Origin of the sequence: Arthrobacter sp. MYb221 (assembly GCF_002979835.1) — a bacterium.
Classification (GTDB): domain Bacteria; phylum Actinomycetota; class Actinomycetes; order Actinomycetales; family Micrococcaceae; genus Glutamicibacter.
The window spans coordinates 170569-399736 of record NZ_PCPW01000001.1; the positions used below are offsets into that span (position 1 = coordinate 170569).

The window sequence follows — 229168 nt, forward strand, 5'->3', positions numbered from 1 at the left end:
GGGTTGGATCTCCACCACGCTGCACCGCCATAAAGTCCCCTTCTCCCCTCGTTTACACCACCAAAAGGTCTCCTAAACTCACCAGAACGCCGATGAGAGTTCCCGCCATGACTTGTGTGGGAGTGTGATGGCCGCTGCGGATTCTCGCCCATCCCACCAGAGCGATAATCACTACCGCGATCTGCGCTCCTGCAGGCAAGGCCAGCAGACAGTGCAGGGCTGCGAAGGTGGCCAGCGCCGCGTGGATGGAAAGCTTCCAAGCGAGGTTCACGATCCCGACGATGACCAATCCGGCAAGCATGAAAAGCACTTCGGCAATGATCTGGCCTGGCGCCGAAACCGCCAGCAGCACGGCGATTCCGCCAAGGATTGATATCAGGGTGATCAGCAGGATCGGCCAACGTTGCTGGCGTTGGGTGACGTGCACGTCGGTGACCTGTCCGCGCAGTCTCATCCAGATCAGCGCCGCCCAGGGAATCAGTCCGACGAAGAGCGTGGCCACCAAGGTTGGTGGCCACGCGACGTGGGCATGTCTTAGAGGAGTGCTCAGGAGTACGAGAGTGACTAGTGCAGGCGGTGAAGCAATGTTGCTGATGAATCTGGCGTATTTTTCCACCGCTTGAGCCTAGCAATCTGATCCCTCGGAACGATAATCTCATACGGGAGAGGGCTAGGAGCCCCCTGTGCCACTTTCACTACTGCTTCTCGCACTTCCTCGCAACGTTCCAATCACCTGATATACGCCAAGGCAGAAAGCCAGTGCCAGCACAAGATGAAGGGAAGACTCATTACTGGCCTTTAGCAACCACCCTTCCCATCCCTCAAGTTCTCCAGTAGCTATGCTTTGCATCGGGTTGCCTCGTTCAATAAACGCATAGCTGTACACGACAAGGGCCACGCTTGTGGAAAAGAAACCTATGGTCAAGGCAAGCTGATTGCTCGTCGGCAGACGCCGAGGCGCGTACCAAACAGCATAAGCCGCAAGCAGCCCAACCCCCATTACAGCAACTATCTGTAAGTACGGAACACTTGGATCTTGCACACCTACAAGTTCATTATTTAGGTTTAGAACCGCCCCTCCGCGCAACCCTATTGCTTGAGCGGTCAACACCCCAAGAGTGAGGACATAAATCAACGCTATCGCCACACCTGAAACAACAAATTTCACAGTCTTGGCGTAATTTTTAATCAACATCAGATCACTCCCTTTATTCCTAGGCGTCCTGATCTCATTTCACCCAGCAATCAAGCTTCGCGTCTCCACCGATTCCATGAAATGACCAGTAGCACTCACTTGACGCGTTTTCTTTCGCAACATGAACGATGTTGTTTATCAGCCCTGCCTCGGAAGTATTGGCGCTAACTACACGATAGCCAGGATGGGAGTAGTAAGTCTTGATCGTGTGCGTTCCGATGCCTAGCTGAACCGTGGAACTCCCGCCATACACCACTGCCCTGGGACCAGAATGCCTTCGAACGTTTTCTGGTGTACTAATGTTCTTTGCGTATTGGAAAGAAGCCGCATGGGCGGAAGTTACAGAAATCGACACTGCCACAAAGGCCATGATGGCGACTACAATTATGGCCAACCACCGCTTAGCTGACAATTCGATCGGCATCATTTGCCCTCACTGCTAGGACCATACTCGAGTGGAGTGAACTGGAAACTCTCACCGGATGAACGTTCGATTGTCTCGCCGGACAATTTGTCACTTGCTGCTGTATCGACAACAAGCAGGTCACTTTCTAGTTTTTTGGTCGCCTGACTAGACAACTTCACATCGCGATAGGCTCCGGTCTCGGCAATTTGCTCAGGACTAATATCCGATGGGAGTAAGTACGCTTCAATGATGTCCTCGGGAACTTCATACGATTGCCCAGTTGCCATGCCTATGCCTGATCTATGGAACCTCGGAAAATCCGCGCATGAAGAGGATGTTGACCAGCTGGTGTGGATCACAAGACACACATTGGATGGTTCGTCCTGCGCTACCCAATAGCTCGCTTTATCGTCTTCACCGAGGAACCGTGTCGAATCAGGATTCAAACCTCCTAACTCATCCAACACATCAAGGGGCAAACCTCTGTCTAATTCAGCCTGCGGCTCCGCCAACGCTGGGACTAGATCTTGGACCGCCATGTACGACTGGTCCGCTGCTGACACTGGCGCTGCTACTGCGACAAGGGCTAGAGCCATGACTCCCAACGCAGAAAATGCTTCTATCCTTCGCATTGCTCTCTCCTAACTTAGTACTTCACTTTGCAAGTTATCCTCAGTTGCCCAATATCTCCGGGCCTGTGAGGGAAATTCCAGAAGCACCTCTGATGCACGTCATATGCTCTTGTGAAGATCTGATTGATGGATGCTGCGGTGGTAAAACTTATTAGCTCATATGGAGCAGGTCGGTAGGTTTCTTGCGACACAGAAGCTGATGCTCCGTCCGCGCTAAAAGGCTGCAAGTTCACTACGGCACCGTTTATTGATGCTCTATACCCACTGCTTCGAGTTTGTAATTTCGATATCAGGGTGTCGTTTGCGTATGTGTATTGAGCCCCTGAGCGGATCCAGTGGCAATTGCTACCAGAACCGTGGCGACTAATGCCGTTAGAACTGCAGCCACTAGTGCTGTTCTAACTCTTTTTGGGAGTGCCCAATGCATCCTTGACCACCTTCGATAATTTGTCGTTTTGGGAATACCCTTTCCTTTTTCTGAAGATTCCCTGGCAGTCACGCTAGCATCTACAACATTTAAATCAAGGGTTGTATATAAAAACGAGATGCTGTACATGGTTTGAGAAATTATTAGACCACCCATAGGAAACCAAAGCCACGATCTCCAACCTTGGCGTCATCAGTAGTAAAATAGTCCTGGATACTGACCCTTCTATGCTTTCTGTCAATCCTTAGGCAGGGATTTTCACACTTTGTTCTTTAAGGAATGCCACGGGATTTATAATTTTCTTGCCGAGCCACACCTCAAAGTGGAGGTGATACCCGGTGGAGTTGCCATTGGTTCCGACTTTGCCAATGCGCTCCCCTGCTTCCATTTCGTCTCCGACGTTGGTGAGCACACCATTTTCGAACATATGCACGTAGAGTGTGCTGACCCGTTGCCCACCGATTTGTCCGTGGTCGATCTGAATCTGGCATGGGGATCGGCCAACCACCAGGTTGGAGCAGCTAGCCCGGATAACCTGGCCATCGGCTGCAGCATAGATCGGCGTGTCTTTCGGTGAGCTGAAGTCTTCACCTGCGTGCGGCCATTGACCCCGATTTTCACCATAGTTGTATTGGATTCTTGAAATGTTCTCCACGGGGAAGACCCATCCGGAATCGCTGGTGGGCCCATCATAGGGGTCGCCCGAGTCTGGTTTTCTGGTGTCGCCTCCGTCCTTGCATTGCGCGTAGGATTCGTCGTCTTCAGAGACTTCCACGGTGGCACCTTGCAGCGCGGCGTAGAGCAGTTCCGCGTCGGCACGCTGGCGCGCATAATTATCAGGCAGTCCCGACACTTGGACTTTTTCCGCGGCCAGCTCGTAAGGCAGCGATTCCCAGTCGGGCACCTTCTTCAGACGGCTGAAAAACGTGCCGGCTGCATAGGAAGGGTCCATGATCTGCTCAACGGTGCCCCATCCTGCACTCGGCCGTTGCTGCATGAGACTTAGCGCATCCCACGCGTGCCCGACTCCTTCATGAGGAAGATCCAGGGACTTCACCACAGTTTGACGTGCCTGTGCCCATTCGGGTTTCGTCATGATGCGGGAGCCTTCCTGGTACTCCCAGGACCCGTCGTTGGCGAGTATTTTCAGGGAGCTTTCTTGGATGGCGGTCATCAGGCCAATGATCGCGCCTTGCTGTTTGACTCCCGCTGTTTTTGCTTCGTTGATGATGATCGCAGCGTTGGTCAGTTGCTGTTTGTTGTAGGATCCAACGTCGGTGGTGGGCAGGTTTTTGACGTTGACTTCTTTCGGCACAGCCCCCTCTGGTGAACAGTCAGTTTCAATGTCGGCCTCGCTGCGGGGGCTGTCACCGAGGATAATAATTCCGCCAAAGACCAGCCCGAAGATCAGCACAGTAATCAAGCCCAAGACACCGAGGATTCCAGGGCGCTTCACGAAGGATCGCTCGTAATTTTCTCGACAATCCACTGTCCGTCTGCGCGGCTGAGCAGAAATTTCAACGAGTCAGCGTTTGTCTGCACGCTCACGGTGGCGATGGCCGGCGAGGAACCTTGAACCGGTTCTTGAACCTTCGCCACTTTCGTTGCCGTGATGTTGATGTTAGAGGTCTGTTGGAAAGTCTTCCGCGCGTTCTCTGAGAGGTAAGGCGCCAGTCCTTTGAACCACACGGCCTGCGAGAGATCCGGGCGGATTCTGACGGTCACGCGTGGGAGGAAAAAGCCGATCAGCGGACCGACGCAGAGAGCAATCACGACGGTGCCAACGCCAACCATGCCGCCCATGAACCACCCTGCAACCGCAACAGTGATTTCGATAGCCGTTCTGACCTTCCAGACCGGCTGACCCGAAATGCGCATCAAGCCCGTCATCAGTCCGTCTCGAGGGCCGGATCCAAACTGCGCGCCAAGATAGAGGGCGTCGAAGAAACTGTAGAGGATGATGCCGGTCGCGAAGTAGACGATCTGCATGGTGAGATTATCCGGAACGGGAAGTACGAGACCCATTGCGTCGGCAGCGAATCCAACGATGAAGACGTTCAGGAAAGTTCCCAGCCCCGGAAGCTCCTTGATTGGTATCCAAGCAAGCAACACCAGTACCGCAATGATATTGGTTGCCCACCCGAACGAGATGCTGAACGTATTTGCTACTCCTTCAGCTAAGACATTCCAGCTTGCTGCGCCTAGTCCGGACTGCACAAGGAGCATTACTGAAGCGCCATAGCCGGCCAGCCCCAAGAGCAGTTGCGGAATTCTGCGCAGCTTCCTGCCAGCTGAGAACTGCTGAAATGCATTCATCCGTACAAGGGTGGCAGGATTGTCACTTGCACTTTTCTTCTTCACAAAAACTACTTTCGATTAAAAACACTGCTCTAGCGGGGCTGAGAATTGAACCACCGTGGTTTGTCGGCTGAATCAGTGTGAGCGAGGAGCGTTGCAGTCCAAATCGCGGAGATCTGATCATTCCGAACTCACTACACCGACTGACTAACCATCGCTGACCTGATGTTATGCCCAAGTGGTTCGCATGACAAAACGTTAGGCCATACGTGGATAGACAGGTTTCAGGGTTCAGAGGGTCTGTGCGGCCCTCTCGCCGCCGAGTATCCGCGCATACCAGCACGTGCTCGCAGGCGGCGCTCCGGAGCGCCTCACAGGCCACTAAGCGGGTTGGCTGCCTCGTATGCGCGTGGTTCCAGTACTGCGGGCCTGGGGAAGCGGTCCAATGCTTGGGCGAGACGCTTCACGACAGCCGATGTGCTCAATGATCAGTTGGGAACGCCGCCACGTTCAACTGAATGCCCGGAGATGGTGGAGCTGCCCGCGAGGAAAGCCGGTTGCGGGGGAGCAGAGCGCAGCAATGCGCTGTTAAACCTAGAAGAGGGACACACCAACTGGTGTGCCCCTCTTCTTGTGACTAATGCGAGTCGAGCTTACTTCTCGATCGAGTCTTGCTTTTCACCCTCAACCTCATGGTGGCCGTGGGCTGCGTGTGCAGCTTCAAGCTCCGCTGGGGTAACTGGGGCAACACGATCTTCGAAGAAGAACTTCGAGATCGCCGCACGGCGCTTCTCCGAACCGGAGACGTGCCCTGCTGCATCCGGCTGTGCCGGAATGTACTTGTTGTCGTTGAAGTTGGTGAGGAGGTAACGCTTGTACACGTCGACTTCCTCGTGCTTCTCCGAGAAGCCACCCTCAGGGGACATCTGGATAATGCCAGCTTCACGACCGTGCAGTACGATCTCACGATCCTTGCGCTGCAGCGACAAGCAGATACGACGCGTCAACCAGAAGGCGAAGATTGGGCCCAGGAAGAACAGCGTACGCAACCAGTAGGTGACGTCATTCAGCGATATGTGGAAGTGAGTTGCGATCAAGTCAGACGAGGCAGCTGCCCACATCACGCAGTAGAAGACCACGCCAGCGGCACCCACCGCGGTACGGAATGGAGCGTTGCGCGGGCGGTCCAACAGGTGGTGCTCGCGGTTGTCCTTGGTGATCCAACGTTCGATCCATGGCCAGGCGAACATCACTGCGAACAGTGCGCCGGCAGGAACCAATGCAGGAAGCAGAACACTCAAGATCAAAGTGTTGTCGCCCCAAGGGAATGGAATAACCCATTCCAAGCTGAAGTTACCGAGGTAACCAGGCATCAAACGCAAGGCGCCATCGACGAAGCCGATGTACCAGTCGGGCTGGGTACCAGCAGAAACCGGCGATGGGTCATACGGACCGTAGTTCCAGACCGGGTTGATCTGGAAGAGCGCCGAAATGAATGCCACGATACCGAAGACGATGAAGAAGAAGCCACCGGCCTTCGCTGCGTATACCGGACCAACTGGGAAGCCAACAACGTTGTCGTTGGTGCGGCCTGGGCCAGGATACTGGGTGTGCTTGTGGGTCACAACCATGAACAGGTGGATCACCAGGAGCAAGATGATCACCGCAGGCACGATCATGATGTGCAGCGAGTACAAGCGGGGAATGACGTGCAAGCCCGGGAACTCTCCACCGAAGAAGAACATCGACAGGTAGGTACCAACGATAGGCAGTGCCTTCATCACACCATCGATAATGCGCAGACCGTTGCCGGAAAGCAGATCATCTGGGAGGGAGTAGCCGGTGAAACCAGCTGCAAGACCCATGATCAGCAGCACGCCGCCGACAACCCAGTTCAATTCACGTGGGCGACGGAAGGCGCCGGTGAAGAATACGCGCAGCATGTGCACGGACAGGGAAGCTACGAAGAGCAGTGCGGACCAGTGGTGAACCTGGCGCATGAACAAGCCGCCGCGAACATCAAAGGAGATGTCCAGGGTGGAAGCCATGGCGGTCGACATTCCAATGCCCTTCAGCGGCACGTACGAACCGTTGTAGGTCACGTGCGTCATCGAAGGATCGAAGAAGAAGGTTAGGAACGTGCCGGAGAGCAGCAACAGTACGAAGGTGTACAGCGCCACTTCACCAAACATGAAGGACCAGTGGTCAGGGAAGATCTTGCGACCGAATTCCTTGACCATGCCCGAAGCGCCAACGCGGGAATCGACGAAGTTCGCGATCCGTCCGGTAGCGGTCGAGGGGGTGTATTCATTAGGCGATGCCATGATTAACCACGCTCCCAGTAGCTTGGGCCTACAGGTTCGTGGAAATCGCTCTGGGCTACCAGGTAGCCGTCAGCGTCCACGGTAATAGGCAACTGCGGAAGTGCGTGTCCAGCCGGACCGAAGACTACCTTGCACTCGTTGGCAAGGTCGAAGGTCGACTGGTGGCAGGGGCACAGCAGGTGATGGGTGTGCTGCTCGTACAATGCGATCGGGCAACCCACGTGGGTGCAGATCTTCGAGTAGGCAACAATGCCATCTACATGCCAGTCTTCGCGGCCCTCGGAGATGTTCATCTCCTGCGGGTCCATGCGCATGAGCAGCACAACGGCCTTGGCCTTTTCGTTGAGCATGTTCTCTGCTTCTTCCAGACCCTCAGGGATCACGTGGAAAGCGGAGCCAAGCTGCACGTCCGAGGCCTTGATCGGGGTACCCGATGGATCGCGAGTCAGACGAACGCCGGTGTCCCACAGAGTGTGACGCATGGAATCGATCATCTCGTGCGCGGTCTTACCGGTACGGTCCAGGTCGCGGAACATGAAGATTGCGGGGATCGGAGCCAAGGCAATGGCACCGATCAAGGTGTTGCGGATCAGCGGACGGCGCTTGATACCACTCTCATCGATGACCGTGTCGATGATATCGACTGCATCCTGGCGATCTGCTTCGGAGCTGATCTCGTGACGTGATTCAACGAGTTCGTGGTCCGGCATCAGAGTCTTGGCCCAGTGAACAATACCTACACCGATACCGAGCATCGCGAATGCGGTGCCCAGGCCCAGTGCAGCGTTCTGCACACGCAGTTCAGCGAAGGTCATTTCACCCAGGTGGCCCAGGACGAAGTAAGCCACGAAGAAGAACAGCGTGCCAATGATGGAGATGGTAAATAGCAGCGCAACTTGGCGCTCGTGTCGCTTGGCTGCGCGCGGATCGCGATCTGCGAGACGCGGACGATGTGGGGGGAGTCCTGGATCGGCAAACCGGTCCTGAGCTACATCGTCAGCCTTAGCAACGGTGCCCGATTCTTCGGGACTGCCGTGACTATGGTCGCCCATGTTTCTCTCTCATCCTTCTGTTAGGAATATATGTACGTAGTGATGTTTGCGGTTTTCACCGCGAAAGCCTTAGGAAGGACGCGAGGTCAACCAAATGGTGAAGGCGATAATGATGCCCAAACCGGCGGTCCATACGAAGAGGCCTTCAGCCACTGGACCCAGGGATCCAAGCGCAGCGCCACCGGCAGAGCCATTAGCTTCGATGGTCTTCAGGAAGGTGACAACGTCACGCTTCTCGTCCGGGGTGATGTTCGAGTCGTTGAACACTGGCATGTTCTGCGGACCGGTAGCCATCGCTTCGTAAATGTGCTTCTCTGAGACGCCGGCCAGCGTCGGTGCGAACTTGCCGCGGGTCAACGCGCCACCTGCGGCAGCAGCGTTGTGGCACATTGCGCAGTTCACGCGGAATACGGTGCCACCGTGGGCTGCGTCGCCCTTGGTGGTGTCCAAATATTCTTCGTCCGGAATAGCTGGACCTGCGCCTAGGCTCGCAACATAGGCCGACATCTGCGAGATCTGGTCTTCGTCAAACTGAACTGGCTTAACCTGGGCCTGCGGGCCCTGCATCTGCATTGGCATACGGCCGGTGCCTACCTGGAAGTCAACCGCTGCGGCGCCGACGCCGATCAGCGAGGGGCCTTCCTCGGAGCCTTCGGCGTTCATGCCGTGGCAGGTGGCGCAGTTGGCTACGAAAAGCTTCTGGCCTTCCTCTACATCGGCTGCCGATGCAGAAGTGGTTTCCGCTGCCTTCGCTTCGCTTACGCTACCGGCTGCAGTGTAGAGACTGCCGGTGACCAGCAATCCGAACAACAGCAGGGCCACAGCGGCGAGCGGGTGGCGGCGCTTTTTCGAAAGAGCCTTCACTTGCTGGTTCCTCACTTAGTTTCTTGGTGTGGTGTTGCCATACTTCTGTGGAGGCAACCGATGGATATTAGTTGCCTACTGCAAGAAGTAGATGATCGCAAAGAGCGCGATCCACACAACGTCAACGAAGTGCCAGTAGTAAGACACAACGATGGCGCCGGTCGCTTCAAAGTGACCAAACTTCTTAGCTAGCATTCCTCGACCAATAATTAGCAAGAATGCTATTAGGCCGCCGAGCACGTGAATGCCGTGGAAGCCAGTGGTGATGTAGAACGAGGAAGCGTACGAGTTCGAGTTCAGCGCTACGCCTTCGCTAACCAGCACGGCGTATTCGTAAGCCTGAACAGAGACGAAGATCGCGCCGAGAATGAAGGTCAGGATGAACCATTCGATCATTCCCCATTCCTTGAACTTGAAAAGTCCACCGGAACGGCGAGGCTTGAATTCTTCGGCTTTGAAAACGCCAATCTGGCACGAGAACGAGCTGGACACCAGAATCAAGGTGTTAATCAGCGCGAACGGTACGTTCAGCTTTGAAGTTTCGGTCGCCCAAAGCTCGGGCGCGGCAGCCCGGAGGCTGAAGTACATGGCGAAGAGGGCGGCGAAGAACATGAGCTCGCTGGAGAGCCACACCATCGTTCCCACCGACACCATGTTTGGGCGGTTCGGCGCATGTGGCGCCGTCGTATTTGGGGCATGAGTCGCAGTTGTCACACTGTCATTATGTCTCTAAACAGGCCTCAGATACCAATGCAAACCATGGTTGAATGAGGTTTTCTACGACACACTTAGAGAACAACCGCGGAAACACGCGGAAGTAGCCGAGAAACTCTTTCTACAATTCGTAGAGCTTGATCCGGCGCGCCGCACGAAACAATCGTTTATGAAACACAAACATGCCCTAATTAGGGGCATTTTCGGCGATAAGTTCGATGTCTTGCGGCACATCACGCAACGACACGAAGTAGCAGCGGGGGAGCAGCATCGATAGGCTTACATACGTGTCAACGAGCCTTGCAAACGAAAAGTTCCCAACGTGGCCAGATCTTTTGGCTTCCCTGATTAGCGGCGAGCACCTAAGCCGCGAACAAGCGGCCTGGGCGATGAACGAAATCATGACCGGAGAAGCTAGCGATGTCCAGATCGCCGGCTTCCTTGTTGCGCTCCGCGCCAAGGGGGAGACCGTGGCGGAATTGACCGGTCTGGTCGACTCCATGGTGGCCAACGCGCGCGAGCTGACCATCGATGCACAAACGCTAGACATTGTTGGCACCGGTGGCGATCGCCAGAACACGGTGAACATCTCGACCATGTCTACCTTGGTGTGCGCCGGCGCCGGGGTGAAGATCGTAAAGCACGGCAATCGCGCTTCCTCTTCCTCTTCGGGTTCTGCTGATGTGCTCGAGGCGCTCGACGTGCATCTCGACGTGCCGATCGAACGCCTGGTAGACGTTTATGACGAGGTGGGCATCGCATTCTGCTTTGCCAATATTTTCCACCCTTCGATGCGCCATGTTGCTGGTGCGCGTCGCGGGCTGCGGGTGCCTACCGCCTTCAACTTCATGGGACCGCTGACCAACCCGGCGCTTCCCAGCGCTTCGGCCATCGGCTGCTCGGACTTGCGCATGGCACCGATCATGGCAGGCGTTCTCGCCAGCCGAGGGGTGCGCGGATTGGTCTTCCGCGGCGATGATGGCCTGGATGAGCTCACCACCACCGCCCCCAATATGGTGTGGGAGGTACGCGAGGGCAAGGTGGAAGAGTTCGCTTTTGACGCACGAGACCTCGGCATTGCGCGCGCGACGCTGGATGACCTGCGCGGGGCAGATGCCGCCTATAACGCGGGAGTGGTCCGCGATATCGTCTCCGGTGCAACCGGTCCGGTGCGAGATGCCGTGGTGCTGAACTCCGCGGCGGGCATGGTCGCCTTTGCGCAGGATGCCCAGGGTAGTTTTCCGGACCGGATGCGCGCGGCGATGCTCCGCGCGGAGCATTCCATCGATTCGGGTGCCGCTGCGAAGGCATTGAATACCTGGTCGGCAATAACTTCCAGGATCGTCGGAAAGTAGCAATTTCGTACAAAAAAAGGAGCTTGTCCCGGATGCCTAGCAATCCGGGACAAGCTCCCTTTCTTGTGTCAACAGATTCCTAGTCGTCTAGACCCAGCGAGAAGGCCGCTTCTAGATCGTGTGCCGAGTAGGCACGGAAGGCAATATGCGTCTGGGTCTGGCGGATGCCCGGGATCTTCGACAGTCGATTGGCAATAACCTCGGCCAAGTCCTCGTGCTTGTGGACGCGTGCCACAGCGATGAGATCCCAGTCGCCGGCGACGGAATACACCTCGCTAATTCCTTCGATTTCCGAGATCTGCTTCGCCGACTCAGGAATACTGTCGGTTGCCGTCTGAATCATGACGAATGCGGTAACCATGAAAACCTCTCAACGTTAGAAAATTCCCCGCTTTTGGGGATTGCTTCATAAAATAACTCTAGTGCACTGCGCAGAGGACTCCCACGTGTGAGTCGAGGTATAACCAGGCATTAAACAATCTTTAACTTTTGTAAAAAACAATACAAGGGATTAGGATTGTAGACATGATCGTATTAACTATCGACCAGCGTCGTTCGCGTCAAGGCGAGGACAAGGTTGAAGCGCTAATAGAGCAGGCCAACTCCACGGTCTCGCACATTAGGCCGTTCCAGCGCACGGCGGGCGATGAGGTCCAGGCCGTCTTCGATGACGCAATGGAAGCAATCCATCTCGCCGTCATGATGGCCGCTTCGGGAGATTGGAGCGTTGGCCTGGGTTTTGGCCAAGTAGAGCTCCCACTGCCCAAAGAAACCCGTGCCGGCAGGGGACCGGCGTTCGTATTCGCCAGAGATGCGGTGGAACGAGCCAAGAATACGAACGCACACGTAGCCGTCGAAGGACCCACGGAAGAAGCGACTCGACTGGAAGCAGAACTCCAGCTCACCGCTTGCATCATTTCCAAGCGACGCGCTACGGCCTGGGAAGCCGGAACGCTAGCCGATCAAGGGCTGACCCAACAACAAATTGCGGCGCGCCTGGGCATCACTCAGCAGGCGGTCTCATCTAGGCTTTCAGCAGCACTATGGTTCGAAGCGAACCGCATGATGGAGGAAGCCAACAAGTCTTTGTCCAAGCAACTGCGACAGATAGGGGAGTGAGTATGCTTTGGGTTGCCTGGTCCGTACTTGTATTTGCCGTAGTGATCGCGGTGGCCGCCAGCTTCCTCGGCGGGGCGCAGGGCGCTAGGGCGAAGTTCCGCAACGTACTCACGGTCATTGCGGCAACGGCTGCCGTAGTGACTTTAATCCTGGGACTTGCCGCCCGGCTCGACGAAGGCCCGGTTGCCGTTCCCGAAGTGTTGATCATTGCGGTCAGTGTGCTTTTTGCCGTGAGTTTCGGCGGACCACTCACCGAATTAATTTTCCAGTTGGCTTCACGCCAGGACCAGGTGGAAGAAAGCCCAAAGTCCGATCCCTCGCCACTGCGTGGAGGCTTGTGGATCGGACTGCTGGAGCGTTCTGCGGTGGTTGCGACGCTCTGGGCACATTGGCCGGAAGGCATCGCGGTCGTACTTGCGGTTAAGGGCCTCGGCCGCTTTTCCGAACTGAAAAACCATCAGGCAGCCGAGCAGTTCATCTTGGGAACGTTTTCAAGTTGCCTAGTCGCCGCCGCTGGCTATGGCCTAGGCATGCTACTTCTTCACTGAGCGACGAGCCACGAGCTTGCAGACGAGACGTCGCCCCATCAAGAAGAGGCCAAGCACCAGAACCGTCACGATGATAAACGGCAGGGCGGCTGTCGAATTCATCGCCACCCGCAAGGCAAGTCCAAGAGCCACGGTGCCGAGCCAGACGAGAACACCGGTTGGCCATAGTCGGTTGATGGTCACCCACGGCCGGGAAATCAACGTCATGATCAGGTAGGCGATCAGGAATGGCAGGGCCGTGAACAATATTCCACTGATTGACAGCGCGTGCTCATGTTCACGGCGCCCCAGAATCGCAAAAAGGACAATGAGCACTACATCGACGCCGGCCCACAACGGCCATTTGCGAATATTTTCAGACATGATTCCATCTTAGGCAATGGCCCGAACGGATTCTGTTCCGATCTGCATCGAGCCCAGTCGCCTTCGCCACAAAAGCACCTCGCTGCTGGCGGGCTCCGCAGATCGTTAGACTGAGAGGCATGAGAAGCTGGCCTGGTGAAGTCTGGATGGAACGACACCAGATTATTCTCTATTTAGCTGCGATACTCGGCGGCTGCCTGCTCGGACTGTGGTTGCCCGCAGGCAAACCAGTTCTGGAATTCACGATCAACCCACTGATTGGGCTCTTGCTTTATGCCACGTTCTTAGCCTTGCCGCTAGGGAAACTCGGCGATGCGTTCAAAGACCTGAAGTTTCTCGGTGCGCTGGTACTCGTGAACTTCCTTTTGGTTCCCGTCGTTGTCTTTGGCCTATCTCGCTTCGTGCAAAACGATCAGGCACTCTTGGTTGGTGTCCTGCTGGTGCTCTTGGCTCCCTGCGTGGACTATGTCATTGTGTTCACGAACATTGCTGGGGGAGCGGGCCATCGGCTGCTGGCCGCAACACCGTTGCTGATGATTTTGCAGATGCTGTTGATACCAGCGTTTATCTTCCTGATAATGGGCCCACAGGCAGTGGAACTGTTCGCGCCGGGAAAATTTCTTGGCGCCTTTCTGGGGCTCATCGTTCTCCCTCTGGTTGCGGCAACGCTGACCAGGTTTATAGCCCAACGAGCTCCCCAAGCCGGTACCGTCATCTCGGCCGCCCAGTGGCTAATGTTGCCTCTCATGATTGCGACTCTTGCCGCGGTCGTAGGATCGCAGATCGCCCTCGTAGCGAATGAACTGCAGCAGGTGATTCGTGTCTTGCCGATATTTGCGGCTTTCGCGATCATCATGGCTGCCGTCGGAACGCTTGTCGCCAAATTATCGACTTCCGATATTGCTGCGGGCCGCGCATTGATTTTCAGCGGAATCACCCGAAACTCGTTGGTAGTTTTGCCCTTGGCTCTGGCATTGCCGGCACAATACGATCTGGCACCCACGGTTGTGGTCACCCAGACGCTGGTAGAACTGCTGTGCATGCTGATACTCATGCGTTTGGTTCCGAAAATTCTCCGGGAGCCAAATCCCGTCCGGAATTAGGCGAGCATTCGACACCACGTCGGCCGAATTCGGCTCAACGCGCAGACCCGTCGACGATCTGCTCCAGGACCAGCACACCGTTGCTGAGGCCATCTTCGGCTCGAATAGCCGCGCCTAGACCCACAGCACGGAGCGCGTAGGAATCCGTGCGGACAAGCTCGCCGAGACGATCGTTCAGGCCGGCAGCCAGGTTCCTGGCCGGTAGCGGAGCGGGGCCGACACCGAGCGCGTGCAAACGCGCGCCCCAGAACGGCTGGTCTCCAAGGAACGGCACGACCAGTGTTGGTCGCCCCGCCCGCAGCCCGGCCGCTGTCGAGCCGGCACCGCCGTGGTGCACGACCGCCGAGACGCGCGGGAAGAGCCATTGGTGGGGAGCGCCCTCCAGGACTAGAACATCGTCCGTCCCGGACTCGCGCGCGGTGATCCCGCCCCACCCGGTCGCAACGATCCCGCGCAAACCGTTAATCTGCAACGCGGACAAAATCGCCTGCAGGCGCTCGTTTGCTCCCTTGCCGAAGCCCATGGAACCGAACCCGACATACACCGGAGGGGCTCCGTTGGCGAGAAAGTCCGCCAGCTGTGCCGGTGGCTCCCAATTGGAATCATCATCTTGATCCAGGAACCAGTATCCGGTGACGTGGGCGGAGGATGGGTAGTCGCGGGGGATTGGCAGCACGTGTTTGCTATATGGGTACAGGACGTGGACCGGGCTCCCGTCGGGATTCTTGAGCGGGTCCGCGAGGCGAGCAATGCGGCCCAGTCCGACCTCGCGCCGGAAATCATTGATCATGCCGCCGTACATGAGCCCTGCCATCCGCCTGAACTCATAGGTCGCGCGGTTGCCCCACGCACCGAAGGAGGCACCGCCAACGAATGGGATTGCATGCGCACGCGTCGGGGTGAAAAACGGAAGCGGGAGGGAAAGCACGCCGGGCACGCCCAGCACCTGCGCGATGTGCTGCCCGGCCTAGCACTTGGGGTGGTACACAACGATGTCCGGGCGCGAGGACTGCGCCGCAGCCCAGCACTCCGCGTTCAATTCGCGCATCGCGGAGGTCATGATTCCGAGCGTCTTCAACGCATCGCGCGGACCACGCAGCTCGGGCAGAACCTCGCGGAGCAGACGCAACATCTCGGAACCGCAGGGGTAGTGCGTGATGCTTCCGCCCCCGCTGTCCGGCACCAGATCTGCGAACCCCTCGGGGACTGCAAGGTCAACGTCGTGCCCGGAACGTGCCAGTTCACCAGCCAGAGCGGCATGGGGTTGGATATCGCCGCGGGTACCGAACGACATGATCAAGACGCGCATGGCTTGTTCCCTCTCGACGGTCCACTTGGCGACCAGGATTCCCGGCACACCGCCAATGCTACTCCTGCCGGAATTGCCAGGGACCGCCGTGAAATCCGGAAAACAACGCGTGTGCAACCGGTCCTGGTACGGCGTAGCTGAACAGATCCTGCCAGGAGGGAGCGATTCGCTGCGGAAGGCGGATCATTGGTGCGGGAGTTGAAGAAGCTGCGGTTGCTTATGAACTTCCGCGCAGGGTGGCGGCGCCTTGCGTTCGAGGGGTGCCGGGGCCTAGAAGTTCGCACCCCGTTCAGGAGGAAAGCACGTCTGGACTTGGGATAGGCGTTCGCCTTGCGCATCAAGCAGAGAGGGCCATTCCTCTCAGAATGCCTTGTTCTGTCACGTTGCGAACTCTTGTCCGGCCTTGGTGCCACCATCGACCAGGATATCGACCCCGGTCAGGTAGCCGGGTGCTTCACTGGCGCAGAACGCGAAAACAGTCGTGACATCCTCGGGCTTGCCGAATCGCTTGATGGCTGCCGTCTTGATGAGGTTGCCGGCCCCGTGGTCGACGCTGGGTCAGGTAAGTAAACTCGCGCCGAAACCTTGGACAGTCTGGCCGACTTTTCCATGGCCTCTCGCGAGGTACTAGCCGCGTCCGCCCGGAGGGCCAAGGACCAGCATGGTGGAGAAAATCGCGACTACCGCAAGCAACAGGATCGCTCCGGTCAGGACCGGACGGCCCACCATCCAACGCATCGCTACATCGGTCCATTTCCTGTCATCAGGATGGTCGCTTGCGGTTGTACGCCATGCGCCGACGAGCTTTCCCTTGTTCTCCAGCCACCTATCAAAGGGGATAGTGAGGTACGGAATGATCGAGGTAGCCGCGGCGCCGACGATGAGACGTTTGCTCCAACGCTGGTTCATGCCTACTAGAACCGACATGACAACGTAGGACAGGAAGACAAACCCATGAATAAAACCGGCAATGGAAACGGGCCAATCGCCAACCTTTATCCCGTATTTTAAGATCATTGCGATGATGAGCATAGTCCAGGTGACGGCTTCGGCTCTGGCAACGGTGCGATAGAGGGCGCTTGGAGACATGGGCTGATTTCAGTCCTTGAGTGGTGGGGGAGAACAACATTGAGATTATCTCTGCCTATAGACTATCGGCTCAAACTAGGTGCGCTTAATTCGCTCGTTCCGTTCAGCCTGACTCCGCGTGAGCTAGTGCATTTTGCTTCCTCAGAAACGGGACCCGCTATCGGTATGCTGCGTCGTAGAACCGATGTTATTTAGGAATCGATCGTCGCATTCATGAAACCGATTCTCTCGCCGTCCGAAGAGGATGCTGTGCCCTTCGTGATCTGCACGTCGCATGCTGACCCAAATCGCGTGGTCGATTTCCAAGATCAACGTCGCTGCCGCAATGGAGGGAACAGGAAGCGCGAGGTGCCGTGCAGGCTTCACTTTGGGCGCTCTCGATTTATCGGCGGGTCGTTTCAATCCGTCCACGTCGGGTAGCTCAACAGTCGACAGCCCTAATTTTGAACACGCCAATTGGGACAACTTCCGCCATAAAAACGATGCGTGCAGCGGTTTATGGGAGCAGACGTCGGAGGCCTCAGAGGTGCGAGGAAAAGAACTCGACTGCCTCGGCGGCAACATGCTCGCGCACGCCGGTGGGATCGGCCCGGTCGCCGAGAAATATGTAGTGGCCAATATCGGCACCGAGACTCTCGCCGGAAGCCTGAGGGATTAGTTCCTGGTAGAGCAGCGCGTTGTTCTCTGGAAGCATGTTTTCGTCGGCGTCGCCCCAGCGGATCAACACGGGGGCTGAAATTTGCGTTAGGGATTGGGGGAGCAGGAGCCTGCCGAGTGCTGGGGCAAGGAGCATTCCGGCCCGCACGCGCGGGTCGGTCAACGAGCGGGCACCCATCTCTGCCAATGAGGTCAGCTCCGCATCGGCATACTTGCTTCGCAAGGTCTTCATCAATTCAGGGAATTCGGGCACCTCGGGCGCGGGAATCAGTCCGAGGAACGCCGCACTCATGATTTCGGCATCAATTCGCCCGCCGAGCAACGCGGCGACGGTGTAACCGCCGAAGGAGAATCCGGCCGCACCGATGCGGTCAGCGTCTATGCGATGCTCGGCTTCGAGGTGGTCAAGCAAGAGGCTGATGTCCAGTGCTCGCTCCCAACCGAAAGAGAAACCTTCAGCCAGGTATTCGTCGTTGTAGCTGTTGCCCGGATGATCGACGGATGCGACGAGAAATCCCATGCGGTTCAGGGGTTTAGCCAGCCAGTCGAGATCCTCTCCGGCGCCTCCTGTGCCGTGTGAAAGGACGACAACGGGCGCGGGTGCTGGGCCTTTCGCCGGCCAGATGCGCGCAGGCACCAGGCGAGGCTCCGCCGGCCGCGACCAACTTGGGCGTGAGCGATCTCGAAGCTGCGTGGACTCGATGGTCATGTCCACAGCCTAATCCACCCGGTACAGGCGCATAAGGCAAGACGAACGCTAAGTGGTTAACGCTGGGGCCACCGAAACATTGCGCATGTTCAGCGCCTCGAAGGAGCGGAATTCATCCCGGAAAGTCATCCGTCGCGCAGAATCTACTCTGCCTCGGAAACCCCATTTGTATAGGCCTAGTTAGCATGGACGCATGGCATACACGTTTCAGGTGACATTTGATTGTCGTGACCTCGAAGTCATGACGCAATTCTGGGCGATTGCTCTCGAGTATCAGGAAGAGCAACCGCCCCTTGGACACACGAGCTGGGCAGAATGGGCCGCCGCGCAGGGAATTCCGCGGGATCAATGGCGCGGCGCGCTCGTGGACCCAAACGGTTATGGACCGAGACTCTTCTTTCAGCCAGTACCCGAACGAAAGACCGCGAAAAACCGCGTCCATCTCGACGTCACTGTAACTCGTCCCGAAGATACCCCAGCCGAACGCAGCGAACGCAGAGAAACCCACGTTGCACGGTGCGTTGCGGCTGGGGCCTGCGTGCTGTCTCGGGCCCAGGCGTTTATTGTCATGGCGGATCCAGAGGGTAACGAATTCTGCATCCAATGATGCCGGCTAAGGAAAGTCCGAATGCCACGGGAACACCACCATGGGGAGTGCCAGATTTCCACTACTTTACATAATGTAGATTATCGGCTCAATGTCCAAAGGTTGGGTAGTGGTGGTAACTGGCTACTTAGTACAGGATTGATTCGGAGAATGCGCCGCCGTCATTTGGCGCCTTTAGACGGCCGACTCGTCTTCATTGCTGATGCGAAGTCGGTATTCAGCGAAGTCCAATGTCTGCCCGATGAATTTCTTGAGTCTCTCGTCTTGCATCGAATAGATGACATGCCGACCAGATTTGCGCGTCTGCAGCACTCCGGTGGTTCGAAGCCTCGTCAGCAGCTGGCCAGCAACTGTTGGACTGACTCCAACGAATTGCGAAAGCTCCGACAGGGAATGCTCTGCCTTGGTCAGCGCCCAGAGCATTTGCAGCCTGGCTGGATCCGACAAGGTTTTGAGGATCGTCATGGACATGTCGAGCAGATCATTGGATATGATGTCTTCGCGTGCTGGCAACCCAGCGTATTCACTGGTCATGATCCCCACTCCTCGACTAGGCGCTCGGCCGGAGTTTGTGATGCCAATAACACGCCGCACAAAGAGGCCTCGGTGCAACCATTATGGTCACGAGAACGAATAAAGCGATAGCTTGGTCATGACTTTTATGATTGCCTCGATCATAGGCGCGTCGAATTCGTGAACCACTCCCCTAATAATAGTTGACACTTCAACTGTTGTAAATAGCCTGCTGACTAGGCATATTGCCCTTCTTGGCGTATTTCCGTCAAGTTCACCTTGCCCTTTTGCTCCTCGAGACCGCTAGTGTCGGCGTGAAGAAAATTGGCAGTCGCTAGAGCTAATGGGAAGATTTACTCATGCCTTCACTTCTGCCTGCTAGATTGCTGCGCATCCGTCGAGTCGCGCAACGTAGGCGCCGTGTAATTTCAGCCCTGCAACGCCAGGGCTTCAGTCTCGACCAGCGTCAGCAAGATCTCGTCCAACTGCTGAGTCAAAGGCTTACAAACCCGTCGACTCAAGCCACACGTGGCGTTTACTTCTATGGCCCACCGGGACGTGGCAAATCGATGCTGCTAGACGCTTTCTGCGCCGATCTGGATCAGACCGTCACCGCGCGCTACCACTTCCATGAGTTCTTCCGAGCGATCAACAAGCCAGGCCAGCGTGCCGAGAAGCAGAGCCTTGGCTCGGTTTTCGCGCAGGGGTTGCAACGTGAACTCGCCGGCATCAAAATATTGCTGTTCGATGAGTTTCATTGCGTTGAACCAGGTGATGCCATGTTCATGGCCAAACTCGTCAGCTACTGCCAAGAACATGAAATCTTCCTGATTACGACCTCGAACTACGAGCCAGAGAAGCTACTGGATGACGAGTACTTCCACCATCTCGCGGAGCCCACTATCGAGCTAATTCGTTCAACTTTCGATGTCTTCGAGCTAGATGCTGCCGTAGATTACCGCACGCTAGCGGCACCAGCTGGAAAGCGCCGCGAAGGCTACCGCGCTGGCACGCTCAACCCGGGTTACTCCCCTATCGACGAGTCAGATTTTGACGTGCACCTTGAGGTTGGCTACGACAAAATCGGCCCCGCTAGATACCGCGGAGCAACCATTGAAATTTCTTTTGACCAGCTCTGCCGCACCCGCAGGAATACCGCGGACTACCTTACCCTCGCCTCCCAATTCAGCTGCTGGCACATCACCTCGGTACCCTCAAGCCAGTCCATGCCGATGGACGAAGAACGGCGATTCGCTAACCTCATTGATGTGTTCTATGACAGGGACCTTGAGGTGCACCTTTACACTCAAGATCGATTAGAGCATCTGGGCCATAGGCTGCACGACACCGAACGCGCCCGGCTCGAGTCGCGTTTGGCGCAATTGCAATATTCAGAAGAAGCAACTGATCGGACCACCCCGTGAATGACCGCAATGACCTCTTTGCCAAAGACCTGACCGATCTGGTGGTTGGGATCTTGGCGGAGTCCAAGGATCAAGTAGTCCCGATAGTCCAGCTGGGGCACCCGGTACTGCGCCAACAAGCTCAGCACTACGCGGGTCAGCTGCCCGCAGAGCTTCTCAACGAACTGCTTGCGGTGATGCGAGCGACCATGTACGCCGCTCCCGGGGTTGGGCTCGCAGCGCCGCAGATCGGCATCCCCTTGCAGATTGCGGTGCTCGAAGACTTGTACCCGATCGACGAGGAATCTGCTGCGCTACGCGAACGCACTCCCTTGGAATATCTGGAAATCTTCAATCCCAGCTATCGTGCAGCCGGTAAGCGCGAGGCGGTCTTCTATGAGGGCTGCCTGTCTTTCGAAGGATTCCAAGCTGTAGTTCATCGCCCCGCAGAGATCATCTCTAGTTACAGTGACCGCGAGGGATCAATGGTCACCCGTGAATTCTCTGGTTGGCAAGCACGAATTGTGCAACATGAAACGGATCACCTAGCGGGCACCGTCTACATCGACAAGGCGCTCACGCGTTCACTGATCGGCGAAACCGAACTGTACCGCTACCCAGGACTTGATCTGGGCCAGGCCCGAGAAGAGCTGAAATTCTAATGTCGAATAGCACCACGGTTCTGTGCCCGGTCTGCGATCAGTCCCTGGTCCTATCCACCGAGCCGCGACGCAGCCTGAACTGCCCGGACGGACACCGTTTTGATGCGGCTAAGCAAGGGTATTTCAACTTCTTAACTGGCCGCGGGACAAACTTCATCGAAGATACTGGGCCAATGGTCAACGCCCGCGAGAACTTCCAGAACCAAGGGCACTACGCGCCCTTGGCGAAGGAGCTCAGTGCTTCCATTGCCGGACACCATCCAGAGAACAAGCTTGACGTGCTCGACGCCGGCGCCGGAACTGGCTACTACCTGGGCGAAATGATCGCTTCGGCATCCGCAGCCGAGGTTGACGCGCTGGCCTTGGACATTTCACGCTATGCCATGCGGAGGGCGGCGAAACTGCCACATACGCTGGCCATGGTGTGGGATGTCTGGCGTCGCCTACCGTCGGCAGATCAATCGCGGGACGTGGTCCTGAACTGCTTTGCCCCACATAATCCAGCAGAGTTTCAGCGCGTCCTACGCAAACGCGGTGTCTGCTTGGTGGTCACCGCGGCGCAGGACCATCTGCAAGAGATCCGTGAGTCATTGGGAATGCTTGGGATCGCAGAAAACAAAGAGGCATCATTAATCGAAAAGTTCGGTGCCGCGGGATTGCGGCACCAGCAGTCGACAAACTTGAGCTATGCGATGGACCTGCAGACCAGCGACCTGTTCAACTTGGCCTTCATGGGACCGGCAGGACATCACCTCTCCCCCGAGGTTTTACGCGCAAAGACCGATTCCCTCGGAGCGCAAAGAGTCAACGCATCCTTTGGAGTACATATATTCGTCCGCGAAGGCTAGAAAATACCCCAAAATGACTACCGCTTTTCTTGTCTCCTTACGGCAGAATGGAGCAAAGGCCACTCGCAATTGGCCCTTGCTCTTTTGAACGAAGGTGGATGCCATGACAACGGCAGAATGGATTATCAGCAATGCCTGGGTCATTTGGCTCGCGCTATTCCTGCTGTTGGCCATAATTGAAATGATCTCGCTGGATCTTTACTTCGTCATGCTTGGCGTAGGCGCGTTGGGCGGTGTCGCCGTAGCGCTTTTCGACGGACCTATCTGGTTGCAAGTAGTCGTTTTCTGTTTGATGTCGCTGTTGATGATCTTCTTGGTCAGGCCGGTTGCCATTAAGCACCTGAAGAAATCACCCGAAGGCTTCCGAACGAATATTGAGCGCCTGATCGGACAGGATGCGCTGATTCTGGAACCTACATCGCGTCTGTCCGGATCTGCAAAAATTGCCGGTGAAATCTGGACCGCCCGAGCCGAAGCGAATGCGGCGACCATGTCGCCAGGTTCCTACGCGGTAGTCAGCCGCATCCAGGGCGCCACCGCGTACCTCAACCCCGCACCGAAAGACGAAGCCTAGCTTCGCCACGGTTTAACCCCTCCATTACTACGCACTAGGAAAGAGAGTACACACCATGCAAAATGGATTTGGCACGACAATTGTACTTGTCGTCCTGGCGATCTTCGTGATCGTCGTTCTGTTGCGCAGTGTTCGTATCGTGCCGCAAGCACGCGCTGGCATTGTGGAACGTCTCGGCAAATACAATCGAACCCTCAACCCGGGGCTGACGCTACTGATCCCTTTCGTGGATCGACTGCTGCCAATGCTTGATCTGCGTGAGCAGGTTGTTTCCTTCCCACCGCAGCCGGTGATTACCGAAGACAACCTCGTGGTCTCGATCGATACCGTGATCTACTACCAGATCACCGAACCACGCGCCGCCACCTACGAAATCGCTAATTACATTCAGGCGGTAGAGCAGCTCACCACCACCACGCTTCGTAACGTCGTCGGTGGCTTGAACCTGGAAGAGGCTTTGACCAGCCGCGACCAGATCAACGGCCAGCTGCGTGGTGTCTTGGACGAAGCTACCGGCAAATGGGGCATTCGTGTCTCTCGCGTCGAGCTGAAGGCCATCGATCCACCCATCTCGATCCAGGATTCGATGGAGAAGCAGATGCGCGCGGATCGAGATCGCCGTGCGGCGATCCTGACCGCCGAAGGCGTCAAGCAGTCCTCGATCCTGACCGCCGAAGGCCAGCGCCAGTCTTCGATCCTGAAGGCCGAAGGTGATGCCCAGGCATCGATCTTGCGCGCAGATGGCGAATCCCAAGCCATTCAGAAGGTCTTCGATGCAATTCACGCCGGTAAGCCGGATTCCGAATTGCTCGCGTACCAGTACCTGCAGACCTTGCCGAAACTGGCCGAGGGTACGAGCAACACGCTCTGGGTTATCCCTAGCGAGCTGACCGAGGCCTTGAAGGGTATTGGCGGCGCGTTCAGCAACAGCCAGAACCCGGGCGAAGGACCGGTAGAGCCGCCAAAAAACAACTCGGGAATCTAATTTCAGAGCATGTAGGGTGAAATATCATCAGTTCGATGGCGGGGTGCGCATGACGTACCCCGCCATCGACGCGTATAATGGATGTTTTGGTGTCGCGAATATTCCCTGGGAATTATTTAGTGAGACCAATCGTTGGTACGTGTAGCGAATTCTTTAAAACACCGCGGAGGGAAATCATGAGCGATCGCAGCCTACGAGGCATGCGCCTGGGTGCACAGAGCATGGAATCTGAGGCAGGTGTGGAGCCGGCTGCCCGTCAGCGTGTGGAGTACCGTACCGAAGAGGGCGAAGGTATTTTCATCGTCTTCGCAGCCGAAGCCGAAATTCCTGCCACTTGGCTCACCAAGAGCGGCAAAGAGGCAAAGCTGGTCCACGGCGAGGCCAACGCCCCTGAAGCAGCGAACGAAAAGCCGGTACGTACCCACTGGGACATGCTGCTAGAGCGTCGCAGCACGGAAGAACTTGAGAAGATCTTGGGCGACCGCCTGACCCACCTGCGCGTTTCGCGAGGCGAATCAGCGTAGTTTTCGAAGCTTCTGCAGAAAAGGGAGGCGGTTTCCAACTCATCGAGTTGGAAACCGCCTCCCTTTTTCTATGCTCTTGGCGCTACTTCTTGGAAGTCAGTTTCTTCCAACGCGCGCCTAGTCCCCAACGGGTCACGTTCCACATTGCTTCGAACACGATGTTTCCGCTCATCTTCGAATCGCCAAGTTCACGTTCCACGAAAGTTACCGGAACCTCGACGATCTTCTTGCGCAGCATCGCCACACGGAAGGTCATGTCGACCTGGAATCCGTAGCCGCGGGACTCTACTGCGTCGAAATCGATCGCTTCGAGGGTGGTGCGCTTGAAGGCGCGGTATCCGGCGGTAATGTCGCGCAGCGGCAGGCCGAGCATGGTGCGAGCGTAGAAGCTGCCACCGCGGGAGATCAGCTTGCGGTGCAGCGGCCAGTTGACGACCTCGCCGCCCTTGACCCAGCGTGAGCCGATGACGAGGTCGGCGCCGGCGGCGCTGGCCTCCAGCAGGCGTGGAAGCTGCTCAGGCATGTGCGAGCCATCGGCGTCCATTTCCACCAGCACGTCGTAGTCGCGTTCCAGCGCCCAGCGGAAGCCAGCGATGTAGGCCGCGCCCAGGCCTTCCTTGCCGGTCCGGTGAAGTACGTGGACCGATGAGTCCTCGGCCGCGAACTTATCGGCAAGTTCACCGGTGCCGTCCGGGGAGTTATCGTCCACGATCAAAACATCCGAATCCGGAACGGCCTGTCGAAGACGCCCCACCGTCAGTGGGAGCGACTCCAATTCGTTATAAGTCGGAATGATCGTAATGACGCGCACGCGGCGGCACCTTTCTAGATATACAACAGAAGTTCCAACCTGCGGACAGGGCGGAGAGTAAAGCCAAATTCAAAGTATAGTCACCCGGAAACCCGCAGCACTATTAGACACAGCAATCCCCGGTGACTTCGGCCCAATCTCACATGCGCGAAGCGTGCGAAATGTTATCTAAGGTCACCGGGGATCGCTATCGTACTGCGTCGTTTCGAACGCAATGCAGTGCATTACGATGAGGCGCTGTCCCCCAGCCTAGTCGTTCCCCTACCCCGGCTGTCAACCATATGGTGACTACAATCTTCACTAAATCTATACTTGTCAAAGGCTAGATTTGTGATATTGAAGAACTTGCGGCAGTGGGGATTATGCTCAGGGCTAATTCCGCTAATCCAACCGGTCGAAGATCGTTACACCGGCACGCACGGTTCGCAAGCACAGCGGAATCTCTTCATCAACCACCGGAAGCATCGGCGTTCCCGCACGAGCATCGGTACTCCAGGAACTAATTCGCTCATCCGGGGTCTGAATCGCCAATTCGGACGCGCTCCACACAGCGAACGTGGCCGGAGCGCCGATGACCAGCTGCCCGGCAAACGGGTTCAGCTCGCCCATCGCACGATAGGTCGAGCGGGTTTGGCCCATGAATCCGGCGCGAGCCGAAATACTTGCCTCCGGGTTGCTCATGGACATGGCCGCGCGCACCACGGCCCAGCCATCGACCTCGGTGACCGGGGCGTCCGAGCCAAGCACCAGCGGAACGCCGCTGGAGAGCATGGCAGAAAGATTATTCATCGTTGCCGAGCGCTCGCCCAGGCGTTGCTCGTACATGCCCTCAGGGCCGCCCCAGAGCGCGTCGAAGCCCGGCTGCATGGAGACGGTGATCGAGTAGGAAAGCAAGCGTGCACGAGTTGGCTCATCTACCATTTCCACATGTTCCAAGCGGTGCCGCGCCGACTGCAGCTTGGCGATGCCGATCCGCTGCGCCGCAGCATCAAAGCCCTCGAGCAGCAAGTCCAGGGCCGCATCGCCGATCACGTGGAAAGCCGCCTGGATCCCCTGCTCCGAGCAGGCAATCAGGTGTCCGGAGATCTGCTCGACGCTCAGATAGGCCTGGCCGCGGTGGCCGGGCTGATCGCTGTAGTCTTCACGCAAGAAGGCAGAGCGGCTGCCGAGGGAGCCGTCCACGCTCAGGTCTCCACCGAGGCCAAGCACCCGGCCCTGCGGGAAGGAACGCATCAGTTCATCGGCCTGTTCGGCGCTGTCCACCAGCTCGCCCCAGTATGCGTAGACCTGCGGCAAAGCCGAGAGGTCCGCGGCCAGCAGCTGGTCCAGCGCCGCACGGCCCTCGAGCTGCGGGGCGGCCATCTCCACGACCGTGGCAAAGCCACGCGAGGCGTAGTGTTCCAAGGCCAGCTGCTGGAATTGTTCCACCGCTGGGCCTTGGGTCAGCAACGCCCGGCGTACCTCGTCGTGCTCGGCGCCGCGGACAAGGCCGGAGTCGACGGAGCCCAGACCTAGCCGGTCCAGCAGCTCCCGGTTCACCAGGGCGCTGTGCACGTCGCGCCTGGACAGGTAATATGGCCGGCCAGCGGCGGCCGAGGTCAGATCGGTTTCGTTCGGAAGCGAAGGGTCGGACCACGCAGTTTCATCCCAGCCCTGGCCGACCACCACATCTTCAGCGGTTTTGGCGCGCTGCGCCAGCAGGCCCAGCAGTGCCGTGGCCGAGCCGGCGCCGGTCAGGTCCGCTCCCCCGAGGCTGCGGCCGAGGGCCGCCAAATGGGCATGGGACTCCACAAACGCCGGGGTCACCAAGGCGCCTTGAAGATCTATCACCCGATCGGCCTTCGCAGCATAACGGTCGGCGGCCTCTTCACCGCCCAGCCAGGCGACGGTATCCCCGTCGATGACCAGAGCCGTTGCGAAAGGATCGGCCGCGGAATAGATGGATCCATTGCGGTACAAGGTTAGTGCCACGAGTTATTTTCCTTTGCTCTCAAACCGGCTGCGATTAATCAAGGACGTTCGAATAGGCGATGACCCCACGCTTGACCAGGTCAACTGCCTGACGCGCGGACCTGACCAGCTCCACCGGCAGGTCGGTGTTCTTGGCGAACTGGTCCAAGGTGTCGATGACCTGCTTGGCCCAGCGCACAAAGTCGCCCGGAGCCATATCTCCCCCGCGCAGTGCGCTGTTGAGCGAAGCGCCGCGCGACCACTTGTACATGGGCCAGATCAGTCCGGCCTCAGGCGGTGCGGTGGGGTTCAACCCCAGTGCCTCCTCGGCGTCCGACAGCGTGCCCCAGATATTGATCGTCTGGGTCCAGATATCGCCGACCCGGTCGGTGGGCATCTTCGGATCGGGCCTGTCGTAGTCACGGCGCCCCTGGTAGACCAGCGCCGCAACCACCGCGCAGAGCTCTTCGGGGTGCAGCCCGTTGAGCTTGCCGGTTTCCAGGACTTGGCTGGTCAACAGGTCGCGTTCGCCATAGATGCGACGCAGCCGACGGCCCGAGGCGGTAATTTCGTAGTCTTCGCCGTCATTGCTGGGAATCAGGTAGTCGAACCGCTCGAGGACCTTGCAGACCTTGTCGAACTCGGTGGCGATCGTATTGGTGCGCCCGCGGATCGCGCGACGTGCCTTGTCCGTGTCCTTCTTCAGCTTCCAGTACCTATCGGCCCAGCGCATATGCGCATCCCGGTCGGAGCAGGCATGGCAGGGGTGGTCCTTCATGGCCAGGCGCAGCTTGTCGCTCTCGCGCTCGAAGGAGTCCGCTCCGTCGAAATTGAAGCTCTGGGCGTCCTGACGCGGAGGGCGTTCATCGGCGATCGCATTGCGCAAGGCGGTGGCCAGATCCCGGCGTTCCTTCGGGCTCTTTCCGGTGAACCCCTTGGGGATCCGGATGCGGGAGATGATCTCTATCGGACCGTTGAGGTCATCGACGGAGAGCCGGCGCAGTTGACCTTCTTCGGTCAGTACCGTGTGGCGCGGGTTGTACAGCGACTCGTCCAGGGCGACGATGACCGCCCGCCCGAATCGTCGTCCGCCGGGCAGATCGACGACATCGCCGCGGATCACCGACTGCAGGGAATTTTCTGCGGCCGAGCGGCGGAGGTTCTTGCGGTTCTTGGCCGCCCGCTTCTCGGCTTCGGAAAGGTCGCGTTGGAGTTTCAGATATTCGCGGAAGTCCCCCAGATGGCATTCCATGGACTTCTCGTAGCCGGCCAACGACTCCTCACGCGAACGCACCTGCCGCGCCATGCCGACCACCGAACGGTCCGCCTGATACTGCGCGAAAGACGACTCCAGGATTTGGCGGGTCTGTTCGCGTCCGAACTGCGCCAGCAGGTTGGTGGACATGTTGTAGGTCGGACGGAAGGAGGAATTCAGCGGGTAGGTACGCCGGGAGGCCAACCCGGCCAAGGCTTCCGGTTCGATATCCGGATTCCACAGCACGATCGAGTGGCCCTCGACATCGATGCCGCGGCGACCTGCGCGCCCGGTGAGCTGGGTGTACTCCCCCGAGGAGATCTGCACATGGGACTCACCGTTGAATTTCACCAGCTTTTCCAGTACCACCGAACGGGCCGGCATATTAACGCCCAAGGCCAGCGTTTCGGTTGCGAAGACCACCTTGATCAGATTTCGGGCGAAAAGGTCCTCCACAATCTCTTTGAAGATCGGCAGAAGGCCTGCATGGTGCGAGGCGATCCCGCGCAGCAGTCCGTCGCGCCAGGACCAGAATTCGAGCACATCGAGGTCCTCACCGGGTATCCGGTAGGCGACCTCGTCCAGCACCTCGGCAATCTGCGCGGCTTCCTCGTTCGTAGTGAGCCGCAGATCTGCCGCAACGCACTGCTGCAGGGCCATATCGCAGCCCTTGCGGGAGAAGATGAAGAAGATCGCCGGCAACAGTTCGGCCTTATCCAGCCGGGAGATCACGTCGCGGCGGCTGACCCGGCGGCTTAGGCCCGGTCCTTGGGCACGGCCGCGTTGCGGTCCCCGTCCACCACGCTGCGGGCGTCCGGCCGGACGGTTGCTGCGAACCAGCTTGCGCAGCTCGGGGTTGACGCTGATCTTGGCATCCTCGTCGGCCGCCCGGTCGAAGGCGACGTCTTCGGCGAAGAGATCCACAAGCTCAGGGCCGACCATCACGTGCTGGAAGAGCGGGACCGGGCGATGCTCGGAGACGATGATGTCGGTCTGCCCGCGCACGGTATCCAGCCAACCGCCGAATTCCTCGGCGTTGGATACGGTGGCCGACAAGGAAATTGTCTGCACGTTCGAGGGCAGGTGAATGATGACTTCTTCCCACACCGCGCCGCGGAACTTATCGGCGAGGTAGTGGACCTCATCCATGATCACGTAGCCCAGCCCATCCAGCGTGCGGGAGTCGGCATAGAGCATATTGCGCAGCACTTCGGTGGTCATGACGACCACCTGGGCTTCGCTGTTGATCGAGGTGTCACCGGTGAGCAGCCCGACCTGCTCCGGCCCGTAGCGTTTGACCAGTTCGGAATACTTCTGGTTGCTCAACGCCTTGATCGGGGTGGTGTAGAAAGCCTTGCGGTGCTCGTGAATCGCCTGGTAGATAGCGAATTCACCGACTACCGTCTTGCCCGCACCGGTGGGCGCGGCGACCAGCACGCTATGGCCGTTGGCCACCGACTGGCAGGCTTGGGACTGGAATTCATCGAGGTTGAAGGACACGCTGGCACGGAAGTCGGGCAAATAGGTGCCGCTTTCGACCTGTCGTTCCTTGGAATTCGCGTATCGCTCCGCGGGTGAAGTCACTATCGGCCGTTCACTTTCTGGAACGGGATCGCCGTTCCGAAACACTTAGCTATTGCTGCTAGACCTCGGTACTTGGTTCATCGATCGATGAGGCGGTCCCGTCCGCCATATTTTCGTTGGCCGCATCTTGTGCCGCCTGCTTCTTAGCCCGCTTCTTGTCGTTCAGGAAGCAGAACAGCGTGGCCGCGGCGAAGGTCAGGAAGAGGGGTCCGGCTAGCGCAAACATGGTGATCGCGTCGCCGCCTGGTGCCGCCATGGCTGCCACGAGGGCGATGAGGAAGACGGTAATCCGCCAGTTCTTGAGAATGACCTTCGAATGCAGCACTCCGACCATGTTCAGACCCACCATCAAGACCGGCACCAGCATGGCAAGGCCGAAGGCGAGCAGCAGCCGGAAGATAAATGGCAGGTAGGTATCGATGGTGAACAGAGTTTCGGAATTCTCCGGCGCCAGCCCGATAAAGAACTGCAATGCGAAAGGAAGAACGAAATAGGCCATGGCCACGCCACCGAGGAACAACGGTGCGGCGGCCGCGGCGAAGGAATAGCCCAGGCGGCGTTCCTTCTTTTTCAGTCCGGGCACGATAAAGGCCCAGATCTGGTAGATCCAGACCGGGGAGGAAGCGACTACGCCAACGAAGATCGCGACCTTCAGCAGAATGTCGAAAGGAGACATCACCGCGGTAAAGTTCACCGATCCCCCGGCTGCCTTCACCGGTTCGATGAGCAGCGCCAGGAGGTCGTCGTAGAGGAAGAACCCCGCCACGGTACCGATCGCCAGGGCGATCAACGACTTGAAGAGCCGATTGCGCGCTTCGATCAGATGGTCTTTGAGGGACATCCGCCCCTCGGCGTCTTTGGCTCGCGCCTTCTTGCTGCCGCGCGGCGCCTTATCTTTGCTATTTACCACTGAAAAGGTCTACGAGTTGTTCTTTTCGTCGGGATTAGGTTCATTCACGGTCCCGTCAACGGTTTCCGGCTTGTCATCGTCTTTCATCTGGCGAACCTCAGACTTGAAAATACGCAGTGACTGTCCCATCGAGCGTGCCAAGCCTGGAAGCTTCGGCGCACCGAAGAGCAGCAATGCCAAAACGATAATGATGACCAAATGCCATCCCTGTAAACCACCAAACATGTTGGTTCCCTTCTCTCAAACTTAAGTCTACGTCAGAACAGATTCAGATCGCGCATGTTTTGCGCCTGTCCTCGATCACTGCGACGAGCCACGCGCTTGACACGTCGCGCCTCGATTCGTTCGGCTTTGCCCTTCAGCCTCTTCTTGGCGATCTTCTCTGGATCGCCATGAGTTGCATCGGTTCCGTGGGGGTACCGCCGTCCCACCGGCGCGTAGTCAACTACGCTGCCGGGCTTGGCGAATTCGCCGCTAATATGGTCAGCCGCGTCCGAAGCGCTGCCGAGCACGGCCATGCCGCGACGGAACAAACGGAAGCCGGCAAGCACCGCCAGGAGCAGCGTTGCAAGGACTAGGACGGTCCATAGGAGAACCCAAAACCACCAAGGAAGCATCTATCAATCCTCATACATTCTGATAGCGTCGTCCAACCACTTAGTCACGCGTTCGCGTGTAGCGTCAGGGGCGACTACAGCAATCTTACCGCCGTTGCGGGCTACCCAAGGGGCCGCAACGAGATGGTCCGATAGCTGCACTTTCGCAAGATGGCCCGAGTCAACCTTGGATTGAGACCATGCTACCGGGTTGAATGCCTCGATCACCGGCAGAACGTCTTGATGCACGAAAAATTCAACTTCTAGATCATCGCTGTTTGCCGAATAGCTGAAATCCAGCTTCTCGACATCCCGATGGCGCTCGGTGAGTTCAAAGCGCTCCCCGGTGAGCGTGACTTCGAGCACCCGGTCAACCCGGAAGGTGAGGATTGCCTCGCGGGTACGGCACCACGCACGCAGGTACTGGACCGGACCGTCTTCGATGATCCGCAAGGGTTCAATGACGCGCAACTGGTGGGTTTGCGAATTCGCCGAATAGTAGTCGATTTCCACGACGTCGGCGTTGCGCAGCGCCTGGATCAGCTGGCCCGGAGTGTCATGCTCGCGGACCTGGTTCAAGGCAAAGCCCAAGGCGCCATTCCAGCCCTCGAAGCGTGCCACCGCGGCATTGATCTTCTCCAACGCGGTCTGCAGCACTTCGCGGTGCTCGAATTCCGGGATGCTGCCTAAGGCGTTCAAGCCGCCCAGCACCGCCACGGCCTCCAGCGGGGCAAGCTTTTGCGGTTCGGCAAGGAGGGCCGCGTTGGAGATGGTGACTACATCCGAATCCAGATCGCCATCGTTTACGTTGATCAGTTCATCGTGCTGGCCATTTGGCACCCCGCACATCATGATCATCGCCAGCTCGTCGCGAACCTTCGCCTGCGTCAACGAGTAGCGTTCGCACAACTCGCCGATCGTCGCCGAGCCTTGGGAGACCACGAACTGGATCATGTCGATATTCCGCATCACCTGCTGGGCGGTTGAGCTTCGTCCCATGGCACGGTGCGGCGTGAACTTTGCGCTCTTCACCGCCGGCCGCGTGGGAATATCCGCCTGCGCCGCACGAGCTCGGCGGAGAATTTCCGCCACCTGGGAAACCAGTTGCGCTGGTTCCAGGACCCTGATGGACGCCCCGAAGCTGGCTAGCTCGGCCGCAAAGGAATGCCGGTCGGCGTATCCGATATTGAGCGTCGCGGAGCTGCGCGTCCCGTTGATCGCACGGGCCCGCAGCGGAGTGGCCCGCTCGTCGAGCAGTTCGATGACCGCAAGATGCCCGGGGTTGCGCAGGTCAAAATCCTGGAGCACCCGAGTCATCGAAAAATCTTCTGGGCGTGCCCGGTAATCCCCGCTGGAGGCGCCGTCGCGGCGTACCTGGGTGGCAAAGTTTCCCTGCACGCGGTTGAGCCTGAAAACGCGCTGCGCGGCGCGCGAGTGGTCCCAGCCGGTGAAGTACCAGTTGCCGAATCGTTGGCCGATCCCCCACATATCCACGACGCGCTTGGTCGTGTTTCCCTGGGCGTCCTGGTAATCGAACTTCAGCGTTTTCCTGTTGAAAACCGCCAGCGCACAGCTCTTGAAATTTGGGTCGTCCATGGACAGCCGCGGCAGCATCGCCGCGGCATAAGGTGCGATGCTCAGCTCGGTGCTCTGCTTGCCGGTGATGCGCGCGGCGGCGCTGAGCGCGAGGGCTTGGAGTTTCGAATCCTTCCAGAGGCTCGCCGCGAGCGCGATCATCCCGGTTTCGGCGACGGTGAAGTCCACTGCGGGCAAGAACCAGTCGCTGGTATCGATTCGGTAGTACGCCGTCCCGTCGACGCTTTCGGAGATCAGCCGCAGCCCGAACTCGTTGCGGATCTCGTCCTTCAACCGTTCGATGGCCTTTTCACGGGCCTCCGGGTTGCCAGCAGGGTTCAGATAGTCTCCGATGCGTTCGGCATTGAACTTCCGTTCGGTAGTCGCCAACGCGTAGATGAGACTTGTCAGGCGTTCCGCCTTGCTGGGTCCGTCACTCTGCTTTGTGCTCACGTGCCTACCCTAACGAACTTCCACGCTGATCCAAGACTTTGAAGACGAGGAAAGCCCCAAGAATTGCGAAAATGTCCGCAACTCTTGGGGCTTTCTTCAATGAACTATTTGGTGCCCATCAGGTCAACCACGAAGATCAAGGCTTCGTTCGGCGCGATGGCGCCCGGTGCGCCGCGTTCGCCGTAGGCCAACTCGGACGGGATCTCCAGACGGCGGCGACCGCCGACCTTCATGCCCAACAGGCCCTGGTCCCAACCCTGGATGACCATGCCGACGCCCACTGGGAAGTCGAGGGTCGAACCACGGTTCCAGGACGCGTCGAACTCTTCGCCCGTGGACCAAGAAACGCCTACATAGTGCGCCTGGACGGTGGTGCCCGGGGTGACCTCGGCGCCGTCGCCCTCGATCAGGTCGGTGATGACCAGCTCGGTGGGCGCGTCGGTACCTGGAAAGTCGATTTCAGGCTTGGTGCGGTCGTAATTACGTTCTCCAAAGGACATGTTTACGGCCTTTCTGTTACTTGCTTTCGGTTACCTTGTCTAATTCTACGTAGAACACCAGCGGTCCGGTTGGACGTCCGGAGGAAACGTCGTCACCGTAGGCCATATTCGACGGGATGGTCAGCAAGACCTTGCTGCCTTCCTTCAGGCCCTTCAGGCCTTCGAGCCAGCCCTCGATCACGCCGCCGGACATCTTCATGTCAAAGCCCTTGTCGTCGCCGAAGTTTCCGTCGAACTTCTTGCCGTCTTCCCAACGCACGCCATGGTAGTGGACGTTGGCGCTGGCGGTTTCGGTGGCTTCCGGACCGGTGCCCTCTTCGAGGACATCCACTACGAGGCCCTCGGGTGCCTCGGTGTCCTTAGGGATGGTGATGATCGGGTCGCCCTTGCCGGTCTTTACGGTTGGCAGTTTCCCGTCGTCCTTCAGCTTCTTGACCTCGTCCTGGGTCAGCGGCTTGCTGGCACCGACGGAGTCGGCGATCTTGATGACGATCAGGCGTTCGGCGCGAGCGCCCTCGGCAGGCTCGGCGATGCTGCCGTCGGGCTGCTGCACTCCGTCGATGGCCGCGTAGGCGATCCAGTCCCCGACCTGCGAGGTCAGCAGGGTCTCATAGAGTTCAGGCATCTGCTCTTTAAGCGTGGCGTCCACCGGCATCTGCGTGGTGGCGCCAGTGAAGTTTTCGTTGGTCAGCTGCCCATCGATGGTCTTGTAGAGGCCCGACTGGATGTCGATGGTGTCGCCATCTTTGATATCGGGACCATCACCCTCGACGACGGTGACTGCCTCTTCCTTCTCGGTAAGCAGCGGAGCCTTGAAATTGACCTCGGGCGCGGTCTGCTCGTCTGCGGCTGGCTTCACCTCGACCTTGCTCACGGAGCTGGAGCCCGAACCACAGGAGACGAGGGCCAAGACGGACGCGGTTGCACATACTGCCAAAACTTTTCGCACGAATCTTCTTTCCGATAAGAATTATTTGTTCTGCTGACGCATCTTGCCGAAGCAAGGGCGCGCGACGATCTGCATCTAGCTTAGGGGTATTTACTGTGAAAATACTTGTTTTCAGCTGGTCATACGGGGCGGCGCATCACTTCAATGAGCTCATCAACCGCCGAATTAGAGGTGGCAAAGGGATCCTTGCACAACACGACCCCGCCCTCGCCTTCCTCATACTTCATATGGACCCAGTCGGTTGAGTAGCGCCGGCCGGTGGCGCGCGCGGCGCGAATGAATTTGCTGCGCAGAGCCGCACGGGTGGTGGCCGGCGGGTTCTCCACCGCGTCGTGGATCATCGCCGGATCAAGCACCGAACTGGCCAGTCCGCGGCGGCGCAACAGATGGAAGAGCCCGCGGTTCGGGTCGATGTCGTGATAGGTCAGGTTCAGCTGCGCGATCCGAGGCGAATCCAGTGCCAAGTCGTTCTTCTTCGCATATCCGGTGATCAGCTTGTGCTTGATCGCCCAGTCGATATCCTGGTCGATCGGCGAGAAGTCCTGGCTTTCGATGGCGACGAGCACCCGCTCCCACAATTCGAGAACCCGTTCGACCTGGTCGTGGTGTGCCCCATGGCGGGCCACAAACGCCTTGACCAGTTCCAGGATCTTCCACTGCAATTGCAAGGCCGTCGGCTCGTCGCCGGACATCAAACGCACCACCGTTTGGCCGGTGAATTCATGGGAGATGCTGCGGATCGAGCGGATCGGATTTTCCAGGCGCAGATCATGGTAGATCTCCCCCGACTCGATCAGCCGCAAGACCAGGTCGGTGGCCCCGATCTTCAGCAGCTGCGTGGTTTCGCTCATCGAGGAATCCCCCACGATGACATGCAAGCGGCGATGGTATTCGGCATCGGCATGCGGTTCGTCGCGGGTGTTGATAATCGGCCTCGAACGGGTGGTCGCCGAGGAGACGCCCTCCCACATATGGTCCGCACGCTGGGAGAACACAAATTTGGTTTGGTCCTGAACCTGCACCAGATGCCCGGCACCGCAGAGCAGCTGGCGGGTGACCAAGAATGGAATGAGCATGTCGGCGAGCCGCTTGAACTCGATTTTGCGTGGAATCAAGTAGTTCTCGTGGCAGCCGTAGGAGTTGCCGGCCGAGTCCACGTTGTTCTTGAACAGGAACAAACGGCCCTCGTGGCCTTCTTCGAGCAGCTGCTCCTCGGCCTGCTCGACCAAATCGAGCATCACCGCCTCCCCCGCCCGGTCATGGGCGATCAGCTGCAGGAGCTGATCGCATTCGGCGGTGGCGTATTCCGGATGGGAACCGACGTCGAGATAGAGCCGCGAACCGTTGTTCAGGAACACGTTGGAGCTACGCCCCCAGGCGACGACCGGCCGGAAAAGGTGCCGTGCCGCGTCTTCCGGGGTGAGCCGCCGCCCGTCGGACGGCACGTAATTCAGCCCAAACTCGGTCTCCAGACCGAAGATTCTGCGATCCACCAGAAGTTACTTCCCCTCAATGATGTTGCCCATAGGCAACGGTTACCTGCTGCACCCGCGGGTTACTGGCCACCCTTTTGGACGAATCCACGCACGAACTCTTCGGCATTCGACTCGAGCACCGAGTCGATTTCATCGAGCAGGTCATCGACGCCTGCGCTGGTGCCGGTCGTGTTCGCCTGCACCTGCTCGGCTTCGAGCGCTTGCGCTTGGGTTTCGCGGCGAGCCGAGAAATTTTCCTGGGTCATGGTCTTCTCCTAAAGTCTGTCGAAACGCCACGTTTTTGCGCGCCTCTGGTTTTCATTCTGCGCCGTTTAGCGCCGTCGTGCCAACTGCTCGATGAACTCGGCGATTTCCAGTTCGGCGTCGAAGAGCTCCCCCACCTGCGCCCGGCTGCCGGCCAGCGGCTCGGGCATGTGGAATCGGCTGACCTTGCGGGCGCCGGGCACCGAGAAGGACAGCACGTCCCAGTTCGCGGCCACCACATATGGCGCATAGCGCTGCAGCGTCATGCCGCGCAGGTAGGCGCGGGTATCCTCGGGCGGATGATCCACCGCGGCGTTGATTTCTGCTTGGCTGAAGATGGTTTCGATCAGGCCCCGCGAAGCCATCCGGTAGTACAGGCCCTTGTCCAGGCGAAGATCCGCCCATTGCAGATCCATCAGGGCCACCCGGGCATCATCGAAGCCCACCGAGTGCCGTTCGGTGAAGGACTTCATCAGCTTGTACTTCGCCACCCAATCGACCTGCGCGGCCGCTTCCAGCGGATCCCTTTCGAGCGTGTCCAGGATGTCGCGCCAGCGGCGAAGGATCTCGTTGGTATCCGGATCTTGCAGATCCCGCTGCGCGCAGAAGCTTTCGGCGGCCTCCAGGTAGCTGCGCTGGATCTGAATTGCGGTGAGACTGCGGCCGCCGCGCAGCGCCACCGTGGTGCGCAGCGAGGGGTCGTGGCTGATCTGCTGCAGCGCGGCCACCGGGTCCGCCAGCTCGAGCTTCGGGGACATTCCCGCTTCGATGAGGCTGAGCACCAGATTGGTGGTGCCCACGCGCAGCAGCGTGGAAATCTGTCCAAGGTTCGCGTCCCCGATGATCACGTGCAGCCGGCGGTACTTGTCCCAGTTGGCGTGCGGTTCGTCGCGGGTATTGATGATCGGGCGGTTGATGGTGGTTTCCAGGCCCACCTCGGCCTCGAAGAAGTCGGCGCGCTGGGAGATCTGGAATTCGGCGCCGCGCCCGAGCATGCCGCGGCCCACGCGTCCGGCGCCGCAGAAGATCTGCCGCGTCGCGAAGAAGGCGGTCAGCCCACTGACCAGCGCGGAGAATTCCACCTCGCGTGGCACCAGATAGTTTTCGTGCGAACCATAGGAGACGGATTTGTTGTCCGTGTTGTTCTTGTAGAGCAGCAATTCGCCGCTGCCCAGCGTTGCGGCGCTAGCCGCAGCCCGGCGCATCACCTCGTCCCCGGCATGGTCCCAGAGCACCGCGGCGCGCGGCGAGGTGACCTCGGGGCTGGAATATTCGGGGTGCGCGTGATCCACGTAGAGCCGCGCGCCGTTGCCGAGCACCATGTTCATCACCACGTCGGTGGCGTCCTTCTCCTGGTACAGCGTGGCGCCGACGCGGGCGTCGTTGCCGTCCAGCGCAATCGATTCGGCCGTCCAGACCGCGGAGTCCCCAAGCGCGGGCTCGGAGTCGGTCAGCTGGCTCGGATGCGCAAGGGCACGATCCACCGAATGCCCGCGCGCATCGGCCAGCGGCGATTCATCGGAGTAGTCCCAGCGCGCGGCCCGGGCATCGGAGCCGGAGTCGCGCACCAGCTGGGCGTAGGCGTCGACGATCTGCGCCGAGAGCACCGTCGAGTTGGCTTGCGGCATCGCGGGTCGAATGATCCCGTATTCGGTTTCCAGACCGACCAGGCGCCGGGCGCTCATGAGGCGTCCTTCGCCTTGACCAGCGAACGGATGTGGCTGATCCGTTCGCCCTTGCGCCCGGAGATCCGCGCCCAGTCATCCGGGTTGGTGGTATTTGGCATATCCTCGTGCTCGGCGAATTCCTCGCGCACCGCGCGCAGCAGGTATTCCATCTTCAGCCCGCGTTCGCCGCTGGTGATCAGCGCCTTGATCGCGTGCTTCTTGGCCCGGTCCACCACATTGTGGATGACCGCGCCGGAGGAGAAGTCCTTGAAGTAGAGCACCTCCACCTGGCCGTTGACGTAGGTGACCTCCAAGAATTCGTTGAACTGCTCGGTGGAGTACATGGCCGCTACGGTGCCGGCGATCATCCGGTCCACGGTCTCTTGGGCGTCCCCGGAGTCGGCGGCCACCTCGGATTCGTGCAGCGGCAGCTCGGTGGTCAGGTATTTGCCGAAGATTTCGCTGGCCCCTCGCGCGTCGGGGCGGCGGATCTTGATCTTCACATCCAACCGTCCCGGGCGGAGGATCGCCGGGTCGATCATGTCCTCGCGGTTGGACGCGCCGATGACGATCACGTTATCCAGGCGTTCCACCCCGTCGATTTCGGCCAGCAGCTGCGGCACGATGGTGGTTTCCACATCCGAGGACAGCCCGGACCCGCGGGTGCGGAAGAGGGATTCCATCTCGTCGAAGAACACCACCACCGGGTCCCCGTGCAGCGCCTTCTCCCGGGCTCGGGCGAAAATCAGCCGGATATGCCGTTCGGTTTCGCCCACATACTTATCGAGCAGTTCCGGACCCTTGATATTCAGGAAGTAGCTTCTCGCCTGGCCGGTGCCCTTGCGGGCCGCGGCGCGCTGGGCCAGGGAATTGGCCACGGCCTTGGCGATCAGCGTCTTGCCGCAGCCCGGAGGGCCGTAGAGCAGGATGCCTTTCGGTGCGCTCAGCCCGTGTTCGCGGTAGAGCTCGGGGTGGGCAAAAGGCAGCTCCACCGAGTCTTGGATCGCTTCGATCTGCGAATTCAGGCCGCCGATATCGGAATAGTCGATATCCGGCACCTCTTCGAGCACCAGCGACTGCATATCGGTCAGCTGCACCCGGTTGACCGCCAGACCGGTGCGGGCATCGATGGTGAGCTGGTCCCCGACGCGCAGGTGTTCCCCGCGCAGCGGCTCGGCGAATTCGATGACTCGCTGGTCATCGCCGCGCGCCATCACCACCGCCTGGTGGTCTTCGAGGATTTCCTTGATCGTGACCAGGTCGCCGGACTGCTCGTAGCCCAGGCCCGCAACGACCACCAGCGCCTCGTTGAGCAGCACCTGCTGGCCAACGTGCAGCTTGGCGAAATCCAGCAGCGGGCTGATGGCCACACGCATCTTGCGTCCGGAGTGGATCACATCCACCGCCTGCGCGGCGGTGGTTTCGATGCCCAGGCCTGCTTCGGGATGCTTGCGTGGGTGCTTGGCCACGATGGTGCCGTGGCTGAACGGGGTATCGCCGTCTTTTTCCAGCGCGGATTTGAGGTTGATGATCTGTTCGCGAGTCTGCTCCAACAGGGCCACGAGGCGCTGGTTGTTTCCGCTGATCCCGGCAAGCTGCTTGTCCAGGTTGCGGTTCTTCTCGCGCAGCACGTTGACCTGGCGTTCGGTCATCTGAAGCCGTTCGGCGACGCGTTGCGCCTCGTTATTTTCGCTCACGTTGTATTCTCCCAAACCTCGCCGTTCGCCACGCGTGGCCAGCTACTGGTGCTGGCTGTGCGGGTCGTTCTGAGTCCATCCTATGAACGTAAAGCCCCGGGATTGAATTTCCCGGGGCTTTAGTTCACATATTGAAACGCTAGTTCTCGGTATCTGAGACGTTTTCGCCTTCGCGGATCCGGTTCGGACGGTTGGCGTCCTTGGCGGCACGACGCAGCTTCTTCGGCGAAATACCGCGTTCGCCAAGCGCGGTTTCGGTCCACTGCTCCTTGTCATGCTCCCGTGTCCAGGCGTTCAGGTCCTCGGCCGAGTAGCCGTGCTCCTTGATGCGCTTGGCCTTCGGGATGCCGTCCTGGGCGTCGGCCAGGCGGCGGGCGGTGATCAAGAATGCGGTGTGCGCCACCATGCGGTGATCCGGGCGGACCGCCAGGCCATCGACGTGCCAGCCGCGCACCATGGTTTCGAAGCATTCGGGCTCGGTGAACTGCCCCGAGGCGCGAATCGCCTCCACCACGCGGGACATCTGGGTCACGGTGGCCACATAGTTGGTCCACACCCCGCCCGGAGCCAGCACTGTCGCTACCGCGTCCAGGCATTCCCAGGGCGAAAGCATGTCCAGCACCACGCGGTCCACGCTGCCCGGTTCCTCCAGCTCGAGCACCTTCTCCTGGAAGTCGCCAATGGACAAATGCCAGGCCGGGTGCTCACCGCCGAAGACCGTGGAGATATTGCCGCGGGCGATATCCGCAAATTCTTCGCGGCGCTCATAGGAATGCAGGTAGCCCTGGTCGCCGACCGCGCGCAAGAGGGAGATCGACAGTGCTCCGGAACCCACGCCGGCCTCCACCACGCGCGCTCCGGGGAAGATGTCGCCAAACTGGATGATCTGCGCGGCATCCTTGGGGTAGACCACGGCCGCGCCGCGCGGCATGGACAGCACGAAGTCCTTCGCCAGCGGACGCAGCACCTGGTAGCGCACGCCTTCGACGTTTTCGATCACGCTGCCTTCCAGCGCCCCGATGATCGCGTCATGTCCCAGCACTCCCTGGTGGGTGTGGAATTCTCCGCCGTCCTCCAGGGTGATGGTGTTGATCCGGCGCTTCTGGTCGGTCAGCTGGACGCGGTCTCCGACGCGGAAGGGTCCGCGCCGGGCATTCGCGCCATGCGGCGCTGCGGTGTTCTGAGCACTCACTGAGTTTTCCTTTGTTGTAGAGCTTTTAGGCTTTGCGGCCGGTGACGGCCGCGATGATCTTGCGTTGGTGCAGCAGACCCACCACGGTGCCGCGCGCATCGATGACCGCGTACTCTGCGGTGCTCACGCTGGCCAGGTAGTCGATGAGCTGGCGGCCGTCGGAGTCCTGGGCTACGACGGCGCCGCGGCCCAGGGCGCGGGATACCGCCAGCGCGGACACCTGCGCGGCCGAGGCCGGGTCCACTCGGCTCAGCGCCTGCTCGTCGACCACGCCGCAGGGCATGCCCTGCGGGTCGACCAGGATGATCTGACCGCCGCGGTTCCGCCTGCGGGTGAGCACGTCGGCCACCGTGGCCACCGACATCATCGCGCTGGCCGGGGACATCAGGTCCCCGGCGATCACCTTGGGCAGGTTCAGCATCATCTTGGCGTGGTTGATCAGCGCCGTGGTCGCCTGCCACATGAAGACCGCCACCATCACCCCGACCACCATGGTCAGCAGCTGCGGTTGCTCGCCCTTGAGGAACGGCACCACGATGAACCAGGCCAGGACGCCGATGACGATGAAACGGCCCACCCAGGAGGCGGCGATCGTTCCCTTGAACTGGGAGCCGGTCAGCTTCCAGACCGCGGACTCCACCAGCCGGCCGCCGTCCAAGGGCAAGCCGGGCAGGGCGTTGAACGCGCCGAGCAGCAGGTTCGCGTAGACGAAGAAGTTCAGCAGCAAGCCCGGATACAACCCGAGGTTCGGCAGCTGCAGCGCCAACCAGGCGAGCCCGGCGAGCACAAAATTCGACAGCGGCCCGGCCATGGCCACCGCGAGTGAGGCCCCGGGCTTGGCCTTGAAGGAGCCGAATTGGGTGTGCCCGCCCATCAGGGTCAGCACAATATGCGCGTCGGGCCATTTGAAGGCGCGGGCGGTCAACGCGTGGGACACCTCGTGCACGAGCACGGCCAGCGCGATCACCACGGCGCAGGCAAAACCCAGCAGGTAGGCCACCAGCGGCGGGATCAGCGCATTATTCGACAGTTGCAGGCCGATGGCCACGGTGATCACCGCGGTGATGATGAACCAGGAATTCGACAGGTACACCGGCACCCCGCCGATGCGGCCAAGTTTCAGCCCCGGGGCTTTTTCAGTAGCTTCGCTCACGCGTTAACCTGCACCAGCCAATCGGTCATCGTCTTGAGATTTATGTCCACCAGCGTATCGATACGCCGCCAGTTCCCCACGCCGGGGTCCGTAGCGTTGGGGATCAGCACCGCGTGCAGTCCCGCCGCGGCGGCCGAGGTGATTCCGGGCTTGGAATCCTCGAAGCCGATGCAGCGTGCGGGGTCGAACCTGCGGCCGAGCCGCTCGCCGAGCAACGCCAATCCGCGCCGGTAGGGTTCGGGGTCCGGCTTGCCGTGGGTGACCTCTTCGCCGGTGACGCTGGCGGTGAAGATCCCTTCGGGCAGCGCCGCCATCAGCTCGTGAACGATGCTGCGCTCGCTCATGGTCACCAGCGCCTGCGGAATTCCCTCCCGATGCAGTGCGCTGAGCAGTTCAAGGGCGCCGGGCCGCCAGGGCACGTCACTGGTCAGGCCGGCGACAACCTGGCCCGAGAGGTGATCGATGATCTCCCGGACGCCCAGGTCCACCCCGGCCTCCTGGAGGATTTTCGCCCCGTTGGGCAGTGCCTGGCCGACCAGGTTGAACGCCTGCTCCTCGCTCCAGCTTCCGCCATGGGATTTGACCAGTTCCATCTCCGCGGCGATCCAATAGGGTTCGGTGTCGATGAGGGTACCGTCCATATCCCAGAGCACCGCGTGGGGGCCAGGGGATGGAACTTTTGCATCGAACGCTGATTTGGTGCTTGGCATGACTCCATTCTAGATGGAAGAGTGGGGCTAAACCGCTTCGTCGCGTCTGCCGGGGCGGTGCGCAGGCTGGAGAGGGGCAAGTCATGAGCGAGGAATACCACGCACCAACGCTGAACGGCTTCGTTGCGCAAACCGAACATGAGATGCGTCCCACCGTCCTGATTTCGGCCTTCGAGGGCTGGAACGACGCCGGTTCGGCCGCCAGCGACGCGGTGCGCCGCATCCTGAACAGCGGCGCCCCGAAGCATCTGGCCACCGTGGGCGAGGACGACTACTACGACTACCAGTTCACCCGGCCGCAGTCGCGGGTGACCGCGGAAGGCCGGATCATCGAGTGGCCGACCACCGAGCTCTACCGGTTGGACAATCCGCTCGCCCCGGCGGATCTGCTGCTCGTGGTCGGGGTGGAGCCGACCTTCCGGTGGCAGGGATTCTGCGCGCAGATCGTGAAGCACGCCAAGGCGGAAAACGTCCATGTGGTGCTCTCCCTGGGCGCCTTATTGGCCGATGTGCCGCACACCCGGCCGGTGCCCACGGTGCTGAACAGCGACCATCCGAAGTTGCAGGAGTACTTCAAGCTTTCGGCCTCCCGCTATGAGGGGCCCACCGGGATTCCTGCGGTGCTCGGGGCCGAATTCGAGAAACACGGCATTCCCACCATGTCGCTCTGGGCGCAGCTCTCGCACTATGTGGCCCAAGCGCCCAGCCCGCGGGTGGAACTGGCGATCGTGGAGATGATCGAGGAGCTGGTTCCGATGCAGGTTTCCTCGCAGAAGCTCCGCGAGGATGCCGGCGCCTGGACGCGCGGGGTGGACGAGCTCTCGGCCGCGGATCCGGAGGTCGCCAAATACGTGCAGCAGCTCGAGCAGGCCTCGGATGCCAGCGAACTTCCCGAGGCCAGCGGCGAATCCATCGCCCGCGAATTCGAACGCTACCTGCGCCGCCGGGGACGCGCCCGCGGCGAAGAGCACGGCCCGGACTTCGAGATCTGATTCTTCGGGCATAAAAAACTCCCCACAAGCCGGTGCCGAAGGTCTCGGACCGGTTTGTGGGGAGCCAGGTTGCCGCTAGAGTTTCAGCCCCAGCAGGGAATCGATTCCGCGGGCGAGCAGCTCGCTGCCTTCCCCGCTGCCTTCGGCCGCGGTGGCGGCCCACTGGTCGATGGCTTCCAAGGCCGCAGGGGCGTTGAGGTCATCGGCCATGCGCGAGCGGATCCGGGTCAGCAGCGCGGTGGCTTCGGCCAGCCCGGCCCCGGCGATCCGCTCCCGCCAGGTAGCCACGCGTTCCTGGGCTTGGGCGAGCAGCTGCTCGGTCCAGGACCAGTTCGTCCGGTAGTGCTGCGAGAGCAGCACCGCGCGGATGGCGACCGGTTCCACGCCGGCGGCGCGCAGCTTGGAGACGAGCACCAGGTTGCCCAGGGACTTGCTCATCTTCTCGCCGTCCAGGCCCACCATCCCGGTGTGCACATAGGCCTGGGCCAATGCGGTCTGGTCATCGGCTGCGGCGTGCGCCGCGGAGAATTCGTGGTGCGGGAAGATCAGATCCGATCCGCCGCCTTGCACGGTGAACGGGGCCGGAAGGGTCCTGCGCGCGATCACCGAACACTCGATATGCCAGCCCGGGCGCCCGGTGCCCAGCTCGCCGCCCGCCCAGGAGGGTTCGCCTTCGCGGGCCATGCGCCAGAGCAGCGGATCCAAGGGGTCGCGCTTGCCCGTGCGGTCCGGGTCCCCGCCGCGTTCGGCGAAGAAGCCGAGCATCGTCTCGCGGTCGTAGTTGGAGACCTGGCCAAGCTTCCAGGCACCGTTCTCCGAGCCCAGGGTATCGAAGTAGATATCCCCTTCCACCCCGTCGGCGTCTGCCGGCACCCGGTAGGCCAGGTCCGCGGCGAGCAGCCGCTCGACCACCGGAACCAGCCAGTGCACGGATTCGACCGCGCCGATGTAGTGCTGCGGCGGAATCACGTTCAGCGCTTCCATATCCTCGCGGAAGAGCTGAATCTGGTCTTCGGCGAGGTCCTGCCAGTCGACCCCGGTGGCGGTGGCGCGCTCGAGCAGCGGGTCATCCACGTCGGTGATGTTCTGTGTATAGGTGACCTCGCGGCCGTTATCCAGCCAGGTGCGGTGCAGCAAATCGAAGGTGACGTAGGTGGCGGCGTGTCCCATATGGGTGGCGTCGTACGGGGTGATCCCGCAGACATACATGCTTGCCGGGGCGTTGGCCTTATCGGCCGGAGCGGTGGCCTGCTTGGTTCCGCTGGAGGTGTCGAAGACCTCCAGAATAGGTGCGGAGCCAACTACATGCGGCACTTGCGGAGACTTCCACGCGAGCACTGAGTACATCCTTTCGCAGATGTATAGACGATCTTCCTTTAAGGGCAAGTCAACGAGCGCAAGGTTTATTCCCGCGCCGGCAAAGAGTTTTAGGCGCTGATCATTCCGAGGCTAAGGAATACGAACAATCCCAGGCCCAGCAGGATCCGGTACCAGACGAAGAGCCGGTAGGAGTGGGTGGAGACGTACTTCAGGAACCAGCCCACGATCAAGAAGCCGACGACGAAGGCGATCGCGGTGGCCAGCCCGGTCTGCGCCAGCGAGTAGACCCCGGGCTCGGAGAAGGATTTGGCCAGCTTGTACAGCCCGGAGGCGTATACCGCGGGGATGGCCAGCAGGAAGGAATAGCGGGCGGCGGCTTCACGGGTATAGCCCATGAGCAACCCGGCGGTGATCGTGCCGCCGGAGCGCGACACGCCGGGGATCAGCGCCATCGCCTGGGCTAGTCCGTAGAACACGCCGTGCTTGACGGTGAGCTTATCCAGCGTGCGTTCCTGCTTGCCGTAGTGGTCGGCGATGGCCAGGAACAGGCCGAAGAGCACCAGCATGGTCGCCACGATCCACAGCGAACGGAAGTTCGAGTCGATATAGTCTTCGAGCAGGAGCCCCAGGATGGCGATCGGCAGGGAACCGACGATAATCAGCCAACCCATTTTGGCGTCCGGGTCAGAGTGCGGGATCTTGCCGGTGATCGCCCGGAACCAGGCGCCGATAATCCGCACGATGTCACGCCAGAAGAAGACGACCACCGCGGTTTCGGTCCCCAATTGGGTGATCGCGGTAAAGGCCGCACCGGGATCTTGCGCGTTGGGCAAGAGCTCGCCCACGATGCGCAAGTGGGCCGATGAGGAGATGGGCAAGAACTCTGTCAGGCCCTGGATTAATCCGAGGAAAGCTGCTTCAAACCAATTCACCCCTTGACACTACGTCATTTCGAGGGGCTTATCGGTGATTACACGGCTTTCGCAAGGAAATTCAAACCGTGGCCGTACTCACTCGTCATCGTCGTCATCCGTAGGTATGGTGAACGGAAGAAGTTCGGAATATTGCTCGTAGAGTGCATCCTCATAGCTCTCGAACGCTTCGGCGAGCGAGCCGAAGGCGGCATCGACCGCGGCGTCGGCCGACCCGCGGCTCTGGGAAACTACCGTCAGGTGCTGCTCGAGGCGTGAGATCAGCAGTTGCAGGGCGTAGCTCGGTTCGGTGCTCATGAGTCACACGCTACAACCGAAATCATTCTTTCGATAGGGGTGTAATGCTTCAGGAATTAATCAAGGCTCCGCGGCACTTGGATAATGACGACCGTTACGAGTATCTGGTGATCACCGCGTTCCCTGCAGAATCCAAGCAGGTGGCGCGGGCTGCCTTGCGCGAGCATTCGGATAACGGCAAATGGGAGCTGATGCGCACCTTGCGCTACGAGGGCGGCGCGAGCAAATATTGGCTGCGCCGCAAGGTGATCCGGGTGGTCAGCACCTTGGATCGCTCAGGGCTCTAGGGGACCCACCAGCCAGCTGGCCACGGTATTCTCCGCCGAGGCGGCATTGGATGGGTGATACCAGCTGGCTTGCACGTCGCGGTAGAGCCGCTCGAATTCGCTGCCGCGGAAATATCCGCCGCCGCCGAGCAGCTGGCCGGCGGCCTCGACGTTGTCGCGTGCGCTCTGCCCGGCGAGGGTGCGCAGCGTGACCAGGCGCGGGAACCAGCCCGGCCCGTGATCTATCTGTCCTTCCAGATCCGCGGCGACGGTGCGCTGCAGGGCGTCCAGGCTGAGCAGGCGCATTCCGGCTTGGGCCAGCACTCCCCTGGCGCGCACGTCCTGGGTGTAGCTGCCCCCGTCCTGGTGCGTGCGTTTGCGCAGCGCCGCCTGCGAAAGCTCCACGGCGCGTTCGGCGATCCCGACATATACGCTCGCGGTGAGCGTGAGGAACGAGGCGAAGATTCCGAAGACCAGCGGGTCTGCGTTCGGTCCCACCTCAAGCCGGGTGTGCACCCAGCTGGCCGGGGCCACCGCGCCTTCCAATTTGGTGGTGTGCGACTGGCTGGCGCGCATGCCCAAGGTATCCCAGTCCTCCAGCGAGCGGACCCCGGCGCCGCGGGGGACGAACCCGTGCACCAGTTCCCCGCTGGCCTCGTCCTTGCCGAATACGCCAAGCCGGGTGAAAGCCGGGGACAGCGAGGTGAAGATCTTCGTGCCGGTGAAGCTGACGGACCCATCGGCCAGGGTTCTCGCCGCGGTGTTCGAATCGAAGAGCACCGAGTCGTTTCCGGGTTCGGAGATCCCGAAGGCCATTATCTCCCCGGCGGCGATCCACTCGGTGACCATCTGAAGGCGCGCGTCCCCCCGGGCGGCGAGCAGATAGGCGACGCCGGCCCAGACCTGGTGCATATTGATCGCCAGGGCGGTGCCCGGCGCGGCGGTGGCCAGCCGGCGTTGGGCCAGCACCAGCTGCTCGAAGCTCCAGCCCAAACCGCCGGAGGATTCGGGCACCAGGGCCTTGAGATAGCCCAGGGCCGCTAATTCCTCGAAGTCCTCCGTGGCAAAGGCATTGGCGGCATCATAGCCGCCGGCGCGTTCGCGGAAGCGGGACAGCAGCTCATCGCTGAGGATCTGTTCGATAGGCACGTTGGCTACTCCTAGTAGTTGCGCAATAGTCGGTCAAGGACGCGGGTTCCGAACTGCAGCGCCGAGATCGGCACCCGCTCGTCAACTCCGTGGAACATTCCGGTGAAATCAAGATCCTTGGGCAGCTGCAAGGGGGCAAAACCGTAGCCGGTGATCCCCAGCTTCGCCAGCGCCTTATTGTCGGTGCCGCCGGAGAGCATGTAGGGCAGGACCACCGCCTCGGGGTCCTCGGCCACCAGCGCCTGCACCATCGAATCGACCAGCTCGCCGCCAAAGTGCACCTCCAGCGACTGCTGGTCTTGGAGCAGCGTGAGCTCCACGTGCTCGCCGGCCAGCTCGCGCAGTTTCTCGATGGTGGATTCGTGCTCCATGGGCAGGGTGCGGCAATCGATCAGCGCCTCGGCATACCCGGGCAGCACATTGTGCTTGTAGCCGGCCTTGAGCACCGAGGGGTTTGAGGTGTTCTGCAGGGTGGCGCCGACGAAGCGGCTGGTATCCCCCAAGGCCTGCAGCAGCGGTGCGGGGTTCGCTTCGTCGAATTCGGTGCCGCAGATGACCGCCAGCTCCTCGAAGAGCGCGCGGGTGGTTTTCGTGTAGGACAGTGGCCACTGGTATTCACCGATCCGGGCCACCGCGGCGGCCAGGGCCGTCACCGCGTTGCGCGGATTGAGCTGCGAGCCGTGTCCGGCCACCCCGTGCGCGGCGAGCTTGATCCAGGCGATGCCCTTCTCCGCGGTTTGCACCAGGTAGGCGCGTTGCCCGGCGATCTCGGTGGAGAATCCGCCGACCTCGCTGATCGCTTCCCCGGCCCCGGCGAAGACCTCCGGATGCTGCTCCACCATCCACATCGAGCCCCAGTCGCTGCCGGCCTCCTCGTCGGCGAAGAAGGCGATGACCAGATCCCGGCGCGGGCTGATCCGCTCGCGCATCAGCCGCCGGATCACCGCGACGATCATCGCGTCCATGCCCTTCATGTCCACCGCCCCGCGGCCCCAGATCATGCCGTCGATGAGCTCGGCGCCGAAGGGGTCCACGGACCAGTCCGCGGCGATCGCCGGGACCACGTCCAGGTGCCCATGCACCACCAGCGCCGGCAGGCTCGGGTCGCTGCCGGGGATCCTGGCGATCAGGTTCGCGCGTCCCGGCGCGGATTCGTGGATTGTCGAGGCCAGGCCGACCTCGGCGAACAGCCCCGCGATGTAGTCGGCGGCCTCGCGTTCGCCGCGGCTGTTGTTCTCGCCGAAGTTGGTGGTGTCGATGCTGATCAGCTTGCGGCAGATCTGCACCACTTCTTCTTGCATAAGCTCATAGGCGTGCGTGCTCGGCATCTTTGGATCCTCTGTTCGCGGTGGCGGCCTCGGTTGCTATCCACCCTAGTTCCCCACGGCCCATGGCGCGTTGGCCGCGCTAGCCATGGAGCCTGCGGTAGGTGGTTGCGGCCGCCGGATGCAGCCGCTGCCCGCCGGTGGAGATCAGCGTATCGGGGGTGAGGTATTGGATGCCGGCGCTATTGCGCGGGATCAGTTCGCGCGCATGGTCCACCAAGAGCTCCACGATTCCCGCCGCCACCGGGGCCGGCAGCGCGGCGTTGGCCATCAGCAGGTTCGCCACTCCCACGGTGTCCACCTCGGCCACCCCCGGATAGGTATGACGCGGGATGATCACATGCTCGTAGAGCCGCGGATGCTCCGCGCGCAAGGCCGGCAGCACCCCCGCCAGATCGATCAGCCGGAGCTGCATAGTCCGCCCCAACGCCGTGATGGAGCTGACCGGGATGCCGCCGAAAAGCAGGAGCGCATCGATCTCCCCTGCTTCCAGGGCCTGCAGTCCGGCCACATAGCCCAGTTGGCGTTCTCTGGGCTGGGTTCCCTCCTCGTCCAGCCCGGCGGCGGACAGGATGCGCTGCCCGGTCACCCAGGTGCCCGACCCCGGCGCCCCGGTGCCCAGCCGCTGGCCGGAGAGGTCCGCCAGCGAGCGGATCCGGCTCCCGCGGCGCACGATGCAGTGGTAGTAGTTCTGGTAGACCCGGCCCAGCGCGACCAGCGAGGAATCCGCGGAGCGCTCGTGCTGGGCCACGGTGTCCGCCAGCGCCAGCGAGAGCCCGGCCTTCCCGTTCTCCAGCAGCTCGAGGTTTTCGACGCTCGCCTCGGTCACCAGGGCTTCCGAGTGCGCGGCGATGCCGTAGCGGACCAGGGCCGCGGCGAGCAGGTTGGCGAATTCAAAGTACATGCCCCCGCTTTCGCCGCCGGCCACATCCAGCCGCTCGATCAGCGCGCCCCTGGTGCAGGAGGCCAGCGCCGGCAGGCCCAGGGCGCCCAGCCCGGCCCAGCGCAGCACGCTGCGCCGGCTCGGGTTCCGGTGCTCAGCCAGCTTGGCCACCCCCGCTCGGCGCCTGGCCGCGTGGCATCAGCAGGCTGAAGCACAGCCCTCCGCCTTCGGCCGCCGCGATGCGCAGCTCTCCGGCGTTGGCGCGGGCCAGGCGCTCCACGATCGCCATGCCCAACCCGGTGCCGGGGGTCGCCCCGGCCGGGTCCGCGCGCCAGAACCGCTCGGACACCTGCGCTAGCTGTGCTTCGCTCAGCCCGGGGCCGTGGTCGCGGATGCTGATCTCGACGAGTTCAGGCGTGGCCCGCAGGGTGGTTTCGATCGGCGTCCCGGCGGCATATTTCAGGCAGTTCTCATAGAGTTCGGCGAGCATCTGCTGCAGCTCGAACTCGTTGCAGGCCAGCAGGACCTCCGGTTCGTTCCCGGATTCCAGCAGCAGCTGGGTGCCGCTTTGCCGGGCCGCCGAAGACTGCCGCTCGATTTCCTCGATCAGCAGTTCGCGCACCTTGACCGTTTCGACCTCCGCCGTGCGGGCAGCCGGGGTGCGGTCCGCCGCCTGCTCGGAGAGCCGATGATCCGCGCTGGCCAGCCGGAGCACCGCGTCCAGCAGCGACTCCACCCGGTGCAGTTCCTTCTCCACGGCCTGCACCGCCTGCGGATCCGCAGCCGCTGGGAGGCGCAGCTTCAGCAGATCCACCCGCAGGCGCAGCGCCGCCACGGGATTGCGCAGCTGGTGCGAGGTTTCGGCAATCAGCTCCCGCTGCTGGGCCAGGCTCGCGGTCATCGCATCGGACATCTTGCTGAAGGAATGCGCCAATTCGCGCAGCTCCGGAGGCCCGGCGGCTTCCAAGGGGGTCGAGGTCTTCGTCTTGGCCAGTTCCTTGGTCGCTTCATTGAGCCGGTGGATCGGCTTGAGCACCCAGGCGGTGACCCGGTCCGCGAGCAGCAGCAGCCCCGCCCCGGCCGCGATGCTCAACAGCACCACCCAGATCCATCGCTGCAGCACCAACCGGCGGGAGATGTCGAGGTTGACTTCCAGCAGCGCCGAGCCGAGCACCTGGGTGGAATTGCCGAAAGGGCGCGCGATCAGCGCATTGCCGGTGGCGAAGGGGTTGATCGCGGGGATGTCGGTATGCGCGAGGTTCAGCTCGGTATTCTCCAAGGCCCGCGCCACCTCCGGCCTGGTGGGATCGAGCTGGCCGGAGGTCAGCGTTTCGGTGCCCAGGCGCACCAGCAGAGCCTCGTCATAGAGCTTGGAATAGGTGTCCATTTCCAGCTGCAGCTTGCCGTGCTCGGCCTCGGCTTCGGCCTGGGCGCCCAACTGGATGAATCTATTCAGCGACGCTTCGCGGCTCAGCCGCAGCTCCTGGGCCGCATCCACGCTCGCGCTCTGCATCAGCACCGCGGAGACGATCACGACCAGCAGGGCCAGCAGCGATCCCAGAATGGCGATGACGCGCAATCTCATTGGAGGTTTGCCTCGAGGCGGTAGCCGACACCGCGGACGTTGATGATCATTCCGGGACGCTCGAGCTTGGCGCGCAATCCGGTCAGGTGCACGTCCAGCGAGCGGGAAACGGCTACGAAGGCATCTCCCCAGAGGGCATCAAGGATCTGCTCCCGGGTGACCACCGAGCCGGCATGCTTGGCCAGCAGCGCGAGCAGGTCGAATTCCTTGGCGGTCAGGTTCAGCGCCCGCGCCCCCAACCGGGCCTCGCGTTTGTCCAGGTCGATGCCCAGCTCCCCTACCTGCAGCAGGGCGCTGACCGGTGAGCTCATCCGCGACCGGCGGGCCACCGCCTCGATGCGCGCGAGCAGCACCGTCAACCCGATCGGCTTGACCAGATAGTCGTCGGCGCCTTGGCGCAACCCGCGCACCACGCTGCGTTCGTCGTTGCGGGCGCTGAGGATCACCACCGGGGTGGTGGTCACCAGGCGCAGCTTGCGCAGCACCTCCAGCCCATCCATATCCGGCAGGCCGAGGTCCAGCAGGATCATGTCCGCCTCGCGGTGCCGCAGCAACGCGTCCTCCCCGCGGGTGACGCATTCGGCGGTGTGCCCGGCAGCTGCGACGGCGTCGGCAAGGGCCGTGGAGACGGCGTCGTCATCCTCGACGATGAGCAGCTGCAAGGCCACGTCCTTTCAAATCTTGGTGCACCACGCACTGTGAAGCACTTTATCAGCTGGTTTCGGCGGCTTGCCGGCCCGCTGCTTTCCTAAGATTCACTTAAGAGTTGGCGCACGCCTTGGTTATGTCGCGCATCACCCATACATTAGATCTGTCTCTCTAGTGGCAGTGATGAAGATCAACGTCGATTCTTGCTCACACCCGCTGGTCCGAGGCATCCCGGTACTCGCACCGGATACGAGCAAAAACTTTAAGGACTTCATTCATGGCCGAACAGCATCAACCGGGCGCCGAGAGCGCGCCGGTGCACGCCGACCACGACGGCGGCAGAGCACCAAAATGGAAGATTGTCGGCCCCGGACTGGTTGTCGCGGCAACCGGTGTGGGCGCCGCCGATATGGTCGCGACCCTGGTGGCCGGCAGCCAGTACGGCTACGCCCTGCTGTGGGCGGTGATCCTGGGCGTCATCCTGAAGATCGTTCTGGTCGAAGGCGCCGGACGCTACACGCTGGCCACCGGCCGGACGATCTTCGAGGGCTGGAAGTCCCTGGGCCGCTGGACCACCTGGTACTTCGGTCCCTACATCATCCTCTGGGGCTTCGTTTACGGCGCCACCGCGATGAGCTCGGCGGCGATGCCGCTGGCGGCCCTCTTCCCCGCAGTGGACCTCAAGATATGGGCCGTGCTGATGGGCCTTGCCGGCTTCGCCATGGTCTGGTTCGGCCGCTACTCCTTCTTCGAGAAGGTCACCGCGGTCCTCGTGGGCATCATGTTCGTCACCGTCGTCGGCTTGGCGATCATCGCCGTGCCGAACGTGCCGGAAATGCTCAAGGGCCTGGTGCCGATGATCCCGTCCGGCGGCGTGGTCTACACCCTGGCTCTGGCCGGCGGCGTCGGCGGCACCATCACCCTGGCCGCCTATGGCTACTGGCTGCGTGAAAAGGGCTGGAACACCCCGAAGTGGATGCGCGTGATGCGCATCGACAACTCGATGGCCTACGTGATGACCGGCATCTTCGTGCTCGCCATGCTCGTGGTCGGCGCCGAGGTCGTTCGCTCGGCCGGGGTATCGATCTCCGCTGGCGACCGCGGCCTGCTGGACCTGGGCGAGGTGCTGAACGAGCGCTACGGAACGTTCGTCGGCACCGGATTCCTGGTGGGCTTCTGGGCCGCCTCGTTCTCCTCGATCATTGGCGTGTGGAACGGCGTATCGTTGATGTTCGCCGACTTCTGGGGCCACATGCGCAAGAAGCCCGCCGGCCACAAGGACACGCTGACCGGCGGCAAGTACTTCAAGTTCTACGTCCTCTGGCTGACCTTCCCGCCAATGGTGCTGTTCCTTTTGGACAAGCCCATCGCGCTGATTCTCGCCTACGGCGTGCTCGGCTCGCTGTTCATGCCGTTCCTGGCGATCACCCTGCTGGGCCTGCTCAACGGCAAGCGCATCCCCAAGGGATGGGCGAACCGCTGGCACACCAACACGGCGCTGGGCATTACCGCGCTGCTGTTCATCTCGCTGGGCCTCCAGCAGCTCTGGAAGAACATCGCTCCGCTCTTCGGCGGTTAGCCAATCTCCATCTAGGCCACCGGCCCGAGTTCCATACTCGGGCCGGTGGCCTTTTTCATGCGCCAACCCGGCAACTGCGGTTAGGCTTCAAGTACGAAGCTAGGAGGATCCATATGGGCCAGAGTCCACACCCAGCGGTGGCAGAAATTGAACGCATTGGCATCCTGGGTGCCGGCCGGGCGGGCACCGCCTTGGCTCGTGCGGCCGCGTCGGCCGGCATCGCGGTGAACATCGCCTCCTCACGGCCCGTGGGCCAGATGAAATACCATCTGGCCCAGTATGCTCCGCAGGCCCAGGCGGTGCCGGCCCAAGACATCGGTGCGGGCGTCGACCTCGTCGTCCTCATGGTCCCCCAGGAGGACCTGGACGAGGTGGCGCAGGACAGCCTGGCGGATCTGGTGCTGCTGGATGCGACAAACCGCTGGCAGGACGAGCCCTTGCCCGACTGGCTCGAACTCAGCCTGCGGGCCGGGCTATCCAGTTCCGAGGCCATCGCCGCGCATTTCCCGGAGTCCCGGGTCGTCAAGGCGCTGAACCACATCAGCCACTGGGATTTGGACTCCGACGGAGCGGCAAAGACCGAACAACGACGCGCGCTCGCGATCGCCACCGATGATCCCGAAGGCGCCGGGCTCGCCGCGGCTTTGATCAGCGCGCTGGGCTACGAGCCCGTTCGCCTGGCCGATCTTGCCGCCGGCCGCTGGATGGAACCGGAGGGCGAGATCTTCAATCAGGTACTTGGCGCCGAGCAGCTACGGGAGATCGTGCAGGCCTAAGCCGCATCCGGCAGAACAAACTGGACCACGGCGACAGGGTGGCGCAAACCTTCGCCAGAGCCCAGAAATCGGCCGTTTTGCTGTGACGCTCAACACTGATTCGGTGAAAATTAATGCGAAACTACTGATCAAACCCGAGTTTCCCGCATGATTCCGCGGATTTTGGAGCCCTGGTGGCCAATCCTGCCCGATTGGCAAACGCCGCCGGACGGTGGTAAAGTTTTACTTCGTTGCCAGCGATAACAACGCAGACAACGCATAACCTGCGCGGGTGGCGGAATAGGTAGACGCGCTAGCTTGAGGTGCTAGTCCTCGCAAGGGGGTAGGGGTTCAAGTCCCCTTTCGCGCACAGGTGAAATCCCCGGTTGACTTCGGTCAACCGGGGATTTTTTATAACTACTACCGTCGGCAATCTGAGGGTTAAGTCCCAACTAGGCGATCACCGAGGATTCATCTCAGCTCCGGCTCAGTTATTCAGGCGAAAACCCGCTCGTCTTAGTTGGATTAGCATCCCGGCGCCGGTAGAATAGTAGACACCAACACTTGCAGGAGCGCACATGTCTACACTTGAAATGCGATCTGGTTGGGTGGAAGAAGCCACTCACAGCGTATACCTTGAAGGTTTAACCGTCAGCTCGGAATATGCTGAAGAATCAAAAAATTACGTTGCGGGTGATATCACTGCAGATGAGCTAGTGAGGATTACCCGGGAACGATATGGCCTCAAGTAGTAGTATCGAGGATCCATATTTGACCAGCCCCGATGGAGTTCTGAGGAACTTAGTCGGGGCCGACTCGTATCAAGCGCTCGCTAAGGCTGAAGCCGACCTATTCCACGCACGTGTCGTTCAACTTCGCGACCATGAACTAGTGGAACCAACTCGAGATGCCTGGGAAATAAGAGGCCTCCACAGGCATCTATTTCAAGATGTTTACGATTGGGCCGGCGAGTACCGTACCATCAATATGCGGCGGGGTTCAGGGCAATTTTTTGCGCCCAGTTCTCACATTCCCTTTCTTATCGACAATGTCATGTCCGAGCTGGCGAATCGCAACCATCTCAAAGACTTGGAGAAAGAAGAATTCATTGATTCACTTGCGAAATTCTACGACGAGCTCAACCACATTCACCCGTTCCGTGAAGGAAATGGCAGAGTGCAACGAACTTACTGGTCGAGAATAGCGTTTTCCGCCGGTTGGTATTTGGTTTGGCAGCCTATACAAGGTAACGAATTGAACGAGACAAGTAGAATCGCAAGGGAAGATCTGAATCTAGAGCCTTTGCGTCGGGCTCTGGATAAATGTGTCACGGCCGTACCCCCGGTTTTAAGAACCTGAATTGTTCCACGTACCGTTGCACGGTGATTTATTTACCGCATCTGCTACTTTCATTGGCCCTGAGTCCCCGCCTTCGGTCTGCCCGTCGATGCGTGGGATCAGGTGAGCTAGCGGTTGCCAGCTGTCCAAGTAGGTCTTGCATGACTTCGCTGACTCCTCGGGAGGGCGACCACTGATCTACTCCGAGCACCGCAACGTCCGTGACCGTCGTGTAAGTTGTTTTAGCCATGGTGCAAGTATGGGAAACCCTGCTAGGCGTCTAGGAAGTCCAGGTAGCCCTCGAATAACTTTTTGCGGACTCCCGGCACGTTCGATTCAACGATAAGGTTCAGTTCGTCTGCGTGGTCATGGGCTCGGTGCGGGAAATAGCCGGCAGCGTCGCGTTCACGTTTCGGAAGTAGCTGCATAAATGCCACGGACGTCCACTTCAACAATCGCGGCTGGTCCCAAACATTCCGGTTCAGCACAAAAAGCCTTGTTACATTTGGTTCACGAGAGTTTTCATTTTCCACTGAAACCAATGCGGCAGGATGGCTCCAATCGCGCTGCAATAGTTCAGTTGCAAACCCTAAAAATTCACCGCGCTCATTTGGCCAATCCGTCCTTGTTTCACCTGCCCGCTAGGGTCATACTTTGGTCATGGAGATTGAAGTTCGGTACGTACACGCCGACGACATTTATGCGGTCAGCGTTCCCGACGTTGAAGGCGCTTTGACTCAGGCAAAAACCTGGGAGGAAGTGCCGTATATGGCACGTTCGGTGGTGGCCGACCTGACCGGCGTCGACATTGCGAGCGTGACCGTGGCAAGTGTTATCGAATTGGACGACGGCGACTAGCTTCCACGTTGGGCCCGAAGTTTGCACCATCCTTTGCACGGCCAGCCCAGTTGCTATGGCATGCCCGGCGCTGCCTAAACCATCAGCGCTTCGATATCGCGATCGAATTCGTACGGGGCATTCGTTTCATTTGACCGGACATACCGACCCTTGAATGCTGACCGAATCCAAGGTTAACTCTCCAGAACTCGCTAGGTGGGCACGCAGTTGAGCGAAAAGTTGCTGGAATCGGCTCATCGCCCTTCATTATCTAGTCGACCGGTAGCAGCCTTATACGCGTGGGCGTTCTGGTTGCACCGCCTGCCCGTCCACCAATCCGCTGCACGCCGAGCCAGGCCGAACCAACCCATCGCGGCTATTGGTAATATCGACTCGACCCTCATTTGTCCTACGGTCTTATCCCCGATCCGGCTGGAGCCTCTTTTCATGCGCATCGCCATGCTCTCCCTGCACACCTCCCCCATGCAGCAGCCCGGGTCCGGAGACGCCGGAGGCATGAACGTCTACATCCAGAATCTCTCCTATGCCCTCGGTGCGCTGGGGCACGAGGTGCATATGCTCACCCGCACCGCCGAGCCAAGCAGCAGCGCCGAAGTAACCCCGGGCGTGTGGATGCATCAGGTGCAGGTCGCCGCCGGCCAGGTGCTGAGCAAGGACGAACTGCCGGGTATCATCGATGCGGCCGCCGAGCGGATCGCCGCTCATTTGAGCGAGCTGAAGATCGACATCGTGCACGCGCACTATTGGCTTTCGGGCCTGGTCGGGCGGCAGCTTGCCGCAGCCTGGCAGGTGCCGCTGGTGCTCACCATGCACACCTCGGCGGCGGCCAAGGAGTTCGAGTCCGGACTACCCGAGCCGGAGCTGCGCAAGGAATCCGAGCGGGCATTGCTGGCCCAGGCCGACCGGGTGATCGCCAATACCCCCGTCGAGGCCGCCCAGCTCGAGCGCTTCTACCAGCTCGAACGCGAGCGGCTCGACGTGGTGCTCCCGGGGGTCGACCACCGCATTTTCCACCCGGAGCAGGACAAGCTTGCCCGCCCCCTGGGCGAGGATGACCTGCATCTGGTTTACGCCGGGCGCATGCAGCGGCTCAAGGGGGCGCACCTGCTCATCGAGGCGCTGGGCATTGCCCAGCGCAGCGCACCCGAGCTGCGCATTACCGCCTCGCTCTTCGGCGCGCTCTCCGGCGGCGGGGACTACGACCTGCCGGCCCTGGGCCGCCGCGAAGGCATCACCGAGCGCTTGAGCTTCTTCGGACCGCTGCAGCCGGCCGAACTGGCAGCGGTTTTCGCCAACGCCGATGTGGTCGCCGTGCCATCGCTTTCGGAGACCTTCGGGCTGGTCGCCGCCGAGGCGCAGGCCTGCGGCACTCCGGTGCTGGCCAATCGGGTCGGCGGATTGGGCTACGCGGTGGACGATGGGGTTTCGGGCTGGCTGATTCCCGAGCCCTCGGCACAACTGTGGGCGCAGCAGCTGATCGAACTGGCCCGCAATCCGGCGCGGGTGACCCGGGCCGGGCATGCGGCCCTGGAGCATTCGGGCGAATTCACCTGGGAGCGGGCCGCGGTGTCCACGCTGGCCAGCTACCGCATGTCCTGCCAATGCCGTTCCTAAGCGGTTCAGCTCCGCGGCTCGCCGGTGGACGCGGTGATCACCATGTCCTCGAGCTTGGGCAGCGCCGCGGCTAAACGGAGCTCGGCCTCGGCGGTGATCCCTTGGATCTGCGAGAGTGGCGCGTCGGCGACGAGGATCGTTGAGCTGCCCTGCAGCCGGTGCCCCACCCAACGCAATTGCAGCCGCGAGACTTCGAGCACCCCGGGAGCGCCTGCCAGCGCGGCCTGCGCGCGGGAAACCAGTTCGGGCTCGATGCCGTCCATCAGCCGCCGGCCGATGCTTTTGACCGTCCCGGCGAGCAGCACCAGGATCGCCGCGGAAATCAGCAGGCCGATGACCGGATCGGCCAGCGGGAAGCCGAGCATCACGCCCACCGCGCCGAAGACCACGGCCAGGGAGGTGAAGCCGTCGGTGCGCGCATGCACCCCGTCGGCCACCAGCGCGGCCGAGCCGATCTTCTGCCCGACCCGGATCCGGTAGACCGCCACCAGCTCATTGCCGGCGAAGCCGATCACCCCCGCGGCGAGCACCCACCACAGGTTCTGCAGCGGCTGCGGGTTGACCAGCCGCTCGATCGAATGCCAGGCGGCGAGCACCGCGGACAGCGCAATGACCAGCACGATGAACAGCCCAGCCAGGTCCTCGGCCCGCCCGTAGCCGTAGGTATAGCGCTTGCCCGCCGCCTTGCGGCCCAGAATGAACGCGATCCACAGCGGCACGGCGGTCAGCGCATCGGAGAAGTTGTGGATGGTGTCGGCCAGCAGCGCCACGGACCCGCTGAAGACCACCACGATCACCTGCAGCACCGTGGTGGCCAGCAGGATCACCATGCTCAGCTTCAGCGCGCGGATGCCCTCCCGGTTGGCCTCCATGGCGTCGTCGATGGAATCGGCGGCATCGTGGCTATGCGGCATGAACAGCTCGATCAGCCACCCCTTGAAACCGGTGCGGTGCGTGTGCACGTGGTCAGCGGTGGCGTTCACGGCGTAGCTCGCTCGCCGCGGTGGTGCGCGGGCACGCCGCCCAGGGCATGTTCGGCCTGGTAGATCGCGTCGGCCACCAGCTTCCTGGCATGCTCGTTCTCCAGCCGGTACAGCACCTTGGTGCCGTCCTGGCGGGTGGAAACCATCCGGGCCAGTCGCATCTTGGCCAGATGCTGGGAGACCGCGGCCGGGGATTTGCCCACGATGCCGGCCAGCGCGCCCACCGCCATTTCGCCTTCGCGCAGGGCCAGGATGATCCGTACCCGGGTGGCGTCGGCGAGCATGGAGAAGACCTCTACCGCGAGTTCCACATACTGGCTGTCGACCTGCAGCGAACAAACTCTCTTATCTGCATTCATACGCACATTATGGCATTACAGGCCTTTCCCGGCTAGGGCCCGCCGCCAGCGGGCGCTAGACCTCGCGGGTCAGCCGCAGCTCGAAGTGCGGCTTGCCCCTGCGCGGATTCCAGCCCTGCACCGCGAACCCCGTGGCGCTGGGCGCAAAGGCCAAGTCCACGACGGCCGGCAGCACCACCGGAGTATGGAATTCGATCTCCCACTCGTAGTTCCCGCTGGCGGGCTCGATCGCCGCCAGCGCGCGGGCGGCCAGGTAGATGCCGTGCGCGATGGCCCCGGGCATGCCCAAGGCCTTGGCGCTCAGCGGGCTGAGGTGAATCGGGTTGTAGTCCCCCGCCACCGCGGCCCAGCGCCGTCCGGTGCCGCCGTCCAGTTTCCAGGCGGCGGTGCGTTGCGGCGGCACAAAGGGCTCATGGGCCTTAGCCGGCGTTTCTCCGCCCAGCCTGACGCCCTTGGCCAGAAAGGTGCTGCGCAGCGTGAGCCGGGTTTCCCCGGCGACCACGATCTTCACCACCAGATCGCAGCAGGCCCCCTTGGCGTGGGCCACCAGGTTTTCGGCATTCACCTCGACGTCGAAGACCTCCTCCTGGCCCAGCGGCTCGGTGACCGAGACCTGGTTGCCCAGGTGGATCATGCCCAGCAGCGGCAGCGGGAAGTCACCGCGCAGCATCAGCGACATCGCCAGCGGGAAGGCCAGCGAGTGCACGTACAGGCTCGGAAGCTTGCCGTTGACCGGCGCGCTCACCGCCTGGCGGTAGGCGGTGAGTTTTTCTTGATCCGCGCGGGCGCCTTGGAAGATCAGCGTCACCTCGGGCAGCACCGGATTTTTCGGCTTCCGCGTGAGGGTTTTCACCGCCCGGGCATAGACCGCGGCCATAGTCGGGATTTCGGTGACTAGCTCGGCGCCCATCTAGGCACCCACCAGCGACTGGCCGCAGACGCGCAAGGTCGAACCGTTCAGCCCGGCCGCCGCGTCGGAGCCGAGGAAGGCGATGGCCTCGGCCACGTCCACCGGCAATCCGCCCTGCATCAGCGAGGGCAGCACCAGGCGCGCCACCGTGCGGGTGCCCAGCGGGATCTTCGCGGTCATCTCGGTTTCGATGAACCCGGGGGCCACCGCGGCGATCGAGCCGCCGTGCTCGGCGAACAGCCCCGCGCTGGCGCGCACCATGCCGATCACCCCGGCCTTGCTCGCCGCATAGTTCGTCTGCCCGCGGTTGCCGGCGATCCCGGAGGTGGAGGCCAGCGAGACCACGCGCAGACCCGGCAGCTTCGCGGCGAGGAAGACCTCGTTCATGCGCAGCTGGGCGGAGATGTTCACCGCGATCACCGAGTCCCAGCGCCCGGCGTCCATATTCGCCAGCAGCTTGTCCCGGGTGATGCCGGCGTTGTGCACCACCAGATCCAGCTCGCCGTGGCGGGACAGGGCGTGATCCAGGATCCGCGCCCCGGCGTCCGTGGCGGTGACATCCAGCTGCAAGGTGGTGCCGCCGACCTCGTTGGCCACCTTGGCCAGCGCATCCCCGGCGGCCGGCATATCCACCAGCACCACCTGCGCCCCATCGCGGGCCAGCGTGCGGGCGATGTCCGCGCCGATGCCGCGGGCGGCGCCGGTGACCACCGCGACCTTGCCGCTCAGCGGTGCCCGGAAATCTGCCGGAAGCTCCCCCTGCTCGGTCCGCACGCCCAAGAATTGGCCGTCCACATAGGCGCTGCGCCCGGAGAAGAAGAAGCGCAGCGCGCCCAGCGCGCTCGGGCTGTCCAGCTGGGTTTCGTTTTCCAGCACGATGCCGTTGGCCGTGGCCCCGGCGCGCATTTCGCGTCCGAGCGAACGGATGACCCCATCGATGCCCTGGCGCACCGCGGCGACCGCGGGAGCATTCTCGGCCAGCGCGGGGCGGGAGAAGGAGACCAGGCGCGCCCCGGGGACCAGTTGGCGCAGCGCGGCGCCGGTGCTCAGCATCAGCTCCGAGAGCTGTTCGGGGTCGGTCAGCTCATCGAGCAGCAGCACGATCCCGCCGAGCTTGCTCTGCCCCGCGTCGTGCCGGCGTACGTCCAGCCCCCAGGAGACCAGGGTGTCGCACAGCTGTTGGGCGCGTGCGGAGGCGCCGAGCACCAGCACCGGGCCGGGCAGCAGCGCGGTGTCCGGGGTGTAGCGGCGCAGCCGCGGCGGACGGGGCAGCCCGAGCAGCTTGGCCAGCTTCTTGGTCATTCCGCTATTAACTAGTTCCAGGTACTTATCTGCCATTTAGCTTCGTGCCTCCAAGATTGCCACTACGCCTTGTCCGCCGGCGGCGCACACCGAAATCAGTGCGCGCCCCGAACCCTTTTCATGCAGCATTTTCGCGGTGCTGGCGATGAGCCGCCCGCCGGTGGCGGCGAAGGGGTGCCCGGCGGCCAGCGAGGAGCCGTTGACGTTCAGCTTAGCCCGGTCGATGGAGCCCAGCGGCGCATCCAGCCCGAGCTTTTCGCGGCAGAACTCCGCCGATTCCCAGGCCTTCAGCGTGGCGAGCACGGTGCCGGCGAAGGCCTCGTGGATTTCGACGAAGTCGAAGTCGCCCAGGGTGAGGTTATTGCGCTCCAGCAGCCGGGCGGTGGCGTAGGCCGGGGCCATCAGCAGCCCCTCGGCGCCGTGCACGAAGTCCACCGCGGCGGCCTCGAAGTCCACGAAGTTCGCCAGCATCGGCAGGTCGTTGTCCGCGGCGAACTCTTCGCTGCCCAGCAGCACCGCGGAGGCGCCGTCGGTCAGCGGGGTGGAGTTCGCCGCGGTCATCGTCGCCTCCTCGCCCAGGGTTTTGCCGAAGGCCGGCTTGAGCTTGGCCAGCTTTTCCATGCTCGAGTCGGGACGCAGGTTATTGTCTCTGGCCAGGCCGTTGAACGCGGTGAGCAGGTCGTCGAAGAAGCCGCGCTCGTAGGCGGCGGCCAGATTCTGGTGGCTGGCCAGCGCCAGCTCGTCCTGTTCCACCCGGGTGATGCCCCAGGCGTGGGTGGTGATCGCCTGGTGCTCGCCCATGGACAGCCCGGTGCGCGGTTCGCCGGTGCCCGGAGCCGAGGGGGCCAGATGCGCCGGGCGCAGCTTGGACAGGGCGGTGAGCTTGGCCTTGGTGCTGCGCGCGCGGGAGAGTTCCAGCAGCACCGCGCGCAGCCCCTCGGAGACGACGATCGGCGCGTCACTGGTGGTGTCCACCCCGCCGCCGATGGCCGAGTCGAGCTGGCCGAGCTTGATCTTGTTGGCCAGCGAGCCGATGGCCTCCATGCCGGTGGCGCAGGCCATCTGCACGTCGTAGGCCGGGGTGGCGGCGTCCAGCGAGCTGCCGAGCACCGACTCGCGGACCAGGTTGAAGTCCTTGGAGTGCTTGAGCACCGCGCCGCCGGCCACGGCGCCCAGGCGCGCACCCTGCAGGCCGAAGCGGGCCACCAGGCCTTCCAGTGCTGCGGTGAACATGTCCTGGTTCGAGACGTTGACGTAGGCGGTGTTCGAACGGGCGAAGGGAATGCGGTTGCCACCGATGATGACTGCATTGCGCACTGGCTGGTCGGCCATGAAGGAACTCCTAGGGTTGTGAGAAGTATTACTGTAACCAAGAGTACATGATACTCTGGGTTACGTGAACAAGATCACCCCAGATATCGACTCGGCTACCGACGGGCGTTCGGCCCGCTGGCAGGCGCACCGCAGCCAACGCCACGAGGAGCTGCTCAAGCTCGCCCGTAAGGCGGTGCACAAGCTCGGCCCGCAGGTCTCCATGGAGGAGATCGCGGCGCACGCCAAAACCTCCAAGCCGGTGTACTACCGCTACTTCGGCGACAAGGAGGGCCTGCGCCAGGCGCTGGGCGCCGTGGTCATCTCCGACTTCCGCGACTCCATCATCGCCGCCGGGCTCGCCGAGGGCGACGAGGCCGGGGCGCTGCGCGCGATGGTCACCGCCTATTTGGAATTGGCCAAGGGCAGTCCGAACCTGTACTTCTTCGTCACCGCGCAGACCCCGGATGTGCTCACCGCCCCGGATCGCGCGGCCACCGGCTCCACCGGGGCGCTGAACGCCTTCTTCGACGAGGTCACCTCGCTGATGAACGAACGGCTCAGCGCGCACTTCGCCGCGCACACGCTCGCCCCCTCCAGCGCCACGGCGCTTTGGCCGCGCGCGGCGCTGGGCATGATCCGCTCCGCCGGGGAACTCTGGCTGCGCCAGCCCGAGGCGCCGGGCAAGCCGAGCCTGAACGAACTTGCCGAGGCGCTGAGCGGCTGGCTCACCCACGGCATCTCCACCAACTCCCGCTCCTAGCATTCGAAAGGCCCCACTTATGACCAGCATCAATGTCCAAGCCCTCGCCGAACAGCTGCTCGGCCCCTACGCCGAGATCCGCAAGGCCTCCCGGGCCCGCGCCGCGGACCCGAAGCTGCAGCGCGACCCCGCCTGGTCCATGGATGAGCACCGCGAGCAGGTGCTCGGCCAGCTGAAGATCCTCGTCGAGCAGCAGGCCGTGCAGCGCGCCTTCCCGAAGGAATTCGGCGGGCAGGATGACCACGGCGGATCCATCGCCGCCTTCGAGGAACTCGTCGCCGCGGACCCCTCGCTGCAGATCAAGGCCGGGGTGCAGTGGGGGTTGTTCGCCGGCGCCATCCTGCACCTGGGCACCGCGGAGCACCACGCCAAGTGGCTGCCCGGCGCGATGAATCTTCAGGTTCCCGGCGCCTTCGCGATGACCGAGATCGGCCACGGCTCGGATGTCGCCGCGGTGGCCACCACCGCCACCTATGATCCGGACAGCGAAGAATTCATCATCCACACCCCCTTCGCCGCGGCCTGGAAGGAATTTTTGGGCAACGCCGCGCTGCACGGCACCGCCGCCACCGTGTTCGCCCAGTTGATCACCAACGGCGTCAACCACGGGGTGCACTGCTTCTACGTGCCGATCCGCGACGCCAACGGCGAGTTCCTGGACGGCATCGGCGGCGAGGACGACGGGCTCAAGGGCGGGCTGAACGGCATCGACAACGGCCGGCTGCACTTCAGCCAGGTGCGCATCCCGCGCGGCAACCTGCTCAACCGCTACGGCGATGTCGCCGCCGACGGCAGCTACAGCTCCCCGATCTCCTCCCCGGGCCGGCGCTTCTTCACGATGCTCGGCACCCTGGTCCAGGGCCGCGTCTCGCTGGACGGCGCGGCCACCGGCGCGGCGAAGATGGCCCTGCAGATCGCGGTGACCTACGGCAACCAGCGCCGCCAGTTCAACAGCGTCTCGGACACCGAGGAGACCACGCTGCTGGACTACCAGCGCCACCAGCGCCGGCTGCTGCCCCGGTTGGCACGCACCTACGCGGCCAGCTTCGCCCACGACGAGCTGCTGGACAAGTTCGACGCGGTCTTCTCCGGCCGCGAGGACACCGACGAGGACCGCCAGGACCTGGAAACCCTGGCCGCGGCGCTCAAGTCGCTGAGCACCTGGGATGCGCTGGACACCATCCAGGAGGCCCGCGAGGCCTGCGGCGGCGCCGGCTTCATCGCCAAGAACCGCTTCACCCAGCTGCGCGCGGACCTGGACGTCTACGTGACCTTCGAGGGCGATAACAACGTGCTGCTGCAGCTGGTGGGCAAGCGCCTGCTCACCGACTACGCCGCGGAATTCCGCAAGCTCGATACCGGGGCGATGGCCCGCTACGTGGCCAAGCAGGTGGGCACCACCGCGCTGCACCGCTCGGGGCTGCGCAGCGTCGGCCAGGCCTTCGTGGACATCTCCGATGAGCGCAAGAGCGCGAACTTCTTCAAGGATCCGGAGAACCAGCGCGAACTGCTGACCGACCGGATCAATGCGAAGGTGGCCGAGGTGGCCACCGCGTTGCGCGCCGCCGGCAAGGACAAGCTCAAGGCCGCCAACGCCTTCAACGAGAACCAGGAGCTGCTCATCGCCGCCGCCCGCGCGCACGGCGAGCTGCTGCGCTGGGAGGCGTTCACCGCCGCGCTGGAGAAGATCTCCGACGAGCCGATCCGCGAGGTGCTCACCTGGCTGCGCGACGTCTTCGCGCTGAGCGTGATCGAAGACGATCTGGGCTGGTTCCTGGGGCACGGCCGGCTGTCCATGCAGCGCGCACGTACCCTGCCGGGCTACATCAACCGGCTGCTCGCCCGGCTGCGCCCGCACGCCCAGGAGCTGGTCGACGCCTTCGGCTACACCCAGGAGCACCTGCGCGCGGAGATCTCCAGCGGCATCGAAGCCGAACGCCAGGATGAGGCGATGGCGTACTTCGCCAAGCTGCGCGCCAGCGATCAGGCCCCGGTCAGCGAGAAATCGCTGAAGAAGGCCAAGGCCTAGCTGCTCAAGCAGGCCCGCCGGCGGATTGCTCCGCCGGCGGGCTGCTGTGTTTAAATCGGCTGTGCGAGCGCAACCAGGATCCCCTCGGGCCCGCGCACGTAGGCCATCTGCCAGCTGTCCTGGTACTCGCCGATGCCGCCGACCAGCTCATAGCCCTCGGCCTGCAGCCCGGCGACCATGCCGCGCAGGTCCTCCACCTCAAAGGCGACGTTGCGGATGCCCAGTTCGTTGGCCATCGCCTCCGGCTGCCCGGGCCCGTGGTCGGGCCGTTCGAAGCTGGACAGCTCGATCCCCGTGGCACCGTCCTCGGCCAGCAGCATCACCACATTGGTGCGCGATCCGGGGATTCCGCAGACGGTTTCCAGAAACTCGCCCTCCATCCCGTCCACGCGCCCGGCGACGTGCATCCCCAGGCTCACAAAAAATTTGGTCACCGCATCCAGATCGGCGACGGTGATTCCCACATGGTCGAACTTCTTGATCCGTGGCATGGCGCATTCCCTTCGGGTTTCGTATGGCGCAAGTCCACATGCTACGCCCGCCCGGGGCCGGGCACCACAGCTGCTCAGGTTTTCTGCTGAGCAGAAGTCATAGCCGCCCGATGATCGACGCGGTCGACTCGACCGAGGCGAACCCGCCGCCCGATAGGTTGGTGGCGCTCACCTGCGTGAGCTGTTCGGCGCTAATCTTCAAGCCATCGTCACCTGCGAGATCGAAGGTATGGCAGGCATCGATGGCCACCTGCGTGTTGAAGCCCAGGTTTCCGGCCATCCGCGCCGTGGTCTCCACGCACATATTGGTTTGTATGCCGCACAGGACGATGTGGCTGATGTTCCGCCCGGCGAGCCAACTTGCCAGGTCCGGGGTGCCGTAGAACGAAGAATTCACGGTTTTAGTGATCCTGACGCTCGGAACGACATGTGCCAGGAACGGCTTCAGCTTCGACGTCTCGTGCTGCGGGTGGAACGTTGAATCGATGAGCTTGGAAGTGTGGGTGACGATGACGATCGGCAAACCGCGCTCTTGCCAGCAGGCGAGCAGCCTTTGCATATTCATTTCGGCCTCGGGGTTGTTTCGCCTCCCCCAGTGCTCGGCACAGTCGAAAGTTTGTTGCACGTCGATCATTACCAGTGCAGGATGTGCCGAAGGCGCGGATTGGTCGATGTTGATTTCATTCATGGCTACTACTTTGCCGCCGGAAAGGCGCATACCGTGAGCGGCAGTTTTGACACTGTTCGATGATTTACCGCCATATAATTGGGTGATGCTCACCGTAGCCCTTTTGCTCATGCCAGGATCTAGACTTTTTGACGTCGCCATCGTCTCCGAGACCTGGGCAACCGAACGAATCTCGTCGCCGCCCTTGGATCTGGAGCTTCGTCGATGCTCCGCTGAATCGGGGCTCGTAGAGCTGACCGACGGGGCTACCTGCGCCGCGAATGGATCCCTCGAGTGGGCAGCACACGCGGACGTGTTGCTGATCCCCGGGTTAGGCAACGCCCGCAGCATTCCAGATGCCAAATATCTGCGAACCATCAGCGAAGCGCACCAACGCGGGGCAACCGTCGCTTCGCTCTGCTCGGGCGCCTTCGTCTTGGCGGAGACCGGCCTGTTGGATGGACAGAGCGCAACCACGCACTGGGCCTTGGCCGATGAATTCGCCCAACGATTTCCGCAAGTCGAGGTGGACCCCTCGGCGCTCTTCGTCGGCGGCAGTCGCGTCTGGACATCGGCCGGCGTCGCCGCGGGCATCGATTTGAGCATCCACTTGATCCGCCAGTTGTGCGGCGGAAAGATCGCCACAACGGTTTCTCGTTCCATGGTGATGGCACCGCACCGCGCCGGAGGGCAGGCACAATTCGTCCGCACTCCGGTAGCCCTCAAGGATGCCGATGGGCAGGCACTTCACGCCGTGCGCAGCCTGCTGCAAGAAGATCCAAGCCAATCCCGAACCGCCGCTGACTATGCCAGGCGCGCCTGCATGTCCGAACGGACCTTTCTACGACGCTTCGCTGCGGAAACGGGAACCACACCGCAGCAATGGGTGATGCGGTGGCGCGTCGATGAGGCCAGCCAATTGCTTGAGGACAGCACCAACTCCATTGCCGAGATCGCACGGGCGGTCGGCTATGCGACACCCGTCTCCTTCCGCCAGAGATTCCGGGCGATCAAGGGAGTGGCCCCGGCGGAATACCGCAAGGCTTTCCAGCTGCGGGGCTAGAACGGAGCCCCTGGCTACCACCGGCCTGCCCGCGGAAAATCGAGACATTCCAGCAGCAATTCTGCGCAACGCGAGCAGCGTGACGCTCTGCAAGAGCTTTTGAAATAGTCCAGGGCCCGCCTAGTTGCTGCTCTTCGCCGCTTCCAGCGCCCGGTAGGCATTGATCAGCGCGGCGGTTTCGATTGCAGATTTGACGTCGGGCATGGAGATGACGTGCTGCTGGTGGTAGCCCATATCGATCAGCACCGCGGGACCATCGCCGGTGATGAACCCCCTATCCGAAATATCCGACCGGTATCCCCAGCCTCCGTAGTCCAACGCCTTGATGTCTTTGATATGAACGCCTTTGATGCCGGCATAGTCCAGCTTCATAACCTTCCAAAAGCCGGAGGCCACGAACCGGGTTCCCGCCGAATCAACCACAAAGGTCCCGGCGAAAAAGATCCAGCAGATGGCTCCCGCGACAATCGAGGAAAAGACGATGTAAAACTGATCCATATACCAGCCGACAAGCACCGCCAGCAGCGCAAACGCCACCAGCAGATAGCGCAGCGGCGTCACCCGCAACGGGATTTCGTGGACTGCGCGGTGCGCAGCGCGCTCCTCCTGGGTTCTTGATGCCGAGGAATCCGGATCATTGGCTAGTTCATCGGCCCGAACAGCTTCCACGCTTTGCTCGCGCACGATCTCCTCGGGACGGTAGGCCATAGCGGTTGCAAATCCTGCCAGGACGGAAACGACAATGGCTCCGGCAATCACCGAACTGGAAAACGCAGCATGTTCTGCGGTCACGCGATCGATTTGGCCGGCTACGAGGGCGAGGAACAGGCCGGCAACCATGGAACTCAAGGCTACGCCGAAGCCCAGTCCGATGCGTGCAAGCATGAGCGAATGCGCACGCAGCAAAATCGCCGACCAGCATATGGCAACGCCAACAAACACCGTCAGCAGCACGGTCGATATGGCCACGTTGGCGAGCGTGGCAAACTCGTCAACCTCCCCCCTGCCGTTCCAATGAACCGCAAGCTTTGCAGGTAATCGGCTTTGCACGCTGTACATCCACCCGCAAGCACTCAGCGCCAAGACCAGCAACCCGACGATGCTTCCGATAGCCCAATTTCTGCTGTACGTCTTCTTCTGTTCCGCCACGGCGCCCTTTCGCCTACCAGACCCTAAAGCCCATTCATTAGAATGAACATTACCAAGTGAAATAGGAGTCTTACAATAATCTACGGATCCCATGTCGAGCACTGGAAGGACTTCAAGACGAGTGCCGAAAGTAACGCGGCAAGGGATCCGCTCGTAGCTCCCAAAGTCATAACGCTCGCTCCAGGATGAATCGAATCCGGCATTTAATGCCTTGATGGCAATCCGCTCCAACTCGGCGATGCTTGCTTCAGCAAATCCGGATGCGATCTTTTGCCGAGAGCAAACGCTTCTTCAGCGCCGGCATCAAATTCCGCGGCATCCCTTCCTGCGCCATAGGCTTGGCGCCTGCACGCTCCCCTGTCTCGAAGATCGGAAGGCTTTAATTACCCCCTACGCTCCAGCGGAAAGTTGCCCCTCTTCTTCTTGGCTGAGCTGCCATACGGAACCAAGCGGTTGCCGTTGAGCTCGGCGGTGCCGGCGGATGGGTTAGCTCTCAGCGTTACGGGACCAATGCTGCATGAGTCTTTGCTGGGCTTGCTGTTCGCTCAGTCCTGAAATCTCTTGTGCGGACAGATGAAGTTGTTCTATGAGCGCAGCTTCCATCCACTCGGGCAGGACAGATCCCCGTGCGGGTTCAGGTGTGGCTTCAACGGATTCGTAGAGCCGTCCCATCTGGACAATGACGTCTTTGAGCGATTGGATCTTCGGGTCATCGCCCATGCGTGCGACCCGTGAGGTGAGCTCATCGTAAACTTCGCCATCCGAACGGGCGCCAACAGCCCAGACCTCAGAAATATCAAGAATTAGGCGGCCGGATGCGTCTTCGGTAATGCGCCATACGATTCTCCAGTCGCGATCGCCAACGACCAACTTGCGAAAACCGACTAGCGCACCGAGCAAAGGCTCGCCAGCCTCAGGAGATTTTTCGAGCAGCAGCATCTTCTTGAACACGGATCGCACGATCTGCGGATCCTTGTTGTGAAGACGGTACAAATCAGATACTGCGTCATCAGTTAGCCGGACGATGCACAGGCGGTCTTGAGGCTGATTCACGAATTATCAGACTGGGCTTCTTCGGCATTTTCCGCCTCAAGCTCTGCGCGGTTCAAATCAAAGAATTCCATCGCTTGGTCAAGAGTCGTGCGTACGCCGCTATCGGTGGCAAAGCGTGCCATCACCAGCGCAGCATCGCGGAGGGTGTCACGGTCATGGCGCAGCTGAGCGATTTCCTTGGCGGAAACGACTTCGGCCACAACCTTGCCATGGCGCGACAAAGGGGTATCCCGGCCTTCTTCGGCGGCGGCGACAAGCGCAGAAAGTCCCGCGCGTGATGCTTCGGTGATACTCAAAGTAGTCATATGAAAACTATATAGATTTCTACCTAGATTTTCTAGTGGGCGCGTTGACTCGTAATAAACCTCCGTCAAAGTACCTCTTGCTTCTCGGACTCTGCGGGTATCTGCTCAGCAGCATGGGACTGACAATGAGCGCACTCAAACAAGTCACCAAACAACTCGCGAACAGCTACCGGCTCGGCGCTAAAGCCGGGAAAACACGGATCCTGGATGAACTGGTCGAAATCACGGGCTGGCACCGCGACTACGCCCGCTGCGCCCTGCGAGAAGCACTGAAACCCGCCAAATCACGGATCATCAGAGCAGGCAGGAAACCGACCTACCCGGCCGACCTGCAACCCGGCCTGATCCTGTGCTGGGCCGTCCTGCGTGGCCCAGCGTCGAAACTGCTGACGGCTTCCATGCCGCCTCTGGTGCCGATGCTGCGCGCCGAGAAAGCCCTGGACGTCACTGACGATCAAGCCGCTCTGCTGATCAAGATGAGCGCGTCAACCATCGACCGGCGACTGGCTAACGAACGCCGGAAGATGATCCTTCATGGCAGGTCCCATACCAAGCCTGGCTCGCTCCTCAAGTCCCAAATTCCCATTCGCACGTGGGCCGAATGGGATGACGCGGTACCCGGATTTGTCGAGATCGATTTGGTGGGCCATGAAGGCGGCAACAGCCAAGGCGAATGCTGCTTCACCCGCTCCCGCTCCCGGTCAGGGAACAAGAACGACGGGGCGCACGTGGAACAGAAGAACTGGCCTCGGGTTCGTGAGCTCGCGGGTTACCAGCGCTACGACAGTCCCGAAGAGCTGGTATTGCTGAATCAGATTTGGGAGCTGGACCGGGTGTTCACGAACTATCTTCTGCCGCAGCAGAAGCTGCTGCACAAGACTCGCAAAGGGGCCAAGGTCATCAAGGTGCATGACCGGCCGGCGACTGCTCACCAGCGTGCGGTAGCGCATCCGGAAGTGAAGAAGATGCCGGTGATTCGGATGAACGGGCAGTTCAAGAAGATACGGGTCATGGCGTTGTCGCAGCAGATCTTTGGGTTGACCGGCAGCCTGGAGCGATTGTCGATATCTAAGTCCGGGTCCTCGGCCCGGCAGGCGAGAAAGGCCTCACGATGAGAAACCTGTTTCCCGGACGTTTTCACCTGACGCAACGTATCAGAGTTCCCGGAGGTATTGACATGACGCAACAGGGCCATTACTCCGAAAATAGCCCGAAAACACACAATTTATGAGACACCCAATCCGGTGCGACAAGGCGAAGGAACTGCCGGGATGGTATGAAAAAGTCGATCCGTGCCTGCCGCACTCCATCGTGATGGACACCGGAGACGGACGGACCTACCGATCCCTGGCACCCCCAGCGACCGGAATAGTCCGAGATATTGCCCCACCGGTCATCCACCTGCCCAAGCATCAACGAGAGTAAGCAACTTGACTGAAGTTGTCCTGACTGAAGCACAGCCACAGGCCGCTAAGCAACGCGCCTCAGCGCATTCACGAGCGTGCGCGAGAACTGTTGTGAGTTATGCGGTGTCGAGCTCTTCAAGGCGCCCTTTTGGAAGCGCTAGGACGTATACGGTGGCAAAGACGATAAAAACGAGCACAAACGACAATAGTCCGATACCCGCACTCTGGGCGTTGGAACCATTGGGTTCTTGTCCAATGGTGCTCATAACTGACCCAAGCCCAACACCAAGCACTGCATAGGCGAATGATTCCGTGCACACGACGATCGATTTTTCAATCTGATACCAGTGTCCAGACACGAAGAATCCCCTCGCGGTGACACCTCCAACGATGAATGCCACCGTCGCGATGATGCAACAGGTCACGAACATGCGCAATGCTGATCCGTAGCCAACCCCGTCCGGTCCGACATGAATTGCCACATGGTCCGGAATCCACGGGCTGGCCAGCCAATAGGCCAGCAGCGTCAAAGCGATAGACAAACTAGGGGCGAGAATGAATAAAAATCGAGTTCCAGCAGGGCATGCGATATGAGATTTGTCGGTATCCACTAGGCTTTTAGTCATTTTCACCTCCCATCGGCATCGAGTGATCGTCCTGCTAAGATCAGCAGCAACACCTTTTAGCCTACCGGAATGAGAAAGACCATGCTAGCGCCAACACTTATTTCATTATTTTTGACGCTGGTATTTATTGGGACTTACCTCGGGGAACGCCAAGGCCGGAAGCGAACTCATTCCAAGGAGGACAAGTTTTTTAGCAACTGGGCCATCATCGCATTCTGGATCGCACTGTTCTTCACGGTGGTATTTGCACTCGGGCTCTTCACGAGGCTGGCAAACTAGCTGTTTAATTATTTGAATCACTAGTACGCTCAGCGGTTACGGCGTAGCCATGAAGCGGCAGGTAATCTCGCGATTGGTGAGTGAACCAAATTCTCCACGCGGACACTTAATTGCTCGAAGTTTGCCAGCGTCTCCCCTTCGGCTAGTTAGCCCCGTGGCCAACGAACTAAACACGCAGAGGCAGTGATTTCACATTAATTATAGGAATGCGCTCACACCAGTAAGCTACGTAATCGTTCGCGATAGGCATCGAGTTCTTCTGCAGCGCAGGCAGGGCACGGGCTATCTAGACGGCTACTGGTCAACCGCTGCCGCAGGTCATGTCGAAGCGGGTGAGTCGGCCATCCAAGCTGCGGTTCGTGAGACGCGTGAGGAACTCGGGATCGAGCTGGATGCCATGCAGCTCAAGCCGTTCACCACCGTCCACCGGCCGCAGTCCAGCAACGAAACCGCCGGTGGTCGAATCGATTTCTTCTTCGAATGCACCACGTGGACGGGTGTGCCGCAGATTATGGAGCCGCATAAAGCCTCGGCGCTTACTTGGTTCGACCTTTGCGAGCTGCCTGGCAAAGTTGTTCCGCACGAGCGCTACATCCTAGAGCGGCTGGGCAACGACCTTCCGGCCATAATTGCCGCCAACTCCCTCATGGCGCAGTAATTTACGCTGGATCCGCCGCCAAGGGTTGGGTACCTCCATAGGAGTGGAATGCCTCAATATCTATCGTCGAAGTTGCGCCTCGGTCTCCGAGGCGGCACGCGGATGTGAGCGTGCCCTCCGGTCCAAGGATTACGCGCGCTTCGCCGCGGCGATAGGCTAGTTCTCTGGCTCCGAAAGGTCCTTGGCCGGAAGGCTGTCCTGTTATGCGCGCAGCGCCGCGTCGAACCATCCGGTGATGCTCGCCGGGTGGGTGATCGCGGTACCGACCACGACGCAGAATGCTCCGGCATCCAGCGCGGCACGGGCTTGCGCCGGGGTGTGGATGCGTCCCTCGGCGACCAGCGGCCGGTCGAGCCCCGCGGAGGCAATCGAGGCGAGGAGCTCCAAGTCCGGGCCCTCGGTTTTGGCGCGTTCGCCGGTGTACCCGGCCAGTGTGGTGCCGATCAGATCGGCGCCGGCCGCGGCGGCCTCCAACGCGTCGTCGAGCGACCCGCAGTCGGCCATCACCAGTGCACCGGTTTGTTCGTGCACCGCGGTGATGGTTTGTTTCAGGGACTTGCCATCGGGGCGTTCGCGGCGTGTGCCGTCCAGCGCCACGATGTGCGCACCGGCCTGGGCCACGGCCACGGCATGGTGGATCGTCGGGGTGATGAACACGCCCTCATGGCCATCCTTGAATAAGCCGATTACCGGCACCTCGACCGCCGCACGGGTGAATTGGATATCCGCGATTCCCTGCACGCGGACGGCGGCCGCCCCACCGATCACCGCGGACGCGGCGACCTGCGCCATGGTCTGCGGGTTGCGCATGGGTTCGCCCGGATAGGCCTGCGCCGAGACGATCAAACCTCCGCGCAGGGCTTCTTGCTGTGACTTGCTGAGCAGCATGTCGCTACTTCCTCTCGTTGGCCGGCCAGAATAAGCTGGCCGCCCCGTAAAATGCTGCGTCGTTGCCCAGTTGGGCGGGCACAATTGCGGTGTGCGCCAGCGGGTCGATGGCCGAGGCGGCATAGCCGGCACGCAGCGCCTGCCACCAAAGGTCTCCGGCGCCAGCCATCCCGCCGGAGACGATGATCAGCTCCGGATCCAGCACGTTGCCCAGCGAGGCCAGCGCCATGCCGGCGGCCAGGGCCCCGGTCTGCAGCGCACGGCGGGCGAGCTCATCGCCTTGTCCCGCGCGAGCCGTCAGCTCGCGGGTGTCCAAGACGCCTTCATCTCCGCCGAGGCGGAGGTAGTGGCGGTGGATTGCCGGACCCGAGGCGATGGCTTCGACATGTCCGGTGCGGCCGCAGGAGCAGGGCAGCCCGGCCGCCAGCGGCGAGTCGACGTGCCCCATATGCCCTGCGACATGGTGCGCGCCGGAGAGCAATTGACCGTTGACCAGGTGCGCTCCGCCGATGCCGGTGCCGACCGCGAACAGCAAGACCTGCTTCGCCGCGCGTCCGGCGCCAGCGCGGGCCTCGCCAAGCCCGTGGGCGTGCACGTCGTTGACCGCGCGGACCGGCAGCCCGGTGCGGGCCAGCAGCTCGGTGCGCAAATCCGTTCCAGCCCACCCCGCGATGGTATCGGTGGCGGAGGCGACCTGCGCGTTCGCCGGGTCGATGACTCCGGCCGCGCCCAGGCCGAGGCCCAGAATTTCCTCGCTCGCCTTCCCGCGCAGCTGCGCCACGAGCCCGGCCATCGCGTCGAGCACCGCCGGCGCTCCAGCGCTCGCGGGGGTAGGCACCTGGCCGGTGGCGATGATCTGCCGGCGGGAATCCAGCACGGCGCCGGCGATTTTGGTGCCGCCCACATCCAGGGCGAGCACCGCGCCGGCGCCGAAGCGGAGTTCGCTCATGCTTAGCTGGCCGCCGCGGTGAGCAGTCCGGTTTCATTCAGGATGGTGCGGATGGCGGTGGCCTCCTGCGCGTTCAGCGCTTCCATCGGCACGCTCATGGTGTTCGCCGCGATCACGCCGAGCTCGACCAGCGCGGTCTTGAAGGCGCCCAAGCCTGCGGCTCCGCCGGAAACACGGGCCGAATCCGGGGTGTAGACGATGTTGAACAGGGCCGCGAGGCGGTCCTGCTCGGCGGCGGCTCCGGCCCAGTCGCCGGCCACTGCCAACTCGAACAGGCGGCGGTAGCCGGCCGGGTCCACGTTGCCCAGTCCCGGCACGACGCCGTGGGCGCCGCCGAGCAGCGCGCCGTCCACGACGACCTCGTGGCCGGTGAAGACCGAGAAGCCTTCGATCTCGCGGGTGGCCAGCAGCAGCTGGCGGAAGGACACGTCATCTCCCGAGGAATCCTTCACGCCCACGATTACCCCGTCGTTGGCCAGGCGGATTGCCACCTCCAGCGGCAGCTTGTGATGGGTGCGCACCGGCACGTCGTAGGCGAAGATGTCCACGTTCAGCGCGGCCTTGATCCCGCGGAAGTGCGCCTCGATCTCCGCGGCATTGCTCAACGCGTAGAAGGGGGTGGTGACCACCAGCGCGTCGGCGCCGAGGGCCAGCAACCGCGCCCCTTCCTCGATGGTGCGCACGGTGGTCTGCTCGCTGGCGCCGGCCAGGATCGGCACGCGTCCGGAGTTGGCGGCCACGATGGCGCGCATCACCTGCTCGCGTTCGGCGTTGGACAGGTAGGGCACCTCGCCCGAGGAACCGAGCACGAACAGCCCGGAGACTCCCCCGGCGATCAGGTGCTCGACCACGCGCTGCAGGGATGGGATGTCGAGCTGGCCGTCGGCCGAGCGCGGGGTGACTACCGGTGGGATGACGCCGCTGTACTTCGGGTTATTAACAAATGCCACGTAACTGATCCTTCTGCTTGGGGCCCAATTCTTCGGGCCCTGAAATTGTGGGTGCCTAGAGCTGGAGCAGCGAGGGAGCTGCGCCCAGCAGGGTGCGGGTGTATTCGTTGGTCGGCGCGTCGAAAACCTGTGCGGCGGTGCCTTCCTCGACCAGCTCGCCGGAGTTCATCACGCAGATGCGGTCCGAAACGTAGCGCACGGTCTGGATATCGTGGGAGATGAACACCATGCCCAGGTTCAGCTGCGCCTTCAGGTCGGTGAGCAGGTTGAGCACCTGGGCGCGCACCGAGACGTCCAGCGCGCTGGTGGGCTCGTCCGCGACGATCACCTCCGGCTCCAGGGCCAGCGCCCGGGCGATGGCCACGCGCTGGCGCTGCCCGCCGGAGACCTGGCTGGGCAGGGCGGTGGCGGCCGAGGCCGGCAAGCCGACCACGGAGAGCAGCTCCAGGGCGCGGGCGGTGCGCGAGGCGGCGTTGCCGATGCCGTGCACGCGCAACGGGTCGGTGAGCGTGTCCATAATGCTCATGCGCGGGTTCAGCGCGGTGGCCGGGTCCTGGAAGACCACCCCGACGGCCCGGCCGAATGCCTTGCGCCCGGCGGCGTTGCGCTTGCCCACCGGCTTTCCGGCGAAGAGCACCTGCCCGCCGGTGGGTTCCTGCAGGCCGACCAGCACCGAGGCGAGGGTTGACTTGCCGCAGCCCGATTCGCCGACGATGCCCACGGTTTCGCCCCGGGCCACGGAGAAGTCCACCCCGTTGACCGCCTTGATCAACCGCGGGGAGAACAGCTTGCCGCCGCGGATCTTGTGGTGCACGTGGATGCCGCGCAGCTCGATCACAGGTGCGTTGTCGGTGCTCATCGGTTAACTCCTGCATTCTCGTGGCTGGCCCAGCGGTGTTCGGGATTCTCGGCGACCGGCACGAAGCTGGTGGCCCGGTGCGGGTCCGCGTCGGCACGCTGGCTGCGTTCGGCGAATCGGTCCCCGGGCACGAAGTCGTACGGGCTGGGCACGGTGCCCGGAATCTGGTGCAGGCGCTCGGCCTGCGATTCGATGGAGAGCACCGCGCCGAGCAGGCCGCGGGTGTATTCATGCTGCGGGTTGGCCAGCACCGCGCGGATCGGGCCGGCCTCGATCACCTGCCCGGCATACATCACGGTGACCCGGTGGGCCAGCGAGGCCACCAGCGCCAGGTCGTGGCTGACGAAGACCATCGCAAAGCCGAGCTGCTCGCGCAGCTCGTTGAGCAGGTCCACCACCTGCTTCTGCACGGTGACGTCCAGCGCGGTGGTCGGCTCGTCGCAGACCACCAGTTTCGGGCGGCGCGAGAGGGCCATGGCGATCAGCACGCGTTGGCGCTGCCCGCCGGAGAGCTCATGCGGGTAGGAACGCATGGTGCGCCGCGGATCCAGTTTCACCAGCGCCAGCAGCTCTTCGGGGCTCTTGCGCCCGCCGCGGCGGGTGAGCTGGCGCAGCTGCTCCCCGATGAGCATCGAGGGGTTCAGGCTGGAGAGCGCGTCCTGGTAGACCATCGCGATCGACTCGCCGCGCAATCCCTTGTAGACCTTGTCGTCCCCGGCCAGCGTGCCGCCGTCGGCGGTGGCCGGCAGCAGTTCCCTGCCTTCGAAGCTGATCGACCCGGACAGCTGCGCGCCGGGGCCGAGCAGGCCCATGATCGCCAGCGAGGTGATCGACTTGCCGCACCCGGACTCGCCGACCAGCGCCATGGTTTCGCCTTCGCGCACGTTGAAGGACACGTCCTGCACGATCTGCGTATCCCCGTAGCGGTCCGGGAAGCGGATCGAGAGGTTCTTGACCTCCAGGATGGTGCGCGGATCCGCCTCATCCAAGACGAGCCGGTCGGTGCGCTGGGATTCGGTGCGCGCCAGCAGGTCCAGTTCGCGGCGCAGCCGTTCGTGGGCGTGCTCGTCGGTGGCAGCCTTGGCCACGGCCGAGCGCTCTGCGCTCTTGGCGCGCGGCTTGCCCGCGCCCTTCACGTTGACCAGCGCGTCGGTCATGCCCTCGGCCAGGATATTCAGCGCCAGCACGGTGAGCAGGATGGTCAGGCCGGCGAAGGTGGTGGCCCACCAGGCGCCGTTGAGCACCAGGGTGCGGCCGTAGGAGATCACATTGCCCCAGCTCGGGGCCGGGTCCTGGATGCCCGCGCCGAGGAAGGAGAGCGAGGCTTCGAGGATGATCGCGTCGGCGACCATCACGGTGGCGAAGACCATCACCGGGGCGGCGCAATTGCGCAGCACGTGGGTGCCGAGGATGAAGAAGCGTCCGGCGCCGATCACGCGTTCGGCGCGCACATAGTCCTCGCCCCATTGGGCGAGCACGTTGGCGCGGACCACGCGGGCGATCTGCGGGGTGTAGATGATCGCGATCGACAGGATGATCACCGGCAGCGAGTTGCCCAGCGAGGCCAGCAGCGCGGCGGCCAGGGCGATGCCCGGGAAGGCCATCAGCATGTCCATAATGCGCATGATCGTCTCGTTGGCCCACTTGCTGCTGGTGGCGGCCAGGGCGCCGAGCAGCCCGCCGAGCACCAGGGCCAGCGCCACCGAGCCGAGGCCCACCAGCAGCGAGGCCTGCGCGCCGTGCAGCAGCCGGGAGAGGATATCGCGGCCCAGGCGGTCGGTGCCGAAGAGGTGTTCGGCCCCCGGGGCTTGGGCCGGGGTGCCGGTGGCTAGCGGATCGTGCGGGGCGAGCACCGGGGCCAGCAGCGCGAGCAGGCCCACCAGGACCAGGAAAGCCAAGGAGATCTTGGAGCCTAGGGTCAGCGCGCGGAAGCGGCTGCCGCCCGCGCTGAGGCGTTGCACCAGATTGTTGCGTGGGGCCATGATGGTCATCGCTACACCGTCCTAATACGTGGGTTGATCAGCAGGTACAACAGGTCGACGGCGATGTTCACCAGCACGAAGGTCATCGCGATGGTCAGCACCACGCCCTGGACCAGGTTCGTGTCCTGATTGGTGATGCCGTTCATGATCAGCTGTCCCATGCCGGGCAGCGAGAAGATCATTTCGATGACCACCGCGCCGCCGAGCAGGTAGCCGATGCGCAGCCCCAGCACGGTCACCGGGGTGACCAGTGCGTTGCGCAGCACGTTGCGGCTGACCACCTCGTTGCGGGGCACGCCGTTGCCGATGGCGGTGCGCACGTAGTCGCGGTCCAGCTCCTCGACCATGGAGGTGCGCACCACGCGGGTCAGCGAGGCGGAGACCGGGATGGCCAGGGCCAGCGCGGGCAGGGCCATATGGCTCAGCCAGGAGCCGAAGCCGCCGCCAGCCGGGGCGGCGCCGCCGGAGGGGAAGAGCGGGTTCGCGCCCAGGGCGAACCACTGGATGAGCAGGATGCCCAGCCAGAAGGACGGGGTGGCGATCGCGGCGATGGAGAAGATGCGCACCAGCTGGTCCGGCCACTTGTCGCGGTAGAGCGCGCCGAGCACACCGAAGACCAGCGAGATCACCACGGCGATGACCACCCCGAGGAAGGTCAGCTGCAAGGTCAGCGGGAAGGCGCCCTGGATCATGGTGCTCACCGACTGGGCGGGCGGCGTGGTGCTGCCGAAGTCCAGCCGGATCAGCCGGGCGAGAAAGGCGAAGTACTGGATGAAGATCGGATCGTTGAGTCCGCGTTCTTCCCGGTAGGCTTCCTTGGCGGCCGCCGAGGCACCTTCGCCCAGGGCGCTGGTTGCCTCGTCGCCGGGGGCGAGTTTGAGGATGATGAAGACCAGCAGCGAGATGCCCAGAATCATCACGGGCAGTGCCGCGAGGCGGCGTAGCAGCAGGTTGAGGAAATTTCCCACGCTAGGACTCCGTTGGGTTGGGAAGTGAATGTGGCTCGTCTCTGGCCGGGCTCCGCCCGCGAAGGCGGTGCCCGGCCAGGCGGTGCGGCTAGGCCTTAGGCGATACGCCGACGAAGGACACCCCGGTGGTCGGCAGCGGCGCGAAGCCCTCGACCGCGTCGGGGTTCCAGGCGGTGGGCAGCTGGCGGTGCAGCACCGGGTAGAGCGGCACCTCGGCGGCGATCAGGTTGATGGCCTTGCCCCACGCTTCCTTCGCCTTGGCCGCATCTTCGGCCTTGACCGCCTGGTCGAGCAGCGTCTGCAGGTCCTTGTATTCCTTGGTTCCGCTCCAGCGGAAGCGGGACTTAGGCCAGACATCTCCGCGGTAGAACCAGGACAGCAGCAGGTCCAGGTCGTTGCCGAATACCGATGGGTCGCCCGGGGCGGCGACCACGGTGAACTTCCCGGAGTCCACATTGTCTGCGTACAGGGCACCGGACTGCAGGTTCTGCATGGTCACCGAGACGCCCGGGATCTTGTTCCAGGATTCGAGGATCAGCGGGGCGATGTCCTTCACCCAGGAGGTGTCGGTGGTCTTCAGCTCGAAGCTCAGGTTGCCCACTCCGGCTTCCTTCAGCAACGCTTCGGCCTTGGCCGGATCGTAGTTGTAGACGGTGTCCGCCTTGAGGTACTCCGGGTGGGTGTCCTGCACATAGGAGGTCGCGGCCTTGGCATTGCCCAGCAGCGCGGTCTGGATGATGGATTCGGTGTCCAGCCCGTAGTGCAGGGCCTGGCGGACCTTGGCATCGTCGAAGGGTTTCTCGGCGCAGTTGAACATCAAGAAGAGCAGGCCGAAGGACTGCACCGATTCCACGCTGGCCTTTGCCTTCAGGCGCTCCATATCCAGGTAGGGCACGTCTTCGATGGCCTGGACGCGGCCCGATTCCATGGCGGTTACCCGGGCGGCCGCATCGGAGAGCAGGAACCAGGTCATCTTTTCGGCCGTGGCCACCTGGCTGCCGTTGTAGCCCGCGTGCTTGGCGAATTCGATCTTGTCGTCCTTGGTGGCGGAAACGAACTTGTACGGGCCCGAGCCGATCGGGGTGGCGTCGAAGGCCAGCTGGTCCTTGGAGGCGATGGCCTTCGGGACGACCTTGACCACCGAGATCCGGGTGGGGAACAGCGGGAAGGCGTAGTTCAGGGTGAAGGAAACGGTGTTTGCATCCTTGGCCTTGACCGACTTGATGAACGGGATGAACTGCGCGAACAGCGAGGCATTCTTGGTGTCCAGCACGCGTTCGAAGGAGTACACCACATCCTCGACGGTGACCGGCTTGTCATCGTGGAAGGTCGCGTCCTTGCGCAGCGCCACTTCCCAGGTGGTGTCGTCGACCTGGACCGGCTGGGCGGCGGCCAGCGCCAGATACGGTTCGCGGGTGGCCGGGTGCAGATCGACCAGGCCTTCGAAAATGTGCATGTTCGCCGCGTAGGGCGTGGCCCCCGAGGAGGTCATCGGGTCAAACCCGGTGGACAGGGCATAGGAAATGCCGGCGGTGAGCAGGCCTGCGGCGGCAGCTGACCCGGATCCGCCGGATCCTTCGGCGCTGCTGCCCGATGAGCAAGCGGCGAGGCTGGCGGAGAATGCAGCGGCCGCGCCGACCATGCCGGTAATCTTCAAAAAGTCTCGACGAGCATAGGGCTTACTTGCCACTTCGTTAAGTGCCATCGATGCCACCTCCAAGGAAATAAAGTCAGTTCATCGGACGTAGGATGTCCGATCTATAGCCTAGACTGTAATGGTAATCACTAGCGGTGGTCAACTAGCTCACAACCGCGAATTGGAAAATTGGAGAAGTTCATGACAACTAACGGGCCACGCCGCACCGATGCAAAGTCACGCCTGCGGGCGCTGACCTCCGATATCACCGCGTTGATCCTGGAACGGAATCTGCTTCCCGGAGACCCGTTGCCCACCGAACAGGATTTGATGGCCGAGCTGGGCGTGGGGCGCAATTCGCTGCGCGAAGCGGTGAAGGTGCTCCAGGCGCTGGGCATCATCGACACCCGGCACGGTTTTGGCATGTTCGTCGCGGAGAATACGCTCAGCGCGCTGCACGATTCGCTCTCCTTCCGCGGGCAGATGTCGCTGCGCCACCGCGGCCACGAGGCCGGAGAGCTGGTCGATGTGCGCCAGGCCCTGGAGACCGGGCTGATCGACCAGGCCATCCGCGCGGTGACCGAAGAACACCTGCTTGCGCTGGAGGCCAGCGTGGTGAGCATGGAGCAATCGGCGGTCGATGGCGACATGTTCACCGACGCGGACCGGGACTTCCATCGAATCCTCTTCGAGCCGCTGAATAACACCCTGCTCAGCAATCTGCTTGGCGTGTTCTGGGAGGTCTACCATTCGATCCACGACGTGATCGGCCAGGCCGAGCCGGATAAGCCGACGCTGTTGGAGACCGCGGCGGCCCACCGCGCGATTCTCGAGGCGGTTCGCGCCAAGGACATCGAGCAGGCCCGCCTGCTGCTGGCCGAGCATTTCCAGGGAATTCGCCAACTGCTAGCCCGAATGCACGCCGCGGCGAAATAAGTGTCATCCCCTGAGGCATTATCAAACATTTATTTCACAGCTAAGCTGTAAGGGTGGACACATTAGAACGCTATGCACCCAATGAGAACCTGCGACGCGACGAGGCAGCTTGGCGTGCCGCCAACATCAGTTGGCACTTCGCAGAAGTCGAGCTTGACCTGAGCAATGCCACCGCCGGAGCGGAAACGTCCTTCGCCGCGGTGACGACGCTGAACTTCACCTCGGCCTCCCCCGAAACCTTCATCGACTACATACACGAGTCGATCCAGAGCATTGTGCTCAACGGGTCCGAAATCCCGGTGGCCGATGCGGTGCTCGACGCCCGCATCTATCTGCGCGGATTGCGCACCGACGCACCGAACACCGTGCGGATCGCCGGACGCTCGAGCTATTCCCGCTCCGGCGAGGGCTTGCACCGCTTCGTAGATCCGCAAGATGGTCAGACCTACCTCTACACGCAGTTCGAGCCTTCCGAGGCGCGCCGCGTCTTCGCCTGCTTCGAGCAGCCGGATTTGAAGACCAGCTACCGCTTCACGCTCACCGGCCCGGAAGGCTGGCATCTGGCCAGCAACCAGCAGATCCTCGACGAGGTCAACAACGGCGACGGCAGCAAAACCGTTTCCTGCGCGCCGACCGCGCCGATCTCCAGCTACATCACCGCGGTGCTCGCCGGCCCCTACCACGTGGTGCGCGGAACGCACCTGCAGAAATTGGCCGACGGCGAAGAGCTGAGCATCGAGATGGCGGCCACCTGCCGGGCCTCGCTGGCCGAGCACTTCGACGGCGAAGAGATCCTGAAGCTGACCAGCCAGGGCCTGGATTACTTCCACGAACTCTTCGACTTCCCCTACCCCTGGGGCAAATACGATTCGGCCTTCGTCCCCGAATACAACCTCGGCGCCATGGAAAACCCCGGACTGGTGACCTTCACCGAACGCTATGTATTCACCTCGCAGGCCACCGAGGCCCAGCACGAGCAACGCGCCAACACCCTGATGCACGAGATGGCGCATATGTGGTTCGGCGACTTGGTCACCATGAGATGGTGGGATGATCTGTGGCTCAAGGAGTCCTTCGCGGACTACATCGGCACCCTGGCCAATGACGAGGCCACCGACTTCACCACCGCCTGGACCACCTTCGCGGCCCGCCGCAAGGCCTGGGCCTATGTGGCGGACCAGATGCCTAGCACCCACCCGATCGTGGCGGATATTCCGGATCTGCTGGCCGCAGACCAGAACTTCGACGGCATCACCTACGCCAAGGGCGCGTCCGTGCTCAAGCAGCTGGCCGCCTTCGTCGGCGCGGAGGCGTTCCGCGATGCGGCGCGCGCCTACTTCCGCGAGCACGCGTACGCCAACACCACGCTGGAAGACTTCCTGCAGGCCCTGGAAAAGGCCAGCGGGCGCGATATGCGCGGTTGGGCCGATGCCTGGCTGAAGACCAGCGGGGTGCCGAAGCTCGCGGCGCACTACACGGTGGACGAATCGGGCCTGATCACCGCCGCGCAATTGGAGCAGCGCGGGACCGACCCGATCAGCGGCGAGCCGATCATCCGCCCCCACGTGCTGAGCGTGGCCGCCTACACGCTGCGCGCCGGCATCTTGGAGCGCAGCGATTCCCAACGCGTGGAACTGCTGGGAGCCAGCGTCGACTTGGATTTCCTGGTTGGCCAGCGCGCCCCGGACCTGTTGCTGCCCAACGACGGGGATGAAACCTACGCGTTGATCGAATTCGACCAGCGCTCGCTGCAGACCCTGCTGGAGCATCTGGGCGCGCTGCGCGATTCCTTGCCGCGCGCCACCTGCTGGGCCTCGCTCTGGGATGCGGTCCGCCAGGGAAAACTCGATGCGCAAAGCTATGTGTCGGCGATTTTGGAGCACGCCCACACCATCGAGGACTCGGGGGTGTTCTCGGTGCTACTGGACCAGCTGGCCACCTCGATCTCCAAGTATGTCGCCCCGGAACTTCGCGCGGCGCTGCGCGAGCAGGCGGCTCGGGTGCTCACCGGTTGGCTCACGGAATTCGCCTCCGGCAGCGACCAGCAAACCACCACCGCGCGCATGCTGGCCCGTCTGGCGCGCTCCGGAGTGGCGCCGGAGATCATCGATTCCTTCCTCGCCGAGGAACCGAATCCCTATCGAGTCACCGTCGACGAGCAGCTGCGCTGGGCCAGCTATATTGCCCTCGCGGCCTCCGGCCGGTTGGACTCCGCCGCCCAGGAGCGGATGCATGAGGCGGCGAAGGCCAACCCGACCAGCGTCGCGCAGAACTCGGTGCGCACCGCCCTGGCCGCCCGCCCGGATGCCGCGGTCAAGGAAGCCGCCTTCGACACGGTGCTGATGGGCCACGACGACAACGGTTCGCTGTCCAACGACGCGCTCTCGGCGATCGCCCAAGGTTTCGCCATGGGATCTCCCAGCCTCCTGGCCGACTGCCAGCGGCGCTACTGGGCGGCCATCCTGCCGGTCTTCGAAACGATGAGCATGGAATTCGCCACGCGCGTGATCGAGGGGCTCTATCCGGGCATCCAGGATCTGACCGGCGACCCGGAGCAGAACCCGACACTGCTTGCGGCCAACGCCTGGCTGGAGGCCAACCAGTCGGCGCCGGCCGCCCTGCAACGCATCCTCATCGAGGAACGTGCAGAGCTTCAGCGCAGCCTGCAGGCGCAGTCCTTCAGCCGGATCAGCCGCTAGATTACCCCGGCTTTACGGAACGCGAGCCGTCCAGGCCTCGGTGTCGAATTTCGATTCGGCCAGGTCCTGGGCGGCCTTTCGCGTCTGCGCATCGAGCTGCGCCCGGGTGGCGCCGGTGCGCTTGGCGAAGGTGTCCATCATCGTAGAGATGAGCTGGGAGCGGTCCTGGCTGGTTTGCGACTTGAGCGGATCCACGCGCTTGACCGCCGAGGTGATGCCCTTGTCGGAGATCTTTTCGCGGCCGATGCGCAGCACCTGGACCATCTTCTGCGCATCGATGTCATAGCTCATCGTCACGTGGTGCAGCAGCGCGCCGTTGGCCAGGCGTTTTTGCGCCGCGCCGCCGATCTTCCCGCTGGGCGTGGCAATGTCGTTGAGCGGCTTGTAGTACGCCTTGATGCCCACTGATTCCAGGGCCTGCATTACCCAGTCGTCGAGAAACGGGTAGGAGTCTGCGAAGCTCATCCCATCGACCAGGGAGTCCGGGGCGTACAGCGAATAGGTGATGCAGTTGCCAGCCTCCATGAACATCGCGCCGCCGCCGGATATGCGGCGGACCACCTTGATGCCGTGGTGCTTGGCCTGTTCCATGTCCACCTCGTTCTTTAGGGACTGGAAGGAACCGATAACCACCGCGGATTCGTCCCAATCCCAGAAGCGGATGGTGGGTTTGCGTTCCCCGGCGGCGATTTGCCGGGTGAGCACCTCATCCAGTGCCACCTGTTCGGCTACCGGGATGATCTGCGGGCCGAGGATTTCCCACTGGTGGTCCTCCCATTTGGTCGCGTGGCCCAGGCTCCGGCGTACCGCACGGGCCACCGCATCGGCGTCGAAGCCGAACAGCACCGCGCCTTCGCGCAGATTCGCGTTGACCGCGTCGCGGATGGTGCCGTGGCTGGCTTCGGTGGGCAGCCCGTCGAGAGCCGTATTGAGGTCTTCGAGGGCTTCGTCCGGTTCCAGGAAGAAGTCGCCATTCACCGAAGCATTGGCGATCACCCCGTTGCTGCTTTCGAGATCTACGACGACTAATTTGCCGCCGACTACCTTGTATTCGCCATGATGCTTCATGGGACGATTCTATCGTCTGAGGTTGGCGGGGAGTTAAAGCGCAAAGGGCGCGAGGGGTGACTAATTGCTCCTTGCCGGCGGTTACGCCCCGCGGCTATTCAGCGGCTAGCGCTCCAGCCTGGTTTCCGCCTCCACGCGGCCGAGCTTCTCCGGATTCCGCATGGCGAAAATCCGTGCGACCCTTCCTTCCTCCACCACCAGGCTTATGAGTGAGGGACCGCCTTCTTCATCGTCGATGCGGATGCCCAGGGCCCCGTTGAGCCAGAGAAGCGCGATCTTCGGGTTTTGCGCGGCCTCCGGGAAGAGCCGCAGCAGATTGGTCACCTTCTTCGCACCGTACACCGGCACCCGAACGGCCTGGGCGACGCCGCCGCCGTCGGCGATGAGTATGACCTCGGGAGCCAGCACGTCCATCAGCCCCTGCACATCCCCGGTGGTGACCGCCGCCAGGAAGCTTTCCACGACTTCCCGCTGCTCGCTGCGATCCACGCACATGCGGGGGCGCCGGGCGGCCACATGAGAGCGTGCACGGCTGACGATCTGGCGCACGGCGGCCGCCGACTTGCCCACGGACTCGGCAATTTCCGCGTAAGGCACGTCGAAGACTTCGCGCAGCACGAATACCGCACGCTCCACGGGGGCGAGCGATTCGAGGATGGTGAGCATGGCGATCGAGACGCTTTCGGCCAGCTCCACGTCCTCGGCGACATCCGGCACGGTGAGCAGGGGCTCGGGCAGCCATTGCCCGACGTAGTCCTCCCGCCGCCTGGACAGCGTGCGCAGGCGGTTGAGCGCCTGGCGGCTGACGGTGCGCACGAGGTAGGCCCGCGGGTCGCGGACGGCCGCGCGGACGCCGGGGTCCAATTCGGCCCAACGGAGCCAGGCTTCCTGCACCACGTCCTCGGCATCCGCCGCGGAGCCGAGCATCTCGTAGGCGACGGTGAAGAGCAGGCCGCGGTGCACGAGGAACGGATCCTGCAGGTCAGCGGCGCCGAGGTTGCTCATGCCGCCTATGCTACTCCGCGGCCGCCGCGCTCCGCGAGCGGTTTCAGCCCGCAGGAATCGGCGAATCCCTCGGATTCGATGCCGAGGGCGACGTTGCTGCGGGTGGTGAGGTTGGCGAAGCCGATGACGCTGGTCAGTTCGACTAGCGCCGGCGCGCCCAATTGCTCGAGCAGCCGTGCCGAGAGTTCGTCGGTCACCGAGACGGGCGTGGCGCTCATGGCCTCTGCATACTCCAGGACGTCGCGCTCCAGCGGGGTGAAGACCTCGGACTCGCGCCAGCACGGGATCTGCCGGGCCTTGTCCAGGTCCAGGCCGTGGTTGTGCGCCATGAAGTAGTTGTAGTCCAGGCACCACGTGCAGCCGATGAAAGAGGCCACGGCCATATGGGCGTAAGACTTCAGCGACTCATCGCAGCTGTCCCACTTCTGCACCTTCTGCCCGATGCCCATGGATGCCTTGAGCACGGGCTTGTTGTGCCACATCACGCCCAGGGATTCCGGGACTTTGCCGAACATCTTCGCGCTGAATTTCTTGATGAGTGCACCGTAGAGACCGGTGATTTCTGTGGCCGGGATCCTGTTGGTCATGACTCCTCCTGCGGGTCGGTTCTGGGTCCTATGACATGAAGACACCGCCCGCGCCGGATCTGTGACACCTCGGCTGCGCAGGCCAATCGACCGGCGGTGTGCTGCCGGTTAAAAAGCAAACGGCGCGATTCCAGTCAAACTGGAATCGCGCCGTTTTAAGCTTGCGAGGGGCGAAGAATTACTTCTTGCCGCCGAAGCCCTTGAAGCGGGCGTTGAAGCGCTCGACACGGCCAGCGGTGTCCATGATGCGCTGCTTACCGGTGTAGAACGGGTGCGATGCAGCCGAAATTTCGACGTCGATCACTGGGTAGGTGTTGCCATCTGCCCACTCGATGGTCTTGTCCGACGAACGGGTCGAACGGGTCAGGAACTGCTCGCCGGAAGCCAGGTCGTTGAAGACAACTGGACCGTACTGTGGATGAATATCAGCCTTCATAGCTATACACCTTTTGGTTTATGGCCACTGGATTTTGCCAGCAGCTACTTGCTCGGAAAATTAGCCTGCGACCTCGACCAGGGTCGATACACAGTCATTCCATCCTATCCCACAAAACCAAGTTCTGCGAAACTCAATTGCGTGGCGCGGAGCACAGGTGCCAGAAGGCAATGGCGCTGGCCGCGCCGACGTTCAGCGAGGAGACTTCGCGGCGCATCGGGATCATCACCGCCTGGTCAACCAAGGCCAGGGTCTGCTCTGCCACTCCCCTGCCTTCGTTGCCCAGGATCATCGCAAATTTCTTTCCTTCGGTCATCTCGACCTCGTTGAGCGCCACCGCGTCCTCGGTCAGTTCCATGGCCAGCATCGTGTAGCCATGGTCCTTGAGGATCGCGATATCCTCTGGCCAGGAGTTCAGCCGCACCCAGGGCAGGTCGAAGACGGTGCCCATGGACACGCGCGCGCTGCGCCGATACCAGGGGTCTACGCACTTCGGGGTGATCAGCACCGCGTCGACGCCCAGTCCGGAGGCCGAGCGCAGGATCGCGCCGAGATTGGTGTGGTCGGCGATGTCTTCGAGGATCGCGATCCGCGAGCTGGCGGTGAGCACCTGGCCCAGGTCCAGCGGTGCCGGACGGTTCATCGAGGCCATCGCGCCGCGGTGCAGGTGGAAGCCGACCAGGTCCTGCAGCTGCCGGTCGTTGCCGATGAAGATCGGCACCTCGGGGAAGCGTTCGAACTCTTCGGCCAGCTGGTCCAGGTGCTTTTCGGCCAGCAGGAAGCTGCGCGGCACGTGGCCGGCGTTGATGGCGCGAGTGACCACCGTGGTGCTTTCGGCGATGTACAGGCCGTTTTCCACGTCGGTGCGCATGCGCAGGTGGGCTTCGGAGAGGCGCAGGTATTCGTCCAAACGCGCATCCTCATGCAGATCCTCGACCCGCAGGATGCGTTCGGGGTTGGTGATCTCAGGCACCGGATACCAGCTTGTAGAGCATATTCGCCAAGGCGACGACGCCGAGGATGACGATGACCAGGCGCAGCCATCCCGGGGAGAGCTTGCGTCCCACCTTCGCGCCGATGAACCCGCCGATCAGCGAGCCGACGGCGATCAGCAGGACGATCAGCCAGTGGATGCGTTCCGGTGCGATCAGCAGGTAAATCCCGGCGGCGACGAGGTTCACGAGCAGCGAAAGGATCACCTTGATGGCGTTGGACTGCTGCAGGGAAGCCTGCAGGAAGACGCCGAAGACCGCCATGAGCAGCACGCCCTGGGCGGCGGTGAAGTATCCGCCGTAGACGCCGATGACAAAGACCAGCACGTAGAGGATCAGCGGGATCTTCGCGCGGTCCGCGTCGTCCGGGTCGCTTCCGCCGCGCTGCGCTTGCCGGGTTTTGGCCCAGGCGGCGAGCTTCGGCTGGTAGATGACCAGCACCAAGGCGCAGAGCAGCAGCACCGGGGCGACCACACCGAACACCGATTCGGGCAGGTTCAGCAGCAGCAGCGAACCGATCAGTCCGCCGATCAGGGAGACCGGCACCAGTTTCAGCAGGGTCTTCTTCACGCTGGCCGCTTCGCGGCGGTAGCCCCAGGCGCCGGAGAAGCCTCCGGCGATCAGGCCCATGGCGTTGGAGACCACCGCGTTGACCGGGGTGATTCCCAATGCGACCAGGATGGGGAAGGTCACCAGCGTGCCCGACCCCACCACCGTGTTGATGGTTCCCGCCCACAGGCCGCCGAGCAGGATTAACGCTTCACGCCAAAATTCGATCACAGTTCAGCGCGTCCTTAGCCTTGGCGGCGCGCGACGGCGGAGTAGCGGCCGGCGTCTTCGCGCATGCTCAGCTCCATCCCGTAGGTTGCCTTGAGGTTTTCCTCGGTCAGGGTGGAGGCGATTTCGCCCGCGGCGACCACTTCGCCGTCCTTGAGCATCAAGATGTGGGTGAAGCCAGGCGGTATTTCCTCGAGGTGGTGGGTCACCAGCACCAGGGCCGGGGAGTCTTCATCGGCGGCCAGCTCGGTGAGCTTGGTCACCAGTTCTTCGCGCCCGGCAAGATCCAGGCCTGCGGCTGGTTCGTCGAGAATCAGCAGTTCCGGGTCGGTCATCAGCGCACGGGCGATGAGTACGCGCTTGCGCTCGCCTTCGGATAGCTTGCCGAATGGCTGGTTCATGAAGGTGGACATGCCCCACTGGTGGAGCATCGAGAAGGCCCGGCGTTCGTCGAGGCGTTCGTACTTCTCGCGCCAACGCCCGGTCATCCCGTACGCGGCGGTGAGGACCACATTCAGCGCTGTCTCGTTGCCGGGAATAGCGTTGGCGACCAGTGCCGAGCTCAAGCCGATCAGCGGCCGCAGTTCGAAAACGTCGACCTTGCCCATGGTTTCGCCCAAAATGCCCGCGGTGCCGCGGGAGGGATGCAGACGGGTGGCTGCAATGTTCATCAGGGTTGACTTGCCGGCGCCATTGGGGCCCAGCACAATCCACCGCTGGCCTTCTGTGACTTCCCAGGACACGTCGTTGAGCAGGTCTTTACCCCCGCGCACCACGCTGACATCGTTGAAAGTTAGCACTTCGCTCATGGTTTTTAAGCCTAGACTTTCGTTCTCTGATTCACTAATTGAAAACACCGCTGCAGCTGTGCAATATGACTCCACAGCCCGTGGTGGACCGGCCGAGCGCCGAATAGCAGTCTAGCCGCGGCGGGTACCCCGCTCGCCAAGGAGGCGGATCACCGGCAGGCTTCCCGCTGAGTGCGCGGCGAGAAGCTAACCCGGCACCGGGCAGTTTCTCGCTTTCGGCATCGGTGAGCCGAATCCTGCTGCGGAAATCCTCTCTCGCTCGGTGGTCAAGGACAAGAAACCAGACTCACCCGAGCAGGTGGTGCGCGCCGAGCTGGGTAATCCCGGCAACGGATCGCTCGCGTCCATCAGGCCTGCTGGCACATTGGCCATCCGAAACTCATTGAACCAACGTGTACAAGTGCATTGGCTCTACCGCCAGCGGAAAGGAACCGACCGTCATGTTTGGTCGTACTTGGCTCCAGAGACGAAAATAGTTTCATGGCTTCAACTTTGACCCTCGTCTCCCGACCGGCACTACCCCGCGAAACTTTCGATTCGCTCATCGACCATGTGGGCAAGGCCCTGCCCCTCGCCGCCGACGCCGCATTGAGCGTGCAGCATTCAGCCGAGCGCATGGTGGCTAGGGTGCGCATCGAGAATGCTGATTCGACCGCATTGCGAATCGCGGCGCAAGAGGCCTTTGACGCCTACGTCGCAACCGGTGCGCTTGCTGCTGCGGACGCATGCGTGACCGTGGTGGATTCCGCGCTGACCGATGCGCCGCGCATGCTGCTGCTGATGGATGTCGATTCAACCCTGATCAAGCAGGAAGTCATCGAATTGCTTGCGGCCCATGCCGGGCGCGAGGAGGAGGTCGCCGCGGTCACCGAAGCTGCGATGCGCGGGGAATTGGACTTCGCCCAATCGCTGATTCAGCGTGTGGCCACACTCAAAGACCTGCCGGAAACCGTCTTGAGCGAAGTCATTGCGCGCGTGGTCTACTCCGACGGCGCACGCGAACTGGTGCAGCGCTTCCATGCAGCCGGGCACCTGGTCGGCGTGGTCTCCGGCGGATTCCAGCAGATCCTGGACCCCTTGGCGGCAGAGCTCAAGCTGGATCACGCGCTGGCAAATACCCTGGGCATCACCGCGGGCCTGCTCGACGGCACCGTGCATGGCCAGATCGTGGATCGCGCCATGAAGGAAAAGATGCTGCGCGCCTGGGCGGCCGAACACGGCATCGGCATGGAGGCAACCATCGCCGCCGGGGACGGTGCCAACGATTTGGACATGGTCAACGCCGCAGGACTGGGTGTAGCCTTCAACGCGAAGCCGGCGCTGCGGGAGCAAGCGGGCGCGCGCATCGATTTTGGCCGCCTGGATGTGATCGCCGACCTAGTATTGGATGACCTGGCGGCCTGAAATCCAACAACTCGATAACAATTCAGGCGATTGCTCACACAACACCGCGTGTCGGTTGCTCCACCCGTTAGTATTTCTTTTGGTGCATTGCTGTACTTGGAAGTAATAATTCACGTACCGTGCCCGACCCCAATCGCTTTTCGAAAGAGCTAACAGACAAGTGCAGACTCCCTCCCCGGACAGTTCATCCTCACCCTCCGCTCGCAACGGTTCCAAGGGCAAGGCCAAGAGCAAGGCCAAGCCCTGGATCATTACCGGTTCGTGCGTGGTGGCTGCGGCGGCGCTCTATTTCGGCGGTGCAGCCTTCGTGAGCGCCCAGATCCCGGCTAATACGAGCATCGCCGGGGTGAACATCGGTTCGATGAGCCAGGACGAAGCACGAGCCGCCCTGAGTGAATCCGTGGCGCCCTTGGCGGCGGAGCCCTTCGAGGTCCTGGTAAATGCCCAGAGCTACAAAATTGATCCGGCCAAGGCGGGGCTGACGCTCAACATCGATGACACGGTCGCGGACCTGACCGGATACGAAGCAAACCCGGCCGATCTGCTCGATCGCTTAACCGGCAAATACACCGCCACCGCGAGCATCGACGTAGACAACGACAAGCTCAACACCGAACTTCAGGCGCTGGCCAAGAAGGCAAACGCCGAGGTCGCCGAGGGAGATATCACCTTCGCCGAGGGCAAGGCAACGCTCGTCGCGCCCGTTGATGGCGTCGTATTAAAGCAAGATGAGGCCGCCAGCTTGCTGAGCGAAGAATGGCGCATCGGCGCCGCCGGGATTGAGCTGCCCAGTGAGGTCACCAAGCCGGAGATTTCCCCCGATGCCTTGCAGTCCTTCTATGACGACCAGGTGAAGTCCTTGCTCAAGGACAAGGTCACCTTGACCTCAGATCAGAAGAAAGTCGACATTTCGACCGCTTCGATCGCCGCCGCGGCCAGCTACACGCCGAAGGACGGCGCCCCGGCCATCACCCTGGACGACAAGAAGCTTTTCAACGCGGCGACCAAGAATTCCGAGCTGAGCAGCACGGCCAAGAACGCCCGCATCACGCTGGCAAACGGCAAGCCCGCCATCAAGAAATCGGTGCCCGGTGTCGCGCTCGAGACCAAGGGCCTCGGTGCCAAGGTACTGGCCGCGACCGAAACCAAGGAACGCACCGCAAAGGTGGTGCTGAGCGCTTCGGAAGCCGACTTCACCACCGAAGACGCCAAGAAGCTGGGCATCAAGGAAGAGATCGTCGAATTCTCGACCCCCTACCCGGCCAATGACACGGTCCGCACCAAGAACCTGCGTGCGGGCTCGGCACGCATCAACGGAACCGTGATCGAGCCCGGGGAGAACTTCTCGCTGCTCAAGGCCCTGGGCCCAATCACCGTGGCCAACGGCTACTTCGGTTCCGGTGTGGTGGTCGACGGCTTCTCCACTGAAGCAGTTGGCGGCGGCCTGTCGCAGATCTCCACCCAGTTGTACAACGTCGGCTTCCTTGCCGGCTACGACGACGTCACCCACAAGCCGCACTCCCGCTGGTTCGAACGCTACCCGGCCGGGCGCGAAGCCACCCTGTGGGAAGGCTCGGTCGACATGATCTGGAAGAACAACACCCCCTATGGTGTGATGATCCAGGCCTGGGTATCCGGGGACCGGGTGCACACCCGGCTGTGGAGCACCGACTACTGGAAGGTCTCGCAGAAGAGCTCGGGCAAGTACAACCAGACGAACCCGGAGACCAAGTACAACACCGCCAAGGAATGCGTTTCCGAAAGCGGCGGGCAGAAGGGCTTCACCATCGACATCACGCGCAATCGCACGACGATTGACGGTTCGAAAACCCTGCCACCGGATGTCAAGAGCTGGACCTACCAGCCATGGCACAAGGTGATCTGCGGCGAGAAGCCGTAACCGCACAACTTCCCAGGGCGCCTACTGATTACTCAGGAGGCGCCCTTTTGATCCATCCGGCAGGAGGGAACCAACCATGGGCACAGCATTGGCCGCAGAATTTCTTGGTTTATACGACGAGCAGCTTCGCACCGATGCAGAAACGCCGAGCGCGCTCAACGTGGCACGGCTCGGTCCACTGCGCCTGGTGAGCTTCGCGGAGGGCCGGGGGTTCATCACCTACCCGCACGTTGACCGGGCCAGCGGGATTGATCTTTCCAGCCTAGTTGGCGAGGCATTGACCCACTACGAACTAGCGCCCGAGATCACCCGGGTTGAGTGGAAGACGCGCGGCCACGATCATGCACCCGGACTGCACGACGAGTTGCTAGCCCATGGATTCGTTGCCGAAGAATCCGAGTCCATCATGATTGGGCCGGCAGCGGATCTCGCGGTGGACGTCGAATTGCCGGCAGGCGTTCGGCTGCGCCAAGTTTCAACCGAGACAGAAGTGCGCGCGATGTGTGCGATGCAGGATGAGGCCTTCGGCGATCCGGTGTCGGAGCATCACGCCGAGGCGGTGTTGCAGCGCCTGGCCACCGATGACGGGATGGAACTCTGGGTTGCCGAAGCCAATGGGCAGATCGTCAGTGCCGGAAGGCTTGAACCCGTTCCCGGAACGCAATTTGCAGGCATCTGGGGCGGCGGAACCCTTGAGCAATGGCGCGGAAGAGGGATCTACCGTGCGCTGACGGCTGCTCGGGCCCGCTCCGCGCTGAAGTTGGGCAAAACGCTGATCCATAGCGACTCTACCGAGTACTCCCGTCCCATCCTCGAACGCTATGGTCTGCTGAAGGTCTCCGCAACCACCCCCTATCAGTGGACATGCTAACCTCAGCGGATTCTTCGCAGGCCAGCCCCGACGGCACGCCCCCGCGAGCTGATGCTTAAAGCCTGCTGCCCGCCCCAACTCTGGGGGCGGGCAACAGGCTTTGGAGTTGATCAGCTGATCAGCAGGTAGTTACTGGCCGGCCTGCTTCAGGAAGTCCTCGGCGCCGCCAACGTACTCGGTGTGACCGGTTTCCACCTCGGCGAAGACCATCTTGGCAACCTCGGCGCCGAACTCCTCGACGGAGTACAGCTTGCCGGCGGCCTCGCGGCGGGCCTCGATGGCGCCTGGTTCTACGCGGTTGAGCAGGGTCGCGGTGATGGTGCCCTCGATCATGTCGCCGGAGACGACAACGAAGTCGATATTCTTCTCGGCCAGCCTCGGGATGAACTCGCGCAAGGCGTCTTCACCCGCACGCTTGGACTGCGCGACCTGGTCGTAGGCATCCATGGTGGAGACCTGCTTGATGAAGTGCGCCTGGTGGCTGGTCACGAAGACCACGCGGCCGCCCTCGCTCAGCTTTGGCAGGGCCGCCTCGAGCATTGCGACCTGCGCGTCACGGTTCAAGCGCAGCGCGTAGTTCTCCCCCATGGAGGTTTCCATGCCGCCGGAGGCGTTCAGCACCAGCACGTCGAGGGAACCGAAGTTTTCGACCGCTGCGTCGACCAGGGCCTGCGGGCCCTCGACGGTGGTCAGGTCCGAGCCGACGGCGACAGCCTTGCCGCCCTTTTCCTCGATGGTGCTCACGATCTTGTTGGCTCGTGGCGCCTTAGCGCGGTAGTTGATCACCACGCCGACACCCTGTTCTGCGAGGATCTGTGCGGTGACAGCGCCGATGCCGCGGGAAGAACCGGTGACAATTGCACCCTTGTATTCGCTCAACTTTTCTTACTCCTTAGGATGATTGAAGATTGGGGGTAGTTCTAGTGGCCCATGCCCAAGCCGCCATCGACCGGGATCACGGCACCGGAGATGTAGGCCGCTTCGTCGCTGGCAACCCAGCGGACCACGTTGGCAACCTCTTCGGGTTCGGCGAAGCGGTTGGCCGGGATGGACTGCAGGTACGACTTCTGGGTTTCTTCCGGAAGCACGGCGGTCATTTCGGTATTGATGAAGCCCGGGGCGACCACGTTGGCGGTGATATTGCGCGAACCCAGCTCGCGGGTCAGCGAACGGGCGATACCCACCAGCCCGGCCTTGGACGCGGCGTAGTTGATCTGGCCCGGCGAGCCGTAGAGCCCCACCACCGAGGAGATGAGCACTATGCGCCCACGCTTCAGGCGCAGCATGCCCTTGGTTGCGCGTTTGATCACACGGAAGGCGCCGGTCAGGTTCGTATCGATCACCGAGGTGAAGTCGTCTTCGCTCATGCGCAACAGGAGGGTGTCTTTGGTAACACCGGCGTTTGCGACGAGCACCTCGACCGGGCCGTGAGCCGCTTCGACCTCTTTGAAGGCCGCGTCGATCGACTCCGCGTCGGTGACATCCGCCTTCACGCCCAGCAGCCCGGCAGGCACCTCGCCACTGCGGTAAGTGATCGCTACCTTGTCGCCGTTAGCTTCGAACGAACGCGCAATGGCCAGGCCGATTCCGCGGTTTCCGCCGGTGACCAGTACGCTGCGGCCGTTGGTGGTATCCGTGCTCAATGTTTTTCTCCATCCATGCATCTCCTGCACGCCGTCGATTTGCGGGCGAAGGATCAGGCACTTTGCTTAGGTCAGTAGCTACTCCGAGAACAATCCTATTAGCTACCACGCAGTATTACCGCTTCGACGGCATGTAGAAATTCGGTTCTCACAGGCTCAAGTGAGAGAATAGGGGCAGAAATAACCCCGTTGAGCGAAGTTCGAAAGCCATGTCACACCAGCACTCGAACCCCGGTCCCAAGGACCAGCCGGTTCATCGCATTACCGAAGCGCACGAGTCCCATAGCTCCGAGCGCGATCTGCGTGTGCGCAAATACACGATATCCATGACCGTGCGCATGGTGTGCTTCATCTTGGCTTTCTTTTTTGAAGGCTGGATACGCTGGGTCATGCTGGCCGGCGCGATCGTTCTTCCTTATATCGCGGTAGTCATCGCCAACGGAGGTGCCGATCTGACCAAGCGAGAGCCGCCGGCGGAGTTCTACACGGGCACCGAACCGGAACAGCTTGAAAACAAGGTCCAGGCCACCGGGGCCGAGGAACCAGAGGTGGTCATCATCGATGGCACACTCGTAGAGCCGGCCCCGCCAACCGAGACTCCGAAGGAGCAGTAAATGGATCTGTTAGGTTCGCTTGGCGGCGCAAATTCCGCCCCGGCCCCGGTGCAGTGCTCCCGCAAGGGATGCCGCCAGCCCGCCGAATACCAGCTTTTGTGGAACAACCCCAAAATCCACACCCCGGAACGACGCAAGATCTGGTTGGCCTGCCAAGAGCATCGCGAATGGCTGGAGACCTACCTCAAGGAACGCTTGCTCTATAAGGAAACCCTGCCAATGGGCGAAGGAGCCAATCAGTAAATGTACCGTTTTTTGGCCAGCACCCGCTGGGTGGGCTGGTTGCTGCTCGTCGTGATCTTCGCCGCAGCCTGCACGGGTCTTGGCAAATGGCAGGCAGATCGCCGCGCCGAGGTGCTCACCGCGATCACCCACGTGAACAACAACTACGATGCCGAAGCGGTCTCCGGGAACGCGGCCCTGTCCAAGTTCGACGCGCTGCCCGAAGAAGATACCTGGATGACGGTGAAGCTCACCGGCCAGTACCTCGCCGAGGACACACGTATCGTGCGCAACCGCATCAAGGCGGCCCGTCCGGGCTATGAGGTGCTGGTGCCTTTCCGCACCGAGTCCGGCGCCACGGTCATTATCGACCGCGGCTACCTGCCCATCGGCAACTCCGAAAACGGTCGCCCCGATGAGGTCCCGGCTCCCCCAACGGGCACCGTCACGCTGGAGGCTCGGCTGAAGCCAACCGAAGTCAAACTGGATCGTGGTGCCCCCGAGGGCCAGCTAGCTTCCATCTTCCTGCCGGGCTATGCCGCGGATCTTGGCTACCCAATCGCCGAAGGCGCCTACGGCATCATGTACGCGGAAGATCCGGCGCCGGCCACGACGCCGCTTGCGCTGGACAAGCCAGACACCGATGAAGGCCCGCACCTGTCCTACTCCTACCAGTGGTACGCCTTCGGCGTGCTTGCCTTCGTCGGCTTCTGGTACGCGGTGAAGCAACAGCGAAAGATCAACGCCGAAGACGCCGCCGAGCTGGCCGAGGCGAAGGCACTGGGCTTCGACGAACCGGTGCACCGGGTGCGCAAGCTGCGCGCGAAGCAGGAGAAGAAGTTCAGGCGCGACGGCACGCTGACCGACGAGGCCTACGAGGACGCGATGCTCGATGAACCGCGCGACGCCGGCTCCTCCAGCGAATCGCGCTGAGTACAGCAAAACTTCAGACCCTAACCGGAACTCGGTTAGGGTCAGTTGTTTCAGCTGAGAATCTGCCCCCAAGCGAGGTGCGTCGGCATCTTGGATCAGCCCCCCGGGTTGCTGCTTGCGTCCAGGGATCGTCTCCACATCGCAGGCTGGTATCCGAGCTCCAACGAGATATCTCGGTGCCCTAGCCATTTCGCCAGTGATTTAGCGACCCGGAATATCTTGGAAAATTTTGCCCGGGATTGCGTCAGGCTACCGATAATTTACAAAACGTTGGTTCGGCGGCCGGTTCAAGTCAGTTGAATCTGTTGAATCGCAGGAAGGCGCGGAGCGCTGTGTGCGGAACCAGTCGTTCCGGCAGCTTGCGCTGTCCTATCTTGAGCGGATTGAACCGTACTGCGGTGAGACCAATCTATACCCCCCTGCATTAATTTGCGGTTGGGGCGATTGGGTAACCATCAGAACAGGTTCAAAATTGTGAAGCTACTCCAAATCCAGTGGCTAGAGATTCTGAACAACGAATCAGCTACCGTGATGGTCGCATCTGATCAACTGACGTTCTTACAATTGGTGAAAACTGTATGCGATTCCGAGAGTGCGGCACGCCAGACGAGTTAGATTGTGAACCTGCTGGAACCGAACAATTTTATAACGGACGATCCACTGCTGCTGAATTAGCTCAGATCTTCGCCGTGCCCAGCTGCAATTTCTTGAAGCGCTGCGAGATGACGCCTAAATGCGGCAGTTCCTGCCGGAGTCGCACGCACCCAAGTACCTGGTTTATTTGCGACATACCCTTTTCGCGGCACAACATAGCCAGTTTTTTGCAGGTAGCTGATCGCTTTGCTAAGGGTTGAATCTTCTGTTTCAATCATGTCCCGCAATGTTGCAAAATCGAATTCTGCGTCTTCTCGCACCGCGGCCATGAGCGAAAACCGAACTGGTGTGAGCAAAGCATCATCCAGTTGGTGTCGTGGATGCTGTTTCTCATTCTCTCCGCCGCTCATGATCGTTGCTTGCTAAGTAACGCGCCGAGAGCCATGGGAAGCGCAACAACGATCGCGCTTACGACTCCAACTACAGGAGAGTCCCATGTCGTGCGTATAGCGACCAGCATGGACAACTGGTACAAGAAAAACGACAATCCGAAAGCGAACCACTCTTGATCTCTCCAGTGGGCACCGAGTTTGACCAATCCTCTGCTGGAGGCACCTAAAATGACCAGCGCCAACATTAACATGCTCATTACGAACTGGGCGAGAGCGAACCAGGAAAAATAGAGCGAGAAAATCGCGATTCCTAAGTAGAGGGCCGCTGCGAGAGTGCCAAGCCGAGTACGGAGGTTCAGCGGCGCGAGATTCCATGCTCTGCGACTCTGCTGCACCTGGTTCCCGGTGCGCCGGCGCCCGGCCAACGTGCTCGCAGCCATCGGTAAGACTATGAGCGCTGCGGTTACAAGACACATCCACCACGGTATGGCGATTCCCAACATACTTGCAGTCGGCAATGCCGCAAATAAAAGGACGGCGAATAAGACACTAACCAACTTGCGACCTTTCAACACAATAACTGCTGAGGCCGATTCCCGATGATTAGCACCCTGAATCAATAACGTGTACATCAGCATGGGCAGGATTAGCAATGTCGCACATAGCCGCCCGGCGTATGCATCCGAAATGCCAAGATGCCCTAGAGGTCCGGTAAATACCAACAGAAAAGTTGCTATATATGTAAAGAACACCGCCGGTTTCCATTTGCTACGGGCGGACTGGAGGTTCTGGGCCACTAGTTCCTGTGTGCGAGCATCTACCCGTTTGGCCTCCTCCAGCATTCGAGCGGCAGTCTTCGGGTCGGGGTGCGGCCACCCATCAAGACCATCGTCAGCAGGTGAACTATCCATACTTCCAAGATAGCAGGAACTTTCTCCTTGGAAAGTGGATATGGATCAGCACTTCAACCGGCTACTTCGAGCCAGAACCTGTTAATTCCGATAGTTTTAGCCAGGTGCTCAAGTTCCCGGAAGCGTGCACCGCCTCCGGATTTTCTAATATCCCCGTCTTTGGACGAATTTTCACGAGCCGACGGCAGACAGTGCAGACTTAACCTCACGGCTGGATATAACACCAAGGGCCGGCACACTGTGCAAGTGTGCCGGCCCGCGATGAATGTGCAGTCGCTGATTTAGGTCAGTGAGACCAATTCCAGGTAGCCGTCGTTGAACAGGTCTTCGTCGCCATCGGGCAAGATGACCACGCGTTCAGGCTTCAGGGCCGACACCGCGCCCTCATCGTGGCTGACCATGACCACGGCACCCGGGAAGGTGGACAGCGCGCCAAGCACCTCTCCGCGCGAGGCGGGGTCGAGGTTGTTAGTCGGCTCATCGAGCAAGAGCACATTCGCGCTGGAAGCCACGATGGTCGCCAGGGCCAGACGGGTCTTCTCGCCGCCGGAGAGCACCCCGGCGGACTTGGACACATCATCGCCGACGAACATGAACGAGCCGAGGATCGAACGCACGTCTGCATCGTTGAGGTGATCGGGCGCGTTGCGGCGCATGTTCTCCAGCACGGTGGCTTCGGTATCCAGGGTGTCGTGCTCCTGGGCGAAGTAGCCGATCTTCAGGCCGTGGCCCGGAACGATCTCACCGGTGTCTGGTTCGGAGACACCGGCCAGCATGCGCAGCAAGGTGGTCTTACCGGCACCGTTCAGGCCCAGGATGACTACCTTGGAACCGCGGTCGATTGCCAAGGACACGTCGGTGAAGATTTCCAGCGAACCATAGGCCTTCGACAGGCCCTCGGCCATCAGCGGGGTCTTGCCGCAAGGGGCAGGATCCGGGAAGCGCAGCGCCGCGACACGATCGTTGGCACGCACATCCTCGAGTCCCGAGAGCATGCGGTCCACACGCTTGAGCATCGACTGGGCGGCGGAGGCACCGGAGGCACGGGCCTTCATCTTGTTGGCCTGCGCCGTCAAGACCGAGGCCTTCTTCTCGATGTTGCCGCGCTCGCGCTTGCGGGCGCGCTCGTCGGTTTCGCGCTGGACCTGGTAGCGCTTCCAATTCATGTTGTAGACATCCACCGTGGCGCGGTTGGCGTCCAGGAAGAGCACCTTGTTCACGGTGGCGTCCAGCAGGCCGGTATCGTGGCTGATCATCAGCACGCCGCCGGCATAATTCTTGATGAAGTCGCGCAGCCAGGTGATGGAGTCGGCGTCCAAGTGGTTGGTCGGCTCGTCAAGCAGCAGCGTTTCGGCGTCCGAGTAGAGGATGCGGGCAAGCTCCACACGGCGGCGCTGACCACCGGAGAGCGTGCTCAACGGCTGGTCCAGGATGCGTTCTGGCAGATCCAGATTCGAACAGATCGCGGCGGCTTCGGATTCTGCGGCATAACCGCCGGCGGCCATGAACTCGGCTTCAAGGCGGTCGTAGCGGCGCATGGCCTTGGCGGAGATGCTGGCGTCTTCGCTGGCCATCTCCTCGCGGTTCTTGGCCAGCTTGTTCAGCACGATATCCAGCCCGCGGGCCGCCAGGATGCGGTCGCGCGCGAGCTGCTCCATGTCCGGAGTCTTCGGGTCCTGCGGCAGGTAGCCGATGGAGCCCTTGTTTGACACGTCGCCGCCGGTTGGCTGGGTTTCCCCGGCCAGAACCTTGGTCATGGTGGTCTTACCGGCACCGTTACGACCCACCAGTCCGATCTTGTCGCCCTTGTCAATCCGGAAGTTTACTTCGTCCATCAGCAAGCGGGCGCCGACGCGTAGCTCAAGGTTGGCTACGGAAATCATATGGTGTGGCCCTTTCGAAACGGGGTAAGGAAAATCTATTGGCCCTATCAAGGGCAACTTTACTATCCTACCGGTCGCCCAGCTGGGTTATGCCTTACTGTGTGCGAATCGACATCGGAAGCAAAAAGCCGCCGCCCGCCACCGGGTCTTGGTGGCGGGCGGAGGCAGGTAGCTTAGCCGCGCTGCGTGGAGCGGAAGTCCTTCATCTGAATCAGCCGGCGGCGCAGCGACGCCTCGCGGCGCAGATCCGAGCCGCTGGTCTTTTCGATATGCTCCTTGCCGAAGCGCCACAGCAGCACGTCGTCGAGCAGCCGGTCCGGCCCCGGAGAATACCGGTGGTCCAGCGCCGCGCGGACCTCGGTGACCACATTCGCGTCCAGGAGCTCGGCCAGCTGCCAGGTCGCGTCGATGCCGTGCGCGCCGAGCAGTTCGGCAGCCCAGGACCAGTCGTCATCGCGTTTGCGGTCCACATGCGGCAGCAGGGTCTGCCAGATTTCACCGATCTTCTCCCCCGAGAGCTTCTCGGCGCCCAGCCCCTGCCGGTCGTGATAGCCATTCATCCGGTGGTAGAGATCGTCGATGTCGGTGAAGTAGTTCTCCACGGTTTCGAGCATCGCGGAGGTCGCGGTGAAATGCCGGTCGATCTGCGGGTTCCAGGCCGCCTCGCCGGGATGCTTAAAGCGAATATCGTGCTCCATCTCGCTCCAGGCGTGCTGGAGCACCGTGCGGATTTGCACCTCGAAGACGAAGTTGCCGCTGGGAACCACCGGCTTGCCCAGGGCCTCCTGGAATTTGGAAACGCTCGGTTCATTGCGGGTTTTGAGCAGCAGGTGGCGTGAGGAGTAGCCGTAGGTTCCGGATTCCACCGAACCGATGTCCTTCTCCCGGTCGCTGCGGCAATCGAAGTCCTCGCGGTGGGCCTTGATCAGCGTAGCGACCTGCTGGATTTCGTGGGGCAGCATCACGATGATGCGCAGCCCCACCATGTCGTGGATTTCGCGCAACGGGTTGGGGAATTCGAGCACCGGGTTTGTTTCCGGGGTTTCCTGCAGCTGGCGCGAGGCCTTGGACCGGAAGGACTCCGGAGTCTTCACCCTTCCGGTCACGAACAAGGGTTGGACTTCACTGCCGTGGAACAACGAACGGATCTTGGTTTTCATCGCGCTGAGCACCTCGTCGAGCTCGGCACCGACCGCTTCGAAACGAGTAACTGCCTCGTCGATCTGGTCGCTGAACTGTGCCGGTTCGGTGCTGCTGGTCGATTGATCCATAGTCTTGCCTCCTAGTGCGGTGAAATGCAATAAGTCCTTCGTGTGCTGCTAAACGGGTGGAAGCCTTAGGCCTGCGGACGCGAAAGCCGTTTGGCCATATCCTCGTACAATGGCGCCTTGTCATCGTTCTTCGGCTTGGCCGCGGTGGCTGGTGCGCTGGCCGCCGGAGCCTGCTTCAGCGGGGTGACTTTTTCGGCACGCGACTGGGCAATCGCCTCGGCACGGGCCCTGGCGATGGCATCCTGGTGATCCTGCTCCAGCTGGGCTACGCGTTCGGCTTCAGCCTGCTGCGAGTCGGTCAGCGCGGCGTTGTAACCGTCATCGTAGGCGACGCCGTACTTCTCGGCGTTGGCCGCATCTTCATCGTATTCGTATTCGGCGCGAAGCTTCGAGGCTTCGGACTTCTTCTGGTACATGTGTACGGTCAGGTGGGTGATGGCCAGCAGCACGATTGGCGGCATGGCGGCGACAAGCGCCGAGACCAGCGGTGGCACGCCGTTGACGATCGAGTCCACGGTAAGGATCGCGTGGGTGGAGTTGGCCGCCGTGGACACGATGGCGCCGAAGAACAGCAGCGACCACGGGTAAATCATTGCCTTGCGGTTGAACCCGTTCAGTGCCACGATCGCAACCGTAGCGGCCACGATCATACCGTCGATGATAATTGGCCAGATCCAGGCCAGGCTTGAGTCGATGCCGGAGCGTTCAGCGAGGTCGGTCAGGGCCGCAAAAGATAGGACGAATGCACCGATCGCGATCAAGACCGTGGCACCCACGGCGGTTCCTAGGACGGCGCGGTGAGGCTCGCGCGGAATTTCTGGCTTGTTATCCATGCTGCGGGGCAGACCTTACTTTCGAGAAATGAATAGGAACGTCAACAAAGCGAATGTAGTTACCAGCGGTATCGGGCACCGGCTCCGGAACTATTTTAGCCTCATCGGCTGGGCGTTGTGCGGTGCGCGCTTAGCGCATTCGGCGATCGACAAATCTGGTGCCGGTGATCCGCCCGGCCAAACCCTGGCCGGAACGATCAAAGAGCAAGAAGAGCGAGCTGAGCACCACGTAGCCCAGGACTAACAAACTCAGCCAGGCCCAGGGGCTGACCGCCCAGATGCTGTCGGCGATTTGGAAGGCGAAGGAAATTCCGCCGAGCCCCAAAAGGCTGCGCAGCAAGGCTTGCCACGCGGAGGCTTCGCGCCGCTGCTTTCCGGCGATACGGATCCAGGCGCAACGCTGACCCAGGCTTGCGCGTCCCGGCGCGAGGGTGGGGAGCAGGAAGACCAGCAGCACGGAGATGGAAGGAATCCACCGCTCGGTCAGGTTGTAGGAGGCCTGCGGTGCGCCCAGTTTTTCGGCGATTTCCAGGACAAAGGTGGTGAGCATGACCAGCGCCAGCACAAAAGCTATATCGAAGGCGTTGGCCATAAAACGGCGCAGCCGGGTGACCTCGCGCGGCGCGGCATTCGCAGCGCTCGATTCGCGGGGTCCGGTCAGCCAGCTGAAGATAGGCAGGTATGCCACGATCGAACCGATCAGGGCGCCGAGGGTGTTGGTCAGCACATCGTCCACGTCCGCCACGCGGTAGGCGCAGGTGTAGAGCCCCCAGATGCCGGTGTACTGGGTCAGCTCGATTGCTAGGCTCGCGGTGAGTCCGATGAGCGTGCCGAGGAAGATGTTGCCGCGCAGCCAGCGAACCGCCAGAATACCCAAGGGCATGAACAAGATCACATTGAATAAGACCTGCCACAGCGTGAAACTCGTCAAAAAGTGACGCATGCCCAGTTCGTAGGACAGCGCGAAGTCGTTGAGAAAGTTCAATGGATTTAGTTGCGGGATGGCCACCCCGGGCCGGCAGAATGCGGTACGTGTTTCGGGCAGCGGAAGCATCGTGTAGCTGAATAATCCAAAACCATAAATCACCGCGGCGCCGGTGGTCAGCGTGCGCCGCCACGATAAGCGACCGTGGCGGTGGTACTGGATTGCGAGCAGGAAGATACCGGCGGCGCCAAGGAACAGAGCAGCGCCGAGCATGGCTATCGTTGCGGGCCAGAACATCGTTTGCATATTTCTATCTAAGCGGAGAAAGATACCAAGAAGCTGGGATGCCAGGTGTGAGCTTCGTTAACGCCCGGTGGGAGATTCCGGGATGGTGGCAGGACCGGTGTTTCCGCTGAGCACGGTGCGCGTCTTTGGATCGAATCGGAAAAGCCCGGCGATCAGTCCCACCGCGATCACCGCCGCCAGGACCCGCATCAGCCAGACGATATGCCACTGTTCGATGGATAGCTGGTCGACGAATACCACCAGCAGGATCAAGCTGGACAGGTAGATCATGAGCTTCTCCGAAGACCACGAGACTCGGTGCGAGATCGCGAAAAGGGCGATCATCCACAAGATGTACCAGGGCTGGATGATCGGGGCGAGCAAAACCACCGCGGACAGCGCCCAGGCGGCCAAGCGGACGGGCCGAGAAATATCCTTCGCCAAGGCGAGCCGGGCGACGATCAGCAGGGAGAAGGCCTGAAAGAGTGTCACCACGATCGACTGAGTCAGCGCTACCGGTCCACCGAGGAGCCCTACGAGATTGCCGAAGGACCAGCCGATCAGTCCCACCGGGGCGTAGGGGAATGCCGCGTCGCCGGCGGTGAACATCGCCGGAAGCCAGCCGAACCAGAGGTTGGTCACCGCGCCGATCACCGAAAGCCAGGCGAGGCAATAGCAGGAAACCTTCAGCCAGACGACGCAGCGCGCACGCAGCCGGTGGTTCTGACCGAGCAGGATCAACCCGATGAAGGGCAGGACCAGCAGCACGATTGGTTTGACGGAAACCGCGATGGCCAGCGCAAAGGTCGATGCGATGGCGCGGCGGTCATAGGCCAGGGCGAAGGCGCTGAACACTCCGGCGATCATCAACGCATCGTTGTGCGCGCCACCGATCATGGTCAGCAAAAACAGTGGGTTGCCCACGATGGCCCAGTTGGACCAGTTCGGGTTCTGCCCCATTTTTTGGGCGAGTTTCGCGGTGAAATGGAAACAGCCAATGACCCCGAGCAGCGCGACGACGCGCAGCAAACCCACACCGATCTCCGGCACGCCGTTGGAGACGAAGTAGATGATGCGCGATAAGACCAGGAAAAAGGGCCCATATGGCGAGGGCGACTGAGCCCAGAGCCCATCGGATCCGCCATCGAACCAGCCAGGAAGTGCAGAAATACCCTCATGGTAGGGCGATTTGTCCGCGTGCAGCATCCGCCCTTGGGCCAAATATGAATAGACATCACGGCTGAGGATGGGAAAGCTGAACATCAGCGGCGCGGACCACATGGCGATCAACTTGCCCAACTGCCTTGGGTGGATCGTATCTGCGGTTTCGACTAGCGGCCGAGCCAAGATCCAAGATCGAGTCAGCCACGCCAGCCCCAGCGCCATCAGGATAATGCAGCTAATCACGCCCCATACTTCGGTGCGGAATTCGATAAAGAAGCCGCTGCGTGCCAGCGGGGAGAGCTGGCTGCGGGGAAACCAGCCGATCCCCCACGAAGCCACGGTGATCAACGCCGAGGCGGCGAATCCCTGCCACCCCAGGGTTCTCAGCGGCGTGGCATGCCGCTCATAATTTCGCACTTGCACGCTCACTAGGCTTTCTTTTTCTTCTTCAGCCAGTTGGTGGAGCTAAGCAATTCGGGGCAGATCGTTTTAGTCTTCGGATCAAGGAAGACCAGGTACAAGGCGCAGATAATCGAAATGCTCCAAGAGATCAGTTGAACTCGGGGCACCAGGCTCTCTTGCAGGAACTGCCAGACGAAAATCTGGTCCGCGGCCTGATAAGCCAAGAAGAAGATCGTGGTCAGATGCAGCCAGAGCATCTGCCAGTCGTCACGCAGTCCCGTGACGGCGAAGAACGGCAGCAACCACAGCAGGTACCACGGTTGGATCACCGGGGATAGCACGACGATCCCCGCATAGGCGATGCCCATGCGCTGGACCAGATGCGAGTATTTGCCACGGAACATCAGCATGATGGCCAGGCCCACGGCGAGCAGCTGGCCACCGGTCTTCACCACGGGAAGCACCCAGCCCGATTCCAGACCGAAGGAATTGAAGATGCCAGAAAGTCCGACGGTGAGCATGCCCAGTGGCGCGATGATGGACACACCGACGCCCTTGTAGTTCAGCAGCACGTCGAGCCAGCCGAACCAATAGCCGTTCATCCAACCAACGAGCGTCATGAGCGCCAGGAAAATCGATCCGGAGTAGGCCCAGTACAAAATACGCCGGGGCCAGCTGGCCATCGGCCCGGCCCAGAGCAAGCCGATAAATGGCAGCAGCACCAGGGTGATTGGCTTGACGCCGATGGAGGCGGCGAGCACCACGATGGCCCAGAATCCGTGGCGCTTGCAGGCGAGGTAGACGGCCCAGACCGACAGTCCGGTCATCAGCGCATCGTTGTGCGCGCTGGCCACAAAGTTCACCAGGAACAACGGATTGGCCACCGTCATCCAGGCCGCCTTGGCACCCGAGACGGAATGCAATTCGGCCAGTTTGGGAACGTAGCGCAGGCAGAGCAGTACGCCGATGAGCGCAATCCCGCGGAAGGCGAGAACTGCCGCATCGGTGGATCCACCCACGATGTTGACCACGATGTATTCAATGGTCAGAAAGAGCGGGCCGTAGGGAGTGCCGTCCTGTGCCCACATCGTGTCGGCTCCCAGCTGGAACCAATTGTTCAAGCTGGAGATGCCGTCGACGTAGGGGTCCTGCCCCGCGTCGACGAGTCTGCCTTGGCCAATATATGCGAAGACGTCGCGACTCATAATCGGCAACGCGATGAGCATCGGAATACTCCACAGCCAGACCGCGCGGCGCACGATCTTCAGCGAACCCGCGTCCCAGCCCTTGAGCTTCTGCCCCAACCGCCACCAGGCGCGAAACAGCAGCCAGCAACCGAGCGCCAGCAAGATCACGCTGATGGTCACACCGGTGGCTTCGGTGCGGACCATGATGAAGAACGGATCACGGTTAAGCGGTGAAACGCTGGCAAGCCAGCCCGTTCCGAAGGACCCGAAGAGGATCATGGACGAACCGACGATGCCGCTGAGCAACGTCTTATTGACACCAGGGTATGGCTGGGATTCCAGCACTTCTGGTTTGCTAGCGGACACCATGACACCTCGTGCTGGATCGGACAAAAAGTTCGTTTAAAAAAATCGACGCCAAGTCCGGGAAATCATTGGAGAGCCCATAATTCAACGTCCGGAAATCTCAGATGATTTTAGCATTGAGCAAGACCGGGGTTCAGGTGTGACACCAGCATCCACCAAGCTTTCGCCCCGTGCGCTCCCCCACACCGCGCACAACGGGTAGATTGGTCACGTGTCTAGTAACTCAGAAAAAATTGTATGGATCGACTGCGAGATGACCGGCTTGGACCTGGCCAACGATGCGTTGATCGAAGTAGCTGTGCTGATCACCGATTCGGAACTGAATATCGCCGATGAGGGCATCCAGGTGGTGATCAAGCCAGCGGATGCCGCGCTGGCTCAGATGGATGACTTCGTGCGCAATATGCATCAGGTCTCCGGACTCCTGGAAGAGCTCGATGGCGGAATGCAGATGGATCAAGCCCAACGCCTGGTCATGGAATACATCCGCAAGCATGTTCCAGAACCCAACAAGGCTTTATTGGGCGGTAACTCGGTCGGGACCGATAAGAACTTCCTGGCACGCGATATGCCAGAAATTATCGAGCACCTGCATTACCGAATCATCGATGTATCCACCTTGAAGGAACTGAGCAGGCGTTGGTACACCAAGGCTCATTACGCAGCTCCGGCCAAAACCGGCAACCATCGCGCACTCGGTGACATTCAGGACTCGATCGATGAACTGCGCTATTACCGGGCTGCGATCATGGTCCCCGCACCGGGGCCGAGCACCGATCAAGCGCGCAAGATCGCTTCACAACTCTCCCCGGCAGCCGAAAAGTAACGACTAGTCAGGGCCCTAAAAAGCGGGTGATGCACAACACAGCACAATAGGGCCCTTTCGAGTTGGCACTCACCCCCCGGGTGCGTGTATAGTATTTCTCGTTGCCAGATACGAAGCCGGGACGCAAAAGCGAACTGACTAGTAACGAAGCAATTATGGTGGGTATAGCTCAGTTGGTAGAGCGTCTGGTTGTGGTCCAGAAGGTCGCGGGTTCAAGCCCCGTTACTCACCCCAGACAAACGGTCTGATCCAAAACGAAAGTTACGGATCAGGCCGTTTTTTCGTAATCGCTGGACTCCCCCCGCTCAAACTATCCTCCGATTGTAATTTTCGGACCGGATGCGTGTATAGTATTTCTCGTTGCTTGAAATCAGTTCGAGCGTCTCTGACGTTCCGACTAGTAGCTAAGTAAACATGGTGGGTATAGCTCAGTTGGTAGAGCGTCTGGTTGTGGTCCAGAAGGTCGCGGGTTCAAGCCCCGTTACTCACCCCAGATTATCGGTCTGATCCAAAACGAAAGTTACGGATCAGGCCGATTTTGTTTTTCTTTTTAAACTGCTGCACGCCACTCGCGGCACCGCTTGCAAATTTCCCCATAATTCCACACGCAAAGTTTAATATCCACTGGAATTAGCCCTGGTCCACTGCAATAGTAAATTGATGCGAGCAACGCATGCGTAGAGTATTCCAGTCAAGCGCCTGCTGTACAGCGCGATCTCTACCTGTATTAGGAACTTCGCTACTTGACCGGCCACGGAGCGAAGTACACACTGGTGCCTATGGCTGGTCTCCGCAGCGCACTACCGACGGTGCTTCCCTCGCTCCAAAGCAGTTTTCGGGAAGCCCGCTCGGCAACAGCGCAAGGAGCCGCGATATTTGTGGTTGGCCAGCAGGGAACCGGGCGTACGACGCTTGCCCGTCAAATCCTCTCGGGTACCGAGGAGAAGTTGTATTGGCTCACCGCGGCGAAGGCTCTTGAGCTTGTTCCTTTCGCACTGCTAACAACTCTCTGCGCGCAGCTGCCGTTGAAGAACGCCGGTTCTACACCGGGTGAAATGATCTCTTCGCTGGTTCAATACACCACGAATGAAAAACTATGCATTCTTCTGGATCAAGCCGAATTCGCCGATGAACAAAGCGCAGCGGTACTGGCCCATCTGTCGGTGACCCGAAGCGTCCAATTGGTCATGGCAACCACTGCCGTCCATGAACTGCCACAGCCGCTGCGGGGCCTCCGCTCCGATTCTCATTCAAAGCGCATCGAGCTCTCCGCACTGACCTTCGAAGACACCGAAGCCATTCTCAAGCATGTGCTCGGCGGCCAGGTCAATTCCGCCACCGTTGAGATGCTGCTAGAGTTTTCCGGCGGCAACGCGCTGCATCTGCGCGAGCTCACCCTTGATGCGCGAACTGCGCGAGCGCTGACGCTGAAGGGCTGCTACTGGACCCTCGACCGGCAATGGAATCCCCAAGGTTCGCGAATTACCGACCTTATTTCGTCGCGACTCAAAGACCAGCCAGAAGAAATCCGCGAGGCCGTAGAACTGCTGTCGGTCACCGGAAGGCTGCCTTATCCGCTGGCACAGCGTTTATTCGGAGACTTGCTATCGAACCTATTGGACTCCCGGCTGGCCAAACTCATTGTGCTTTCCCTGGATGAGGCTACCGGCGAGCGCGACCTAGCGGTTGAGCTGAGTGCGGGGCTATCCGCGCAAAGCGTCTTGAGCACCTTGTCCCCAACGAAGCTTCGCGGTTATCTGCAGCGCGCCGACAGCGCTTTTCCCCGCGAGGTGTTGACTTCGCAAGCGCGCGCACGATTCACCACTCACCGCGTGCAGCTGGGGATCGAGGTTCCGGCGTCCGAGTTGTTCGAAGACGTTGTGGGGTCGGCCGATGCGCGCCGTTTCGCGCAGGTGGTCGCATTGACGGATTCCGTGAGGCACGAATCCTTCACGGACAAGCGGATGCTGGAGAAGCTCTTGGTGCTTCGGGCAGATGCCCTGTATGAACTAGCGAAGTCAGAGGCCGCCCTAGCGGTACTCAAGCCCCTGCTCCGGACCGGCAGTGCCGAGGTACGAGGCGTGGCAGCCAGGATTGCTTTTTCCGGTCTGGCGCGTCCTGACCTAGCTCTGGAAATCATTGAATCGGGACCGCAGGATCCGGTCGAGAGCCGCGCTTTCGGATTGATCCTCCGCGCCCGGGCGCAGCAAATTGTGGACTCCTCCAAGCTTCGTGAATATGCGCGTGATGAGAGGATCTCGCCCGAACTGCGCACCGCTTGCCTAGCTCATGCGATTATCGAAGATTGCTATGCCGGCAGACCGGTTGACGCGCTCGAAGAAGTTTTGGACGTGGTCGCGGACGGCTTCTGGAAAAGCGCCACCCCGGCGGTGCAGTCGGAGATAGTTTTTGCACTACCGGCATTGATGTCGGCCTTGGGCGGCGGCGGTGAGGCGCTGGCTTCAATATTGGGCGACATTGATTTCACGACTCTGGCCTTGAACCCGTCAAATTATTTGACCGGCATCGGCATTGAGTTCTTGGAACAGGGACTGGCCGTTGAGGCCCTTGGGTCTTTTGAGCAGGCGCTCGCCCTCATTTCGGTGTCCGATCCCTATCTGGTTGCCGGGTTTACCTCCTCATTCGCGGCGGCGGCCGCGGTAATGATTGGAGATATCCCCAGGGCTCGTCTCCACTACGATATGGCTCGTTCGGCCCCCGACGTGGCTGGGCAGATCATGCGCCCGCTGGCCCAACGCTACCTACTGCCGGTGATCCTTGAGCTCGAAGGCCGGCAGGCCGCGCTGGAGCATCTGCAGCGGTGCTTGGCCCATGCGGACAAGTTCGGCCGCAAGCTGCTGAGGATGCGCTTGCTTCATGACGCATGGCGACTGGAGCTTTCCGAGGACGAGGCACAGCTCCAAGCTGCCGCTGAACAGGTCCAGGGACCCCTGGCACGGGCAATCGCCGGATACGCGGGGGTTCTGGACTCGCTGAACGAGGAGGGCATTGAGCGGCTTTGCGAAGTGCATGCCTCAGCCGGCCGCCCGCTCTATGCGGCGGAATTTGCTCATCGCACCTCTTCGCGGGCGCGGAATCTTGGTCGGCGAGCGCTCGCGACGCGGTTGCTCGGGCTCTGCGTGGAACTGGCTGCCCCGCTGGCAGCAGTCAACACTCCCTCGCTGGGGCGCGGGCGTATCGTCCGCTCCCTGTTAACCGAACGCGAATACGCAGTCTGCGTGATGGCCGCGCGTGGTAGCAGCAATCAAGAAATCGCCGAGGAGCTATTCCTCTCCCCGCGTACGGTGGAAGGCCACCTACAGCGGTCCTACGCTAAATTAGGCATCACCGATCGTCGCCAGCTGCTTCCGGTCAGTGATTCGGGGGCGGTCTTTGATGAAATCCTCGATGAGGACTTCAAAACGATACCTGTATCCGGGCCAAAGACTACCTAGTGTCCGGTTTGCACTGCTCAACATGGGTTTGCCGCCCTAGACTAGGGCGCGTGGGGATCGAATTATGCATGAGGAATCTTGGGGGATTCAAAATTCGATTCATTGGGGACAAAGCTTTTAGACACTCGCATCAGCAAGAGCGCCTAACAAGCTCTGCGGGAGGCTAGCGCCATGGGGGCGCTAGCCTCTCCCGCTTAACTGCGTTCATTCACACCGCTTTGCTCGAACCAAAAGCATTCGAATATACATTCGAACCCATGTTCGAAACACCTGCTCAGCTTCCGGCGCTTCACGGTCACACCTGTATCCACAGCCGCTTAGCACCTCCTCTATCGCACTGAGGCGCATATCACCTGCGCCCGGTGCGCTACCTGGATTTCACCTTGCGGAGGCATGCCCAGGTACCACCGTGGTGCCGCAACTACGGATATTGACTAGTAAATCAGCGGAAATCCCGCGGAACCGCCCTAAGGCACGAGGGCAGCAGCGCCCGGCGGGCTCCCCGCCAAGGCCACGGGTGAGAAGTTTTGCTGAACCTACGCAGTGGCACAACGCCAATCAGCCGTGAAACTATTGGACAAGCACCCTAAGCACTTTCGAAAGGAACCGATCACGTGCCCATTCGGCAGATCACCGTTTATGGAGAACCCGTACTGCATCAGCGCGCCGCTGAAGTCACCGAGTTTAATGACGAGCTTCGTCAACTCGTTGCCGACATGCATGCCACCATGGACGCGGCGCACGGGGTTGGCCTGGCAGCGCCACAGATCGGCGTTGGCCTGCGCATCTTCACCTACATCTATGCCGATCAGAACAGCGCGCCGGAACGCGGCGTACTGATCAACCCCGTACTGACCCTCTCAAAGGTGTCCCAGGCGAACCCGGATCCGGACGAAGAAGCCGAAGGCTGCCTTTCCGTACCGGGATTGAACTTCCCGCTCAAGCGCGCCGATTACGCCAAGGTTGAAGGCGTGGATGAATTCGGCAAGCCGATCTCCTTCGAAGCCGATGGCTGGTTCGCCCGCATCATGCAGCACGAATTCGATCATCTTGACGGATTCCTGTACGTGGACAAGCTCGTGCCACGCTGGGATAAGCGCTGGCTGAAGGCGAAGAAGGCGCTGGGCTGGGGCGTTCCGGGCGCTACCTGGCTACCTGGGACCGACGAAGACCCTTTCGGACACTAATCCTTCGCCGGTTGCCGGATGGTCCTGAACTCTAGATACCGCTGATGCAGCGCCGCACCGATGGGATCGGCCGGCGCTGCTTTGGCGTTCCAGACCTCTTTTGCTCGCCCTTGTTCGAGCCAGAACGGCAAGAACATTCCGTTCTTTCCGGGAGCGATCTGCCGCTGCATCGCTTCGTCAGCAATCGGTCTCCTGTTGGCATAGGACAGGTAGTACTCATCGAATCCACCCAGCAGCCGCAGTGGAAGGCCGAGGAGGCCTGGTGCTTCCAGGCTCTGCTCGGCACGGGAGCCGGTCACTACCCAATAAGCATCTCCATGCTCGTCGACGCCTACCTGCACAAGGCTCGTGCCGAGCTCGCTTGCCGTTCGCCGCATGGTGGTGAGCGTTTGGCCCGTATACCAAGCGGCGTCGCGCAGGGTCGCCGGACCGTGGGAGCCCAGGTAGCGCAGCAATAGCTCATGCAGCGGATTCTCCGGCTCTTGATGCTCGGTAACCCCGCGCTCTAGCAGCACAAAATCCTGGGCGGCCAGCTTTGCATCGGCCGGAATCGGGCCTAGGCAGATCAGCCCGTGTTGCACCAGCACCATCAGCAAGTGGATCCCGCGCTGCCCGGCGGTGGGCATACCGTGCGAATTCAATTCGGCGAACAGGGCGTCACGGCTGGCGCGACCGTGATCTGCCAGATAGCTGGCAACGACCCCGGCGGCCTGCTCAATGGCGTTGGCATCAATCTCCAATTCGCGCAGCCGTGGCGCGTTCGCACGCAGCGTGCGTTCCTTGGTGCTTTCCATCAGCCACTTGAGGTCTTGCGGCAAGCAGATGTGCAGGGTGCCGCGCATGGCCCAGGAACGTACCAGCTTGCCGGAGCTGAACAGTTCGTCCACCTGCGCCCTGGTCACGCCGATCCCCGCGCGCTGAGCCAGCGCGTAGCGACCGGCAGTGAAATCCTGGGACTGGACAGCCAGCATATGCCCAGCGGCGCTTAGAATCGATTCTGCCGGCTCCAGCAGCAGCTGGCTGGCCATCCTTGCGGGCAATAATAGCTCTGGTCGCATGGTCACAGTCCCCCGGTCTTGGTGCGTTGAGCGTAGCAGAACACAATCTGCATCCTTCGCCCTGAAACCAAAGAACGGCATTAGAACAAAACTTCGAATAGGGTCATTTCTCCGCAGGCACCTGCACGAAAAATGCTTCGCCCTGCGGCTGACATGCGGATACCGCCTCACGCTCGGCCGCATCCAGCTTGCGGTACCCGCCGCTGAACAGCACGTCGTTGCCCACCAGATACTGTTAGTCGGCGATCGCCAGGCCCGGCCAGCCATCGGTGAGCACCTGGGCTGCTTCCGGGAACACCAGCAATGCCGGTGGACCATCATCGCCATCCAGCGCAAAGCATCCGCCCGGACCGACCAGCAACTGCCCCTAGCCTTCGCCTGCCTGCACTCCCTGCGCATCCCCGCTGTGCCCATCGACCAAACACTCCGTGTTTGAAGCATGACTCAAGTTCAACTATGCCGACATCCCTGATACCAAATCCCGCACCTACCAGGGGCATCGCTAGCATCGTCGGCATAGTTTCGAGGTCGGCATAGGATATTACCTACTTGCGAACAGGTGAAGGGTGGCTGCATCTGGCGACGGTGATCGACTTGTATTCACGTCAGATTGTGGGGTGGTCAATGGGTGCGAACATGTAAACCCAGTTGGTCATTGACGCGATGGAGCTTGCCGTATCGCGTGGTTTCATCCAACTCGGGAGCGTATTCCATTCGGGTCGCGGCGCGCAATACACCTCTGACGCTTTCCAAGCTTGGTGTGCTGAGCACGGAGTTCGGCAGTCCATGGGCCGCACGGGCTGTGCTGCGATAACTCCGTCGCCGAGTCGACCTTTTCGACGATCAAGAACGAGATGTACCATCATCGGGCGTTTACGAGCCGGGTTGCGGCGCGGACTGCGGTGATGGAGAACATCGAGGTTTGGTGCAACCGGAAGCGTCCGAATACCGCTATTTGTGGGTTGAGCCCTCAGATGCTGTTTGGTTGGTACCGGGAACAAAATTCCGTGGCTGTTGCGGCCTGAGTGTCATAAGAAAAAATCATAGTTCGTGTCTCGGAAACTTGACCAGCTCAAATTTGCCGAATTCACTCTCTGTGACATCATGACAAAACGTCCGGGAGCTAGCGTTCTTATTTTACTGCTATGCTAGCCTGCCGGGTTGAGGAAGTATACGGCAAAGGTCTTCCTCTAGAAACTTTTTTACTGCACTGGTATCGCCCCAGCCTCCAGCGACCATCACTGGCCCCCACATTCGGAAAGTTTCATCGATTACCTTGTCAATGGTGTCCGAGGATAGGGATTGTTGGGCAAATCCGATTTCAGCGTATGTGGCGTTGAGGAAATCTAGGGCAACTTCTTCGACGTCTACGTCAGGTTTCAGAGGGTGGACTAAGGCGCTTCGGAACCGGCTACGAAGTGGATCTACTGTTCGAGTCCTTATTGCGAGGACAGCTCGAAACCCACCTAAAGTGAGAGTTCGTTTCGGCAGTGACAATGACGAAGCTAGCGAGTTTTGGATGCACCACCATGGGTGGGTACTGGGCGTCCAACCGGAGGTCCGTCGTGGATCGAGGCTGGCCATGCTGAGCTCATCGATGCGAAAACGGTCGGCAGGTGTCAGGTTACCCCTGGATTGTATTGTGGACCAACCAGCCAGAACTATATCGTCAATTAGGCTCGTAAGTAGCACTCTCTGGTCTTCAGAGCACCGTTGAGTGACGAGATAGGGGCCGAGTGCGCGGAAAAGGATTTCGCACAATGCCTCTAGCACGGCGCGTATCCCGATACCAGCCCACAACTCCGAGTTGACGGCGACATAGTCTGGAATGAGACCTTCGCCAGTCGCCATGTGTTGAGACTCTCCGGCGGAAATTGCAAGGGTTATTCGCGGTGCTAGTTGAGCTGCCGTTCCTGGTCTTGTAGATACGGCCAACAACATTGGTGAACCGATACCACGTTCGCGATTTCGGACAGTAGGCAGGAGACCCGAACTGGATCTCCATACTGCGTTGTCCAGAAGCCATGGTTGGTCTAGAGCAGCGACAGCTGTCTTTGCCGCGTCCAGCACGGCACCTCCGCCTATTGCCACACAAATGGAACCATTTACGGTACGTAGCGCATCACGAATCTCTCGTGCCCAGCTTAGGGTTGCCCTTGTGGTTTCTGGAAGGATGATTGTACGTACCACCTCGATTTCTCGACCAACCATTGCGATACTGGCGGACACACTTGCCAATGTCGATACACCAGTATCTGTCACAATTATCGCCTGTGTCACGAGATGCCGCCGAACGGCTTCAACACAGAGATCTGTCACTGAATCTTGCCCTGTGGCAATGAGTGCGCCGGTTGAAAAAACCGCATGCGAGGCATTTGAGTTACCGATGGAAGACATTAGAATTTCTCTTCATCTGTCTTTTGTACTCCATTCCGGAGATGCTTCGTAGCCTCCCAAGAGAAAACAATTGCCAGGAGGATTGGGATAACGGAGGTCACTCCAAACCCCTCGGTGAAAAATGCGTGGAGGCTCACCCCGATAGCGAACGCAGATATAATGTACAAGAACGCAGAGCGTCTTTTGCGGTAAGGCATTTTTGCACCTTTTCTTATTTGGATTCTGTCTTCGTAGACAAAATTTAGAATCGGGTTTAAGTCTGTCCGCCGCATCCTACGCAAGCATTGGACGCGGACCCGCAACATGACTCCAGTGCTGACCAGCCGCACTGCCCTGCAACACAGAGCAATACCGCCGTGACACTACCAATGACAAAGGGAATGCAACCAAGACATAAACCCGCATCTCTGGCGCAGCTAAGCGTCAATTCCCAATTGCAAACGCTCTGTAGTCGCTTGCGACTATTGTCTCCGGGCGCGCCAGCACACCCTCCGCAGGGGTCACTCGCTAGCGACGAGATATCCTTTACGCTGATCTCGCGTGGCACGGAACCGTTGATGCTCTGTGTAATCATATTGAGTTTGTCGGGAGCAACGTCTAGACGGCGGACAATGGAGAATACTCCATCGATCGGTTTCTCCATCCTCCTCGAAACAAGCATCGTTTTATTTTCATGATTGTAGATTGCGACTGCAGACTCAATGACACCATTCGAATAGGTCACTTTGGTAGCTTGAACTTCAGAGACGTTGCCGTCGGGCGCATGTTCTCCCGTAGACTCTGAAACCTCTCGGAATGTATCTGAAGGAACTTCCATCAGCGTCGCTGCTTTCTTGGCGCGTTCTCCCAATGAATCGCTTGATATTACATTCGAAGCATCGGGAGCTGACAGGTGAGCCCTCAGCTCGTCGTACATATCACTTCCGTGCAGTACTCGAACGCGTTCAACGGTCATATCCTGATTTAGATCCCCAGAAACAGCAGTCGCTGGGTTGGTGCGACCCATCAGTACAGTCATTCCAGCGACAACTGCAGATCCCCACAAGAATGCCCTACGATTGAGGGAAGTTTTTAAAGGACCGCCGTTCGGTGAGGACTCTGCGAGTTGATCGCTACCCAGTGTGCTCAGAACCTTCAGAGACCTTTTTCCGCCAAGCGCCGCCGCGAGAGGAGGTCCGATTTGCCAACCAACGTAAGCATTTTCTCGATCTTCAGAAACGCGTACTAGTGTAGGTGCCCATTTGGCATCTTCACCCAAAAGGTCTTTACGCCACTGACGCATTCTTGGAGATGAGAGGGGGATCAACGAAAGCTCGCCACCCACCTCATCTTCTATGCGCGTTGCGATCATTGAACACTTTGAGCAGTTTGCGTCATATCCGAGGTACAACTCAAATGTCTTAGCTTTGTTTGTCTTGTTTCTGGATTCCTTTGAAATGGCGAGTATCGTCGAAACCTTCGCGGTCAACTCAATCTATCAACTGGTGCGATAAAATTCTCCGTTAATTCTCTGAGCACTTTGGCTCTAGTCCATTCCGGTCCGATCATAAAAATATGGGTCCATTGCCATAGTCCTATTTATTCTCGCTAACCAAGTTTACAAGTTTTCATTGGCAAAGAATTACACAGGCTATCTATTAGCTTTATGAAATATGCTCACTCGACTTCCTGATTTATGGCAACACTACTCGTTCGAGAAGACCAGCACAAGCATTAGTGGGCCAAATTCTTTGCAGTTAATCCAGAAGATACTGCAACCAAGCTATCTAGGGGTCAGCGGAATACCCACTGGACTCGAAGTCTTTTCCCTGCAATAAATAACTAGCGCTGTTGCCGGACGGCCGAGGAGAACAAAAGTGCGGGCCAAGGCGTGGCTGTTAAATACACCGAGGGCTTTATGCCAATCAGAGTCAATATTCGTCGCTGTTCTACTGCTGCCCTACGAAGTGTATTGCTGTTACCAAGGGGTCGCTTCAGAAAACGGAATAAATCGTACTCTAAGATCTCGCCGACGGAGGTAACCGCTGGCTCACAGTTTGACGACGGAAGTTGGACAAAGTTTGCCCGTAAGCGGAACGTTTAGCGGGACAGATCTTTCTCGAATAGAAGATTGCATTCATCGTAATATGCTTCGGTGACTCCGAGCGACCTCATCCCAAGGCGCTCACAAACCCTCCGGGAGGCTACATTGAGTGGAACAGTGACGGCAATAACGGTCTGAAGCCCGCTTGTTGCCGCGTCCGTCATGACAGCACTGGCAGCTTCAGTGGCGTAGCCCGCGCCTTGGGCATCAGGGTGTAGATGCCAGCCGATCTCCACCGGACGTTCACCCTTTGCACTTGCTGAGAGCGGGATAGGTTTGAGCAGGACGTTCCCGAGTAAGTGACCAGTTTCGCGGGCGGTAACTGCCCATATCCCGTGAATCGGGTCATCAATGGCACGTCGGCGAATGATGGATTCCACAGCTTCGGAGCGAGCAGTCATCATCTTTGCATGAGGCCCAAGGAAACGAACTGTATCGCAGCGGGATTCAAGGTCGAATAGAAAGTCCGCGTCGTCTAGTTCCCACGGCCGCATGATTAGTCGTTCGCTGTTGACAATTCTCATTCGTCAATTCTCTACCACAGCGAGGACACATCCAGTGAACCCAAGCCGGCGTCCCGTAAGCCGGTCCTCCACCAAACACGCCGGCCTCTGACATGCCTCGTTTCTACCGTGGGCCGTCTACTGTTCCGTATAGGGTGTCCGGTGAACTGACCGGTCCTGGTCCCTATGTGAAACACGCATCTACATGTCTAAGATTTTGGTCGGTTACGCACGCGTCTCCACGGAAGAGCAAGACCTCACCGCCCAACGTGATGCCCTGGCTGCCCTTGGCGTTGAGCCGAAACGCATCTATGTTGATCATGGCTTTACCGGCAGGAACAAGAATCGCGCCGGACTCAGTGAAGCCCTCGCCGCATGCAGGGCCAGGGACACGTTCTCCGTGACCAAGCTCGACCGTCTGGCCCGTTCCGTCCGGGATGCCCACGAAATTGCCGACGACCTCGCCAGACGCAAAATCAGACTCAACATCGGTGGTTCCGTCCACGACCCCACCGACCCCATGGGCAAACTGCTGTTTAACGTCCTGGCGATGATCGCCGAATTCGAAGCCGACCTCATCAGCATGCGAACCCGCGAAGGAATGAAGGTTGCCAAGGCCAACGGCCGGCTCCGGGGAAAACAGCCGAAGCTCAGCGTGAAGCAGGAAGCCCACCTCATCGAACTGCACGACGCCGGGGAACACACCATGGCCGAAATGGCCGAACTCTTCTCCATCAGCCGATCCAGCATCTACCGGGCCGTTAAACGCGCGGAACGCAGGAAAGCCGGTGCAGTCACCCACTGATCTGTATCTGGTCGTCTTCGAAAGCTGATATCCGGTTCGCAGTATCCCCGATTCTCTTTTTCCTTCGTTATCGAGAGGAACACCATTGCCGCGGCGTTCAATCCTGTCTGCTATTGAGCGCGAAAGTCTGCTCGCATTGCCCGATGATGAAGATGAGTAGATTCGCCGGTACGCATTCAGCGAATCCGATCTGGCAATGATCCGCCAGAGATGCGGTGAAGCGAACCGTTTAGTTGTTGCTGTATAGTTGTATTACTGCGTTTCCCCGGACAAGGTCTATCGGCCAAGACAGATGTTCCCACAGCGTTGTTGCACTGGATTGGCGCGCAACTCGGCATCAGCCCAATCTGTTGGCCAGACTATGCCGCACGGGAGGAAACACGCCGCGAGCATCTGCTCGAACTGCGAACCTACCTCGACGTGAAGCCTTTTGGCCTGACTGTCTTCCGCAAGGCTCTGCCTTCGGCCACGGAGCTGGCCGTGCAGTCCGACAAGGGCAGCGTGCTGGCCGGCAGCGTGCTCGGAGCCCTACGCCGACAGTACGTCGTGATTCCCCAGCCCTGGACGTCATCGAACGCATCTGTGACGAAGCCATCACACAGGCCAACCGCCGCATCTACGCCACCTTAACGGATTCTCTGTCCAATGACCACCGGCGAAGTTTGGACGATCTGCTCAAACGCCGGGAAGAGGGAAATTCACCCGGCTTGCCTGGTTGCGCCAATCACCTGTCAAGCCGAACTCGCGGCACATGCTCGAACATATTGGGCGCTTGAAAGCCTGGCAGGCGCTGGACCTGTCCGCCGGCATCGAACGTCAGGTTCACCAGAACCGCCTGCTCAAGATCGCCCGCGAGGGAGGGCAGATGACGCCGTCCGAGCTGGCCAAGTTCGAACCACAACGCCGTTATGCGACGTTGGGGGCTGTGGCCACGGAGAGCACGGCCACCGTCATCGATGAAAACATCGACCTGCACGACCGCATCATCGGCAAGATCTTCAATACAGCCAGAAACCGACACCAGCAACAATTCCAGGCCTCCGGCAAGGCGATCAACGACAAGGTCCGCCTCTACGGGCGCATTGGCAAAGTGCTGCTGGACGCCAAGGAAAACGGCACCGACCCGTACGCCGCGATCGAGAAAGTCATTTCTTGGGAGGCTTTCACGGCCAGTGTTGACGAGGCGCTGATGCTTGCCCACCCCGGGAATTTTGATTTCCTGCACCACATCGGCGAAAGCTATGCAACGGTGCGCCGCTACACCCCCCGAACTCCTGGCCGTGCTCAAACTCAGGGCAGCCCCTGCCGCCAAGAACGTGTTCAAGGCCATCGAGGTATCGCGGGCCATGAACTAGGACAATGCCCGCAAGGTGCCGGTGGATGCGCCGACCGGATTCATCAAACCTCGCTGGGCAAAACTGGTCGTCACCGATGACGGAATTGACCGGCGATACTACGAGCTATGTGCACTGTAGGAGCTGAAGAACGCTCTGCGTTCCGGCGATGTCTGGGTGCAGGGATCACGCCAATTCAAGGAATTCGAGGAGTACTTCGTTCCGGCAGAGAAGTTCACCGAACTGAAGGCATCCGGGGCCTTGCCGTTGGCGTTGGATACCGATTGCGATCAGTACCTGCACGACAGGCTTTCACTGCTGGAGCAGCAACTGGCAATGGTTGACGACCTGGCCGGGAGCGGCGGTCTGCCCGATGCCATCATCAGCGCCTCCGGGTTGAAGATCACCCCGCTCGATGCTGCTGTCCCCGACGCGGCGCAGACACTAATCGAGCTGACAGCTGCCGCGCGTGAAGATCACCGACATGCTCATGGAGGTGGATGAATGGATCGGGTTCACCCGCGACTTCACCCACCTGAAGACCGGCGACACGGCGAAGGATAAGAAGCTCTTGCTGACAACAATCCTGGCCGGCGGGATCAACCTTGTGCTGATCAAGATGGCCGAATCCTGCCCCGGAACCACCTATGTCAAATTGTCCTGGCTTCAGGCATGGCACATCCGGGACGAAACCTACTCCACCGCACTGGCCAAACTGGTCAATGCCCAATCCCGCCAACCCCTCGCGGGGTACTGGGGCGATGGCACCACCTCGTCCTCGGACGGCCAGCGTTTCAAGGCCGGCGGGAGGGCCCAAAGCACCGGCCATGTGACTCCCAAATACGGTATAGAGCCGGGGCGGATGTTCTACACCCACATCTCGGACCAGTACTCGCCCTTCAGCGCCAAGGTCGTCAACGTCGGCGTCCGCGACTCGACCTATGTCCTTGACGGCCTTCTCCATCACGATTCGGATCTGCGCATCGAGGAGCACTACACGGATACGAACGGGTTCACCGAACATGTGTTCGGTCTGATGCACCTGCTCGGATTCCGCTTCGCCCCAGGCATCCGCGACCTCGGCGAGACCAAGCTATACATCCCCAAATCGGACACCGCCTACGATGCACTCAAGTCACTAATCGGTGGCCCACTCAATACCCAGGCGATCCGGGCCCATTGGAACGAGATCCTGCGGTTGTCCACCTCCATCAAACAAGGCACTGTGACCGCTTCACCGATGCTGCGCAAGCTTGGCAGCTAACCACGCCAAAACGGCCTGGCCGTGGCTCTGCGCGAACTGGGACGGATCGAACGCACCCTGTTTATCCTGGACTGGTTCCAGAGCGTCGAACTACGCCGGCGGGTCACTGCCGGGCTGAACAAGGAAGAAGCGTGCAACGCCCTCGCCAGGGCCGTGTTCTTCAACCGGCTCGATGAAATTCGGGATCGCGGATTCGAGCAACAACGTTACCGCGCCTCCGGACTCAATCTTCTCACCGCCGACATCGTACTCTGGAACACTGTCTACCTCGAACGAGCCACAAACGCGGTCGGCAGCTACGATCCGGAATTCGACGACGCGCTCCTGCAATACCTCTCACCCCTGGGCTGGGAACACATCAACCTCACCGGCGACTACACCTGGCGCAACAACGCCAGACCAGGCACCGGCAAATTCAGACGCTTGCGCCCCACCAGGCAGCCTTAGCGTACGCTATTTTCCGTTTCCTGAAGCCACCCCAAGCTCAGGGAACTGGCCCCTTCGCTAGAGCTGCACGCGCACAGCGCGAAAAGTGCGGCGGCCAGCAGCGCGCCGGCGCGTAAAGGGGTTACTCGATCACCGGTCCGGATTCTTGATGGCATGCACCGAACAATAGCAACTTCTCTTCGGCAGCCGCATTAAAGGGCGAAGCCCCGATCCTTACCGAAGGATCGGGGCTTCGCAGCTGCGCGCTGGCGACTTAGGCGTTAGCTGCCTGTGCCTGCACTGCTGGAACTGCTACCGGGTGGGTGCCTGCGATTGATTCAATCACGCGGACAACCTGGCAGGAGTAGCCGAATTCGTTGTCGTACCACACGTAAACGATGGCGTTCTTATCCGAAACGATGGTGGCCAAACCATCAACGATACCCGCGCGGCGTGAGCCGACGAAGTCCGAGGAAACGACCTCAGGGGAATCGATGTAGTCGATCTGGCGGTGCAGGCTGGAGGTCAGCGAAGCTTCACGCAGGTAAGCGTTCAGCTCCTCCTTGGTGGTCCCGTTCTCCAGGTTCAGATTCAGGATCGCCATGGAAACATCCGGGGTCGGTACGCGGATGGCGTTGCCGGTCAGCTTGCCTTCCAGCTCCGGGAGGGCCTTGGCCACTGCCTTGGCGGCTCCGGTCTCGGTGATGACCATGTTCAGGGCCGCCGAACGGCCGCGGCGCTCGCCCTTGTGGAAGTTGTCGATCAGGTTCTGGTCGTTGGTGAACGAGTGAACGGTTTCGACGTGCCCGTGGATAACGCCGAACTTGTCGTTCAGGGCCTTCAGCACCGGGGTGATGGCGTTGGTGGTGCACGAGGCGGCGGTGACGATCTTGTCCTCGGCGGTAATCCAGGAATCGTTGATGCCGTGCACGATGTTCTTCAGATCGCCCTTGCCCGGTGCGGTGAGCAGGACCCGGGCGACGCCCTTGGCCTGCAGGTGCTGGGACAGGCCAGCCTCGTCGCGCCAACGACCGGTGTTGTCCACCACGATGGCATTGTTGATGCCGTACTCGGTGTAGTCAACGGTGGTTGGGTCGTTCGAGTAGATGACCTTGATCAGCGTTCCGTTGGCCTGGATGGTGCTATTGGCTTCGTCAACGGTGATCGAACCGTCGAAACGGCCGTGCACAGAGTCGCGGCGCAGCAGCGAGGCGCGCTTGATGATGTCATCATCCGAGCCCTTGCGCACCACGATGGCCCGCAGGCGCAGGCCGTAGCCGCCGCGCTCGATGAGAATGCGGGCCAGCAGGCGGCCGATGCGCCCGAAACCGTAGAGGACTACGTCCTGTGGCTCAACGTCCGAAGCGCCGGCCTGGCCGACCTTGTCGCCGAGCTCTGCGGTCAAGAATGCGTTCAGGTCCTGCGAACCAGATTCGATGAACTTCTTGTTCAGGCGCCCCAAGTCAACGGAAACCGAACCGAGGTTCAAGGTCTCAATTGCTTCAAGGAGGGGCATGGTGGTCGTCAAGGCCAGTTCCTTGCCATCGATCCGGCGCACGACGCGGTGGGCCTTGATGATGTCAATTGCGGACTGGTTGATCAACTTGCGCCCGTAGATGGAGGTCACCACATTGTTCTTGCGGTAAAGACGTCCGATCAGCGGAATCATGGCCTCGGCGAGCTCTTCGCGCCCGCTCCATTCTTCCTGGGCAACGACAGACTGCTGGGTCACAGAAAATCCTTCCAATTCAGCCGACTTACAGATCCATAAAGTCGGTTGGCACCGTGAGAAGCACCATTGCTTTTGCGGTGGCGCGGGGTAACAGGATCATCCCCGCAAGTACGTATCCATTCTAGACGGTGCGCCCCGGTTGCGGGGCTGGACGCCTGTGAATCATCTCACCCGAGGTGAGCGGATGGTGAATGGGATGACCGATACGCCGGGTTCTGTCCGCTTGCGCGGTGACGATCATCTATCTACGACTGCCGTTGCCGACAGCCTCTAGCGGTCCACCCGACTGCATGGGGCGAACAGCCCTCATAACGCAGTCTGTCTGACCTTGCTCCGAGTGGGGTTTACCAAGCCGTCCCGGTCACCCGGGACGCTGGTGGTCTCTTACACCACCGTTTCACCCTTACCAGGTAGCCTGGCGGTCTATTTTCTGTGGCACTAGCCTGCGGGTTGCCCCGAGTGGGCGTTACCCACCACCCTGTTCTGTGGAGCCCGGACGTTCCTCGGGCCGTTTGCACGGCACGCGATCGCCTAGTCATCCCATTCGTTAACCATTCTAGCCCCGCTAATTTGCGCGCGCCGACATCGACTATGAGCCGCTGGCCACAGTGATGGCCGGATAGTGGTACCCCTCCAGCAGCCGCAGCCAGATTTCGCTCACGGTCGGGTAGGCCGGGACCGCATGCCATAACCGGTTCATGCTCACCTCACCGACTATCGCGATCGTTGCCGCATGCAGCAGCTCGGAGACATCCTGCCCCACAAAGGTCGCACCGATGACCACCTGGCGCGTCTGCTCGACGACCAGCTTCGCCCGCCCCGCGGTAGCGTCCGCGTGCAGGCTGGCTCCCGCCACGGCGCCCAGATCCAGCTCGACCACCCGGATATCCAGCCCCTTGCCGCGCGCCTCGTGTTCGGTCAGCCCGACGGCCGCAACCTCCGGGTCGCTGAAAACCACGCGCGGCACCGCCGCATGATCGGCCGTCGCGGCATGCTTCGCCCAGGGTTCGCCCGAAACCGGTGCGCCCTCCAGCCGCGCGGCGATCGCCTCCGCCGCGGCCCGCCCCTGATATTTCCCTTGATGGGTCAGCAGCGAACGCGAATTGACGTCGCCCACGGCGTACAGCCAATCGGTGCCGGCCACGCGCATCGTGTCATCGACACTCAACGCACCGTGCGGGTCCAGGCCCAGCGCTTCCAGACCGAGGCCTTTCGTGTTCGGCCGCCTGCCGGTTGATACCAGCAGCTCCTCGGCCCGAAGCTGGGTGCCGTCCTCCAAGTGGACGCTCACGATTCCTTGCCCGTCTCGCGCCACGCGCACCGGCGTGTCGCCAAAGCGCACCTGCACGCCTTCGCCGCTCAGGGCCGCCGAGACCAGCTCACCGGCGAAAGGCTCTTCGCGGCTCAATAAGGCCCCGCGGGAGAGCATCGTGACCTCGGAGCCGAGGCTGGATAAGGCGAAGGCAAGCTCGGTGCCCGCCACGCCTCCGCCGATGATGATCAAACGCGGCGGCACCTGCGCCGTTGCCGTCGCTTCCCGGGTGCCCCACGGATTAGCTTCGGCCAACCCGGGTATAGCGGGCAGCACCGGGACGGATCCGGTGGCCAGGGCGACGGCACAAGCCGAGTACTGCCTGTCCCCGACCTGCACGAGGCCGGGGGCGGCCAGAGAACCATGGCCGCGGATCAGCTCGATCCCCGCCGAGGCCAGCCAGTCGACCTGACCTGCGTCGCTCCAATTGCTGGTGAATGAATCGCGTCGGGCGAGGACCGCTTCGGCATCGAGGCCGCCGGTGATCGCTTCGCGGGCCCCGGGCAGCCGGCGTGCCGCACGCAGCGCGTGTCCGCTGCGCAGCAGGGCCTTGGACGGCATGCACGCCCAATAGGAGCATTCTCCGCCGACCAGTTCGGCCTCGACGATGGCCACGCGCAATCCGCGTTTGGTTGCGTAGTCGGCGACGTTCTCGCCGGCCGGTCCGGCGCCGAGCACGATCAAGTCATAGTCCCGCTCGGCGCTAGCAGGCATTGCGGTTTCCGGCGATTCGGACATGCTCTTTCCTCACTGTGGTGACTGCTTGCAGGCTTGTGGTCCCAGCGTAGCCAGCGGTGCCCGTTTGGTACATGCCCCGGATTCGCCCGGCGCCGGCGCCGCTGAAAGAAACGGAGGTTGATCTCCGATAAGCTGGAAGGCGTGCTTATTCTGTTGCCGCCTTCCGAAGGCAAGACCGCCCACGCCGAAGGCGCTGTGTTTGAAATCGAAGACCTCTCCTTCCCGGAGCTCGTCGCCGAACGCGGTCAGGTCCTGTCGGCTCTCGCGGAAATGTCGGCTCGCGAAGATGCCATGGAAGTTCTTGGCGTGGGAGCGTCGCTGGCCAAAGAGGTAGCCCGCAATATCAATCTGCATACCGAACCTTCCGCCCGGGCGCACGAGATCTACTCGGGTGTGCTCTTCGAAGCCTTGAATTATGCTTCGCTGGATGAATCCTCGCAGCGGCGCGCCGACGAATCGATTATCGTGGTATCCGCCCTCTGGGGTGCCGTGCGCTTTGCGGACCGGATCCCGCCCTACCGGTTGTCCATGTCGGCGAAGCTCGAACCGCTGGGCAAGCTGGCCAGCTGGTGGAAGAAGCGGCTGACGCCGGTGCTTGACGAGGTCGCCGCCGGGCAGCTGATCGTGGATGCACGCTCCAGCACCTACGCCGCCGCGTACAAACCGAGCAATGGCAATTGCGTTGCGGTGAATGTGTTCCAGCTGCGCAATGGCGTCCCGAAGGTGGTTTCGCATTTCGCCAAGCACACCCGTGGCGAGGTCGCGCGCTTCTTGGTGGAGCAGCCCGTTGCCCCGCAGAACCCGGAGGAACTACTCGCGCTGGCCAAGACCAAATGGGAAGCGACTCTAGTCGAAGACAAAAAGGGCCTCGCGCTCAACATCCTGCTTTCCGCGGATCACCAGTTCACCACCGCAAAATAGCGGTTCAGTTGGGGCGACTTCTCCAGAGGGGCTCGGCTGATCGAGCCCGACCATTGGCAGTAACTAGTCGTTGACTGCCCGTCTTCGCAGGGCTCTTCTTGCCGAGGCGTTCTCTTCCCTGCTCGTCGACCTCGCAGTGCAAGCAGGACGACTCTGAGCATATGGCACCCTTCATCGGAGAGGTTGCGTCACCCTACCGTGATTCTAAAAATCACTGGTTCACCTGCAATTCTCTTTCGCGACATGATCTTGGAGTTAGCTGAATCCATCGGTCAAATTCCTGGCCGGATCACACTCTCACGGCGCGAAGGTAGAAATGTCTCCAAAGTTGAACGCCCAACCGTGGTTACGCCGCGGCTCGGTGACCGCAGCAGTTATCGCCCTGCTGGGAAGCACATTCGTCCCAGCCCAAGCAGCCCCAAACGATTCAGCCAAAGAATCGGAAAATTCGGTGGTAGTTTCCACCGGTAGCACGCAATGGAAATATCTGGAGGATGGCACTGATCCTGCAGCAGGAAAGCCAAATCTGGAAGCCTGGACGGCTACCGATTTCGACGATAGCACCTGGAAAAGCGCAGCTGGCAGCTTCGGCGCAAAAAATGGTTCACTAGGCGCGGTAGGCCCCTACACTCCAAAGACATTGCTGAACCATTACCTCGGCGGACAAACCGGCACTGCTACCCCGGCATATTTCTTCCGAACCCAGTTCGAGTTGCCGGAAGGCAACGCGGATGATTTCCTGACTATCACCGGCGAGGTAGTTTACGATGATGCCTTGGTCATGTGGATCAATGGCACAAAGGTGGCCGGATTCCTCGATGAACGGCTCACCGGCGAAAGCAACCAAGAATACGCCGGTGCCAGCAACGGTAATCCGGTATCAAGTAGCTTCGAGGTTCCAGCGGATGTGCTTGTCGACGGGGTCAACACGGTCGCGATCAGTCTGCACAATGACCGTGCCGGCAGCTCCGACATCTACCTAGATGTTCCCGAGCTGAGCCTGAACGTCACCGAGAATATCGACCCGATCTCGCGGGTCATCCTGACCCCAACAGAGACTCCGGATAAGTCCCAATACGTTTCTTGGATGGCCGGCAGCGCCAGCGACGAGACTGGTGCGGTCGAAATCCGCGAAGCATCGGGCGATAACGTCGTGACCGTAGCTGCAGAATTCGTCGACCCGGTTAACGGAAACCCACTGCCGCACTTCTCAGCTGAAATCAAAGACCTCAAGCCCGGCACGAAGTACTCCTACCGCGTGGCCAACGGCTCCAACACCAGCGAATGGAACACCTTCACCACAGCTGACACCTCGATCACCGATTTCCAATACATATACTACGGTGATGCGCAGATCGGCCTCGACACCACGTGGCCAAAGGTCGTCTCCCAAGCCCAAGCGACCGCGCCCGACGCCGTCGGTTCGGTCCACGCCGGTGATCTGATCAATACCGGCAGCAATGAGAATGAATGGAACAACTGGTTCACGGGCATGGAACAGTCCGCCGCCACTTCAAACGTGATGGCAGCACCGGGCAACCACGAGTACTCCGGGGATAACAAACTCAGCTCGTGGAAAGCCAACTTTGAATACCCGAGGAACAACCCGTCGGTGGAAACAGCTGGCGAGCTCGCCGAGCTCACCATCGGCGATACGGCCGCAGCCGCGCAGTACCGCGCACTCTTTGAGCACTGGACCACTTTCGCCGAAGAAACCGTGTACTACACCGATTATCAAGGCGTCCGGTTCATCACCGTTAACGCTACCCGCGACGCGGGTTTCCTCACTCCGGATAACCTGCCAACCTGCTCCGGCGCTGACTGCCCAGCAAGTAAGATCTCCACCCTCTGGGTGCAGTTCCAGGCAGCTTGGATGGATCACATCCTGGAAAACAGCGAATCAAAGTGGAACGTTGTCACCTTCCACCAGCCTGTCTATTCGGCTTCGGCGGGCCGCAACGAACCGGTGCTTCGCGATGAATGGGTACCAGTTTTCCAGAAGCACAACATCGATCTCGTACAGATGGGCCACGACCACGTTTACTCGCGTGGCTACAACAATGAGGATGCCACCGACTTTGCTGGTGTCACCGACGGCCCGGTGTATATCGTGTCGAACTCTGGCGCTAAGCACTACGACCTGGCCGACGAAAACGACAACGTCTGGACGCAGAACAATGCCACCCAGGTGAAGCGTGGCGAGGACTTCACGACCTACCAGGTGATCGATGTCGCCGAGGATACTTTGACCTACAAGTCCTACCTGGCAGAAAAGACCGCGACCTCCACCACCGATCTGGCAATTGGAGAGGTCTACGACAGCTTCACCGTGACCAAAAACGATTCCGGCACCAAGTGGGTAACCGAGGCTGGGGTCGACATTCCCGTGATCGAGGAAGAGATCGATGTGGAGCTGAGCGTGTCGAGCCGATGCATCGGCAAGAACACGATGCTCAACGTGAACGCGACGAACAATGAAGATTCACCGATTAGCCTGCAGGTTTCCAGCGAGTTCGGAATCAAGAAGATGAACAACGTCGGCTCGGGCAAGTCCGCTTCGGCTCCATTCAACGCTGGAAAGGCACCATTGGAGGCTGGCAGCGTCACCGTGAAAGCAACCCACGGTTCAGCTGAACTCACCAAGGAAGTTTCCTACGAGGCATTGAGCTGCAAGTAGGCATGAGAGTTGGGAAGAAAATCTAGCGGCTTAGGGAAATAACCGCTTGGAAATAGTTGTGGTCGGCAACCCTTCAGGGGTAACCGGCCGCTAACACAAGCCCTAGGATACGCAATGCCCCCTAGATTGAGTTCGTGGGGACTTTGTCCTACTGACGAGGGGTCTAATTTATGATTAGCGTATGCTTCAACTTTTCTATAGCGCCGCTGAAACCGTAACTTCAGCGGCTGAACAAGCAGCCTCCGCGCCTCCAAGTCTTTTCTGGACAATCATTGCCAGCGCCTTTGGCGGTGCACTCATTACAAGTGGTGTGACGATTTGGGCAAAGTTTGCCGAATCTAAAGCTGAGTATCGCAAGTGGTTAAGAGACGAAAAATTGAGCACGTATGTGGAATACCTTGAGCTAATCACACTGCTAAAGACAAGGGAATCACGTAAAGGTGAACGTTCGGATCACGTTAAAAACATCCTTACTCGCGTCGTAGGAATAATATCGCGAGTTGATCTCCTCGCTCCCAAATCGATCAGCGACAAGTGCGATGAACTCCGCATTTGCGTCAATGCCGAATACGGAACAGTAGAGCGTAATAGATTTCCGTCACTCCTGTCAGAATTACGAGTTCTCATGACACGGGATCTCCAAGGAAAACTGAAGGCTAAACATACGAGATAGATACGAAAACCCTCCTAGAAACTAATCTAGGAGGGTTTCCCCATGTCAACACACTGTCTCGTTTATTTCTTAAGCGAATAACCGCAGGTCGGCCACCCAGAGTTCGAGATGATGCAGCATCGCTACGGGGTGAGCACGAAGTCCCAAGGGTCGGAGTTTATCTGCGACACCTCGATCTCCACCTCGTGGCCCAGATCCTGCAAGACGTTCTGCAGCGCCCGGGCCCCGGCCGAAAGCCAGACCCATTCGGAGGCAAAATGCGACACATCGATGAGGTAAGGGTGTCCCCCATCGGCAGATTCACGGGCTTCGCTGGCCGGGTGGTGGCGCAAATCCGCGGTGACATAGACATCGGCCTTGTGCGCGCGCACCGCGTCAAAGAGGGAATCTCCGGCCCCGCCGCACAGGGCGACCTTGCGGACGATGCCCAGACGCTCACCGGCGACGCGGACGCCACCGGCTACCGCTGGCAGCACGGTATACACGCGTTCGGCGAAGTCCTCGAGCTTCATCGGCTTGTCGAGGTAGCCAACTCGTCCCAGGCCCTCTTCGGGCAGGCCGTCCTTGGTTTCGACCAGCGGCACGCAGTCTGTGAGGCCGAAGGCGTCGGCCAGGGCATCATTCACGCCACCGATCGCATTGTCGGCGTTGGTGTGGGCGGTCAACAAGGCGGTGCCTGTTTCGATCAGCCGGTGAATTGCCTCGCCCTTGAAGCTGGTGCCCGCCACCTGGGTCACTCCGCGCAATAACAGCGGGTGGTGGGTGATCAGCAGATCGGCGTCGCGTGCAATCGCATCGTTGATGACCTCCAAGGTCGGGTCCACCGCTAGGACGATCTTCGTCACCTTGGCGGTGGTGCGGCCGGTGACCAGGCCTACGGCATCCCAATCTTCGGCCAGCGACTGCGGCCACAGCTCTTCCGCGGCCTCAAGCACTTCGCCCAGGGTCGTGGCACCGGTTCTCGCGTCGGCCTCGACGTTCTCTGCCGCTTCATCGCTCACGGAAGACAGGTTGGCGGACGGGGAAGCAGGGTTCTTCTGCTCCGGATCCTGCGGGGTATTAGCCTTGCTCTGCATGCTTCCACCCTACGCGGTGCAGCCCGCTCAGGAACATAATGCAACGCCGCGACGTTATGGACTCTGTGAGTATTCTCAGATTAGACACGCCCCATCGTTTCTCTGCCCGAATGACCGTGGCGGACACCGAACTGACGACCTTTGTCCTTGCCGGAGGCTGCTTTTGGTGCCTCGACGCCGTGTACCAGCGCACTCGTGGCGTGCACGCGGTGCTCTCCGGGTACCAGGGCGGACATACCAGCAATCCGGATTACCGGCAGGTGTGTTCCGGCACCTCCGGCCACGCCGAGGTGGTTGCGGTCATCTTTGATGCACAGGTGGTTCCCGCCGAAGTCATCCTGGACATGTTCTTCACCGTGCACGACCCGACGACGCTCAACCGCCAAGGCTATGACGTGGGCACGCAGTATCGTTCGGCGATGTTCCCGTTGGATGAAAGCCAGCGCGAGGTCTTCGAGGCGAGCATGCAAAAGTACGCGGCACTCTACCCGGGACCGATCGTGACGACTATCGAGGAGTCGAAAGATTTCTACCCGGCCGAGCAAGTGCACCAAGATTACTACTCGGAGAACCAAGAAGTCGGGTATTGCCGAGTCATTATTGACCCGAAGCTCGCAAAAGTCAGGAAATATTACGCCCAATGGCTTAACGAGAGCTAAGCGGCGAGCGAGCCGATTAGGGTTAGCAGTGAAACTTTAAGGACGAAACGCCGTATTCACGGCCTTCTCCAACCACCCTCGCCGGGCATCAGCGGCCTGCATCGAGTCACGTAAGGATTGCGTATACATGGGCAAGATCTACAACAACGTCACCGAGATCATCGGAAACACCCCCCTGGTGAAGCTCAACCGCTTAGGTGAAGGGCTGCCAGGCAGCGTCGCGGTGAAGCTGGAGTTCTACAATCCAGCCAACTCGGTCAAGGACCGCATCGGCGTAGCCATCGTCGATGCCGCCGAAAAGTCTGGTGACTTGAAGCCAGGCGGCACCATCGTTGAAGGCACCAGCGGCAACACCGGCATCGCACTGGCCATGGTTGGCGCGGCCCGCGGCTACAAGGTCATCCTGACCATGCCGGAGACCATGTCCACCGAGCGTCGCGTGATGCTGCGCGCCTACGGTGCCGAGATCGTGCTGACCCCGGGTGCCGACGGCATGCGCGGTGCGGTAGAAAAGGCCAAGGAAATCGTGGCCACCTCGGAGAACGCCATCTGGGCCCAGCAGTTCGCGAACACCGCGAACCCACAGGTGCACGCGGACACCACCGGCCCGGAGATCTGGGCAGATACCGATGGCAAGATCGACGTGCTCGTGGCCGGCATCGGTACCGGTGGCACCATCACCGGTGCGGGCCGCTACCTGAAGGAAAAGAACCCCAACCTCAAGATCGTTGCGGTCGAGCCAAAGGATTCACCAATCCTCAACGGCGGCAAGCCAGGCCCGCACAAGATCCAGGGTCTGGGCGCGAACTTCATCCCCGAGGTGCTCGACACCGACCTGTATGACGAGGTGCTCGACGCCTCGATCGAGGATTCGGTCTCGGTGGCACGTGACCTGGGCGTTAAGGAAGGCATCCTCGGCGGCATTTCCGCCGGTGCCGCCGTCTGGGGCGCCCTGCAGATCGCGGCCCGCGAAGAGAACGCCGGCAAGCAGATCGTCACCGTGATCCCCGACTTTGGCGAGCGCTACATCTCCACCCTGCTCTTCGATGACATCCGCGGCTAAGAAATAGTTTCTTTCTTCGCGAATAAATCGGCGTGACCCGTCGTTGGATCTTAATAGGTCCGCGGTGCGGTTTGCGCCGATTTGTCATGTGCCCAATTCAGCGGCACCTCAGCATGCAGCACGCACTAAGGTTGTTTATATGAGTTTTTTCTCCCGGTTACGTGAAGACCTCGCCAACGCCCGCTCCCATGACCCGGCAGCACGCAGCGATACCGAGAACTTCTTCGTGTATTCAGGATTGCATGCCATCTGGATCCACCGGCTGGCGCATAAGATGTGGCAGAACCCCTCGCTGCGCTGGCCGGCCAGGCTGCTCTCGCAGGCGAACCGTGCAATCACCGGCATCGAGATCCACCCCGGTGCCACGATTGGGCGGCGCTTCTTCATCGACCACGGCATGGGAATCGTCATCGGCGAAACCGCCGAGATCGGCGACGACGTGATGCTTTATCACGGAGTGACCCTGGGCGGCCGGTCGCTGGCCAAGACCAAACGCCACCCGACCATCGAGGACCGCGTGGTCATCGGTGCCGGCGCAAAGATCCTGGGCCCGATCACCATCGGCGCCGACTCGGCCGTTGGCGCGAACGCGGTGGTGGTCAAGGACGCACCGGCAGGTTCGATCGTCACCGGAATTCCGGCGCAGAACCGACCGCGCAAGCCAGACGAGCATAAGCCCGCGGTGGATCCTGCGGAGTATATCGACCCGGCGATGTGGATCTAATCCCCCGCTGAGACCCCTGCGGTGGCCCGGTGCCTTGGCATAGCAATTGCTGTGCCAAGGCACCGGGCCACCGGCATTTAACCTGCTCCACGAATAGGCGCCGGCAAGTTATGGCAACCAGTGGACTGCCCGATCTGGCCCCTGAAGGCGTTTCGCTAGCAGGCAGCCGAAGCGGCATTTGAGACCAACCACCTTCAGGGGCCGGGACACCGGACGGTAGACGAGCTTCCGCGCCGCTGCCTAGCTGCTCAGTTTACGGAGATTAGCGTCGACCAAGACACGTCGATCACGCATAGTCCATCGTCGGTTTCGCGATAAAAGACGTCTCCCGGATAGTCGGTGCCGGGCACTGCGCCTTCGGGAAGACCTTCTAGATTGATGCTCCACTGAGGGTCGAGCGCCACTTGATCAACCCAATGCCCCGCGAAGAACTCCTCCGGCTCGCCAGCGGAAAGCCCCGACCAATCGCTGGGCGCACCGAGATCCGCAACGGAATCCTCGCAGACAGCACCTGATGTTTCGCCCGATGCCAAATCGCTCACAAGCTGCTCGGTCGTTCGAATCACCTCGGCCCCATCGTTTCCCCAGATCAGGCTGTCAACTGCGCATCCAGTCAAAAATGCCGCGAGCGTACCTACCGAAATTCCGTACACGGCTCTGCGAATCGGTGTCATGCTCCAAACCTACCGCCCTGCTTGCCCATTCTGCGTATGAAAGCTGAGCAACGAATGTTAGCCGCGGGACCTGAATCCTTTTACTGAGGTAGCCTTTCGTTAACGTCCACCCGGAAGGTTCGAGAATGCGTATGCGTAGGATTTCTGCAGCGGTCATTGGCATCGGTGGGGTACTGGCCCTCACCGCGTGCTCCGGGCATAGCGGAATTCAGGCACTGGAGGAACAATTCGCTTCCGAGGATGCACTTCCCGCAGCGATTGATTTGGGAGACACCATTGACCGGGAAAGTTCAAGGCTCCTGACTACCCACGAACAGGTACGCTATTTCGCTGCGAGGTCAGCTGATTCCTCGATCGGATGCATCATCGTTGTTCCCCCAGACGCAGATCCCCATTGGTTTTCCGGCTGTGGTTCGCTGGGAGCAACCGACGTGATACTGACCGCGTCGGCTCCACCCAGCAACAGGGCGGCTTCCCTCGTCAGGGATGACTCTGACACGCGGGCGCTGGAATCCGAAGGATGGATCAGGATTCACGACAATGTCCTCATCCCCAGCCCGTAGCGACGTTCCTTCAACTTCTGCGGCCCCACCGCGACAAGGACAAGGACAACGGTTGAACGCTTAAAGCACCTGGGACCAACGCATACGCGTTGGTCCCAGGTGCTTTTTGGTGGAGCGAAAAGCTACTCGGCCAAGGTGTGCGACTCTTTGCCGCTGCCCGCGATGACCTCGACCTGCTCATCGGCAGGATCCTGTGCCTGCGCGCCGAGCTTGCCGCGGGTGAGCTTGTGCATGATCAACGCGATGGCGCCGTCGCCGGTCACGTTGGTGGCGGTGCCGAAGCTGTCCAGCGCGATGTAGGCGGCGAACATCAGGCCAACCTCGACCTCGCCGAAGCCGAGCATCTGCGCCAGCAGGCCAGCGGCAGCCGCGATGGCACCGCCGGGAACGCCAGGAGCGGCGATCATCATGACACCGAGCATCAGGATGAATGGCAGGAATGCGCCGAAGGAGACATTGCCGCCGGTGAGCAGCAGCACGGCCAGGGAGAAGCAGGTGATTTTGACCATCGAGCCGGAGAGGTGGATGGTCGCACCCAGTGGCACCACGAAGCCTGCCACCGAATCGGAGACGCCGTTCTTCTTCGCCGAGGCGAGGGTCACCGGAATGGTGGCCGCCGAAGAGGAGGTACCCAAGGCGGTGAAGTATGCGTCACGCATATTCCACAGCGCCTTCAGCGGGTTCTGCCCGGTCATCGAACCGGCCACCGTGTACTGGACCAGCAGCACCACAAGGGTCAGCGCGAAGGACACCACGGCCACGAGCAGGAACTTGGTCACCACGGTCACGGCCGAGCCGCTGGCCGAGAGATCAAGGAAGATTCCGAAGATGAACAGCGGCAGTGCCGGGACGATAATGCGGCGGATTACCATCTCGATGATGGTGCGGAATTCGACGGCACCGCGGAAGAGCACGGTGCTGCGGAATGCGGTCAGGCCGATGCCGATCACGAACGCGAGGATCAGCGCGCTCATCACACCGATGACTGGTTCCAAAACGATCTCGGTGGCCCCGTCGCCGGCGGATGTCACCAGCGAGATGTAGGCCTCGAACCCGGATCCGGAGTCCTCGCCGAGGGTTTCCACGCCGCCGCCGCTGAGCGAGGCGGTGAACAGCCAGCGGCCCACGAAGTAGGCGAGCAGGCCGGCCAGAACGGTGGAGGAGTAAGCGATCAGCGCCGTCACGCCGAGCCACTTACCGGCACCCTTGCCCAGCTCGGCGATCGCGGGCATCACCAGGCCCAAGATGATCAGCGGCACGATGAAGCTCAGGAATCCCGAGAAGATCGAGTTGTAGGTGAGGAATGCGCTGCCCAGCCACACCGGCATCACCGGCCCAAGCAGAATACCCAGGACGATAGCAACAAGGATCCACCCAAGCAGTGGGATCTTTTTCAACAGGTTCATGTGCTTCTTTCATGGTGACGAATGATGTGTGACGAGCTGAGGGGCGTCGAGACCACGGGTTTTGTGGCGCACGACATGCATCCACCATGTTATGGCCTGCACTCGGTTCTTAGAAACCATGAGCCAGGTCATATGGATGAGACGTGGCTCAATGCCGCCAACTCTCGCCTTTTGTCCAGAGAATCCCGCGCTTTGGCGAATCCACGCAGCGTTCCGTCTCCGAACAACGGTTAAACGCTAGCGCTCCAGCCCGTGGAGGGACACCAGGTTACCTGCACCGCGTCATATTCTGCCACGGCGCCACCCCCGGCTTTAATGAGAGACACCATCCTATCCGCCCATGACTTGGAGCACCTCGATATGTTTTCCGGGCTCAGCGCCTTCCCGCTCACTCCCCTGGTCGAGGACAGCCTCGACGAGCCACGCTTCACCGCGCTCATCGAGCGGCTATCTGGCAGCGGCGTCGACTCGATCACCGTGCTCGGTTCCACCGGCATGTACGCCTATCTCGATCCCGGCGAGCGCGCCCGGGCAGCCGAGCTGGCGGTGCCTGCCGCCAACGGAACACCGGTGTACGTGGGCGTCGGTGCGCTGCGCACCTCGCAGGTCTTGGCGAATGTGCGTTCGGCCGAGCTGGCCGGGGCCCAAGGACTGCTCCTGGCCCCGGTCAGCTATCAGCCGCTGACCGAAGATGAGGTGTTCGCCCTGTTTGCCGCGGTCTGCGCGGCGAGCACGCTGCCGGTGATCCTCTATGACAACCCGGGCACCACCCACTTCAGCTTCAGCCTGGAGCTCTACGCGCGCATTGGCGCCCTGCCAAATGTCGCGTCGATCAAGATCCCGCCACTGCCGGCTAACCCGCAAGCAGCACGCGAGCACGTCGCAGCCATCCGTTCGGTGATCCCGGCGGAGGTCACCCTGGGGATTTCGGGAGATGCCGTCGCCGCCGCGGGACTGGCCGCCGGATGCGACGGATGGTACAGCGTGCTCGCCGGGACCCTGCCGGAGCTGGCGCTGCGGATCTCCAAGCCGGCCAGCGAGTCAGACCATGAGCGTGCGCTCGCCGAATCGGGGCAGCTTGCCAGCCTGTGGGAGTTCTACACCGCCTGCGGCGGCAGCGCCCGCGCCATCGCGGGACTGGCCCGGGAACTCGGCATGGTCTCGGACTCCGCCCTGCCGGCCCCGTTGCACAATCTGAGCGAGGAACTGCGCACCCGGGCCAGGGAGCTGCTGCGGGAACTGGGTAGGATTTAGCTCATGACCCAGCATCCTGCAGATACCCACGACCTGATCCGCGTCCGCCAAGCACGGGAGAACAATCTGCAGGGGGTGGATGCGGACATCCCCAAGCGCCGCATCACCGCTTTTACCGGAGTCTCCGGCTCGGGCAAGTCTTCGCTGGTCTTCGGCACCATTGCCGCGGAGTCGCAGCGGCTGATCAACGAAACCTACACCTCCTTCGTCCAGTCCTTCATGCCCTCGATGCCGCGGCCCGATGTCGAGGTGCTGGAAAACCTGTCGGCGGCGATCGTGGTGGATCAAGAGCGCATGGGGGCGAACTCGCGCTCCACCGTGGGCACCGCCACCGACGCGTACTCGCTGCTGCGCGTGCTCTACTCGCGCTATTCCACGCCGAGCGCCGGTGGGGCCGGAGCGTACTCGTTCAACCTTGGCGAGGGGGCCTGCGCGACCTGCGAGGGATTTGGCACCGAGGCGAGCATCGACCTGGACGAACTGCTCGACTGGGATAAAACGCTGGCCGAGGGCGCCATCACGGCCCCGAACTTCGCCCCGGATTCCTGGCTCTGGCAGACGCTGACCGCGGGCACCGAGCCGGACCTGCAGGTGAAGCTCAAGGACATGCCCAAGGACATGCTGGAGCGGATGCTCTACGCGGAGCCGGGCAAGGTCAAGCTCAACGGGGCGAATATGAGCTACTCCGGGCTGATCACCCGGATCAAGTCCAACTACATCCACTCGGGCCGGGAGATCAAGCAGGCGCATATCCGGGATTGGATCGAGCGGATCTCCACCACCGCACCCTGCGCGGCCTGCAACGGCTCGCGGTTGAGCGAGAAGGCGCGCGCCTCGAAGATTGCGGGCCTGGGCATCGCCCAGATGACCGCCATGCAGGTTACCGACCTGCATGCGGAGCTCGTGAAGCTGGTGATCGAGGACGCCGCTCCGCTGCTGGCCAATCTGCGCGCGATTCTCACCTCCATGATCCAGATCGGCTTGGGCTACATTTCCCTGGACCGCCCGGCCGGCACCCTCTCCGGAGGCGAGTCGCAGCGCGTGAAGATGATCCGCCATCTGGGCAGCGCGCTTTCCGATGTCACCTACGTCTTCGACGAACCCACGGTGGGATTGCACCCGCACGATATCCAGCGCATGAACCACCTGCTGCGCGACCTGCGCGACAAGGGCAATACGGTGCTGGTCGTCGAGCACAAGCCCGAGGTCATCAAGATCGCCGACCATGTGATCGACCTCGGCCCCGGCGCCGGGCTGCACGGCGGCAATATCAGCTACGCGGGCAACCTCGAAGGCCTGCTGGCCAGCGACACGGTGACCGGCAGGCACTTCTCCGCCCGGGTGCCAATGAAGCAAAATGTGCGCAGCGGCAAGGATCCGCTGCAGATCCGCGCGGCCAGCACGCACAACCTGAAGAATATCGACGTGGACATCCCGCGCGGCGTGCTGTGCGCGATCACCGGGGTGGCCGGCTCCGGAAAGTCCACGCTCATCCACAGCACCATCTCCAAGCGCGAGGACGTCGCGGTGGTGGACCAGTCCGCCATTCGCGGCTCCCGGCGCAGCAACCCGGCAACCTACACCTCGATCCTGGATCCGATCCGCGCGGCCTTCGCCAAGGCCAATTCCGTCAAGCCGGCGCTGTTCAGCGCCAATTCGGAAGGGGCCTGCCCGAACTGCAACGGGGTGGGCTTCACCTACACCGATCTGGCCACCATGGCCGGAGTGCAACTGCGCTGCGAGGTCTGCGAAGGCAAGCGCTACACCGCGAAGGTCCTCGAATACCGCTTGGACGGGCTGAACATCGCCGAGGTGCTCAACCTGAGCATCGAACAAGCGTTCGAACAGCTCAAGGTCCCCAAGGCCAAGGCCATGCTCGAACGGCTGAACCAGGTGGGCCTGGGCTACATCAAGCTCGGCCAACCGCTGAACACCCTCTCCGGCGGCGAACGCCAGCGCCTGAAGCTGGCGATCAACCTGGGCAAGGGGCAGGGAACCTACATCCTGGACGAACCCACCACCGGCCTGCACATGGCGGACGTGGACCGGCTGCTGGGATTGCTCGATGAAATGGTGGACGAAGGCAATACGGTGATCGTGATCGAACACCACCTGGCCGTGGTCGCCCACGCGGACTGGGTGATCGATCTGGGCCCGGGCGCCGGCCACGACGGCGGCAGCATCGTCTTCGAAGGGACCCCGGCGCAGCTGGCCGGCTCCGGCACGCTCACCGGCCAGCACCTGGCCGAATACACCGCCGGCTAGCCCATGGACTTCACCCTGCGCGCCCCCGAACCGGCGGACGTCGAGACGCTTGCCCAGCTGCATACCCGCTGCTGGAAGCAAAGCTACGCCAACCAGCTGCCGGCCGATTACTTCACCCCGGAGCAGCTGGAGTCACGGCGCACCCTCTGGGGGCGTCTGCTCGCCGACCAGAACCCGGCGCTGCGCCGGGTCGTGGCCGAGTCGCAAGGAGAACTGGTGGGTTTCGCGCTCGCCGGGCCGGGACTGGATGGCGAAGACCGGCTGCAGCTGTACAGCCTGTACTTGCTGGCCCAATGCCATGGAAGCGGCATCGGGCAGGGGCTCTTGGACGCGGTGCTGGGAGACGAGCCGGCGGTGCTGTGGGTGGCCCGGGGCAATCCACGGGCCACGGCGTTTTATCGGCGCAACGGATTCGCCTTCGATGGGGCCGAAAAGACGGATCCCGGGCTGCCGCAAATGATCGAATTGCGCATGCTTCGCTGAGCGAATCCGCACGGGCCTACAATGAAGTTCGGTGGAGTGACCGCCGGTTCGAGTTCTCTGCGTGAGGTGAACTGCGATGGAGGAGAATAAGTCCCGGATCGTTAGAGGCTACCGGCAGGATGCGCAAAACCTGCAGCGCTTGCTGCGCACCGCCAGCCGGGCCGACCTGCGCCGAAGCAGCAACGGCACCGGCTGGAGCAATGAGCAGCTGCTCTGCCACATGGTCTTCGGCTACATGGTAGTCCGCGCGCTGATCCCCCTGGTCCACGTCCTGGTGCGCTGCCCGGCCGGGGTGCAGTCCGGATTCTCCCGGCTGCTGAACGCCACAACCCCGCTATTTCATCCCGTCAACTACGCCGGCTCCTGCGCGGCGGCGCTGGTGTTCAACCACCGGCGCATGGAGCGCCGGCTGTGGCTGACCATCAATGCCCTGGAGCGGAAGCTGGATCGGGAGAGCCCCGCCGCGCTCTTGCGGCGGGCGGATTTCCCGGAGCGCTGGGACCCGTTTTTCTCCCGGACGATGACGCTATCCGAGATCTACGCCTACCCCAGCCGGCATTTCGCATTCCATGCCCGGCAGCTGAGCCTTCGGCCCTAGCTATTCGCTGGTGAAGATCTTCAAGACCTCCGGGTCGCTGTCGCGCCCCAGCTTCTGGTCGATCCTGAGCGCCAGCTGCGCTTGGCGCATCATGGTCTCGTGCTCGGGGCGCAGCTCCGGATTCAAGCGTATTCCCATGGAGCTAAAGCGCCGCGACTTGCTCAGCGCGAGATCCTTGACCATGTCGTGGATCATCGCCAGATCCTCGGGCTGCACCTTCCAGCGCAATCTGCTCAGCCGCTCCCACTCGCGGCGCTGCTCCGCGTCCAGGCCATCGGGCAGCTCGCCCTGGCCCTGGAGGTGCGCAAGCATGGTGGTGCCCAGGTTCTGCTCAACGGTGCTGTCGGACAGGCAATGGTTGACGGCGTTTTCCACGCGTACCCACCATTGCTCGGCGCTCTTTATTTTTGTCCGGAAGCGCAGGGCCCTGAGCGCCACAAAAGCACCCACCGCGGCCACCAGGACGGCGAGCAGCGGGGCGAGCAGCAGCAGCTCCGCTACCGCCCCGGAGGTCGAATCCAATCCATACATGATCCGATCCTAACCCGGTGGGCACTCCTTGTGGCTGGCCAGGACAATTAAATGCGGACCAGCATCTTGCCGGTGTTTGCGCCGCGCAGCATGATCCGCCAGGGCCCAACAAGCCGGCCGGGCTCCGAGCGCTATCGCCAGCGCGCGGCCAGCGTCGGTTTCAATAGCGAGTGCTCGGACGCGCGATGCTCCGGCACTGTTCACTTCAGGGCTTCGACGTACCGCGGCCGACGGCCGAGGCGAAGTAGAAGTCCAGCATTTCGTTCAGCGGCTGGGCATTCCCCCGAAGCCGGCTGCGAAGCGCGGCGCCTTCCCAGCAATCCACCAAGAGTGTCGCCATGATTCGGGGGTCGGCCCCGGCCGCAACCTCGCCGCGTTCGATAGCCAGCTGGAGGCAGGCCGCGATGCGTTCGGCAATCTGGGTCAGGCACCCATCGATCTTGCGCCGGAACACCTCGCTGACCCCAGAGAGTTCCTGGCCCAAACCTCCCAGGAGACAGCCCAGATAGCCCTCCTCGCGGTAGCTCTGCTGGGTCAGCTCGAAGAATGCCCGCACCCGGTCCAGCGGAGCAAGATGCTCATCGGTCAGGCATGTATCGAGACCGTCGTGCACCCCGCGCATGTACTGCCCGATGACTTGGAGCGCAAAATCTTCCTTGTCCCGGAAATGATGGTAGAAGGAGCCTTTCGGCGTGCCGGTGGCCGCGAGCAGTGCCTGGATACCAAGATCGTTGTAGCCCTGCTTCAGCAGCATCGGCATCCCCGCATCGAGCAAGAGCTGCTTGGTCGGATGGTGCATTTGACCAGACGGTGCGTCCACGAGGGGTTAGCCACCGACTTTCTTGATCATATGGTCGATAACCTCGCTGTGCGGCTGCTCCGGACTGAACATGACGATTTGGGCATCTGCATCGACGCGCACGTTATGGCCCGACGGCCAGTAGAAGAGATCATGGGCGGCGACCGTTTCCTGAGCGCCCAGGGAATCCGTCGTGGTGATCCGGCCTTGCAGCACGTAGCCCCAATGCGGGCATTGGCACAGATCGCCTTCCAGTCCCTCGAACAACGCGGTGGTGTCCACGCCCGCGGCGAGGGTGAAGTATTCACCACTGATGGACTCGAATCCGCTCCCGTCGCCGAATCCCTTGCGCTGACGGATCACCGCGCCGGGAATTTCCATCCTGACTTCGACATCGTCCCTTGCCACACGCATGATTCTTCTCCCTTGAAGAAATACTGCATCAAATTAGACCGGTCGGTCTATTTCCACTCTACGCTTCACTCCGGCGCTCTCCTAGGGGTAGGCGCCAGATACTTTCTCGGCTTTCCGCGGCCTCCGTTGCGATGCGCACCGGGAACCGCAAGGTGGCCTGCGAGAATCGAGTTTTTAAGCACGCCCGCAATTTGCACCGATCGGGGCGAGCGGTGACCGGCCAAGTTCCGAAGCCTGCGAATTTCGCCTCGCCAAGCATGGTTGAATCCCCAGGCCCGCGGATTGGCTCACCGAATCACGCATGGTCTTGGTCGGCAAAATTCTCAATGCACTCTGGCAGCGACGGGAGACAGCAGGAGCGCAACTGGGCTCTGCAAAGTCATTGCAGAGCCCAGTGGCACTCACTTCATGGTGCTGGCGGCTAGATCCGCACCAGCATCTTGCCGGTGTTGGCGCCGCGCATCATGTCCAGGAACGCATCCACGGTGTGCTCGATGCCGTCGACGATGGTCTCGTCGTAGGCGATCTTGCCCGCGGCGAACCAATCCCCCATTTGCTGCCCGAATTCTCCGGACAGGTGCAGGTAGCTGGAGAGGGTGAAGCCCTGCAGCTTGAGCCCGCGGGTGATCAGGTTGGCCATATTGTCCGGTCCGGCGGCTTTTTCGGTGGTGTTGTATCCGGAGATCGCCCCGCACAGTGCGGCGCGTCCACCGTCGTTGAAGGAAGCTAGCGCCGCTTCGAGATGCTCGCCTCCGACGTTGTCGAAGAACACGTCGATTCCCTCGGGAGCGGCGGCGGCCAGTTGGCCGCGCACATCGCCATCCTTGTAGTTGAACGCCGCGTCGTAGCCGTACTTGCTGGTGAGCAATTCGACCTTCTCGGCGCTGCCGGCAGAACCGATGACCCGCTTGGCTCCGAGCAGCTTGGCGATCTGTCCGGCCGCGGTACCCACGGCACCTGCGGCGCCGGAAATGAAGACCGTCTCCCCGGCCTTCAACGAGGCAATCTCGGTCAGGCCAACATAGGCGGTCAACCCGGTCATCCCAAGGATATGCAGGCGCAATGACAGGGGCATGCCCGGAATCTCGGGAACCTGGCTGAAGCTGGAGGCTTCTTCCTGGACGGTATCGGACCAGCCGTGCTGGTGGAGCACCACCGTTCCGACCGGCAGCTCTTCGGCTGCGGACTCGACGACGCGGCCGATCGCGCCTCCCGTGATCCGTTCGCCAATCCCGTAGGGCGCAACGTAGGAACGCGCGTCGCTCATTCGTCCGCGCATATATGGGTCAACGGATAGGAATTCGTTGCGTACTCGCACCTGGCCGGCACGCAGCGGCCCGAAGGCGCTGGTGGTGACGTTGAAGTTTTCGGCAGTTGGCCAGCCGGTGGGACGGCTAGCTAGCTGGATCTGCGTACTGGTAAATTCGCTCATCCTGATGAGTACCTTTCTGGGGGCGGTTGTCGGGTACGGAAATAACCTAGAGGGCCAGACCGAGGATCATGAAGATCACCGCGAGGAGCGGCAGCACTCCCTGCTTCAGCGCCGCGGAGGCCTTGTCCGGACTGGAGATCAGCAGTACCGTGGCGGCAAGCACCATGGAACCGGCACCGGTGAGCACCAAGGTGGCTGCGATCACCGGCTGGCCCATGAGGAAAAGCACCACACCGAGCAAAACCGCGATTCCGAGGAACAGGTTGTAGAAGCCTTGATTGAAGGCCAGTTCCTTGGTGGCCTTCGCTTCCGCCTCGCTGGTTCCAAAAATTGCGCGCGCTCGCGGGGTGGTCCACCACACGGATTCCATCAAGAAGATGTAGACGTGAATGATTGCTGCCAACGCGCCAAGCACGAGTCCGGTAATAACCATGATGGAGGGCTCCCTACGGGCTTAGTGGCCCAAGTTATTTTGTAATGACCATTTCAATATATACTGGAATGGTCGTTACCGAAAGTGGAAAGGTATGTGATGGCAAGAACACTAGCTTTCGACCGCGCGGAAGTCATCGAAAATGCTCGCTCGGTTTTCTGGTCGAAGGGCTTCGAGGCTACCTCGGTGCCCGAGCTCGAAGCCGCCACGGGACTCAGCCGCTCGAGTATCTACAATTCCTTCGGTTCCAAGCGTGGCCTGTTCGATGCGGCTGTCGTCAGCTACCTCGAAGAAATCGTGCGGCCTCGGCTGCTCCCGCTGCTCGCAGACCAGGTTCCGGCCTCGGCGCTCACCGACTACCTGCAGGGGCTCGCCGCCGTTTTTGCCCGCCCAGAATCCCTGCCCGCCGCGCATGGCTGCCTGTTGATCAATACCGCCAGCGCACCTTTGGCCCAGGACTCGAAGATTTCGCGCATCATCGGCGAATACCGCGCCGAGTTGCAGGCCGCGATACTCCGTGGCGTGGCCAGCGCGCTGCCCGAGGCGAGTGCGGAGCGCGCGGGCATGCTGAGCACCGCGATCACCGGCCTTGTGGTCGCATCTTTCGCCCTGGTGCGCATAGCGCCCCAGGAGGCCGTGCGGCTGCTGGCCACGGCAGAACTGCTGCTCGCCGACTGACCTCCAATTAAACGAGCACACCCGCAGATTCTAAGAAGAATCTGCGGGTGTGCTCGTTTTACGTGAAGACTAGTGGGTGTCCACTGCCTCGACCTCGGTGCGGTCACCGCTCCACTGCGTGTGGAAGGTGCCTTCCTTGTCGACGCGTCGGTAGGTGTGCGCGCCGAAGTAGTCGCGCAGCCCCTGGGTCAGCGCTGCCGGCAAACGCTCGCGGCGCAGGCCATCGTAGTAGGCAAGCGAGGAGGAGAACAGCGGCGCTGGGATACCCAGCTGCACTGCAACCGAGACCACGCGGCGCCAAGCCGGCACGGCCTTGGCGATTGCCTCGGCGAAGGCCGGAGCGAAGAGCAGGTTGACCGGCTTCTCATCTGCCGAGTAGGCGGCGGTGATGTCCTTGAGCAGGGCGGCACGAATGATGCAGCCTTCGCGCCAGAGCCCGGCGATCTCGTCCATCTTCAGTTCCCAGTTGTACTCACCGGCAGCCGAGGTGAGCATGTCCAGGCCTTGTGCGTAGGAGACGAGCTTCGAGGCGAACAGCGCCTGGCGCACATCCTCGATGAAGTTCTCCGGCAGGGTGACCTCGGTGGTGTTGGCCGCCAGGACTTCCTGGCCCACCGCGCGGATCTCGCGCTGCGAGGACAGCGAACGGGCGAAGACCGATTCGGCGATGGCCGAAACCGGCGAACCCATATCCAGGCCGGACTGCACGGTCCAGCGACCGGTGCCCTTCTGGCCTGCCGAGTCCTGGATGACATCAACCAGTGGCTTGCCGGTGGCGGCATCCGTGTGGCCGAGGACCTCTGCGGTGATCTCGATCAGGAAGCTGGAGAGCTCGCCCTTGTTCCAGTCGGCGAAGATCTCTGCCTGCTTCGCCGGCTCGATGCCAGCGGCATTGCGCATCAGGTCGTAGGCTTCGCCGATGACCTGCATGTCGGCGTACTCGATGCCGTTGTGCACCATCTTCACGAAGTGGCCGGCACCGTCGGTGGAGATCCATGCGCAGCATGGAGCGCCATCGTCGGCCTTGGCCGCAATCTTCTCGAGCATCGGGCCCAGAGCCTTGTAGGACTGGGCCGACCCGCCTGGCATGATCGATGGGCCGAGCAGTGCGCCCTCTTCGCCACCGGAGACGCCAACGCCAACGAAGTGCAGACCCTTTTCGGTCAGTGCCGCTTCGCGGCGGCGGGTGTCGGTGTAGTGCGAGTTGCCGGCGTCGATGACGATGTCGCCCTCTTCGAGCAGTGGCACCAGCTGATCGATGACCGAATCAACCGGACCGCCGGCCTTCACCATGATCAGCACGCGGCGCGGGGTCTCGAGATTCGCGACCAGCTCTTCGAGCGATTCGGTGCGGATGAAGTCACCTTCATCGCCGTGCGTCTCTAGCAGGGCATCGGTCTTGGCGACCGAGCGGTTGTGCAGGGCGACAGTGTATCCGTTGCGGGCGAAGTTGCGGGCGAGGTTCGCGCCCATCACGGCCAGACCTGTGACACCAATCTGTGCAGGCATAAAAATAAGTCTCCATCAGTTACCGGGGAGTTGTACCGTTTTTTGGAAACCGGGAACTCACGGCCTCCATCACGGCCATGTGACGGGTTCTATTCTACGCGTGCGCACCCATCGATTCCCAGACCTGAACGCTTTTTAAAGCATATTTATTTTTCGCCTCGGCTGTGCCAGCGCATCTTGACCAGCAGATATTGGCTAAACTGACGCCATGGCAACTAGTCTGCACGCTCATGTGGTTGAGCACCTCGGCTCCCGAATCGTCAACGGGCAGATCCCGCGCGGATCGATCATCCTGGCCGCCGAGCTGGAGGCAAAGCTCCAGGTTTCCCGTTCCGTGATCCGTGAAGCGGTGCGCGTTCTAGCGCAGTGCGGCCTAGTCACCAGCACCAAACGCGTAGGCATCAGGGTTCTGGGGCCCGAAGAGTGGAATCCTTACGACACTCAGGTCATCCGCTGGCGCCTGGCGAGCGAGCAACGCGGCGCCCAGCTGCGCTCACTGACCGAACTGCGCATCTCGGTGGAGCCGATGGCCGCAGAATTAGCCGCAGAGTTTGCCCCCGAAGCGATGCGCAAAGAGCTTCTGCTGATCTCGGCCCAGATGAATCATTACGGACGCCAGGGCGATTTGCGTCGCTTCCTCGAACTGGATATCCGCTTTCATTGCCTGGTGCTCGCCGCCTCCGGCAATGAAATGTTCGCGAATCTGGCCACCCCCATTGCCGCGATCCTGCGCGGACGCACCGAACTGGGCCTGATGCCCGAACGCCCGCATGAGGAGGCCCTGGCCTGGCACCAGTCGGTTGCCGAAAGCATCTCCCATGTGGATGCGCTCGGCGCACGGCGCAATATGGAAAGCATTATGCGCCGCACGCACAATGAAATCTGCAGCCTGTGGGACGGCGCACCGCGCGTATTCGTCGATCCGAATACGAAAAAATAGCGCCGCGCGACCACGGACCACGACCCGCCCCCGAGTGAGCCCGATACCTTTAATCGCTGGTCAGAGATTTATTCTGCGCTTGCGAGCTGTGGCAGAACACCCGAAAAAACTGTTTTCGATGTGACGTAAGTCAAGTATGGTTAGTGGCACGCGGCGACAGGCCACGAACAATTGCATAGTCTTCCGAACACTCGTGGCCGGTGAATCCCGGAGCACGCTCGGACACCGGTGGGGCTCACTTCGGCCAGCCTCATTCACCCCCGAGCCCCGCCGCGTACGGAAACCTTGGGGCGCAGTTACCGGGCATAACGGTTCCCCGACGAGAAGTGCCTGAGTTGTGCATCGGGCATGAAACTGGTTCAACACGGCGCTCGCTTTCCGCCGTGAACCATGCGCCGAAGGGTAGACCGCTGATGCACTTCCCAGCCGTGGTGGACAACAATTCCACCGATATTCTCGCAGTAGCCAATTCGCCGGTGCTTTGGGCCTGCGCCGTCGGCGTTTTCTTGGTCATCGTGCTCCAGAGCATCATCTACATGAAGGCCGCCAAAATCGCGGCGCCTCATATAGGAATGAGCCAGGCGGAGATCAAGAGAAGCTTTAATGCAGGCGCCATCTCCGCCTTGGGCCCGTCGCTGGCAGTAGTCATGGTGGCGGTCGCCTTGCTCACGGTCTTCGGAACCCCGGCCGTGCTGGTCCGCATTGGTCTGATCGGATCGGTATCCTATGAAACCGCGGCCGCGGCCATCGCGGTGAATTCCACCGGCGCCGAACTCGGTGGCCCCACCTATACCCAAGCGGTCTTCGGCCTGGCGCTTGCGGCCATGAGCCTTGGCGGTGCCATGTGGATGATCGCCACACTGGTGCTCACCCCGCTGCTCAAACGCGGTGATTCGGCGCTGCGCAAGGTCAACCCCGCCATCATGATGATCGTTCCGGGGGCCGCGATGGTCGCCGCCTTTATGGTGCTCGGCATCGGCGAGCTTCCCAAATCCTGGATCCATGTGGTCGCCTTCGGTTCCTCGGCGGTGATCATGACCCTGCTGATGCTCCTCGCCAAACGCGTGGACCGGCCCTGGATCAAAGAATGGGCACTGGGCATCGCCATCATCTTGTCATTGGCCATCACGCACCTCGCTACGCGTGCCTAGCCCACACCGGATTCAAGGAGCACATCATGAGCAATTCCACCGAAATCCACGAGGCGCTCGGAACCTTCGACAAGACCACCTCGCGCTGGGGCCGGATCACCATGATCATTGGCCTCTTTTTCTCCCTCGCGGCCCCAACCTATCTGGTCTTCTTCTCCGGGCTCGATATTGAACTCGCCGGAGTCCTCGCCGCCTTCGCCGCCCTAGCGGCGGTTTTTGGCGTGATCTGGGTCGTTGAACCGCTGACCTATTACCCGATCCTCGGCGCCTCGTCCATGTACCAGGCATTCATGATTGGCAACATCTCCAATAAGCTGCTTCCCGCGGCCATGATCGCCCAGTCGACCATCGGGGTGAGGCCCGGAACCCGCAAGGGTGAGCTGTCCTCGGTCGCTGCCATCTGTGGTGCGGCCGCAGTTCACCTGACCTCATTGTTCATTTTCGTCGGGCTGCTCGGCACCTGGCTGGTCAGCGTGATTCCCGCCGATATCGTGAACACCGTCCAGGTCTACATCCTGCCCACGGTGATGGGTGCGGTTCTCATCCAGGCAATCGTCAGCCAGAAGTCCCCGCGCGCCGCGGTGATCGCGTTGGTGGTCTCGCTGATCGTGGTCTTCGTGCTGTCGCCGCTCTCCCCCAAGATGGCGCTGTTCTCCACCGCGATCGCCGTGATCTCCACGGCCGTGCTGGCCTGGGTGCTACGCGACCGCAAGAGCCTGCCGTCCACGGAAGACTCCGAGGGCGAGGTGCCGCCGGAGGGTCCGGTGTATTAGCAACGAGCCGATTCACTGCGGCGGTTCTGCGTGGTTCCGCCGCACCTACTTGTCAAAGGACCAGGAACTCCGATGAGCAACATCCCGCAGCCACTGAAAATGACCGAGGCCATGGCGGCCGATCTGCTCGACACCTACAAGCATTTGCATGGCAGCCCCGAACTTTCAATGCAGGAACAGCAGACCGCCGCGTATCTCGCGGCGCGTTTGGAGGCGCTTGGTCTTGAGGTGTTCCGCTGCGGGGGCACCGGGGTGGTGGGGGTGCTGCGCAATGGGGCCGGGCCGGTGATCGGGCTGCGCGCTGACACCGATGGGCTGCCCGTCCTGGAGGACACCGGTTTGGATTATGCCAGCCGGGCCAGCGGGGTTTTGGAGGACGGAACCGAAGTTCCGGTGATGCATGCCTGCGGGCACGACACCCACATGGCCACCGCGCTCAAGACCGCCGAGCTTTACGCGCAGGGAACGGAGCATTGGGCCGGTAGCATCGTTTTCATTCTGCAGCCCGGTGAGGAAACGGCCGCCGGAGCCAAGGCCATGGTGGACGACGGCCTGTGGGACAAGGCCCCAAAGCCCGAGGTGATCTACGGGCAGCATGTGATGAACGGGCTGGCCGGAACGATTACCATCATGGAGGGCGCCGCGATGACCACCGCCGATTCCTTCCGGGTCACCGTGTTTGGCCAGGGTTCGCACGGTTCGATGCCCGAGCATTCCATCGACCCCATCGTGCTCGGCGCGGCGATGGTGATGCGCTTGCAGACGATTGTCTCGCGGCAGGTGGCCCCGCAGTCCGCCGCAGTGGTGACCGTCGGGTCATTCCATGCGGGGCTGAAGGAAAACGTGATTCCGGACCGGGCGATCTTCACCCTCAACGTGCGCACCTTCGACCCGAAGGTCCGCGAGACGGTCCTTGGCTCGATCCGGGGCATAATCACCATGGAAGCCGGCGCCTCCGGTGCCCCGGAACCACTGATCGAGGACATCTCGCACTTCCCGCCGCTTTACAACGATCCGGCGGAAACCGCGAGGCTCACCGAAGCATTCCGTGCCGAATTCGGCGCGGAGCGGGTCCTGCCGGGCCAACCGGTGATGGGAAGCGAGGATTTCGGAGCCCTTGGCGCGGCGATCGGCGTGCCAAGCGTGTTCTGGTATTTCGGTGGAAACGACGCCGCGACCCTGGCGGCCGGAACCCCACCGGCGAACCACTCACCGTTTTTCGCACCGGTGCTCGAACCGACCTTGAGCACCGGAGTACGGGCCGCGGTGCGCGCCCTGTACTCGAAAGTCGGCATGTAACGGCTGCGGTGGACTTAGCTGCCCGATGGCAGGCGACCTACTACCCGGCATTCTTAAACAGCTTGCCTCCCGGAATCCACAGATTCCGGGAGGCAAGCTGTCGCCACATATCCAAGAGGCTAGGCGAACATGCTGGCAATCGCATAGAGCACCATGACCACGGCGAAACCGACGAGCGAGATCAGGGTCTGGCTCACGGTCCACACCCGCAAGGTGGTGGGAACGTCCATTTGGAAGAAGCGGGAGATCAGCCAGAAGCCCGAGTCGTTGACGTGGCTGGCAATGACCGAGCCGGCCGCCAGCGCAAGGACCATCAACACGACCTGCAGCGCGCTGAGCGAGGCGTCGGCCAGCACCGCAGGCTGGACGATAGCAGCCGCGGTGGTCAAGGCAACGGTTGCCGAGCCCTGCGCCACGCGGACGACGGCGGCAATCAGGAAGGCCGCAACGATCAGCGGCAGTCCGACATTCTCCAGCGAGGACGCAATGGCGTCGCCGATTCCGCTGGCGCGCAGGACGCCACCGAACATGCCACCGGCACCGGTGATCAAGATGATCGAGCATACCGGGCCGAGCGCCGAATCGACGATCGTCTCGATCAGGGTCTTGTCCTTGCCCTTGCGGAAACCCAGCAGGTACATCCCGAGCAAGACGGTGATGATCAGCGCGACTGGAGTTTCACCCAGGAGCCGCAACCATTGAACCCAGGTTGCTTCCGGATCAACCACGCCTGCGGAACCGAGCATGTTCAGCCCGGTGTTCAGGAAGATCAAGCCCAGCGGGAGCAGCAGCAAGCTGAAAACGGTTCCGACCGATGGGGAGGATTTGAAGTGGTTCTTGTCCTGGCCGTTGCCCAACGCGGCACCCAAGATATCGGGAACCGGGATGTCGAACTTGCGGCCGACGAACTTGGCGAAGAGGTGCCCGGCAATGTACCAGGCGGGAATCGCAACAACCAGACCCATGATCAGCACAAGACCCACGTTGGCGCCCAGCAGGCCGGAGGCTGCCACCGGACCCGGGTGCGGTGGTACGAAGATGTGCATGGCAGAGAATGCGGCCGCGGCGGGAATACCGTAGAACAGCAGCGATCCGCCGAGGCGGCGAGCCACGGTGAAGATGATCGGCAGCATGACCACGAGGCCCGCGTCGAAGAAGATCGGGAAGCCGAACAGCAGCGAGGCGACGGAGAGCGCCAGCGGCGCACGGTCCTCGCCGAATTTATCGATCAGCCAATTCGTCAGCACCTCGGCGCCACCGCTGGTTTCGAGCATCCGGCCGAGCATTGCACCCAGACCCACGAGGAGGGCCACGCTGGCCAAGGTGCTTCCGAAGCCGCTGGTCATCGTGGAGATGATCGATCCTGCCGGAATACCGGCGGCAACGGCCGTAAGTAGGCTGGTCAGCACCAGCGCCACGAAGGCGTGGACGCGGAATCGGATAATGAGCAGCAGCAGCAACGCCACGGCCGCCACGGCTACTCCAAGGAGGCCTGGGGTTCCCAGCGTCCAGTTCATTTCGAGCTCAGTTGTCATTGTCTTCCTTGATCAATGGAGGTTATTAGCGCTTCGGGTCTAGGGCTGGAGTTGGAGCTGCTGGAGCAGATCATTGACGATTTGCTCTGGAGTGTGTGCAATATCCCCGAGGAGCACATGCTCGTCGCTGCCTGGTTCTTCAAGCGTAGCCAGCTGGCTGATCAACAGGGAGCTCGGCATGAACTCGTGTTCTCGCGCCGCCATGCGTTCGCCAATCAAGTCCTTGCCACCGGTGAGGTGAACAAAGAGTGTGCTCGGTTCGTGGGATCGAATCAGATTTCGATAAGCCCGCTTGAGTGCAGAACAAGCGATGACCACCGGTGCGCCTGCCGTACGGCTCGACGCCAAGGTGTTGCCGATGATCTGCAGCCATGGGGTGCGGTCTGCATCCTCGAGGGCAATTCCCGCGGCCATTTTGGCACGGTTTTCCTCCGGATGCAGCGCATCCCCATCGATGAATTCCTGCCCTAGGTGAGCGGCGAGAAGGGCTCCAATGGTGGATTTGCCGCTTCCTGAAACGCCCATCACGATGATGGGCAGGTTGTTCAATGTCATTATTCACTCCGTCGTGCGCGAAACATATATCCGCTTTTATTGGCCTTGCTTGATATAAAAGCAGATTTAAACAGACTAGAAGCGCCACCCTCGCGTGTCAAGGAAAAAATCCCTCGAATCCGAGCTCCACAGAGTCCATGCATGTCAGCTCGCGGATCACCGCGAATACTCGTAAACCTTCATGCGGCGGTTGAGAGTTTTCCAAAAACTCTCTTAAAAAATTGCCAAGGACGTGGAACTCCTACTCAAAGACGAGTAGTGTCACCACCAAGTAGGTCAAACCCGACCACTTCTGATAGTTAGACCATTGGAGAGAACCATGGGATTTATTGGATGGATAGTTCTGGGATTGATTGCCGGAGCTATCGCAAAAGCAATTTTGCCAGGCAAGCAAGGCGGCGGCTGGATAATGACCTTGCTGCTCGGTGTTGTCGGCGCTGTCGTCGGCGGCTGGATCGGTAGCGCCATCTTCGGTGTTGGTGTCGACGAGTTCTGGTCGCTTTCAAGCTGGCTGCTCGCTATCGGCGGTGCGCTGGTTGTCCTGGTCATCTGGGGCTTCATCACCAAGAAACGGGCTTGATCAGCTCCCGAGGCGCCTAGTCCTCGGGCTTAAGGTCTCAAGGGGCCCGGAAATCGACATTAATCGATTTCCGGGCCCCTTGCCTTGCCATCCGCCGCTAATCGGCTAGATCCTCCAGCGTAGTCGCGCGTCCGGCTTAGCTGCCCGCCGCGTATCTGATCTTGATGTTCTCCGGAATCTGCGGCATGGCAGCGACTTTTTTACCGGTTGGCTTGATCGGCTTTACCTTGGCAGCCTTTGGCTCCGGCAACTTCTCAGGACCTTTTTCATGGCATTCTTTTCGGCCTTGGTTACCGGCAAGGCGTATTTTTTCTTCACGCTGATCTGGGTGGCCACATATTGGCACCGGAAGGATTTATTTTTCGGCATCCACTCGGCCGCGTTCTTGCGCCTTTTTGGCGATTTGCCGACGCCGAGGAAGCCATCAGTTTCAACGGTTCGTTGGCTAACGTCTGCCGCTGCGGCTGGGGCAGTTTCTGGCCTCCGGAAATCCACGCATTCTTCAGTGCCGCCACATGATTAATGTCGACCGAAGCTACCGAGCCAATCGCGAGCACGGCTAGAAGACGGCGCAGCATTTGCCTCTCCCCTTTGCGCAAGTGAATGACGATGGTTGAGAGGTGATCGGGCTTGCTGATCGGCCACAGCAAGCTTTGACGGAATCTTCAACCACATAGGTAGCTTAACCCGCCAATTCCCCGAGAGCGCTCCGGCACGAGGGCCGGAGGCAGAGCCGAAATTGAGCGCCTTGAACGACGAATACCTTTCGTTCACAGACACGTCATCGGTGCATTTGATGCCCAATAGTGTGGAAAACGAAGCTGCTGGTCTCACGTAGACTTCAAGCAACTAGGCACACGTCTTCGACTAGCTAAGGAACCGCATGACAGGCAACTTCTCCGAAGCCAACGAGCCGACCCCGCCGAGGAAACGTCGGGAGCCGACCCCAGGAACCGAACGGACCAGATGGCGCGGTGTCATTCATGCGTGGAGCACCCCGCTGGTCATCATCTTGGGCTTGCTCTTGGTGGTTCTCGCTCAGGGTGCGGCCGCGGAATGGTCTACCGCCGTATTTGTGCTCACCTCGATTACGCTGTTCGCGACATCGGCCATGTACCACCGGGGCAATTGGAGTCCGCAGACCATGGTCTGGTTCCGGCGCGCCGACCACGCGAATATTTTCCTGCTGATCGCCGGTACCTATACTCCGATTGCCATCCAGATCTTGGAGAGGCCGCAAGCCACGTTGACGCTGTCGATCATCTGGGCCGGCGCCGTACTCGGGGTTCTGGTGAAGACCTTTTGGCCATCAGCACCACGCTGGTTCTCCGTAGCGCTCTATATCCTGCTCGGCTGGGGTGCGGTCATGGATATCCCCTCCTATTGGGCAGCGAGCCCTGCGGTTCTGCTGCTCATTCTGGCTGGCGGCTTGTTCTATACCGTGGGTGCGGTGTTCTACGCGATGAAGCGACCGAACCCGATCCCTACGGTCTTCGGATTCCATGAACTATTCCATGCCTGCACGGTCTTGGCCTTCCTCTGCCACTGGACCGCGGTGCTGCTGGTAGTCCGCTAGGGGCGCGCAACGAAAAACGGCTTCGATCTTCCACAAGGGAAGATCGAAGCCGTTTGGCTTGGGGCCGCGCCCGAGGGCTAGCGCAGCTTGTAGCGCAAGCGAATGAAGGCCAGGCCGATCAACGAAACCACGGCGATGGCCATGTAGTACAGGCTCGGCGCGTCCAAGGATCCGGTCACGCTGAGCAGCCAGGTCAGCACCAGCGGCGCGATTCCGCCGAGCAGGGTCACCCCGACGTTGTAGGTCACCGAGATGCCCGAACCGCGAATGGCTGCCGGGAACAGCGAAGAAATCAAGGCTGGCAACGGTCCGAAGTAGAAGGACATGATCACGCCAAGCAAGGCGATCACCAGGATCATCACCGGGATGCTCGGGTTGCTTGTCATCAGCTTGAACAGCGGCCAGGCGAGCACCAGCGCGCCGACCGCAGCCCAGGTCATGACCTTTGCCGGACCCACCCGGTCAGCGAGGTGCCCGATCAATGGCACGCTGATCAGCGTGATGGTGCCGGCGACAACTCCGCCGAGGAACGCGGCATCGGCTGGGATATTCAGATTCGTCACCGCGAAGGTCGGCATGTACAAGATCATGTACACCGAGATCGTGGCCACGCCGATGGCCGCCGATCCGGCCAGGAGCCGCCCGTAGTGCTGGCTGAACAACTCTCCCAGCGGGGACTTGACCTTCTTGGTGGTGATGAACTCCTCGGTCTCTTCCAGGCGCGCACGAATATACAGTCCCACCGGACCGATGAGCAGGCCTACGAAGAACGGCACACGCCAGCCCCAGCTTTCCAAGGACTCCTGGGATAACTGGGTGGTCAGCACGTAGCCGAATCCGGAAGCTAAAAGCATCGAGACGCCCTGCGCGGCGACCTGCCACGAGGAGTAGAACGCCTTCTTGTGCGGCGCGCTTTCGATCAGGAATGCAGTGGCGGTGCCGAACTCGCCGCCGGCGGAGAAGCCCTGGATCATGCGTGAGAGCAGGATGATCAGCGCGCCCCAGACCCCGACCATCGCATAGGTGGGAGCCACCGCCATGATCAGCGTTCCGACCATCATCAGCATCAAGGTGAGCGTCAGCGCCTTTTTCCGGCCCTTGCGGTCCGCATAGCTGCCGAGCACCATGCCGCCCAGCGGCCGGATGAGGTAGGAGATGGCGAAGGTCGCAAAGGTCAGGATCAGCGCGAAGCTCGCATTGGACTCCGGGTAGAACAGCTTGGCGATGGTGGTGGCGAAGGTGGCGTAGACAATGATGTCGAACCACTCCAGGGCGGCGCCAATGGAGGAGGAAATAACCGCCTTGCGGGCTACGGCCAGCTGCTGCGGGGTAGCTATCTGTTCGCTGGTGCTCATGCGGACAGCTCTTCGGCCAGACGCAGAATGAAGTTCTCGCAGTCAACGAGCTGCTGCAGTTCGATGAACTCATCCGGGGCGTGCGCCTGCGCGATGTCGCCCGGGCCGCAGACGACGGTGGGGATTCCGGCGGCGGAGAACAGGCCGGCCTCGGTGCCGTAGGTGACCTTTTCGTCGGTGGCGATCGCACCGCAGGCGGCGCTGAGGCCAACGATCTCGGCGTCCTGGACGGTTTCCAGTCCCGGGGCGCCGGCAATCTGCTCGAACTCCACCGAACCTGCCGAGTTGACCTGTTGCATCTGCGCTTCGAGCTCGCTTGCGTAGTCGCGGAAACGCTGAATCAGCGCTGCGCGATCCACGACCGCCAGCGAACGGAATTCAAAGTGCACCACGCATAGCGAAGGGATCGTGTTCACCGCGATGCCCCCGTCGATGCGGTTCACGTTCATGGTGGTGGTCGGCTCGATGAAGGCGGCATCCGACGGGCCGTCGGTGCGCAGTTCCTTGGAGACCTCTTCGACGAAGCTGGCGAAGCGCAGCGCGTAGGAGATCGCATTCAGGCCCTCGCCTGGCAGCGAGGAGTGCGCCGCGATGCCGTTGAACGCCACTCGGAAAACGTTCATGGACTTGTGCCCGCGAATGGCGCGCATGCTGCTCGGCTCCCCCACGATCGCTCCGCGCGGGGCGAGTTCCTGGCGGGTGATCTCCTCCACCAGGCTGACCGCACCCACGCAGCCGACCTCCTCGTCATAGGACAAGGCCAGGTGGATCGGCTCGGCTAGCTTCGCGGCCGTCAGCTCGGGAAGCTTGGCCAGGATGACGCCGATGAAACCCTTCATATCGCAGGTGCCCCGGCCGTAGAGCTTGCCGTCGCGGACCTGGGCGCTGAATGGTTCGCTGGACCAGTCCTGCCCGTCGACCGGGACGACGTCGGTGTGTCCGGACAGCACGATGCCGCCGGTACGCGATCCGTCGGCCGCCGGGATGGTGGCCAGCAGGTTCGCCTTGCTGCCATCTTCGTTGTGGATGAGCTGCGAGCTGATGCCGGCCGCGTCGAGCTTGCCGACCACCAGGTCGATCAGTGGCAGGTTGCTGTCGCGGCTGGTGGTATCGAGGCTGATCAGTTCGTTGATCTGCGCCATGGTCGCTTCGGCTGGTGAAGCCATAATGAACTCCCGGTCTTCGTGGTAACTACGATCTGCCAATGCTTTCACACCAAGTCACCGCCGCAAAGAAGATTTCAAACTATGGCCAACACCTAGCGGGCCGATGCCCCGCCAGGTGGCCTCAGTCCAGCCCTGCGCCGCGCAGGTAAGTGGTGATGAGTGTGGCGAAGACTTGGTCCTGATCCACGCTCGCCGGACCTTGGGCGAGCGACTCGGCCAGCAGCGGGTACTTGCCCGTCCCCAGAGCGGAGATCAGTGCTGCTGCGCCCTTGGGATCGCCGTCGCCCGCCGGTTCGCCTTGTTCGTTCTGCACGAAGGCCGAGGTGATGGCGGTCAGCATGGCGATGGTTTGAAGTTTTGCGGCCCCGGTGAGCGCGGTGAATTGCAGCGCCGCCAGTCCGCGCTCCAGATACGCCAGCGTGTGCGGCCCCAGCGCGCGCTTGGCCAGCAGCAGCGGCGCCACCCACGGATGCCGGTGCATGATGTTCCGCCCCTGCCTGGCCAGGGCGAGCAGCTGCTCGCTGGCGCTACCGTCCAGGCCATTGAGCTCATAGCTGGAACTCACCTGGTCGATCATGAGATCCACCAATTCCTCAACGGAGTCCACATAGCGATAGAGCGAGGCCGCGCCCGAACCTATTTCCGCGGCTACCCCGCGGATGGAGACCGCGCCGATCCCCTCCCGATCTGCCAGCTCCACGGCCGCCTGGGCAATCTTTTCGCGCGAGTGCTGGGGCTTCGGGCCGGTGCTGCGCCGGGCGCTGGCCCCAACGGTGGCCGGTTGCTTTTGCTTCACTACGGTGTTCCCCCCAGTTGCGCCTTGGCTGTTGTAATCCCTTGCTTCCATTTGACTATATACTTAATTGCGAACGGTGATCGCAATTAAGTATCGAGGGAGAAAAATGCGTGTACTCATGGTGACCCCAGGCACTCGGGGCGACGTGGCTCCGATGGCCGGGCTGGGCAAAAAACTGCAGGAGCACGGCTTTGCGGTGTCCATTGCCGCCAACGTCGCGCATGCGCCGCTGATCACCGCTGCCGGATGCAGCTATCATGAGCTGCCCGGTGACATGAGTGCGCTAGTCAGCCCCGCCGCCCCGGGGGCCAAACCGAGCGCCAGCCAATTGTCCTGGTACATGCGCGAGCTCGGGACCTATTTCGACTCGGCGGCCACCGGCACGCTCGAAGCGGCCGAACAGGGCGCGGATGTGATCATCGCAAATTCGGTCGCCCCCTACGCCTATGATGTCGCCGAAGCCTTCGGCATCCCGGTGATCGGCGCTCATCTACAGCCCAACGAGCCCAGTACGGCCTATGCGCCGATGGTCCTAGGCACCGCACGCAGCTTCGGAGCCCTGGGAAACAAGGCCTTGGGTTCCCTCATCGGCTCCGGCAAAGCACCGTACGACGCCCCGGTGGCACGGATCCGCGCCGGCCTCGGACTGCCCAAACGCACCCGGGCCTCCGGCGAACGCCAACGCAGGCGTGCCAACGCCCCGGTATTGCATGGCTTCAGCTCATCGATCGTCCCGCGCCCCGCGGACTGGCGCTCGGGCTTGAGCAACTGCGGGTATTGGTGGCCGGCAAGCGATGAAGCTTGGACGCCACCTTCCGCGCTGGCCGACTTCCTCGCCGAGGGCCCGGCTCCGATCTTCATCGGCTTCGGCAGTACCGAGGCGCTGGATCCGGAGTTCATGCTCGACGTGGCGCGTCGCAGCGGCAGACGGGCGATCTTGCAGGGTGCCCCAGAAATCAGCGAGCCGGGCATTCTCGGGATCGGAGCTGCCCCGCACCAGTGGCTGTTCCCGCAGATGGCCGCGGTGATCCACCATGCCGGGGCAGGCACGACGGCCGCAGGCTTGCGCGCCGGAGTCCCCACGATCGCGGTGCCAATTTTCACCGACCAGCCCTTCTGGGCCGCCCGGGTACACGCGCTAGGCGCGGGCGTGGAGCCGGTGAAGTACAAGGATCTGAGCGTCGACCGACTAACTGCCGCCATAGAACAGACGCTGTCCACGGACCACTACGCCGCCAACGCCTCGCGCATCGCTCGGCTGCTGGCCGAGGAAGAAGACAGCTCGCTGCCGGTGGCCAGGGCCCTTCGCGAGGCCGCAGCGGCTCGCTAGGAACGCCGCCGCAATCGCATTGGACCCCGGACGCGCCAACGGCACCCATCGAATAATCGATGAGTGCCGTTGGCCAAAAATCGTTTACTTGTTCAGATCGTCGCGGACATCCTTGGCGGCGTCCTTCACTGCTTCGCCAGCCTGCTTGGCCTTGGCAGCTGCCTGGTCTTTGACACCTTCAGCTTGCAGGTTCTCATTGTTGGTTGCGTCGCCTACGGACTCTTTGACCTTGCCGGAGGCTTCCTGCGCCTTGTTTTTGAACTTATCGCCCAAACCCATTGGATGTTCTCCTATCAATTGATCGAACAACTTACTTTTCCGACGCTACCTGCCAAGGCCTAGTGCGAACTGTCCGGAACCTTGGCGTTGGCTGACAGTTCCGCTAAGGCGTTGTTGCCAGCAGTGCACGAAGCTGCTGCTTGTAGTTTTCGAAGGCCGCGCGGCCCTTGCTCGTGAGCGCAATGTAGGTGACCGGCGATCGCCCCTCGAGGATCTTCTCCACGCTCACATACTGGCTGTCCTCCAACTTGCGCAGGTGCGTCGCCAAGTTCCCCGAGGTCATTCCCAGCAGCCCCTGGAGTTTGGGAAAGGACATGCTGTCGCCTGCGCGCAGGGCATCGAGCACGGTGATGGTGCGCAGTCTTGCCTGCGCATGGATCACCGGGTCAAGCTCTTGCATGCCCACCGCGAACCACCTCGCCCGAAACCAATGCGGGCCGAGCGCCATGCAGCAGCCCCAGGGCGATCAGCCCAAGTCCGCCGAGCACACCGGCCAAGAGGTTATAGGGGGCCGGCACCGCCAGCGAGATGAGCCCGACGAGAAGAATCCACGCGCCGAAGATCAATTGGGTCCGATCATTCCAGATCAGCGATCCGGCGACCACCAGCACACCGACCACCAGGCACAGAGCCGCCAGCGAGAAGGCCAGCAAGCCCATGGCGTCGAGCCCCGAGGCATGCAGGCGCCACCCGAGCAGTCCGGCGAAGATCATGCCCAGGGTGAAGGTATTTCCGTAGATCGCGCCTTCGACCATCGAAGGACCCTTGGTGCCCACCGCGCGCTTGGCCGAGTGAACGGCCGAGAATACGATGGCAAGCACGAAGGCGATCACCGCGATACCGACCCCGAGCAACCTGGGCAGCAACGGTGCGCCGAGCGGTGCGAACGTGAAGAAGATCGCCAGGAAGGCGATAACCCACCCGGTCCCCCAGAGCGAAAAGAGCAAGCGCTGATCCGGGCTCAGGGCCTCGCGTGTTTGCCGCGCGTCGACCTCGATGCCCTGCAGGATCCGGGCCGGATCCACCTCATGCCCATTCTTGTTGTCCATGGCGTTACCTCTCCCTCGCCGAGCCGTTCGCGCAATCCACAAAGTAGTTCGCGGTGGAAAGCGCTTTGCATTACAAAGTTAAAGATAGCACTCGCCCACCCGATAGTGAAGAGACCATTTCCGCAAAGCCCGGCGCCGGCCAACCAGGTTTTCCCGAACCCCCTGGAACACACAGGTCACAGGCCCTCAGAGGCGGTTTTGACCTAGTGAAAATGCAGCGGAACATATGCACAGCCAGCGCGTTCTGGGCGCAGGTCCGCTTCGCGCACGGTGATCTTCGTCAACGGCGGCAAGCCGGAGATCGGAGCACGCCGGCCCGGTTTCCTCGGTATCATTGGAACTATCGAACTTCGCAGCAGTTCTGCTCGTGCGCGGTTGCCAATCGGGTGAGCACCACGAATCGACGAGGTGGATTCTTATCTCTCACGCACCCATTGCCGCCGATCAATTGATCTGCTGGGAACACGAGGGCGTACGCACCTCGGCCAGCTGGTGGTCGGCTAATGCGCGCTCGGCGCCCAAAGATCTTGTTGTCGTCGACGATCGCCTCACCGCGGATGCGGCCATGCGAAATGCCGCCCGGGGCACCGCAATGCTGTGGCTCGGCGACTTCCACAATGCCAAGCAGCTACTGGCGGCCATCGACCGCCGCCTGGCCAAGGCCGGCACCGGCAAGGCCTCCCGCAAGCCGCTGACCGACGCCGAGAAGTTCTATGCCATCCGGCAATCCCGCGCCCAGCGCTCACGGATGATGTCCCTGCTCCTGGTCCCGCTGAACTTCGACACACCCGGCGGCACCGCGACGCTGCCGCTGTCCCGGGCCCCGCTGGTCGGTTCCGCGGTGGCATTCGGCTACGCGCAACAGGCGCAGCCTGCAACGGGCCACGCGGTAGTCAGCCTGCAGGAACTGACCGGCATGCTCGGCGCCTACCAGTGGTTCCTCAACGGCGTTGACGTTCCCGCACTGGGAGCGAAGATCCACCCCCACTACGGCACCTTCCTGCCCACCCGCCACGAGTACGTTGACCTGGTGGCCAAGGCACCGCTCAATACCCACCAGCTGGCCTTCGACATCGGCACCGGCACCGGGGTGCTGGCCGCCGTGCTGGTGGCCCGTGGGATGAAAAACGTGCTCGGCACGGACATCCATCAGCGCGCGGTTGATTGCGCGAACGATAATTTTGCGCGCTTGGGCTTCCAAGACGCTGCGCGAGCCGAGCTGACCAGCATGTTCCCCGCGGGCAAGGCCCCCTTGGTGATCTGCAATCCGCCGTGGCTGCCCGGGAGCGCGCCAAGCTCGCTGGATGCGGCGGTCTACGATCCGGGAAGCAAAATGCTGCTGCAGTTCCTGGGCGGACTGCCCGAACACCTGACCGAAGATGGCGAGGGCTGGTTGATCATCTCGGACCTCGCCGAGCTGCTCGGCCTGCGCACCCGTGAGCTGTTGCTGGAAGCCATCGATCATGCGGGACTGGAGATCATCGACCGGCTCGACACCTCCCCTACCCATGCCCGGGCCAAGGACCACTCGGACGTTCTGCACGCGGCGCGCTCGCGGGAAGTCACCTCGTTGTGGCGGCTGCAAGCCAAACGCTAAGACACAGCTAGTCCTTGCGTCCAAGCACGGCGACCAGGAAGTCGTCGGCCGCCCGATGCATATTCCAGCTGGAGTAGCGCTGCTGCAGTTCCAGTCCGGCCTGCGCCGCATCCGCTACGAACTCGGCGAAATCGTAGCCCCGCCCGGAACCGAAGCCGACGACGAGGCGGCCTTCCGGCGCCAAATGCCCGCGCAGCCGTTGCAACGCAGGCAGCCGTTCACCCTGGGCCAGGAAGGTCAGGACATTTCCGGCACAGACGATGAGGTCGAATTCTTGGGCCGCCCCGGACTCGTCGTCCAACGTGAACGTGGCAAGGTTTCCGGCGTGCCACTGCGCTGCCGGGTAGTCCTCGCGGGCCACCGAGATGAGGTGCTCATCCAGATCGACGCCGACTACTTGGTGTCCGCGCTCGGCAAGCCAGCCGCCGATGCGACCGGTACCGCAGCCGGCATCGAGTATCCGGCTCCCCCGCTCGGCCATGGCATCAATCGTTCGGGCTTCACCGAAGATATCGTTGCCCTCGGCGACAATTTTCCGCCACCGCTGAGCATAGTTCTGGGCATGGTCGGGATTGGCGCGCACCGCGGCGAGCCATACGTTTTCTTCGGGAGCACTCATGCCTCCAGTTTCCCACGCCGGCGTGCACAAGCACCATTCACGATGCCGCGGCCATGGGTATTTTTACCCATGAGCCCGCGTCGCGAAGTTGCGTGAATCGCCCGACGCGGACCTGGCCGCTGGCTGCGTAAGGTGAAATCCATGATCGGTTCGGGGGCTTCCCGGCACCGTAAACCAGCGAAGCCTTCGCTGATTTCCATGGCTCGCATGGAGGATGTCATGTCCAACCACAAGCAGGAAAAATCAACACCCACCCAGCCGGTGCGCAACGTCGACACACTGGTCATCGGCGCCGGCCAGGCCGGGCTCTCCGCGGCCCAGCAGCTCAAGGAACGCGGCGGAGACTGCCTCGTGCTGGAAGCCGGGGAACGGATCGGCGACCAGTGGCGCCACCAGTACGATACGCTGCGCTTGTATACCACCAATCGGGTCAACCATCTGCCCGGGATGAAGTTCCCCGGCGAACCCCGCGGCTTTGCCAGCAAGGACGAACTGGCCGACTTCCTGGAGCACTATGCGGCCAGCTTCGAGCTGCCGGTGCTCTGCCGGGCGCGGGTCAGCTCGCTCACCGGGCACGGGCAGCGGTTCGTGGCACAAACCGCTGCGGGAGAAATCCACGCCGAGCAGGTAGTGATCGCCACCAGCCCCTTTGGCCAGCTGCCGGCCATCCCGCAGTTGGCCGATGAGCTCGACGAACAGATCCTGCAATTGCACTCCAGCGAATACCGCCGCCCGGGACAGCTCAAGCCCGGCCCGGTGCTGGTGGTCGGCGCCTCGCACTCGGGCTGCGATATCGCTTGGGAAGTTGCCCAGCGGCACCCGACGATGTTGAGCGGGCGCGACACCGGTGAGGTCCCGGTGCCCTGGGGCAGCCCGCTGATCCACCTGGTCGTTCCGCTGGTGATGTTCGCCCACACCTATCTGGAAACGCGCAGCACCCCCTTCGGCCGGCGCAAGCGCCTCGAGGTTCTGGAGCACGGGGCGCCGCGGCTCCGGGTGAAACGCGCGGATCTGGCCGCCAGGGGCGTGAAATGGCACGAGCAGCGAGTCACCGGGGTTCGCAACGGCCAGCCGGTGCTTGCCGACGGCACCGTGCTGGAGGTGGAGAACGTCATTTGGGCCACCGGCTTCCGCCACGACTACTCCTGGCTGAAATTGCCGGTGCTCGATGAATCCGGCTGGCCGCGCGAATACCGCGGCGTCGCCCAGGATGTGCCGGGGCTGTACTTCTGCGGACTGGCCTTCCAGCACTCGGAGGCTTCGATGAACCTCTTCGGGGTGGGGCGCGATGCCGCCTACGTCGCACGGCAGATCATCCCCCGCGCATCGAGCCCGCGCAAGGCCGCGGACACCGAGCGAATGATTGCATAGCAAATTCCATGGGCGTAGCCTCGCAAGTGAGGCTACGCCCATGGATAATCCCGAATCTGACCCAGCGCACCAACCGGAGCATCAGGATCTGCAGCCCGAGCAGCTGATGGCCCGAGGCACGCACGCCCATTTGACCGGCGAATCCGCCCGCGGTCTTGACCTGCTGCACCAGGCATTCGTGAAGTTCGGCGAGCAACATCAACCGGCGCAGGCATTGCAGGCGGCCTTCAGGATCACCATGATCTATGGCACCAGCGGACAGCCCGCGCTGTTTAATGGCTGGTTGGCTCGCTCGCGCTCCCTGCTGGCCGAGCATGGATCCGCCGCCGACGGCTTACCACCAGCGCTTGAGGTGGCCGCCGGGTACCACGGGGTGCTGCAGCTGCATCAAGCGCTGCTGAGCGGCGGATTTGCCGTCGTGACGCAACAAGCCGCCGAAATCCTGCGGCTCGGACGCATTCACCACAACGCGGACCTGCAGGCGCTGGCCCTGGTTGCCAGCGGCCGCTCAAGCATCTACGCCGGGCGGGTGCCGGCCGGCCTCGACATGCTCGACGAGGCCATGGCCCTGGTCCTGGCCGGGGAATGCGAGGCCATACCCACCGGTCTTGTCTGGTGCGCCGCCATCGAAGCCTGCCAGGAAATCGGCGCCATCGACCGGGTATCCCAATGGACCGAGGCACTGGCCAGCTGGCGGGCGGAGCGCCCGCAGATTACCGCTTTCGGCGGGGAATGCTCGCTGCACACCGGGCAGATCCTGGCCTTGCGCGGTTCCTGGGGTGCGGCCATCGACGAGTTCACCACCTCTTGCCAACGTTTCGAGCTCCGCTCCCAGCCCTATTCCGCAGGGGTTGCGCAGCGCGAACGCGGGGATCTGCTGCGCATCCAAGGTGATTTCAGCGCCTCCGATGAGGCCTACCAGGCTGCGGCGGAGTATGGCTGCGACCCGCAGCCGGGACTAGCACTGCTGTGGTTGGCCAATGGCTCAAACGAAGCTGCCCTGGCCGCCATGCGACGTTGCCTGGATGAGCGCCAATTGCCCGCCCAACGCCTCGCGCTCCTGCCGGCCGGCATCGAGATCGAGCTGCGACTGGGCACCCGGGACGCGGCGGAGCGGTTGCTGAGCGAGCTGGACGGACAGGCCGATGCCACCGGTTGCCTGATCACCCTGGCCGCGGCCGCCTATGCCCACGCCGATCTGGAGCTCTCCAAGGACGATGCCCACGGAGCTCTGCCCTATGCCCGCAAGGCGGTGCAGGACTTCGGGCAGATCCGCGCACCCTATCTCTGCGCTCGCTCCCGGGTCCTGTTGGCCCGCTCCCTGCTCGCGGTCGGCGACACCCGGAGCTTTCATGCGGAGATGCAGGCCGCCACGGCCACCTTCGAGCAGCTGGGCGCCACTCCGCAAGGCGCCGCGGCCCAGTCGCTGCTGCAGCAGGTCGGCCACGCCGAACCCGCTCCGGGCGGGCTGACCGCTCGCGAGGTCCAAGTGCTGCAGTTGGTGTCCGCCGGGCACAGCAACCGGCAGATTGCCCAGGAACTCTATCTGAGCGAAAAGACAGTTGCGCGGCACCTGAGCAATATCTTCACCAAGATCCAGGTGCCATCGCGCACCGCGGCCGCGGCCTGGGCCTACGAACACGCTCTGGCTTGAAATCGCTCAGGTACGCCTCCGGGCCGGTGCCTCGCGTGGGCCCGGGCCCGTACTTGGATGCTCCGGGCATGGCGAGCAATGCGGCCTCATATCGAGCTCCCTCGTTTTAATCTATGGAGATAGCCCGGGCGCACCCGTGCGCTCTGTGCCTGCCCAACTGGGACTTGCCTCGTGGATAAATCGCATGGCTAATCGGCAAAGCCTCAACTGGCCAAATTTTCGGGCGAAGTAAATGTGCGTGCACTACCGCCCCACCTTCTGGGCAGCCAGATGCAGCGCAACTATGGCCCGAGCAATCGCCAGTCTCCCGTAAGTCGGCTTCTTTCCGCCGGGCTCAATGCACCATACAGGCCCAATGGTTTTCGTTGTCGGGCCCTTATTCGACCAGTCTGGGCATTCGCATGCCGTGGCTATGGCAGTCTGGTCAGGCCGGATCGTCCCGTTTCGCAATCAAATACGAGAAAACCCGCTTCATCCAGCCTGATTAGACTAGATGAAGCGGGTTTCGCTTGGTGGGCCCTACCGGGATCGAACCGATGACATTCACGGTGTAAACGTGACGCTCTACCAGCTGAGCTAAAGGCCCTGACCATTGCTGAACGAAGAATCTCCTTCGCGCCAACAGAGAATAACTTTACTTGCGATTCCCTATCCGCGCAAATCAGCAGGGCGTGACGTGCGTCTCCCACTTCACGGCTCGGTCCAAGCTCACCCAGATTGCGCCACGACTGGAAGCGTTAAAACCAGGCCTGCGCAAGGAGCTGCAGGGAACGATCACGCACAGCTGGATCGAAGGCGTAGGTCGTCGTAATGAGTTCATCCGCACCGGTTCGCTGCACAAACGCATCCAGCTCAGCTTTCACCGTCGAGGCAGCGCCCACCGCCTTGATCTTCAGCATCGGGTTTCTCATGGCGCCGTGGCTTGCCAGCGTCGCTGGGTCCACCGGAGGCTGCAGCTTGCGCGATTGTCCGTGCTGAATATCTTGGAACATCTGCTCTATCACCGTGAATTCTCGCGCCGCTTCCTCATCGGTGTCCGCGACCATCACGTTGATGCCAGCCATCACGTAGGGCTTTTCAATCTGAGCCGTCACCGACTGCGGATTGAATGCCTCTCGGTAGACTTTCAGCGCGTGGTCAACTTGTTCCGGAGCGAAGTGCGAGGCGATCGAAAATGGCAGACCCAACTGACCGGCAATAGAGGCACCATTAACCGTGGAGCCAAGCACCCAAATCGGCACGTTCATGCCGGCTGACACCGCAGAGACGATCGGCATGCTGTGGGCCGTGCCGGTTTCCCCGAACCAGCCCTGCAGGTCATAAATGCTCCGCGCAAACTCTTGCGGATCAGCCGAGGAACGACTGAGCGCCTGCGCGGTCATACCGTCTGTTCCTGGTGCGCGGCCAAGACCCAGATCGATCCGATCACCGTGCATGTTAGCCAAGGTTCCATACTGCTCAGCGACCATCAGCGGAGAGTGGTTGGGCAGCATCACGCCACCAGAGCCCACTCGAATCCTCTCGGTGACCGAGGCCGCCTGCGAGATGAGCAACGCCGTGGCGCTCGAGGCAAGACTTGAGGTGTTGTGATGTTCGGCAAACCACAGCCGATGGTACCCAAGTTCATCTGCCAGCCGGGCGGTCTTCATCGAAGCGGCGATCCCCTCGCGAGCTGTGGAGCCGTCAGAGATGGAGGCAAGATCAAGAATGCTCAACGGAACAGGCAAATCGTTTCCTAATGTTAGAATTTTTGCAGTATTTTCTTCGCAAAACGGAATTTCGTCGCTTTAAGCAGTAACCACGCTGAGCGCATTCCTATTCCAATGCCCTCCGGCTCACAGGCGCTTTCGGCAGCAGGACACCGATCACGATCGCCTTTCCCCGGCATCCGTACCGTCCACGGAGAACAGCCGTCCGCTGAAGATCCTCGTTCTATGAAATCAACACTCTCCGGTGAACCCCGTGCCATTCAAACGATATGCATTACTTTGGGTTGCGCCACGACACCGCAGGACCCTACAAGTCGATTCTGATCAACAACTTGGTCGGGTGTTGATGTCTTTGTGGAACGCCGTGTCTACTTTCGAACCCTGATGACGCACATCGCTGAGGAATTAATCGACAACGTCTAGATGGTTCTTTGGATTGGCAGTCGAGGGATCTTGGGCTTCGTCATCACTTCTGCCGAAGCTCTCGATGATCTACTGCAGGCAATCAAGGGTTAAGTGCCAAAATGGTGTACAGAAGTCACCCAAAACACATGAGCACCAGGACTAACACTGCCAACATATGCTCTACGATCTTGCTGCATGAAAACAGCGACCCACCCTGAGGGGCGAGCCGCTGAATCGTGTTTTCAAAATCGGTTAAATGCCGTTTTGAACTATGAAATTTTGGTGGGCCCTACCGGGATCGAACCGATGACATTCACGGTGTAAACGTGACGCTCTACCAGCTGAGCTAAAGGCCCAAATCTCTATGCTGCCTTGCGTTTATCCAAGCCAACGAGAGATAAATTTACCGGCATTTTCCTCACCGTGCAAATCGAGGGAAGCCGGCGTGCGGCGAGCAACGTCACCGCGACCTCTTGACCGCCTCGAAGTAGCTTTCCAGACTGCGCGGTTCGGTCATCGAGCTGGTCATCACATCTTGCACGACGCCGTCCACCAGATAGAGAGTCAGGCGCGTTGCCACGCCCTTTTCTTCGTCAAAGGCTCCAGCCAGCCGGGCAACCGCCCCATGGGGCCAGAAGTCGGCGAGCAGGTCGAATTCTATGCCCAGGGATTCGGCGTAGGAGCGCAGCGTGAACTTATGGTCCACGGAAATTGCACAGACACGCACCTGCCGTTCGCTGAAAAGTTGGTGGTGTTCTTGGATTTCTGCCAGTTCGGATCCACAGACGCGGGAAAATGCCCACGGATAAAAAACCACCAGCACCCGGCCCGAAGCGAGCTGGGTGCTGGTGATCGTTTCGCCGTACTGATTTTCCAGCGAGAAATCGAACAGGCGTGAACCTGTTTCGATCATTAGTTCTTCTTGCGTGGTGCCAGGCGGATGGCGGACCAATCCTCGGAGACACCCTCGGTAGTAGTTACATGAAGCCCCGCGGTGGGAGCATCCTGTTGAATCTGGGTTGGGGACACATGTCCGGCCCGACCCTGCTTAGGGGTTAGCAGCCAAACAATGCCACCTTCATCAAGGCAATCCAATGAATCCATTAGGGCGTCGACCAAGTCACCATCGCCGTCGCGCCACCAGAAAATGACTGAATCGACTACGTCGTGGTCGTCTTCGGTGAGCAATTCTGAACCGATCAGGTCCTCGATAGCATCGCGAAGATCGAAGTCCACGTCTTCGTCATAGCCCAGTTCCTGAATAAGGTCTTCATCTTTGAAACCCATAATCTTAGCGGGTTCCAGGTTTGCCGATACGGCGTCGCTCACTTCATTTCCTCCTGCTGCTACAAAGCGTTACTAACAACAAAACACTCTTTTGCCGTCCCATTCAAGCGCTAACGACGTAACACGCCGGTAATTCTACCTCGATGCATTGTGACTAACATCATTCTTACACGACCATTGACTACATAGCTCCTGTACTGAGTTGCATATGTCACTCAATAAGTCAGATATAAGCCGTTTTTGGGTCAAAAACGTGTACTTTTCGCTTCCCCATAAGAACTAGAGTATGGGTTGAAACGAGATGCTCACGTCACTCAAGTGTGCCTGTCTCAAAGTCCCAACCCGTTGAACGGTCCAAAACTTAGACCAGATCGACGGAGCCGCAATTCAATCAAGGAGCTTCCGTGGCTGTAGAGGAACACATCTCCCAGATCCGTAGTGGTTTGACTTACCAGCTATCCGATCGGGATCCCGAGGAAACTCAGGAATGGTTGGACTCATTCGACTCGCTCGTCGAGGCGCAGGGCACCGAACGTGCCCAGTTCATCATCCGCTCGCTGCTGCAGCGTGCCGGCGCGAAATCCGTCGGTGTCCCACACGTGACCACCACCGACTACGTGAACACCATTCCGGTGGACCAGGAACCAGAATTCCCGGGCGACGAGTCCGTAGAACGCCGCTTCCGCGCATTCATGCGCTGGAACGCAGCGATCATGGTGCACCGCGGCCAGCACCCTGACATCGGCGTCGGCGGACACATCTCCACCTATGCCGGTGCGGCCACCCTCTACGAGGTCGGCTTCAACCACTTCTTCCGCGGCAAGGACCACGCCGGCGGCGGAGACCAGGTCTTCTTCCAGGGCCACGCCTCCCCGGGCATGTATGCCCGCGCCTTCCTCGAAGGACGACTGGGCGAAGAGGACATGGACGGCTTCCGCCAGGAGAAGTCCAAGGAAGGCCACGCGCTGCCTTCCTACCCGCACCCGCGTTCGATGCCGGACTTCTGGCAGTTCCCAACCGTGTCGATGGGTCTGGGCCCGGCAAACGCCATCTACCAGGCGCAGCTGAACCGCTACATCCACAACCGCGGCATCAAGGACACCTCCGACCAGCACGTCTGGGCCTACCTGGGCGACGGCGAAATGGACGAGCCGGAGTCGCGCGGATTCCTCCAGCTGGCAGCCAACGAAAAGCTGGATAACCTCACCTTCGTGGTCAACTGCAACCTGCAGCGCCTCGACGGTCCGGTGCGCGGCAACGGCAAGATCATGCAGGAACTCGAGGCCTTCTTCCGCGGTGCCGGCTGGAACGTCATCAAGGTCGTCTGGGGCCGCGAGTGGGATGCCCTGCTCGAAGCCGATCCGGACGGTGCACTGGTCGACGTCATGAACCAGACCCCGGATGGCGACTACCAGACCTACAAGGCGGAGTCCGGCGCATTCGTGCGCGAGCACTTCTTCGGCCAGCGTCCGGAGACCAAGGAACTGGTCTCCGAGTACACCGACGACGAGATCTGGAACCTCAAGCGCGGCGGCCACGACTACCACAAGGTCTACGCGGCCTATAAGGCAGCCACCGAGTTCAAGGGCAAGCCAACGGTCATCCTGGCCAAGACCGTGAAGGGCTACGGCCTGGGCACGCACTTCGAGGCGCGCAACGCGACCCACCAGATGAAGAAGCTGACCCTGGAAGACCTCAAGGGCTTCCGCGATCACCTGCGCATCCCGATCACCGACGAGCAGCTCGAAGCCGATCCGTACCTGCCGCCGTACTACCACCCAGGTGTTGACTCCGCGGAGTACAAATACATGATGGAACGCCGTGCGGAACTCGGCGGCGCGGTGCCAACCCGGCGCAAGGAGACCAGCACGCCGATCTCCCTGCCCGGGGACAAGTCCTACGCCTTCGCCAAGCGCGGTTCGGGCAAGCAGCAGGCGGCCACCACCATGGCCTTCGTGCGCCTGCTCAAGGACCTGATGCGCGATAAGGACTTCGGCCACCGCATCGTGCCGATCGTGCCCGATGAGTCGCGCACCTTCGGCATGGACTCCTTCTTCCCGACCGCCAAGATCTACAACCCGGCCGGGCAGAACTACCTGTCGGTGGACCGCGATCTGGTGCTGGCCTACAAGGAATCCCCTGCCGGACAGCTGATCCACCCGGGCATCAACGAGGCCGGCGCAGTCGCGGCCTTCACCGCCGCGGGCACCAGCTACTCCACGCACGACGCGCCGCTGATCCCGATCTACGTGTTCTACTCGATGTTCGGTTTCCAGCGCACCGGCGACGCCTTCTGGGCGGCCGCGGACCAGATGACCCGTGGCTTCATCATCGGCGCCACCGCAGGGCGCACCACGCTGACCGGCGAGGGCCTGCAGCACGCCGACGGCCACTCGCCGCTGCTTGCCGCAACCAACCCGGCAGTGGTCACCTACGATCCGGCCTTCGGCTACGAGATCGGGCACATCATGCGCTCGGGCCTGGACCGGATGTACGGCGGGAAGCACGAAGATCCAAACGTGATGTACTACCTCACCGTGTACAACGAGCCGATCTCCCAGCCTGCCGAGCCGGAGAATGTGGACGTCGAGGGCATCGTCAAGGGCATCTACCTGCTGAAGGAAGCGACCACCGACGGGCCGCGCGCCCAGCTGCTGGCCTCCGGCGTGGCGCTTGCCTGGGCCGTGGAAGCCCAGCAGATCCTCGCCGATGAGTGGGGTGTCTCGGCCGATGTCTGGTCGGTGACCTCCTGGAACGAGTTGGCGCGCGACGGCCAGATCGCCGACGACAAGGTGCTCACCGATCCGGCTTCGGCCCGTCCGGTGCCGTTTGTGACCTCGAAGCTCGAGTCCACCACCGGTCCGGTCATCGCCACCACCGACTACATGCGTGCGGTGCCGGAGCAGATCCGCCCCTACGTCCCTGGTGAATTCCACACCCTGGGCGCGGACGGCTTCGGCTTCTCCGACACCCGTGCCGCGGCGCGTCGTTTCTTCAAGATCGACTCGCACACCCTGGTGGTCAAGACCCTGGCCTCGCTGGCAGAACGCGGCGAGATCCCGGCGGACACCGCGGTGAAGGCGCACGCCAAGTACGATCTGAACAACCCGAACGCCGGAACCTCCGGCAACGCGGGCGGCGACTCCTAGCCTCGAGCTAGGCCAAGCCGAAGCGGCAAGGGCACGAAGGCAGTTCAACTGCCTTCGTGCCCTTGCGGTTATTAACCTCATATTCGCTTCGCGGCGGGGCAAACCTACGAGCGAGTACCGGAAAACTTCCGTATGCTGTGAATTATGAGTCCTCAGGTCGAACCCACATCGAGCGTGCGCTCGCGCGCCGTGCGTTTGCCCAAACCGACGCCGGAAACCATCCGCCGGCTCAAGAGCCACCTCGGGGTGCTTTCCACCACGGCGCTGAAATACCTGGACCAATCCCTGCCCTGGTACCGCTCGCTGGAACCGGCCGAACGCGCCGCCCTCGGGCTGGTCGCGCAGAAGGGCATCTCCACCTTCGTCTCCTGGTACGAGGAACCCGAATCCACCCCGGCCTGGGTGATGAACGACGTCTTCGGCGCCGCCCCCACCGAGCTGACCCGCTCCATCTCGCTGCAGAAAGCGCTGGCGCTGTTGCGCACCATCGTGGAGGTCGTCGAATCCCAGGTGCCAGATATCGCCGCGGAGAACGAACAGGCCCAGCTGCGCGAAGCGGTACTGCGCTACTCGCGTGAGGTCGCCTTCGCCGCCGCCGACGTATACGCCCGGGCCGCCGAAACCCGCGGCGCCTGGGACTCGCGGCTCGAAGCCCACGTGGTGGACGCGGTGCTGCACGGTGAATCCCAGGATTCGCTCTCCTCGCGCATCGCGGCCATCGGCTGGAAGTCGCAGAAGAACATCCGCATCATGGTAGGCACCACCCCGGGCTCGAACTCGGTGACCTTCGTCGCCGCGCTGCGCCGGATGGCGCTGCGCTATTCCAGCGACTCGCTGGTGGGAGTGCTCGGCGAGCGGGCGATCCTGATGCTCTCGGATACCAAATTCGAGGAAGCCGACCTCTCGCGCTTTGCCAGGTTCTTCGGACCCGGACCGATCGTCTACTCTCCGATGGCAGCCACGGTCAAGGATATGCACACCGCTGCCAGCGCCGCGGTGGCCGGCTATGCCGCGGCCAAAGCCTGGCCGCAGGCGCCCGCGCCGGTGGGCGCCGACGACCTGTGGCCCGAGCGCGTCTTCAACGGCGACCAGATGGCGCGGACCGCGCTGATCGAGCGCGTCTACCTGCCCCTGCTGCATGCGGGCAACGGCCTGCTCGAAACGCTCTCCAGCTATCTTTCCCTGGGGCACTCCTTGGAGGGGACCGCCCGGGCGCTGTTCGTGCACGCGAACACCGTGCGCTATCGGCTCAAGCGCGTCTCCGAGGTGACCGGCTGGGATCCGCTGGTGCCCCGCGACGCATTTGTGCTGCAAACCGCGCTGGTGGTCGGCCGGCTTGCCGAGGCGAACTAGCCGCACCCCGGTTTTTATGGAGACCGCACAGTTCAACCGGCGCAACACAAGCGCATTACATGGGTTTTCGTGCTCGGCGTACGATAAGCTTTTGTAGAGTTCCTACAAAGAGCCACCACGAGCTTGGTACCGAAATACCGCGCGTGAAGCCGCAACTATTTGGAAAGCTGTAAGAGTGCTAGCAATCGTTTGCCCCGGACAGGGCTCCCAGACCCCAGGTTTCCTCACCGACTGGCTCGAAGTGGATGGCGTTCGCGACCATCTGTCGGCCCTGAGCGAGATCACCGGACGCGATCTCATCGCCCACGGCACCGTCTCGGATGAAGAGACCATCAAGGACACCGCCGTCGCCCAACCGCTGATCGTCGCCGCCGGGCTGGTGACCGCGCGTGCCCTGTTCGGTGCGCAGCTGCCCGCCGGTGCCGTCCTCGCCGGACACTCGGTCGGCGAAATCACCGCCTCGGCCCTGGCCGGCGCGCTGGGCGAAAACGATGCAATGAGCTTCGTGCGCACCCGCGCCAACGCGATGGCCGAAGCCGCAGCCGCCACCCCTACCGGCATGGCAGCGGTGCTCGGCGGTGGCCCCGATGAGGTGCTCGCCAAGCTTGAAGAGCTGGGACTGACCCCGGCCAACGCCAATGGCGGCGGGCAGACCGTCGCCGCCGGCACCCTGGAGCAGCTGGAAACGCTGGTGGCCAACCCGCCGGCGAAGGCCCGCGTGATCCCTTTGAAGGTCGCCGGCGCATTCCACACCAGTCACATGGCCCCCGCGGTGGGCGTGCTCGAAGAACTGTCGAAAACGCTGGCCCCGCAGGCCCCGGCTCAGCTGCTGCTCTCGAACTTCGATGGCGCCCCGGTGGCCAACGGCGAGGCGAACCTCGGCTCGCTGGTAGCCCAGGTCTCTCGCCCGGTCCGCTGGGATCTGTGCATGGAGACCCTCGCGGCCCGGGGCGTCACCGGACTGCTGGAGCTCTCCCCCGCAGGCACATTGGTGGGCCTGGCCCGCCGCGGACTGAAGGGCGTGAAAACCCTCGCGCTGAAAACTCCCGAAGACCTGGGCGCGGCCCGCGACTTCGTCGCCGAGCACACCGCCAACTAGTAGACGGGCAGCTTTCCGCAATCATGAGCGTGCAACTGAAAACTCCGGCCACCAACGCCTACAGCCGCATCCTGGGCACCGGATCCTTCCGCCCGGATGTCGTGGTGACCAACGACGACATCTGCCAATGGATCGACTCCTCGGACGAGTGGATCCGTCAGCGCACCGGCATCATCACCCGCCACCGCGCGGATGCGAACACCTCGGTGCTGGATATGGCCGAAGCCGCCTCCCGCCGCGCTTTGGAGGACGCCGGAATTACCGCCGAGCAGCTGGATACGGTCATCGTCGCCACGGTGACCTTCCCGCATGCCACCCCGTCGGCCGCCTCCGCGCTGACCGAACGCTTGGGCGCTACCCCGGCCCCGGCCTATGACATTTCTGCCGCCTGCGCCGGCTACTGCTATGCGGTGGCCCAGGCCGACGCGCTGGTGCGTGCCGGGCTGGCCCAGCACGTGCTGGTGGTGGGCGTGGAGAAGCTCTCGGATTACATCGACAATTCCGAACGCACCATCTCGTTCCTGCTCGGCGACGGCGCGGGCGCCGTGGTCATCGGCGCCTCCGAGGTTCCGGGGATCTCCCCGTCGGTGTGGGGTTCGGACGGTTCGAAGTGGAATGCGATCAGCATGACCCACTCGCAGCTGGCATTGCGCGAATCGGTGCTCGGCAGCGAAAACGAGCTGCTGGAAAGCGCCGTGGACGAACCGCTGGAGGAACACGCCAACCCGTGGCCGACGCTGCGCCAGGACGGCCAGACGGTCTTCCGCTGGGCGGTGTGGGAAATGGCGAAGATGGCCCGCAAGGCCTTGCACGAGGCCGGGATCGAAGCCGAGGATCTGGCCGCGTTCATCCCGCATCAGGCGAATATGCGCATCATCGACGAGATGGTCAAGCAGCTGAAACTTCCCGAATCGGTGGTGGTGGCCCGCGATATCGCCGAAAACGGCAATACCTCCGCCGCCTCGATTCCGATGGCCATGGACCGCATGCGCCGCGAGCACCCTGAGGTTTCGGGCAAGCTCGCCTTGCAGATTGGTTTCGGCGCCGGGCTTGTCTTCGGCGCTCAGGTAGTACTCCTGCCCTAAGCTTTAACCCGAAGGCGAACACCGCCTGGTGGGAACCAGTAAAATTTTCACTAAGCCGGACAGTGCCCCGCACGGGGAACTGCGCCACACACAATGACCGGAATATTCCGGCACTACGAGAAAAGGAGCCACCTGATGGCTAGCAACGAAGAAATCCTGGCGGGCCTCGCCGAAATCGTGAACGCCGAGACCGGCCTGGACGTTGCCGACGTGCAGCTGGACAAGTCCTTCACCGAAGACCTGGACATCGACTCGATCTCGATGATGACCATCGTCGTTGAGGCAGAGGACAAGTTCGAGGTCAAGATCCCGGACGAGGAAGTCAAGAACCTGAAGACCGTTGGCGACGCAGTGAGCTTCATCGCTGCCGCACAGGCCTAAGCATTATCGCCCACCCGTAGCGGTGCGGCAATCCGTCGTGCGGGAAAGCCGCACGCACGGGCCGGTACGTGAAGCCGGCCCCCAATATTTTTACACCGCCCAGTAGAGAGTTTGATGATGGCGCGCAAAGTAGTGATCACCGGTCTCGGAGCCACAACCCCCATCGGTGGGGACGTCCCCACCCTTTGGGAGAACGCCCTCAAGGGCGTCTCCGGCGCCGCCACCCTGACCGATTCCTGGGTGGAGGAATACAACCTGCCCGTCACCTTCGCAGCGCGCGCCTCGGTCCCGGCCACCGATGTGCTTTCCCGCGTGGAAGCCAAGCGCATGGACCCTTCCACCCAGTTCGCCGTGGTTGCCTCGCGCGAAGCGTGGAAGGACTCGGGGATCGAAGAATTCGACCGCAATAAGCTGGCCGTCGCCTTCGCCACCGGCATCGGCGGGGTCTGGACCCTGCTGGACGCTTGGGACACCCTGCGCGAAAAAGGCCCACGCCGCGTGCTGCCGATGACCGTGCCGATGCTCATGCCAAACGGCCCGGCAGCTGCCGTGTCGCTGGACTTGGGTGCCGAAGCCGGCGCGCACACTCCGGTCTCCGCTTGCGCTTCGGGCACCGAGGCCATGCATGTGGGACTGGAACTGATCCGCTCGGGCAAGGCCGATATCGTCATGGTCGGCGGTGCGGAAGCCGCGATCCACCCGATGCCGATCGCCGCTTTCTCCTCAATGCAGGCGCTTTCGCGCAGCAACGACAACCCGCAGGGTGCCTCGCGCCCCTACGACATCGACCGCAATGGCTTTGTGATGGGCGAAGGCGCCGGAGCGCTGGTGCTGGAGGCCGAAGAACATGCGCTGGCACGTGGCGCGCGCATCTACGCCGAACTGGCCGGTACCTCGGTCACCTCCGACGCGCACCATATCACCGCGCCGGACCCTCAGGGCCTGGGCGCGACTCGTGCGCTGAAGGCGGCCATGTTCGATGGCCTCATCCAGCCCGAGGACGTCGTCCACGTCAACGCCCATGCAACCTCCACCCCGGTCGGCGACAAGCCGGAATACACCGCGCTGAAGGCCGCTCTGGGAGATCACCTGGACGATGTCTGGGTCTCGGCCACCAAGTCGCAGATGGGCCACCTGCTCGGCGCCTCCGGTGCCGTCGAGTCGGTGCTGACCACCTTGGCCATCTACAACCGCAAGGCTCCGGTCACGATCAACCTGGACAACCAGGATCCGGAGATCCCGTTGAAGGTCGTCACCGGCGAGCCTGCGCTGCTTCCGGCAGAAGGCAGCATCGTGGCGCTGAACAATTCCTTCGGTTTCGGCGGGCATAACGCCGTGGTGGCAATCCGCAGCGTCTAGCGACCGCTTGATTCGATGGCGGGGTGCCTCTAGTTCTCTAGAGGCACCCCGCCATCGGTGCTTTAACCACCGGTTGGCGGGGCAAAACTATTGTTCACCGCCCCCAGCGTTGTTAGGCTCGGCGGTATCGGCAACCTAGGGAGAAGGGAACTGCCATGCGCAAGCTCATCGCGACAGCGTTTGTTTCGGCGGACGGGGTCATGGAGGCCCCGGGCGGCGAACCGGGGTACCGGAACACCGGGTGGACCATGTCCAGCGTCGATTTTGATCCCGCGGCCTATGAGCTGAAGGGAGCCGAACAAGATGAAGCCGAAGCCATGCTGCTGGGCCGAGTCAGCTACCAATCCTTCAGCGCCGTCTGGCCGGATTTGACCGAGGATTTCCCGAAGTACAACGCGATGCCTAAATACGTGGTCTCCACGACACTGCACGATCATGATCTGGTGGACAACTGGGGCCAGACGCAGATCTTGCGATCTGCCGCCGAGGTGGCGCGGCTCCGTGCCGGCGATGGTGGACCGCTGATCGTGCACGGGTCCGCGACCTTGCTTCATTCCCTGCAGGAGCACCAGCTGGTCGACCGGTACCACCTGTTGGTGTTCCCCGTGCTGCTCGGCGCGGGCAAGCGGCTGTTCAGCGAGGCTTCGTTGCCGGCGCAGAAAATGGCGCTCATCGATTCGGCCGTGTATTCCAATGGCATCCAGAAGAACGTATACGACGTGGTGCGCTAACGAACGGCCAGCGGCAAACGGGACCCCGATTCACATCGGGGTCCCGTTTTATTGCGGTAACACCCCGCACCACCGGGGATTTACTCGGGAAGACGCAGTCGGTCTCCCGGAGACTTATTAACCAGTTGTTAAACCACCTGGTTGAGCCATCGAACAGGGATATCTTCACCTGCATGGCGGAAAGGTTCAAGTTCTTCGTCCCAGGCTTCGCCGAGGGCAATGGACATCTCTTGGAAGAAGACCGCCGCGTTCCCGTCGCCCTTTTCGTAGGCCCAACGGATGCGCTCTTCGCCGACCATGATATTGCCCGAGACGTCGACGGTTGCATGGAAGATCCCCAGATCCGGGGTGAAAGACCAGCGGCTGCCATCGCAGCCTTCACTTGGTTCTTCGGTGATTTCGAATCGCAGATGCTGCCAACCACGCATGGAAGAGGCGAGAGTCGCCCCGGTGCCCTGCGGCCCGGTCCAGCTAATTTCGGCGCGACGAAGTCCAGGCGCTACGTGCTGGTCGCTCCAGTCCATCTTGACCGGTCCACCCAGCACCGCCTCTATGGCCCACTCAAGATGTGGGCATAACGCGGCAGAGGCCGAGTGAATAAAGATCACGCCTCTGGTCATCGGTGCAGACATGCCATCCTCCGTTACGATGTTGATCGTCTTCCCCTACGTCAACTTCGTCGAAGTGCACTTCCTACCGACAAGTACCATTTTGCCCGAACTGTCGAGCTTTCGCCAGCTGTACCTGGAACTTCTCTTAGATTTCACCCAAATCATCAGGCACGCGGGTGCGCTTGGCGGTAACTCTGCCGCAGTCGCTCCACCGAAACGTGGGTATATAGCTGCGTGGTTGCCAAGGATGAGTGTCCCAGGAACTCTTGCACGGCACGCAGATCTGCTCCGCCGTCGAGCAAATGCGTTGCCACGGTGTGCCGCAGCGCGTGCGGACCGCTCGCCGAGGTGTCCCCCAACGATTCAAGTGCCTGTGCGATTACCTGGCGAGCCTGGCGGACATTGAGCCTGGCCCCGCGGGCCCCGACCAGCAAGGCGCCTTCCGCTTCGGGCAGTGCCACGACGCGACGGTGGTTTTTCAGCCAAGGTTCGATGACGCGCTCTGCAGGCTTGCCGAAGGGGACCACGCGTTCCTTATTGCCCTTACCCATCACGCGCAAGGTGCGCCGCTCAAAATCAATGTCTGCGATATCCAAGGACACCAGCTCGCTAATGCGCAGCCCCGAGGCGTAGAGCAGCTCCGCGATCACCCGATCGCGGGCTGAGATGGCCTGGCGTTTTTGTTCCGCCTGCCTCTCGGACTTGGTCTTCGGGATATCGGAAGATTCAACGGGCGGCTCGGCTGCCGGTCGGGAGAGCAACCGGTCGATCTGCCCGGACTGCAATACATGCGGCAGGCGCTGTTCCTTCTTCGGTGCCACCAATCGAAGCGCCGGATCCTTGGCGACAATTTTGTGCTTGAGCGCCCATGCAAAGAAATTCTTCACCGACGAGATACGCCGGGCGATGGTGGTGCGGGAAATTTGGGCCTCGTGCAGCTCCGCCAGCCAATCGCGGAGCATTTCCACACTCACCTCGTTCAGCTGCCGGACCATGCACCTTCCGGCCAGATGGCCAGCCACGAGGCGCAGGTCAATGCCGTAGGCACGCAAGGTATTCTCGCTCCGGCCGCGTTCCAGGCGAAGATAATCCAGATAGTCGGCGATTGGCTCGGCAATGGCCGCCGGGATCTGTATAGGTGCGGGGTGGGCAGGTTCGGGCTTCATCTCCTTCAATTTACCGCGTTCTTCGCCGAAACGGATCCGCGGCGCACCAACCGCCAGCGCGCCCCATTGGACTCGACCTTCCCGAGCCGTTCCAAGGCACTCAGCGCACGCAGGGTGTCCAGAATCGGAATGCCGCTCAGAGCCGAAATTTCATCCGGCACGTTTCCCTGCACGAAATTCATCACGTCGTAGATCATCGACTGCGGCCTGCTCAGCCCGTCGGTGGGCCGTGCGTCCTGGGCATCCACGGTTTCTGGCGCCGGTGGAATTGGTTCGGCTGGCACACCGATCAGCTCCAGCACATCTGCCGCGCTGGTTACCAGGGCTGCGGTACCGGCGGCGAGCAGCCGGTGGGTGCCGGCCGAGTTTGGTGAATAAACACTGCCCGGAACCGCGGCGACATCTCGCCCAAGATCCACCGCATGACTCGCGGTGTTCAGAGCCCCGGACCGGTGCCGAGCCTCCGTAACCAGCGTAAGCCTGCTGATCGCGGCGATTAATCTGTTGCGATTGAGGAATCTGAAGCGAGTGGGCGCGGTCCCCGGAGGCACCTCGGAGAGCAGCAACCCGGTGTCGATGATCTGCCCGAGCAACGTCTCGTTTCCCGCCGGATAGGGCCTATCCGCTCCCCCGGCCAGAATCGTGATCGTCGGATAGCTTGGCGCCTCCAGATCCGTGACCGAGAGCGCCGCTCGGTGGGCGCTGGCGTCGATTCCGTAGGCGCCACCCGAGACAATGGTAAATCCGCGCAGGGCCAATTTGCGTGCCAGCTCGGAGGTGATCTGGTGTCCATAGTCGCTGGAGTCTCGCGAGCCGACAATCGAAATGCAGCGCTGCGCCTCCTGCACGGCCAGCAGCTGCGGACGTCTGGTGCGCCACCATAGGCACAGTGGCTTGCCCAGACCGAGCTCATCGAGCTGGTCCGGCCAGGCTGCATCGGTCGGGGTGAGTAATCCGCCGTTAAGCGCAGAGATGCGGTCGAGTGCGTCCAACGGGTTGCTGAAGCCCAGGCGTTTGCGCCAGCGGGTGAGCGCCACCGGCAGGCTCATCGTCCGGCTTCCCGAAGCACCCTGCCCCAGCACCTCGGCCAAGGCAGTTGCCAGCCCGCCAGGTACATGGTCTTCGCGGCGAATGAGCCGCACGAGTTCGGCCGGGCTCATCAGTTGCAGCAGTCCATTGCAGGCGTAGTCGTTCGGCTCAATCAGCGTGTTGAGTTCTGCGAGGCACAACTGCTCGGGAGTGTAGGAACAATGCATGACCGATCTCCTATCGGGGCTCGAGGTTTTGCCGAAAATGCAGCGCAGCGTCCAGATCGTCCACCGTCGGCTCTTGGTGTTCTTGCTGGTCGGCTATGGTCCACGCGACACGCAGCATGCGGTCCATGCCGCGGGCCGAAAGATCCGCCCGCTCCGAGATGCGTTCCAGCGCCCGCCGAGTGTGCTGCGGGTAGTGAAGTTCTCGGCGCAAGACCTTGGCCGATAGGCGTGCGTTGCAATTCAGTCCCCAAGGCTTGAGTCTTTCGGTGGCCCGCGCACGGGCTTGCAGAACTCGCTCGCGGACCTGCGCACTGGCCTCGCCGGCATCCCGCCCCAGTAGTTGCTGGCCGGTGACCGCGTTCATGCGAACCTGGAGGTCGATGCGGTCCAGCAGCGGTCCCGATAGCTTGGAGAAGTAGCGCCGCCTGGCGTTGGGGGTGCAGGTGCACGCGGTGCCGGTTCCAAAGTTGCGTCCGCAAGGACACGGGTTGGCGGCCAAGATCAGTTGGAAACGCGCAGGCAATTGTTGATGTCCGCTGGCTCGGGCAAGGTTGATCCGCCCTTCCTCGACCGGTTGACGGAGCGCATCGAGCACACCGGCTTGAAATTCTGTGGCTTCGTCGAGGAACAATATTCCGGCATGGGCCCGGGTGATCGCACCGGGGCGGATGGCTCTGCTTCCGCCGCCGAGCAATGCCGACGCCGAGGCGGTATGGTGTGGCGCGACGAAGGGTGGTGTCCGTTGAAGTTGATTGATGCCGCCTTGCCCGCCGCGGGTAATCGAATGGATCGCCGTCGCTTCGAGCGAGTCGGGGTCATCGAGCGGTGGGAGGATACCCGGCAGGCAGCGCGCCAGCATCGTCTTGCCCGCTCCGGCCGGTCCCACCATGATCAGATGGTGACCGCCCGCAGCCGCGATTTCCAGGGCCAGCTTGGCTTCGAACTGACCGTTAACCAGGCAAAGGTCCTGGGGCGGATCATCGGCCACGGGCGCTTGTTCGGTTGGTTGGCGCCGATGCCGAAGGTAGGTGCGAATACTTTCCACCGGTGCCCCGCAAAGTTCGAGCACTTCCCCGAGGTGCTCCGCCCCGGTGACCCGCACGCCGGGGACGAGTGCCGCTTCCTGGGCGTTGGCCGCGCTGACCACCACATGCGTGTAGCCGGCGCCGAGCGCAAAGCGTACGGTGGGGAGCACCCCGGCCACCGGGCGCAAGGTGCCGTCGAGGGCCAACTCGGCTACGAAGATCGTCCGCACAGGGACGGACAACTGGTTGTCCGCGGCCAAGGCCGCGATGACGATCGCCAAGTCGAAGCCCGAGCCGAATTTCGGCAGCGTGGCTGGGCTGAGATTCACCGTGAGTTTCCGATTAGCCAAGGGAATTCCGCTGTTTCGGGCGGCGGCCTTGATCCGTTCGCGGGCCTCATTCAGCGAGGCATCCGGTAGGCCGAGAATCAGGAAGCCGGGAATGCCGTTGCCAAGGTCCGCTTCCACATCGATCAGCGCCGGTTGCACTCCGTGCAGGGCGACCGCACAGGTGCGCGCCACGCTCACGCCCTCACCTTCTCATGATGTTCGCAGCTGAACCCTGCGGCCTTGGGGTAGACCTCGACGATGTCGATACGCAAGATTCCGATGTAGCGTTGGCGGGCTTGACCCCATTGGATCAGCAACCGCTGCAGGCGCCGATACTTCCTCGGAGTAATCGCTTCGAACCCGGTGCCATAGCGTACCGAACTCCGGGTTTTCACCTCGATCGCAAGGACAAACCCGTCGGCGTCTGCCGCCACTAGATCGAGCTCCCCGGATTTGCAGCGCCAATTGCGATCCAGGATCGTATAGCCCTGTGCGGTGAGGTAATCGGCGGCGGCTTGTTCGCCCTGTGCGCCGAGAACTTGGTGTTTGTTTTTCATGACGAAGCTTTCATATAGGTCTCATGACTTGTCATTCAGCATGCGGGCGCACGGGTTCAGCGCTTGGAGCCTGGCTGCCAGTTGTGGACAATCGGTGAATTCAGGCAACTTCGATCACCGGATTTCCCGCCCCGCGAACCGATCTGCCTGTTAGATCTGTTTCTCACTGACGGCAATATCCGACTGCGGCCGCGGCAGGCAGCAATGGACCGCGCCACTTCTGGGGTCCTCGCAACGTGGTGAAACGACACCATGATGGTGCGCAACTTTCATGGAATAGCAACCAACCAGGGAATTCTTGATCATCGCATTCCCTCAGGACTCTCCATCGATACAAAACTCGCCCACGGGATTTAACGCCCGTACATGTATCTATAAAACATTCCTACTCACCACCGCTCTTACTGATATTTGATAAATTCTCCCATCCAATTTCGGTCGCTCGACCGCGAAAAATTGGGCACTTGAAATACGTGCTCCCCAGAAACTTCGTTCCCCGAAATAGCCCTCATGAAAGCTCCAAATCCACATGAACCAATTCTTCAAATTCGCAAGATTTCAATTGACCCAGGGCAAGGTGAGCCTGACCCGCGAAGGTGGGATACCGCTTGATTCGGGCACTGCTCGAACCACAGCATCCAGACTCAAGCCACTACATAGGACTATTAAAGATAGGTTCACTTATCAGTTTTTGACTCCGGGTCTATAACAATTGGGTAACGTGCGATTCAGCGCCTAGAATCCGCGATAAGTTGAGGTTTTAGGAGCATGATATTGGAGGATTTTGCACTTAGCCAGAGAACTATTCTCCGGCAATTTGTTAGTGTGGATATCCGGTCTCGACATGCAGTTTGTGTCGACCAAGAATAAAAGAATCAAGGACCCTGCACGAGCTGAAGGCTTACTTCGGGCCGTGCAAGCAAGAAGCGAGTGCCAGCGATCTTTAGTTCGAGGATTCGACTGCTGCGACCGCGGCTTGTGGTCCCCAATCGGCCCGTGCCTTCACAGGTAGACGGGCAGTGGAGACAATGACCAGCAACATCGCCGTCAAGGTCGAGAACTTGTATAAGGTCTTCGGTCGCAAACCGCAGGAAGCGGTGAAGAAGCTCAAAGCCGGTACGAAGCGGCAAGATCTGCCTGCATCGAACACCGCAGCCGTCATCGATGCCTCCTTTGAAGTCAAAGAAGGCGAAATTTTCGTCGTCATGGGCCTCTCCGGCTCGGGCAAATCCACGCTGATCCGCACGCTGAATGGCCTGTGGGACGCTACCTCGGGGCAGATCACCGTCGGGGAAGACAAGATCACCGGGATGTCCGCCGCGAAGCTGCGCGAGGTGCGGAGAAAACGCGTTTCGATGGTTTTCCAGCACTTCGCCTTGCTGCCGCACCGCTCCGTGTTGGCCAATGTGGCCTACCCGCTCGAACAGCAAGGCGTGGGCCGGGCCCAACGGCTGTCCACCGCCGCAAAAACCTTGGATCTGGTCGGATTGACCGGCTGGGGCGACAAGATGCCCAGTGAACTATCCGGTGGCATGCAGCAGCGCGTAGGCATCGCCCGAGCGCTGGCTGCAGACACCGAGCTGCTGCTCATGGACGAGGCGTTCTCCGCCCTTGACCCGCTGATCCGCCGCGAGATGCAAGAACAGCTGGTTCAGCTGCAAGCCAAGCTCGGCAAGACCATCGTGTTCATCACTCACGATTTGAATGAGGCAATGTTCCTCGGGGACCGGATCGCGGTGATGCGCGACGGGCAGATCGTCCAGGTGGGCACCCCGGAGGAAATCCTGATGGATCCGGCCAACGACTACGTGGCCCAATTCGTGCAGGATGTGGACCGCGCCCGCGTGCTGACCGCCTCCTCGGTGCTCGAGCCGACCAGGGCGGTCATCCAGGAGACGGCCGGGCCGCGCAATGCCTTGCGCACCATGCACGAGATGTTCCTCTCCGCGGCGATCGTCACCGACCGGGACCGCAAGGTGCTGGGCATGATCACCGACCGGGACGCGCTGAAGCTGGTACGCCAGGGCGAGACTTCCATCGTCTCGAAGATCCAGCCGCTGGAATCGGTGAACCGCGACACGCAGCTGATTGACCTGTTCGTTCCCTCGGTGGAGTCCCCCTTGCCGGTGACCGTCACCGATAGCGAGAACCGCTTGCTGGGAGTGATCCCGCGGGTGACGCTGCTGGCGGCCCTGGCTTCCACTGCCCCACCGACCGAAGAAATGACGGTGCTGGATCAGCCGCTGCCGGGCAATGTTGTCAGCGCGGCCCTGCAGGGCGCCGGGGAGGAAAACTAATGGACGACTTTATTATTCCGGTAGGAGATGCCGCCGAAAAGGGCGTCGACTGGGTCGTAGACAATATGGGCCCGTTCTTCGATTTTCTCCGCGCGGTCTTTGTGGAGATGTACGACGGGGTCTACTACGTGCTGGGCACCCCGCACTTCTCGATCATCATCGCGTTGGTGGCGCTCATTGCGCTCTTCGCCCGCGGCTGGCAGTTCATGCTCGGCGCGGCGCTCGGGCTGGTTTTGATCGTGGGCATGGACCAATGGGATAACGCCATGGTCACCTTGGCTCTGGTGCTGGTGGCAACCTTCTGGGCGCTGCTGATCTCGCTGCCGCTGGGAATTTGGGCGGCGAAGTCGCAGACCTTCTCCCAGATCGTCCGGCCATTTTTGGACTTCCTGCAGACCATGCCAGCCTTCGTCTACCTGATTCCGGCGCTGATGCTCTTCCGCGTCGGCGTGGCCCCGGGCATCGTGGCCACCATCGCCTTCGCGCTGGCCCCCGGCGTGCGCTTTACCGAACTGGGCATCCGCTCGGTGGACAGCGAAGTGGTCGAGGCCGGGCAGGCCTTCGGCTCCTCCTCCGGGCGCATCCTGCGCCAGATCCAACTACCGCTGGCGCTGCCGACCATCATGGCCGGCGTCAACCAGGTCATCATGCTCTCGCTGTCCATGGTCGTGATCGCCGGCATGGTCGGCGCCGGCGGCCTCGGCGGCGACGTGATCGCCTCGCTGGGCCGGCTGGATACCGCGCTGGGCGTCGAGGCCGGTCTGGGCGTGGTGATCCTCGCGATGATCCTGGACCGGCTGACCAATGCCTTCGGACGGCAGTCCGGGCTCTTCGCCTGGTTCGCCAAGCGCCGCAAGGCCGCAGCCAAGGCGAAGGAACAAGAACTCGCGGCCTGAACCCCGCGCCGAACCACCAATGAAACCGGCGGCTTAGCCCGCCACCCCGAAAGGAAACACGCACATGAAACGCAATTCCCTCAAAGTCGGAGCGGTTCTCGCGGCCAGCGCACTGGCGTTGACCGCCTGCGGCAACGACGGCGGCAGCGAAGCCGCCGGAGAAGACAAGAAGCTGAATATCGCGGTCTTCAACGGCTGGGATGAAGGCATCGCCAGCAGCGAGCTGTGGAAGGCGGTGCTGGAGGAGAAGGGCTACGAGGTCGAGCTGACCAACTCCGACGTCGCTCCCCTCTTCCAGGGCCTGTCCTCGGGCGACTACGACCTGACCACCGACGTGTGGCTGCCGGTCACGCACGCCTCCTACCTGGAGGACTACGGCGATGACATCGAGGATCTGGGCGCGTGGAACACCGAGTCGCGGCTGACCGTAGCCGTCAACGAGGACGCGCCGATCGATTCGCTGGACGAGTTGGCGGCGAACGCGGACAAGTTCAACAATCGCATCGTGGGCATCGAGCCCGGTGCCGGACTGACCGAGGCCATGAATGAGGCGGCCATCCCGGAATATGGTCTGGACGATATGGAATTCCTGACCAGTTCCACCTCCGCGATGCTCACCGAGCTGGAAACCGCGACGAAGAACAACGAGAACATCGTGGTCACCCTCTGGGAGCCGCACTGGGCGTACAGCGCATACCCGGTGAAGAACCTGGAAGACCCGAAGGGCTCGCTGGGTGACGCCGAAGGCATTCACACCTTCAGCCGCGCAGGCTTCGCCGATGACCACGCCGAGGTGGCCAAGTGGATGGGCGACTTCAAGATGGATCTGGAGACCCTCTACGACCTGGAGAACCTGCTGTTCGTCGAGAACGACACCGATGACTACCAGCCGCTGGTCAAGCAGTGGATGGAAGAGAACCGCGAGTTCGTCGACGGCATGACCAGCTAACCCACGCCGCGTTAGCCGTTTTGCGCACGAAGGCTCCCAACCAGTTGCTGGTTGGGAGCCTTCGGTGCATTCGGTGCGTTTAGCCCTGCAGCCCTTCTTTGGGGATCTGCAGTTCGTCGCGGTTCAGCTCCTCGACGTTCACATCCTTGAAGGTCAGCACCTTCACGGTCTTCACGAAGCGGCCCTGGCGGTAGATATCCCAGACCCAGGCGTCGGTGAGGTTCAGTTCGAAGTACACCTCGCCGGAGTCGGTCAGGGTCTTCACATCGACCTGGTTCGCCAGATAAAAGCGGCGTTCGGTTTCCACCACATAGTTGAATAGCCCCACCACAGCCTTGTACTCGCGGTACAGCTGTAATTCGAGGTCTGATTCGTAGTTTTCGAGGTCTTCGGCAGCCATGGTTCGTCCTTTGTCTCTAGGTTTTACCTTGGGCCTTTTCGGGCTTGGAAGTCAAGTTCCAACTTTTCCGGTGCAATGCGCAGGGGCCAAGTTTTTCGATTGCCGCCCGATGCGTGGCGGTGGCATAGCCCTTATTGATTTCCCAGCCGAAGGCCGGATGCTCGGTGGCGGCCTGGACCATGATCCCATCGCGCTCCACCTTCGCCAGGATCGAGGCGCCGGCGATCGCCTGGCAGGTCATATCTCCCTTGATGATGGTGCGCACCGGAATGTGCAGTCCCACCGGTTCGCGGTCATCGTCCAGCAGGTCGAAAAGATCTTGCTCCGGCGCGGTGAGCCAGTCGTAGCTGCCGTCCAAGAGGATCGCCTCCGGGGCCACGGCGCTCTGTGCGACCGCGCGGGTGCCGGCCAGGCGCAGCGCCCCGGTAACCCCAAGCTGATCGATCTCCGCGGCGCTGGCATGCCCCACGCCGTAGCCGAGCGCCCATTCGCGCACCGGGGTCACAAGTTCTTCGCGGCGCGCGGGGGTGAGCAGCTTCGAATCGCGCAGTTCGGGGAATTCGGTCACGTGCTGCATGTCGATGACGCTGACGCCCACCGTGATGGGGCCGGCCAAGGCGCCCCGGCCCACCTCATCCACCGCGCCGATGAAGCGCACGCCGTGCTCGGCCGCCAGGGCCCGCTCGTGCTCCAGGGTTGTGGGCTGTGCCTTTGCCGTTGCCATGGGTCAGGTTCCTACTTGCTGCCGGCGTCGGGGACGTTGGCGAAGACTTCTTCGTGGGTGTCGATCCCGCCGATTCGATTCAGCGGCCAGGAGATGACCGAGGCACGGCCCTGCACGGACTCCAGGTCCACGAAGCCGCCCTGGACATCGACGTGGAAGCGCGAGTCGGCGCTGGCGCCGCGGTGATCGCCCATTACCCAGATCTTTCCCTCCGGGACCGTCACCTGGAACTTGATATCGCTCGGTGCGTCGCCCTCGAAGATGTAGGATTCGTTGATGGGTTCGCCGTTGATGGTGAGCTTGCCATCGGAGCTGCAGCATTCGACGGTGTCCCCCGGCATGCCGATGATGCGCTTGACCAGGTACTGTTCGTCGGCGGCCGGCAGCACGCCAACCCAGGACAGCGCGTTCTCGAAGGCGGTCGGATCGTTCTCCAAAGGCGGCAGCCACTGCAGGTCGTCGCGGAAGACCACCACGTCGCCGCGTTCGAGATCGAACGGGCCGGGGGTCATCAGGTTGGCGAAGATGCGGTCGTTGATCTGCAGCGTGTTCTCCATCGACCCCGAGGGGATGTAGTACGCACGGAAGAAGAACGTCTTGATGAGCAAGGAGAGCGCAATAGCAATGACGAGAATGATCAGCACTTCTCGTACAAATCGCCAAAGCCGGTACAACGGGCCCCGCGTTGGGGGTACTTCTGCGGATTCGGCGCTCACGTTCGGTTTCTTACCTTTCACTGTCTTGCAATAGTTCTCATCTTACTTGGCGCGCAGGTCGTTGCGCCGGAGGCCAGCTCAGCGTGTAAAAGTCGCGGCTTAACGCGCAAAGCCGGCCAAGCATCAGGTGTGCTTGGCCGACCTTCAACGCAACCGGTTAATTGGCGCGGGTGGCGATGCCGCCGCTCTTCTGGTATTCGACCGGGATGCCGCCCAGTGGCTTCTCCGCTTCCAGCAAGGTCTTGATTTCTTCCAGGTGGCTGGAATCCACCGACAGGGTCAAACCACCGATTTTCGGATTCAGGGTGTAGCCGTGGATCGAAACGTTCAGTGGGGCTTCCAGCCCCGCCTGCCACTTCATCACGTCCTTGATGGCCTGGCGAAGGTCATCGGCGGAGTACTCAACTAGGTGCGGCTCCGCACCGGCTTCCTCGATGGCCTTCATCTGGCTTTCGTCGGTGGTCGACACGTTGAGCTTGCCGTCTTCGATCCAGCCCTGCACATAGTCCTCCCCCAAGGTGGCGGACAATGCGTCATTGGTTTCTAATAGTGCGTTTTGGTCCACAACATTCTCGCTGCCGGTAGGTTCAGTAGTTCCTTCACCGCTCGTGGAGGCCTGCCCGCAACCGGAGAGCATGAGCCCTGCGACGACTGCGGTGGATGCCAGTGCAAGTGAACGACGAGCTGATGGGGATTTGTAGATCATGGTACTACCGCCTCAAGGTCATTAGGATCACCTAGGAAGATGATAACTGGACTTCTGCAAAGTATTCGGTGAGGCACATGTGTGCCAAGTGAAAGTGCCCCGCAACCGTTGCCGGTAGCGGGGCACTTTCGGGTCGTGGCCGAAGCTACAACCGTTTAGGGATTATCCCTTAGCTGTGGCGACGGTTTCCGCGGCGGAACAGCAGGAACATTGCGCCTACGAGAGCCAGGGCTCCACCAGCGGCGATCAGCGGAACGGTGCTGGAACCGGTATCGGCCAGCGGGTCCTTCTTCTCAGGCGACTTGGTTGGAGTCTGGTCATCCTTTGGAGCCTCGGTTGGCTCTTCGGAATCATCCTCGGTTGGAGTTGGCTTAGCCGTCTCGGTTGGCTTCTCCGTTGGAGTAGCCGACTCGGTTGGCTTCTCCGTTGGAGTAGCCGATTCGGTTGGCTTCTCCGTTGGAGTAGCCGACTCGGTTGGAGTAGCCGACTCGGTTGGAGTAGCCGACTCGGTTGGCTCCTCAGTTGGAGTAGCCGACTCGGTTGGCTCCTCAGTTGGAGTAGCCGACTCGGTTGGCTCCTCAGTTGGAGTCGCGGTTGGCTCCTCAGTTGGAGTCGCGGTTGGCTCCTCAGTTGGAGTCGCGGTTGGCTCCTCGGTAGGAGTTGGGGTCGGCGTCGGAGTTGGCTCCGGAGCCGCAACGAGTACCGAACCGGTTGCATTGCCCGACTTGTTGTAGCCGTTCACTGCGGTCATGCGGAAATTGAACTCGCCTTCTTCTGCAGGTGCAACGAAGGTGAAGGTTCCATCTGACTTGACGTCAGCGAGCTTGTACAGCTTGCCGTCAACAACGATACGAACCTGGGTGCCGGCCGAAGGGCCTTCAACAGTACCGGTGATGGTTGCGCCTGGCTTGACTTCAGCGCCAGCTGCTGGCGAGCTCTGAGCCGGGGTGTTTACAGCGAACTTGACGGTGTAGCCACCGGTGTAGTCCTTTGCCTTGACGTCAGCCAGCGAGGTGTAGAAAGCGAGATCGTCGGCGTTGTCTTCGATACCGTCTTCACCGCCGGAGTTTGCCGAGTTGATGCCAACAGCCTTGTTGCCAACGAGCACTGCTCCACCGGAGTCGCCCTGATCCAGAATGCCCTGGTTAGGGTTCTCAGCGGTGTAGCCCCAGACGGCACGAATGTCATCATCGTAGCCGCCGACGAAGAACATGCCTTCGCCGAGAATGGTCGAGCAGCTCCAACCGGTGGTGCGACCCACCGAGCAAGCCTCGGAACCAACGGCAGCCTTCGAAACGCCGGTTACCTGGATAACCTTCGAACGCTCATCGGCGCCAGCTGGCCACTGCGTTACTTCGTTGTGCAGGGTCAGTTCAGGGTTGATGTCGTCAATGACTGCGATATCGGTACCTGGCTCGGCCTGATCCAGCTCATCCTGGGTCAGGTCCGGGGTGATCGGAACACCGTAGTTGTTCGGTCCACCGAACTGGCTGAACCCAAAGGTACCGAGCGCAGCGCTGATGCCTTCTACTTCATTTGGTGCGGTGTGTTCAACGACGAAGGTGTTCTTGAATGCGCCGTCTTCGGTGCAGTGCCCTGCGGTCAGTACTGCATCGGCGCCCTCTGGGTTCCAGGCGTTGAAGCCGATGGAGCAGAGGCCTTCAACATTGTCGCCGGTGCGCGCTGCGCCGTAGCCCATGCCACCGTAGATGTCGGTCAGGGCGCCAGGCTTTACCTCGCTACCCTCCACGAGCTTCACATTGGTTGCTTCTTCGGCGAACTCTTCCAAGGTCAGCAGTTCTTCTTCTGCTGCCTTGGTGGCCGTGGCCTTTGGCGTAGCCTTCTTCTCGATGCTGGCTGGCCCGCTTGCAACGATTTCGAACGGCTTACCGCTACCGGTATTCATGATGGCGGTCAGTCGAGTCATTTCGACTGGTGCAACATTGTCGCGAAGTTCGTCGTAGACGTCATTCACGTTGGAGATCTTGCCGACCTCAGCGTTGATCTTCAGGCTGACAGCCTTAGGAGCTGCGCTTGCGACTACAATTTCCTTGGCTTTCTTGGCATCTTTAGCGCCAACTTCAACCTCGGCCTTGCCGTCTTTGACGCTGGCCTTGACCTTTACGCCTTCGGCTTCAAGCTTCTTGGTGACCTCGGCAACGGTGTCGTTTGCCTTTGCGTCTTCAAGGTACTTCTCCGGCGACTTGTTCAAGTCGCGCTCGATAGCCTCGTCCAAGCCCTTGGTGTCTACTGCGACATCCGAGGCAGATGGCGTAACGCTCGGGCTCTGCGAAGGTGCCGGAGTGCTTTCAGCCTTATCGGCTGCGACTGCGGGAGCAATGAAGCTACCGCCAACCACCAGTGCGGTGGCTGCGGCAGCGACAATGCCGCGCTGCGCAGTCATGTTCTTTGGTTTTGGCATTAAAGCTTCTCCCAGTTAAGTGGTGCGATCGCTTGAAGGTCGCGACCCGGTCTGGGCGCACTTCAGAGCAGTGTGTTGTTACCAAATTGAAACAATATCGGCTTTACAGAGGGAGTTTCAAGGAGCGAGTCCAACAAACGGAGATATTCACTCGAACATTTACCCTTGTCATTCCACCGCCGAGGGATCTTCTTTTGAATCAATGCCGAACCAAGGAGATAGTTTAAGATTGCATTTCGGTTACTTACCGCTAGTCAACTAAGTGCGGGCTGAGAATTCGCAATGAATTCTCAGCGGTCTCGGAAAAGCTTGTATTTTCAAGCATTGGTTGCACGGGGGTATTCGCGCTGGGTGAAAAGTTTTTAAAGTTTTTCGACTGTTCGGGGATGTTGCGGGCTTATTACTCGATATCGGTGCGCTGATCCAGCGGCCAAACAATCTGCGTTGCCTTACCGACGACCCGATCGACACTGATCATACCGCCGCCACTTGATCCGAGCAGGGCCCTGGAGTCTTCAGACCTTGACCGGTGATCCCCCATAACCCACAATCGCCCCTCGGGGACGACCCCGATGAATTCTTGTTCGCTGGCCGCATCTCCTTCATATATATACGGCTCGTCTGTCGGCACACCGTTGATACTGAGCTTCCCATCCGAGCCGCAGCAGTCTACCGTGTCACCGCCAACGGCAATCACGCGTTTAATGTAGGTATTTTCGGTCCCGCTAAGGCGCAGCGCGCCGAGCAGGTCATCGGCGAAGGATGCGCGGGCGTATGGAAGAAATGAACCGCGGCCGTCGAAGACGATTACATCTCCGCGTTGCGGATCTGCGTGGGCATAGGCGCGACGGTCGACCATGACGCTTTGCCCGGGATTAAGCGTGCTCTGCATCGAGATGGACTCGATGCGGTAGACATCCAGCACCAGTGCGCGGATGAATAGGGTGGCGATAAGGCCACAGATGACGGCGAGAACAACGAAGCGCCAGACCCAAAACCAGGTCCGGCGCTTCGTGATTGCTCGCTCGGGGCTAGCAATCTCGTTCATCAGAGAACAGAGATTACTTCTTGCCGCCGAAGTCGCGCTTCTCGCGGATACGCGCAGCCTTGCCGTGACGATCGCGCATGTAGTAAAGCTTTGCACGACGCACGTCGCCCTTGGTCACTACCTCAATCTTGTCGATGATTGGGGAGTGAACTGGGAAGGTACGCTCAACACCGGTACCGAAGGAAACCTTACGCACGGTGAAGGTCTCGCCCAGGCCGGAACCGTGGCGACCAAGGACGTAGCCCTGGAAAACCTGAACACGCGAGTTCTTACCTTCGATGATGTTGACGTGAACCTTCAGGGTGTCACCCGGAGCGAAGGCTGGAACGTCGGAGCGCAGCGAAGCTGCATCTACTGAGTCAAGAATATGCATTGTGCATCCTCTAGGATCAATGCCACAGGTCACCGAATCCTCGTAGCGGAGCTCATCAACCGATAAGGCGATCTCTCCGAAACGTGTTACCACCGGCAGCCTGTCGCTGCCGATGCGGCGGTTTTTCCGTGTCCCTCATCCCCCTGTGGCAGGAGTAGGACAAAAACACACCAAGAAACAATTTTGCCATATTCTGCCTAGGGGCGCGAGTATGCGCACCCGGCTCGATGGTGATCTAGGACTCTTTAGCCCAGTCCAGCTCCGATTTTGCGATGATTTCTCCGTCGACAACGGCGAATCCAGAGTGCCAGAGAGCATCGCGATCCTTGCGGTTCAGCTTGCTCGCATCGAGCAGTTGGATGAGATCCGGACGGCGAGTGGCGGTACGGCGAATCTGTTCGTCGCGGCGGAAGCGGGCCACCCGTGCGTGGTTGCCGCCGAGCAATACCTCCGGCACCTCGCGGCCGCGCCAGGCGGCAGGCTTGGTGTAGACCGGGTATTCGAGCAGCACATCCGAGTGGGATTCTTCGACCAGGGATTCCGGGTTGCCGATCACTCCGGGGATGAGTCGGGCGATGGCCTCAACCATGACCATCACCGCTACTTCTCCCCCATTGAGCACATAGTCCCCGATGCTGACGGGGATGACGGTGAAGTTCTCGTGCGCGTATTCGATGACGCGCTCGTCGATTCCTTCGTAGCGTCCGCAGGCGAAGACCAGGTGCTCTTCTTCGGCGAGGTCATAGGCCATCTGCTGGTCGAATACCGCTCCGGCCGGGGAAGGAACGATTAAGATTGGTTTGCGATCCGCCGGGGCCGAAGCACGCACGGTGTCCAGCGCCTGGCCCCATGGCTCGGGCATCATCACCATGCCGGCGCCGCCGCCGAAAGGGGTGTCGTCGACCTTGTGGTGGCGGTCGGTGGTGAAGTCACGCAGGTTGGTGACGTTCAAGTTGAGGATTCCGCCCTCGCGGGCGCGGCCGATCAGCGATAGATCCAGCGGTGCAAGGTACTCCGGGAAGATGGAGACTACGTCGATGCGCATAATGCTTACTTTTCTTCCTCGGAATCGTCCTGGTTCAGCTGCAGCAGCCCGGCTGGCGGGGTGATGGTCAGCGTGCCGGCTTCCAGATCAACGTCGGGGACAAATTCGTCCACGAACGGCAGGTAGATCTCCTCGCCATTGTTGTCCTCGAAGACCAGGAGGTCTTGGGCCGGGTTGGTGCGCAGCGCGGTGATCACGCCGACCTGCGTGCCTTCGTGCATCACCTTCAGATCGAGAAGCTCATGCTCGTACCATTCATCCGATTCGCTTTCTTCCTCGCCGGTGACCTCGATTTCGAGGCGTGCCTGGCGCAGGGTTTCTGCGGTGTTGCGGTCCTTGATTTCTTCGAAGGCGACCAAAAGAATGGTTTTGTTCCAGCGCGACTTGCTGACGGTCAAGGTTTTGACCGGACCGTCGATGACGTGGAGCACCTCGCCGGGTGCGAAACGTTCATCTGGGACGTCGGTGAGGACCTGAACGGTCACTTCGCCACGGATTCCGTGGGGCTTGCCGATACGTGCTACCTGCAATCGCATAATCTGGTGATCATTCTCCTTGGATTCACGGGACGGTGCCACGCGCTGTGGTGCCAAAAGCTGGCGGGTGAAACACGAGAAGGAGTTTCCGCCCTGTTGAGCGGAAACTCCTTCTGTGGTGAGATCAGCTTGCGCCTGACCTCAAAGTTGCTTGGCTAGCGGCTACGATCGGTGTCGATAACATCAACACGAATCGGCTCCTTAGCCAACGCTGCCATCACGGTACGCAGTGCCCGTGCGGTACGTCCCTGGCGACCGATCACACGACCGAGATCATCCGGGTGCACACGCACTTCGAGCAGGTCGCCGCGGCGGTTGGACTTCAGGGCAACCCTGACGTCTTCCGGTTCCTCGACTACCCCGCGAACCAAATGGTCCAGCGCATCGGCAAGCATGATTACTCGGCCTCGGTGGCTTCAGCTTCTGCCGGCTCGGCAGCTGGCTTCTCGGCCTTCTTGGTGATGGCCTCCTTGAGGATCACCGAACCCTTTTCAGGAGCAACGAATGCAGGCTTAGGCTCGGCAACCTGGTAGGTGCCTTCCTGGCCTTCGATGCCCTTGTGCTTCTGCCAGTCACCAGTGATGGTCAGCAGCTTGTGTACCTGCTCGGTTGGCTGGGCGCCAACGGAAAGCCAGTACAGTGCACGCTCGGAATCGATCTCGATGATCGATGGGTTCTCGGTTGGGTGGTACTTACCGATCTCCTCGATGGCACGGCCATCGCGCTTGGCGCGCGAGTCCATAACAACAACGCGGTAGAAAGGTGCGCGCATCTTACCGAAGCGCTTCAGACGAATCTTTACGGCCACTTTAGTGGTCTCCTGTTTCTCAACATGGGCGAGCCAAACGTTTCGCGCCTGTGGGGCAGGCCGTACTAGTTCAACTCTAAAAAAGGACAGGATCTATCACGGAGAGAGGGTCCACAATAAATCGAGTACCTTCCAATCATGCCAGAGACTCACAAGCGATACCAACTCAATCTTTGTGGGATGCGCTACTGAGCCGGCTACTCCCGGGCTCGGGTTAGGCGACGGCAGAGAAGTAGCTATTGCGCCGCGGTATTTGCGCCGGGTCCAGATACTTGGGCAGCAGGATGTGCGGCAGGCTATCGACCATGGCAATTCTAAGCAATCTTCGATGGATTGCCGTGTGGTGCTGCCGGCAGAGCACCGCGCAGTTTTCCACGCAGGTCTTGCCGCCGCGTTCCCACCAGTTGCAATGGTGGTATTCGAGCATTTCATGCGGGGCCGTGCATCCGGGGACGATGCACCCGCGGTCCCGGGCGAAGGCAGCTCGCTTGATCGGCTCCGGGAAGAGCCGCTGGGATCTGCCGACATCGAGCACCTGGCCGTTGCCGCCGAAGACGATCGGGATGATCTGGGCATCGCAGAGGAGCTGGCGAAGTTCGCCGGGGTCGAGTTCCACACCGTGCGCGGTCAGCCCCTTGGCTTGGGCCAGGTCTTCGAGGTTCTGCGCCTGCATGTTCACCAGGATCTGCGGGGTAACGGTCTTGGCGCCCGGTGCCGAGTGGGTCAGTGAGGCGAGCAGCGCGTTCAGGCGGCGCTGGGCCACCGTGACCTGGTCCGCTTCGGCCGCATGGTCCGCGGCCCCTGTTGGTGCCTCCGGGCCGGGAGTGGGATTTCCGGCTGACTCGGGTGCGGAGGCTTCATGCTCCGCCGGGATCTGCGCCCACGCCGGGGCGGGCCGATCGCTGTCGAATAGCGTTTCGGGGGCCGGTTCGGGTGGGTTGGCGGCGCGCGCTGCTTGGCCGCTTCGGGTGCGCGGGTTGTCCGCCTGTCCGACAAATGAGCGGAATTGCTCGGCTTGGGCTCCTTTGACGCGCACCAGATAGGTATCCACCCCGTTGCGGGTGCCGCGGCTGAAGAACCCGCATTCGGGCTCGGTGGCCTGCGCGTGGGCTTTGCGGTAGCCGGCCAGCAGGTCCGTGAACTTCTTTTCCCCGGTGGCGCGGTCTTCTTCGGTGAGCAGCTTGACCGCATGAGCCTGCATCGGCCGTCCGTCTCGGTGCGTTGCCACCGGGTCCAGTGGCGCGCCCTCGAAGCTGGTATCTGCCGGTTCCAGCTGCTCCAGGCTGCGGGCGGTTTTGGCGACGCGTCGTGGGTCGAGGCTTTCATGCCCGGAATGCAGTGTTGCGAGCTCTGCGAAGCGCGGCGACAGTGCGCTGCCGTCCATATTGCGCCGGGCCACCAGCAGGTGGGCGTCGTTGATCCGCCGGTCCGCCTCGTGGAAGTCCAGCCCGAGCCAGCCGGCGGTGAACCCGGCGGCATTCCGGTAGAGGGTGCGTCCGGATTCCTGGCGCGCCGGCCGGGAGTAGTCTGCCCGGTGGTCGCGGACCGCGCTCAGCTCTTCTTCGGCGAGCAGATGCGCGCCGGTTCCCTCGCAGTGGGCCGCCGCGCGAAGTTGCTCGCGCACGGCGTAGCGGAAGATGTTTTCGATGCACAGCGCGTGGGCGGCGGCCACGCGCGGGTCCGTTGATTCGCGCAGCCGGACCGAAAGCTTCTGCAGCACCTCCAGGCACAGCTCCATGACCTCGAGGAGCACGGCGATGGCGCCTTGCGGGATGCTCCCGGTCACGAATTCACGCAGTCCGGTCAGTCCGGCCGCTAGCTGGGAAATACTCATGCAGCCATCATCACGCCATTTCCGGCTGCGCCCCGCGGGCGCCGACGGGCTGTGGAGAACTTCGGCCGGGCTAGTGCCCGCCGCCGAGCTTGCCGCCCAGGCGTTCGCGCATCTTCAGGCTCGCCGCGTTCAGCCCCTCGATTTCCACGGTCTTGCCGTACTTCTCGTACTTCGCGCCGATGGCGTCCAGCGCGGCGCTGGTGGAGGCGTCCCACAGGTGCGAGTTGTGCATGTCGATGACCACGCGGTCCGGATCCTCGGCGTAGTCGAACTGGGTGTAGAGGTCGTTGGAGGAGGCGAAGAACAGCTCCCCGTTGACCTCGTACTTGGCGATCTGCACCCCGAAGTGCTCCTCCAGGCGGCGTTCAACGGTGACCAGGTGGGCCACCCGGTTGGCGAAGAGCACCATCGCGGTGAGCACCCCGACACCCACGCCGATGGCCAGGTTGTGCGTGGCGACGGTGACCACGACGGTGGCCAGCATGACGGTGGTTTCGCTCTTGGGCATCATGCGCAGGGTGGCGGGCTTGATGCTGTGCCAGTCGAAGGTGGCCACCGATACGAAGATCATCACGGCCACCAGCGCGGCCATCGGGATCAGCGCCACGATGTCGCCCAGGACCACCACCAGGATCAGCAGGAACACCCCGGCGAGGAAGGTGGAGATGCGGGTGCGCGCCCCGGAGGCCTTGACGTTGATCATGGTCTGCCCGATCATCGCGCAACCGCCCATGCCGCCGAAGAAGCCGGTGATGATATTCGCCGCGCCCTGCCCCCAGGACTCGCGGGTCTTATTCGAGCGCGTGTCGGTGACGTCGTCCACCAGCTTGGCGGTCATCAGGGATTCGAGCAGGCCGACGAAGGCCATGGCCAGCGCGTAGGGGAAGAGCACCTGCAGGGTTTCGAGGTTCAGCGGCACATCGGGGAAGAACAGCGCCGGCAGGGATTCGGGCAGCTGACCCTTGTCCCCCACGGTGGGCACGGCCAGCGAGGCCAGCACGGTGATCAGCGTGAGCACCACGATGGCCACCAGCGGGGCCGGGACGGCGGTGGTGAGCCTGGGCAGGCCGAAGACGATGAGCAGGCCCAGGGCCACCAGCGGGTAGACCAGCCAGGGCACGCCGAGCAGTTCGGGCACCTGGGAGAGGAAGATCAGGATGCCCAGGGCGTTGACGAAGCCGACCATCACCTGGCGCGGGATAAAGCGCATCAGCTTGGCCACGCCGAGCAGCGCGAGCAGCACCTGGAAGATGCCGGCCATGATCACCGCGGCGATGAAGTAGTCGATGCCGTGGCTGGCCACCAGCGGCGCGATGACCAGCGCGATGGCGCCGGTGGCCGCGGAGATCATCGCCGGCCGCCCGCCGAGGAAGGCGATGGACACCGCCATGGTGAAGGAGGCGAAGAGCCCGAGGCGCGGATCCACCCCGGCGATGATGGAAAAGGCGATGGCCTCGGGGATCAGCGCCAGGGCCACCACCAGCCCGGCGAGCACCTCGGTCTTGAGCAGCCGCGGGGATTTGAGCGTGCGCAGCACCGATTGGCGCTCTTCCGGCGTGGGAACCGGGGGTGCTGCCGTGGTTTTTGTCGCCATTACCGGCTCCGTTCAGGAAAGGGGGCGAGCGCGGTGGCACCGCGTTGCATAGAATCAGTGGGGTGTGCGCGGCCCTGGCCTCGGGCAGACCAAGGCCGAGACCGGGAATGGCCCCGGCGGCGCAGCAACCGATTCAAACTTACCTTAACGTAAGGGTAGAGTTTAAATCCGAGGGACAAGGAGCACCACATGGACGAATCCACCCCGGCCCCGGCCGAGGCCGCACCGAGAATGCACATCGGGGACATCGCCGAGGCCACGGGCCTCTCCCAGCGCACCATCCGCCACTATGACGAGGTGGGCCTGCTTCCGGCGACCACACGCAGCGAGGGCGGCTTCCGGATCTACACCCCCGCCGACCTGGCGCGCATGCTGGTCATCCGCTCGATGAAGCCGCTGGGCTTCACCCTGGAGGAGATGGGCTCGCTGCTGGACACCGTGGACACCCTGGCCGGCGATCCGCAGAACGCGCCCGCCCGCGCCCTGCTCGCCGACTACCTGCAGCGGGCCACCGAGAAGCGCAATAAGCTCGCGCTGAACCTCGAACGCGCCGATAAGTTCATCGAGGACCTGCGCGGCCGCTAGCCTGCACGCCAAGGGTGAGACAGCTGGCAGTGCCCTGCGAATCAGCCGGGTTCCGGCCCGCCGGCCGGGTTGAGCGCCTAGAGTCGTGAGCGTGATTGAACTTACCGCGCTCAGTAGCTACGAGGACGAGCTGGGCAACCGGATCGAGTCCCCCACCGTTTTCGAGAAGAACATAGCGATCAAGATCCGCGGGAAAAACAACCGCGTGCTGGTCGACCCGGACGCCAAGATCGGCCGGCTGGACCTGGTGTTCGACTGCGACAACGGGACGCTGCTCATCGGCCCCAGCAAGAAGAAGGGCTGGCAGCTGAACATCCGCATCGGGCAGGATGCCACGGTGCAGATCGGCCGCGACCTGACCACCACCGCCAAGGCCTTGGTCAGCGCGGTGGAGGGGGTGACCGTGCGCTTCGGCGATGATGTGATGATCGCCAGCGGAAACCAGTTCCGCGCCGATGACGGGCACCCGATCTTCGACGTGAAAACCGGCAAGCGGATCAACCCGGCCAAGGACATCACGGTCGGCAGCCATGTCTGGATCGGCGCGCAGGCCGCGCTGCTGGCCGGGGCCAGCATCGGGGACGGCTCGGTGATCGGCTACCGCAGCCTGGTCACCGGCAAGATTCCGAACAATGTCATTGCCGCGGGCACCCCGGCGCGGGTGCTGCGCAGGAATATCGCCTGGGAGCGCCCGCACCTCTCCTTCCACAAGCCGCCTTATAAGCCCGATGCCTCCACGGTCACCAAGAGCGAGGCGTACTGGAACGACACCGTCGAAGCGCAGGAACACGCGGCGATCGCGATGCCGCAGGTGCAAAGCCAGCTGCCGAAAAACCTCATTCGGCGCGCCGCGGCGAAACTCGGCCGGATCACCGGCGCCTAGCCCCTTGCGCTATTCGACGGTCCAGCCCTGGGCCTCGGAGCTTTCGCCCGCCGAGAGCCCTCCCAGCTTTTCCATAAGCTCCACGTACTCCGCGACGCTGTCCAGATCCTTGTATACGCCTTCGATGGGCATCTTCCGGTAGCTGTCAACGAGATGGGCCGCGTGATTGTCGAGAGTGGATTCGGCGTAGGAGATCGCCAACTGGTTGCTGCTCTGCGGCAGTCCGGTTTCCGGGTCCATGCTGGGCAGAGGGCTCATGGTGATCTCCTTTCGGCTACCTTCAGCATACGAGCTTTGTCCTAGTTCAACCATGGCCGCGGGGAGAAAATTTCCTCGGCTTGCGCACGGCCCGCTCGGCCAACCAGAACCCCAGCGCGAAGGCGCCAAATGCGTAGGCAATCAGCCAGAGCAGGGTCCACATCCGCGGCGACCACTGGACGGATAGGGCTCCGGCCATGGTCAGCATCGACAGGGCCAGGAGAATATTGATCAGGCGGAGCCGGTATAGGGCCCTGGCCACAACCCCCGGCTCGGGCGCCCGTGCCATCCAGGACATGAAAAGCGCCGGCGCAACGAGTATCACCGAGGAGGAAATTGAGCCCGACCAATTCCGGCTCAGGTAGTAATCGGTCGGACCCAGCCAAATCGCGAAGCTGGCGAGGATGAATACCCAGACTAGGAGCAAGGCCCACCGGGTGAACGCGCGGATCCCCGTCGGAGCGGGCCGGATTCGGAATTCCACTCCGGCTTTGGCGAAACGCGGAATGAAAATCAGGTTCTGGATATGGGATATCGGACCCAGGGTGGTTGCAGTGGCAATGCTTCTGACCACGCGTCCGGTCACGCTGCCGTGCTCGAGGCTGGTTTCGAAAATCGCAAGCTCTGGCGGGACCAGCACCTCATGATGCAGGCTTCGCGAAAAACCGGGATCGGACACGTCGAAACTGTAGACGTCGTTGTCTTGGAGAATCCTTGGCGGTGGAACCGGGTTCATGGGCAGGTCGTACCCATAGCTGAGAATGGTTCGCTGCCCCAAGGCGCCCTCGGGGACTTCCACGAGCACAACCCATGAGTTCGCGAGCAAATGGATGAAGTCGTTGATGAACCGGATCGTGGGATTGGCCGCCTGCAACTGCGGATAGGCCTCAAGCAATGCGGTCGGTGGAACCGGAGCAATGGCTTCGGAATTATTGACAAATTTTAGCTGCGCCCGGCGTTCGGCAGCATTGGACGTGAATTCGATTCCCGCCTGTTCAACGACGCTGACCAGCATGTCCGCCACCAGTCGGGTTGACCGTTCCTGATTAATCACGGCCAGCGGAGCTCCCGAACTGTCCCTGACCCAGAATCCGGTTAACACCTTCTTATCGAGGATCGCGATGGGAATGACCACCCGGGAAGTACTGCCGGCTATTCGTGCCGAAGCCGGCGGGGTCAAATCCAGGGAATTCTTCAGCAGTACCCGGCCAGGTGTTGTGTGGTCACTGGTCTGGATTCTGCGGTGCACCCACTTGGGCGAGGCGATAACCATGCTCCGAAGCCTGTCACCCTCATTCGAGGCCATCGCCGGTCACCCCTCTCCGCATCCGATGACTGGAGATTACCACCGCGCAACGAATCTGGATATGCGCAAGGCGAAAACGGCCGGTACTCCGCCGATCCGGCGGCGAAATAGTTAGCCGACCGCCACGCGCAGCTGGTTGTTCCAGGGATCCATGAAGCGCAGTTCGGCTCCGGTGTGGTGGTTTTCCACCTTTGCGAAGCTCAAGCGTTCGGCTAGCTTGCCGACCTCCTCCTCGGTCGGGACGTTGATCAGCACCTCTCCCAATCCGAGGGTGTCCTTGCGCGGCCCGGCGCCGCGCGAATTCCACACGTTCATCGCCATGTGGTGGTGGTAGCCGCCGGCGGAGACGAACAACGCCTGGTTGCCCAGGGAGGTGGTCTCATCGAAGCCCAGGGTATTGACGTAGAACGCCCGGGCGGTGGCCACGTCTCCTACCTGCAGGTGCACGTGGCCGATTTCCGCCTCCGCGGTGCGCTGCGCGGCAATGGCCTGCTCGCTCAGGTGCGAACTGAGGAACGCGTTCGGGTCCAGGTGCACGGTGTCCATGGCCACCTGGCCATCGGACCACGACCACGCCTCGCGCGGGCGGTCCCAGTACAGCTCGATGCCATTGCCTTCCGGATCGGTGAAGTAGAAGGCCTCGGAGACCAGGTGGTCCGAGCTGCCCACGAAGCGGCTCTGGTCGAATTGCGCGGCGGAAAGCACCGTGGCCGCGAGATCCGCCTGGGTTTCGAAGAGCAGTGCGGTATGGAAGAGGCCGGCCTCGCCGGCGGCCGGCAGCTGGAGCCCCGGAGCGTGCTGCAGGTTCACCAAGGTCTGCGTGCCGCGTCCGAGGCGCGTGCCCTGGGCCGATTCGCCCAGCACCTCAAGCCCGAGGGCCTGCTGGTAGTAGCCGCTCATCGCCTTCATGTCCCCCACCTTGAGCTGCACGGCGTTCATCTGGAGGTCTGCGGAGAGCTTGTCTGCTTGGAGGATCGTCATGGTGAGAGGCCTTTCTGGGTACCGGTCGACTGTTCTTGATTACTACCCTACTCCAATTTAGTTGAAGCTTCAAGTGTTTTGCCGATTGCTCGCAAGTGATCTCCAATACCCTCGGGCCCGCCACCCGCGGTTCACAATCGGATTTAAGTTGACGCGACAATGTTTCTCTTCTTGAATGAGCGAAGGGAGCTCATCACCCCACCCCACTCGCAGCTTCAAAAGGAAGTCATCAATGAGCAAGAAAAGAACCGCCTGGATTTCGATCGGCGTAACGGCCGCCCTGGTCACCGGCGGCGCGGTATACGCGGGCACCTTGAATAGTGACTCGCGCGGCACGGTAGTCCGCGTGATCGACGGGGACACCGTGGATATGCGCATCGCCGGCGAGGAAACCCGCGTGCGGCTCCTGAACATCGACACCCCAGAGACGGTGGACCCGGATAAGGCCGTCGAATGCATGGGCCCCGAAGCCTCCGACTACCTCAAATCGCTGCTCGCCCCGGGGGACAAGGTGAAGCTCGAGTACGACATCGAACGCACCGATAGGTATGGACGCACACTGGCCGGTGTCTACAAGGATAAAAGCCTGATAAATGCCGAGATCGCGGCCGCCGGTCTTGGCATCGCGGTCAAATATGAGCCGAACGTCCGATTCTATGACGAAGTGCTTCGGGCAGAGAAGGAAGCATCGACCACGACCGCCGGGCTCTTCGACCCAAACGCCGAATGCACTATCCCAGCAAAGCTGGAAGAAGCCACGCAAGCTCTGGGCCAGCTTGGCGACGCTCCGGCGGACTCGATCAACGAAGCCGAAAGCCTGGCCGGAGAGGCCGCTGCCGCCATAGCACTCGGACAAGGCGCCAAAAGCGCACTGGACAAGCTCACGCCGAACACGCATCCCGTTGCTTATGCGCTACTCGCCACGCACTTTGCCAAGAACGTAGCGAATCTCGATACATCAATATCGCGTGCAAACGGCATCGAACAAGCACATCAAGACCATAAGACCGCTCTGATCAAGGCCGAGGAAGAGCGAAAGGAAGCCGAAAAGAAGAAAAAAGAGGAAGCAGCAAAGAAAAAGAAGGCAGCGGAAGAAAAAGCAGCCGAAGAACAGCGTCGCGCAGCCATAGAGCGACAGCAACAAGCTGCCGAACAAAAGGCCGCCGAGCAACGTCGCCTCCAGCAGCAGAAACCGAAACCGGCCGCACCCAAGGTTCAGCAGCCGCGACCGAAAACTCAGCAGCCGCGCCAGCAGGGACCCAGCAACTACACCGGTCCGCGCTGCTACGCACCCGGTGGCAAGTCATGGAAGCCGTGCCCCTAGAGCCCGCCACGGCGGCCTGGCTTCACCCAACCCCTCGGATTCCCCGCTGGTACGCGGTGGCCCCGAGGGGTTTGCCATCTCCATTCCCCTCGGACCCGCCACTCGGCTGCCGCGAATTCAAAAAGCAGCGCGCGGGTGCTTTGAAATGCTTTGACATCCAAGTAGATTGGCACGTAACGCAGGTCACCTTTTGAAACCACACGGAAGTTGGAGGACATCTATGAACGTCAGCGAGGAATTCCGCGCCGCCCGCAATCAACTCTTGGAGCTCCGCAAGGACTACTCGAAGGCCAAGGAGTCCTTCAGCTGGCCCGAGTTCACCCACTTCAATTTCGGCACCGACTGGTTCGACCACCTCGCCGCGGATCCGCAGCGAGGCGAGGAACCGGCCCTGATCATTACCGAACTCGATGGCAGTTCGACGCGGCGCACCTGGCGAGAACTCTCGGCCCGCTCCACCCAGCTCGCGCGCTGGCTCAGCGACCAGGGAGTGCAACGCTCGGATTCGATCGCCGTGATGCTCGGCAACCAGGTTGAGCTGTGGGAAACGATGCTTGCCGGCATCAAGCTCGGGGCGGTGCTCGTCCCCTGCACCACCCAACTGACCCCGGCTGACCTCGAAGACCGGATCGAACGCGGCCACGTGTCCTGGATGATCACCAATGAGTCGGAAATGCACAAGTTCGAGACGGTGCGCGGAGACTACCGGCTGATCCAGATCGGTGGCGCACCGGACGCCGGGATCCTCAGCTACGAGGACTCGCTCACCGCCGAGGCCGAGTTCGAATTGAGCGAGCCGACCCGGGCCGATGAGACCCTGCTGCGCTACTTCACCTCGGGCACGACCTCCAAGGCAAAACTCGTTGAGCACACCCACACCTCCTACCCGGTGGGGCATCTGAGCACGATGTTCTGGATCGGCCTGGAGCCAGGCGACGTGCACCTGAATGTGGCCTCCCCGGGCTGGGCAAAACACGCCTGGTCAAATCTGTTCACCCCGTGGATCGCCGAGGCCACGGTCTTCATCTACAACTATGAACGATTCGACGCCGCGGCGCTGATGGGCCAGATGGCCAAGGAGCAGGTCACCAGCTTCTGCGCGCCGCCCACCGTGTGGCGGCTGCTGATCCAGGCGGACCTGTCGCTGCTTCAAACTCCCCCGATCAAGCTGGTCTCCGCCGGGGAACCGCTCAACGCCGAGGTCATCGATCAGGTGCAGCGCGCCTGGGGCCAGGTGATCCGCGACGGTTTCGGGCAAACCGAAACCACCGTGCAAATCGCCAACCCGCCCGGAGAGCGCATCACCATCGGCGCGATGGGCCGCCCGATGCCCGGATACGAGGTGGTGCTCCGCGATCCGGCCACCGGCGCGGAAGGCGATCTCGGCGAGATCTGCCTGGTAACCGCTCCGCGGCCGCTGGGGCTGATGAAGGGCTACTTCGAGGACGCGGAGAAGACCGCCGAGGTGTTCCGGGACGGGGTTTACCACACCGGAGACATTGCCGAACGCGATGAACACGGGGTTCTCACCTATGTGGGCCGCGCCGATGACGTGTTCAAGTCCAGCGACTACAAGCTCAGCCCCTTCGAGCTGGAATCGGTGCTGATCGAGCACCCCGGCGTCGGCGAGGCGGCGGTGGTCCCGGCGCCGGATGACCTGCGCTTGACGGTGCCCAAGGCGTATATCGTCCCGGCGGCGGGCTATGAGCCCTCCCCCGAACTGGCGGAGAGCATCCTGGGCTTCTGCCGCGAGCATCTGGCGGCCTACAAGCGCATCCGCCGGATCGAATTCGCCGACCTGCCCAAGACGATCTCGGGCAAGATCCGCCGGGTCGAACTGCGCCGGGCCGAGGAAGACCGGCACCGCACCGGCGTAGTCGCGGGCACCGAATTCCGCGATTCGGACTTTCCCGCGCTGCGTCCGCGCGCCTAGCTCAGGCGCTGCGCACCCGCGTCTGGCGGATCACCAGATAGATCAGGTACGGCGCGCCGATCACGGCGGTGGCCACGCCCGCGGGAAGCACCACGGAGAATAGCCGGGCCGCGGCCAAATCCGCAAGCAGCACGAAGATGGCACCGACCAGCGCGCTATGCGCAACCGGCGGCACGGTGCTGCGCGCAATCAAGCGCGAAGCGTGCCCGCTGGCCAGCGCGACGAAGGCCAGCGGCCCGGCAATCACCGTCGCGGCCACCGCCAGCGCGGTGGCCAGGCCCAGCATGATGATGCGGTCCCGGCCCAGGTCCATGCCCAGCGCGCGGGAGGTATCCGAGTCCAGGGCGAGCACTTCGCGCTGGTTGCGCAGCGCCGCGGCCAGCGCGACGCCTATGGCGATGACCAGCGGGGCGATGGCCAGATCCGCCCAGGAAACGCCGTTGACGGTGCCCGCCATCCAGGTCAATGCCTGCTGCGCGTTGTACACGTCGCCCAGGGTCAGCATCCACGAGGTCAGCGCGGCGCAGAGCCCGCTCATGCCCAGTCCCACGAGCACCAGCCGGTTGCTCTCCAGCGAGCTGTGCCAGACCAGCGAGAAGACCAGCGCCGAGACCAGCAGCCCGCCCAGCGTGGCGGCGATCGGCAGCCCGTAGGCGTGCAGGAACATCGGCAGGCCCTGCACCTGGCTGGTGAGCGCCAGCAGCGCGACGGCGCCGAGCGCCGCACCGTTGGTCACGCCGAGGATATCCGGGCTGGCCAGCGGGTTGCGCGCCACGGTTTGGGTCAGCGCACCGGCCACGCCGAAGCCGACGCCGGCGCATAAGGCCGCGAGGCTGCGCGGCAGCCGGAATTCCATAATGGCCAGCTCGGTGCGTGGATCCGGGGATATGCCGAGCAGGCTGCCGACCACGTCGGGCAGCGGAATTGGGGTGCCGCCGATGGAAAGATGCAGGCAGAGCACCGCCAGCGTGGCCAGGAACAGCAGCAGCGCCGTCGGCGCGGTGCGTCGGGCGCTCATACGGTGACCGGCTTGCGTCGTCGGGCCACGTAGATGAAGAAGGGCGCCCCGAGCATGGCCACCACCACGCCGACCGGGAGCTCGCCGGGACGCGCCAGCATGCGCCCGAGCACGTCGGCGACCACCAGCAGCAACGCTCCGCAGACCGCGGAGCCCGGGATCACCCAGCGGTAGTCCGCGCCGAAGATCCGCCGCGCCACATGCGGCACCAGCAGGCCGAGGAAGGCGATGGGCCCGGCGAGGGTGACGGCCAGACCGGAGAGCATCACGATCGCCGCCAGGCCGATGCCGCGCGCCCGGGGCGCGGTGATGCCCAGGGCCCGGGCCGAGTCCTCGCCGAGGGTCAGGGCGTTGAGCCCGCGCGCGTTGGCCATGGCGAGCCCGGTCCCGGCCAGCAGCAGCGGCCAGAGCGCCAGGAACGAATCGTAGCCTTGGACCACGGAACCGACCTGCCAGAAGCGCAGCGTCTCCAACGCCGCCTCGCTGAGCAGCACGATGGCGGAGACCACTCCGGCGCACAGCGCGGTCACCGCCGCTCCGACGAGCACCAGGGTGATCGGCGAGGCGCCGCGTCCGTCCACCCGGCCGATGCCGAAAACTATCAGCGAAGCTACTAGTGCTCCGCCCAGCGCCAGCAGTGCCTGCGGCCAGGGCTGCAGCGGTCCGGAGAACACCGCCACCGAGACGATGGCCAGCGCGGCTCCCTGGTTGATGCCCAGCAGGCCCGGTTCGGCAATGGGGTTGCGGGTATGGCCCTGGATCAGGGTTCCGGCCATGCCCAGCGCGGCCCCGGCGGCCAGCGCGGTGACGGTACGCGGCCAGCGGATCTCCCGGATGGCGATGTCGCTGACCCGCTCATCGGGGCTGAAGAGCGCATGGCGCAGTTCGGCGATGCTCGAGGTGCTGCTGCCGATCCAGAGGCTCAGCAGCACCGCGGCGATCACACCGAGGGAAAGGGCGAGCAGGCTGGCGGCCCGTGCTGTGCTACGTGAAATGACTCATTACCCTTCGTGCGACGCGGGATGTTGCCCAAGTGGGCCAGAACCATGCTACTGTACATTTGGCAGATTGAGTTTACCCTTACCTAAGCTCGCGTCTAATAATTAGACTATGCGCCAATAAGTAAATCATCTTCACGGAAAGCACTCGCATGCATACTTCGCGCTTGATCGGCCTCACTGCAGCCTTGGCCGCCGCAACCCTCACCCTCGCATCCTGCGGCGGCGCCGCAACCTCCGAGACTCCCGCCAAGGAAAATGCATCCGCAGATTCCGGCTTCCCGGTCACCATCGAGCACTTCCGCGGAAAGACCGAGCTGGCCGAACGCCCGCTGCGCGTGGCGGCGCTGGATCCGTCCTATGTGGACGCCACGCTGCTGCTTGGCGCCGAACTGGTTGCGTATACCGAGTACCGCAAGTCCGGCAATCCCTTCCCCGAATACCTCGGCGACGTCACCGAGCTGACCGAGGACGCGGTGAACGTTGGCACCACCACCGAGCCGGATCTCGAAAAGCTGCTGGCCGCAGACCCGGACATCATCATCTCGGCCGACGTGCGCCAGGGCGGCATGTATGACCAGCTGAACAAGATCGCCCCGACCGTCTTCTCCGAGTCCACCGGACCGACCTGGAAAGAGAACGTCGTGCTGCTGGGCGAGACGCTGGGCAAGAAGAGCGAGGCGGAGCAGGCAGTGGCCGACTACGAAACCCGCGCGGCCGCCGTGGGCAAGGAAATCCTTGCGCAGCAGGCCGATACCACCTACTCGCTGGTGCGCTTCGCCGGCGAAGACACCGCCCGGCTCTACGCCACGGATTCCTTCATCGGTGAAATCATGGCGGATATGGACATTCCCCGCCCCAAGGACGCTCCGGACACCACCGAGTCCATCTTCGTACCGCTGTCTTCCGAGGAGATCCTGAAGGCCGACGCCGAGGTCATCTTCCAGTCCACCTGGGCACCGGAAGGCGCCGAGGGCGACGCGTCGCGGGATCAGGAAAAGAAGTTCACCTCCAACCCGCTGTGGAAGAAGCTCACCGGCGAGGTACTGCCGGTGGACGACTCGATCTTCCTTTCCTCGGTCTCGCTCCAGGGCGCCAATGAGGTCATCACCCAGGTGGCCGAGCACTTCGACGTGGATCCGCAGCTGTCCTAAGGCTGCTTGCCGCCAGCAGCTGGCGGCAGAACGCCATCGAGCCCCTGCCCGGCGATCATTCGCTGCGGTACAGGGGCTCGATTGGTGTTTAGTACTTAGTGCTTAGTGCACAGCGCTCATGGCTGGCTCTTAATTATTTGGCTGACTTCCGCACCGGCTCGGTGACCGTATCAGCGTGCTTCAAGCGCTTTTCGGCGCGCTTTTCCTTGATGGACTTGCCGGGTTTTTTCGCATCGCTCTTGCGTGGTGACTTGTTCGACATAATGTGCCGTCCTTGCCGGAAATGCCGCGCATTTCCAAAAATGGGGAGGGTACCCCGTTAGCCCTAGCCTAGGATATGCGGCAGTTTTTCTCTAGCTTTCGTCCGCCAGCGAAATGCGAATGTACGGTGCTGCAGCTGGATACCGAAAAAGCAGTCCGTAGAAAATCCCCATCTGGCTTTCGCGCTCGGACCTGCATCGGCGGATTCAAGACAAGACGCTTGCGAGTTCTTTCCCCTGGGGATCCAGAATTCTTCGAGACCGTCGGGAAGATATCCCTAAGTGATAACCGGTGGGTCACTTTCTATCAGATAACCGGATAAACGATAGAAGGTACGCCACCGGCAGCCAGATAGCAGGGCCGCAGAGACTAGAGGTGATAGCCAGAAAGAACTTTTCTATCAGATAACTTGCTAAGTGATAGAATCCAATCAGAGGAGTTGCAGATGGAGGCATCGATGAATCAGCAACCACGCCATATGGATGGGAAGTTCGGTCACAGCCACAGAGACGAGGCCAACAACTCGCTATCGTCCAGCAATTCATGGCCAGAGGCCGAATATGACGAGGTCACATGGGAGGGTGGGGCCCAGGATTTCAACGACCTCAGATTCATGTCCGGAATGCGGGGCCAGAACTACGAAGCCTTCGTCCCTCCGACCATCGCAGAAACTGGTTATGCACCCTCGCCTCAGATCGCATCTCTCGCCGAAGAAGCGAGCCGGGAAATCAGCCGCTTCGATGAAAAGTATGGTGCGCGGGTCGGTCCATTTGCAACGATCATGCTCCGGTCCGAATCCGTTGCCTCGTCGCAAATCGAGAACCTGACGGCTAACGCCCGCAGCCTGGGCGAAGCCGAGCTCGGCATCGAAGAGGAACTGAACGCCACACTCGTGGTGCGAAACGTTAGGGCGATGGAATCGGCTCTGGCGGCCTCGGAAAATCTTGACACTGGTAGCATCCTCGACATGCACAGAGCGCTGATGAAAGGTACGAGAGACGAGGCTACTGCAGGCTCATGGAGGCAGCAGCAAGTCTGGATTGGAACCAGCTCAAGCAGCCCTATCGGCGCAGAGTTCATCCCACCCCATCACGACCGAGTCCCTGCATTGATGGAAGATTTGATGGTCTACGCCCGACGAACTGACGTGCCCACGATGGCTCAGGCAGCTATAGCTCACGCCCAGTTTGAAACCGTCCACCCCTTCACGGACGGAAACGGCCGAATTGGGAGGGCCCTGATCCACTCGATGCTCAAACGCCACGGCGTCGCGCGCAACGTGTCAACGCCCGTTTCTGCTGGTCTCCTGGCGGACATCGGCGCCTACCACCGCTCCCTTGATGCGTACCGCGCTGGAAACCCCGAGCCGATCATCACGCTCTGCTCGGAAGCCTCATTCCGGGCAATCTGGAACGGCACACAACTTGCCGAGGACGTCACATCGATTGCGGACTCCTGGAAAGCCAAAATCAAGGCTCGCAAGGACGCCGCAGTGTGGCGAGTCCTTGAGCTTCTGGAAAGCCGACCCGTGGTAAATGCCGCGGTGCTGGAAGCAGAGCTGGGACTGGACTACCTCAGGTCCAAGCGAGCCATGGACCTTCTAACCGAAAATGGGGTGGTTATCGGTGTCGACAAATACAAACGGGGCAGATTCTGGCGCGCTCCCGAGATGCTCAATGCCCTGGATGCCTTCGCAGAACGGGCAGGCCGCCGACGGCAGTCAGGTTCCGTCTAGGGCACTTACGCGATCAAGAGGACTGCACGAGCTACGGCCGGACACTCAACCGCTGCGCGGTGCTCGGCCCAGATCCCAGCCCACAATATCGAGGGCACGAAGCGGCGTGATGGGCACCGAGGGGTCGACCATGGTTACGATTTCTTCCCACACGGGCAACTGCTGCAGCACGTCCCGTTGTAGTGCCGGCAGCCAGGCCTCGGCGAAGTCACGATGAGTCTGAGTCTTCACCGGTGGCACCGGTGCCTCACCGATCAGGCATTAGCAGCGGCGAATATTCTCGTCGAAGAACGGGATGAGCTCGGGACGTTTGCGGTGCAGCACTTTCATCGGCTTGGTCTTTCCGACGTGCTTGGTTGGCTTGTCATTCAGGATCCCGAACAGGTCGGCGATGACGTCGAGGGTTTCTGATGATGCCTCAGCAAAAGACTCCTCTTTTGGGAGACGCGAAAGGACGGGCGGCCCCCGGGAAGTGGACACCGGGAGCAAAAACGCTAAGCAGCGAACTCCACCACAACCCGAAAATCACCCTCAAAATCAACAGGCGACTTATAGCCTAACGCCGAATGCTTCCACCTACGGCGCTTTTTGTGGCAGCTTGCTCGTATCGAAACGCAGATCGACAGCTCCCGATCTAGTTGCCCGCAATAAATTGCTGTATCTCGCACAGCAATCGACGTGGCCAATCCCGATCCGCGGGTAAGCTCATCCACCGCGAAATGCTCCGTTTCAATCCGGGAAGTCACATAGGACCGCGGCTCCATGCAGCCGTTGGAAATGAACTTGAGAAGGCGCGAATCACAGCGCACGGTGACTTGCTGGATCACTCCCGCAGATCTGGGATCCCACTGACTGCGACCTTGCCTTCCAGTCCTCGAAGCTTCAGCACCCGTCTACGGGTGGCTAAATCAGGCTGGGATTCGACGCCGAACCAGTCGATTCAGGAAGACATGGCTTTCTGCAGTTTCGGTTCCAACGCTTCCTTGACTCCCCTGGCAAGGTAATACACACCGTCCGAGTACCAGAAGAACATGAGACCCCGGCGCAGCGGCTTAGGTATACGGGACAGGCTTGGCGAAGTCTTCATCGCCCGGTTTGCGATGGCTCCGGCGGCCAGGACGGCCACGCTGGAGGAAATCAACGCCCGCGGGCTCCACCCGGTGCGGGAGAGCAAACCCATCAGGCCGGTGGCCTCGCGTTCGAACTCTTCGAAGGTGACTCGGATCGAGTTCAGCACCCCGTGGACATGGATTTCCCGTGCGTCCTCGGGAACCGGTGCGCCCGAGAGGAAGTCGATGCTCCGCGGGTCATAACCATGAAGAGTCAGGAACCTTTTGAGATTGTTCGCCGAGCGGGGCGCGCGCAGAATCGATTTTGCTTCTTCCCGCGCCGGTCCGGCTGCCAGCAGCTGATCCACGATCTCATAGTCGTCCGCGTAGACCCCGTCGTTCCACTCGTCCATAGCATGCAACAGCAACTGCGCATCGCTGCCGGTACTGGCCTGAAGAATCCTCATGCGTTCCAGATCGATCTGGTAGGACACGTGGTCGGGCAAGAGCTGCGGACGCAGCGGGCCCTTGGAGTGGATCGATGCGGTGAGCACGCTGCCGCTGCGCGTCAGCGTCAGGTACGGCCGGCTGGACCGCGAGATGTTGGGCTCTTCCAATGGATTACTGGGCAGGACCGTCAGCCCGGCGAGATTTCTGAACACCGTGAAGGTATTGCCTTCGAGGCGCGGGGAAAGTGTCAGATCCGAGACTTTCAGGGTAGCGCCCTGGAATAACTGCGCGTCCGGAGCGTACTGGCCAAGCTGTTCTTCTCCCGGAACCGGGCCGTCCAATTCCTCGCCGTTGATCAAGACGAATCGCGCACCGCTTGCCGCCTTGAGGTTATGGGCCAGCTCCGTGAGCCGCGGGCCTTGGACAAGTGCATCTTCCGGGCCGATCTGGCACAGCACCGGGTCCCGGGCATCGTTCAATGTCGCCAGTTCGGCGAGCACCTCCGTGGCATGCTCCCGGGATCTCGCACCGTCGATAAAACCGACGAGCCGGTGTTCGGCGAGGACGGCGTGGACATCCGCGGCCGCTTCAGGCTTTGAACCGGTGAAGATAAATTCAAGGTTGATAAAGCTGAACTCATTATCGTCCACGATCTAGGACCCCTTTTTCACGCTTTGATCAATCGATTTCTCACTAGTTTAGGCATGGGCAGGAATCACGCGAAATCCTGTCTAATTCGGGCATGGCCCCGGGGTGAAGCAGATTCGGCCCGCGCTGCCTGCTCGAGAAAATCTTGGAAAGCAGCAAGCCTCCGCCGGACGGTGGCTGACCGAGAGGCAGAGGCTTGGCTGGGCGCTGTCCTTAGGCCGCTGATTCGCTACCTAAGGATCGGACGCTGATGCTTATTTGGCGTTTTTACGTGCTGATTCGGTGAGGGAATCAGCACTCTTCAGCCGCTTCTCGGCGCGTTTTTCCTTGATGGATTTTGCGGGCTTCTTCGCTTCGCCCTTACGTGGTGACTTGTCGGACATGATGTGCCGCCTAGCTGGAAATGCCGTGCACTTCCAAAATACGGGGAGAGTACCCCTGCCTTCCATCCTACGGCGCGTGAACTGGCGCCGAAACCAGTGGCTCTGGATATCGGCGTAGCGCAAAGAAAACTGCGCCCCGCGAACCGAAGGTCCACGAAGCGCAGTCTGGTAAAAAACCGAAGAATTACTTGTTGCCCAAGTACTTCTCAAAACCTGCTGGCAGGTTCAGGCTCGACGGATCGAAGTCCTGCTGGGCGCCCTGGCCGAAGGCCGAACCGGCAGGTGCCGCGGACTTCTTGTTCTTGGCTTCCAGCTCGGCCTGCGCGGCCTTGGCCGGGTTGCCGAACTTCGCCTGCTTCTTGCCCTTGCCCTTGGCTTTCGCCTTGCGCGCGGCACCCTTGCCGGCGCCAGGCATCCCCGGCATGCCGCCGCCGGCGGCCATCTTCTTCATCATCTTCTGCGCTTCGGTGAAACGCTCGAGCATCTGGTTGACCTCGGAAACCGCGACACCGGAACCCTTGGCGATACGCGCACGGCGCGAACCGTTGATGATCTTCGGAGCCACGCGCTCGTGCTGGGTCATCGAGCGGACGATGGCCTCCACGCGGTCGATCTGGCGCTCGTCGAACTGCTCGAGCTGCTGGCGGGAGATCTGCGAGCCGGGCATCATGCCCAGCATCTTCTTCATCGAGCCCATCTTCTTGATCTGGGCCATCTGGGCGAGGAAGTCGTCCAGGGTGAAGTCTTCCTGGTCGGCGAACTTCTTCGCCATCCGCTCGGCTTCGCCCTTGTCCCAGTTCTTCTCGGCCTGCTCGATGAGCGTCATCACGTCGCCCATGTCCAGGATGCGCGAGGCCATGCGGTCCGGGTGGAAGATCTCGAAGTCGTCCAGGTTTTCGCCGGTGGAGGCGAACATGACCGGCTTGCCGGTGATCGAGGCGACCGAGAGGGCCGCGCCACCGCGGGCGTCGCCGTCCAGCTTGGAGAGCACCACACCGGTGAAGTCGACGCCTTCGTGGAAGGCCTGGGCGGTGTTGACCGCGTCCTGGCCGATCATCGCGTCGATGACGAAGAGGACTTCGTCCGGGTTGATGGCGGCGCGGATGTTCGCGGCCTGGGCCATCATCTCGGTGTCCACGCCCAAGCGGCCGGCGGTATCGACGATGACGATGTCGTGCAGCTTGGCCTTCGCCTCGGCGACGCCGTCGCGGGCTACGGCTACCGGATCGCCGGTGGCGGTGTCGAATTCCGAGGAGACGCCCGGGTGCGGTGCGTAGACCGGAACGCCTGCGCGTTCACCGTTGATCTGCAGCTGCTTAACCGCGTTGGGACGCTGCAGGTCGCAGGCCACCAGCAGCGGGGTGTGGCCTTCGGATTTCAGGTGCTTGGCGAGCTTGCCGGCCAGGGTGGTCTTACCTGCACCCTGCAGACCGGCGAGCATGATCACCGTCGGAGGGTTCTTGGCCAGATTCAGGCGGCGGGTTTCTCCGCCGAGGATGCCAACGAGTTCCTCGTTGACGATCTTCACAACCTGCTGTCCCGGGTTCAGCGACTCGGAAACTTCCAGGCCCAGTGCGCGTTCCTTCACCTGGGCTACGAAGGCGCGAACCACCGGTACGGCGACGTCGGCGTCCAGCAGGGCGCGGCGAATTTCGCGGGCGGTACCGTCAATGTCGGCCTCTGTCAGGCGACCCTTGCCACGAAGGTTCTTGAAGGTCGCTGTCAGGCGATCGGAAAGTGAATTAAACACGTGCCGGGCACTTCTTTCGATAGGTCTTACGGTGCGCATAAAAAATCACACAGGACTCGATTACTTAGAATATCAAGAATCGGGCGCGCTCCAACATTACGGGAGATGGAGGTGATACATCCTACTGTGGTTGCAAGCGGGAAGGCCGGGTTACTTTTCTCTTATTTTGAGGTAAGGATGTCAATTAGCCATGGCATGCCAGTCGATGAGTTAGGACCAATCTCCCCAGGTCCCAACTTCGGATCAGCTCGGCGTGCGATTTGGCATGCACGTTTATAATTCTCGACGGGGAATTTGGGCGATAACGATTTCTCCTTCTCGAAAATCTTTTGCTCACTCATCATCCGGTCCAGTTGCTTCGATTCGAAATGAGTCACACTTTCAACTACGTGCCAAAGCAACCAGACCTCAAATTTGAGATTGGATACAACAACGCTGATCTCGTTGCGAGCCGCCAGAGCCAGCGCTTCCTTCAACTTTGCATGCGTGTCTACATCTATCAGGCAAACTGCGATATCGAAGGGATCAATTGCCTTGTCTCGAACATCATGACAGCTCAGACGTTCCCAAAATCTGCTTCAACGAATCAATATACTGCGGCTCCGTTACTGTCCCTTCAGTACAAATCAGAATCCGTTTCTTTTCAGACCTCTTACGGCGCGCCACTAGCTATCATCCGATCCGATCACTCTTGCCAGCAGGCTCGGAGCCGTACGTGGCACGGCGCCATATCGTCCCGCGAGATATCGACGTTCAAAGTTGGCGTCCTTTGGATGAGGGAAATCTGCTAGCGAATAAATCTCCGTTGCACCGTCTGTATCTTTATCTGCGAACCAAATTTGCTCGGCTTCAAGATCAAAACCAGATTCCGGAGACAGAAGATTTGTGTCATGACTGGTGAACAGGAGCTGAGCACCAAAGCGGTTGATTCGAGGATTCAGAAAGAGGCTGATTACCAGCTCAACTAAATGCGAGTGGAGGCTGTTGTCAAGTTCGTCGACCACCAGCATTGTCCCGTATCGCAAAGCCTCTACTGCAGGAGTAATTAATGAAAGCCAGACGATAGTGCCTGCGCTTTCCTCGTTGACCCCGAAAGCCCGAGGGTCTTTTTTCCTGCCCTTATGCAAAAATTCCAGGGTTCGAACTACAGCATCGGATTCAAGGGGTTCGATATGAATCCGCTTCTCTTCACCAACAATCTTTTCGGCTTCAGAATCAACGAGTTCCGCAAATATTTTCATTAGTCGAACAGCTTCTGGAGGAGCTTGATCTTCCTTGACGGAAATCGACCGAACACCGATATCGGCAACTTGCAGAAGGGTAGTCAAGTCCTCAAAGCTCATCTCTTGCTGCAGCAATGAGTCGGTGATGCTTGCGAGTCGGCGTTCTCTATTCGTGTCACCAAATGGTGCGAGTTCGATCCCATCTAACAATGATTTGCCGAGGCCAGTAAGCTCTTCATGCTCCAGCAGAATTGCTCGCGAAAGTATCAGTTCACGTCGAGTTACAGCAACCAACCCACTCTTCTCCTTAAAGCGAACTTGGGTGGGCGACTCAGAACTACGGTCACGATCAATTAGCGTTCGCCAGCGGGTGCGAGGAAGATCAAGCAACCATTCTTTTTCGATTCCCTCCGGGGTAACTGTGAAACCATATTTATGACGCACGCCCTCGAATACCCAATCGAATTCATACGAACTAGGCCCCTTAGCTGACTCATCGTCAAGAGCGAACGGAACATGTACCATTTCCGGCCTCTGTTGCCAGAGTGTAGACGAATGGTTAATCGCCGCTTGGGCGTACTTGAATGCGTCAATGAGCGTAGATTTACCGGAGGCGTTCGGGCCGAATACACCAACCACAGGATAAGTGACGGCAGACCAATCGCCATCGGCGCCCGGCTTCAACTTCTTAAAGCTGGGACGCATAAACTCCAAAGTGCACTCATCACGAATACTCTTATGGTTCGATACCGTAAAGTTGAGTAGCAACATACTCTAATCATAGCTTAGAGTCGAGAAATTTGACGATTACCGTCAAAATTTGATAGCTCAGATAATTCTCGATACGTGAACTCGCTGTGAAATCTCCGAAGGTCACGACTTGCTGAGTAAATTTCCCATCTTAAAAGCGCACTTTACAAGCGCCACACAACCTCGCGAATCCGTTAAATACTACGCACGCTAACCCGTGAGACTCTCGCGAACTAAGGACTCCACTCTAACCAGAGCGGAGCCTGGACGGGCCTGGTCGTATTTGGCCGACATTCCCCCTTCTGAAACTATCGCCCTCACGGAGTCACCAGCGTCCACACGCGTGCAATCCCCCATATCGTTTCGTTCGCATCTCATTGCCCAAATAGCAGCTACAGCTACCGATAAAGAATTATTCGGGGCACTGCATTCGCGTGTTAGTGATGCAGCAGATACGTTATCTCCCGACCTTCCCCAAACAGGGAGCTGACGGTATATGACAGCTCAATATGACATGTTGGTTATCTTGCGCGGCATAGGTCTGCTCTTTGCTTCGGCTTGAAAAGGTTGACCACACCCAAGTAGGGCGTGTCTCGCCAGAGGGTTGCCTAGCAAGAAGCTAATTTCAGACGGATTACCAGGGCCACGAATAACCACTGGCACGGAAACTTCGCTGCGGCACGACAATAGCCCCGGCAAAATACTTCTTGTTTCATGGACCCTGCAGATATCTGTCCTCACCATAGATCAGATTCGAGTCCCGGCCGAAGATTCCGGGCGGGTTGCCGGTCATCACCGGCTTTCGTATTGATCATCGTCCGAGGCGTTCAGATCCGGGTCCTCGCCGATCGCGGGATCGTCTTCGTCGAACAAGCCGTCGTCCCCTGTGCCGTTGCGGGTTTCCTGCTCGATGTCCTCCTCCTCCGGGGGCTTCACCTTGCCGAGAAGGTTTTCAATCTTTTCCTTGGCCTCTTCGAAGAATGACATGATGCTCCTCTTCCTTGCGCGCGGCGCCGATTCTGCCCTTGGCGGGATAATCGCGAGAATTCCACATCGGCTCGGAGAGCGCAAGGAGTTCCGGGCAAGGCGGAAGACTTTCTGGCTCTGCACGGCCTTGATTCTCCAAAAAGACTGAGATTGCTTGGCGATCGACACTGCAGTTCATAGAGTGGGCATAGTGGCAGCCGCCGCCGAAAAATACCGTGCCGCACTTCGGAGGTCCATCATTCCAAAGCAACAGCCCGCCGTGCGCACCGTGGGATTGCTTGCCGACCCGGGGATCGCTCAGGTGCTGGCAGGCAAGGTGCGCGAACGCTTGGAAAACGCATTGAATAGCGAGGATCAGGATCAAGTCCGCTGGTCGGTCAAGGTCGGCCCGCTCACGCTGCCGCTGGATGAATCCGGGCAAGTGATGCTCAATCGGCACGTCGGTGCGCTGCGCGAGAAGTTCGGCTGGGAGTACATCATCTACCTCACCGATATCCCGCAATACGGCCAAGGCAAGCCGGTGGGTCGAAGCATCAGCCAGCTCCACGGGGCCGCGACGCTGGTGGTGCCGAGCCTGGGGATGGCCCGCCCGCGCAATCTCACCAGCGCGTTGGTTGACATCATGGGCGAACTGGCCGGCGATCGGAAGCCGTTGATGCCGACGTCCCTGTCGGCACGCGCCTTCTCGGTAAGCGGAAGCCTGGACGAGCCGAGCGAAGACGGCCGCTCATCAACAAGATACGTCAGCCTCAAGGGTCTGCGTGGGCGGATTTTCCTGGTCTTCGGAATGGTGCGCAGCAACAGGCCCTGGCGGCTGGTCCCCCAGTTGTCCTCGGCCCTCGCCGGGGCGGCGGCCACCGGTGCCTTCGGCGTGTTCTATACCAGCATCTGGTCCATGGCCGACTACCTCAGCAGCCTCCGCCTGGCGCTGATTACCGTTGTCAGCATCCTGCTGTTGGGGCTGTGGCTGCTCTTCCACAACAGGCTCTGGGAACGTCCGCGCGGAAAGCACTACCGCGAGCGGCTGGTGCTCTACAACACCTCTACGGTGCTGACCGTGATGCTGGCGGCAGCCGCAATGTACCTTCTGCTCTTCATTGCGCTCTTGCTCGGTTCGCTGGTGGTCATCGATCACGGATTCCTCTCCTACCAGTTGCGCCACCCCGTGGGCTTCGCCGAGTACGTCAACCTTGCCTGGCTGGCGGCGTCGCTGGGAACCCTGGGCGGGGCCATCGGGTCGAGTTTCGACCAGGTCGAATCGATCCAGCAAGCGACCTTCAGCCAGCGCGAATACGAACGCCGGAATATGGATTTCGGGGTGGACGGCAGCGGAACGCAGAAGCCTTGATTGATGCCGGCCGCGATGCGCAACTTACGCAGCTAGCCAGGAGCGGCCGGCCACAGGCCGCGGACAGGTTGCGGCAAACGCAGAGGAAGCCTGCCGATGGCCCCATGAACCATTGGCAGGCTTCCTGCGGAACTGCCGGGTCGCCCCGGAGTTCTACCCCTTATTAATCCCTCATTGCTATTTGCTGACCCAGTGGTACCCGCTTTCGTTGTGCTCGGAGACGTCGATGCCTTCGATCTCGGTTTCGGCCGAGACGCGCCACGGGGCGATCTTGTCGATGACCGTGGCAATGATCCAGGTCATGGCCGCCGAGAACACGATCACGACGAGCAGCGTCATGAACTGCGCAAGCAGCTGGCTCAGTCCGCCGCCGTAGAACAGGCCGCCGGCGTTCTCCTCGGTGGGCAGTGCGAAGAAGCCCAGGTACAGGGTGCCGATGATTCCGGCGACCAGGTGGACGCCCACCACGTCGAGCGAATCGTCGTAGCCGAGCTTCCACTTCAGGTTGACCGCCCAGGCGGCACCGGCACCGGCAATCAGTCCGAGCAGCAGGGCCGCCCATGGGGACAGGTCGGCGCAGGATGGCGTGATCGCGACCAAGCCGGCGACCAGGCCGGAGGCGACGCCTACCGAGCTTGGGCGCTGTCCGCGCAGCTTCTCAACCAGGATCCAGCCAAGCACCGCGGCGGCCGGAGCACCCATGGTGTTGATCCAGATCAGGCCGGCCTGCTCGATGGTGGTGGCGGCACCGGCGTTGAAGCCGAACCAGCCGAACCAGAGCAGTGCGGCGCCCAGCATCACCAGCGGGGTGTTATGCGGCTGGGGACGGTCGTGGAAGTTGTGGCGCTGGCCGAGCTTCAAAGCCAGGACAAGAGCTGCGATACCTGCGTTGGTGTGGACCACGGCGCCGCCGGCGAAGTCGATGGCTTCACCGAAGAGCTGGCCGAGAACGCCATCCTCGGAGAGCAGCCCGCCGCCCCAGATCCAGAAGGCCACCGGTGCGTAGACCAGCGAGACCCACAGCGGCACGAAGAGCAGCCACGGTGCGAAACGGCTGCGGTCCGCGATGGCGCCGGAGATAATCGCCACCGAGATCAGCGCGAAGGTGCCGGAGAATCCGGCCGCGAGCAAGCCACTGGGTTCGGTGTTCTGCATGGCGATGTCGCTGAACGGGTTGCCGATGACCCCGGCGATCGCCGGCTCCCCGGCGGAGAGCGAATAGCCCCAGAGAATCCAGACGATCGCGCTGAGCGCGGCCGCCGAGAAGCTCATCAGCATCATATTGACCACGCCGGTAGAGCGGGTCATTCCGCCGTAGAACAGGCCCAGTGCCGGTGTCATGAGTAGAACAAGCGCTGCGGCGATCATTATCCATAGGCTGGCTGTATCTAACTCCATGGGGTCCACATCTCCTCAAAGGTGTTAGGTGTATCGGTGAGTGAATCGAATTCTTTCAAGTACTAATTCTTGGCCACCGATATTTCGCGGGCCTCCACCTTTGGTTTCGGGGATGTGACATTTGACCGGTTCGCGTGACGTTCAGTTCTCTTCGGTGTTTCCGGCAGGTTTCGCAGTTCTTATGCGCGCAGTTCGGCCCGGCAGTCGCGCGTAGTGGCTGCCGGGCCGAAGAATGAGTCCCTGGTTTGCTCAGAGTCGTTTGATCTTGATGACCTGGAACTGGGGAACGGTGGTGGACCCGCCGATCTGCGTGTCATAGGTCAGCGCACCGGAGACCGTCGCGGTGACCTGAACTATGTCATCTGCCAGCACATCATCGAGGATGGAGCAGTCGGTGATCCCGTCACCGGCCGTGAAGTATGAATTGTGCTCGAAGTCGTACTTGCCCACATGTGCGTGAGCGACGTTGGCCCGGAAGGAACACAGCCCGGTGGCCGCATCGAATTGCGTGACACGGGCGAAGATAATGACGTTCTTATCGACATAGGAGTCCGGCTTCTTCACGATCTGCGCCAGTTCACGCTTGGAGATCTTCTTGGCCTTGTTGGCCTTCTCCTTTTCCGCCTTTTTCGCCGCTTCCTGCTTGGCTTTCTCCTCTTCCTTCTCGGCCTTTTCCTTGGCCTTGCGTTCTTCTTCGGCTTTCGCCTCGGCTTGGCGCTGCTCTTCTGCTTCACGCAGTATCTTGGCTTCGGCTTCCACAGCGTCCAGCTCGGCGCTGACGGCCTCGAGCTGCGCTTGGAGTTCCTGCTTTTCGCTATCCAGCGCGGCAGAAGAAGCCTGGACCTCCTCGAACTCAGCTGCGGAGACTCCGCAGGCGGTCAGGGCAAACAGCAGGGCGAGGAAAATGGCCGGAACGGCCATGAGCTTTTTCATTGTCATCCATTCGTTGGTGCGAGTTACCCGACGCCCCATGCGTCCGGTAACAGGCATCATCACATCGGCTACCGACAGTTAAGCGGTGCTTGGCATACTTGACTGATGGACCGAGATCTTTTCATCCCAGATGCGCTGCAGGTCGCGCCGAAACTGCTCGGGGCGCTATTCTCGGTGGATTCGCCCGAAGGGACCGTGTCCCTGCGCATCACCGAGGTCGAAGCCTATATGGGCCTGGGCAGCGCCGGCCCCTATGACCCGGGCAGCCATTCCAGGGATCGGCGCACCGAGCGAAACGCTTCGATGTTCCTGGGCCCCGGGCACGCGTACGTGTATTTCAGCTACGGAATGCATTTTGCGATCAACTTCGTCTGTTCCCCGGCCGGCATTGCCTCCGGGGTGCTGCTCAGGGCAGGCGAGGTAGTCGAAGGCGCGGATCTGGCGCGGTCGCGCAGGCTGGCACGGAGAACGGGCAGGGACATCAAGTATGCCCAGCTGGCCCGCGGGCCCGGGAATGCGGCCCAAGCGCTGGGAATTACACGCCCCGAGCACGATGGCCGTGATCTATTCGCCGCCCCGTTCACGCTTAGCGATCCCCCGCAGCCTCCCGCCCAGATGTCCACCGGTCCGCGGGTCGGCGTGGCGGGAAGCGCAGGCGGTCCCGAATTCCCGTGGCGCTTCTGGCTGCCCGGGGAACCCAGCGTCTCCGCGTTCAGGCGCGGGCCGAATGCCCCGATGCAGGCCGGGGGAAGGTCGCGCTGAGGCCAGGTCATTCGCCGGTGGCTTGGGCCTCCGGCGGCTTCGTGGACTTCTCTTGGGCCGGGGAGCTTGGCTCCTTGGATTCTTCCAAATCCGGGGGCACCTTGGCGCTGGGCTCCGGCAGCTTGGGCAGCGTTGGGCTGGCGCTGGGGCCGAGCGGGGCGTCCGGGGACTGTTCTGGGGACTGGATCGGCTTGGTGCTGGCGGACGGTGTGATGCTTGGCGTGGGTGAATTGCTCGGAGACTGCGGCGCCGTCGGTGCCGTGGTGGGTTCCGGCGACTTGCTCGGCTTTGGCGTAGGCGAGGGCGCCAAGGTTGGTGAGCCGCTGGTGCTTTCGCTCGGCTCCGGCTCTTCGCTCGGGCTTGGCGACGGCGAGGGTGAGGATGACGGCTTGGCCGTCGGAGACTTCGAAGGCGTCGGCGAAGGTTCGTCCGTCGAGAGCTGCGTCGGTTTTGCCGTCGGGGATTTCGAGGGCTTTTCCGTAGGTTTGGTCGATGGCTTTGCCGTTGGCGATGCCGAGGGCGCAGGTGTCTTCTTCGGTGTTGGGTCCGGGGCAGGTTCCGGCACCACCGGTGTATCGTCCTTCGGGACGACCACATCCGGATTCTGCTCTTTCCTCGAAGGGCGCTCCGGCTGGCCTTTGGGCGCGCTCCGCGCGTCCACCGTCAGCCGCGTCGAATCGATCAGTGCCGGCCCCTGGCCGGGGATCCGCGGCAGATACAACCGCGGGTCGCTCCAGCGGCCGTTGACCAGCACCTCGAAGTGCACGTGGCAGCCGGTTGAATTGCCGGTGGTTCCGGACAAGGCGATCACCTCGCCTTGCTGCACCCGCTGCCCCAAGGCGACCAGCAGCTTCGAATTGTGGCTGTAGCCGGTCTGCACGTTGTGCCCGTGCTCCAGTGTCACGCGCATCCCCGAATGCCCGGCCCAGCGCGAGACGCTCACGGTGCCCGACTCGCTGGCGTGCACCGGTGAGCCGCAGGCAATGGGGTAGTCCTGTCCGATATGGATCTGGTGGCCTGCCCCGGTGGGGTTGGCCCGCCACCCGTAGGGGCTTGAGATGCGCCGGGTGGCCACCGGATGCATGAGCTGCAGGTTGCCCGGCAGCTGGCCCACGGAGCCCACCGTCCCGAGCAGCAATGCCCGCTGCGCGGAGCCTTCCGAACCTCGCGGCGGGTTCTGGCCGATGGCCGCCGCGGGGCCGGACGGTGCACCCAACTCATCGGGGACCAGCAGCGGCAGGTCAACGGCACGCCCGTCGATGGCCAATTCCTTGCCCGATCCCCCGAAGGCCGCCAGCGGCGCATACTCGCTGACCGCTATCGGGTAGCTCTCCAGGGTTCCGCCATCCAGCGCAGCCAGTGCCGTTGCGCTCGTTCCGGAGCGGTTTTCGGACGGCAGCGCGAGCAGCGGCCAGGCCAACGCGCCGGTGAGGGTGACCGCGGACAGCGCGGAAGTGCTCCAGACAGCCAACGATTTTCTTCGCTGGACAATTTTGCGCCTGGGCAAAAAGTGGGTTGCATGATGACGGCGATTCACAAAAATTCGGTCCCCCCAAAGCACGAATTCCTTGCAGGACTCAAGGGTATGCCCAATTCCGGAGGGAATCTAGATGCGCAGGGAGATCAGCGGCAACCGATCCTTCGCAAGCGCGGTGCGCGCAGCGCCGCTTCGCTAGTAGTTCCAGGTCCAGCCTCCGGTTTTCTCCGGATCGTAAATCACCTGCCCGGAGGCATCGGGGACGTCCAGCACCAGCTTGCCGCGCACCTGGTCACCGGCACCCACCGCGATATCCAGCGCACCATCCACCTCGCAGGAGTAGGCGGCGATCGTGTCCGCGTCGTAGGACACCGCACGGTTCGCCCCGGGCGAGGTGCCGAAGACGGAGGCGTCCAGCGGCATCAGCGCGATCTCTTCTGCGACGGCCTCCGCGGCCGAGGCGGCAAGGCTGGCGCTGACGTCGAGCAGCAGGAAGGCACCGTTTTCCGGCGTGATCCTTTCCCCGTAGCCACGCAGGATGCAGGAGTCCAAAACCTCCACGCTGTGCACGGTGATCTCGAATGAGGGTTGGGTTTCCCCCGCAACGGTCAGCTTCCCCGCTTCGCCCAGGGCCTTGACGTCCTGGGATTGGGAATCGACCATGACCTTTTCCCCGGTCTGCGGATCGGTTTTCGCCACGTCGGCTAGTTGCTCCGCCAGCTCGTTGCCGGTCGTCTCGGCTTCGGCCGTGGAAGCGCACCCGGTCAGGAGGCCCGCGGTGCCCAGCGCGATCAGTGCCGTCGCGGCGGCGAACGCTAGTTTTTTTGGATTCCTGCGGACAATCATTGGGTTCTCCAGTTTCCACTTCGCCGGGATGCTCATGAGGTATT

General features: G+C 61.5%; 222 protein-coding genes, 5 tRNA genes, 1 other RNA gene and 2 pseudogenes (1 of these 230 cut by a window edge). 85 read left to right on the top strand and 145 right to left on the bottom strand.

Translation table 11 applies throughout. From position 1 onward, the window contains the following. Nucleotides 1-76 carry the 3' end of a hypothetical protein gene (locus CQ015_RS00820; RefSeq protein ID WP_096284499.1) on the top strand. 254 nt of this gene lie to the left of the window's left edge, so 76 of the gene's 330 nt are visible here — the last part of the coding sequence; its start codon lies beyond the left edge, outside the window; the stop codon is at nucleotides 74-76. Here CQ015_RS00820 and CQ015_RS00825 read toward each other — a convergent pair. The 9 genes from CQ015_RS00825 to CQ015_RS00865 all read right to left on the bottom strand — a co-directional run bounded on the left by CQ015_RS00825 (nucleotide 53) and on the right by CQ015_RS00865 (nucleotide 9912). Then, the gene (locus CQ015_RS00825) at nucleotides 53-616 is read right to left on the bottom strand and encodes a phosphatase PAP2 family protein (protein ID WP_141393495.1); all 564 of its coding nucleotides are present in this window, start codon (nucleotides 614-616) and stop codon (nucleotides 53-55) included. The two genes, CQ015_RS00820 and CQ015_RS00825, sit on opposite strands and share 24 nt — an antisense overlap. A gap of 54 nt (nucleotides 617-670) precedes the next feature. Continuing rightward, on the bottom strand, nucleotides 671-1195 hold the full coding sequence (locus CQ015_RS00830; RefSeq protein ID WP_096284495.1) for a hypothetical protein: 525 nt from the start codon (nucleotides 1193-1195) through the stop codon (nucleotides 671-673). A 423-nt stretch (nucleotides 1196-1618) separates the two neighbouring features. Further along, nucleotides 1619-2233, bottom strand: a complete 615-nt coding sequence (locus CQ015_RS00835) for a hypothetical protein (RefSeq protein ID WP_096284493.1) — start codon at nucleotides 2231-2233, stop codon at nucleotides 1619-1621. A 671-nt stretch (nucleotides 2234-2904) separates the two neighbouring features. Beyond that, nucleotides 2905-4089, bottom strand: coding sequence for a M23 family metallopeptidase (locus CQ015_RS00840; protein ID WP_146112399.1), 1185 nt, complete (start codon nucleotides 4087-4089; stop codon nucleotides 2905-2907). A 23-nt stretch (nucleotides 4090-4112) separates the two neighbouring features. Next, entirely contained in the window at nucleotides 4113-5021 is a 909-nt protein-coding gene (locus tag CQ015_RS00845) for a YitT family protein (protein ID WP_219843893.1), read from the bottom strand. Nucleotides 5022-5611: 590 nt separating this feature from the next. Continuing rightward, nucleotides 5612-7282 (bottom strand): ubiquinol-cytochrome c reductase cytochrome b subunit, encoded by a 1671-nt coding sequence (locus tag CQ015_RS00850; protein ID WP_096284489.1) that lies wholly within the window; start codon nucleotides 7280-7282, stop codon nucleotides 5612-5614. Between the two features lie 2 nt (nucleotides 7283-7284). Continuing rightward, nucleotides 7285-8334 carry a ubiquinol-cytochrome c reductase iron-sulfur subunit gene (locus CQ015_RS00855; protein WP_096284487.1) on the bottom strand — a complete coding sequence of 350 codons (1050 nt, stop codon included), beginning with the start codon at nucleotides 8332-8334 and terminating at the stop codon, nucleotides 7285-7287. Between the two features lie 69 nt (nucleotides 8335-8403). Continuing rightward, nucleotides 8404-9198: a c-type cytochrome gene (locus CQ015_RS00860; RefSeq protein WP_096284485.1), complete on the bottom strand. Its 795-nt coding sequence runs from the start codon at nucleotides 9196-9198 to the stop codon at nucleotides 8404-8406. 75 nt (nucleotides 9199-9273) lie between these two features. Further along, a complete protein-coding gene (locus tag CQ015_RS00865) occupies nucleotides 9274-9912 on the bottom strand; it encodes a heme-copper oxidase subunit III (RefSeq protein ID WP_181150320.1) in 639 nt (212 codons plus the stop codon). 287 nt (nucleotides 9913-10199) lie between these two features. Between CQ015_RS00865 and trpD the strand changes: the two genes are divergently transcribed. Then, entirely contained in the window at nucleotides 10200-11267 is a 1068-nt protein-coding gene (gene trpD, locus CQ015_RS00875) for an anthranilate phosphoribosyltransferase (protein ID WP_105649123.1), read from the top strand. Between the two features lie 79 nt (nucleotides 11268-11346). On the opposite strand, the gene CQ015_RS00880 is transcribed toward trpD, so the two are convergent. Further along, on the bottom strand, nucleotides 11347-11628 hold the full coding sequence (locus tag CQ015_RS00880) for an Lrp/AsnC family transcriptional regulator (RefSeq protein WP_096284479.1): 282 nt from the start codon (nucleotides 11626-11628) through the stop codon (nucleotides 11347-11349). A 164-nt stretch (nucleotides 11629-11792) separates the two neighbouring features. Between CQ015_RS00880 and CQ015_RS00885 the strand changes: the two genes are divergently transcribed. Beyond that, the gene (locus CQ015_RS00885; RefSeq protein ID WP_105649124.1) at nucleotides 11793-12386 is read left to right on the top strand and encodes a sigma factor-like helix-turn-helix DNA-binding protein; all 594 of its coding nucleotides are present in this window, start codon (nucleotides 11793-11795) and stop codon (nucleotides 12384-12386) included. Nucleotides 12387-12388: 2 nt separating this feature from the next. Beyond that, the gene (locus CQ015_RS00890; RefSeq protein ID WP_105649125.1) at nucleotides 12389-12934 is read left to right on the top strand and encodes a hypothetical protein; all 546 of its coding nucleotides are present in this window, start codon (nucleotides 12389-12391) and stop codon (nucleotides 12932-12934) included. Here CQ015_RS00890 and CQ015_RS00895 read toward each other — a convergent pair. Beyond that, complete coding sequence (locus tag CQ015_RS00895; protein WP_105649126.1) at nucleotides 12920-13297, bottom strand: DUF3054 domain-containing protein; 378 nt, start codon at nucleotides 13295-13297, stop codon at nucleotides 12920-12922. The genes CQ015_RS00890 and CQ015_RS00895 overlap by 15 nt on opposite strands. Nucleotides 13298-13416: 119 nt before the next feature. Here CQ015_RS00895 and CQ015_RS00900 point away from each other — a divergent pair, with 119 nt between their 5' ends. Next, complete coding sequence (locus CQ015_RS00900) at nucleotides 13417-14400, top strand: bile acid:sodium symporter (RefSeq protein ID WP_105649127.1); 984 nt, start codon at nucleotides 13417-13419, stop codon at nucleotides 14398-14400. A gap of 34 nt (nucleotides 14401-14434) precedes the next feature. Here CQ015_RS00900 and CQ015_RS00905 read toward each other — a convergent pair whose 3' ends face one another. The 5 genes from CQ015_RS00905 to CQ015_RS00920 form a co-directional block, all read right to left on the bottom strand. Next, nucleotides 14435-15328, bottom strand: coding sequence for a glycosyltransferase (locus CQ015_RS00905; RefSeq protein ID WP_146113987.1), 894 nt, complete (start codon nucleotides 15326-15328; stop codon nucleotides 14435-14437). A gap of 39 nt (nucleotides 15329-15367) precedes the next feature. Beyond that, nucleotides 15368-15757 (bottom strand): glycosyltransferase, encoded by a 390-nt coding sequence (locus CQ015_RS00910; RefSeq protein WP_105649129.1) that lies wholly within the window; start codon nucleotides 15755-15757, stop codon nucleotides 15368-15370. A gap of 330 nt (nucleotides 15758-16087) precedes the next feature. After that, a complete protein-coding gene (locus tag CQ015_RS19540) occupies nucleotides 16088-16237 on the bottom strand; it encodes an SDR family oxidoreductase (protein ID WP_146114003.1) in 150 nt (49 codons plus the stop codon). 99 nt (nucleotides 16238-16336) lie between these two features. Further along, nucleotides 16337-16798, bottom strand: a complete 462-nt coding sequence (locus CQ015_RS00915; RefSeq protein WP_105649130.1) for a DUF3817 domain-containing protein — start codon at nucleotides 16796-16798, stop codon at nucleotides 16337-16339. A gap of 520 nt (nucleotides 16799-17318) precedes the next feature. Further along, nucleotides 17319-18164 (bottom strand): serine aminopeptidase domain-containing protein, encoded by an 846-nt coding sequence (locus tag CQ015_RS00920; protein WP_105649131.1) that lies wholly within the window; start codon nucleotides 18162-18164, stop codon nucleotides 17319-17321. 193 nt (nucleotides 18165-18357) lie between these two features. Between CQ015_RS00920 and CQ015_RS00925 the strand changes: the two genes are divergently transcribed. Next, on the top strand, nucleotides 18358-18771 hold the full coding sequence (locus CQ015_RS00925; protein WP_105649132.1) for a VOC family protein: 414 nt from the start codon (nucleotides 18358-18360) through the stop codon (nucleotides 18769-18771). A gap of 174 nt (nucleotides 18772-18945) precedes the next feature. On the opposite strand, the gene CQ015_RS00930 is transcribed toward CQ015_RS00925, so the two are convergent. Continuing rightward, nucleotides 18946-19305: a helix-turn-helix transcriptional regulator gene (locus CQ015_RS00930; protein WP_105649133.1), complete on the bottom strand. Its 360-nt coding sequence runs from the start codon at nucleotides 19303-19305 to the stop codon at nucleotides 18946-18948. Nucleotides 19306-19643: 338 nt separating this feature from the next. Here CQ015_RS00930 and zapE point away from each other — a divergent pair, with 338 nt between their 5' ends. The 6 genes from zapE to CQ015_RS00960 all read left to right on the top strand — a co-directional run bounded on the left by zapE (nucleotide 19644) and on the right by CQ015_RS00960 (nucleotide 24280). Beyond that, nucleotides 19644-20708: an AFG1/ZapE family ATPase gene (zapE, locus tag CQ015_RS00935; RefSeq protein ID WP_105649134.1), complete on the top strand. Its 1065-nt coding sequence runs from the start codon at nucleotides 19644-19646 to the stop codon at nucleotides 20706-20708. Beyond that, nucleotides 20705-21349 (top strand): peptide deformylase, encoded by a 645-nt coding sequence (locus tag CQ015_RS00940; RefSeq protein ID WP_105649135.1) that lies wholly within the window; start codon nucleotides 20705-20707, stop codon nucleotides 21347-21349. The genes zapE and CQ015_RS00940 overlap by 4 nt, the downstream gene beginning before the upstream one ends. Continuing rightward, nucleotides 21349-22197, top strand: a complete 849-nt coding sequence (locus tag CQ015_RS00945; protein WP_105649136.1) for a putative RNA methyltransferase — start codon at nucleotides 21349-21351, stop codon at nucleotides 22195-22197. Before CQ015_RS00940 ends, CQ015_RS00945 begins: the two co-directional genes overlap by 1 nt. Nucleotides 22198-22300: 103 nt before the next feature. Further along, nucleotides 22301-22771 carry an NfeD family protein gene (locus CQ015_RS00950; RefSeq protein ID WP_105552117.1) on the top strand — a complete coding sequence of 157 codons (471 nt, stop codon included), beginning with the start codon at nucleotides 22301-22303 and terminating at the stop codon, nucleotides 22769-22771. 55 nt (nucleotides 22772-22826) lie between these two features. Next, nucleotides 22827-23756, top strand: a complete 930-nt coding sequence (locus CQ015_RS00955; RefSeq protein WP_258133442.1) for an SPFH domain-containing protein — start codon at nucleotides 22827-22829, stop codon at nucleotides 23754-23756. 176 nt (nucleotides 23757-23932) lie between these two features. Next, nucleotides 23933-24280: an RNA polymerase-binding protein RbpA gene (locus CQ015_RS00960; RefSeq protein WP_096284452.1), complete on the top strand. Its 348-nt coding sequence runs from the start codon at nucleotides 23933-23935 to the stop codon at nucleotides 24278-24280. Nucleotides 24281-24362: 82 nt separating this feature from the next. On the opposite strand, the gene CQ015_RS00965 is transcribed toward CQ015_RS00960, so the two are convergent. From CQ015_RS00965 to CQ015_RS01040, 16 genes are all read right to left on the bottom strand, one after another. Then, on the bottom strand, nucleotides 24363-25091 hold the full coding sequence (locus CQ015_RS00965) for a polyprenol monophosphomannose synthase (RefSeq protein WP_096284450.1): 729 nt from the start codon (nucleotides 25089-25091) through the stop codon (nucleotides 24363-24365). A gap of 381 nt (nucleotides 25092-25472) precedes the next feature. Beyond that, nucleotides 25473-27062 carry an amidohydrolase gene (locus tag CQ015_RS00970; protein WP_105552116.1) on the bottom strand — a complete coding sequence of 530 codons (1590 nt, stop codon included), beginning with the start codon at nucleotides 27060-27062 and terminating at the stop codon, nucleotides 25473-25475. A 34-nt stretch (nucleotides 27063-27096) separates the two neighbouring features. Beyond that, nucleotides 27097-29880 (bottom strand): RNA helicase, encoded by a 2784-nt coding sequence (locus CQ015_RS00975; protein ID WP_105649137.1) that lies wholly within the window; start codon nucleotides 29878-29880, stop codon nucleotides 27097-27099. Between the two features lie 58 nt (nucleotides 29881-29938). Then, a complete protein-coding gene (gene tatC, locus CQ015_RS00980; RefSeq protein ID WP_258133441.1) occupies nucleotides 29939-30790 on the bottom strand; it encodes a twin-arginine translocase subunit TatC in 852 nt (283 codons plus the stop codon). A gap of 9 nt (nucleotides 30791-30799) precedes the next feature. Beyond that, complete coding sequence (tatA, locus tag CQ015_RS00985) at nucleotides 30800-31015, bottom strand: Sec-independent protein translocase subunit TatA (protein ID WP_096284442.1); 216 nt, start codon at nucleotides 31013-31015, stop codon at nucleotides 30800-30802. Nucleotides 31016-31047: 32 nt separating this feature from the next. Next, nucleotides 31048-31407 carry a hypothetical protein gene (locus CQ015_RS00990; protein ID WP_105552114.1) on the bottom strand — a complete coding sequence of 120 codons (360 nt, stop codon included), beginning with the start codon at nucleotides 31405-31407 and terminating at the stop codon, nucleotides 31048-31050. 3 nt (nucleotides 31408-31410) lie between these two features. Then, a complete protein-coding gene (locus tag CQ015_RS00995) occupies nucleotides 31411-33414 on the bottom strand; it encodes a YafY family protein (RefSeq protein WP_105649138.1) in 2004 nt (667 codons plus the stop codon). Nucleotides 33415-33518: 104 nt separating this feature from the next. Further along, complete coding sequence (locus tag CQ015_RS01000) at nucleotides 33519-33914, bottom strand: FKBP-type peptidyl-prolyl cis-trans isomerase (RefSeq protein ID WP_096284437.1); 396 nt, start codon at nucleotides 33912-33914, stop codon at nucleotides 33519-33521. A gap of 16 nt (nucleotides 33915-33930) precedes the next feature. Continuing rightward, the gene (locus CQ015_RS01005; protein WP_146113322.1) at nucleotides 33931-34788 is read right to left on the bottom strand and encodes an FKBP-type peptidyl-prolyl cis-trans isomerase; all 858 of its coding nucleotides are present in this window, start codon (nucleotides 34786-34788) and stop codon (nucleotides 33931-33933) included. 194 nt (nucleotides 34789-34982) lie between these two features. Further along, on the bottom strand, nucleotides 34983-36356 hold the full coding sequence (gene pafA, locus CQ015_RS01010; RefSeq protein WP_105649139.1) for a Pup--protein ligase: 1374 nt from the start codon (nucleotides 36354-36356) through the stop codon (nucleotides 34983-34985). A gap of 62 nt (nucleotides 36357-36418) precedes the next feature. Continuing rightward, nucleotides 36419-36604, bottom strand: a complete 186-nt coding sequence (locus CQ015_RS01015) for a ubiquitin-like protein Pup (RefSeq protein WP_096284431.1) — start codon at nucleotides 36602-36604, stop codon at nucleotides 36419-36421. A 66-nt stretch (nucleotides 36605-36670) separates the two neighbouring features. Further along, a complete protein-coding gene (gene dop, locus CQ015_RS01020; RefSeq protein WP_105649140.1) occupies nucleotides 36671-38287 on the bottom strand; it encodes a depupylase/deamidase Dop in 1617 nt (538 codons plus the stop codon). After that, nucleotides 38284-39921, bottom strand: a complete 1638-nt coding sequence (arc, locus tag CQ015_RS01025) for a proteasome ATPase (RefSeq protein ID WP_105649258.1) — start codon at nucleotides 39919-39921, stop codon at nucleotides 38284-38286. Before arc ends, dop begins: the two co-directional genes overlap by 4 nt. 184 nt (nucleotides 39922-40105) lie before the next feature. After that, nucleotides 40106-41158, bottom strand: a complete 1053-nt coding sequence (locus CQ015_RS01030) for a tRNA (adenine-N1)-methyltransferase (RefSeq protein WP_255248365.1) — start codon at nucleotides 41156-41158, stop codon at nucleotides 40106-40108. 25 nt (nucleotides 41159-41183) lie between these two features. Further along, a complete protein-coding gene (locus CQ015_RS01035) occupies nucleotides 41184-42311 on the bottom strand; it encodes a site-2 protease family protein (protein WP_105552109.1) in 1128 nt (375 codons plus the stop codon). Beyond that, nucleotides 42308-43021: an HAD family phosphatase gene (locus tag CQ015_RS01040; protein ID WP_105552108.1), complete on the bottom strand. Its 714-nt coding sequence runs from the start codon at nucleotides 43019-43021 to the stop codon at nucleotides 42308-42310. Before CQ015_RS01040 ends, CQ015_RS01035 begins: the two co-directional genes overlap by 4 nt. 83 nt (nucleotides 43022-43104) lie before the next feature. Here CQ015_RS01040 and CQ015_RS01045 point away from each other — a divergent pair, with 83 nt between their 5' ends. Beyond that, the gene (locus CQ015_RS01045; RefSeq protein WP_096284418.1) at nucleotides 43105-44013 is read left to right on the top strand and encodes a proteasome assembly chaperone family protein; all 909 of its coding nucleotides are present in this window, start codon (nucleotides 43105-43107) and stop codon (nucleotides 44011-44013) included. A gap of 75 nt (nucleotides 44014-44088) precedes the next feature. On the opposite strand, the gene mshC is transcribed toward CQ015_RS01045, so the two are convergent. The 3 genes from mshC to CQ015_RS01060 all read right to left on the bottom strand — a co-directional run bounded on the left by mshC (nucleotide 44089) and on the right by CQ015_RS01060 (nucleotide 46562). Then, on the bottom strand, nucleotides 44089-45351 hold the full coding sequence (gene mshC, locus CQ015_RS01050; protein ID WP_181148248.1) for a cysteine--1-D-myo-inosityl 2-amino-2-deoxy-alpha-D-glucopyranoside ligase: 1263 nt from the start codon (nucleotides 45349-45351) through the stop codon (nucleotides 44089-44091). Between the two features lie 89 nt (nucleotides 45352-45440). Then, nucleotides 45441-46265 (bottom strand): undecaprenyl-diphosphate phosphatase, encoded by an 825-nt coding sequence (locus tag CQ015_RS01055; protein WP_105569076.1) that lies wholly within the window; start codon nucleotides 46263-46265, stop codon nucleotides 45441-45443. Between the two features lie 78 nt (nucleotides 46266-46343). After that, the gene (locus CQ015_RS01060) at nucleotides 46344-46562 is read right to left on the bottom strand and encodes a hypothetical protein (RefSeq protein WP_096284411.1); all 219 of its coding nucleotides are present in this window, start codon (nucleotides 46560-46562) and stop codon (nucleotides 46344-46346) included. A 44-nt stretch (nucleotides 46563-46606) separates the two neighbouring features. On the opposite strand from CQ015_RS01060, the gene CQ015_RS01065 reads away from it, so the two are divergent. Further along, nucleotides 46607-46849 carry a DUF5703 family protein gene (locus tag CQ015_RS01065; protein WP_105552105.1) on the top strand — a complete coding sequence of 81 codons (243 nt, stop codon included), beginning with the start codon at nucleotides 46607-46609 and terminating at the stop codon, nucleotides 46847-46849. Here the strand turns inward: CQ015_RS01065 and CQ015_RS01070 are convergent. From CQ015_RS01070 to CQ015_RS01090, 5 genes are all read right to left on the bottom strand, one after another. Further along, nucleotides 46838-47977 (bottom strand): acyl-CoA dehydrogenase family protein, encoded by a 1140-nt coding sequence (locus CQ015_RS01070; protein ID WP_105552104.1) that lies wholly within the window; start codon nucleotides 47975-47977, stop codon nucleotides 46838-46840. The genes CQ015_RS01065 and CQ015_RS01070 overlap by 12 nt on opposite strands. Before the next feature lie 11 nt (nucleotides 47978-47988). Then, the gene (locus tag CQ015_RS01075; protein ID WP_105649141.1) at nucleotides 47989-49305 is read right to left on the bottom strand and encodes a M20/M25/M40 family metallo-hydrolase; all 1317 of its coding nucleotides are present in this window, start codon (nucleotides 49303-49305) and stop codon (nucleotides 47989-47991) included. 79 nt (nucleotides 49306-49384) lie between these two features. After that, complete coding sequence (locus CQ015_RS01080) at nucleotides 49385-50356, bottom strand: TAXI family TRAP transporter solute-binding subunit (protein WP_258133860.1); 972 nt, start codon at nucleotides 50354-50356, stop codon at nucleotides 49385-49387. Then, entirely contained in the window at nucleotides 50340-51770 is a 1431-nt protein-coding gene (locus CQ015_RS01085) for a HAMP domain-containing sensor histidine kinase (protein WP_105649142.1), read from the bottom strand. Before CQ015_RS01085 ends, CQ015_RS01080 begins: the two co-directional genes overlap by 17 nt. Beyond that, nucleotides 51767-52432 carry a response regulator transcription factor gene (locus CQ015_RS01090; RefSeq protein ID WP_105552482.1) on the bottom strand — a complete coding sequence of 222 codons (666 nt, stop codon included), beginning with the start codon at nucleotides 52430-52432 and terminating at the stop codon, nucleotides 51767-51769. The genes CQ015_RS01085 and CQ015_RS01090 overlap by 4 nt, the downstream gene beginning before the upstream one ends. A gap of 263 nt (nucleotides 52433-52695) precedes the next feature. On the opposite strand from CQ015_RS01090, the gene CQ015_RS01095 reads away from it, so the two are divergent. The 5 genes from CQ015_RS01095 (at nucleotide 52696) to CQ015_RS19545 (ending at nucleotide 56111) form a co-directional block, all read left to right on the top strand. Further along, nucleotides 52696-53997 (top strand): Nramp family divalent metal transporter, encoded by a 1302-nt coding sequence (locus CQ015_RS01095; RefSeq protein ID WP_105552102.1) that lies wholly within the window; start codon nucleotides 52696-52698, stop codon nucleotides 53995-53997. A gap of 113 nt (nucleotides 53998-54110) precedes the next feature. Then, on the top strand, nucleotides 54111-54773 hold the full coding sequence (locus CQ015_RS01100) for an NADPH-dependent F420 reductase (RefSeq protein ID WP_105552101.1): 663 nt from the start codon (nucleotides 54111-54113) through the stop codon (nucleotides 54771-54773). A 265-nt stretch (nucleotides 54774-55038) separates the two neighbouring features. Then, nucleotides 55039-55122, top strand: a tRNA-Leu gene (locus tag CQ015_RS01105). Nucleotides 55123-55330: 208 nt separating this feature from the next. Further along, nucleotides 55331-55504, top strand: coding sequence for an antitoxin VbhA family protein (locus CQ015_RS18845; protein ID WP_176484109.1), 174 nt, complete (start codon nucleotides 55331-55333; stop codon nucleotides 55502-55504). Next, nucleotides 55491-56111, top strand: coding sequence for a Fic family protein (locus CQ015_RS19545; protein WP_105552100.1), 621 nt, complete (start codon nucleotides 55491-55493; stop codon nucleotides 56109-56111). Before CQ015_RS18845 ends, CQ015_RS19545 begins: the two co-directional genes overlap by 14 nt. 251 nt (nucleotides 56112-56362) lie before the next feature. Here the strand turns inward: CQ015_RS19545 and CQ015_RS18850 are convergent, their stop codons facing one another. Continuing rightward, nucleotides 56363-56527: a hypothetical protein gene (locus CQ015_RS18850; RefSeq protein ID WP_181148250.1), complete on the bottom strand. Its 165-nt coding sequence runs from the start codon at nucleotides 56525-56527 to the stop codon at nucleotides 56363-56365. A 223-nt stretch (nucleotides 56528-56750) separates the two neighbouring features. Here CQ015_RS18850 and CQ015_RS18640 point away from each other — a divergent pair, with 223 nt between their 5' ends. Next, complete coding sequence (locus CQ015_RS18640; protein ID WP_105719010.1) at nucleotides 56751-56948, top strand: type II toxin-antitoxin system HicB family antitoxin; 198 nt, start codon at nucleotides 56751-56753, stop codon at nucleotides 56946-56948. 426 nt (nucleotides 56949-57374) lie between these two features. After that, nucleotides 57375-58562 (top strand): glycosyltransferase, encoded by a 1188-nt coding sequence (locus CQ015_RS01120; RefSeq protein WP_105569078.1) that lies wholly within the window; start codon nucleotides 57375-57377, stop codon nucleotides 58560-58562. A gap of 5 nt (nucleotides 58563-58567) precedes the next feature. On the opposite strand, the gene CQ015_RS01125 is transcribed toward CQ015_RS01120, so the two are convergent. The 5 genes from CQ015_RS01125 to CQ015_RS01145 are packed head-to-tail and all read right to left on the bottom strand — an operon-like array spanning nucleotide 58568 to nucleotide 63448. Then, entirely contained in the window at nucleotides 58568-59545 is a 978-nt protein-coding gene (locus CQ015_RS01125; protein ID WP_308727235.1) for a cation diffusion facilitator family transporter, read from the bottom strand. Next, a complete protein-coding gene (locus CQ015_RS01130) occupies nucleotides 59542-59904 on the bottom strand; it encodes a metalloregulator ArsR/SmtB family transcription factor (protein ID WP_105552097.1) in 363 nt (120 codons plus the stop codon). Before CQ015_RS01130 ends, CQ015_RS01125 begins: the two co-directional genes overlap by 4 nt. Nucleotides 59905-59959: 55 nt before the next feature. Beyond that, complete coding sequence (locus CQ015_RS01135; protein WP_105552096.1) at nucleotides 59960-60814, bottom strand: MaoC/PaaZ C-terminal domain-containing protein; 855 nt, start codon at nucleotides 60812-60814, stop codon at nucleotides 59960-59962. Continuing rightward, nucleotides 60815-62152, bottom strand: coding sequence for a 3-oxoacyl-ACP reductase (locus CQ015_RS01140; protein WP_105649143.1), 1338 nt, complete (start codon nucleotides 62150-62152; stop codon nucleotides 60815-60817). Further along, a complete protein-coding gene (locus CQ015_RS01145) occupies nucleotides 62153-63448 on the bottom strand; it encodes an acetyl-CoA C-acetyltransferase (RefSeq protein ID WP_105649144.1) in 1296 nt (431 codons plus the stop codon). Nucleotides 63449-63512: 64 nt separating this feature from the next. Between CQ015_RS01145 and CQ015_RS01150 the strand changes: the two genes are divergently transcribed. Then, complete coding sequence (locus CQ015_RS01150; RefSeq protein WP_105552093.1) at nucleotides 63513-64190, top strand: TetR/AcrR family transcriptional regulator; 678 nt, start codon at nucleotides 63513-63515, stop codon at nucleotides 64188-64190. 19 nt (nucleotides 64191-64209) lie between these two features. Continuing rightward, nucleotides 64210-66219, top strand: coding sequence for an acyl-CoA dehydrogenase (locus CQ015_RS01155; RefSeq protein ID WP_105649145.1), 2010 nt, complete (start codon nucleotides 64210-64212; stop codon nucleotides 66217-66219). 50 nt (nucleotides 66220-66269) lie between these two features. On the opposite strand, the gene CQ015_RS01160 is transcribed toward CQ015_RS01155, so the two are convergent. Continuing rightward, nucleotides 66270-66710 carry a VOC family protein gene (locus tag CQ015_RS01160; RefSeq protein ID WP_181150321.1) on the bottom strand — a complete coding sequence of 147 codons (441 nt, stop codon included), beginning with the start codon at nucleotides 66708-66710 and terminating at the stop codon, nucleotides 66270-66272. Between the two features lie 97 nt (nucleotides 66711-66807). Beyond that, nucleotides 66808-67491 carry an isochorismatase family protein gene (locus CQ015_RS01165; protein ID WP_258137902.1) on the bottom strand — a complete coding sequence of 228 codons (684 nt, stop codon included), beginning with the start codon at nucleotides 67489-67491 and terminating at the stop codon, nucleotides 66808-66810. Between CQ015_RS01165 and CQ015_RS01170 the strand changes: the two genes are divergently transcribed. After that, complete coding sequence (locus tag CQ015_RS01170) at nucleotides 67484-68440, top strand: GlxA family transcriptional regulator (protein WP_105649146.1); 957 nt, start codon at nucleotides 67484-67486, stop codon at nucleotides 68438-68440. The genes CQ015_RS01165 and CQ015_RS01170 overlap by 8 nt on opposite strands. Nucleotides 68441-68560: 120 nt before the next feature. Here CQ015_RS01170 and CQ015_RS01175 read toward each other — a convergent pair whose 3' ends face one another. The 3 genes from CQ015_RS01175 to CQ015_RS01185 all read right to left on the bottom strand — a co-directional run bounded on the left by CQ015_RS01175 (nucleotide 68561) and on the right by CQ015_RS01185 (nucleotide 70947). Then, complete coding sequence (locus tag CQ015_RS01175; RefSeq protein WP_146113988.1) at nucleotides 68561-69820, bottom strand: DUF1648 domain-containing protein; 1260 nt, start codon at nucleotides 69818-69820, stop codon at nucleotides 68561-68563. 255 nt (nucleotides 69821-70075) lie between these two features. Next, complete coding sequence (locus CQ015_RS01180) at nucleotides 70076-70642, bottom strand: type II toxin-antitoxin system RelE/ParE family toxin (protein ID WP_219843892.1); 567 nt, start codon at nucleotides 70640-70642, stop codon at nucleotides 70076-70078. After that, entirely contained in the window at nucleotides 70639-70947 is a 309-nt protein-coding gene (locus tag CQ015_RS01185) for a type II toxin-antitoxin system Phd/YefM family antitoxin (RefSeq protein WP_105552087.1), read from the bottom strand. The genes CQ015_RS01180 and CQ015_RS01185 overlap by 4 nt, the downstream gene beginning before the upstream one ends. Before the next feature lie 125 nt (nucleotides 70948-71072). Between CQ015_RS01185 and CQ015_RS01190 the strand changes: the two genes are divergently transcribed. After that, a complete protein-coding gene (locus CQ015_RS01190; RefSeq protein WP_105649148.1) occupies nucleotides 71073-72062 on the top strand; it encodes an integrase in 990 nt (329 codons plus the stop codon). A gap of 112 nt (nucleotides 72063-72174) precedes the next feature. Further along, on the top strand, nucleotides 72175-72372 hold the full coding sequence (locus tag CQ015_RS18645; protein ID WP_146113989.1) for a hypothetical protein: 198 nt from the start codon (nucleotides 72175-72177) through the stop codon (nucleotides 72370-72372). A gap of 97 nt (nucleotides 72373-72469) precedes the next feature. Here the strand turns inward: CQ015_RS18645 and CQ015_RS01195 are convergent, their stop codons facing one another. Further along, a complete protein-coding gene (locus tag CQ015_RS01195) occupies nucleotides 72470-72979 on the bottom strand; it encodes a hypothetical protein (protein ID WP_146113990.1) in 510 nt (169 codons plus the stop codon). A 69-nt stretch (nucleotides 72980-73048) separates the two neighbouring features. Here CQ015_RS01195 and CQ015_RS01200 point away from each other — a divergent pair, with 69 nt between their 5' ends. After that, complete coding sequence (locus tag CQ015_RS01200) at nucleotides 73049-73258, top strand: hypothetical protein (protein WP_146113991.1); 210 nt, start codon at nucleotides 73049-73051, stop codon at nucleotides 73256-73258. Between the two features lie 232 nt (nucleotides 73259-73490). Then, on the top strand, nucleotides 73491-73916 hold the full coding sequence (locus CQ015_RS01205) for an NUDIX domain-containing protein (protein WP_258137924.1): 426 nt from the start codon (nucleotides 73491-73493) through the stop codon (nucleotides 73914-73916). Nucleotides 73917-74117: 201 nt separating this feature from the next. Here CQ015_RS01205 and CQ015_RS01210 read toward each other — a convergent pair whose 3' ends face one another. The 7 genes from CQ015_RS01210 to CQ015_RS01240 form a co-directional block, all read right to left on the bottom strand. Next, nucleotides 74118-74804 carry an N-acetylmannosamine-6-phosphate 2-epimerase gene (locus CQ015_RS01210; RefSeq protein WP_105569086.1) on the bottom strand — a complete coding sequence of 229 codons (687 nt, stop codon included), beginning with the start codon at nucleotides 74802-74804 and terminating at the stop codon, nucleotides 74118-74120. Nucleotides 74805-74808: 4 nt separating this feature from the next. Then, nucleotides 74809-75753 carry an ROK family protein gene (locus CQ015_RS01215; RefSeq protein WP_105649152.1) on the bottom strand — a complete coding sequence of 315 codons (945 nt, stop codon included), beginning with the start codon at nucleotides 75751-75753 and terminating at the stop codon, nucleotides 74809-74811. Between the two features lie 2 nt (nucleotides 75754-75755). After that, the gene (locus CQ015_RS01220; protein WP_105552081.1) at nucleotides 75756-76703 is read right to left on the bottom strand and encodes a dihydrodipicolinate synthase family protein; all 948 of its coding nucleotides are present in this window, start codon (nucleotides 76701-76703) and stop codon (nucleotides 75756-75758) included. 55 nt (nucleotides 76704-76758) lie between these two features. After that, nucleotides 76759-77562 (bottom strand): ABC transporter ATP-binding protein, encoded by an 804-nt coding sequence (locus CQ015_RS01225; protein ID WP_105649153.1) that lies wholly within the window; start codon nucleotides 77560-77562, stop codon nucleotides 76759-76761. Then, on the bottom strand, nucleotides 77559-79553 hold the full coding sequence (locus tag CQ015_RS01230) for a dipeptide/oligopeptide/nickel ABC transporter permease/ATP-binding protein (protein WP_374955672.1): 1995 nt from the start codon (nucleotides 79551-79553) through the stop codon (nucleotides 77559-77561). The genes CQ015_RS01225 and CQ015_RS01230 overlap by 4 nt, the downstream gene beginning before the upstream one ends. A gap of 2 nt (nucleotides 79554-79555) precedes the next feature. Beyond that, on the bottom strand, nucleotides 79556-80512 hold the full coding sequence (locus tag CQ015_RS01235) for an ABC transporter permease (protein ID WP_176484106.1): 957 nt from the start codon (nucleotides 80510-80512) through the stop codon (nucleotides 79556-79558). 88 nt (nucleotides 80513-80600) lie between these two features. Then, on the bottom strand, nucleotides 80601-82217 hold the full coding sequence (locus tag CQ015_RS01240) for an ABC transporter substrate-binding protein (protein WP_105649154.1): 1617 nt from the start codon (nucleotides 82215-82217) through the stop codon (nucleotides 80601-80603). A gap of 132 nt (nucleotides 82218-82349) precedes the next feature. On the opposite strand from CQ015_RS01240, the gene CQ015_RS01245 reads away from it, so the two are divergent. Together CQ015_RS01245 and pepN are read left to right on the top strand one after the other, a co-directional pair. Further along, entirely contained in the window at nucleotides 82350-83084 is a 735-nt protein-coding gene (locus tag CQ015_RS01245; protein WP_105552078.1) for a FadR/GntR family transcriptional regulator, read from the top strand. A 53-nt stretch (nucleotides 83085-83137) separates the two neighbouring features. Continuing rightward, the gene (gene pepN / locus CQ015_RS01250) at nucleotides 83138-85783 is read left to right on the top strand and encodes an aminopeptidase N (protein ID WP_105649155.1); all 2646 of its coding nucleotides are present in this window, start codon (nucleotides 83138-83140) and stop codon (nucleotides 85781-85783) included. Nucleotides 85784-85795: 12 nt separating this feature from the next. On the opposite strand, the gene CQ015_RS01255 is transcribed toward pepN, so the two are convergent. The 7 genes from CQ015_RS01255 to CQ015_RS01285 all read right to left on the bottom strand — a co-directional run bounded on the left by CQ015_RS01255 (nucleotide 85796) and on the right by CQ015_RS01285 (nucleotide 91457). Continuing rightward, nucleotides 85796-86851, bottom strand: a complete 1056-nt coding sequence (locus CQ015_RS01255; protein ID WP_105552076.1) for a biotin/lipoate A/B protein ligase family protein — start codon at nucleotides 86849-86851, stop codon at nucleotides 85796-85798. A gap of 105 nt (nucleotides 86852-86956) precedes the next feature. Beyond that, the gene (locus tag CQ015_RS01260) at nucleotides 86957-87856 is read right to left on the bottom strand and encodes an RNA polymerase sigma-70 factor (RefSeq protein ID WP_181150322.1); all 900 of its coding nucleotides are present in this window, start codon (nucleotides 87854-87856) and stop codon (nucleotides 86957-86959) included. Nucleotides 87857-87861: 5 nt separating this feature from the next. Then, nucleotides 87862-88443 (bottom strand): carboxymuconolactone decarboxylase family protein, encoded by a 582-nt coding sequence (locus CQ015_RS01265; RefSeq protein WP_105552075.1) that lies wholly within the window; start codon nucleotides 88441-88443, stop codon nucleotides 87862-87864. A 178-nt stretch (nucleotides 88444-88621) separates the two neighbouring features. Then, nucleotides 88622-88879: a type B 50S ribosomal protein L31 gene (locus CQ015_RS01270; protein ID WP_096284304.1), complete on the bottom strand. Its 258-nt coding sequence runs from the start codon at nucleotides 88877-88879 to the stop codon at nucleotides 88622-88624. A gap of 133 nt (nucleotides 88880-89012) precedes the next feature. Beyond that, nucleotides 89013-89852 carry an RNA methyltransferase gene (locus CQ015_RS01275; RefSeq protein WP_258133437.1) on the bottom strand — a complete coding sequence of 280 codons (840 nt, stop codon included), beginning with the start codon at nucleotides 89850-89852 and terminating at the stop codon, nucleotides 89013-89015. Further along, a complete protein-coding gene (locus CQ015_RS01280) occupies nucleotides 89845-90651 on the bottom strand; it encodes a sulfite exporter TauE/SafE family protein (protein ID WP_105649156.1) in 807 nt (268 codons plus the stop codon). Before CQ015_RS01280 ends, CQ015_RS01275 begins: the two co-directional genes overlap by 8 nt. A gap of 14 nt (nucleotides 90652-90665) precedes the next feature. Then, complete coding sequence (locus CQ015_RS01285; protein WP_105649157.1) at nucleotides 90666-91457, bottom strand: ABC transporter ATP-binding protein; 792 nt, start codon at nucleotides 91455-91457, stop codon at nucleotides 90666-90668. A 480-nt stretch (nucleotides 91458-91937) separates the two neighbouring features. On the opposite strand from CQ015_RS01285, the gene serB reads away from it, so the two are divergent. The 3 genes from serB (at nucleotide 91938) to CQ015_RS01300 (ending at nucleotide 95632) form a co-directional block, all read left to right on the top strand. Continuing rightward, on the top strand, nucleotides 91938-92861 hold the full coding sequence (serB, locus tag CQ015_RS01290) for a phosphoserine phosphatase SerB (protein ID WP_105649158.1): 924 nt from the start codon (nucleotides 91938-91940) through the stop codon (nucleotides 92859-92861). Nucleotides 92862-93021: 160 nt separating this feature from the next. Continuing rightward, a complete protein-coding gene (locus CQ015_RS01295; RefSeq protein ID WP_105649159.1) occupies nucleotides 93022-94761 on the top strand; it encodes a VanW family protein in 1740 nt (579 codons plus the stop codon). Nucleotides 94762-94837: 76 nt separating this feature from the next. Beyond that, nucleotides 94838-95632, top strand: coding sequence for a GNAT family N-acetyltransferase (locus CQ015_RS01300; RefSeq protein ID WP_105649160.1), 795 nt, complete (start codon nucleotides 94838-94840; stop codon nucleotides 95630-95632). A 129-nt stretch (nucleotides 95633-95761) separates the two neighbouring features. On the opposite strand, the gene CQ015_RS01305 is transcribed toward CQ015_RS01300, so the two are convergent. Both CQ015_RS01305 and CQ015_RS01310 read right to left on the bottom strand, forming a co-directional pair. Beyond that, nucleotides 95762-96511, bottom strand: coding sequence for an SDR family oxidoreductase (locus CQ015_RS01305; protein ID WP_096288766.1), 750 nt, complete (start codon nucleotides 96509-96511; stop codon nucleotides 95762-95764). A gap of 41 nt (nucleotides 96512-96552) precedes the next feature. After that, nucleotides 96553-97275, bottom strand: a complete 723-nt coding sequence (locus CQ015_RS01310; protein WP_096288768.1) for a beta-ketoacyl-ACP reductase — start codon at nucleotides 97273-97275, stop codon at nucleotides 96553-96555. Nucleotides 97276-97484: 209 nt separating this feature from the next. Here CQ015_RS01310 and CQ015_RS01315 point away from each other — a divergent pair, with 209 nt between their 5' ends. From CQ015_RS01315 to CQ015_RS01325, 3 genes are read left to right on the top strand one after another with little or no spacing between them, the layout of a single operon-like run. Next, nucleotides 97485-97889, top strand: coding sequence for a DUF3099 domain-containing protein (locus CQ015_RS01315; RefSeq protein ID WP_105569095.1), 405 nt, complete (start codon nucleotides 97485-97487; stop codon nucleotides 97887-97889). Beyond that, nucleotides 97890-98132: an acetone carboxylase gene (locus CQ015_RS01320; RefSeq protein ID WP_105552068.1), complete on the top strand. Its 243-nt coding sequence runs from the start codon at nucleotides 97890-97892 to the stop codon at nucleotides 98130-98132. Continuing rightward, nucleotides 98133-99044 carry an SURF1 family protein gene (locus tag CQ015_RS01325; protein WP_105649161.1) on the top strand — a complete coding sequence of 304 codons (912 nt, stop codon included), beginning with the start codon at nucleotides 98133-98135 and terminating at the stop codon, nucleotides 99042-99044. Between the two features lie 671 nt (nucleotides 99045-99715). On the opposite strand, the gene CQ015_RS01330 is transcribed toward CQ015_RS01325, so the two are convergent. From CQ015_RS01330 to mptB (CQ015_RS01365), 8 genes are all read right to left on the bottom strand, one after another. Next, nucleotides 99716-100048 (bottom strand): transcriptional regulator, encoded by a 333-nt coding sequence (locus CQ015_RS01330; RefSeq protein WP_105649162.1) that lies wholly within the window; start codon nucleotides 100046-100048, stop codon nucleotides 99716-99718. Beyond that, nucleotides 100045-100827: a hypothetical protein gene (locus CQ015_RS01335; protein ID WP_141393608.1), complete on the bottom strand. Its 783-nt coding sequence runs from the start codon at nucleotides 100825-100827 to the stop codon at nucleotides 100045-100047. The genes CQ015_RS01330 and CQ015_RS01335 overlap by 4 nt, the downstream gene beginning before the upstream one ends. 395 nt (nucleotides 100828-101222) lie before the next feature. Continuing rightward, entirely contained in the window at nucleotides 101223-102824 is a 1602-nt protein-coding gene (locus tag CQ015_RS01340; RefSeq protein ID WP_096288781.1) for an ABC-F family ATP-binding cassette domain-containing protein, read from the bottom strand. A gap of 173 nt (nucleotides 102825-102997) precedes the next feature. After that, nucleotides 102998-104095 (bottom strand): GTP pyrophosphokinase family protein, encoded by a 1098-nt coding sequence (locus tag CQ015_RS01345; RefSeq protein WP_096288783.1) that lies wholly within the window; start codon nucleotides 104093-104095, stop codon nucleotides 102998-103000. 65 nt (nucleotides 104096-104160) lie between these two features. Beyond that, nucleotides 104161-104928, bottom strand: coding sequence for a DUF2637 domain-containing protein (locus CQ015_RS01350; protein ID WP_096288785.1), 768 nt, complete (start codon nucleotides 104926-104928; stop codon nucleotides 104161-104163). A gap of 130 nt (nucleotides 104929-105058) precedes the next feature. Then, a complete protein-coding gene (locus CQ015_RS01355; protein WP_096288787.1) occupies nucleotides 105059-106159 on the bottom strand; it encodes a VanZ family protein in 1101 nt (366 codons plus the stop codon). A gap of 57 nt (nucleotides 106160-106216) precedes the next feature. Beyond that, nucleotides 106217-107731 carry a polyprenol phosphomannose-dependent alpha 1,6 mannosyltransferase MptB gene (gene mptB, locus CQ015_RS01360; RefSeq protein WP_105552065.1) on the bottom strand — a complete coding sequence of 505 codons (1515 nt, stop codon included), beginning with the start codon at nucleotides 107729-107731 and terminating at the stop codon, nucleotides 106217-106219. Continuing rightward, entirely contained in the window at nucleotides 107731-109260 is a 1530-nt protein-coding gene (mptB, locus tag CQ015_RS01365) for a polyprenol phosphomannose-dependent alpha 1,6 mannosyltransferase MptB (protein WP_255248528.1), read from the bottom strand. Before mptB (CQ015_RS01365) ends, mptB (CQ015_RS01360) begins: the two co-directional genes overlap by 1 nt. A gap of 208 nt (nucleotides 109261-109468) precedes the next feature. Here mptB (CQ015_RS01365) and orn point away from each other — a divergent pair, with 208 nt between their 5' ends. The 5 genes from orn to def all read left to right on the top strand — a co-directional run bounded on the left by orn (nucleotide 109469) and on the right by def (nucleotide 114725). After that, on the top strand, nucleotides 109469-110083 hold the full coding sequence (gene orn / locus CQ015_RS01370) for an oligoribonuclease (RefSeq protein ID WP_105552064.1): 615 nt from the start codon (nucleotides 109469-109471) through the stop codon (nucleotides 110081-110083). Nucleotides 110084-110241: 158 nt separating this feature from the next. Then, nucleotides 110242-110317 (top strand) — tRNA-His (locus CQ015_RS01375). 183 nt (nucleotides 110318-110500) lie between these two features. Beyond that, nucleotides 110501-110576 (top strand) — tRNA-His (locus tag CQ015_RS01380). A 286-nt stretch (nucleotides 110577-110862) separates the two neighbouring features. Continuing rightward, entirely contained in the window at nucleotides 110863-113538 is a 2676-nt protein-coding gene (locus CQ015_RS01385) for a helix-turn-helix transcriptional regulator (RefSeq protein ID WP_146113992.1), read from the top strand. Nucleotides 113539-114152: 614 nt separating this feature from the next. After that, nucleotides 114153-114725 carry a peptide deformylase gene (gene def / locus CQ015_RS01390; RefSeq protein WP_105552062.1) on the top strand — a complete coding sequence of 191 codons (573 nt, stop codon included), beginning with the start codon at nucleotides 114153-114155 and terminating at the stop codon, nucleotides 114723-114725. Here def and CQ015_RS01395 read toward each other — a convergent pair. The 3 genes from CQ015_RS01395 to CQ015_RS19190 form a co-directional block, all read right to left on the bottom strand. Continuing rightward, entirely contained in the window at nucleotides 114722-115783 is a 1062-nt protein-coding gene (locus CQ015_RS01395) for a winged helix DNA-binding domain-containing protein (RefSeq protein WP_181150323.1), read from the bottom strand. The genes def and CQ015_RS01395 overlap by 4 nt on opposite strands. A gap of 103 nt (nucleotides 115784-115886) precedes the next feature. Next, nucleotides 115887-116009 (bottom strand): hypothetical protein, encoded by a 123-nt coding sequence (locus CQ015_RS19185; protein ID WP_258133434.1) that lies wholly within the window; start codon nucleotides 116007-116009, stop codon nucleotides 115887-115889. 9 nt (nucleotides 116010-116018) lie between these two features. Continuing rightward, nucleotides 116019-116144, bottom strand: coding sequence for a hypothetical protein (locus CQ015_RS19190; RefSeq protein ID WP_258133433.1), 126 nt, complete (start codon nucleotides 116142-116144; stop codon nucleotides 116019-116021). Nucleotides 116145-116320: 176 nt separating this feature from the next. Here CQ015_RS19190 and CQ015_RS01400 point away from each other — a divergent pair. Further along, nucleotides 116321-116808, top strand: a pseudogene (locus CQ015_RS01400) (IS3 family transposase); the annotation flags it as partial. Nucleotides 116809-116926: 118 nt separating this feature from the next. Here the strand turns inward: CQ015_RS01400 and CQ015_RS19550 are convergent. The 3 genes from CQ015_RS19550 to CQ015_RS01415 all read right to left on the bottom strand — a co-directional run bounded on the left by CQ015_RS19550 (nucleotide 116927) and on the right by CQ015_RS01415 (nucleotide 120787). Beyond that, on the bottom strand, nucleotides 116927-118180 hold the full coding sequence (locus tag CQ015_RS19550; protein WP_105552060.1) for an iron-containing alcohol dehydrogenase: 1254 nt from the start codon (nucleotides 118178-118180) through the stop codon (nucleotides 116927-116929). A 253-nt stretch (nucleotides 118181-118433) separates the two neighbouring features. Continuing rightward, nucleotides 118434-119648 (bottom strand): hypothetical protein, encoded by a 1215-nt coding sequence (locus CQ015_RS18650; protein WP_146113993.1) that lies wholly within the window; start codon nucleotides 119646-119648, stop codon nucleotides 118434-118436. Nucleotides 119649-120259: 611 nt separating this feature from the next. Then, nucleotides 120260-120787, bottom strand: a complete 528-nt coding sequence (locus tag CQ015_RS01415; protein WP_105552058.1) for a GNAT family N-acetyltransferase — start codon at nucleotides 120785-120787, stop codon at nucleotides 120260-120262. 184 nt (nucleotides 120788-120971) lie between these two features. Here CQ015_RS01415 and CQ015_RS01420 point away from each other — a divergent pair, with 184 nt between their 5' ends. Beyond that, nucleotides 120972-121571: a recombinase family protein gene (locus tag CQ015_RS01420; RefSeq protein ID WP_105552057.1), complete on the top strand. Its 600-nt coding sequence runs from the start codon at nucleotides 120972-120974 to the stop codon at nucleotides 121569-121571. Between the two features lie 85 nt (nucleotides 121572-121656). Then, nucleotides 121657-124616 (top strand): annotated as a pseudogene (locus tag CQ015_RS01425) (Tn3 family transposase). A gap of 253 nt (nucleotides 124617-124869) precedes the next feature. On the opposite strand, the gene CQ015_RS01430 reads toward CQ015_RS01425, so the two are convergent. From CQ015_RS01430 to CQ015_RS01440, 3 genes are all read right to left on the bottom strand, one after another. Next, on the bottom strand, nucleotides 124870-126327 hold the full coding sequence (locus tag CQ015_RS01430; protein ID WP_096288801.1) for a glyceraldehyde-3-phosphate dehydrogenase: 1458 nt from the start codon (nucleotides 126325-126327) through the stop codon (nucleotides 124870-124872). Nucleotides 126328-126515: 188 nt separating this feature from the next. Beyond that, nucleotides 126516-126870, bottom strand: an RNA gene (gene rnpB / locus CQ015_RS01435) — RNase P RNA component class A. A gap of 46 nt (nucleotides 126871-126916) precedes the next feature. Next, nucleotides 126917-128377 carry an NAD(P)/FAD-dependent oxidoreductase gene (locus tag CQ015_RS01440; protein ID WP_258137914.1) on the bottom strand — a complete coding sequence of 487 codons (1461 nt, stop codon included), beginning with the start codon at nucleotides 128375-128377 and terminating at the stop codon, nucleotides 126917-126919. A gap of 141 nt (nucleotides 128378-128518) precedes the next feature. Between CQ015_RS01440 and CQ015_RS01445 the strand changes: the two genes are divergently transcribed. The 3 genes from CQ015_RS01445 to CQ015_RS18655 all read left to right on the top strand — a co-directional run bounded on the left by CQ015_RS01445 (nucleotide 128519) and on the right by CQ015_RS18655 (nucleotide 132648). Beyond that, nucleotides 128519-129298 carry a YaaA family protein gene (locus tag CQ015_RS01445; protein WP_105649264.1) on the top strand — a complete coding sequence of 260 codons (780 nt, stop codon included), beginning with the start codon at nucleotides 128519-128521 and terminating at the stop codon, nucleotides 129296-129298. A gap of 316 nt (nucleotides 129299-129614) precedes the next feature. Then, complete coding sequence (locus CQ015_RS01450) at nucleotides 129615-131975, top strand: metallophosphoesterase family protein (protein WP_105649166.1); 2361 nt, start codon at nucleotides 129615-129617, stop codon at nucleotides 131973-131975. Nucleotides 131976-132156: 181 nt separating this feature from the next. Beyond that, nucleotides 132157-132648, top strand: a complete 492-nt coding sequence (locus CQ015_RS18655) for a hypothetical protein (protein ID WP_146113994.1) — start codon at nucleotides 132157-132159, stop codon at nucleotides 132646-132648. Nucleotides 132649-132770: 122 nt separating this feature from the next. Here the strand turns inward: CQ015_RS18655 and CQ015_RS01455 are convergent, their stop codons facing one another. Further along, nucleotides 132771-133724 carry a Nif3-like dinuclear metal center hexameric protein gene (locus CQ015_RS01455; protein ID WP_105649167.1) on the bottom strand — a complete coding sequence of 318 codons (954 nt, stop codon included), beginning with the start codon at nucleotides 133722-133724 and terminating at the stop codon, nucleotides 132771-132773. Nucleotides 133725-133855: 131 nt separating this feature from the next. Here CQ015_RS01455 and msrA point away from each other — a divergent pair, with 131 nt between their 5' ends. The 3 genes from msrA (at nucleotide 133856) to epsC (ending at nucleotide 136170) form a co-directional block, all read left to right on the top strand. Next, complete coding sequence (msrA, locus tag CQ015_RS01460; RefSeq protein WP_105649265.1) at nucleotides 133856-134383, top strand: peptide-methionine (S)-S-oxide reductase MsrA; 528 nt, start codon at nucleotides 133856-133858, stop codon at nucleotides 134381-134383. Between the two features lie 127 nt (nucleotides 134384-134510). Beyond that, on the top strand, nucleotides 134511-135446 hold the full coding sequence (gene cysK / locus CQ015_RS01465) for a cysteine synthase A (protein ID WP_096288807.1): 936 nt from the start codon (nucleotides 134511-134513) through the stop codon (nucleotides 135444-135446). A 139-nt stretch (nucleotides 135447-135585) separates the two neighbouring features. Then, a complete protein-coding gene (gene epsC / locus CQ015_RS01470; protein ID WP_096288809.1) occupies nucleotides 135586-136170 on the top strand; it encodes a serine O-acetyltransferase EpsC in 585 nt (194 codons plus the stop codon). A 248-nt stretch (nucleotides 136171-136418) separates the two neighbouring features. Here epsC and CQ015_RS01475 read toward each other — a convergent pair whose 3' ends face one another. Further along, nucleotides 136419-136844 (bottom strand): hypothetical protein, encoded by a 426-nt coding sequence (locus CQ015_RS01475; protein ID WP_105649168.1) that lies wholly within the window; start codon nucleotides 136842-136844, stop codon nucleotides 136419-136421. A gap of 125 nt (nucleotides 136845-136969) precedes the next feature. Between CQ015_RS01475 and CQ015_RS01480 the strand changes: the two genes are divergently transcribed. After that, the gene (locus CQ015_RS01480; protein WP_105679016.1) at nucleotides 136970-137407 is read left to right on the top strand and encodes a hypothetical protein; all 438 of its coding nucleotides are present in this window, start codon (nucleotides 136970-136972) and stop codon (nucleotides 137405-137407) included. Between the two features lie 122 nt (nucleotides 137408-137529). On the opposite strand, the gene CQ015_RS01485 is transcribed toward CQ015_RS01480, so the two are convergent. Then, nucleotides 137530-138813, bottom strand: coding sequence for a dicarboxylate/amino acid:cation symporter (locus CQ015_RS01485; RefSeq protein WP_096286954.1), 1284 nt, complete (start codon nucleotides 138811-138813; stop codon nucleotides 137530-137532). Nucleotides 138814-139128: 315 nt separating this feature from the next. On the opposite strand from CQ015_RS01485, the gene CQ015_RS01490 reads away from it, so the two are divergent. The 4 genes from CQ015_RS01490 to CQ015_RS01505 all read left to right on the top strand — a co-directional run bounded on the left by CQ015_RS01490 (nucleotide 139129) and on the right by CQ015_RS01505 (nucleotide 143413). Beyond that, on the top strand, nucleotides 139129-140067 hold the full coding sequence (locus CQ015_RS01490) for a dihydrodipicolinate synthase family protein (RefSeq protein ID WP_258137918.1): 939 nt from the start codon (nucleotides 139129-139131) through the stop codon (nucleotides 140065-140067). A 3-nt stretch (nucleotides 140068-140070) separates the two neighbouring features. Continuing rightward, a complete protein-coding gene (locus tag CQ015_RS01495) occupies nucleotides 140071-142332 on the top strand; it encodes an excinuclease ABC subunit UvrA (RefSeq protein ID WP_105649171.1) in 2262 nt (753 codons plus the stop codon). A 3-nt stretch (nucleotides 142333-142335) separates the two neighbouring features. Beyond that, on the top strand, nucleotides 142336-142815 hold the full coding sequence (locus CQ015_RS01500) for a GNAT family N-acetyltransferase (protein WP_105649172.1): 480 nt from the start codon (nucleotides 142336-142338) through the stop codon (nucleotides 142813-142815). A 76-nt stretch (nucleotides 142816-142891) separates the two neighbouring features. Further along, nucleotides 142892-143413, top strand: coding sequence for a DinB family protein (locus CQ015_RS01505; RefSeq protein ID WP_105649173.1), 522 nt, complete (start codon nucleotides 142892-142894; stop codon nucleotides 143411-143413). On the opposite strand, the gene CQ015_RS01510 is transcribed toward CQ015_RS01505, so the two are convergent. The 5 genes from CQ015_RS01510 to CQ015_RS01530 all read right to left on the bottom strand — a co-directional run bounded on the left by CQ015_RS01510 (nucleotide 143414) and on the right by CQ015_RS01530 (nucleotide 147022). Then, a complete protein-coding gene (locus CQ015_RS01510; protein ID WP_105649174.1) occupies nucleotides 143414-143944 on the bottom strand; it encodes a hypothetical protein in 531 nt (176 codons plus the stop codon). 205 nt (nucleotides 143945-144149) lie between these two features. Continuing rightward, on the bottom strand, nucleotides 144150-144743 hold the full coding sequence (locus tag CQ015_RS01515) for a TetR/AcrR family transcriptional regulator (RefSeq protein ID WP_105649175.1): 594 nt from the start codon (nucleotides 144741-144743) through the stop codon (nucleotides 144150-144152). A 27-nt stretch (nucleotides 144744-144770) separates the two neighbouring features. After that, complete coding sequence (locus CQ015_RS01520) at nucleotides 144771-145157, bottom strand: hypothetical protein (protein WP_105552047.1); 387 nt, start codon at nucleotides 145155-145157, stop codon at nucleotides 144771-144773. Nucleotides 145158-145578: 421 nt separating this feature from the next. After that, nucleotides 145579-146589: an NADP-dependent oxidoreductase gene (locus CQ015_RS01525; protein WP_096286968.1), complete on the bottom strand. Its 1011-nt coding sequence runs from the start codon at nucleotides 146587-146589 to the stop codon at nucleotides 145579-145581. Between the two features lie 46 nt (nucleotides 146590-146635). Then, nucleotides 146636-147022, bottom strand: coding sequence for a DUF1304 domain-containing protein (locus CQ015_RS01530; protein WP_105552046.1), 387 nt, complete (start codon nucleotides 147020-147022; stop codon nucleotides 146636-146638). 99 nt (nucleotides 147023-147121) lie between these two features. On the opposite strand from CQ015_RS01530, the gene CQ015_RS01535 reads away from it, so the two are divergent. Beyond that, nucleotides 147122-147700: a TetR/AcrR family transcriptional regulator gene (locus CQ015_RS01535; RefSeq protein WP_096286972.1), complete on the top strand. Its 579-nt coding sequence runs from the start codon at nucleotides 147122-147124 to the stop codon at nucleotides 147698-147700. Between the two features lie 69 nt (nucleotides 147701-147769). On the opposite strand, the gene gndA is transcribed toward CQ015_RS01535, so the two are convergent. Next, nucleotides 147770-149209 carry an NADP-dependent phosphogluconate dehydrogenase gene (gene gndA, locus CQ015_RS01540; protein ID WP_105552045.1) on the bottom strand — a complete coding sequence of 480 codons (1440 nt, stop codon included), beginning with the start codon at nucleotides 149207-149209 and terminating at the stop codon, nucleotides 147770-147772. Nucleotides 149210-149417: 208 nt separating this feature from the next. On the opposite strand from gndA, the gene CQ015_RS01545 reads away from it, so the two are divergent. From CQ015_RS01545 to CQ015_RS01560, 4 genes are all read left to right on the top strand, one after another. After that, complete coding sequence (locus CQ015_RS01545) at nucleotides 149418-150149, top strand: FadR/GntR family transcriptional regulator (RefSeq protein ID WP_096286976.1); 732 nt, start codon at nucleotides 149418-149420, stop codon at nucleotides 150147-150149. A gap of 413 nt (nucleotides 150150-150562) precedes the next feature. Next, complete coding sequence (locus tag CQ015_RS01550) at nucleotides 150563-151300, top strand: DUF5058 family protein (protein ID WP_105552472.1); 738 nt, start codon at nucleotides 150563-150565, stop codon at nucleotides 151298-151300. 26 nt (nucleotides 151301-151326) lie between these two features. Then, nucleotides 151327-152073, top strand: a complete 747-nt coding sequence (locus CQ015_RS01555) for a hypothetical protein (protein WP_096286980.1) — start codon at nucleotides 151327-151329, stop codon at nucleotides 152071-152073. Nucleotides 152074-152145: 72 nt separating this feature from the next. Beyond that, nucleotides 152146-153372 carry an amidohydrolase gene (locus tag CQ015_RS01560; protein WP_105649176.1) on the top strand — a complete coding sequence of 409 codons (1227 nt, stop codon included), beginning with the start codon at nucleotides 152146-152148 and terminating at the stop codon, nucleotides 153370-153372. Nucleotides 153373-153491: 119 nt separating this feature from the next. Here the strand turns inward: CQ015_RS01560 and CQ015_RS01565 are convergent, their stop codons facing one another. Beyond that, nucleotides 153492-154907, bottom strand: coding sequence for a GntP family permease (locus CQ015_RS01565; protein ID WP_105649177.1), 1416 nt, complete (start codon nucleotides 154905-154907; stop codon nucleotides 153492-153494). 39 nt (nucleotides 154908-154946) lie between these two features. After that, entirely contained in the window at nucleotides 154947-155462 is a 516-nt protein-coding gene (locus CQ015_RS01570) for a gluconokinase (RefSeq protein WP_219844274.1), read from the bottom strand. 319 nt (nucleotides 155463-155781) lie between these two features. Here CQ015_RS01570 and CQ015_RS01575 point away from each other — a divergent pair, with 319 nt between their 5' ends. The 3 genes from CQ015_RS01575 to CQ015_RS01580 all read left to right on the top strand — a co-directional run bounded on the left by CQ015_RS01575 (nucleotide 155782) and on the right by CQ015_RS01580 (nucleotide 157618). After that, complete coding sequence (locus tag CQ015_RS01575; protein WP_105649178.1) at nucleotides 155782-156042, top strand: GlsB/YeaQ/YmgE family stress response membrane protein; 261 nt, start codon at nucleotides 155782-155784, stop codon at nucleotides 156040-156042. A 268-nt stretch (nucleotides 156043-156310) separates the two neighbouring features. Next, nucleotides 156311-156565, top strand: a complete 255-nt coding sequence (locus CQ015_RS18660; protein WP_141393552.1) for a hypothetical protein — start codon at nucleotides 156311-156313, stop codon at nucleotides 156563-156565. Nucleotides 156566-156925: 360 nt separating this feature from the next. Next, a complete protein-coding gene (locus CQ015_RS01580; protein WP_096286990.1) occupies nucleotides 156926-157618 on the top strand; it encodes a hemolysin III family protein in 693 nt (230 codons plus the stop codon). 77 nt (nucleotides 157619-157695) lie between these two features. Here the strand turns inward: CQ015_RS01580 and CQ015_RS01585 are convergent, their stop codons facing one another. The 3 genes from CQ015_RS01585 to CQ015_RS01595 all read right to left on the bottom strand — a co-directional run bounded on the left by CQ015_RS01585 (nucleotide 157696) and on the right by CQ015_RS01595 (nucleotide 160935). Beyond that, nucleotides 157696-158973, bottom strand: a complete 1278-nt coding sequence (locus tag CQ015_RS01585) for an MFS transporter (protein ID WP_096286993.1) — start codon at nucleotides 158971-158973, stop codon at nucleotides 157696-157698. Next, on the bottom strand, nucleotides 158970-160139 hold the full coding sequence (gene argE / locus CQ015_RS01590; protein ID WP_181150324.1) for an acetylornithine deacetylase: 1170 nt from the start codon (nucleotides 160137-160139) through the stop codon (nucleotides 158970-158972). Before argE ends, CQ015_RS01585 begins: the two co-directional genes overlap by 4 nt. 121 nt (nucleotides 160140-160260) lie before the next feature. Continuing rightward, complete coding sequence (locus CQ015_RS01595) at nucleotides 160261-160935, bottom strand: TetR/AcrR family transcriptional regulator (protein WP_181150325.1); 675 nt, start codon at nucleotides 160933-160935, stop codon at nucleotides 160261-160263. Nucleotides 160936-161041: 106 nt separating this feature from the next. On the opposite strand from CQ015_RS01595, the gene CQ015_RS01600 reads away from it, so the two are divergent. Further along, the gene (locus tag CQ015_RS01600; RefSeq protein WP_105649180.1) at nucleotides 161042-162265 is read left to right on the top strand and encodes a glycosyltransferase; all 1224 of its coding nucleotides are present in this window, start codon (nucleotides 161042-161044) and stop codon (nucleotides 162263-162265) included. Between the two features lie 84 nt (nucleotides 162266-162349). Here the strand turns inward: CQ015_RS01600 and CQ015_RS01605 are convergent, their stop codons facing one another. The 3 genes from CQ015_RS01605 to CQ015_RS01615 form a co-directional block, all read right to left on the bottom strand. Beyond that, nucleotides 162350-162544 carry a CsbD family protein gene (locus tag CQ015_RS01605; RefSeq protein WP_096286999.1) on the bottom strand — a complete coding sequence of 65 codons (195 nt, stop codon included), beginning with the start codon at nucleotides 162542-162544 and terminating at the stop codon, nucleotides 162350-162352. A 103-nt stretch (nucleotides 162545-162647) separates the two neighbouring features. Further along, nucleotides 162648-162944, bottom strand: coding sequence for a transcriptional regulator (locus CQ015_RS01610; protein ID WP_096287053.1), 297 nt, complete (start codon nucleotides 162942-162944; stop codon nucleotides 162648-162650). After that, nucleotides 162931-163593, bottom strand: coding sequence for a hypothetical protein (locus tag CQ015_RS01615; protein WP_096287001.1), 663 nt, complete (start codon nucleotides 163591-163593; stop codon nucleotides 162931-162933). Before CQ015_RS01615 ends, CQ015_RS01610 begins: the two co-directional genes overlap by 14 nt. Before the next feature lie 334 nt (nucleotides 163594-163927). Here CQ015_RS01615 and CQ015_RS01620 point away from each other — a divergent pair, with 334 nt between their 5' ends. Then, nucleotides 163928-165190 (top strand): methyltransferase, encoded by a 1263-nt coding sequence (locus tag CQ015_RS01620; RefSeq protein ID WP_308727284.1) that lies wholly within the window; start codon nucleotides 163928-163930, stop codon nucleotides 165188-165190. 7 nt (nucleotides 165191-165197) lie between these two features. Here the strand turns inward: CQ015_RS01620 and CQ015_RS01625 are convergent, their stop codons facing one another. Next, a complete protein-coding gene (locus CQ015_RS01625; protein WP_105649181.1) occupies nucleotides 165198-165809 on the bottom strand; it encodes a bifunctional 2-polyprenyl-6-hydroxyphenol methylase/3-demethylubiquinol 3-O-methyltransferase UbiG in 612 nt (203 codons plus the stop codon). A gap of 141 nt (nucleotides 165810-165950) precedes the next feature. On the opposite strand from CQ015_RS01625, the gene CQ015_RS01630 reads away from it, so the two are divergent. Next, nucleotides 165951-167180 carry an NAD(P)/FAD-dependent oxidoreductase gene (locus CQ015_RS01630; protein ID WP_258133426.1) on the top strand — a complete coding sequence of 410 codons (1230 nt, stop codon included), beginning with the start codon at nucleotides 165951-165953 and terminating at the stop codon, nucleotides 167178-167180. A 40-nt stretch (nucleotides 167181-167220) separates the two neighbouring features. Beyond that, a complete protein-coding gene (locus tag CQ015_RS01635; protein WP_105649182.1) occupies nucleotides 167221-168834 on the top strand; it encodes a helix-turn-helix transcriptional regulator in 1614 nt (537 codons plus the stop codon). 510 nt (nucleotides 168835-169344) lie between these two features. Here the strand turns inward: CQ015_RS01635 and CQ015_RS01640 are convergent. From CQ015_RS01640 to CQ015_RS01660, 5 genes are all read right to left on the bottom strand, one after another. Then, nucleotides 169345-169420 (bottom strand) — tRNA-Val (locus tag CQ015_RS01640). A gap of 151 nt (nucleotides 169421-169571) precedes the next feature. After that, a complete protein-coding gene (locus tag CQ015_RS01645) occupies nucleotides 169572-170561 on the bottom strand; it encodes an LLM class flavin-dependent oxidoreductase (protein WP_096287007.1) in 990 nt (329 codons plus the stop codon). 667 nt (nucleotides 170562-171228) lie between these two features. After that, nucleotides 171229-171304: transfer RNA gene (locus CQ015_RS01650), tRNA-Val, on the bottom strand. Between the two features lie 104 nt (nucleotides 171305-171408). Further along, nucleotides 171409-171861: a redoxin domain-containing protein gene (locus CQ015_RS01655; RefSeq protein WP_105649183.1), complete on the bottom strand. Its 453-nt coding sequence runs from the start codon at nucleotides 171859-171861 to the stop codon at nucleotides 171409-171411. Beyond that, on the bottom strand, nucleotides 171861-172235 hold the full coding sequence (locus CQ015_RS01660) for a DUF3052 domain-containing protein (RefSeq protein WP_105649268.1): 375 nt from the start codon (nucleotides 172233-172235) through the stop codon (nucleotides 171861-171863). Before CQ015_RS01660 ends, CQ015_RS01655 begins: the two co-directional genes overlap by 1 nt. Before the next feature lie 404 nt (nucleotides 172236-172639). On the opposite strand from CQ015_RS01660, the gene aceE reads away from it, so the two are divergent. The 7 genes from aceE (at nucleotide 172640) to CQ015_RS01695 (ending at nucleotide 181392) form a co-directional block, all read left to right on the top strand. Continuing rightward, nucleotides 172640-175384: a pyruvate dehydrogenase (acetyl-transferring), homodimeric type gene (aceE, locus tag CQ015_RS01665; protein ID WP_096287011.1), complete on the top strand. Its 2745-nt coding sequence runs from the start codon at nucleotides 172640-172642 to the stop codon at nucleotides 175382-175384. Nucleotides 175385-175528: 144 nt separating this feature from the next. Next, a complete protein-coding gene (locus CQ015_RS01670) occupies nucleotides 175529-176737 on the top strand; it encodes a CdaR family transcriptional regulator (RefSeq protein ID WP_105569130.1) in 1209 nt (402 codons plus the stop codon). Nucleotides 176738-176912: 175 nt separating this feature from the next. Beyond that, nucleotides 176913-177836: an ACP S-malonyltransferase gene (locus CQ015_RS01675; protein WP_105649184.1), complete on the top strand. Its 924-nt coding sequence runs from the start codon at nucleotides 176913-176915 to the stop codon at nucleotides 177834-177836. Nucleotides 177837-177859: 23 nt separating this feature from the next. Continuing rightward, nucleotides 177860-178921 carry a beta-ketoacyl-ACP synthase III gene (locus CQ015_RS01680; protein WP_096287017.1) on the top strand — a complete coding sequence of 354 codons (1062 nt, stop codon included), beginning with the start codon at nucleotides 177860-177862 and terminating at the stop codon, nucleotides 178919-178921. Nucleotides 178922-179056: 135 nt separating this feature from the next. Continuing rightward, nucleotides 179057-179302 carry an acyl carrier protein gene (locus CQ015_RS01685; RefSeq protein ID WP_096287019.1) on the top strand — a complete coding sequence of 82 codons (246 nt, stop codon included), beginning with the start codon at nucleotides 179057-179059 and terminating at the stop codon, nucleotides 179300-179302. A gap of 117 nt (nucleotides 179303-179419) precedes the next feature. Beyond that, nucleotides 179420-180661, top strand: a complete 1242-nt coding sequence (locus tag CQ015_RS01690; RefSeq protein WP_105552470.1) for a beta-ketoacyl synthase — start codon at nucleotides 179420-179422, stop codon at nucleotides 180659-180661. Nucleotides 180662-180816: 155 nt separating this feature from the next. Continuing rightward, nucleotides 180817-181392, top strand: coding sequence for a dihydrofolate reductase family protein (locus CQ015_RS01695; protein WP_105569133.1), 576 nt, complete (start codon nucleotides 180817-180819; stop codon nucleotides 181390-181392). A gap of 128 nt (nucleotides 181393-181520) precedes the next feature. Here the strand turns inward: CQ015_RS01695 and CQ015_RS01700 are convergent, their stop codons facing one another. The 5 genes from CQ015_RS01700 to CQ015_RS01720 all read right to left on the bottom strand — a co-directional run bounded on the left by CQ015_RS01700 (nucleotide 181521) and on the right by CQ015_RS01720 (nucleotide 186336). Further along, nucleotides 181521-182024 (bottom strand): DUF3145 domain-containing protein, encoded by a 504-nt coding sequence (locus CQ015_RS01700; protein WP_105569134.1) that lies wholly within the window; start codon nucleotides 182022-182024, stop codon nucleotides 181521-181523. Nucleotides 182025-182167: 143 nt separating this feature from the next. After that, nucleotides 182168-183169 (bottom strand): tyrosine recombinase XerC, encoded by a 1002-nt coding sequence (locus tag CQ015_RS01705; protein ID WP_105569135.1) that lies wholly within the window; start codon nucleotides 183167-183169, stop codon nucleotides 182168-182170. A 5-nt stretch (nucleotides 183170-183174) separates the two neighbouring features. Beyond that, nucleotides 183175-184425 (bottom strand): DNA-processing protein DprA, encoded by a 1251-nt coding sequence (gene dprA, locus CQ015_RS01710; protein WP_105569136.1) that lies wholly within the window; start codon nucleotides 184423-184425, stop codon nucleotides 183175-183177. Nucleotides 184426-184435: 10 nt separating this feature from the next. Next, entirely contained in the window at nucleotides 184436-185977 is a 1542-nt protein-coding gene (locus tag CQ015_RS01715) for a YifB family Mg chelatase-like AAA ATPase (RefSeq protein WP_105649185.1), read from the bottom strand. Further along, nucleotides 185974-186336 carry a YraN family protein gene (locus CQ015_RS01720; protein WP_105649186.1) on the bottom strand — a complete coding sequence of 121 codons (363 nt, stop codon included), beginning with the start codon at nucleotides 186334-186336 and terminating at the stop codon, nucleotides 185974-185976. The genes CQ015_RS01715 and CQ015_RS01720 overlap by 4 nt, the downstream gene beginning before the upstream one ends. A 1028-nt stretch (nucleotides 186337-187364) precedes the next feature. On the opposite strand from CQ015_RS01720, the gene CQ015_RS01725 reads away from it, so the two are divergent. From CQ015_RS01725 to CQ015_RS01735, 3 genes are all read left to right on the top strand, one after another. After that, nucleotides 187365-188633 (top strand): glycine betaine/L-proline ABC transporter ATP-binding protein, encoded by a 1269-nt coding sequence (locus tag CQ015_RS01725; RefSeq protein ID WP_105649187.1) that lies wholly within the window; start codon nucleotides 187365-187367, stop codon nucleotides 188631-188633. After that, nucleotides 188633-189529, top strand: a complete 897-nt coding sequence (locus CQ015_RS01730; protein ID WP_105649188.1) for a proline/glycine betaine ABC transporter permease — start codon at nucleotides 188633-188635, stop codon at nucleotides 189527-189529. The genes CQ015_RS01725 and CQ015_RS01730 overlap by 1 nt, the downstream gene beginning before the upstream one ends. Nucleotides 189530-189593: 64 nt before the next feature. After that, a complete protein-coding gene (locus CQ015_RS01735) occupies nucleotides 189594-190478 on the top strand; it encodes a glycine betaine ABC transporter substrate-binding protein (protein WP_105569141.1) in 885 nt (294 codons plus the stop codon). A gap of 79 nt (nucleotides 190479-190557) precedes the next feature. Here the strand turns inward: CQ015_RS01735 and CQ015_RS01740 are convergent, their stop codons facing one another. The 13 genes from CQ015_RS01740 to CQ015_RS01800 all read right to left on the bottom strand — a co-directional run bounded on the left by CQ015_RS01740 (nucleotide 190558) and on the right by CQ015_RS01800 (nucleotide 202684). After that, a complete protein-coding gene (locus tag CQ015_RS01740; protein WP_096287037.1) occupies nucleotides 190558-190878 on the bottom strand; it encodes a DUF2469 domain-containing protein in 321 nt (106 codons plus the stop codon). Nucleotides 190879-190894: 16 nt separating this feature from the next. Beyond that, complete coding sequence (locus CQ015_RS01745) at nucleotides 190895-191602, bottom strand: ribonuclease HII (RefSeq protein ID WP_105569142.1); 708 nt, start codon at nucleotides 191600-191602, stop codon at nucleotides 190895-190897. Nucleotides 191603-191613: 11 nt separating this feature from the next. Further along, complete coding sequence (lepB, locus tag CQ015_RS01750; protein ID WP_105649189.1) at nucleotides 191614-192318, bottom strand: signal peptidase I; 705 nt, start codon at nucleotides 192316-192318, stop codon at nucleotides 191614-191616. A gap of 157 nt (nucleotides 192319-192475) precedes the next feature. Then, nucleotides 192476-193024, bottom strand: a complete 549-nt coding sequence (locus CQ015_RS01755) for a hypothetical protein (protein WP_105569144.1) — start codon at nucleotides 193022-193024, stop codon at nucleotides 192476-192478. A 169-nt stretch (nucleotides 193025-193193) separates the two neighbouring features. Further along, entirely contained in the window at nucleotides 193194-195446 is a 2253-nt protein-coding gene (locus CQ015_RS18665) for a trypsin-like serine protease (RefSeq protein WP_146113329.1), read from the bottom strand. Nucleotides 195447-195846: 400 nt separating this feature from the next. Then, entirely contained in the window at nucleotides 195847-196494 is a 648-nt protein-coding gene (lepB, locus tag CQ015_RS01765) for a signal peptidase I (RefSeq protein WP_105569145.1), read from the bottom strand. Nucleotides 196495-196507: 13 nt separating this feature from the next. Then, nucleotides 196508-196867: a 50S ribosomal protein L19 gene (gene rplS / locus CQ015_RS01770; RefSeq protein WP_105554629.1), complete on the bottom strand. Its 360-nt coding sequence runs from the start codon at nucleotides 196865-196867 to the stop codon at nucleotides 196508-196510. A 235-nt stretch (nucleotides 196868-197102) separates the two neighbouring features. Further along, a complete protein-coding gene (gene trmD / locus CQ015_RS01775) occupies nucleotides 197103-197912 on the bottom strand; it encodes a tRNA (guanosine(37)-N1)-methyltransferase TrmD (protein ID WP_096287886.1) in 810 nt (269 codons plus the stop codon). A 5-nt stretch (nucleotides 197913-197917) separates the two neighbouring features. Then, the gene (gene rimM, locus CQ015_RS01780) at nucleotides 197918-198448 is read right to left on the bottom strand and encodes a ribosome maturation factor RimM (RefSeq protein WP_105569146.1); all 531 of its coding nucleotides are present in this window, start codon (nucleotides 198446-198448) and stop codon (nucleotides 197918-197920) included. Between the two features lie 155 nt (nucleotides 198449-198603). Continuing rightward, nucleotides 198604-198843: an RNA-binding protein gene (locus CQ015_RS01785; RefSeq protein ID WP_105554626.1), complete on the bottom strand. Its 240-nt coding sequence runs from the start codon at nucleotides 198841-198843 to the stop codon at nucleotides 198604-198606. A 2-nt stretch (nucleotides 198844-198845) separates the two neighbouring features. Further along, the gene (rpsP, locus tag CQ015_RS01790) at nucleotides 198846-199256 is read right to left on the bottom strand and encodes a 30S ribosomal protein S16 (protein ID WP_105554625.1); all 411 of its coding nucleotides are present in this window, start codon (nucleotides 199254-199256) and stop codon (nucleotides 198846-198848) included. 214 nt (nucleotides 199257-199470) lie between these two features. Then, complete coding sequence (locus CQ015_RS01795; protein WP_105649190.1) at nucleotides 199471-201090, bottom strand: HNH endonuclease signature motif containing protein; 1620 nt, start codon at nucleotides 201088-201090, stop codon at nucleotides 199471-199473. Nucleotides 201091-201160: 70 nt separating this feature from the next. Next, a complete protein-coding gene (locus CQ015_RS01800; protein WP_105569148.1) occupies nucleotides 201161-202684 on the bottom strand; it encodes a SulP family inorganic anion transporter in 1524 nt (507 codons plus the stop codon). Between the two features lie 189 nt (nucleotides 202685-202873). On the opposite strand from CQ015_RS01800, the gene CQ015_RS01805 reads away from it, so the two are divergent. Together CQ015_RS01805 and CQ015_RS01810 are read left to right on the top strand one after the other, a co-directional pair. Then, nucleotides 202874-203269, top strand: a complete 396-nt coding sequence (locus tag CQ015_RS01805) for a MerR family transcriptional regulator (protein WP_105554622.1) — start codon at nucleotides 202874-202876, stop codon at nucleotides 203267-203269. A gap of 91 nt (nucleotides 203270-203360) precedes the next feature. Continuing rightward, entirely contained in the window at nucleotides 203361-204152 is a 792-nt protein-coding gene (locus CQ015_RS01810) for an acyltransferase (RefSeq protein WP_258134050.1), read from the top strand. 9 nt (nucleotides 204153-204161) lie between these two features. Here the strand turns inward: CQ015_RS01810 and CQ015_RS01815 are convergent, their stop codons facing one another. The 3 genes from CQ015_RS01815 to CQ015_RS01825 form a co-directional block, all read right to left on the bottom strand. Then, nucleotides 204162-204410 carry a hypothetical protein gene (locus CQ015_RS01815; protein WP_105569149.1) on the bottom strand — a complete coding sequence of 83 codons (249 nt, stop codon included), beginning with the start codon at nucleotides 204408-204410 and terminating at the stop codon, nucleotides 204162-204164. Nucleotides 204411-204456: 46 nt separating this feature from the next. Next, on the bottom strand, nucleotides 204457-205716 hold the full coding sequence (locus CQ015_RS01820) for a hypothetical protein (RefSeq protein WP_146113330.1): 1260 nt from the start codon (nucleotides 205714-205716) through the stop codon (nucleotides 204457-204459). A gap of 111 nt (nucleotides 205717-205827) precedes the next feature. After that, nucleotides 205828-206697, bottom strand: coding sequence for a VOC family protein (locus CQ015_RS01825; protein WP_105569151.1), 870 nt, complete (start codon nucleotides 206695-206697; stop codon nucleotides 205828-205830). A gap of 232 nt (nucleotides 206698-206929) precedes the next feature. Between CQ015_RS01825 and CQ015_RS01830 the strand changes: the two genes are divergently transcribed. Beyond that, a complete protein-coding gene (locus CQ015_RS01830) occupies nucleotides 206930-208021 on the top strand; it encodes a thermonuclease family protein (RefSeq protein WP_181148264.1) in 1092 nt (363 codons plus the stop codon). A gap of 220 nt (nucleotides 208022-208241) precedes the next feature. Continuing rightward, nucleotides 208242-209954 carry an AMP-binding protein gene (locus CQ015_RS01835; protein WP_105569152.1) on the top strand — a complete coding sequence of 571 codons (1713 nt, stop codon included), beginning with the start codon at nucleotides 208242-208244 and terminating at the stop codon, nucleotides 209952-209954. 1 nt (nucleotide 209955) lies between these two features. Here CQ015_RS01835 and CQ015_RS01840 read toward each other — a convergent pair whose 3' ends face one another. Continuing rightward, entirely contained in the window at nucleotides 209956-210972 is a 1017-nt protein-coding gene (locus tag CQ015_RS01840; protein WP_105554618.1) for an iron chelate uptake ABC transporter family permease subunit, read from the bottom strand. Then, on the bottom strand, nucleotides 210969-211916 hold the full coding sequence (locus CQ015_RS01845) for an iron ABC transporter permease (RefSeq protein ID WP_258138449.1): 948 nt from the start codon (nucleotides 211914-211916) through the stop codon (nucleotides 210969-210971). The genes CQ015_RS01840 and CQ015_RS01845 overlap by 4 nt, the downstream gene beginning before the upstream one ends. Before the next feature lie 221 nt (nucleotides 211917-212137). Here CQ015_RS01845 and CQ015_RS01850 point away from each other — a divergent pair, with 221 nt between their 5' ends. Beyond that, nucleotides 212138-213124, top strand: a complete 987-nt coding sequence (locus CQ015_RS01850) for an iron-siderophore ABC transporter substrate-binding protein (RefSeq protein ID WP_258133773.1) — start codon at nucleotides 212138-212140, stop codon at nucleotides 213122-213124. A gap of 133 nt (nucleotides 213125-213257) precedes the next feature. Here the strand turns inward: CQ015_RS01850 and CQ015_RS19195 are convergent, their stop codons facing one another. Beyond that, complete coding sequence (locus CQ015_RS19195) at nucleotides 213258-213386, bottom strand: hypothetical protein (protein WP_258133772.1); 129 nt, start codon at nucleotides 213384-213386, stop codon at nucleotides 213258-213260. 456 nt (nucleotides 213387-213842) lie between these two features. Here CQ015_RS19195 and CQ015_RS01855 point away from each other — a divergent pair, with 456 nt between their 5' ends. Continuing rightward, nucleotides 213843-215120, top strand: coding sequence for a Fic family protein (locus CQ015_RS01855; RefSeq protein ID WP_105649269.1), 1278 nt, complete (start codon nucleotides 213843-213845; stop codon nucleotides 215118-215120). Nucleotides 215121-215165: 45 nt separating this feature from the next. On the opposite strand, the gene CQ015_RS01860 is transcribed toward CQ015_RS01855, so the two are convergent. The 8 genes from CQ015_RS01860 to CQ015_RS01890 all read right to left on the bottom strand — a co-directional run bounded on the left by CQ015_RS01860 (nucleotide 215166) and on the right by CQ015_RS01890 (nucleotide 222360). Then, nucleotides 215166-215351, bottom strand: coding sequence for a hypothetical protein (locus CQ015_RS01860; protein ID WP_146113995.1), 186 nt, complete (start codon nucleotides 215349-215351; stop codon nucleotides 215166-215168). Nucleotides 215352-215381: 30 nt separating this feature from the next. Then, a complete protein-coding gene (locus CQ015_RS01865; RefSeq protein WP_105569156.1) occupies nucleotides 215382-215600 on the bottom strand; it encodes a DUF6308 family protein in 219 nt (72 codons plus the stop codon). A 460-nt stretch (nucleotides 215601-216060) separates the two neighbouring features. Next, the gene (locus tag CQ015_RS01870) at nucleotides 216061-217269 is read right to left on the bottom strand and encodes a hypothetical protein (protein ID WP_105649193.1); all 1209 of its coding nucleotides are present in this window, start codon (nucleotides 217267-217269) and stop codon (nucleotides 216061-216063) included. 252 nt (nucleotides 217270-217521) lie between these two features. Next, on the bottom strand, nucleotides 217522-217650 hold the full coding sequence (locus CQ015_RS19200; RefSeq protein ID WP_255248468.1) for a hypothetical protein: 129 nt from the start codon (nucleotides 217648-217650) through the stop codon (nucleotides 217522-217524). 184 nt (nucleotides 217651-217834) lie between these two features. Then, nucleotides 217835-219400, bottom strand: a complete 1566-nt coding sequence (ffh, locus tag CQ015_RS01875) for a signal recognition particle protein (protein WP_105649194.1) — start codon at nucleotides 219398-219400, stop codon at nucleotides 217835-217837. 161 nt (nucleotides 219401-219561) lie between these two features. Beyond that, nucleotides 219562-219960 (bottom strand): RloB domain-containing protein, encoded by a 399-nt coding sequence (locus CQ015_RS19555; protein WP_105649195.1) that lies wholly within the window; start codon nucleotides 219958-219960, stop codon nucleotides 219562-219564. A 105-nt stretch (nucleotides 219961-220065) separates the two neighbouring features. Then, entirely contained in the window at nucleotides 220066-221394 is a 1329-nt protein-coding gene (locus tag CQ015_RS01885; RefSeq protein ID WP_105649196.1) for an ATP/GTP-binding protein, read from the bottom strand. Nucleotides 221395-222165: 771 nt separating this feature from the next. After that, on the bottom strand, nucleotides 222166-222360 hold the full coding sequence (locus CQ015_RS01890) for a hypothetical protein (protein WP_105649197.1): 195 nt from the start codon (nucleotides 222358-222360) through the stop codon (nucleotides 222166-222168). 190 nt (nucleotides 222361-222550) lie between these two features. Between CQ015_RS01890 and CQ015_RS01895 the strand changes: the two genes are divergently transcribed. After that, entirely contained in the window at nucleotides 222551-223708 is a 1158-nt protein-coding gene (locus CQ015_RS01895; protein ID WP_146113996.1) for a hypothetical protein, read from the top strand. A gap of 177 nt (nucleotides 223709-223885) precedes the next feature. Here CQ015_RS01895 and CQ015_RS01900 read toward each other — a convergent pair whose 3' ends face one another. Together CQ015_RS01900 and CQ015_RS01905 are read right to left on the bottom strand one after the other, a co-directional pair. Then, nucleotides 223886-225106 (bottom strand): ammonium transporter, encoded by a 1221-nt coding sequence (locus CQ015_RS01900; protein ID WP_105554607.1) that lies wholly within the window; start codon nucleotides 225104-225106, stop codon nucleotides 223886-223888. 249 nt (nucleotides 225107-225355) lie between these two features. Then, nucleotides 225356-226039 (bottom strand): hypothetical protein, encoded by a 684-nt coding sequence (locus CQ015_RS01905; protein ID WP_105649199.1) that lies wholly within the window; start codon nucleotides 226037-226039, stop codon nucleotides 225356-225358. 105 nt (nucleotides 226040-226144) lie between these two features. On the opposite strand from CQ015_RS01905, the gene CQ015_RS01910 reads away from it, so the two are divergent. Continuing rightward, a complete protein-coding gene (locus CQ015_RS01910) occupies nucleotides 226145-226801 on the top strand; it encodes a DNA-3-methyladenine glycosylase (protein ID WP_105649200.1) in 657 nt (218 codons plus the stop codon). A 7-nt stretch (nucleotides 226802-226808) separates the two neighbouring features. Here CQ015_RS01910 and CQ015_RS01915 read toward each other — a convergent pair whose 3' ends face one another. Continuing rightward, nucleotides 226809-228272 (bottom strand): M23 family metallopeptidase, encoded by a 1464-nt coding sequence (locus tag CQ015_RS01915; protein WP_105649201.1) that lies wholly within the window; start codon nucleotides 228270-228272, stop codon nucleotides 226809-226811. Between the two features lie 201 nt (nucleotides 228273-228473). Then, a complete protein-coding gene (locus CQ015_RS01920; protein ID WP_105649202.1) occupies nucleotides 228474-229160 on the bottom strand; it encodes a hypothetical protein in 687 nt (228 codons plus the stop codon). Nucleotides 229161-229168 lie beyond the last annotated feature (8 nt).

Bases quoted from the DNA above. Each gene is read 5' to 3' on its own strand.
- CQ015_RS01075 (WP_105649141.1), bottom strand. From the start codon at position 49,305: ATGCCGAGCACGCACGCCTATGAGCTTATGCAAGAAGAAGTGGTGCAG.
- dprA (WP_105569136.1), bottom strand. From the start codon at position 184,425: ATGCATTGTTCCTACACTCCCGAGCAGTTGTGCCTCGCAGAACTCAAC.
- CQ015_RS01315 (WP_105569095.1), top strand. From the start codon at position 97,485: ATGTCACACCAGCACTCGAACCCCGGTCCCAAGGACCAGCCGGTTCAT.
- CQ015_RS01300 (WP_105649160.1), top strand. From the start codon at position 94,838: ATGGGCACAGCATTGGCCGCAGAATTTCTTGGTTTATACGACGAGCAG.
- CQ015_RS00990 (WP_105552114.1), bottom strand. From the start codon at position 31,407: ATGCTTCCTTGGTGGTTTTGGGTTCTCCTATGGACCGTCCTAGTCCTT.
- CQ015_RS01130 (WP_105552097.1), bottom strand. From the start codon at position 59,904: ATGAATGCAGATAAGAGAGTTTGTTCGCTGCAGGTCGACAGCCAGTAT.
- CQ015_RS00915 (WP_105649130.1), bottom strand. From the start codon at position 16,798: ATGTCTCCAAGCGCCCTCTATCGCACCGTTGCCAGAGCCGAAGCCGTC.
- CQ015_RS01705 (WP_105569135.1), bottom strand. From the start codon at position 183,169: ATGAAGCCCGAACCTGCCCACCCCGCACCTATACAGATCCCGGCGGCC.
- CQ015_RS00950 (WP_105552117.1), top strand. From the start codon at position 22,301: ATGACAACGGCAGAATGGATTATCAGCAATGCCTGGGTCATTTGGCTC.
- CQ015_RS01490 (WP_258137918.1), top strand. From the start codon at position 139,129: ATGAGAGACACCATCCTATCCGCCCATGACTTGGAGCACCTCGATATG.
- CQ015_RS01190 (WP_105649148.1), top strand. From the start codon at position 71,073: ATGAGCGCACTCAAACAAGTCACCAAACAACTCGCGAACAGCTACCGG.
- CQ015_RS01920 (WP_105649202.1), bottom strand. From the start codon at position 229,160: ATGAGCATCCCGGCGAAGTGGAAACTGGAGAACCCAATGATTGTCCGC.
- CQ015_RS01060 (WP_096284411.1), bottom strand. From the start codon at position 46,562: ATGAGCACCGAACCGAGCTACGCCCTGCAACTGCTGATCTCACGCCTC.
- CQ015_RS00960 (WP_096284452.1), top strand. From the start codon at position 23,933: ATGAGCGATCGCAGCCTACGAGGCATGCGCCTGGGTGCACAGAGCATG.
- CQ015_RS01700 (WP_105569134.1), bottom strand. From the start codon at position 182,024: ATGTCTGCACCGATGACCAGAGGCGTGATCTTTATTCACTCGGCCTCT.
- CQ015_RS01520 (WP_105552047.1), bottom strand. From the start codon at position 145,157: ATGCGTGTGGCAAGGGACGATGTCGAAGTCAGGATGGAAATTCCCGGC.
- CQ015_RS19195 (WP_258133772.1), bottom strand. From the start codon at position 213,386: ATGTCGAACAAGTCACCACGCAAGAGCGATGCGAAAAAACCCGGCAAG.
- CQ015_RS01530 (WP_105552046.1), bottom strand. From the start codon at position 147,022: ATGGTTATTACCGGACTCGTGCTTGGCGCGTTGGCAGCAATCATTCAC.
- CQ015_RS01695 (WP_105569133.1), top strand. From the start codon at position 180,817: ATGCGCAAGCTCATCGCGACAGCGTTTGTTTCGGCGGACGGGGTCATG.
- CQ015_RS01285 (WP_105649157.1), bottom strand. From the start codon at position 91,457: ATGAGCGAAGTGCTAACTTTCAACGATGTCAGCGTGGTGCGCGGGGGT.
- CQ015_RS00835 (WP_096284493.1), bottom strand. From the start codon at position 2,233: ATGCGAAGGATAGAAGCATTTTCTGCGTTGGGAGTCATGGCTCTAGCC.
- CQ015_RS01555 (WP_096286980.1), top strand. From the start codon at position 151,327: ATGAGCAATTCCACCGAAATCCACGAGGCGCTCGGAACCTTCGACAAG.
- CQ015_RS01680 (WP_096287017.1), top strand. From the start codon at position 177,860: ATGAGCGTGCAACTGAAAACTCCGGCCACCAACGCCTACAGCCGCATC.
- CQ015_RS01255 (WP_105552076.1), bottom strand. From the start codon at position 86,851: ATGAAGCATCATGGCGAATACAAGGTAGTCGGCGGCAAATTAGTCGTC.
- CQ015_RS01185 (WP_105552087.1), bottom strand. From the start codon at position 70,947: ATGACTACTTTGAGTATCACCGAAGCATCACGCGCGGGACTTTCTGCG.
- CQ015_RS01625 (WP_105649181.1), bottom strand. From the start codon at position 165,809: ATGAGTGCTCCCGAAGAAAACGTATGGCTCGCCGCGGTGCGCGCCAAT.
- CQ015_RS01140 (WP_105649143.1), bottom strand. From the start codon at position 62,152: ATGGCAGATAAGTACCTGGAACTAGTTAATAGCGGAATGACCAAGAAG.
- CQ015_RS01615 (WP_096287001.1), bottom strand. From the start codon at position 163,593: ATGGACAACAAGAATGGGCATGAGGTGGATCCGGCCCGGATCCTGCAG.
- CQ015_RS01440 (WP_258137914.1), bottom strand. From the start codon at position 128,377: ATGTCCGAATCGCCGGAAACCGCAATGCCTGCTAGCGCCGAGCGGGAC.
- CQ015_RS01740 (WP_096287037.1), bottom strand. From the start codon at position 190,878: ATGGCTGCCGAAGACCTCGAAAACTACGAATCAGACCTCGAATTACAG.
- CQ015_RS01885 (WP_105649196.1), bottom strand. From the start codon at position 221,394: ATGTTGCTACTCAACTTTACGGTATCGAACCATAAGAGTATTCGTGAT.
- CQ015_RS01600 (WP_105649180.1), top strand. From the start codon at position 161,042: ATGCGTGTACTCATGGTGACCCCAGGCACTCGGGGCGACGTGGCTCCG.
- dop (WP_105649140.1), bottom strand. From the start codon at position 38,287: ATGAGCGCCCGGCGCCTGGTCGGTCTGGAAACCGAATACGGGATCATT.
- CQ015_RS01565 (WP_105649177.1), bottom strand. From the start codon at position 154,907: ATGACAACTGAGCTCGAAATGAACTGGACGCTGGGAACCCCAGGCCTC.
- CQ015_RS01415 (WP_105552058.1), bottom strand. From the start codon at position 120,787: ATGAGAATTGTCAACAGCGAACGACTAATCATGCGGCCGTGGGAACTA.
- CQ015_RS01900 (WP_105554607.1), bottom strand. From the start codon at position 225,106: ATGGAGTTAGATACAGCCAGCCTATGGATAATGATCGCCGCAGCGCTT.
- CQ015_RS01320 (WP_105552068.1), top strand. From the start codon at position 97,890: ATGGATCTGTTAGGTTCGCTTGGCGGCGCAAATTCCGCCCCGGCCCCG.
- CQ015_RS01690 (WP_105552470.1), top strand. From the start codon at position 179,420: ATGGCGCGCAAAGTAGTGATCACCGGTCTCGGAGCCACAACCCCCATC.
- CQ015_RS01135 (WP_105552096.1), bottom strand. From the start codon at position 60,814: ATGGGCGCCGAGCTAGTCACCGAAATCCCGACTATGGCCGCGGTCTAT.
- CQ015_RS00895 (WP_105649126.1), bottom strand. From the start codon at position 13,297: ATGTCTGAAAATATTCGCAAATGGCCGTTGTGGGCCGGCGTCGATGTA.
- CQ015_RS01120 (WP_105569078.1), top strand. From the start codon at position 57,375: ATGCGCATCGCCATGCTCTCCCTGCACACCTCCCCCATGCAGCAGCCC.
- CQ015_RS01210 (WP_105569086.1), bottom strand. From the start codon at position 74,804: ATGCTGCTCAGCAAGTCACAGCAAGAAGCCCTGCGCGGAGGTTTGATC.
- CQ015_RS01725 (WP_105649187.1), top strand. From the start codon at position 187,365: ATGACCAGCAACATCGCCGTCAAGGTCGAGAACTTGTATAAGGTCTTC.
- CQ015_RS00925 (WP_105649132.1), top strand. From the start codon at position 18,358: ATGGCATACACGTTTCAGGTGACATTTGATTGTCGTGACCTCGAAGTC.
- CQ015_RS01840 (WP_105554618.1), bottom strand. From the start codon at position 210,972: ATGAGCGCCCGACGCACCGCGCCGACGGCGCTGCTGCTGTTCCTGGCC.
- CQ015_RS01805 (WP_105554622.1), top strand. From the start codon at position 202,874: ATGGACGAATCCACCCCGGCCCCGGCCGAGGCCGCACCGAGAATGCAC.
- CQ015_RS01040 (WP_105552108.1), bottom strand. From the start codon at position 43,021: ATGCCAAGCACCAAATCAGCGTTCGATGCAAAAGTTCCATCCCCTGGC.
- CQ015_RS01575 (WP_105649178.1), top strand. From the start codon at position 155,782: ATGGGATTTATTGGATGGATAGTTCTGGGATTGATTGCCGGAGCTATC.
- CQ015_RS01215 (WP_105649152.1), bottom strand. From the start codon at position 75,753: ATGAGCGAACTCCGCTTCGGCGCCGGCGCGGTGCTCGCCCTGGATGTG.
- CQ015_RS00900 (WP_105649127.1), top strand. From the start codon at position 13,417: ATGAGAAGCTGGCCTGGTGAAGTCTGGATGGAACGACACCAGATTATT.
- CQ015_RS01200 (WP_146113991.1), top strand. From the start codon at position 73,049: ATGAGAAAGACCATGCTAGCGCCAACACTTATTTCATTATTTTTGACG.
- CQ015_RS01505 (WP_105649173.1), top strand. From the start codon at position 142,892: ATGGAGGAGAATAAGTCCCGGATCGTTAGAGGCTACCGGCAGGATGCG.
- CQ015_RS19545 (WP_105552100.1), top strand. From the start codon at position 55,491: ATGGCCTCAAGTAGTAGTATCGAGGATCCATATTTGACCAGCCCCGAT.
- CQ015_RS01245 (WP_105552078.1), top strand. From the start codon at position 82,350: ATGACAACTAACGGGCCACGCCGCACCGATGCAAAGTCACGCCTGCGG.
- CQ015_RS01085 (WP_105649142.1), bottom strand. From the start codon at position 51,770: ATGAGATTGCGCGTCATCGCCATTCTGGGATCGCTGCTGGCCCTGCTG.
- CQ015_RS00920 (WP_105649131.1), bottom strand. From the start codon at position 18,164: ATGACCATCGAGTCCACGCAGCTTCGAGATCGCTCACGCCCAAGTTGG.
- CQ015_RS01610 (WP_096287053.1), bottom strand. From the start codon at position 162,944: ATGCAAGAGCTTGACCCGGTGATCCATGCGCAGGCAAGACTGCGCACC.
- CQ015_RS00855 (WP_096284487.1), bottom strand. From the start codon at position 8,334: ATGGGCGACCATAGTCACGGCAGTCCCGAAGAATCGGGCACCGTTGCT.
- CQ015_RS01890 (WP_105649197.1), bottom strand. From the start codon at position 222,360: ATGTCATTCTTCGAAGAGGCCAAGGAAAAGATTGAAAACCTTCTCGGC.
- CQ015_RS01225 (WP_105649153.1), bottom strand. From the start codon at position 77,562: ATGAGCACCGACAACGCACCTGTGATCGAGCTGCGCGGCATCCACGTG.
- CQ015_RS01395 (WP_181150323.1), bottom strand. From the start codon at position 115,783: ATGCGACCAGAGCTATTATTGCCCGCAAGGATGGCCAGCCAGCTGCTG.
- CQ015_RS01825 (WP_105569151.1), bottom strand. From the start codon at position 206,697: ATGACGATCCTCCAAGCAGACAAGCTCTCCGCAGACCTCCAGATGAAC.
- CQ015_RS01535 (WP_096286972.1), top strand. From the start codon at position 147,122: ATGGCAAGAACACTAGCTTTCGACCGCGCGGAAGTCATCGAAAATGCT.
- CQ015_RS01685 (WP_096287019.1), top strand. From the start codon at position 179,057: ATGGCTAGCAACGAAGAAATCCTGGCGGGCCTCGCCGAAATCGTGAAC.
- argE (WP_181150324.1), bottom strand. From the start codon at position 160,139: ATGGCTTCACCAGCCGAAGCGACCATGGCGCAGATCAACGAACTGATC.
- CQ015_RS01000 (WP_096284437.1), bottom strand. From the start codon at position 33,914: ATGTCCTTTGGAGAACGTAATTACGACCGCACCAAGCCTGAAATCGAC.
- CQ015_RS01815 (WP_105569149.1), bottom strand. From the start codon at position 204,410: ATGAGCCCTCTGCCCAGCATGGACCCGGAAACCGGACTGCCGCAGAGC.
- CQ015_RS01265 (WP_105552075.1), bottom strand. From the start codon at position 88,443: ATGACCAACAGGATCCCGGCCACAGAAATCACCGGTCTCTACGGTGCA.
- CQ015_RS01145 (WP_105649144.1), bottom strand. From the start codon at position 63,448: ATGGCCGACCAGCCAGTGCGCAATGCAGTCATCATCGGTGGCAACCGC.
- CQ015_RS01355 (WP_096288787.1), bottom strand. From the start codon at position 106,159: ATGCAAACGATGTTCTGGCCCGCAACGATAGCCATGCTCGGCGCTGCT.
- CQ015_RS00880 (WP_096284479.1), bottom strand. From the start codon at position 11,628: ATGGTTACCGCATTCGTCATGATTCAGACGGCAACCGACAGTATTCCT.
- CQ015_RS01240 (WP_105649154.1), bottom strand. From the start codon at position 82,217: ATGGCACTTAACGAAGTGGCAAGTAAGCCCTATGCTCGTCGAGACTTT.
- CQ015_RS01580 (WP_096286990.1), top strand. From the start codon at position 156,926: ATGACAGGCAACTTCTCCGAAGCCAACGAGCCGACCCCGCCGAGGAAA.
- CQ015_RS01155 (WP_105649145.1), top strand. From the start codon at position 64,210: ATGACCAGCATCAATGTCCAAGCCCTCGCCGAACAGCTGCTCGGCCCC.
- CQ015_RS00850 (WP_096284489.1), bottom strand. From the start codon at position 7,282: ATGGCATCGCCTAATGAATACACCCCCTCGACCGCTACCGGACGGATC.
- CQ015_RS01450 (WP_105649166.1), top strand. From the start codon at position 129,615: ATGTCTCCAAAGTTGAACGCCCAACCGTGGTTACGCCGCGGCTCGGTG.
- CQ015_RS01195 (WP_146113990.1), bottom strand. From the start codon at position 72,979: ATGACTAAAAGCCTAGTGGATACCGACAAATCTCATATCGCATGCCCT.
- CQ015_RS00885 (WP_105649124.1), top strand. From the start codon at position 11,793: ATGATCGTATTAACTATCGACCAGCGTCGTTCGCGTCAAGGCGAGGAC.
- gndA (WP_105552045.1), bottom strand. From the start codon at position 149,209: ATGCCTGCACAGATTGGTGTCACAGGTCTGGCCGTGATGGGCGCGAAC.
- tatA (WP_096284442.1), bottom strand. From the start codon at position 31,015: ATGTTTGGTGGTTTACAGGGATGGCATTTGGTCATCATTATCGTTTTG.
- CQ015_RS18645 (WP_146113989.1), top strand. From the start codon at position 72,175: ATGAGACACCCAATCCGGTGCGACAAGGCGAAGGAACTGCCGGGATGG.
- CQ015_RS01045 (WP_096284418.1), top strand. From the start codon at position 43,105: ATGAGCGAGGAATACCACGCACCAACGCTGAACGGCTTCGTTGCGCAA.
- CQ015_RS01905 (WP_105649199.1), bottom strand. From the start codon at position 226,039: ATGAAAAAGCTCATGGCCGTTCCGGCCATTTTCCTCGCCCTGCTGTTT.
- CQ015_RS01745 (WP_105569142.1), bottom strand. From the start codon at position 191,602: ATGGCAACGGCAAAGGCACAGCCCACAACCCTGGAGCACGAGCGGGCC.
- CQ015_RS01550 (WP_105552472.1), top strand. From the start codon at position 150,563: ATGCACTTCCCAGCCGTGGTGGACAACAATTCCACCGATATTCTCGCA.
- CQ015_RS01525 (WP_096286968.1), bottom strand. From the start codon at position 146,589: ATGAGCGAATTTACCAGTACGCAGATCCAGCTAGCTAGCCGTCCCACC.
- CQ015_RS01100 (WP_105552101.1), top strand. From the start codon at position 54,111: ATGGGCCAGAGTCCACACCCAGCGGTGGCAGAAATTGAACGCATTGGC.
- CQ015_RS01170 (WP_105649146.1), top strand. From the start codon at position 67,484: ATGCTCACCGTAGCCCTTTTGCTCATGCCAGGATCTAGACTTTTTGAC.
- CQ015_RS01730 (WP_105649188.1), top strand. From the start codon at position 188,633: ATGGACGACTTTATTATTCCGGTAGGAGATGCCGCCGAAAAGGGCGTC.
- lepB (WP_105569145.1), bottom strand. From the start codon at position 196,494: ATGAACGAGATTGCTAGCCCCGAGCGAGCAATCACGAAGCGCCGGACC.
- CQ015_RS01635 (WP_105649182.1), top strand. From the start codon at position 167,221: ATGGATAATCCCGAATCTGACCCAGCGCACCAACCGGAGCATCAGGAT.
- CQ015_RS01910 (WP_105649200.1), top strand. From the start codon at position 226,145: ATGGACCGAGATCTTTTCATCCCAGATGCGCTGCAGGTCGCGCCGAAA.
- CQ015_RS01855 (WP_105649269.1), top strand. From the start codon at position 213,843: ATGAATCAGCAACCACGCCATATGGATGGGAAGTTCGGTCACAGCCAC.
- CQ015_RS01720 (WP_105649186.1), bottom strand. From the start codon at position 186,336: ATGAAAAACAAACACCAAGTTCTCGGCGCACAGGGCGAACAAGCCGCC.
- CQ015_RS01630 (WP_258133426.1), top strand. From the start codon at position 165,951: ATGATCGGTTCGGGGGCTTCCCGGCACCGTAAACCAGCGAAGCCTTCG.
- CQ015_RS00830 (WP_096284495.1), bottom strand. From the start codon at position 1,195: ATGTTGATTAAAAATTACGCCAAGACTGTGAAATTTGTTGTTTCAGGT.
- CQ015_RS01385 (WP_146113992.1), top strand. From the start codon at position 110,863: ATGGCTGGTCTCCGCAGCGCACTACCGACGGTGCTTCCCTCGCTCCAA.
- CQ015_RS18660 (WP_141393552.1), top strand. From the start codon at position 156,311: ATGGCATTCTTTTCGGCCTTGGTTACCGGCAAGGCGTATTTTTTCTTC.
- CQ015_RS01755 (WP_105569144.1), bottom strand. From the start codon at position 193,024: ATGATCTACAAATCCCCATCAGCTCGTCGTTCACTTGCACTGGCATCC.
- CQ015_RS01015 (WP_096284431.1), bottom strand. From the start codon at position 36,604: ATGACCCAGGAAAATTTCTCGGCTCGCCGCGAAACCCAAGCGCAAGCG.
- arc (WP_105649258.1), bottom strand. From the start codon at position 39,921: ATGACCGAACGCCAGGTCAACGTGCTGCGCGAGAAGAACCGCAACCTG.
- zapE (WP_105649134.1), top strand. From the start codon at position 19,644: ATGCCTTCACTTCTGCCTGCTAGATTGCTGCGCATCCGTCGAGTCGCG.
- CQ015_RS01260 (WP_181150322.1), bottom strand. From the start codon at position 87,856: ATGAGCAACCTCGGCGCCGCTGACCTGCAGGATCCGTTCCTCGTGCAC.
- CQ015_RS01655 (WP_105649183.1), bottom strand. From the start codon at position 171,861: ATGATCGAAACAGGTTCACGCCTGTTCGATTTCTCGCTGGAAAATCAG.
- CQ015_RS01480 (WP_105679016.1), top strand. From the start codon at position 136,970: ATGCGTATGCGTAGGATTTCTGCAGCGGTCATTGGCATCGGTGGGGTA.
- rplS (WP_105554629.1), bottom strand. From the start codon at position 196,867: ATGCATATTCTTGACTCAGTAGATGCAGCTTCGCTGCGCTCCGACGTT.
- mptB (WP_255248528.1), bottom strand. From the start codon at position 109,260: ATGGTGTCCGCTAGCAAACCAGAAGTGCTGGAATCCCAGCCATACCCT.
- CQ015_RS18655 (WP_146113994.1), top strand. From the start codon at position 132,157: ATGCTTCAACTTTTCTATAGCGCCGCTGAAACCGTAACTTCAGCGGCT.
- CQ015_RS01345 (WP_096288783.1), bottom strand. From the start codon at position 104,095: ATGGATCAATCGACCAGCAGCACCGAACCGGCACAGTTCAGCGACCAG.
- CQ015_RS01820 (WP_146113330.1), bottom strand. From the start codon at position 205,716: ATGGCCTCGAATGAGGGTGACAGGCTTCGGAGCATGGTTATCGCCTCG.
- CQ015_RS01095 (WP_105552102.1), top strand. From the start codon at position 52,696: ATGGCCGAACAGCATCAACCGGGCGCCGAGAGCGCGCCGGTGCACGCC.
- cysK (WP_096288807.1), top strand. From the start codon at position 134,511: ATGGGCAAGATCTACAACAACGTCACCGAGATCATCGGAAACACCCCC.
- CQ015_RS01230 (WP_374955672.1), bottom strand. From the start codon at position 79,553: ATGACCATCATGGCCCCACGCAACAATCTGGTGCAACGCCTCAGCGCG.
- CQ015_RS19200 (WP_255248468.1), bottom strand. From the start codon at position 217,650: ATGTCCGACAAGTCACCACGTAAGGGCGAAGCGAAGAAGCCCGCAAAA.
- CQ015_RS01500 (WP_105649172.1), top strand. From the start codon at position 142,336: ATGGACTTCACCCTGCGCGCCCCCGAACCGGCGGACGTCGAGACGCTT.
- CQ015_RS18665 (WP_146113329.1), bottom strand. From the start codon at position 195,446: ATGCCAAAACCAAAGAACATGACTGCGCAGCGCGGCATTGTCGCTGCC.
- CQ015_RS01660 (WP_105649268.1), bottom strand. From the start codon at position 172,235: ATGGGTTTCAAAGATGAAGACCTTATTCAGGAACTGGGCTATGACGAA.
- trmD (WP_096287886.1), bottom strand. From the start codon at position 197,912: ATGCGCATCGACGTAGTCTCCATCTTCCCGGAGTACCTTGCACCGCTG.
- CQ015_RS01585 (WP_096286993.1), bottom strand. From the start codon at position 158,973: ATGAGCACCAGCGAACAGATAGCTACCCCGCAGCAGCTGGCCGTAGCC.
- CQ015_RS01570 (WP_219844274.1), bottom strand. From the start codon at position 155,462: ATGACATTGAACAACCTGCCCATCATCGTGATGGGCGTTTCAGGAAGC.
- CQ015_RS00890 (WP_105649125.1), top strand. From the start codon at position 12,389: ATGCTTTGGGTTGCCTGGTCCGTACTTGTATTTGCCGTAGTGATCGCG.
- rimM (WP_105569146.1), bottom strand. From the start codon at position 198,448: ATGCGATTGCAGGTAGCACGTATCGGCAAGCCCCACGGAATCCGTGGC.
- CQ015_RS01795 (WP_105649190.1), bottom strand. From the start codon at position 201,090: ATGAGTATTTCCCAGCTAGCGGCCGGACTGACCGGACTGCGTGAATTC.
- CQ015_RS01270 (WP_096284304.1), bottom strand. From the start codon at position 88,879: ATGAAGGCTGATATTCATCCACAGTACGGTCCAGTTGTCTTCAACGAC.
- CQ015_RS00930 (WP_105649133.1), bottom strand. From the start codon at position 19,305: ATGACCAGTGAATACGCTGGGTTGCCAGCACGCGAAGACATCATATCC.
- CQ015_RS01515 (WP_105649175.1), bottom strand. From the start codon at position 144,743: ATGCACCATCCGACCAAGCAGCTCTTGCTCGATGCGGGGATGCCGATG.
- CQ015_RS01785 (WP_105554626.1), bottom strand. From the start codon at position 198,843: ATGCTTGCCGATGCGCTGGACCATTTGGTTCGCGGGGTAGTCGAGGAA.
- CQ015_RS01830 (WP_181148264.1), top strand. From the start codon at position 206,930: ATGAGCAAGAAAAGAACCGCCTGGATTTCGATCGGCGTAACGGCCGCC.
- CQ015_RS01325 (WP_105649161.1), top strand. From the start codon at position 98,133: ATGTACCGTTTTTTGGCCAGCACCCGCTGGGTGGGCTGGTTGCTGCTC.
- CQ015_RS01065 (WP_105552105.1), top strand. From the start codon at position 46,607: ATGCTTCAGGAATTAATCAAGGCTCCGCGGCACTTGGATAATGACGAC.
- CQ015_RS01350 (WP_096288785.1), bottom strand. From the start codon at position 104,928: ATGGATAACAAGCCAGAAATTCCGCGCGAGCCTCACCGCGCCGTCCTA.
- CQ015_RS01735 (WP_105569141.1), top strand. From the start codon at position 189,594: ATGAAACGCAATTCCCTCAAAGTCGGAGCGGTTCTCGCGGCCAGCGCA.
- CQ015_RS01510 (WP_105649174.1), bottom strand. From the start codon at position 143,944: ATGTATGGATTGGATTCGACCTCCGGGGCGGTAGCGGAGCTGCTGCTG.
- epsC (WP_096288809.1), top strand. From the start codon at position 135,586: ATGAGTTTTTTCTCCCGGTTACGTGAAGACCTCGCCAACGCCCGCTCC.
- CQ015_RS01495 (WP_105649171.1), top strand. From the start codon at position 140,071: ATGACCCAGCATCCTGCAGATACCCACGACCTGATCCGCGTCCGCCAA.
- CQ015_RS01420 (WP_105552057.1), top strand. From the start codon at position 120,972: ATGTCTAAGATTTTGGTCGGTTACGCACGCGTCTCCACGGAAGAGCAA.
- CQ015_RS18845 (WP_176484109.1), top strand. From the start codon at position 55,331: ATGTCTACACTTGAAATGCGATCTGGTTGGGTGGAAGAAGCCACTCAC.
- CQ015_RS01560 (WP_105649176.1), top strand. From the start codon at position 152,146: ATGAGCAACATCCCGCAGCCACTGAAAATGACCGAGGCCATGGCGGCC.
- CQ015_RS01835 (WP_105569152.1), top strand. From the start codon at position 208,242: ATGAACGTCAGCGAGGAATTCCGCGCCGCCCGCAATCAACTCTTGGAG.
- CQ015_RS01670 (WP_105569130.1), top strand. From the start codon at position 175,529: ATGAGTCCTCAGGTCGAACCCACATCGAGCGTGCGCTCGCGCGCCGTG.
- CQ015_RS01475 (WP_105649168.1), bottom strand. From the start codon at position 136,844: ATGACACCGATTCGCAGAGCCGTGTACGGAATTTCGGTAGGTACGCTC.
- CQ015_RS01455 (WP_105649167.1), bottom strand. From the start codon at position 133,724: ATGCAGAGCAAGGCTAATACCCCGCAGGATCCGGAGCAGAAGAACCCT.
- CQ015_RS00945 (WP_105649136.1), top strand. From the start codon at position 21,349: ATGTCGAATAGCACCACGGTTCTGTGCCCGGTCTGCGATCAGTCCCTG.
- serB (WP_105649158.1), top strand. From the start codon at position 91,938: ATGGCTTCAACTTTGACCCTCGTCTCCCGACCGGCACTACCCCGCGAA.
- CQ015_RS01485 (WP_096286954.1), bottom strand. From the start codon at position 138,813: ATGAACCTGTTGAAAAAGATCCCACTGCTTGGGTGGATCCTTGTTGCT.
- CQ015_RS00955 (WP_258133442.1), top strand. From the start codon at position 22,827: ATGCAAAATGGATTTGGCACGACAATTGTACTTGTCGTCCTGGCGATC.
- CQ015_RS01330 (WP_105649162.1), bottom strand. From the start codon at position 100,048: ATGAGCGGCGGAGAGAATGAGAAACAGCATCCACGACACCAACTGGAT.
- CQ015_RS01160 (WP_181150321.1), bottom strand. From the start codon at position 66,710: ATGCCACGGATCAAGAAGTTCGACCATGTGGGAATCACCGTCGCCGAT.
- CQ015_RS01605 (WP_096286999.1), bottom strand. From the start codon at position 162,544: ATGGGTTTGGGCGATAAGTTCAAAAACAAGGCGCAGGAAGCCTCCGGC.
- CQ015_RS01800 (WP_105569148.1), bottom strand. From the start codon at position 202,684: ATGGCGACAAAAACCACGGCAGCACCCCCGGTTCCCACGCCGGAAGAG.
- CQ015_RS01545 (WP_096286976.1), top strand. From the start codon at position 149,418: ATGGCAACTAGTCTGCACGCTCATGTGGTTGAGCACCTCGGCTCCCGA.
- CQ015_RS19550 (WP_105552060.1), bottom strand. From the start codon at position 118,180: ATGTCTTCCATCGGTAACTCAAATGCCTCGCATGCGGTTTTTTCAACC.
- CQ015_RS18640 (WP_105719010.1), top strand. From the start codon at position 56,751: ATGGAGATTGAAGTTCGGTACGTACACGCCGACGACATTTATGCGGTC.
- CQ015_RS01340 (WP_096288781.1), bottom strand. From the start codon at position 102,824: ATGATTTCCGTAGCCAACCTTGAGCTACGCGTCGGCGCCCGCTTGCTG.